General features: G+C 32.9%; 141 protein-coding genes, 1 tRNA gene and 1 CRISPR repeat array. Of the genes, 75 read left to right on the top strand and 67 right to left on the bottom strand.

Features of this window, described 5'->3' with window-relative positions:
- Positions 1-113 precede the first annotated feature (113 nt).
- Together QO190_RS05320 and QO190_RS05315 are read right to left on the bottom strand one after the other, a co-directional pair.
- Positions 114-821 (bottom strand): DUF6624 domain-containing protein, encoded by a 708-nt coding sequence (locus tag QO190_RS05320; RefSeq protein ID WP_371461646.1) that lies wholly within the window; start codon positions 819-821, stop codon positions 114-116.
- Positions 822-827: 6 nt separating this feature from the next.
- Positions 828-1,628, bottom strand: a complete 801-nt coding sequence (locus QO190_RS05315; RefSeq protein WP_371461645.1) for a GLPGLI family protein — start codon at positions 1,626-1,628, stop codon at positions 828-830.
- Positions 1,629-2,326: 698 nt separating this feature from the next.
- On the opposite strand from QO190_RS05315, the gene QO190_RS05310 reads away from it, so the two are divergent.
- Positions 2,327-2,866, top strand: a complete 540-nt coding sequence (locus tag QO190_RS05310) for a transposase (RefSeq protein ID WP_371461644.1) — start codon at positions 2,327-2,329, stop codon at positions 2,864-2,866.
- Between the two features lie 169 nt (positions 2,867-3,035).
- Here QO190_RS05310 and QO190_RS05305 read toward each other — a convergent pair whose 3' ends face one another.
- The 16 genes from QO190_RS05305 to QO190_RS05230 all read right to left on the bottom strand — a co-directional run bounded on the left by QO190_RS05305 (position 3,036) and on the right by QO190_RS05230 (position 14,745).
- Complete coding sequence (locus QO190_RS05305; protein ID WP_371461643.1) at positions 3,036-3,863, bottom strand: PRTRC system ThiF family protein; 828 nt, start codon at positions 3,861-3,863, stop codon at positions 3,036-3,038.
- Positions 3,860-4,582: a PRTRC system protein B gene (locus tag QO190_RS05300; protein ID WP_371461642.1), complete on the bottom strand. Its 723-nt coding sequence runs from the start codon at positions 4,580-4,582 to the stop codon at positions 3,860-3,862. The genes QO190_RS05305 and QO190_RS05300 overlap by 4 nt, the downstream gene beginning before the upstream one ends.
- A gap of 11 nt (positions 4,583-4,593) precedes the next feature.
- A complete protein-coding gene (locus QO190_RS05295) occupies positions 4,594-5,781 on the bottom strand; it encodes a hypothetical protein (RefSeq protein WP_371461641.1) in 1,188 nt (395 codons plus the stop codon).
- 94 nt (positions 5,782-5,875) lie between these two features.
- Positions 5,876-6,094, bottom strand: coding sequence for a PRTRC system protein C (locus QO190_RS05290; protein ID WP_371461640.1), 219 nt, complete (start codon positions 6,092-6,094; stop codon positions 5,876-5,878).
- Between the two features lie 68 nt (positions 6,095-6,162).
- Positions 6,163-6,678, bottom strand: a complete 516-nt coding sequence (locus QO190_RS05285) for a PRTRC system protein E (RefSeq protein WP_371461638.1) — start codon at positions 6,676-6,678, stop codon at positions 6,163-6,165.
- 4 nt (positions 6,679-6,682) lie between these two features.
- Complete coding sequence (locus QO190_RS05280) at positions 6,683-6,886, bottom strand: hypothetical protein (protein WP_235130494.1); 204 nt, start codon at positions 6,884-6,886, stop codon at positions 6,683-6,685.
- Between the two features lie 31 nt (positions 6,887-6,917).
- On the bottom strand, positions 6,918-7,409 hold the full coding sequence (locus QO190_RS05275) for a hypothetical protein (RefSeq protein ID WP_371461637.1): 492 nt from the start codon (positions 7,407-7,409) through the stop codon (positions 6,918-6,920).
- A complete protein-coding gene (locus QO190_RS05270) occupies positions 7,393-7,638 on the bottom strand; it encodes an addiction module toxin RelE (RefSeq protein WP_371461636.1) in 246 nt (81 codons plus the stop codon). Before QO190_RS05270 ends, QO190_RS05275 begins: the two co-directional genes overlap by 17 nt.
- Before the next feature lie 18 nt (positions 7,639-7,656).
- On the bottom strand, positions 7,657-8,061 hold the full coding sequence (locus QO190_RS05265) for a single-stranded DNA-binding protein (protein ID WP_371461635.1): 405 nt from the start codon (positions 8,059-8,061) through the stop codon (positions 7,657-7,659).
- Between the two features lie 572 nt (positions 8,062-8,633).
- Positions 8,634-9,473, bottom strand: coding sequence for a toprim domain-containing protein (locus QO190_RS05260; RefSeq protein ID WP_371461634.1), 840 nt, complete (start codon positions 9,471-9,473; stop codon positions 8,634-8,636).
- A 418-nt stretch (positions 9,474-9,891) separates the two neighbouring features.
- Positions 9,892-11,025: a hypothetical protein gene (locus QO190_RS05255; RefSeq protein WP_371461633.1), complete on the bottom strand. Its 1,134-nt coding sequence runs from the start codon at positions 11,023-11,025 to the stop codon at positions 9,892-9,894.
- A gap of 44 nt (positions 11,026-11,069) precedes the next feature.
- The gene (locus QO190_RS05250) at positions 11,070-11,813 is read right to left on the bottom strand and encodes a transcriptional regulator (RefSeq protein ID WP_371461632.1); all 744 of its coding nucleotides are present in this window, start codon (positions 11,811-11,813) and stop codon (positions 11,070-11,072) included.
- Between the two features lies 1 nt (position 11,814).
- The gene (locus tag QO190_RS05245) at positions 11,815-12,066 is read right to left on the bottom strand and encodes a DUF3853 family protein (protein WP_371461631.1); all 252 of its coding nucleotides are present in this window, start codon (positions 12,064-12,066) and stop codon (positions 11,815-11,817) included.
- Positions 12,067-12,103: 37 nt separating this feature from the next.
- Positions 12,104-12,388, bottom strand: coding sequence for a helix-turn-helix domain-containing protein (locus QO190_RS05240; protein WP_371461630.1), 285 nt, complete (start codon positions 12,386-12,388; stop codon positions 12,104-12,106).
- Positions 12,389-12,476: 88 nt separating this feature from the next.
- Complete coding sequence (locus tag QO190_RS05235) at positions 12,477-13,388, bottom strand: hypothetical protein (protein ID WP_371461629.1); 912 nt, start codon at positions 13,386-13,388, stop codon at positions 12,477-12,479.
- A 139-nt stretch (positions 13,389-13,527) separates the two neighbouring features.
- Positions 13,528-14,745, bottom strand: a complete 1,218-nt coding sequence (locus QO190_RS05230) for a tyrosine-type recombinase/integrase (RefSeq protein WP_371461628.1) — start codon at positions 14,743-14,745, stop codon at positions 13,528-13,530.
- 291 nt (positions 14,746-15,036) lie between these two features.
- Here QO190_RS05230 and QO190_RS05225 point away from each other — a divergent pair, with 291 nt between their 5' ends.
- The 5 genes from QO190_RS05225 (at position 15,037) to argH (ending at position 20,806) form a co-directional block, all read left to right on the top strand.
- Positions 15,037-16,173 carry an aspartate aminotransferase family protein gene (locus QO190_RS05225; RefSeq protein WP_371461694.1) on the top strand — a complete coding sequence of 379 codons (1,137 nt, stop codon included), beginning with the start codon at positions 15,037-15,039 and terminating at the stop codon, positions 16,171-16,173.
- 190 nt (positions 16,174-16,363) lie between these two features.
- Complete coding sequence (locus QO190_RS05220; protein WP_371461695.1) at positions 16,364-17,305, top strand: acetylornithine carbamoyltransferase; 942 nt, start codon at positions 16,364-16,366, stop codon at positions 17,303-17,305.
- 325 nt (positions 17,306-17,630) lie between these two features.
- Positions 17,631-18,434, top strand: a complete 804-nt coding sequence (argB, locus tag QO190_RS05215; protein WP_371461697.1) for an acetylglutamate kinase — start codon at positions 17,631-17,633, stop codon at positions 18,432-18,434.
- A complete protein-coding gene (locus tag QO190_RS05210) occupies positions 18,412-19,494 on the top strand; it encodes a M20 family metallo-hydrolase (protein WP_371461699.1) in 1,083 nt (360 codons plus the stop codon). Before argB ends, QO190_RS05210 begins: the two co-directional genes overlap by 23 nt.
- A 1-nt stretch (position 19,495) precedes the next feature.
- Positions 19,496-20,806: an argininosuccinate lyase gene (argH, locus tag QO190_RS05205; RefSeq protein ID WP_371461701.1), complete on the top strand. Its 1,311-nt coding sequence runs from the start codon at positions 19,496-19,498 to the stop codon at positions 20,804-20,806.
- 46 nt (positions 20,807-20,852) lie between these two features.
- Here the strand turns inward: argH and QO190_RS05200 are convergent, their stop codons facing one another.
- From QO190_RS05200 to QO190_RS05190, 3 genes are all read right to left on the bottom strand, one after another.
- The gene (locus QO190_RS05200) at positions 20,853-21,380 is read right to left on the bottom strand and encodes an Lrp/AsnC family transcriptional regulator (protein WP_069796819.1); all 528 of its coding nucleotides are present in this window, start codon (positions 21,378-21,380) and stop codon (positions 20,853-20,855) included.
- Between the two features lie 116 nt (positions 21,381-21,496).
- A complete protein-coding gene (locus tag QO190_RS05195; protein ID WP_371461703.1) occupies positions 21,497-22,192 on the bottom strand; it encodes a DUF1003 domain-containing protein in 696 nt (231 codons plus the stop codon).
- A 32-nt stretch (positions 22,193-22,224) separates the two neighbouring features.
- On the bottom strand, positions 22,225-23,319 hold the full coding sequence (locus QO190_RS05190; RefSeq protein WP_371461705.1) for a hypothetical protein: 1,095 nt from the start codon (positions 23,317-23,319) through the stop codon (positions 22,225-22,227).
- Between the two features lie 48 nt (positions 23,320-23,367).
- Here QO190_RS05190 and dgt point away from each other — a divergent pair, with 48 nt between their 5' ends.
- Together dgt and QO190_RS05180 are read left to right on the top strand one after the other, a co-directional pair.
- A complete protein-coding gene (gene dgt, locus QO190_RS05185) occupies positions 23,368-24,726 on the top strand; it encodes a dGTP triphosphohydrolase (RefSeq protein WP_371461707.1) in 1,359 nt (452 codons plus the stop codon).
- A 235-nt stretch (positions 24,727-24,961) separates the two neighbouring features.
- On the top strand, positions 24,962-25,894 hold the full coding sequence (locus QO190_RS05180) for an SPFH domain-containing protein (protein ID WP_104792629.1): 933 nt from the start codon (positions 24,962-24,964) through the stop codon (positions 25,892-25,894).
- Between the two features lie 94 nt (positions 25,895-25,988).
- Here QO190_RS05180 and tnpA read toward each other — a convergent pair whose 3' ends face one another.
- Both tnpA and QO190_RS05170 read right to left on the bottom strand, forming a co-directional pair.
- On the bottom strand, positions 25,989-26,441 hold the full coding sequence (gene tnpA, locus QO190_RS05175) for an IS200/IS605 family transposase (RefSeq protein WP_371461708.1): 453 nt from the start codon (positions 26,439-26,441) through the stop codon (positions 25,989-25,991).
- A gap of 56 nt (positions 26,442-26,497) precedes the next feature.
- Complete coding sequence (locus QO190_RS05170; protein ID WP_371461710.1) at positions 26,498-28,171, bottom strand: APC family permease; 1,674 nt, start codon at positions 28,169-28,171, stop codon at positions 26,498-26,500.
- 185 nt (positions 28,172-28,356) lie between these two features.
- Between QO190_RS05170 and QO190_RS05165 the strand changes: the two genes are divergently transcribed.
- From QO190_RS05165 to QO190_RS05145, 5 genes are all read left to right on the top strand, one after another.
- Positions 28,357-31,311: a tetratricopeptide repeat protein gene (locus QO190_RS05165; protein ID WP_371461712.1), complete on the top strand. Its 2,955-nt coding sequence runs from the start codon at positions 28,357-28,359 to the stop codon at positions 31,309-31,311.
- A gap of 229 nt (positions 31,312-31,540) precedes the next feature.
- Entirely contained in the window at positions 31,541-32,626 is a 1,086-nt protein-coding gene (locus QO190_RS05160) for a serine hydrolase domain-containing protein (protein WP_371461714.1), read from the top strand.
- 10 nt (positions 32,627-32,636) lie between these two features.
- Positions 32,637-34,406, top strand: a complete 1,770-nt coding sequence (locus QO190_RS05155; protein WP_371461716.1) for a TonB-dependent receptor — start codon at positions 32,637-32,639, stop codon at positions 34,404-34,406.
- A 57-nt stretch (positions 34,407-34,463) separates the two neighbouring features.
- A tRNA-Arg gene (locus QO190_RS05150) sits at positions 34,464-34,535 on the top strand.
- Positions 34,536-34,966: 431 nt separating this feature from the next.
- Positions 34,967-35,203 (top strand): YdcH family protein, encoded by a 237-nt coding sequence (locus tag QO190_RS05145; RefSeq protein WP_069798662.1) that lies wholly within the window; start codon positions 34,967-34,969, stop codon positions 35,201-35,203.
- A gap of 177 nt (positions 35,204-35,380) precedes the next feature.
- On the opposite strand, the gene QO190_RS05140 is transcribed toward QO190_RS05145, so the two are convergent.
- Entirely contained in the window at positions 35,381-37,504 is a 2,124-nt protein-coding gene (locus QO190_RS05140; RefSeq protein ID WP_371461832.1) for a Tex family protein, read from the bottom strand.
- Between the two features lie 434 nt (positions 37,505-37,938).
- Here QO190_RS05140 and QO190_RS05135 point away from each other — a divergent pair, with 434 nt between their 5' ends.
- From QO190_RS05135 to QO190_RS05085, 11 genes are all read left to right on the top strand, one after another.
- Positions 37,939-38,286 (top strand): hypothetical protein, encoded by a 348-nt coding sequence (locus QO190_RS05135; RefSeq protein ID WP_104794563.1) that lies wholly within the window; start codon positions 37,939-37,941, stop codon positions 38,284-38,286.
- A gap of 143 nt (positions 38,287-38,429) precedes the next feature.
- Positions 38,430-39,032 (top strand): EndoU domain-containing protein, encoded by a 603-nt coding sequence (locus QO190_RS05130; protein ID WP_104794564.1) that lies wholly within the window; start codon positions 38,430-38,432, stop codon positions 39,030-39,032.
- Positions 39,033-39,035: 3 nt separating this feature from the next.
- The gene (locus QO190_RS05125; RefSeq protein ID WP_371461719.1) at positions 39,036-39,404 is read left to right on the top strand and encodes a hypothetical protein; all 369 of its coding nucleotides are present in this window, start codon (positions 39,036-39,038) and stop codon (positions 39,402-39,404) included.
- Between the two features lie 190 nt (positions 39,405-39,594).
- A complete protein-coding gene (locus tag QO190_RS05120) occupies positions 39,595-39,816 on the top strand; it encodes a hypothetical protein (protein WP_371461721.1) in 222 nt (73 codons plus the stop codon).
- Positions 39,817-39,963: 147 nt separating this feature from the next.
- Positions 39,964-40,623, top strand: a complete 660-nt coding sequence (locus tag QO190_RS05115; RefSeq protein WP_371461722.1) for a hypothetical protein — start codon at positions 39,964-39,966, stop codon at positions 40,621-40,623.
- An 11-nt stretch (positions 40,624-40,634) separates the two neighbouring features.
- The gene (locus QO190_RS05110; protein WP_371461723.1) at positions 40,635-41,705 is read left to right on the top strand and encodes a hypothetical protein; all 1,071 of its coding nucleotides are present in this window, start codon (positions 40,635-40,637) and stop codon (positions 41,703-41,705) included.
- 309 nt (positions 41,706-42,014) lie between these two features.
- The gene (locus QO190_RS05105) at positions 42,015-43,109 is read left to right on the top strand and encodes a 6-phosphofructokinase (RefSeq protein ID WP_104792636.1); all 1,095 of its coding nucleotides are present in this window, start codon (positions 42,015-42,017) and stop codon (positions 43,107-43,109) included.
- Between the two features lie 70 nt (positions 43,110-43,179).
- Positions 43,180-43,560, top strand: a complete 381-nt coding sequence (locus tag QO190_RS05100) for an acyl-CoA thioesterase (RefSeq protein WP_371461724.1) — start codon at positions 43,180-43,182, stop codon at positions 43,558-43,560.
- 68 nt (positions 43,561-43,628) lie between these two features.
- Positions 43,629-43,886: a hypothetical protein gene (locus tag QO190_RS05095; RefSeq protein WP_371461725.1), complete on the top strand. Its 258-nt coding sequence runs from the start codon at positions 43,629-43,631 to the stop codon at positions 43,884-43,886.
- On the top strand, positions 43,868-44,053 hold the full coding sequence (locus QO190_RS05090) for a hypothetical protein (protein WP_371461726.1): 186 nt from the start codon (positions 43,868-43,870) through the stop codon (positions 44,051-44,053). The genes QO190_RS05095 and QO190_RS05090 overlap by 19 nt, the downstream gene beginning before the upstream one ends.
- 6 nt (positions 44,054-44,059) lie before the next feature.
- Entirely contained in the window at positions 44,060-44,542 is a 483-nt protein-coding gene (locus tag QO190_RS05085) for a L,D-transpeptidase (RefSeq protein ID WP_371461833.1), read from the top strand.
- Positions 44,543-44,603: 61 nt separating this feature from the next.
- Here QO190_RS05085 and QO190_RS05080 read toward each other — a convergent pair whose 3' ends face one another.
- The 4 genes from QO190_RS05080 to QO190_RS05065 are packed head-to-tail and all read right to left on the bottom strand — an operon-like array spanning position 44,604 to position 49,285.
- Entirely contained in the window at positions 44,604-45,389 is a 786-nt protein-coding gene (locus tag QO190_RS05080; RefSeq protein ID WP_371461727.1) for a hypothetical protein, read from the bottom strand.
- 32 nt (positions 45,390-45,421) lie between these two features.
- Complete coding sequence (locus tag QO190_RS05075; RefSeq protein WP_371461728.1) at positions 45,422-46,153, bottom strand: MIP/aquaporin family protein; 732 nt, start codon at positions 46,151-46,153, stop codon at positions 45,422-45,424.
- 33 nt (positions 46,154-46,186) lie between these two features.
- On the bottom strand, positions 46,187-47,683 hold the full coding sequence (gene glpK, locus QO190_RS05070) for a glycerol kinase GlpK (protein ID WP_371461730.1): 1,497 nt from the start codon (positions 47,681-47,683) through the stop codon (positions 46,187-46,189).
- Between the two features lie 33 nt (positions 47,684-47,716).
- The gene (locus QO190_RS05065; protein ID WP_371461732.1) at positions 47,717-49,285 is read right to left on the bottom strand and encodes a glycerol-3-phosphate dehydrogenase/oxidase; all 1,569 of its coding nucleotides are present in this window, start codon (positions 49,283-49,285) and stop codon (positions 47,717-47,719) included.
- Between the two features lie 297 nt (positions 49,286-49,582).
- Here QO190_RS05065 and QO190_RS05060 point away from each other — a divergent pair, with 297 nt between their 5' ends.
- A complete protein-coding gene (locus QO190_RS05060) occupies positions 49,583-50,347 on the top strand; it encodes a DeoR/GlpR family DNA-binding transcription regulator (RefSeq protein ID WP_069797724.1) in 765 nt (254 codons plus the stop codon).
- 13 nt (positions 50,348-50,360) lie between these two features.
- On the opposite strand, the gene QO190_RS05055 is transcribed toward QO190_RS05060, so the two are convergent.
- The 3 genes from QO190_RS05055 to ahcY all read right to left on the bottom strand — a co-directional run bounded on the left by QO190_RS05055 (position 50,361) and on the right by ahcY (position 53,659).
- A complete protein-coding gene (locus QO190_RS05055; RefSeq protein ID WP_371461734.1) occupies positions 50,361-50,861 on the bottom strand; it encodes a hypothetical protein in 501 nt (166 codons plus the stop codon).
- Complete coding sequence (locus QO190_RS05050) at positions 50,861-52,207, bottom strand: PDZ domain-containing protein (protein WP_371461735.1); 1,347 nt, start codon at positions 52,205-52,207, stop codon at positions 50,861-50,863. The genes QO190_RS05055 and QO190_RS05050 overlap by 1 nt, the downstream gene beginning before the upstream one ends.
- A 138-nt stretch (positions 52,208-52,345) precedes the next feature.
- On the bottom strand, positions 52,346-53,659 hold the full coding sequence (gene ahcY / locus QO190_RS05045; RefSeq protein WP_104793499.1) for an adenosylhomocysteinase: 1,314 nt from the start codon (positions 53,657-53,659) through the stop codon (positions 52,346-52,348).
- An 88-nt stretch (positions 53,660-53,747) separates the two neighbouring features.
- Here ahcY and QO190_RS05040 point away from each other — a divergent pair, with 88 nt between their 5' ends.
- Complete coding sequence (locus QO190_RS05040; RefSeq protein ID WP_371461738.1) at positions 53,748-54,386, top strand: 4'-phosphopantetheinyl transferase superfamily protein; 639 nt, start codon at positions 53,748-53,750, stop codon at positions 54,384-54,386.
- Here the strand turns inward: QO190_RS05040 and QO190_RS05035 are convergent.
- The 3 genes from QO190_RS05035 to porU all read right to left on the bottom strand — a co-directional run bounded on the left by QO190_RS05035 (position 54,383) and on the right by porU (position 61,800).
- A complete protein-coding gene (locus QO190_RS05035; RefSeq protein WP_371461739.1) occupies positions 54,383-56,617 on the bottom strand; it encodes an FUSC family membrane protein in 2,235 nt (744 codons plus the stop codon). The two genes, QO190_RS05040 and QO190_RS05035, sit on opposite strands and share 4 nt — an antisense overlap.
- A gap of 126 nt (positions 56,618-56,743) precedes the next feature.
- A complete protein-coding gene (gene porV / locus QO190_RS05030) occupies positions 56,744-57,868 on the bottom strand; it encodes a type IX secretion system outer membrane channel protein PorV (protein WP_371461741.1) in 1,125 nt (374 codons plus the stop codon).
- An 11-nt stretch (positions 57,869-57,879) separates the two neighbouring features.
- Complete coding sequence (porU, locus tag QO190_RS05025) at positions 57,880-61,800, bottom strand: type IX secretion system sortase PorU (RefSeq protein WP_371461743.1); 3,921 nt, start codon at positions 61,798-61,800, stop codon at positions 57,880-57,882.
- Between the two features lie 164 nt (positions 61,801-61,964).
- Here porU and gldJ point away from each other — a divergent pair, with 164 nt between their 5' ends.
- Both gldJ and murF read left to right on the top strand, forming a co-directional pair.
- Complete coding sequence (gene gldJ / locus QO190_RS05020) at positions 61,965-63,581, top strand: gliding motility lipoprotein GldJ (protein WP_371461744.1); 1,617 nt, start codon at positions 61,965-61,967, stop codon at positions 63,579-63,581.
- Between the two features lie 63 nt (positions 63,582-63,644).
- Positions 63,645-64,919 carry a UDP-N-acetylmuramoyl-tripeptide--D-alanyl-D-alanine ligase gene (murF, locus tag QO190_RS05015; protein WP_371461745.1) on the top strand — a complete coding sequence of 425 codons (1,275 nt, stop codon included), beginning with the start codon at positions 63,645-63,647 and terminating at the stop codon, positions 64,917-64,919.
- A 33-nt stretch (positions 64,920-64,952) separates the two neighbouring features.
- On the opposite strand, the gene QO190_RS05010 is transcribed toward murF, so the two are convergent.
- Entirely contained in the window at positions 64,953-65,564 is a 612-nt protein-coding gene (locus tag QO190_RS05010) for an NUDIX hydrolase (RefSeq protein ID WP_371461746.1), read from the bottom strand.
- Positions 65,565-65,601: 37 nt separating this feature from the next.
- On the opposite strand from QO190_RS05010, the gene QO190_RS05005 reads away from it, so the two are divergent.
- Entirely contained in the window at positions 65,602-65,991 is a 390-nt protein-coding gene (locus QO190_RS05005; protein WP_069797728.1) for an SRPBCC domain-containing protein, read from the top strand.
- A gap of 51 nt (positions 65,992-66,042) precedes the next feature.
- Here QO190_RS05005 and QO190_RS05000 read toward each other — a convergent pair whose 3' ends face one another.
- The 3 genes from QO190_RS05000 to QO190_RS04990 all read right to left on the bottom strand — a co-directional run bounded on the left by QO190_RS05000 (position 66,043) and on the right by QO190_RS04990 (position 69,130).
- A complete protein-coding gene (locus tag QO190_RS05000) occupies positions 66,043-67,089 on the bottom strand; it encodes an anhydro-N-acetylmuramic acid kinase (RefSeq protein ID WP_371461749.1) in 1,047 nt (348 codons plus the stop codon).
- 128 nt (positions 67,090-67,217) lie between these two features.
- Positions 67,218-67,811 carry an LPS export ABC transporter periplasmic protein LptC gene (gene lptC, locus QO190_RS04995; RefSeq protein ID WP_069797716.1) on the bottom strand — a complete coding sequence of 198 codons (594 nt, stop codon included), beginning with the start codon at positions 67,809-67,811 and terminating at the stop codon, positions 67,218-67,220.
- A 47-nt stretch (positions 67,812-67,858) separates the two neighbouring features.
- Entirely contained in the window at positions 67,859-69,130 is a 1,272-nt protein-coding gene (locus QO190_RS04990) for a hypothetical protein (protein WP_371461834.1), read from the bottom strand.
- Between the two features lie 183 nt (positions 69,131-69,313).
- Here QO190_RS04990 and QO190_RS04985 point away from each other — a divergent pair, with 183 nt between their 5' ends.
- A complete protein-coding gene (locus QO190_RS04985) occupies positions 69,314-70,432 on the top strand; it encodes an ATP-binding protein (RefSeq protein WP_371461750.1) in 1,119 nt (372 codons plus the stop codon).
- A gap of 33 nt (positions 70,433-70,465) precedes the next feature.
- On the opposite strand, the gene QO190_RS04980 is transcribed toward QO190_RS04985, so the two are convergent.
- The gene (locus QO190_RS04980) at positions 70,466-70,681 is read right to left on the bottom strand and encodes a hypothetical protein (protein WP_069797345.1); all 216 of its coding nucleotides are present in this window, start codon (positions 70,679-70,681) and stop codon (positions 70,466-70,468) included.
- Between the two features lie 133 nt (positions 70,682-70,814).
- Between QO190_RS04980 and QO190_RS04975 the strand changes: the two genes are divergently transcribed.
- The 4 genes from QO190_RS04975 to QO190_RS04960 all read left to right on the top strand — a co-directional run bounded on the left by QO190_RS04975 (position 70,815) and on the right by QO190_RS04960 (position 75,516).
- Positions 70,815-71,444, top strand: a complete 630-nt coding sequence (locus QO190_RS04975) for a TetR/AcrR family transcriptional regulator (RefSeq protein WP_371461752.1) — start codon at positions 70,815-70,817, stop codon at positions 71,442-71,444.
- Entirely contained in the window at positions 71,428-72,738 is a 1,311-nt protein-coding gene (locus QO190_RS04970) for a TolC family protein (RefSeq protein ID WP_371461754.1), read from the top strand. The genes QO190_RS04975 and QO190_RS04970 overlap by 17 nt, the downstream gene beginning before the upstream one ends.
- A gap of 35 nt (positions 72,739-72,773) precedes the next feature.
- Positions 72,774-73,859: an HlyD family secretion protein gene (locus QO190_RS04965; protein ID WP_371461755.1), complete on the top strand. Its 1,086-nt coding sequence runs from the start codon at positions 72,774-72,776 to the stop codon at positions 73,857-73,859.
- A 79-nt stretch (positions 73,860-73,938) separates the two neighbouring features.
- A complete protein-coding gene (locus tag QO190_RS04960) occupies positions 73,939-75,516 on the top strand; it encodes a DHA2 family efflux MFS transporter permease subunit (RefSeq protein WP_371461756.1) in 1,578 nt (525 codons plus the stop codon).
- 36 nt (positions 75,517-75,552) lie between these two features.
- Here QO190_RS04960 and QO190_RS04955 read toward each other — a convergent pair whose 3' ends face one another.
- Entirely contained in the window at positions 75,553-76,455 is a 903-nt protein-coding gene (locus QO190_RS04955) for a CorA family divalent cation transporter (protein WP_371461757.1), read from the bottom strand.
- Between the two features lie 169 nt (positions 76,456-76,624).
- On the opposite strand from QO190_RS04955, the gene QO190_RS04950 reads away from it, so the two are divergent.
- The 12 genes from QO190_RS04950 (at position 76,625) to apaG (ending at position 92,775) form a co-directional block, all read left to right on the top strand.
- The gene (locus QO190_RS04950; RefSeq protein WP_371461758.1) at positions 76,625-77,647 is read left to right on the top strand and encodes a 3-oxoacyl-ACP synthase III family protein; all 1,023 of its coding nucleotides are present in this window, start codon (positions 76,625-76,627) and stop codon (positions 77,645-77,647) included.
- 220 nt (positions 77,648-77,867) lie between these two features.
- Positions 77,868-80,633, top strand: coding sequence for a pyruvate, phosphate dikinase (gene ppdK, locus QO190_RS04945; RefSeq protein ID WP_371461759.1), 2,766 nt, complete (start codon positions 77,868-77,870; stop codon positions 80,631-80,633).
- A 161-nt stretch (positions 80,634-80,794) separates the two neighbouring features.
- A complete protein-coding gene (glgB, locus tag QO190_RS04940; RefSeq protein WP_371461760.1) occupies positions 80,795-82,735 on the top strand; it encodes a 1,4-alpha-glucan branching protein GlgB in 1,941 nt (646 codons plus the stop codon).
- Positions 82,736-82,815: 80 nt separating this feature from the next.
- Positions 82,816-84,225: a glycogen synthase gene (locus QO190_RS04935; RefSeq protein ID WP_371461761.1), complete on the top strand. Its 1,410-nt coding sequence runs from the start codon at positions 82,816-82,818 to the stop codon at positions 84,223-84,225.
- Positions 84,222-84,566 (top strand): hypothetical protein, encoded by a 345-nt coding sequence (locus QO190_RS04930; RefSeq protein ID WP_371461763.1) that lies wholly within the window; start codon positions 84,222-84,224, stop codon positions 84,564-84,566. The genes QO190_RS04935 and QO190_RS04930 overlap by 4 nt, the downstream gene beginning before the upstream one ends.
- Before the next feature lie 18 nt (positions 84,567-84,584).
- Positions 84,585-85,856: a glucose-1-phosphate adenylyltransferase gene (locus QO190_RS04925; protein ID WP_371461765.1), complete on the top strand. Its 1,272-nt coding sequence runs from the start codon at positions 84,585-84,587 to the stop codon at positions 85,854-85,856.
- A gap of 88 nt (positions 85,857-85,944) precedes the next feature.
- Complete coding sequence (locus tag QO190_RS04920; protein ID WP_371461767.1) at positions 85,945-86,349, top strand: hypothetical protein; 405 nt, start codon at positions 85,945-85,947, stop codon at positions 86,347-86,349.
- 74 nt (positions 86,350-86,423) lie between these two features.
- Positions 86,424-87,461: a polyketide cyclase gene (locus tag QO190_RS04915; protein ID WP_371461769.1), complete on the top strand. Its 1,038-nt coding sequence runs from the start codon at positions 86,424-86,426 to the stop codon at positions 87,459-87,461.
- A 180-nt stretch (positions 87,462-87,641) separates the two neighbouring features.
- A complete protein-coding gene (locus tag QO190_RS04910) occupies positions 87,642-90,443 on the top strand; it encodes a 2-oxoglutarate dehydrogenase E1 component (protein ID WP_371461771.1) in 2,802 nt (933 codons plus the stop codon).
- Between the two features lie 3 nt (positions 90,444-90,446).
- Complete coding sequence (locus QO190_RS04905) at positions 90,447-91,040, top strand: hypothetical protein (protein WP_371461772.1); 594 nt, start codon at positions 90,447-90,449, stop codon at positions 91,038-91,040.
- A gap of 13 nt (positions 91,041-91,053) precedes the next feature.
- Positions 91,054-92,280 carry a 2-oxoglutarate dehydrogenase complex dihydrolipoyllysine-residue succinyltransferase gene (odhB, locus tag QO190_RS04900; RefSeq protein ID WP_371461774.1) on the top strand — a complete coding sequence of 409 codons (1,227 nt, stop codon included), beginning with the start codon at positions 91,054-91,056 and terminating at the stop codon, positions 92,278-92,280.
- A gap of 108 nt (positions 92,281-92,388) precedes the next feature.
- Positions 92,389-92,775, top strand: a complete 387-nt coding sequence (gene apaG, locus QO190_RS04895) for a Co2+/Mg2+ efflux protein ApaG (RefSeq protein WP_069797320.1) — start codon at positions 92,389-92,391, stop codon at positions 92,773-92,775.
- Between the two features lie 63 nt (positions 92,776-92,838).
- Here the strand turns inward: apaG and QO190_RS04890 are convergent, their stop codons facing one another.
- From QO190_RS04890 to QO190_RS04880, 3 genes are read right to left on the bottom strand one after another with little or no spacing between them, the layout of a single operon-like run.
- Entirely contained in the window at positions 92,839-93,393 is a 555-nt protein-coding gene (locus QO190_RS04890) for a 3'-5' exonuclease (RefSeq protein ID WP_371461776.1), read from the bottom strand.
- A 22-nt stretch (positions 93,394-93,415) separates the two neighbouring features.
- Positions 93,416-94,381, bottom strand: a complete 966-nt coding sequence (locus tag QO190_RS04885; RefSeq protein WP_371461777.1) for a glycosyltransferase family 2 protein — start codon at positions 94,379-94,381, stop codon at positions 93,416-93,418.
- 11 nt (positions 94,382-94,392) lie between these two features.
- Positions 94,393-95,274, bottom strand: a complete 882-nt coding sequence (locus tag QO190_RS04880) for a lysophospholipid acyltransferase family protein (RefSeq protein WP_371461835.1) — start codon at positions 95,272-95,274, stop codon at positions 94,393-94,395.
- Between the two features lie 59 nt (positions 95,275-95,333).
- Between QO190_RS04880 and QO190_RS04875 the strand changes: the two genes are divergently transcribed.
- Positions 95,334-95,870, top strand: coding sequence for a thioredoxin family protein (locus tag QO190_RS04875; protein ID WP_371461778.1), 537 nt, complete (start codon positions 95,334-95,336; stop codon positions 95,868-95,870).
- A gap of 89 nt (positions 95,871-95,959) precedes the next feature.
- Positions 95,960-96,541, top strand: a complete 582-nt coding sequence (locus tag QO190_RS04870; protein WP_213189462.1) for a murein L,D-transpeptidase catalytic domain-containing protein — start codon at positions 95,960-95,962, stop codon at positions 96,539-96,541.
- 38 nt (positions 96,542-96,579) lie between these two features.
- On the opposite strand, the gene QO190_RS04865 is transcribed toward QO190_RS04870, so the two are convergent.
- A complete protein-coding gene (locus QO190_RS04865; RefSeq protein ID WP_371461779.1) occupies positions 96,580-97,941 on the bottom strand; it encodes an aldehyde dehydrogenase in 1,362 nt (453 codons plus the stop codon).
- 172 nt (positions 97,942-98,113) lie between these two features.
- Between QO190_RS04865 and QO190_RS04860 the strand changes: the two genes are divergently transcribed.
- From QO190_RS04860 to purF, 6 genes are all read left to right on the top strand, one after another.
- On the top strand, positions 98,114-98,920 hold the full coding sequence (locus QO190_RS04860; protein WP_371461780.1) for an SDR family oxidoreductase: 807 nt from the start codon (positions 98,114-98,116) through the stop codon (positions 98,918-98,920).
- A 134-nt stretch (positions 98,921-99,054) separates the two neighbouring features.
- Entirely contained in the window at positions 99,055-100,482 is a 1,428-nt protein-coding gene (gene purB, locus QO190_RS04855) for an adenylosuccinate lyase (protein WP_274778910.1), read from the top strand.
- 70 nt (positions 100,483-100,552) lie between these two features.
- The gene (locus tag QO190_RS04850) at positions 100,553-104,248 is read left to right on the top strand and encodes a phosphoribosylformylglycinamidine synthase (protein WP_371461781.1); all 3,696 of its coding nucleotides are present in this window, start codon (positions 100,553-100,555) and stop codon (positions 104,246-104,248) included.
- Between the two features lie 133 nt (positions 104,249-104,381).
- Complete coding sequence (gene purC / locus QO190_RS04845; RefSeq protein WP_371461782.1) at positions 104,382-105,101, top strand: phosphoribosylaminoimidazolesuccinocarboxamide synthase; 720 nt, start codon at positions 104,382-104,384, stop codon at positions 105,099-105,101.
- A gap of 71 nt (positions 105,102-105,172) precedes the next feature.
- Positions 105,173-105,520: a four helix bundle protein gene (locus tag QO190_RS04840; protein ID WP_069797306.1), complete on the top strand. Its 348-nt coding sequence runs from the start codon at positions 105,173-105,175 to the stop codon at positions 105,518-105,520.
- Positions 105,520-107,025 carry an amidophosphoribosyltransferase gene (purF, locus tag QO190_RS04835; protein WP_213189457.1) on the top strand — a complete coding sequence of 502 codons (1,506 nt, stop codon included), beginning with the start codon at positions 105,520-105,522 and terminating at the stop codon, positions 107,023-107,025. Before QO190_RS04840 ends, purF begins: the two co-directional genes overlap by 1 nt.
- 85 nt (positions 107,026-107,110) lie before the next feature.
- Here the strand turns inward: purF and QO190_RS04830 are convergent, their stop codons facing one another.
- The 3 genes from QO190_RS04830 to aroB form a co-directional block, all read right to left on the bottom strand.
- Positions 107,111-107,722, bottom strand: coding sequence for a porin family protein (locus QO190_RS04830; protein WP_371461783.1), 612 nt, complete (start codon positions 107,720-107,722; stop codon positions 107,111-107,113).
- Positions 107,723-107,880: 158 nt separating this feature from the next.
- Entirely contained in the window at positions 107,881-108,477 is a 597-nt protein-coding gene (locus tag QO190_RS04825) for a porin family protein (RefSeq protein WP_371461785.1), read from the bottom strand.
- Positions 108,478-108,805: 328 nt separating this feature from the next.
- Positions 108,806-109,849, bottom strand: coding sequence for a 3-dehydroquinate synthase (aroB, locus tag QO190_RS04820; protein ID WP_371461786.1), 1,044 nt, complete (start codon positions 109,847-109,849; stop codon positions 108,806-108,808).
- Positions 109,850-110,032: 183 nt separating this feature from the next.
- On the opposite strand from aroB, the gene QO190_RS04815 reads away from it, so the two are divergent.
- A complete protein-coding gene (locus tag QO190_RS04815) occupies positions 110,033-111,202 on the top strand; it encodes a proline dehydrogenase family protein (RefSeq protein ID WP_371461787.1) in 1,170 nt (389 codons plus the stop codon).
- Between the two features lie 46 nt (positions 111,203-111,248).
- On the opposite strand, the gene QO190_RS04810 is transcribed toward QO190_RS04815, so the two are convergent.
- Positions 111,249-112,130, bottom strand: coding sequence for a helix-turn-helix domain-containing protein (locus QO190_RS04810; protein ID WP_371461788.1), 882 nt, complete (start codon positions 112,128-112,130; stop codon positions 111,249-111,251).
- Positions 112,131-112,263: 133 nt separating this feature from the next.
- Here QO190_RS04810 and QO190_RS04805 point away from each other — a divergent pair, with 133 nt between their 5' ends.
- The 6 genes from QO190_RS04805 (at position 112,264) to kbl (ending at position 123,287) form a co-directional block, all read left to right on the top strand.
- Positions 112,264-113,319 carry an efflux RND transporter periplasmic adaptor subunit gene (locus QO190_RS04805; protein WP_371461789.1) on the top strand — a complete coding sequence of 352 codons (1,056 nt, stop codon included), beginning with the start codon at positions 112,264-112,266 and terminating at the stop codon, positions 113,317-113,319.
- Between the two features lie 14 nt (positions 113,320-113,333).
- The gene (locus QO190_RS04800) at positions 113,334-116,447 is read left to right on the top strand and encodes an efflux RND transporter permease subunit (protein ID WP_371481268.1); all 3,114 of its coding nucleotides are present in this window, start codon (positions 113,334-113,336) and stop codon (positions 116,445-116,447) included.
- 2 nt (positions 116,448-116,449) lie between these two features.
- Positions 116,450-117,793 carry a TolC family protein gene (locus QO190_RS04795; RefSeq protein ID WP_371461791.1) on the top strand — a complete coding sequence of 448 codons (1,344 nt, stop codon included), beginning with the start codon at positions 116,450-116,452 and terminating at the stop codon, positions 117,791-117,793.
- Between the two features lie 147 nt (positions 117,794-117,940).
- Positions 117,941-120,379 (top strand): primosomal protein N', encoded by a 2,439-nt coding sequence (priA, locus tag QO190_RS04790; protein WP_371461792.1) that lies wholly within the window; start codon positions 117,941-117,943, stop codon positions 120,377-120,379.
- A gap of 115 nt (positions 120,380-120,494) precedes the next feature.
- Entirely contained in the window at positions 120,495-121,940 is a 1,446-nt protein-coding gene (gene dacB / locus QO190_RS04785; RefSeq protein WP_371461793.1) for a D-alanyl-D-alanine carboxypeptidase/D-alanyl-D-alanine-endopeptidase, read from the top strand.
- A gap of 150 nt (positions 121,941-122,090) precedes the next feature.
- Positions 122,091-123,287, top strand: a complete 1,197-nt coding sequence (gene kbl / locus QO190_RS04780) for a glycine C-acetyltransferase (RefSeq protein WP_371461795.1) — start codon at positions 122,091-122,093, stop codon at positions 123,285-123,287.
- A gap of 43 nt (positions 123,288-123,330) precedes the next feature.
- Here the strand turns inward: kbl and QO190_RS04775 are convergent, their stop codons facing one another.
- Positions 123,331-123,792, bottom strand: coding sequence for a hypothetical protein (locus tag QO190_RS04775; RefSeq protein ID WP_371461796.1), 462 nt, complete (start codon positions 123,790-123,792; stop codon positions 123,331-123,333).
- A 115-nt stretch (positions 123,793-123,907) separates the two neighbouring features.
- Between QO190_RS04775 and QO190_RS04770 the strand changes: the two genes are divergently transcribed.
- Entirely contained in the window at positions 123,908-124,339 is a 432-nt protein-coding gene (locus QO190_RS04770) for a DUF4268 domain-containing protein (protein WP_371461797.1), read from the top strand.
- Between the two features lie 133 nt (positions 124,340-124,472).
- Here QO190_RS04770 and gldG read toward each other — a convergent pair whose 3' ends face one another.
- The 4 genes from gldG to QO190_RS04750 all read right to left on the bottom strand — a co-directional run bounded on the left by gldG (position 124,473) and on the right by QO190_RS04750 (position 128,545).
- Entirely contained in the window at positions 124,473-126,128 is a 1,656-nt protein-coding gene (gldG, locus tag QO190_RS04765) for a gliding motility-associated ABC transporter substrate-binding protein GldG (RefSeq protein WP_371461798.1), read from the bottom strand.
- A gap of 112 nt (positions 126,129-126,240) precedes the next feature.
- Positions 126,241-126,969, bottom strand: a complete 729-nt coding sequence (locus tag QO190_RS04760; RefSeq protein WP_371461800.1) for an ABC transporter permease — start codon at positions 126,967-126,969, stop codon at positions 126,241-126,243.
- Between the two features lie 95 nt (positions 126,970-127,064).
- Positions 127,065-127,634, bottom strand: a complete 570-nt coding sequence (locus tag QO190_RS04755; RefSeq protein ID WP_371461801.1) for a CopD family protein — start codon at positions 127,632-127,634, stop codon at positions 127,065-127,067.
- A gap of 83 nt (positions 127,635-127,717) precedes the next feature.
- Positions 127,718-128,545, bottom strand: coding sequence for an S-adenosyl-l-methionine hydroxide adenosyltransferase family protein (locus tag QO190_RS04750; RefSeq protein ID WP_104793547.1), 828 nt, complete (start codon positions 128,543-128,545; stop codon positions 127,718-127,720).
- Positions 128,546-128,621: 76 nt separating this feature from the next.
- On the opposite strand from QO190_RS04750, the gene QO190_RS04745 reads away from it, so the two are divergent.
- Positions 128,622-129,581, top strand: coding sequence for a PhoH family protein (locus tag QO190_RS04745; RefSeq protein ID WP_371461802.1), 960 nt, complete (start codon positions 128,622-128,624; stop codon positions 129,579-129,581).
- Between the two features lie 51 nt (positions 129,582-129,632).
- Here QO190_RS04745 and ffh read toward each other — a convergent pair whose 3' ends face one another.
- The 8 genes from ffh to QO190_RS04705 all read right to left on the bottom strand — a co-directional run bounded on the left by ffh (position 129,633) and on the right by QO190_RS04705 (position 139,481).
- The gene (gene ffh, locus QO190_RS04740) at positions 129,633-131,000 is read right to left on the bottom strand and encodes a signal recognition particle protein (RefSeq protein ID WP_104793550.1); all 1,368 of its coding nucleotides are present in this window, start codon (positions 130,998-131,000) and stop codon (positions 129,633-129,635) included.
- 184 nt (positions 131,001-131,184) lie between these two features.
- Positions 131,185-131,670 carry a DUF4920 domain-containing protein gene (locus QO190_RS04735; protein ID WP_371461803.1) on the bottom strand — a complete coding sequence of 162 codons (486 nt, stop codon included), beginning with the start codon at positions 131,668-131,670 and terminating at the stop codon, positions 131,185-131,187.
- A gap of 24 nt (positions 131,671-131,694) precedes the next feature.
- Positions 131,695-132,828, bottom strand: a complete 1,134-nt coding sequence (locus QO190_RS04730; protein ID WP_371461804.1) for a cytochrome-c peroxidase — start codon at positions 132,826-132,828, stop codon at positions 131,695-131,697.
- Between the two features lie 10 nt (positions 132,829-132,838).
- On the bottom strand, positions 132,839-134,398 hold the full coding sequence (locus QO190_RS04725; protein ID WP_371461805.1) for a DUF6850 family outer membrane beta-barrel protein: 1,560 nt from the start codon (positions 134,396-134,398) through the stop codon (positions 132,839-132,841).
- A complete protein-coding gene (locus tag QO190_RS04720; protein ID WP_371461806.1) occupies positions 134,395-135,738 on the bottom strand; it encodes a DUF4876 domain-containing protein in 1,344 nt (447 codons plus the stop codon). The genes QO190_RS04725 and QO190_RS04720 overlap by 4 nt, the downstream gene beginning before the upstream one ends.
- 12 nt (positions 135,739-135,750) lie before the next feature.
- The gene (locus QO190_RS04715) at positions 135,751-138,468 is read right to left on the bottom strand and encodes a TonB-dependent receptor domain-containing protein (RefSeq protein ID WP_371461807.1); all 2,718 of its coding nucleotides are present in this window, start codon (positions 138,466-138,468) and stop codon (positions 135,751-135,753) included.
- Between the two features lie 229 nt (positions 138,469-138,697).
- Entirely contained in the window at positions 138,698-138,892 is a 195-nt protein-coding gene (locus tag QO190_RS04710; RefSeq protein WP_069797280.1) for a cold-shock protein, read from the bottom strand.
- A gap of 160 nt (positions 138,893-139,052) precedes the next feature.
- Positions 139,053-139,481 (bottom strand): cold-shock protein, encoded by a 429-nt coding sequence (locus QO190_RS04705; RefSeq protein ID WP_069797279.1) that lies wholly within the window; start codon positions 139,479-139,481, stop codon positions 139,053-139,055.
- 796 nt (positions 139,482-140,277) lie between these two features.
- Between QO190_RS04705 and cas9 the strand changes: the two genes are divergently transcribed.
- The 6 genes from cas9 (at position 140,278) to QO190_RS04675 (ending at position 153,765) form a co-directional block, all read left to right on the top strand.
- The gene (gene cas9, locus QO190_RS04700; RefSeq protein ID WP_371461808.1) at positions 140,278-143,634 is read left to right on the top strand and encodes a type II CRISPR RNA-guided endonuclease Cas9; all 3,357 of its coding nucleotides are present in this window, start codon (positions 140,278-140,280) and stop codon (positions 143,632-143,634) included.
- Between the two features lie 83 nt (positions 143,635-143,717).
- Positions 143,718-144,901: direct repeats of the CRISPR family, unit length 36 nt; unit sequence GTTGTGGTTTGATTAAAGATTAGAATTAACGATATT.
- Positions 144,902-145,502: 601 nt separating this feature from the next.
- The gene (locus QO190_RS04695; protein WP_371461810.1) at positions 145,503-146,483 is read left to right on the top strand and encodes a bile acid:sodium symporter family protein; all 981 of its coding nucleotides are present in this window, start codon (positions 145,503-145,505) and stop codon (positions 146,481-146,483) included.
- A 377-nt stretch (positions 146,484-146,860) separates the two neighbouring features.
- A complete protein-coding gene (locus QO190_RS04690; protein WP_371461811.1) occupies positions 146,861-149,839 on the top strand; it encodes a SusC/RagA family TonB-linked outer membrane protein in 2,979 nt (992 codons plus the stop codon).
- Between the two features lie 9 nt (positions 149,840-149,848).
- The gene (locus tag QO190_RS04685; RefSeq protein WP_371461812.1) at positions 149,849-151,300 is read left to right on the top strand and encodes a SusD/RagB family nutrient-binding outer membrane lipoprotein; all 1,452 of its coding nucleotides are present in this window, start codon (positions 149,849-149,851) and stop codon (positions 151,298-151,300) included.
- A gap of 71 nt (positions 151,301-151,371) precedes the next feature.
- Complete coding sequence (locus QO190_RS04680; RefSeq protein ID WP_371461814.1) at positions 151,372-152,133, top strand: glycerophosphodiester phosphodiesterase; 762 nt, start codon at positions 151,372-151,374, stop codon at positions 152,131-152,133.
- Between the two features lie 45 nt (positions 152,134-152,178).
- Complete coding sequence (locus QO190_RS04675; protein ID WP_371461815.1) at positions 152,179-153,765, top strand: calcineurin-like phosphoesterase C-terminal domain-containing protein; 1,587 nt, start codon at positions 152,179-152,181, stop codon at positions 153,763-153,765.
- A 108-nt stretch (positions 153,766-153,873) separates the two neighbouring features.
- On the opposite strand, the gene QO190_RS04670 is transcribed toward QO190_RS04675, so the two are convergent.
- The 5 genes from QO190_RS04670 to QO190_RS04650 form a co-directional block, all read right to left on the bottom strand.
- The gene (locus QO190_RS04670) at positions 153,874-154,275 is read right to left on the bottom strand and encodes a hypothetical protein (RefSeq protein WP_371461816.1); all 402 of its coding nucleotides are present in this window, start codon (positions 154,273-154,275) and stop codon (positions 153,874-153,876) included.
- Positions 154,276-154,418: 143 nt separating this feature from the next.
- Positions 154,419-155,120, bottom strand: coding sequence for a transglutaminase family protein (locus tag QO190_RS04665; RefSeq protein ID WP_371461817.1), 702 nt, complete (start codon positions 155,118-155,120; stop codon positions 154,419-154,421).
- Positions 155,121-155,223: 103 nt separating this feature from the next.
- On the bottom strand, positions 155,224-155,952 hold the full coding sequence (locus QO190_RS04660; RefSeq protein WP_371461818.1) for a helix-turn-helix domain-containing protein: 729 nt from the start codon (positions 155,950-155,952) through the stop codon (positions 155,224-155,226).
- A gap of 172 nt (positions 155,953-156,124) precedes the next feature.
- Complete coding sequence (locus QO190_RS04655; RefSeq protein ID WP_371461819.1) at positions 156,125-156,706, bottom strand: NAD(P)H-dependent oxidoreductase; 582 nt, start codon at positions 156,704-156,706, stop codon at positions 156,125-156,127.
- Between the two features lie 66 nt (positions 156,707-156,772).
- Entirely contained in the window at positions 156,773-157,339 is a 567-nt protein-coding gene (locus QO190_RS04650) for a Crp/Fnr family transcriptional regulator (protein WP_104793560.1), read from the bottom strand.
- A 284-nt stretch (positions 157,340-157,623) separates the two neighbouring features.
- Between QO190_RS04650 and QO190_RS04645 the strand changes: the two genes are divergently transcribed.
- From QO190_RS04645 to QO190_RS04620, 6 genes are all read left to right on the top strand, one after another.
- Entirely contained in the window at positions 157,624-158,085 is a 462-nt protein-coding gene (locus tag QO190_RS04645) for a transcriptional regulator (protein WP_371461821.1), read from the top strand.
- A gap of 21 nt (positions 158,086-158,106) precedes the next feature.
- Positions 158,107-159,291: an efflux RND transporter periplasmic adaptor subunit gene (locus QO190_RS04640; protein WP_213195820.1), complete on the top strand. Its 1,185-nt coding sequence runs from the start codon at positions 158,107-158,109 to the stop codon at positions 159,289-159,291.
- Positions 159,291-162,434, top strand: coding sequence for an efflux RND transporter permease subunit (locus tag QO190_RS04635; protein WP_371461822.1), 3,144 nt, complete (start codon positions 159,291-159,293; stop codon positions 162,432-162,434). Before QO190_RS04640 ends, QO190_RS04635 begins: the two co-directional genes overlap by 1 nt.
- Before the next feature lie 16 nt (positions 162,435-162,450).
- The gene (locus tag QO190_RS04630; protein ID WP_371461824.1) at positions 162,451-163,857 is read left to right on the top strand and encodes a TolC family protein; all 1,407 of its coding nucleotides are present in this window, start codon (positions 162,451-162,453) and stop codon (positions 163,855-163,857) included.
- A gap of 151 nt (positions 163,858-164,008) precedes the next feature.
- Positions 164,009-164,611, top strand: a complete 603-nt coding sequence (locus tag QO190_RS04625) for a Crp/Fnr family transcriptional regulator (protein ID WP_371461825.1) — start codon at positions 164,009-164,011, stop codon at positions 164,609-164,611.
- A 53-nt stretch (positions 164,612-164,664) separates the two neighbouring features.
- Positions 164,665-165,873, top strand: coding sequence for a hypothetical protein (locus QO190_RS04620; protein WP_371461826.1), 1,209 nt, complete (start codon positions 164,665-164,667; stop codon positions 165,871-165,873).
- Between the two features lie 218 nt (positions 165,874-166,091).
- Here QO190_RS04620 and QO190_RS04615 read toward each other — a convergent pair whose 3' ends face one another.
- A complete protein-coding gene (locus QO190_RS04615) occupies positions 166,092-167,297 on the bottom strand; it encodes a hypothetical protein (RefSeq protein ID WP_371461827.1) in 1,206 nt (401 codons plus the stop codon).
- Positions 167,298-167,705 lie beyond the last annotated feature (408 nt).

Raw genomic sequence — 167,705 nt, 5'->3', positions numbered from 1 at the left:
ATTAAATGTAAAGCTAAATGTAAAATAGGTATTTAGGCTGTTTCTATTTTTAATAATTTTTATTTAGGACAGTATTGTATGTAAATATACTAATACATATTAAATAAAAAAAATTATTTTTCACAAAAATCAATTTTTTCAAGATTTTCAAATGTATAAGGTATGTATTTAATTCCAAATCTTTCTGCGTTTTGTTCTACAGTAGTATCAAATCCCGCTCTCTTTCTTCTTTTGTTTACATTCAAATGATTTTTAATTGGTAACACATATATTACAAATTTTTCTTGCCCACTACATTGAATTGATTTTCCAAATAATTGTGTTCCATATATTTGAGATTTACCTTCAGAAACAAGTTTTCTATCTATCATCATTGCTACATATTTAAAAGGTAATTCCTTTCTTTTTCCAGCCTCTCTTATCAAATCAAAATATTCTGAAATTTTATTAGAATGTTGAATAACATAAAAAACAGCTGTGTTTTCAGGCTCTCCAACTAAAGATTTCCCTGGGTATCCAAATATTTTAATTATTTTTTCTACCTCTTTTAAGTTCTCTTTGTCTATATCATTTATAATTCCCCATTTATTATGATCTATTTTTTCCTTTGTAATATTGAGTTCCTGAAGTATTTCGGTTTTTCTTTTATCTGTTGTTTCTGTATCAAAATATTCTCTATATATCTGATCATAATAGAGTATATTTTTTAATTTATTTTTTAATTCTATATTATAATGATTAGAGATGGCATTTGATTTACAACTATTCAACATTTGCATAACAAAAAACAAAATAAAAAACAATAAAATTCTAATTTTCATAAACTTTTACTTAGCGTCATAATCAACTTTGTTTTCAATTTCAATTGGGTTATTGAATCTTTTTAGTTTCTTTCTTTCTTTTTCATCAGCATCTCTAAAATCAATTTCTATTTTATTTCCGCTTTTATCCACCCAATTTGACGTACTACGAATGTCTCTTGAAGGATCAGAATAATAATTTTTTTGAAGTTTTTTTAAGTCTTCCCAATTTATTTTTATTTGGCTTTTTCTTTCAGGAATATTCTTTTTCCCTATTTTTTTTATTTCTATTAAATCAAAACTATAATCTCCTTTATCATCAATTATCGAAATAATTAACCCAGGTAAATTTCTAAAAACATAAGGGCCGTCAAATATTGGGATGCTTTCTGTATACCAAGCCGTCCAATTTCTACCACCATAAAAAATAGTTGCCTTTTTGCAATCAAACTCGCCAAATGTTCTTTTATCATTTAACAGCTTCCATTTAAGTGGGTTCTTGATTTCTAAATAATATTTATTATATACCTGAATAAAATGCTTTTTAAATTCTTTTTTGCTATAATCTTTAGTAAAATAAAGATTGTCAACAATATTTGTATCGTAAGAATTCAATTGCACATTTAAAGATTCTAACGAATCTCTTTTTTTATCTTCTTCGGTACGAAAAATTGATTTCTTTTTTATGACTTCTAAACTCATATACTTGACAATTATAGAATCCTTATTAGGGTCAGGCTTAACACCAACCTTATAAACAAATTCATTGTTTTGAGCATTAATACAAGTAAAAATCAACAATAAAACGGTTGATAAGAGATTTTTCATATAAAAAAATTTAATATAAACAAAGATAAGAAAAAAAATCATTGAAATCTATTTAAGCCAATGTAATCTTAATAATTTTTTTTGACTTTTTATAATAATAAGATAATCAACTAATTAAGTGTTTTTAAAATTTCATTCGTATTATAAAATTAAATTTGGATTTATTATTCATTCATGGCGTTAGTTATACACCTTAACAATTTTCGCTTGAAAATTTATTATTACTATTTGCAAAAAATAACCACGTTTTCTGGCGTGGTTTAATTTTAAATGACCAATGTAGTAACTCACTAAAAATCAATCACCGTATCCTACACATCATCAATATCTTTGATAATGAAGTTTGCTTGGTAATTGTCACCGAATATTTAGCCTTCCCGATTTTCGCTCGAAAATACGACAAGAGAGATAAAAATTTAACCACGCTTTTGGGCGTGGTTTTTGTTTTCCATAAATAAAAAAAGAAAATTTTCCTAAAAAATAGTTATATCCACATTTTTTTCGACGTTAAATAATTCATATTTTTGAAATGAATAAACTACCAAATGCTTTAATCTCATTTATACTTAGTCTTCATTAATTTGTACAAGATTTTAGACTTATTATAACTGATGTAGCTTTTAAATTCTGTGATTTCCCAAAATTTCTGTAATAATTTAATTGTATATTTGAGTACCTAATTAATACATTAAAACAAAATGAAGAAATTATTAATATTATCAGCGCTTTCAATCACAACACTAGGATTCAGCCAAACCAATTATGAAGGTCTTAAAAAAGAAAATGAAGCTCTTCACTCAACGAATAAAATTTTGACTTCAGAAAATGACTACCTGAAAAAAATAGTTGAAATTAATAAAGCAATTTTAGAAACAGAGAAAGATAACTCTTCGTTTAAAATAACAAAAGTAATTGGAAACAAAGCCGAAAAAACGATTGCAATTACCTTTCTTGTAGAAGCAAAGGATGAAAATAAAAAAATGACAATTGAGGATATTTCTATTGTTGATATAGAAGGAAAAGAATATGAAATTGATTTTTACAAATCCAGCAGACCATATCCTGAATTGGATTTAAAAACACCAATCAAATTAACTTTTTCTTTTAAAAATATGGAAAATGAACCTCTTTTCATAAAACTGTTTAGGTTCAAGATTACTGCACAGCCTAAAAGAAACTTATTTGAAAATACAAAATCAAATCTAGAATTTAAAGATTTGAAAGTTAATTGGAATTAATTTTTCCCTAAAAAATTATCACTAAAAACCCCACAACCTCTTTTCAAAAACACATAAGCAACAGAAAGGAATGTTTTAGAAATGTGGTTGCTCCTATTTCTGCAAAAATGAGTTTCCGACCAAAGGGAGGAATTGCATTTTTGCCGCCCAAATTTGCATTGGGCAACTTTTACAGTTTTATGGGTTGAGATTGAAAATTTTTCAAATTAAGAAAAAATCCTCTATTTTCAGTCAAGCCGTTTCGGAATAAGCTCCACAAGAGCGAACTTCCCATTTGTGCTAGAGTAGAATTAATAAACAAATCTTGCTTTTCTAGCGCTTCTGCTAAACTACAACTTGGCGTATTATCTTCCGCTTCCGAAATCTTTAAAAGTTCTTCAAATTCTTCGGTAATAAAAGGAAGGTTTTCCACTGTTTCATATTTCTCGGAATTAGGTTGTCTGATATTTCCGATAGTAGAAAGTAAAACCTGTCCTGTAAATTGACTGTTTCCAAAATCCATCCAATATTTGCATTGATTTCTGTAATAGCCTTTATCTATTCTCAATTCATTTAAAATTTCAGCAATCTCAAAACGAGATTTTACGCTATCCACACAAGAAATATAAATTTCTGATTTCATGTTGCTTTGTAATTTTCCTAAATCGTCTTTCTCAAATTTTTGGATTTCAGCCTTCCAATTTGTTCCAAAAAATCTGTTGGCTCGGTTAATTAATGCTACGGATTTATACAATCCCAATTCACTTTCTGCAAAAAGTTGTCTGCCTAAATTCGCTTCGGAAATTACATCATCATCCCAAAGCCTAACAGATAAACCTGCATGATTGAGTTCCGCTAAAGCGTAGTTCATTCTTGCCAATGCAGTTAGAACCTGCGAACCTGTTCCACCAGCTCCAATTAAATTAACAGTAATGGGATTGGTTGGATTAATTAGAGCATTGTCCGTAAAATGAACTTTGGTTTTGACTTCTTGATTTATGATTAATTCTTTGTTCATTTTAGTAGATTTTTTAAAGTTGTGTTTGCTTTTTTTAAGGCTTCTTTCGGAAATGGTTTTTCTGTATTGATAAGGCTTTTCCAAAGATTTACACAATTTCCGTTGATAGGATTATGCTCAATCATCAAATGGCTGAAATAAGAATTGAAAAAATAGTCTTCCCATTTTTTTGTAAATTCTTCCAAAGAATTTGAGTTTTGTATATTTACATCTACCGTTCCCATACAAACATTTCCATCTTCATACACATTAAAAAACGGAGCATAAAAAAGTTCTGATTTTTCAGTTGGTCTTCGGTTGTTCGTAAGAGCAAAAATTTTAAGACTTCGTTTATTTGCCAACCACAACATTGCAGGTACTTCTGCCATTCCGTTTGGAATTTCTAAATTTTCGGTAAAATAGAGTTGTCTTTTCATTGATTTCGTGAACCATAAAACCACACCATTTTCACTTGGATTGATTTGTAGAATATTCGTAGATAAAATACCTTTTGGCTTTAGAAAATCTTGACTTTTTTCCTTTTGGGTATTAGTGGTAAGAGCTTTAACTAATTCTTTTGCTTCTCGTTCTGTCAGAGGATGGGCATTGATAGGATTTCCGTTTTTATCCATATCAAAATGCTCTACATAAGTATCTTTGCTTCCTTGATTGTTTTGGTAAAAAACTAATGCGTTTGTTGGGTGGTAGAGTGTTCCAAAATCTTGGATAATATCTTTCATCTTCTATTTATTTAAAAGTTGTTCAAAATGTAAATGAGTTCTTCAATCACTGGAAACAATCGGTTTTCAAAATCGAGATTGTTATTTGTAATGTTTCTTCCATCAAATGTTTTTATAACTATTGGTTCTTCCATTGTGGTACATTCCTGTAAGTCGGAGTTTACTGCCTCAAAAAGCGTTTGGAATAGTAATCCTTTTCCTTTGGCACAAAAAGAAATGTATTTATCTATTGATACGGTTGTCTCTATTTCGTATTCATAATCTTCTTCTGTATTTTGTTGCAGATTTTGGTAAATGGTAGCATTTGGATATTGCTCATAAAGAGAAAATACTTTTCTCGCCAACATAAAACAATCATTATCAAATCTATCTTTGGCTTTAAAGTTTTTTAAATGGTCTTTAAATCGTATTAAATTATATTGATTGTAAATCTTTTGCTCCATAAAATCGCCGATATGTTCCGCTTGTTTGATTTCTGATAAATGAATCTGCTTTTCTTCGTTTTCATCATCAGAAGTAATCCATTCCGTTACCATTTCGTACATCCAAAACAAGTAACTGTCCTGTTTTCGATAATAGGAAACTTTGGCAATATGATACAGATAAGAACAAACTGATTGTAAAAGTTGTACGACTTGTTTTCGTTTCGGATTTTTATATAATTGGTACAACGGAACTATCGGGATATAATATAAAATTGCACCTGTGTTGTAGCGTTCCTCACTTACAAAGTAAGTTTTTCCTTTTTCTTCTATCAATCGGATTTCTTCCCAATCCCTTACTTTATTTTTCAGTTGTTTTTGAATGTCATCTAAAGCCAATGCAATATTGTAAGGATAACCCAAATGTCTTGTTGTCATTGTATTCAATCTATAATGTACCGCCATTTGAGAAAAGGATTGATAAAAATCGCTTTCTAATTTGGTATTTTTCCTTTGAATTTGAGTTAAATTTTGTTCGTCTGATGCCAATTTTTGAGCATTATTTTCTTTTAATTTTGGAAGAAAAGTACATTTTAGAAAACCATTGGTAATTGATTTATCGGAACTGATTTCAGTTGGTCTTTCCGAATTTCCGAAGCGTTTTTGTCCTGCTTCATCCAATCTGCAAATTCTCCCAACTGTTGATGCAGTTGTTTTTGCTTTTGTTTTTCGGGTGTTTTTACTTTTCCCGAGATTATGTTTCGTTGCATATTTCATAAATGATGTTTTTTGGTTGTCAGTTGTTGGTTGATGGTTGTCAGTATTTAGTTTGTAATTCTATCAACCGACAACTATTAACCAACTACTAATTTTATCCCTTTGTTCCCATTACACTTTCAAATTTGTACCGAACAGTATCTTCTTTGATTTGTGGTGCGGAAACTTTTGCGGTAGTTAAAATTGGATAGGTGTTGGCGTAAAAATTCATTACGGCTTCCACGCTCCATTTTGGTTCAGGGTCGGGTAATTTTATTTCCTGTCCGTTGTCTTTGAGTATAAAAACTCTTTCTAGTTGAGTTGCGATTAACATTTTTTTTAGTATTTGGTAGTCAGTATTTAGTAATTTTCTTGATTTTCAGCCATATTATCAGATGAATTTTAGGTAAAAAGACTTGGAGCAAAATGTCGCTCATATTCGTCCTGTTTCTTGCGTATTGTTTCGGCAAAGTCGGGAAACTCTGTAATTTTAGGCAGTGCAGACCACGCTTCTTTGTATTTGCCCTCTTTTTCTAATTCTTCGGCTTTCTGTAAGGCTTCATTGTACTTTTTCTCTTTGGCTTCCTTTTCTTTTTTCTCTCTGTCGGATTTTTCTTTTTCCATAGCGGATTTCTTTTTGGCTTCTTCGAGTTGTTTCATGAAACTTTCCATATCTACCATCAATCCCGATGCAGTTTGTAATGGTATAGAAATAGTTTCAAAAAAACCATTGTCTAATTCTTCTGCTGTACCTCGAAGATTGAGTGGCGGAATGAGTTTTCTCGCTTCGTCTCCACACTGCTCGTTATTAAGCAATACGGAAAGGACAAAACTATTTTCTGTGGTTGCTCTGAATGTGATTTGCAAATCGCCTGTAAGATTCATATTGGCGAGTTGTCTGAAAAAATTGGTTTGCATAATTTTAAATTTTTGATTTTTCTTTTTTTTGGGATTTTATTTTAAGTAGTTTTTCATATAAATCCGTCCAATATTGATTGAGTTTTTTGTCTAATTTTGAAAAACCTTTGTTTTCGTGTTCGTATCTTTTGTATCTTCTAGTTATTTGAATTGCTTCATTGAGATTAGTAATTTCAATTGTACACCCATTTAAGTCTTTAATTTTCATAATTTATAGTTTGTAATTTTTACTGTTTTTATCATACTAAAATTTGACTTTGAATTTTTTTAATTTTCCTTTTCAGTAAGATTTCTAAAATTTCATAATCACTTTCGTAGTTTTCTTCCTCAAAAGAGTAAGTGTCTGTCTCTTCGTGATAATCATATTGTTCAAAGTCTTCCTCTTCTAAATAGATTTCCGTGAGTTCGTTGTTTGAATAGACTGCAACACCATATATTTGATTGCCAATTTCTTCATAATTGTAAATAGAATCTACTTTATAATGTTCGGCTATCTGTAATAATATTTCGGTGTTGGGAGACCATCTTGTTTGGTAATTGAAGATACAGCCACCATCTTCCAACAAAATATCAAAAAAATAACCTCTATTTTTATCCGAAACAAATTCGGGAAGTTGTCCGCAGTTTTCTTCATTCTCACGGATTTGCATTTTTCTAAACTCTAATCTCACTTGTTCTAAAGCGATTTCGTTTCCCTCAAAAGCAACCGAATTGCTACACCAATTTGCCATAATTTCTAATTTTTAAAGGTTTTGTTTGTTCATAAATGTATGTTCCGCTTGTTTTGAAGGGTTCTTTTCCCTCTGTTAATCGGATTTCAGAATTGAATGTCTTGGAAAGATTTCTAGCATAGCGTATTGCAGTAGTCCTATTACAATAGGTTTGATAATACACCTCAATATCTTCCCATTCTCTTTTATCGTTTCGGTGTCTTAACTGAAAATTAAATTGTGCTTCCATAATTTTTTTAAGATGGAGTTAAAATGGTAAATCGTCATCAGTTTCATCTGAAAAAGGATTGCTACTGTTGTTTTGTGGGCTTACTGTAGGTTCGTTATTGAACTCAGATTTTTGCTTTCCACCGTGCAATTTGATGTTTGAAGTATGGAAGTTCAGTCCAGACTTTATTTCTCCGTCTTTTCCTATCCACGCACTACTGCTTATTCTGCCTGATAATTCCACTAAAGTTCCTTTGATAAGATATTCAGCTATTTTGGCATTTATCCAATAAGAACAGTTGTAATAAGTGGTTTGCTCTTTACGTTCGCCTTGTTTGGTTTTGTAACTGTCATTAATGGCTACTGAAAAGTTCACGACTTTTTTGTCGTTTTTTAAGATGTTGATTTTAGCGTTTTGGGTAATTCTACCTACGATAGTGTTCATAATATTTCGTTTTAATTGTTAATTTTTAGTTGATTTTGTCTGTTATTGGTTTAAATTTCGAGTGAATTGATTTGGTATCGAGGACACTCGGCTTTTCTTTTTCTATTTTTATTCTTTTTAAATTTTACTGATTGGAAAAACAGTATTTTTCGTTATTTTTTTGATTTTTCTAATAATGTTAAAGAGCAACTGCTATTGAATTGATTCGTACAACTGAGGTTCCGGCTTTTTCTTTGCCGATGATCATAGGACTGCATCAGGCACACAAAACCCGATTCAATTCCCGTAATTGCTTACAAGTTTTGAATCGGGCTTGAAATCTTTTTGTCCGAAGGATTTAGGAGTGTCCGGAAAAATTATTGGAACTCGTGGAAAGAATTTTTGTAGAAACCCAAAAAGATTTTTTTGAGTGAATGATGCTGTCCTACATTTGCAAACGTAAAAGCCTAACCAGAGTCGGAAGTAATAATACAATGATATTTGACAATGAAAAACTCAAAAAACATTAAAACATAAGGTTTTCTTTGATTGAATTATTTTAATGTCTTAAAATGTTTATAAGTAAAGATATTTTATAAGTTTTCTTTTGAGCAAAACCATTCATTCAAATCCTTAAAACCTTGATAAATCAGCGAACAATCTTCCAAATTTTTATAATGATTCTGAATTTTTGATTTAACAAACCCTCCATTGGAATCATTATCAAGAAACATAGAAATTTTATTATACTTTTTCAACGTTTCTTCAACTTTATAAAACATTGCAGTAGAGTTTAGAATCAGATAATCTGAATTAGAATTCTCTTTCTTTTCCAAATTCTTGTAAGTCAAATAATCAAAAAAACCTTCAAAAATGCAAATTTCACTGCTTTGATTTTCAACCAAAGTCACATCTTTTTTACCTAAACAGATTTTGGAATATTTATTTCGGATTTCAACTCCTCCAGAATTATTGAAAAACCCAATTCCGAAATACTTTTTACCATTCAACTCGTATTCAATTTCTTTTACCAAATCTTTTTGTTCATACACTTTTCGGAATTTTAAATACTGAATTAATGCAGGATGCTGAATTTCGCACACGTTGAGAATTTTATATTCTTTTTGTTGCTTTGTCTCTTCATTTTGAAACTTTTTTTGAACGGGAAAATCAAGTTTCTCTAAATATTTCAACGCTTCAGAAACAGAACATTGATTCATCTGTTGAACAATCGAAATCACATCATAACTTTTCCCTGTTCCAAAATCAAACGCTTTGTTTTTGACGAAATCAACGGATAAACTCGGAATTTTTTCTTCTCTGTCGAGCGCAAAATAAAAAGCTGTCTTTCTGTTTTCTTTGACTGGGAAAAGATTGAATGATTCCAAAACCATCCTTATACTTATTTTTTCTTTTGCTTCTTCACAATTCATTTTTTTTCTTTTTTAAAGCAAATTTTTTATCCACATTTTCCTTTTAAATAAAAAAAGACTTTTTAATTACTTTTATAATACTTTTAATAAAGCACCGAATCGACTTGTTTAAAAGGGTTTGAGCCACTTTTTCGGTGAGTGCAATTCCGAATTCTAGTGAGTGCAATTCCGAATGTTGAGTGAGTGCAATTCCGAAAACTACCCTTATTAATGGTGAGTGCAATTCCGAATTCAATTTTTAGTCTCTTGGTTAAATTCATAGTTATCCACAATTTTTGATGCTTTTTTACATTTTTTATTCGTTTTAAATTTTTGAGTGAGTGCAATTCCGAATTTTCAATCTGAAAATCGATAATTTTAACATTTCTTTAACTTTAGTGAGTGCAATTCCGAATTTTTGGTGAGTGCAATTCCGAAATCAGACAATAATTGGGTAACCTTTTGGAAGCAGTTCTCCCATTTTTGTACGCTGATATATTTGAATAATTAGGCTTTGAATCTCATTTAAAAATTCCTTTCCTTGAAAAACAGTCGACTTTACTTTTTTTAATCGGTTTATTCTGATAAATTCTTTGAACGCTTTTTCTATCAAATCTCTAGTTTGGGGAATATTTCTGTACTGATGAGAAAATTGCAGCATTTCATTTTCCTGTAAACCATACCTTTTTTTGAAATAGATTAATCTTCGGGTAATCCTTTTACTTTGGGCAATATTCGTTCCGCTTGATTCAAATGGAAGCTCTCTAGTATAGACAGCAGATTTGTTTTCAAATATCGTTCTAGTCAAAAAAGGAATAATGAAAATTGAATCTTTGTTGTAGGTATAATTGAACGAAAGCGTATTGAATGTATTCAAACTGATTCTTGCGGGTTTTAAAAATTTGAAACAAAAATCCTTGGTCGTTTTGTAGTTCAATCCAAACTTTTTATTGAGTGTAGAAAGCTTCAAAACCGTTCCGTTTTCAGGTAATTTTGAAAGCCAAATTGCAAAAATAATATGCTTGTTGTTTCGTACATTGTACACTAAATTATACAAAACATAGTTGTATTCTGGGATAACTAATAATTTTTTTAGCCAATAACTGCTGACTAAAAATGTAGTGTAACCTCTCTTGTCATAACAGGGTGTAGAAATGAGTCCACCGAAAGTTTTAATTTCTTTGCCTTTGGAATTAACCGATTTATACCAACCCATCTTAAATCTGGCAAGAAACTCATAAGCATCAATTACCTGTTTGGTAGATCCGCTTGGAGAAATTTTGCTGTTTTTAATTTTGATGGAAGCAAAAATGTTGTTATCGGTTTCAAATTCTTCATCGAAAAGAGAAAGTTGTTTCGGTCTGTCTTGTGGTCGGAACTGTTCGTTACTGATGATAGAAATAATATTAAAAATCACACGAAGCGCATTAATCGGAATATCCGCGGCTTCGGAATCATCAAAAATAAAATCGTCCACAAAACGGTTTCCGATGCGGATTTTGTCAATATTTCTTTCGTTTTTATTTTCAAAACCTTTACGGATAAGCCGTAAATCTTTTTCCGAAACAGTCATAGTTTATTTCGTTTTTAAATAAATTTAATTTTGATGATTTTACCTTAAGATTCAGGACGTTTTATTTTTGGAATGTCTTGTAACGAAAGGGAATTTTCCTCACTTTTATTTATCAAATAAGGCAAAGTACTTTTTAGTGTAGATTTCCAATTACTGATGGGGCGATTGGAGGTGTTTTTCCAATCATTATTTATCCAAACTTCATATTTTTCGCTGATACTCAATTCTAATTCCAGTTCATAGCCTTCCAATGATTTTGCATATTCCATAAACTCATCCAAAGAAGGAATTTTGGAATTTTTAAGGTTTTGTTGTTCTAATTCTAGCTTTTGCTTTTGTGATGATTCTGAAGATGCTTTTACATCACTATTAATTTCAATTTCTTTTATTGCCTCAACTGAATTTTGTGCAGATAGAATACTTTCAAATATTTCTAAAACTTCTCTATTTTGATCTTTTTCAACAATTGTACTTTCTTCATTTCTGATTGATTTTTTAGATTCAATTTCAAAGGAATAATTCAACAGCAATCGGTAATGACAAGGAAGTCCATTTTTGGATTGAAATTGAATTAAACCTAAATTTTTGAGTTTCTCTTTTGTTGACTTTATCGTTTTTCTGGTTAATCCCAGTTCTCTTCCCAATTCAACATCAGAAATTTTGAAATCGTAGCGGTCATTTTCATAGCCCATTTTCAGCAAATAGAAATACAATAATATTTCTGTAGGACTAATTTTTGCCGTTTTATTAAAATCCCAAAACCGCTCTATCAATTCAAGGTAGTACATCTTATTTTTTTGCAAAAAGTTGCAACGCTTTTTCTTTATCAATGATAATGATATTCCCATTTTGAATAATGGCTTCATCTAATATTCCCGAAGATTTTATTTCAGAGGCTTTAGAAACAGAACAACCGAGAATTTTTGCCAAACCTTTCAGTCCGTATTCATATTTGCTTTCCAAGTTAATTTTTTGGGAAATTTCCAAAAATTCTTCAACGGTCAGATTACAAATCGGTGTTTGTGGGTTTATATTTTTCATAGAATTGATGAATTTGATGGGAAATACAATTGTTTAATTACCATTTTTTTGAAAAGGATTTATTATAGTATTCATCCATCGTTTTTTCTACATCAGAAAGTTTGTAATAGATTTTGTTTCCAACTTGTGAAAAAGATATTTTGCCTTCATCACGCCAGGTTTGGGCAGTTCTCCGAGAGATCTTTAGCATTTTGATCAATTCTTCGTTATCCAAAAATACTTCCTGCTTTGGTAAATTTTTTAAGTTGATTTTGTGGTGAATGTCATCGATTTTTGACATTAAAGCATCGAATTGCTCTTTTGAGAGAATAATTGCTTCCATTTTTTTTGGTTGTTTAATAATTATGGAGCAAAATTGAGCATAAGAAAAAAGTCCCAAAGTCCTAAAAAGGTCTTACAGGACAATTTATTTAAAGCATTTTATCTAAATCTATTCTTTTATGCGCTTTAGGACGTTTGTCTGATTTGGAAGGAGTGAGAATCGTTCGCACTGTATCAGGACTAATTTTTCTGCCTTCTTTATCTACGAAGTTATTACAAATTAATGCCACAAAATCGTTAGTATTGGCATCCAGAAATGGTTTGCCTTCGATAAATAACTCTCGGTTCAACTGAAAAAACACATCAACCAACTGATTCATATTACAATAAACTCTAATTTGATTTCCTGAAATCACATTTTGCGAAATTGTAGATGTTACCACAGTTTTTAATTGTTCTTGCAATTTTTTCATTTCAAAAAGATGCTCTATTTCTTTATCACATTGTTTATCAAAATCGGGCAAATTTTTATTGACAAAATCTATGTTTGATTGCTGATAATTATACTTTTCATTGGTCAATAATATAATTTTCTCCTCAAAAACCTCTAATTGATTCAGTTTTTCTCTTAGTTCCTTGAAACTAAAATATCGGTCTTCACTTTCTGCGTTAATTTGCTTTTTATTTAGTCTCGTAGGACTTTCTTGTGTTTCATCACAAATTAAATTGAGCCTTTTCAATTCGATACAGGTTTGAAACTTTATATGTCTGCTCTCATTACTTCCTTTTTGAAAGAGTTTTTCATTAACAACAATGAGTTTTTCAAATGTGTTCAGCCAGTCAATTGGATTTTTGGCAATACTGCAATGGTGTTTAATGAAGTTTTGGATTTGAGAATAGTGCAATTGAAATATTTTATTGATAAGTGCTTGGCAATAAGACTGTAAATTTTCTTCTGTGTTTTTTTCTATGTCAAATAAATGGTTAAAAGCATCTGTAACTTTTACAGACGTAAACTCCATGAAAGGAGCCGTTTCCAAAAGTGGATAATGTGAAATCATAATAAGTTTTCTTTTATCATCTCAAATTTTGTGCTCTAAGTATTTTTTTGACTATAACTCATAATAAGACATTGAAAAAAGAAGAATGTTTTCCATAAGAATAACACTCTTCTTTTTTGCTTTATTTATATTCTAGAGATTAATACACAAACTTGTCCATCGAAGCATCAAGTTCTGTATTGATTACTTTTGCATAAATCTCGGTTACACGAATGCTCGAATGATCCATGACTTTTGAAACGTGTTCAATACGCATTCCATTATTCAATGCATTTGTAGCAAATGTATGTCTGCTCATATGGAAGGAAAGTCCTTTGTTTAAATCAATTTTTTGAGAAATGTATGATAGTGATTTATTGATATTACGAGAAATTCTTTCAATTTCTGAAATGGCATAATGTTCATTTTTCAAAAATTTCTCTTCATTTTTTACTAAAGAAAAAACGAAGCTTTCATCGGTGCTGTTTTCATTTTTGTGTTTTTTGAGAACTTCTAAAGCTGGTTGGACTAGTTTGAAGCTATGCAAGTTCCCTGTTTTTCGGATAACTTTTGATAATTTGGAATCTTCAAAATTAATGTGTTTCCATTGCAAAGAAATCACATCACCCATCCTAAGTCCACCTGCATAAATGCAAAAAACAAACATATCTCGGAATTTTGACATTAAACTTCCTTCTTCTAATTCTGCATTTTTCAGCAGTTCAATTTCTTCTTTTTGGAGAAATTTTATTCTTGCAGAATCTTTTTTGGTCTTGATTTTATTGAAAGGATACAGATTTAGAGGGACCATGTCTTCTGCAATGGCATCATTGTAGAATTTCATCAGGCTTCTTATATTGGTTTGTACCGTATTGTTTTTGTTTTTTAAAGTAGAATAGCAATAGGTAATGTAGTCGTTCAGCAAGACGGTAGTAAGGTCTTCAAAATAGAATTCTTTTTCACCTACATATTTTTTAAACTTCTCTAGGTGAGCCTGATATTTACGTTGTGTTAAAATGGAAACTGAACCTTTGATTTTTTCTAATCTTTTAAAGGCATAATCAAAAAACAATGCAGATTCTTTCCCTTTGATTGCTTCTTTTAGCTTCTTGGCAGAAACTGACTCATTTTTCCTTGAAACATCAGCGACCTGACCTTCCGCATCGGCAATAATTTGAGACAAATAGGCATTTAATCTTGCACTATTCGGATGGTTTTTCTTTACTTTTTGCTTTGCTTCGTCCCATTCTGAAGGCTTTAATTTCTGACCTGTCGTGAGAAATTTTGCTTTTCGGTCTTTTATAAGTCTAATGTAAAGTGGACAATGTCCTGTTTGGGATTCTTGTGCTGTTCTCAGAACTAATTTTACTGATGCCATAATGTTGTATATTTTTAGGTTTTATATTCCCTTTGCAAAACAGTGCAAAGCAAAGAAACCCTTTAAATAGAAGGTTTCGCAAAGGGAAGCAACCTGATACAAAAGTACAACAAGCAGTTCAACAAACTCTTAATTTGGATGCTTTCGGATTCGTTAGTTTTCTTATCTTAAAATTGTAAAACCCACTGAAACAAGCACTTTGAAGCAATCAAATGAAATATTGGAAAATAGTAATATCTTTGACAAAGTTTTTTAAAATCGTAAATCAAACATCGTAAATCATAAATAAAAATGAAACTTTTTGATGTATATCCTTTAATAGACGTAACTCCAGCAAAAGCTGAGGGAAGCTATTTTTGGGACGAAAACGGAACAGAGTATCTAGATTTATATGGCGGTCACGCCGTGATTTCCATTGGACATTCTCATCCAACTTATCTAAAATACATTACGGAACAACTCAATAATATCGGTTTTTATTCCAATTATGTAAAAATTCCGATTCAAAATCAAGTAGCTGAACAACTGACCAAGTTGTCTGGTTATAACGATTATACACTTTTCCTTTGCAATTCTGGTGCTGAAGCCAATGAAAATGCCATAAAATTGGCTTCTTTCCACACCGGAAAAAAGAAAATTATTTATTTTTCAGGAGCTTTCCACGGAAGAACTGCGGCTGCTGTAGCTTGTACAGACAATCCGAAAATTGTAGCGCCTGTCAATCAATCTGAGAATTTCGTAAAACTTCCTTTCAATGATTTGGATGCTTTAGAAAATGAATTCAAAACCAATTCAGATATTGCTGGAGTGATTGTGGAAGGAATTCAAGGAGTTGGTGGTGTTCAAATTCCAACTACCGAATTTTTACAGAAAATTCAACAATTGTGTGATGAGAATAATGCAGTTTTCATCGCAGACGAAATTCAATCTGGTTTCGGAAGAAGTGGTAAATTTTTCGCTCATCAACACGCTGGTGTAACTCCTGATATTATTGCTATGGCAAAAGGAATGGGAAATGGTTTTCCTGTTGCGGGAATTTTAATTTCACCTAAATTCAAAGCTTCGTACGGTTTGCTCGGAACTACTTTTGGAGGAAATTTCTTGGCTTGTGCTGCTACTAAAGCAGTTTTAGATGTTATTGAAGAAGAAAATCTATTACAAAATGCTCAAGAAGTGGGAGATTACTTGGTTTCTTTGCTTCAAAATCAAAAAAATATCAAAGAAATTCGTTATCAAGGTTTGATGATTGGGATTGATTTGGCTTTTCCTTGCAACGAAGTAAGAAATAGATTGGTTAAAGAATACAAAATGTTGACAGGTAATGCTTCTACACCAAATACTTTGAGAGTTTTACCTGCTTTAAATGTGAAAAAAGAAGACGTGAAGAAATTTGCAGATGCTTTAATCCAAATTTTAAAAGAAGATTAGAATTTTAGATTTACGATTTTGGATTGACAATTTTTTGATATTAAATTTCATTAAATCTGTGAAAATCTGTGTAATCTGTGTAATCTGTGGGAAACCATAAACACAAAGCTTAGCGAAGCATTTATGCCTTTGCTTTCTTAAAATAAAACATAAATAAATATTAAACCTTTGCGTTTAAAATAAATATAAAATGAAACAATTTCTATCTATAAATGACGTAGAAAATCTTGAAAACTTAATTCAAGACGCTTTAGAATACAAGAAAAATCCTTTGAAGGACGAGAATTTAGCTAAAGGAAAAACACTAGGCTTAATCTTTATGAATTCTAGCCTCAGAACAAGGATGAGCACTCAAAAAGCGGCTGAAAATCTAGGTTTTAAAGTGATGACTTTCAATGCTGGACAAGATTTTTGGGCTTGGGAAACTGAAGATGGAGCTGTGATGAATGGTACTACAGTTGAACACATAAAAGATGCGGCTACGGTTATCGGACAGTATTGTGATGTTGTGGCAATCAGATGTTTTGCAGATTTAAAAAATAAAAAATCAGACACCGAAGAAAAGATTTTAACGCTTTTCCAAAAGTATCTCAATAAACCATTGATTTCTATGGAAGCGGCTACCAGACATCCTTTGCAGAGTTTGGCAGACACCATTACCATTAAAGAACAATGGAAAGAAACCAGAAAACCGAAAGTAGTTTTAACTTGGGGACCTCACATTAAGCCAATTCCACACGCTGTTGCCAATTCTTTCGCAGAATGGATGAATGCGCAAGATGTGGATTTTGTGATTACGCATCCTGAAGGTTTAGATTTAGACCCAGCTTTTGTTGGCGATGCTCAAGTGACTAATAATCAAAAAGAAGCGTTGAAAGATGCTGATTTTGTGTATATTAAAAACTGGAGTTCATTTAATGATTACGGAAAAGTTGCAGAAGGTTATGATGATTGGATGCTAACTGAAGAAAAAATGAAAATCACCAATAACGGAAGACCAATGCATTGTTTACCGGTTCGTAGAAATGTTGAGGTTAGCGAGGAGGTTTTGGATTCTGAACAATCATTGATTTTTGAACAATCATACAACAGATTGTTCGCTGCACAAGCAGTTTTGAAAAATATTTTGTAATGTTTTTCTCGCTGATAAAGCAGATTTGGCAGATTAATATAATTGTAAATATATCAGCTCAATCAGCTCAATCTGCGAGAGAAAGACAAGAATCACAAGTTTTTCTTTTTTTGTAAGGTATTTATGAGCCTCGAAGTGGCGACATATTATTAAAATTAAAAACATATCAGCTCAATCAGCTCAATCTGCGAGAGAAAGACAAGAATTACAAGTTTTTCTTTTTTTTGTAAGGTATTTATGAGCCACGAAGTAGCGACATATTATTAAAATTAAAAACATATCAGCTTAATCAGCAAAATCTGCGAGATAATAAAAAATAATAGAAGTGCAAAAACAAGAAGTATACATCATCAAAATTGGTGGAAACGTAATAGACCATCCCGAAAAGTTAGATGCTTTTTTGAAGGATTTTTCGGAAATTCAAAAACCTAAAATTCTGGTTCATGGTGGTGGTAAATTGGCAACCAAACTAGCTGAAAAATTAGAAATTCCACAGGAGTTTTTTGAAGGCAGAAGAATTACCAATCAGGAGACCAGAGATGTTGCGGTGATGGTTTATGCAGGTTTAATCAATAAAAATATTGTGGCTACTTTGCAAAAAAATGGTTTGAATTCCATCGGTTTTTCTGGAGCTGATGCCAATATAATTCCAGCACACAAAAGACCTGTGAAAAAGGTAGATTTTGGTTGGGTAGGAGATATAGAAACTGAAAAAATTAATGCTTCATTTTTAGAAAAAGTAATTTCTGAAAATATTTGTCCGGTTTTTTGTGCCATTACACACGATGGAAACGGTAATTTGCTCAATACGAATGCAGATACCATTGCATCGAGTTTGGCAGTTGCTTTATCAACAAATTTTAAAGTAAATTTAGCATATTGTTTTGAGAAAAATGGAGTTTTAGAGAATGTAGAAGATGAAAATTCAGTCATTGCTAAAATAACACCCGAAACTTATATTCAACTCAAAGAAAAAAATATTGTGAATGACGGAATGATTCCGAAAATCGACAATGCTTTTGAAGCGATAGAAAAAGGAGTAAAATCAGTATTTATTGTAAAAGAAACTTTTTTGAAGAAACTAATTAACGAAAACGATAGAACGAGTGGAACAGAAATCACCCAATAATTTTTTAGAACTTGGCGATAATGCTGTAGAATTGCTCAAACAGTTGATCTCTATCCCTTCTTTCAGTAAAGAAGAAGATAAATCGGCTGATTTAATTGAGGAATATCTTCAGGGAAAAGGGGTGAAAACTCATCGTCAACAAAACAATGTTTGGGTTTTCAACCAAAATTTTTCCCCAGAAAAACCAACCATTCTTCTCAATTCTCATCATGATACGGTAAGACCTAATTCTGGCTACACCTTAGATCCGTTTACACCGATTGTAAAAGATGGTAAACTTTACGGTTTGGGTAGTAATGATGCTGGTGGAGCCTTGGTTTCTTTAATGGCGACTTTTCTTTATTTTTATAAATCTGATGATTTAAAATACAATATCGTTTATGCAGCAACTGCAGAAGAAGAAAATTCTGGTTTAGATGGAGTAGAATCTGTACTTCCACATTTTGGGAATTTAGAATTTGCAATTGTTGGTGAGCCTACAGAAATGCAGATGGCGATTGCTGAAAAAGGCTTAATGGTAGTAGATTGCGAGGCTTCGGGAACTTCTTCTCACGCAGCGCATCCTAATGATGATAATGCCATTTACAACGCAATTAAGGACATAGAATGGATTAAAAATTATCAGTTTCCCAAAAAATCTGATGCTTTAGGCGACGTGAAAATGACGGTAAGTGTTATCAATGCAGGGAAATTGCACAATATGGTGCCCAACACTTGCAGTTTTACTATAGATGTAAGGACCACAGACCAATACACCAATCGTGAAGTTTTAGAAATTATTCAACAAAATATAAAAAGTAAGGCTGTAGCAAGAGGATTTAGATTAAATTCTTCCTCTATTTCTGTGGAGCATCCTATTGTGAAAGCAGGTTTAGAATTGGGCAGGACTACTTATGGTTCGCCTACCACTTCAGATCAAGCTGTAATTCCTTATCCATCACTTAAAATGGGGCCGGGTTTGTCGGCGCGTTCGCACAGCAGTGACGAGTTTATTTATGTAGATGAAATTTATGAAGGCATAAAAATTTACATTCAATTATTATCAAAAATTGTATTTTAAAATGAGCAAAAAACTTTGGCAAAAAAATAATTTATCTGAAAATCAGCATGCTGCTTTGGTAGAAAAATTTACCATTGGTAGAGATGCTGAATTTGATTTGCAACTCGCAAAATACGATGTTTTGGGAAACAAGGCACACGTGAAAATGCTCGCAACCATCGGTTTGATTGAAGAATCTGAATTGCCAAAAATTTTAGAAGAATTAGATCATATTGCACTTCAAATAGAAGAAGGAAAATTTGTCATCGAAGAAGGAATAGAAGATGTACATTCACAAATCGAATTTCAACTGACGCAGAAATTGGGTGATATTGGTAAAAAAATTCATTCTGCGCGTTCTAGAAATGACCAAGTTTTGGTTGATATTAAGCTTTTCCTCAAAAATGAAATTCTAGAAATTAAAGATTTGGTGAAAAATCTTTTCCAGACTTTACAAAAGTTAAGTAACGAACATCAAGATAAACTCATTCCGGGTTATACGCATTTTCAAATTGCGATGCCTTCCTCTTTTGGACTGTGGTTTGGAGCTTATGCAGAAGCGTTGATAGATGATTTAGAAATGCTTTTGGCTGCGTATAAAATCACCAATAAAAATCCTTTAGGTTCTGGCGCTGGTTATGGTTCTTCGTTCCCGATTAATCGTACTTTAACTACAGAATTACTGGAATTTGAGACGCTAAATTACAATGTAGTTTATGCGCAAATGACGCGCGGAAAGTCTGAAAAAACTTTGGCAACTGCTATTGCTGCTATTGCACATACTTTGAGCAAATTAGCCTATGATGTGTGTTTGTATATGAATCAGAATTTTGGATTTATCACATTTCCAGATACTTTTACTACAGGAAGCAGCATTATGCCACATAAAAAAAACCCAGATATTTTTGAATTAATTCGTGGTAAATGTAATATTTTGCAAGGTGTTCCTACGGAATTAACATTGTTGACCAATAATTTACCTTCTGGTTATCACCGAGAAATGCAATTGACCAAAGAAGTGCTTTTCCCTGCAATTAATACCATTAAAGATTGTCTTTACATCACAGAATATACCTTGAATCACATTCAAGTAAAAGATAATATTTTGGAAGACGAAAAGTATCAATATCTTTTTAGTGTTGAGAATGTAAATGATTTAGTTTTGAATGGAGTTTCATTCCGTGATGCTTATGTGCAAGTTGGTCAAAGTATTGAAAATCAGAATTTTGAACCGAATAAAAACTTAAATCATACGCACGAAGGAAGCATCGGAAATCTTTGCAACGAAGAAATTAAAGAAGAATTCTCAAAAGTTTTTGAGAAATTTAAATAGGATGGAGTGGAATAATTGAATTAAAAAAGCTTTAAACTGAATGGGTTTAAAGCTTATTTTTTTTAGACGAATTTTTCTCATTTTCCATATCCAGTTGATGTTCTTTTTCTAAGAGTTTATAGGTGTTTTCTCTTTTAATTTCGTTCAGAACAATACTGCTGTGGTATTGGTAAATATTTGGAGTGTTGGCTAATACATTGGTAATGAAATTGTTATAGGTGTCAATGTTATTGGTGGCGATTTTCAGCATATAATCATAAGTTCCAGACAAACTAAGCACTTCTTGAACTTCATCATACTGTCTAATTTCTTGCTCAAATTCATCTAGCGATTGCTTCGATTGATTTCTAATCGTCACGTTACAATAAGCCACTAAATCGATGCCTATTTTCTTACGATTGAGAATGGCTGCATATTTTTCTATAAAACCATTTTTTTCTAAATACTTAATTCTGTCGTAAGTTGGGGTAAAAGATAAGCCAATTTTCTCTCCGATTTCTTTTACCGAATAGTTAGAATTTCTTTGAAGCAAATCTAATATTTGTAAATCTTTTTGATCTAAATTTTGACTCATTAGTTTTTTTATAGTGGTTCAGAAACAAATATACACTAAATTTTTTAATTTTTTTAACAGAATTCTTCCTCATTGAAGTAAAACTTTAGCTTAAAAACAATTTCAGAAATTTTATTTTACTCTTTCTTTACATTGTGTAAGATGTTTTCTAATAAGTCTATTTGAGTTTTCTGAATTTCGAGTAAATCTTGTTGATAATGAATAATTAAATGGTCTATTTTTTCGTGTAATTCTCTGATTTCTAGTTCACTTTTTAGATTGATTTTGTAGTCTTTTTTGGCGCGTTCTCTATCTTTCTCTTCTTGTCGGTTTTGGCTCATCATAATCACAGGAGCCTGAATTGCCGCAATACAAGACAAAATTAAGTTCAATAAAATGAATGGATAAGGGTCAAAACCATGATTAGAAAGCCAAAAAACATTCAGTAAAATCCAAGCAACTAAAAAAGTCATGAAAAAGATGATGAAACCCCAACTTCCACCGAATTCTGCTACTTTATCTGCCAATTTTTGACCAAAAGTAATTTCTTTTTCATCTTCTTCCACTTCTGTAGAAATCATGGTGTTTTTAGAAACAGATTGAATGACTTGTTTTTCTACTTCGGTTAGGTTTCCTAATTTTTTATTGAGAAATTCAGAAATATATTTTTCTCGGTATTCGTTCATTTCTTCAATGCTCAAAAAACAATTTTTTGAAAAATTAGGATGCGTTTTATTGATAAAATGAAGCAGGGATTGTCTGATATTTTTAGCGGAAACCCTTTCGTTTTCGGGAAATTCTTTCCCAGATAAATCACTTCTGAAAGTACTCATATTGATTAAATTTTATGAAGTTTTTACTGTGCTTAAACACCAAAATAGAGATTAGTTTTTTTAGAAATTTTCCATTTTCCATTGATAAATTCTGCACTAATGTTTCCTGAACCTTTTTGATCAGCATAATCTATATCATAAGTATTAGGATAGAATTTATTTTCAGAAATTTTGCTGTATTTTACATTGAAAAAATGGTCTAAAACATCTTCCTTAATAGGAATTTGTTCTTCGGTGTTATAAAAAAGGAATTTTCTGTTTTTGGGATTGATTTGATTGAAATAATCACAATCGGTCAAAACTTCTGTGAAACTGTAATGCGTTTTTGGTGAAGTTTCATCTACGATGGCTTCGTACATCGCAGAGAATTTAGAAGAAACAGATGCGTATCTAGGATTTGCATCTTCGAAATCATTGAGTCCATCATCATCGCTATCGTTTTGGGTTGGATTTAAACCAATGAATTGTTCAAACAAGTCATTATAACCATCTTGGTCGCTGTCTTTTTTAATTTCAGCAAGTGGAATAGAAAATTCTACATCATCTTTTATCACTTCATATTTTGGCAAAATTGGAAAAGACGAAAGTCGGGTAACTTTCACGATGCTTCCGCTTAAATGAATTGCATTCTCATTTAAAAATGTGAAATTAGGTGCATTAAAATCATAATTCACAAAAGCATTTTGGGGAAGCCCAAGAAAATAAGGTTTCGCTTTTTGATTTCCAGATTTTTCAATGAGCCAAAGTCCATATTTATTTTTGGCGAGAGCAAACTGATTTTGTTTAGAAAGATATTGAAATTCAGGTAAATCGCTGATGAAATCTTTAAAAATAGTCTGATATTCAGGAGAATCAATGAATTGTTTTTCTTTTTCTGTTTCTTTATTGAAAAAATCTAAATTTCCTTCAAAATTACTTTTGTTTTCAACGGTTTTATATTGAATATGTTTCGGGAAATTCTGTAAAATATCTTCTTTTGTAGGCTTCGTGTATTGCTTTTTGGGATTTTCTTTACCCACTTTTACAATCTGAAAACAATTTTCTTCAATAGATTTCTGATTAAAAGTTTCTGGTTTTTTATCGCAAGAAATAATCGCTGCCAAGAATAAAAAATTTAAAAATTTCATAGCTAAATTTTTAGATATTAAATTTAAGACTTATTTTTGAATTAGATTATGATTCTAAACACAATTTTTACCAATCAGAGAACCGGAAATCACGTTCAGAATATTGTTTCACGTACAGATTTCCAGAGAGATTTTGACCGAATTATCTTTTCTTCGGCATTCAGAAGATTACAAAATAAAACTCAGGTTTTCCCGCTTCCAGGAAGTGTTTTCGTGCACAATCGTCTCACGCATTCGCTAGAAGTTTCTTCTGTGGGAAGAAGTTTGGGGAGTCTTGCTGGCGAATTTATCGTTCAAAATTTTGAAAACGAACTCACCGAAGATTCTAAAAATTTCTATCTCTATAATCTCAATAATGTGATTGCAGCGGCTTGTCTTTGTCATGATATCGGTAATCCTGCATTCGGACATTCTGGTGAAGATGCAATTGCTAGTTTTTTTGAAAAAAATGAATCAGAATTAAAGCCAAAATTCATAGAAAAAGAATGGGCAGATTTGGTAAATTTCGAAGGAAATGCCAATGCTATCAGAATTCTTACGCACAAACAAACGGGTAAAGATGAAGGCGGAACTCAGCTTACTTATACTACTTTGGCAAGTATCGCCAAATATCCTTGCGAAGCGATTGCTAAGAAAAAAGGTCACGTTAATCGCAAGAAATTTGGGTTTTTTCAAAGTGAAAAACAGACTTTTCTGAATATTGCGAATGCTACCAAAATGATGGTGGAAAGCGAAGAACCTACGATTTTTAAACGTCATCCTTTTGTTTGGCTAGTAGAAGCTGCAGATGATATTTGTTATAACATTATCGACATGGAAGATGCGCACAGATTAGGAATTATTTCTACTGCTGACTGCGAAAACCTTTTCATGGATTTGATAAAATCTGTCAATGAAAAAGATGCCAAAAGAAGTGCAGAAAAATTGCTTTTATTTTCGAATAAAAACGAAAGAATTTCTTATTTGAGAGCCAAAGTGATTAATGCACTTATCAATAAATCTACTGAATTGTATCAACTACATTTCTCTGAAATTTTAAACGGAACGTTGAATAAAGCTTTGCTAGATATTTTTAAATCTGAGAGTGAATCTTTTCAAGAAGTGGAGCGTTTTTCTATTGAAAAAATATATGGTCACAGAAGTGTGGTCGAAATAGAAAACGCTGGTTATAACGTAATGTATGAGCTTTTGAATCATTTTATTCCGCCGATTATTAAAGAAAAATCAGAGCGAAAAGGTTTTGAGAAAAAAGCATTACAATTGATTCCTTCACAATTTATCTATGAAGATGGAACGGTTTATGAGAAAGTTCTCGGAGTCCTGGATTTCGTTTCTGGAATGACGGACAATTTTGCAACTGATTTGTATCGAAAAATCAAAGGAATTGATATTGGAATGACGATGTAATTTTCATGTAAAGTTGATGAATCGTTGAGTCGTAAATTTGATTATTGAAAATAAGGAAGATTACAGCAAATAAAGAGTATTGAATTCTCAAAGTTTTACAAATTAGCAACTTCACGATTTCACGACTTTACAACTTCACAACTTCACGACTTTACAATTTCACGAGTTTAGAAATATTTCGTAACTTTAAAGAACATTTCAAGACTTATTAAAAAATTTTTAAAAACAATAAACTATGGAAGTATTAGGCGTTTTAGTCTTTTTGGGACTCGTTATTTTATTCGCTTCTTTTTTCACTGTAAAACAAGAAACAGCGGCAATTGTAGAGCGTTTTGGTAAATTTCAATCGGTAAGACAATCTGGTCTTCATCTTAAAATTCCTTTTGTAGATCAAATTGCAAAAAGAATGAATCTTAGAATTCAGCAGTTAGACGTGATGATTGATACCAAAACTTTGGATAATGTTTTCCTTAAAATGAAAGTTTCTGTGCAGTATCAAGTGATTAGAAATCAAGTTGGTGATGCGTATTATCGTTTAGAAAATCCTCAAGATCAAATTACATCTTATGTTTTTGACGTAGTAAGAGCCGAAGTTCCTAAATTGAAATTAGACGATGTTTTCGTGAAAAAAGATGATATCGCAATTGCAGTAAAAGGTGAGTTGCAAGAAGCGATGCAATCTTATGGTTATGACATTATTAAAGCATTGGTGACAGATATTGACCCAGATGAACAAGTGAAACACGCCATGAACAGAATTAATGCTGCTGAACGTGAAAAAACAGCTGCAGAATATGAATCTGAAGCGCAAAGAATCAGAATTGTAGCCGTAGCGAAAGCGGAAGCTGAATCTAAAAAATTACAAGGTCAAGGTATTGCAGACCAACGTAGAGAAATTGCAAAAGGTTTGGAAGAATCAGTAAGAATGCTGAATAATGTGAATATCGGTTCTCAAGAAGCATCTGCGTTAATCGTAGTGACACAGCATTATGATACGCTACATTCTGTAGGTGCAAACAATAGAAGTAACTTGGTTCTATTGCCTAATTCTCCTACTGCTGCAAGCAATATGCTTAATGATATGATGGTAGCCATGACTGCGGCTAATAAATTAGAACAAGCAGATCAAGGTAAAATGCCACCTCCACCAAAACAACATAATCATTAATTATAAAAATATCCCGAGAAATTTCTCGGGATATTTTGTTTTGCAGAGCCACGAAGTGGCGATGAGAAGTAAGATAGGATTTTAATCCTATATTTTAATCAAATAGATATTTCTCATCATAATCTACTTTATTCTTTCTTAAAATTTCTAAAATTTCATTTTCAAAATTTTTCTGTTGATGATGCTTTTTCTGAAATTTAATATAATCAATAAGCTTTTCTGTATGGGTTTCGCTCACTGAAAATGCACCATAACCATCTTGCCAATAAAAATTACTAAATTCTTCTCCTTGCGTTTTTATCCATTTTGAAGAACGGGCTTTTACATGTTCAACTAAATTGAATAATGCAATTTTTCTAGATAAAAGGCATAAAATATGAATGTGATCATTATGTCCACCAATTGCTACTGGATTGCATTCTAATTCTCTGCAAATTCCACCAATGTACGCATATAATTTATGCTCTATTGATGGGCTTATCAATGGTTTTCTATTTTTTGTACTAAATACAATATGAATATAATTTTTTGCTAATGATTGTGCCATATTTCATAGGATTAAAATCCTATTGTATTTCTTGTCGCCACTTCGTGGCTCAAAAATTACATATTCTCAGGATTCAACTTACTATTTTTCTTTCCGTAGAAGAAATAAATTCCTAATCCTATGATAAACCATAATCCGAACCAGAACCAGTTATTGTGTGTCATTCCTGTTAATAAATACAGACAAGAAGTTAATCCTAATAATGGTATTAGAGAAAGGTTTTTGAGATAAGACAATACTACTAAAGCTAAATTAATAATCAAGAAAATGATGATAGAAAGCCTAAATTCACCTTCATGCTCATCTGTAATGTTCCATAAATTATGGAAAAACTCTGGCTGCCAAAAATAGAAGCCTACTAATCCACCGATAAATAATACAGGGAAAATATATTTAGCATTGATGTAAGGCAAATGAAATCTGCCTTTTAATTTTTCTTTTTGTGGCATCAATAAAATTCCTCCATTCACCAATACAAATGCGAAAATAGTCCCAATACTGGTAAAATCTAAAATAAAGGTTTTATCCGTGAATAAAATCGGTAAGCCAACGGCAACTCCCGTGATAATGGTAGCAAAACTTGGTGTTTTATATTTCGGGTGAATTTCTGCAAATTTTTTCGGCATTAATCCGTCTCTACTCATGCTCATCCAAATTCTTGGCTGTCCCATTTGGAAAACCAATAAAACTGTAGTAATCGCTACAATAGCAGTAACAGAAACCACAAATTCCATCCAAGGAATATTTGCATTTTGAGGAGCGAAAATAAAAGATAATGGATCGCCGATTCCTTCAAATTTTCTGTAATCTACAATTCCTGTTAATACTAATGTCAAAACAATATAAATTGCGGTACTCAAAACCAAAGAAATAATCATTCCTTTGGGTAAAGTTTTTTCAGGATTTTTAGTTTCTTCAGAAAGTACACTCAATGCGTCAAAACCAATGTAAGCAAAGAAAACACCAGCTACAGCGCTCATGACTCCTGTGAAACCATTGGGCATAAAAGATTTTACACCTTCATTGTTGGTAGGAACCCAATTTTCTGAATTGAGATAAAAAACACCTACAGCAATAATTAAAAATATTACGGCTAACTTTAAGATAACCAATAAGTTATTGAAATTTCTACTTTCTTTAATCCCGATATAAACCAACCAAGTGATTAAAGCATTGATAATCAGAGCAGGAATATCTACGATAAATTTAATTCCAGCAATGATGGGAGCAGATTTCCATGCGTTTACCAATTCTTGATTTTGAGAACCTGCCATAAATGCTTTTTTGGCTTCTGTATAACTGGTCGTCAAATAATCTGGAATTCCAAAGCCTAATCTTTCTACAAAAGAAGTAAAATAATCACTCCAAGAAAAAGCGACATAAATATTTCCAAAGGAATATTCCATAATGAGCGCCCAACCAATAATCCAAGCGATTAACTCGCCGAAACTGGCATAAGCATAAGTATATGCACTTCCTGCAGTAGGAATTCTACTGGCGAATTCTGCATAAGACATCGCAGTAAAAGCACATGCAACAGCACAAATAATATAGAGGGAAATTACACCAGGTCCGCCTCGGAAAATAGCCTCGCCTAAACTACTGAAACTCCCAGCTCCAATGATGGCAGCTAAACCAAAAAATACAATGTCCCAAGTACCGAGAGCTCTAATCAATTCAGATTTATGCTCTTTTCCAGTGTAATGTTTTCTTCTGAAAAGTTGATTCATTCTTGATTTTTAAAATTACAAAGTAACAAATGTAATTAAAAATCTGAAAAATGTAGATTTATTTGTCTTTTTTATCTCTCTTTTTAGATAAAAAATTTGATTCTTAATCCTTAAAAAACTTGCTTCTACAATAAGTTTTCTGTATTTTCGTTCTAATTATTACAATTCTAATTCATCAAAAAATAATGAATCAAAGAAATAAAATTTTATTGATATCGGCCATTACATTATCTGGTCTTTCGATGGCTCAACAATCACAATTTTTCGCAGACAAAGAACAATATCGTTTCAACCTTGCCGAAAATCTTTACCAAAATAAAATCTACGCTGCTTCACAATACGAATTTTCTAGACAGTATTTTTTTAACCAAAATTTAGAAAATTCTAAGAAAGAAACTGCCCGTTTTTTTAGCAATGTTATCGGAGTAATTTTAGCTCAGAATCATGCAGAAGACGGTCTAGATGCTTTTATTAAAGATTATCCTAAATCTGCACTTTTTGCTCAGGCGAATTTGCCTTTAGCGGATTATTATTTGGCAAAAAAGGATTTTCCTAAGGCTCTCGAAACGCTTCAAAAAGTCAATCAATATCAATTAGATAAACAGGAAAATACACAGTATATTTTGAAATTGGGTTATGCCAAATTCATGACTGGTGATTCTAATGGTGCGATTGATGCATTGGAAGAAGCGTATAAAAATGCCGAAGAAAAAGGTGATATTGCGTATATGCTCGGACATTTATACTATGCGAACCAACAAAACGAAAAGGCTTTTCAGTTTTTTGATGAAATCAAAAATAATGAAAAGTACGCCAAGTTGGTAAAACCGTATTATGTACAGTTGTATTTTAACGAAAAGGACTACGAGAAAGCCATTGTAGAAGGAAATGATTTGCTCCAAGAAGATATTTCTTCAGCTTATAAAGCAGAAGTTCACAAAATTATCGGCGAAAGTTATTTCATGCAAAAACAATATGCAGAAGCGTATCCTCATTTAAAAGCGTATTTGCAAACCCAACAAAACCCTTCGGAAAGTGATTTGTATGAAATGGGATTTGTAGCGGCAAATCTTCAAAAATTTGACGAGGCAATTTCATATTACAATCAGTTGGTGAATTCTAATTCTGCGTTTTCACAAAATGCGTATTATCAGCTAGGAAATGCATATTTAGAAGTAGGGAAGAAGCAAGAAGCTTTGTCGGCGTTTCGTTCGGCAAAAGATATGACTTACGATAAAAACGTATCGAAATTGGCACACGAACAATACGCCAAATTGAGTTACGACATCGGAAATCCATTCGAAAGTCCACAACTGGCCATTAAATCTTACCTAGAAAAATATGGTTATTCTAAAGAATTAGAGCAACTTTTGGTGAAGTCTTATTTGTATTCTGGTGATTACAAAGGCACGATAAAAGCCATTGAAGAACTCTCTGGAATAGATACTCAAACCGAAAAAATCTATCAAGAAGTTTTGTTTTTGTATGGAACTGAACTCTTCAATAAAGGCGAACTAGACGCTGCAGAACAGAATTTCAAGAAAAGTTTAAAATATAACTTCAATAAAACATTCAATTTAAGAGCACAATATTGGTTAGCGCAAACTTATTATCAAAAAGGAGATTACGCCACTGCAATTTATGGTTTTGAAAAACTCGACAGAAATGTAGAAGAATTTCCAGAAAAGCAACAGTTGAGCTATGATTTGGGTTATTCTTATTTCAAATCGAAGAATTTTGAAAAAGCTAAAGAATATTTCAAAGAATATCTTAAAAATCCCAAACCAGAGTTTAAATCTGATGCAGAATTGCGTTTAGCAGATACTTATTACGCAGGAAATGAACTGAATGAAGCGATTGCAATTTACAATAAAACGGAAGGAGCCAATGATTACACGCAGTTCCAAAAAGCAATGGCAATTGGTTTTAAAGGTGATACAGAAGCTAAAATTGTAGAATTGAAAAAATTGATTTCCAATTATAAAAATTCTGAATATCAAGATGATGCGTATTACGAATTGGGAACTTCTTATGCTTCGATTGATCAGTTTCAAAATTCTAGTGATGCGTTTTCTCAAGTGATAAAAATTGGAGCTGATAAAGATTTGGTTGCAAATGCAGAAATTTACAGAGCACAGAATTTCGAAGACTTAAATCAACCGGAAAAAGCTTTAGCAGAACTGAAAGCTCTCGGAAATAAATATAAAAATACAGCTTATGCAGAAAAAATAGTAGCGGCAGCTAAACCAATTTATTTGAAAAACGGAGACGCTTCTGGTTACGAATATTTTGCAAAAAACATGGGCGTAAATATTGCTCAAACGGATTTAGACGAAATCAACCTTTCTTTAGCACAATCGCAATTTGCGAAGAAAGAATACGCAAAAGCCATCCCGAATTACGAGAAGTTTTTAACCCAAAATCCAACGGGCGAAAAATTCTATCAAGCACAATATGAATTGGGCGAAAGTTATTATCAAACCAAGAATTTTACGAAAGCCAAATTGGTTTTAGGGGAAATTGCCAGTGCCCAAAATGATTACCAGGAAGATGCTCAAGTAAGAATTGCTCAAATTTTATTGAGTGAAAACAATAGTTCTGAAGCGAAAATTTATTTGGAAAATCTCGCCAACTCATCGAATGTGACGATTAAAAATTTCGCGAGTATAGAATTGATGAAGATTTATGCAGAAGAAAAGAATTTCTCTCAAGCAGAAAAATTTGCGAATGAAGTCTTGAAATATTCCAAAAATTCAGCAGCAGTTTTAGAACAAGCGAAAGTGATAAAAGCAAGAAGTTTGATGAATCAAGGCAAAGATAAAGACGCACAAACTGCTTATGCAGCGTTAGAAAAATCTGCAAATACAGAAGTGGCAGCAGAAGCACTTTACGCAAAAGCGTTTTATCAAAACAAAGGAAAAGCTTTCAAATCTTCTAACGAAACGATTTTTAAACTCGCGAATAATTATGCTTCAGAAGAATTTTGGGGCGCAAAAGCTTTGGTGTTGATGGCGAGGAATTATTTGGCGCTGAAAGACAATTATCAGGCGAGTTATACTTGTGATCAAATCATAGAAAACTATCAGGATTTCCCAGAAATCGTTTCAGAAGCTAGGGAAGTAAAAAGTCAGATTAGATAATTGGGTAGTTGTTGGATGATGGATGATGGATGATGGATGATGGATGATGGATGATGGATGATGGATGATGGATGATGTATGATGTATGAAGGATGATTGATGATGAAATTTGTTGAAATTTTGCTCCGTAGGAGCAAAAGGTTTGTAGAAATCATATTGTAATATTAAAAAAGCTCCGTAGGAGCGAAACTCTCGTAACACGTAAAACGAACCTCGTAACTCAAAAAAAATGAACAAAAAATTTATATACATTATTTTTTTATTTTTTATAGTAATTAAAAGTTTTGGACAAAAAACAGAGAAGTTTATTGATTCTATAAGAGTTTTGCATAAAATTCCAGAAATTAGTTATGCCGTAATTAATCAAAATCAAATTTTAGAGATTGCATCATTAGGAAAACATTCTGTCAATTTACCAGATTCTGCAACATTGAATGATAGATTTCATTTAGGTTCTAATACCAAAGCAATGACTGCTTTTTTGATTGCTAAATATGTAGAGAAAGGATATCTCAGATGGAATACAAAATTTTTTGATTTGTTCCCAAATTGGAAAAAATGGAGCAGAAAAGAGTATTATAATATTACTCTAGAAGAATTGCTTTCTCATCGAGCAAAAATTCAACCTTTTCAAGGTTTTGAGGATCCTAAAATTCCTAATTTTAAAGGAAATTCTCAACAAAAAAGACAAAAATTTGGGCAATTTGTTTTAACGCTAGAACCTGTAAAAATGAGTGATAAGGAAACTTTTGTATATTCTAATGCTGGTTATACATTAGCAAGTTTGATGGTGGAAAAAGTAACTGGCAAATCTTGGGAAAAATTAGTTGATCAAACATTTAATAAAGATTTAAAGTTGAATGTAGGAATTCATCTTCCTGATAATCTGAATTATAAAGAAACTTGGGGGCATTCTGATGAAAACGGAACGCTAATTCCTATTTCTTCTAAAGGACTTAATTATTTAGAATTTACAGAACCCGCAGGAGATATTAATATGAAATTGACAGATTATATAAAATTTATACAACTTAATTTGAATGGACTTTTAGGAAAAGATAATTATTTAAAAGCTTCTACATATCAATATTTACACCATCATTTCGAAGGTTATTCTTTGGGTTGGTATAACATTACAGAAAAAAATAAGGTTTGGTCCAATCATTCAGGAACGGCATCAACTTATTATACCAATGTGCATATTAATAAAACAGACAGTATCTGTTACATTGTTTTTACCAATTCATTTAATGAAAATACTACAAATGGAGTGAGGTTGATAATGAGAAAGTTAAAAGAAAATTATGGAAAATAAATTGAATATAATGAACAAAAACATAAAAATATTATCTCTCGTTTTAGTAGGAATTTCTCAGTTTTCTTTGGCTCAAATCAAAGAAGAAAGATTGATTCTCGATAGAAAACGTGAACCTGAAGTGAAGAAAATCGAAAAGAAAAAAACTTCTGTAGAGTCAGAGAAAAATTATCCGCCAAAAGAAAAAGAACAGGAACCTGTGGAATATAAAATCACGAATGTTCCCATGGTTTCAGATTTTAAAACGTCTACGATTGAAGGAGAAGATATTTCCCCGAAATTCAATACAGACAACCAGAGAAACTATTTTCAGGCAGGGTATGGCAATTATTCTAAATTTCTGGCAGACGGAAATATTTCTCATCAGTTAGACAAAAATACAGAAGTGGGAATAGACGTTCACGGAATCACTACGAACGGTTTAGAAAAAGAATACGACTGGAGTTCTAAGCAAAGTGATTTTAATGTGGCGGCGTTCATTACCTCGAATACAGAAAAGGGAAAAGCCAATATCACCGCAGATTTTGGGAATCATAACTACAATTATTATGGAATTTACGCCTTGAAACCAGTTGCTGATATAGATTTGAATCAAAGTTACAATGAATTGAAAATCAATGGGTATTATGATTTTTTCAAAAACAATTGGATAAATGACATCCGATTTAAATCGTCTATGTTGGCAGACCATTTCGATGCGAAAGAAACTTCTGGTGAAGCTCAAATCAACTTTTCGAAATATGATTTGCCCCTTTTTTCGGCGCAAGACATGAAAATTAATGCAGATTTGGGCGTAAAATTATCGACACAAACATCAACTTTTGAATTGCTGAACAAAAATGAATCACAATATTTGCTTTTTGCCATGACTCCGAAAGTATCTTTCTACAAAGGAAATTCTTATTTGGCAATTGGTTCAGACTTTTCTTTCGTCAACGGAAAAAATGCAGATAAAAACACACCAGAAGCGAAAACCAACAATTTCAGATGGTTTCCTTTTGCAGAAGTGTTGTATGAAGCTACAGAACAATATAAATTCTATGCAGGAATAGATGGTGGCGTAAAAATGAATTCTTATTCGAGTTTATTGCAAGAAAATCCGTTTTTGGTATCAGATGTTGTTCTGAAACCTACAGAAACCAAATATCACTTCTATCTAGGTTTAAAAGGAGATGTAGAACAAACCTTTAAATACGATGTGAATGCGGGGTTCAGCGAACTTAGAAATGCGCAATTTTTCAAAGCGAATGATTTATTTGACTATGTGAATACGCTTAATCGTTCTGCTTATAATTTTGCGAATACTTTTTCAGCGATTTATGATGACGGAACCTTGAGCGAAGTGAAAGGAAGTGTACAATATTTCCCGTTGCAGAATTTGGTGTTAGATGCAGAACTTCACTTTATGCAATTTAAGTTAGACCATCTCAATGAGGTGTATTATAAACCAGTGGTTCAAACCACAATTGGTGCGAAATATTCTTTATTGGATAGAAAGTTAAATCTAGGTTTCAAAGGGATTTTTGTATCAGAAAGAGCCACCAATTCTTATGATATAACGGTGAATACTGCTGTGCCAAGTCAATTGACTTCTACGGAAAAAACCAAAGAATCTTTACCTTCTTACTTAGACGTAAACCTCAATGCTGATTATAAAATCAATAAAAATTTCACCGTTTTTGTAATGGGGAATAATCTATTGAACAAAAAATACGAGCATTATTTAGGTTACAAAGTTCTTGGAGCACAAGTTTTGGGCGGTTTGAGAATTGCTTTTTAAAGGGAAACCATTATTTTTGCAATCTAAAATCTAAAATCTAAAATTATAAATAAAACAGGCCGCATAGTTTAATGGATAGAACTACGGATTTCGGCTCCGTCAGTGAGGGTTCGAATCCTTCTGTGGTCACTTTTTTATGCTTTGTGCATTGAATTTAAAATAAAGAAAATCAGTCATCTATATTTTAAAAACGCAAAGATTTATTTTAAAAAATTCTTTTTTAGTGAGCAAAGATGTCCCAATGAATTGGGATGATGAAGCGAACGCTTCAAAAGTGAATTGATTCACTTACTTTGCTTTCTTAATCTTTAACATACAGAATTACTGTACTTTGCGTTTTAGAAATATTTCTAATAGAGAACTGATTTTTGATATTTATTTAATCAATAGAAACGGACTTTAGTCCGTTTTTTTATTTTTGGTAAGATAGTTGGCTTTAGCCAAAACCTGAAAATGAACTTTTTAGCAATTTAAACTGACAATTTTCATATGGAGAGTTGTCTTTTTTTTGTGTAACTTTAATGTATTAAAAAAATGTTCAACCATTTAATCTTAACAATATGGAAAATCATACATTAACCCACGAATTCCCAGAATATGTTCAAAAAATCGCAGAACTGAAAGCTTCAGATGAAAAATTCTTAAAAATGTATGTGAACTACGAAGAAGTGAATGCGCTGATTTCTCACTACGAAGAAGGCGAACAAAATCACACCACAGACGAACATCTTACAGATTTAAGAAAGAAAAGAGTTCATCTGAAAGACGATATCTATAATTATTTACATCAGAATTAATTTCTGAAACTTTTACCGAAAAATACAAGTAAAGCGACTCAAAAGGTCGCTTTTTTATTAGTATAAAAATCCAGGCTTGAACTTTTGTTACTTTTAGTTCAAGCCAAAAGTAAATTTGAAAAAGAAATAACTATAATTAGTTGTTAATTTGGCTCTTTTTACTTTTTAATTGGCTCTTTACAAAATCATCGTCAACTGTATCCTCTTTCTTGCTTCATCTATTTCCAGCACTTTTACCTGAACATGCTGATGCAATTTTACCACTTCATTTACATCAGATACAAAACCGTCTTTCAGTTGAGAAATGTGCACTAATCCACTTTCTTTAATCCCAACATCTACAAAACAACCAAAAGCGGTGATATTGTTCACAATTCCTGGTAAAATCATGCCTACATGCAAGTCTTTGATGGTTTTTACATTTCGGTCAAATTCAAAAACTTTGGCAGATTTTCTAGGATCTAATCCGGGTTTTAGGAGTTCTTTCAGAATATCTTTAATTCCTAAAATTCCGATGTCTTCGGTAATGTATTTTTCTGGTTTGATTTGGTCTATTTTTTCTTTATTGGCAATCAATTCTTCGGTTTTTAAACCCAAATCTTTCGCCATTTGTTCTACAATTTTATAAGCTTCAGGATGAACTGCCGAATTATCCAACGGATTTTTAGCATTTTTAATCCTTACGAAAGCTGCCGCTTGTTGATAAGCTTTTTCGCCTAACCTTGGTACTTTTTTCAGATCTTTTCTGGAAGTGAAAGCACCATTTTCTGCTCTGTAATTCACAATGTTTTCTGCCATTTTCTCGCCAATTCCAGAAACGTAGGAGAGGAGAGATTTACTTGCAGTATTCAGGTTAATTCCAACAGAATTTACGCATCTAATTACGGTGTGGTCTAGTTCTTCCTTGAGTTTAGTCTGGTCTACATCGTGTTGATATTGTCCTACTCCAATGGATTTTGGGTCTATTTTTACGAGTTCAGCCAAAGGATCAGAAAGTCTTCTGCCAATAGAAACCGCACCACGAACCGTTACATCATAATTCGGGAATTCTTCTCTGGCAATTTTACTAGCAGAATACACGGAAGCTCCCGCTTCAGAAACCACAAAAACCTGTAATTCTCTGTCAAAACCAATTTTTTTGATGAACTGTTCCGTTTCTCTACTTGCGGTTCCGTTTCCGATGGAAATGGCTTCTATGTTGCAAGAATTGACCAAAGATTTTATCTTTTTCATCGCCATTCCCGTTTCGTTTTGTGGAGCATGCGGAAAAATAGTTTCGTTATGTAAAATATCTCCTTTTTCATCCAGACAAACCACTTTACAGCCTGTTCTGTAACCTGGGTCAATCGCTAGAATTCTTTTTTCACCGAGTGGAGCAGCCAGTAATAATTGTTGAAGATTTTCTGCAAAAACCTCAATCGCTTTTTGGTCTGCTTTTTCTTTGGCTTCCTGCAAAGTTTCATTAGAAATAGCAGGTTCCAAAAGTCTTTTATAAGCATCTGCAATCGCCAATTCTATTTGTTTGGCGCAATCGTTTTGGCTTTTAATCACAGCGTTTTCCATGATTTCTAAAGCTTCTTCTTTTTCTACTGAAACCGAAACCTTTACAAAACCTTCGTTTTCGGCTCTCAACATGGCGAGAAGTCGGTGAGAAGGTGTTCTGTTCAAAGGTTCTTGCCAATCAAAATATTGGGAGAATTTCTGTGCGTCTTCTTCGTCTTTTTTGGTTTTTACCACTTTGGTTGCAATCACCGCTTTTCTTTGGAAGAGTCTTCTCAGGTTTTTTCTGATGTAGAGATTTTCATTGAGCCATTCTGCAATAATATCTCTTGCACCTTGCAACGCTTCGTCTTCATCGGCAACATCTTTGTTCAAATATTTGGAAGCGAGATATACTACATCATCCGATTTTTGAGACATAATCATTTTTGCCAAAGGTTCTAAACCTTTTTCTCTTGCCGAATCAGCTTTGGTTTTCTTGCGTTTTTTATAAGGAAGATAAAGGTCTTCCAGTTCTTGTAAATCAAAACTTTGGGTGATTTTCTGTTGAAGTTCTGGTGTTAAAGCATTCTGCTCTTCTATAGATTTTAAAATGCTTTCTTTGCGCTTTACAATTTCATCAAAGTTTTTATTGAGTTTAAAAATTTGTTCGATGACTACTTCATCCAGATTGCCCGTTTTGTCTTTTCGGTAACGGGCGATGAACGGAATAGTGCAGTCTTCAGCAAGCAACTGAAGCGTGTTTTCTATGCTTTTGCTAGGAATGGATAAACGTTCCTGAATGTATTTTTCTACGGTCATTCTCTCAATTTTCAGTGTGCTAAAATACGAGGGATTTATGGAATAATCAATTTTTGGGTGTCCTGTTTTGTCCACTTTTGACCAGTTTTGTCTGTGCTGCTTTTGGTTTTCTTCGAGACTTCTTCGATAGAGGTGTTGGTGTTGTTCGGAAAAAGGGGTAGTTTTCCGAAGGTGACCCGAACAAGACTCGAAGAAGAGTAAGAGAATTTTTTAGGAGAATTAACCTTTTGCCATAAAAATCATTGACACTTAACTTTTGGTGGTTGTTTTTTTATTAATTTTACTCAAAACTAATAAGGTCTAAGAAGTACCAACTGATTTTTAACGAATAGTATAGTTTTTGCTTGGATTGTAAATCTAAGTCAGCTAGCACAAAGTCGGGAGACTTTGCGCAGCGGGTAATATCTGTTTATCCAATGATTAAATTTTAAAATATGAGCAATTTATTAAATCAAAACAATTTAGAATTCTTTAAAAGAAAAGATATTAAAGGAGATTTTATACCTGCCACTAAAGGTGGTGCTATGTCAGATTTTTTAGAACATTACGATATCAATAATTATTTAGATGACATAGAAAAAATTAATATGTATATAATGGGTGAAAAAGACATTAATGGAGATAACTCAATTAATGCAGAAATTTATACAGCATATATGGATCATACTTATGCATATATATATTACGATTTGGATCAACTACCTAATAATTGTATTCAGAGAATTGCATTGTCTGACTTTAAAGAGATACTTACAATGTGGGTTAATTTTTGTAAATTTTAATTATATGACGATGGTGTTATAATGGGATAAACGACGTTATTGAAGAATATAACCAGTTTAAGCAATTTTTACTACAAAATAATTATAATAAAGTATATGCAAAAGTAGAGGCTTTTACTAAGGAAGAAGATAAATTTGCTTTTATGTTTGATTTTCAGAAATATCCATCATCATTAAATGAATTAAATTTAGAAGATGATTTGATTGATGTTTGGAAAAATATCAACAATAGCGTAAAACCTTATAGAAAAATAGTAAAAGTATTGAGGGCAAGAAAATTTTTATCATCTGCTATTAATCACAAATTTAATATCCATATTTTTGAGGGAGAGGTTAAATTTTTTAGTACCAATATGACAACTGGAGGATTTCATCATATTTTTGGAGAAGGGGTTACACAAAATTCTTATGGTAAAATTGTAAATGTTCTGTCTACCGATTACAGAGGATATGCAAAAACGCACGCTGAAATATTCCACAATTCAAGTTTTTACAAGAAGGGAAACTATAGAAATAATGTATTTCAGGGATATATCAACAATGATATGTTTCGACAGGATTGGACGAAAGAAGAATTATTGGATAACATTGCTTTAGCTTATACTACAAAATATTTTGTTTCAGGTAACAAATATATTGGACAAATGAGTGATTCTAAGCTAATAACAATTTGTGTAAAAGATGGGAATAACAATATGAATGTTGATTTTATTAATGAAATAATAACGGCTTGGCCAAATAACTAGAATATGAGTACTTTATCAAAATACAAAATACAATTTGGTATTAAGAAAATTTTTAATACTGATTATAAATTTATGAGTTCTACAAATACATTTTTAGATAATTTTATTACTGATTTTTATGACGTTAGTGGCTCCACTCAATTAATAGATGGAATCAATGAAGTAATAAATAAACCACTTGATGGTGATATGTTTTTTCCATCACAAGGTTTACAGTTGGCTATAATTGCTCCTCAAATTACAAAAATTTATAATGAACAGGATAAGTTTTATAAAAATGAAAATTCTTCGCCAGATTTCCAATTGCCAACGCCAGATTTTAAGGTAATTGTAGAAGCTTGGCGAGATTATTTAGCAAGTAGAGGAAAGTAAAAATTATATTTTTACAAGAGTAATCGTTCTTTTGAATTGACGATAATATGTTAATTCAGATAGCCTTTTGTGGTAGAAATGCTTACTCGCTACGCAAAGTTTGCAACTTTGAGCAATGATAAAATATAAAAAAATAATAACCAAGAAAACTCAAAACAAAACATAACAAAAACTACCCAAATCAAGATATATGTCAACAACCACATTACAAAAAAGGTATTATCCTGCCTTATCTTCTGTAGTAACAGCAGAAGATTTACCAGATATTTTAGGTTTTATAAAAGACGGGGTGCAAAATCTTTTGTCTCAAGTTTACTATAAAGATTTTCAGCATAGTAAAGGAGCAAAGGGAGATTCTGCATTCTACGGATTATCTATAGTTTCACCAGACGCGCAAAGTATACAACTTTGAGCAATGATAGACTTTGCGTGGCGGGTAAAGTACATTATTAAATTCATGGAATTTTTCGTGTTTTTTCAAATATTTTTGTATGTTTGTTTACAAGGATTGTGATGTTTTTTCAAAGTCTAACTTTAGCTATAATCTTTCCAAAAATCTATGTATAAAAAACTCATTATAATTACTTTGACATTTATTTTTATAATTATAAGTTATAAAATATATAAATTTTTCCAACAAAAAGAAGATGAAATAAAAATACTCAATACAATTATTAGAGACGAAATTAGAGAAAGTGAAGAAGCTTTATTCCGAAATGATTATAAAGAATTAGGATTAAAAAAAGATTTAAGAGATTGCTCAGAACAAGAACTTGACAGTTTATATACTGAAGCAGAAAAATATCTATTAAAGAAAGAGTATCAAGTATCTATATTTGATTCACTCTATGGTGTAGATACCAGTAGTAAATATTATCATGAAGTTGGTATAAGAAATGGCATGATACCTGAAAACATTTACAAAAAAACGAAAAAGATTGATTTTGAAAAGCTTGACATTAGAAAAAGTTTAAAATTAAAACCTTACAATTCTGATAATATTTATGATAAAAATTTTTGGGGAATATTTATGTTTTCAAGAATCATGTTTGACTATTCAGGAAAAGAAGTATTAATTGAAGTAAGATCTACAACAAAAGAAAATAATGATAATGATAAACTAATTCATTTGAAAAAAAATGAAAATAATGAATGGACTATTGTAGGTCGAGACATTTTATTACCAGAAAATTCTAATTACTATGAAAAATATCCTTAAATTCTTTCTAATTGTTTTTTTTTTTAAATTATTCTTGTTCTGATAGTGAAAATTATAATCAAGAACAAAAAAATATAATAGAAAGCATTGAAGTAGGCAAATTTTACAGAAACTTTGAAAATCAATTTGATAATGGTAAATATAACAATCAAATTGATTCAGATATTTTTATTTCAAAACAATTTACAGAACAAGAAATTCTCCAATTGTGTAATAATAAAAACCCAAGAATCAGGGTTGTTTTTTTTGGTGCTTTATGTCAAAAAAACTTAAATAAAGCTTTTGATTTATTTATTAAGAATATTGATGACAGAGAGATGTTCACTTGGGAAGAAATATTTATGAAAAAAGATTATGATACAGATAATGGGCCTGTAATACAAAAATGGTATTATAAAATGAATGATTTAATTAATGAAGCACAACAGGTGAAATTTGGAAATATTCTAGTTAAAAACTACAATAATAAAAAATATGCAATTTTTTATGAAAATTATTTAAATTATATTGCTTACCCTCCTAAAACAATGCTATCTCAAAATCTATATAAGCATTTCAAAGATAGATTATCCAAAAACGATATTCCACTTTATAAGGGAAATAATTCGGAAAAAATATATTTAGTAATGGGTTTGTCTAATTTTAAAAATGAAAATGATGTATTGTATATAAAAAGAATTTTAGAAAATTTATTAGTAAGTGATAATTATTATATGATAGATACTATAATTAGTAACTTTCCGCATTCAAGTTTTTTTCCAATTTTCACTGAATATTATGAAAAAAATAAAGAACATTGTGTAGAAAATACACGACAAACTATTGAGGTTTTAAATCAATATCCAAACGCAAAATCAAAGCAATTAATTGAAGATATCTTAAAAAATTATGACTTTCATACGGAACACTTTTATGGTAATAAATTCCCTAATATGACAAAAGAAAAATATGTTAAAACAATTGTATATTCAGAATTAACCCATCCATATTTTTCCGATATAAGGAATAAAATAAAAATACAAATAGATTCTAAAATATTAGAAAATTTAAAAACAAGTGTCGATTACAAACGGACTTATTAAAAAACTTCAGCTAATTGTTACTAGAGTTTAGCTTCGCTCAGTTCGGTTATCGCCTCTTGTTGTTGGTCCCCCAGCTGCGCAAAGTTTACAACTTTCAGCAATGATAAAAAGCAATAAATGAATTTTGGAAACAACACAATAAACCAAATACATTATACCCTTTAATTTTAAAATAATACTGTCAAAAATCATTAGAATATCTTCATAAAAACAAATTATAAACAAAAATATAATGGTAAATTTGAAAAATATTTAAAAACAATGATTTCAACAGAAGTGTTGATGAAATAGATAAGAAATTATATTAAAATGAAAAGAGTATTAGTAGCAACAGGAGGTGGAGATTGCCCAGGATTAAATGCGGTAATGAGAGGTGTAGTAAAAAGAGCATCTCAAGAAAAAGATTGGGAAGTGGTAGGAAGCATCAATGCGTATGACGGAATTTTAAAAGAACCCACAGAAATTATGGTTTTAGATGATAAAACCGTAGCAGGAATTCATAAAGATGGTGGAACAATTATAGGAACAACCAACAAAGGTGGGCCTTTTGCTTGGCCTTACAAAAATAAAGATGGAGTTTGGGAAGCGGTAGACAGATCAGATGAAATGATTCGCAAACTGCAATATTTAGGTGTAGATGCCGTAATTAGTATTGGTGGTGATGGTTCGCAAAGAATTTCTCAACAATTATACGAAAAAGGACTCAATATTATTGGCGTTCCAAAAACCATTGATAACGATTTGTCTGCTACCGATTTTACCTTTGGTTTCCAGACTGCTGTACAAATTGCAACAGAAGCGGTAGATAGATTGGTCACTACTGCGGCAAGTCACAACAGAGTTTTGGTACTGGAAGTGATGGGAAGATATGCAGGTTGGATTGCTCTTCACGCTGCCATTGCTGGTGGTGCAGAAGTTTGTCTGATTCCAGAAATTCCTTATGACATCGAAAAAGTGGTAAAAAAACTCAATAGCAGATTCAATAAAGGAAAAGGAAATGCCATTGTAGTAATAGCAGAAGGTGCAATACCAAAAGGTGGAAGTCTGCTTTCTGAAGTAAGTGATGAGGTAGGATATGAAAATGTAAGATTAGGAGGGGTGGCTCATAAATTGGTTCACGATTTGAAATCTATAGGTTTTGAGGCAGATATGCGTGAAACAGTTTTAGGACACTTACAGAGAGGAGGAACGCCAACTGCTTATGATAGAATTTTGGCAACGCAATTTGGGGTAAAAGCATTCGAAATGGTGCTCAACGAAGAATACGGAAAAATGGTAGCTTATCGCCATCCAAATATTATTGCGGTACCATTCAAAGAAGCGATAGACCGTCCAAATTTTGTAGACCCTAATTGCGATATGGTAAAAACCGCAAAAGGTGTAGGAATAAGCTTTGGTGATTAATTAAGATTTTATTTTATTTCCGTTTCTTTTTTATCATTTCTAAAATTAATAATTTTATAAAAATTTTAAAATGAAACTGGTTCACATCAAAGAAATTGTAGTAAGTGACGAGCATTTAGACCAAAATAATCATGTGAATAATGTTCAGTATGTGCATTGGGTAGAAGAAATGGCAAAAGAACATTGGGATATTTTAAAAAATAGTACGCCTTATTCAGATGATTTTTGGGTGCTTTCTGACCATCATATCCAGTATAAGAAGCAGGTTTTTAAAGGTGAAATACTTACACTGAAAACATATCCTGAAAAACCAAAAGGAATAAGACAGCCTAGAAAAGTAGAGTTTTACAGAGGTGAAGAATTGGTAGTAGATTCTAGAACGTTTTGGGTCTTAATTGATAAAGGTACACAAAAGATAAAAAGAATTGAAAATGATTGGTTAGAGTTTTAAATTTTTTAGGAAATTTTCATTTTGGCTTCATTTTTTCATATCATTGTAGTAGATTCAAAAGCCAATAGATGTATTTTATTATATTATCATTCTTTTTTTTCGTTTTATTTTTATTAATTCAGTGTGATGAAAAATCTACTGATAATGTAAATGCTGTGCCAGAAAAATCTTCAGATTCTTTGAAAATTCTCGAAGAAAAGAAAAAAGAAGAAATTTCAATTTCTTATCATCCCGAAATCATCAATCATCAAGATTCTGCGCTTTCGGTTTTTCAAAAAAATATTCTGAAGAAGAAATTCACAATATCTTGGCCATTAATAGACTAGATGTAAAAAACAGATGGCGCGCAGATACATTGGTAGTTCCAGATAAAATGGAAAAGGATTTTAATGCGTACAGTCCATTTCCTAGAAATATTTCTTTAGCAAAAGACATTCATAAACTTGCACTTTTTAGTTATCCAATTCACGCTTATGCGCTATATGAAAATTGAAATCTTATAAAATGGGGACCAACGAGTATGGGGAAGAAATCTTCGCCAACTAAAACTGGACTTGGATTTACCAATTGGAAGAAAAAAATAGCAATTAGTACTTCAAATTCAGAATGGAAATTAAGATGGAATTTCAATGTTTTTAATTTTCATGGGATTGGTTGGCATCAATACGATTTGCCGGGTTATCACGCGTCTCATTCTTGTATGAGATTGTTAGAAGAAGATGCACTTTGGATGTATTCTTGGGGAGAACAATGGATTTTAGATGAAAAAGGAACCAAAATTTTAGCCAAAGGAACTCCTGTAATTATTTTTGGAGAACCTGATTTTAAATCAAAACCTTGGAAAGAATTATTGAAATCTTCAAAAGCAAATGATTATTCTGAAGCTCAGATTAATAATGAAATAAAACCTTTTTTAGAAGAAATTATGAAGCAACAAGATATTAGAAAAGAATATTTGCAGAGCAAAAGAGATTCTTTGTAAAAAAATCTTCCTGATTTAATAGGAATCAGGAAGAATGAATAATGGGTATGTTGAAATATCTCTAAAATAGAGTAGTAGCTATTTGAATTCTTGCAAATTTGCTTGTAGGATTCCACATAGTAGTCATAGAAACAGGTAGTTTTTTATTAAATATCGTGATGTTTTTGCTAGCGGTAACTCCTACGTTTACTACTTGGAAATTGTTTTCTCCGTTTCCGTATAGAGAGTAGTTTCCTTCTTTTCCGTTGAAGACAAATGCGCTTCCAACGAAACCATTTAAATTAACAGTTGAATTCTTAATGAATGGATAAGAAAGTTCTACATAAGTAGAATATTTATTTTTATCATAGTCTCCATTGTCATTGTAAAGAGCATCTGCACTACCATACAATAAAACGTCTGCTTCAATTTTTAATGGAAATTTTTCGGGGAGTTGATAAGATGTTCTAAGGTCTATAATGTGTTTGGTTCTGCTTTTAGCGTATCCATAAATATCGTTTGCGCCTAGATATGCTTCTCTTCTAGAGTTGTATAAATCCCAAACGCCGATAGATAAATTATTCTTTTCATATTTTAAGAAATAGTTAATCTCTTTATAATGGGTTCCATCTGCTTCGTTAGAGATAGAAGTCCCGCCCCATACACCAAGTTTCAAAGATTTTTCTTTGTTAAGAGATAAACTTGCCATTGCAGAAACCATTGGTTTGTCTGAGATGATTAAGCCTCTCCATAGGTGATTGGTTTGTATGCCAGCCGTAAATTCTAATGGGCTTTGTTTTAAACTATCTGTCTGAGCGTAAGATATAAATGGAAGTACAAGTAATCCAATTTTTATAAATTTTTTCATTCTTTTTTTGATTTAATAAAGTTGAATAAAAATTATTGTAATGCAAGGTAAAGTAGTGCTGCTAATACTGCGCCTGTTAATGGTGCAATAACAGGAATCCATGCATATCTCCAATCGCTGCTGCCTTTTACAGGAAGAATAGAATGCATAACTCTAGGGCCTAAATCTCTTGCAGGGTTTATTGCATATCCAGTAGTCCCACCTAATGCTAAACCAATTACCCAAACGATAATAGAAACTGGTAATGCTCCTATAGTACCTAATCCTATTTTTGCGTCTCCTGTTACTTCTGTTGAAAAAGATGGACCTGCAATATAAAATACGGTAAATACTAAAACAAAAGTTCCTATAAGTTCTGAAATAAAATTAGAAAAAGTATTTCTGATGGCAGGGCCTGTACTGAAGCAAGCTAGTTTTCCTCCTTCATCTTCTGTAATTTTGAAATGGTCTTTGTAGAAAAGCCATACCAAAAATGCGCCTATCATTGCTCCAATCATTTCACCTGCTAAATAAGTAGGAACGCTTTCCCAAGGAAATAAACCTGCTGTTGCTAAGCCTATAGTAACTGCTGGATTAAGGTGTGCTCCGCTAATTGGGCCAGCGATGGTAACGCCTGCAAAAACTGCAAATGCCCAAGCTGTGGTAATTACAATCCAACCAGAATTGTTTCCTTTTGTATCTTTAAGTACTACGTTTGCTACAACGCCGTTTCCTAAAAGAATAAGAATTGCTGTGCCGATGATTTCGGCTATAAATGGTGTCATAAATATAGGGTATTAAATTAGTTATTTTATTGATTATTCTTCAATCCAATTTCTTGTTCTTTCCACTGCTTTATGCCAATAGTGCAATTCCTTTTCTACTTGTTCTTTATCTCTTTTTGGATAGAATTCTTTATCTACAATCCATTGATTTTGAATTTCTTCTAAGTTTTTCCAGAAACCTACTGCTAAACCAGCAAGATAAGCTGCTCCCAATGCTGTAGTTTCTAATGTTTGAGGTCTAATAATTTTAAATCCGAATAAATCTGATTGAATTTGCATTAAAAGATTACTTGCAGAAGCGCCACCATCAACTCTTAATTCTACACTTTCTTCTTTTGCATCTGCTTCCATAGCTTTCACTACATCATATACTTGGAAAGCAATACCTTCTAATGTTGCTCTTGCGATGTGTGCATCTGTAGTTCCTCTGGTGATACCGAAAATTGCACCTCTGGCATATTGATCCCAATATGGAGCTCCAAGTCCTGTAAGAGCTGGTACAAAATATACGCCTCCGTTATCTTTTACGGTATCTGCTAAAGAGTTAACTCCTGGAGCTGTTTTTACTACTCTTGCTCCGTCTCTTAACCATTGAACTGCTGCTCCTCCTACAAAAACACTTCCTTCTAATGCGTAAGTAGTTTCTCCGTTAATTTTCCATGCTACAGTTGTAAGTAGATTATTTTCTGAGTAAACTGCTTTGTTTCCTGTGTTCATTAATAAGAAACAACCTGTTCCGTAAGTGTTTTTTACCATTCCTGGTTTTGTGCACATTTGTCCAAATAATGCTGCTTGTTGGTCTCCTGCGATACCAGAAATCGGAATTTTTGTTGAAAATAGAGTTGTAGAGGTTTCTCCGTAGATTTCGCTACTTTGTTTTACTTCTGGTAAAATAGCTCTTGGGATGTCTAAAAGTTGTAACAATTCTTCATCCCATTCCATTTTATGAATATTGAAAAGCATGGTTCTACTTGCGTTAGAAACGTCTGTAATAAACATTTTTCCTCTGGTAAGTTTCCAGACAAGCCAAGTATCTATTGTTCCGAAGCAAAGTTTTCCTTCTTCAGCTAATTCTCTAGCTCCTTCTACGTTGTCTAAAATCCATTTCAGTTTTGTGCCAGAAAAATAAGCATCTAAAATTAAACCTGTTTTTTCTTTAATTAATTGAGCTTTACCTTCGCTTTTTAATTGGTCACAATATTTTGCAGTACGTCTGTCTTGCCAAACGATTGCGTTATATATAGGTTCGCTGGTTTCTCTGTTCCAAACTACGGTAGTTTCTCTTTGGTTGGTGATTCCAATAGCGGCAATTTCTTTTCCAGAAACACCAGTTTTGGCGATTACTTCTGCGGCAACAGAGATTTGAGAAGACCAAATTTCGTTAGGGTCGTGTTCTACCCAGCCTGGTTGAGGGAAAATTTGTTCGAATGGTTTTTGAGATACTTCTATAATTTGACCGCTGTGGTCGAAAACGATAGCTCTAGAAGATGTGGTTCCTTGGTCTAAGGCTAGGATTAATTTGTCTTGCATGATGTTTATTTATTTAGTAGTGTTACAATATTTCTAAATATGTGTATGGTATATTTCTGCAATATTTTTGAAACTTTCTATTTCATTTTTTTGCCAAACTTCATCCTTTCCTAGTTCTTTAGCCATTACTTCGGCAACAATTGGAGCAATTCTTACAGCTTCTTTTTGGTTTAGAAGTAATAATCTTGTTCTTCTAGATAAAAAATCTTCAATGTTAATTGCCATTTCATTTTTTACAGCCCAAACAATTTGCGCTTTAATAATGTTTTGTTCTTTGCTAATTATCTCATTTCCGTTTTCAATTTCTTTTGATAATTCTAATATTTTTTCTTTGTCTGTACCATAGTAATACATTGGGTCTTTGTAATCTATGTCTTTTCTGTATCCATGAATTTTAAGATGTTCTGTATTGCTTTTTTTATGAGGAACTTTCATAATTTGTTCGGCTTTTTCTACTACATCTTCGCCCATTTTACGGTAAGTTGTCCATTTTCCACCAATAATACTTACCAATCCAGATTCTGAAGTGATTACTTTGTGGCTTCTAGATACTTCTTTGGTTTTAGCGCCTTCTTTGGTTGCCGCTAAAGGTCTTAAACCTGCGAAAACGCTCAAAATGTCTTTTCTTGTTGGTGCAGGATTCATATATCCTCTTGCTGTTTCTAAAATGAAATTAATCTCTTGCTCTGTTGGTTTTGGCTCTAGAGATTCTTGTTTTACAGGAGTGTCTGTAGTTCCTAAAATAATTTTATTGTGCCAAGGAACTGCAAAAAGAACTCTTCCGTCTGATGTTTTTGGAATCATGATTGCAGAATCTGTTGGACAGAATTTTTTATCAATCATAATATGCACACCTTGACTTGGGCTAATGGTTTTGTCGTCAGTTCCGTGATCCATTTTATTAATATCGTCTGCAAAAACTCCAGTTGCATTTACGATTACTTTCGTTTTCGTTTCAAATTCTTTACCGGTTTCGGTGTCTTGAAAGATTACTCCGTTCAATTTTCCGTTGGCGTCTTTTTTAAGTTTAATAACTTTAGCATAATTTAAAACTGTAGCACCGTTTTCAATAGCGGTTTGAGCCATGTTTAGGGCAAGTCTAGAATCGTCGAATTGTCCGTCGTGATAAAGAATTCCTCCTTTTAATCCTTCTTTTTTGATGGTTGGTAATCTTTTTATCGTTTCTGATTTGCTAATCGGAACAGATTTTCCTAAGCTGAGTTTACCAGCTAAAAGATCGTAAAATTTTAAACCAACTGTGTATAATAGTTTGTCCCACCAAGTGTAAATTGGGATTACGAAAGAAAGATTTTTGGTAAGATGCGGTGCGTTTTGAAGTAATAATCCTCTTTCTTTACATGCTTCTCTTACTAGGTCTACATATCCTTGAGCTAAATATCTTACACCTCCGTGTACAAGTTTTGTACTTTTACTAGATGTAGATTTTGCAAAATCACTTTGTTCTAAAAGCAAAGTTTTATATCCTCTTGTTGCAGCTTCAATTGCTGTTCCTAAGCCTGTGGCTCCTCCTCCTATTATTACGAAGTCCCATGTTGTTTGGTTTTGGTCTTCGAAGTTCTTTAAAATTTCTGTTCGTAACATTTTATTAAATTTTCTTTTACAAATCTATAAAAAAGAAATAATACGAAACAATATGATTTTCGTTATATTTTGATTTTAACTGAAAGTTCTTTTGGTTTGTTTTTGTTAAAATTATAAAAATTTTATTTAAATGCTTGACTTGTAGACTTTTAAATGGTTCATTTGTTTTATTTTAATCTTTGAAATGAAACGAAAGTTGATAAAAGTCATAATAATATGTAATGTTTCGATTGAGAAACTATTTAATTTGTTTTGCTTTGTTAAGTTTGCTATATTTGAATGAATATTATTTTAGCTATGAATATCACACAAAGACATCAGGAAATTCTAGCTGTAATAAAACATGAGAAATATATTACAGTATCCGAAATATCTAAGCTACTTGGTGTATCAGAAGTTACCATTCGAAAGGATTTTAATTATCTGGAAGAGAAAAATTTAATATATAGACATCACGGTGGAGCTAGCCTCAATAATCCTTATGTGGTAGATTTGCCTGTAAGTCAAAAACAAAACATTAAGATTGAAGAAAAGAACCGAATTGCTGAGAAAGCTGTGGAGTTTATAGAAGATAATGATGTGGTGATTTTAGGCTCTGGAACTACCATCTATAATATGGTGAACTATATTTCTAAAGAAAAAAATATCACTGTTATTACTTCATCTTTGTTAATTGCTGCAAGATTATGCGAGTTTCATAATGTTACGATTATACAATTGGGCGGAAGTGTAAGATATTCTTCGCAATCTACAGTAGGACCAAATGCACAAGAAATGATGTTGCAATTTTCTGCAAATAAATTGTTCTTAGGAGTTGACGGGATTGATGAAGATTTTGGTGTTTCTACTTCTAATATTGAAGAAGCGTATCTAAATCAAATAATGATTAAAAATACTACCAAAACATTTTTGCTTTCGGATGAATCCAAATTTGGGAAAAAGGGTTTAGGTAGAATTTGCAGTCTGAAAGATGTAGATTGTCTTATTACCAATCAAAAAGTTGAAGAAAGTTTTGAAAGTGTTTTGAAAAAATTTGGAGTTAATATTATTGTTACAGATTAATAAATCCATTTTTTTATAAATCTTCAATTGTTTTTTCTGCCCAATTTTTGAGTTGTTCCATTTCGGTTTTTGCTTTTCTCTGACCAATTTTTGTGGCCAAAAAAGTAAGCAATAATAAAACCAATGCAAAGATAGAAAGATAAATTGCCCACGGAAAATCTTGGCTGTTAATTTGTTTTGTAACAACCCAAATGGTGATAAAAACCATGAAAATAATAGAGAAAATAAAGTATAAGAACATGAAAAAAGTCCAAACAGCTGCACTTGGACCAAAAGTTCCTCTGATAATGGTTTTTTCATCTTCGTTTTCTGCTCTGAGTGAAAGATAAGGTTTCCAAAATTCATTATGAGCGGTTTTTACCCAAATAGAAGCCACCTCTTTATTGATATTTCCTTGGATTTCAGTATTTTTTTGAAGTTCTGTTTTTAAATTCAATTCAAAATCCTCTTTACTCAAATCAGTTTCTAATTTGAATCGAGGTCTGGTTCTGATAGTATTGATTTTTTTATCCATTAATTTTCTTGATAAGGAATAGGGTCTTTTAGAACAAATTCTTTGATTAATGTTTCAGAATTTCTGATTAATTTAACTTTGATCACTCTATTTTCTTCGGTCAAAAAAGCTTCGTTGATTTCTTGTAGCGTCATGTCAGAAGTCTTTTTACCATTGATTTCTATAAGCTTGTCTCCTTTTTTGATATCTGCTAAAAATCCAGGTGAGTTTTCTCTAACTCCAGCAACAGAATATTCTGGTTTTAATACAAATTTGTATTGAAATTCACTTGCGTCTTGAATTCTTATTGTGGTTCCTCTGTCGTTATTTGTAGATTCTGGAAGTTTTGGAAGTTCAACTTTTACCAAATCTTTTTCCCATTTCATGCCATCATGTTTGATATCTAAACCACTCATGTTAAATCTGAATGGTTCTTTGATGGATTTGTTTTTTTTGATGAAAAATAAGCCATTTTTATAGTCGAAACCAATAGTAAATCTTTTTAAAACATCTGCGCCGATAGAACCAATTCTTTGTTTTACGAAATTCATAGATTTTACTGATTCTTCACTCGGCATTGCTACGATAGGTTCATTTAGAATGTTATTTCCAAGTTTCAGCGCATGAATTCTACTGCGTTTTCCATAGATGTCACCATTAAATCCTCTTCCGAGAAAATCATCTATATTAGGTCTATTATAGTTGAAATTGGGAATTCTATTTGGGAAAAGCCACATTGCATCACTATTTCCTAAGTCAATGAGCATTTTTGCGGGGAAAAACTCCTTAGTTTGCTGTACTTCGGCAGTGTGATACGGTTTTTGGGATTCTACACTTATAGGTAGTTTCTCAAATTTTCTGAAAGTTTTCTCAGAATAATATTTTCTATTGTAAACCGTAATAATATGCCTTTCGAAATCTATTTTTAGAGGATTATTTTTAAAAAAATGATAACCGATGATTCCATTTACAGGAATTCCTACGTGAGAAGAAAAATTGAAGTCTTCGTCTAAGATGATATAAATTTCGTGACTGAAATCCACTAAAGTTTTATTGACTTCTACTTTGTTTTTAGTAGATTTTATGCCTTCTATATAATTGCTTCCGCCAAGTCCTGTAAATTTTATTTTTTCTACATTTTCGAAAACTACTTCTTTATTTTCTAAGCTAAAAAGTAAAGTTTCGGAAACGCCAGTGTCTAACAAAAAAGTAAGGTCTACATTATTGACTTTTAAATCCAGAAAAACTAAATTATTGATTTGCCGAAAAGGAATGTTTACCTTTTTATTATCCTCTAATATCTGAAAGCCATCTTGAGCATTGATGGATAAAGAAATAATCAGAAAAAGAAAAGATAAGATTTTCATAGTCTGAAATTACAAAGAATATTTTAATAAAATTCAAAATATTTTGCAGATACATAAAAAAACTCCTCAGAATTTCTGAGGAGTTGTAGTATAAATTAATTTTCAGTCTTCCATCTTCCGATTTCTAACTTTCAATTTTTAGTATCTGTAGTATTCTGGTTTGAAAGGACCTTCTACTTCTACACCAATGTATTTAGCTTGTTCTGGAGAAAGTGTTTCTAACTCTACACCTAATTTTTTAAGGTGAAGTGCTGCTACTTTTTCATCTAAATGTTTTGGTAACATGTACACTTTGTTTTCGTAAGCTTCAGAATTTGTCCAAAGTTCAATTTGAGCTAGAGTTTGGTTGGTAAATGAGTTAGACATTACAAAACTTGGGTGACCAGTTGCACAACCAAGGTTTACCAATCTACCTTCTGCTAAAATGATGATTTCTTTACCATCTACATTGTAAATATCTACTTGCGGTTTTACTTCAGTTTTGGTGTTACCATAGTTTTCGTTTAACCAAGCCATATCAATTTCGTTATCAAAGTGACCAATATTACAAACGATGGTCTTATCTTTCATTTTTTTGAAATGCTCAGCTCTAACGATATTAAAGTTACCAGTAGTAGTGATTACAATATCAGCATTTTCGATTACGGTGTCTAGTTTTTTAACTTCGTAACCTTCCATAGCAGCTTGTAAAGCACAGATTGGGTCAATTTCTGTAACAGTAACGATAGAACCAGCTCCTCTAAATGAAGCAGCAGTACCTTTACCTACATCTCCGAAACCACAAACTACCACTCTTTTACCAGCTAGCATTACATCTGTAGCTCTTCTGATTGCATCTACAGCAGATTCTCTACAACCGTATTTGTTGTCGAATTTAGATTTAGTAACAGAATCGTTTACGTTAATTGCTGGCATAACTAGAGTTCCGTTTGCCATTCTTTCATATAATCTGTGAACACCAGTAGTTGTTTCCTCAGAAAGACCTTTGATTCCAGCAGTTAATTCTGGGAATTTATCAAAAACCATGTTTGTTAAGTCACCACCATCATCCAGAATCATGTTTAATGGTTTTCTGTCTTCTCCAAAGAAAATCGTTTGTTCAATACACCAATCGAATTCTTCTGCATTCATTCCTTTCCAAGCATAAACTGGGATTCCAGCAGCAGCAATAGCAGCAGCAGCGTGATCTTGAGTAGAGAAAATATTACAAGAAGACCAAGTTACTTCTGCACCAAGGTGAACCAAAGTTTCGATGAGAACAGCAGTTTGAATAGTCATGTGAAGACAACCTGCAATTCTAGCCCCTTTTAATGGTTGAGAAGGACCATATTCTTCTCTTAACGCCATTAAACCTGGCATTTCTGCTTCGGCCAATTGAATTTCTTTGCGTCCCCATTCTGCTAGGGAAATATCCTTAACTTTGTAAGGTAAATATTGAGTTTTAGTTTCCATAAAATTTGTTAAGTATTTTTTACAAATTTGACCAAAATAGTCAAAAAATTTTTGCAAATTTACATTCTTAATTTCTATTGACAAAATAATGCCCTTCTATCATGATTATTCTGATGAAAATGCTGTAATTCTTTACTGGAAGTATAGTGATGACGATGAATTTAACGTAGAAGAACTCATAGAACCCGAAAATCTGGAAAAAGCCAAAGATTATCATCCAAAAAAGTTATTAGAACATTTGATGGTAAGAAAAATGCTCAAAATGCTACTTCCAGAGCACAAAATTCTCTATAAAACCATCGGCGAACCTTATCTCTGGCCAGATTCCGCACATATTTCTATCACGCATTCTTTTCCATTTGCTTCTTTAGCAGTTTCTAAAAATAGAGTAGGAATAGATTTAGAAAAAGTAAGTTCTAAAATTCTAAGAATCAAGGATAAATTTCTACACGAATCAGAACATATTTGGACTCAGAACAGAGAAAATGAAGTAGATTTATTGACGATTATTTGGGTCATCAAAGAAAGTCTTTACAAAGTTCACTTGTCTAAATATTGGTCGTTAAAAACTCATTATCAGGTATTTCCTTTTGATGTCAATAACCTTTCTGAAATAAAATGTAGAGTTTTTGATGATTTTTTCAGTCATGATTTCACTGCAAAAGTTTTTAAGATAGAAGATTTTTACTTCGCCATCGTAGAAGAAAAACGAGATTTAGATAATTAATCAGTCACTTTTTCTGCAATTTTTCTTTGGTCACGAGCTTGATTATAAATCAGTTCCAGTAATTCTCTGATGTTTTTGAGCTCAGTAAGATGAGAAATATTTTTAGGATCTCTTCTGTCATAGAATTCATTTTCGGTGATTTCTTCTTTTCTTTTTTCTAAAAGTTCATTTACCAAATCTTCTGGTGTAAGTTTGCTTTCTGCAAAATCATCTTTTCTAATTTCTTGTTTTTGTAAAATCGCAATAGTGCGTGAAAGTTCAGCATTAATCTTATTTTTCCAATTTTCGAAGTCTATTTCACTATAAACAGTGTTTTTTTGTGCATACTGAGAAAGAGATGCGCTGTAAGCGGTAAAAAGGTGAGAAGTAGTCACAAATTGGTGAACGTTTTCTAGATTTTTCTGTTGACCTTTTGGGTCAGAAAGCATTTTCTGGAAATTATCAGAAAGATTGGCCAAACTTACCACAGCATGTTTTCGGCTGATTTTATAGTCTTGAATAGGAATGTGTTTTTGCTGAAGAATCTCAATGATATTATTTAAATATTTATGATTGGCAAGGATGTAATTCAGCATAAAAGTTCTATTTTTCTGATGTTCCCAAACTGGCAAAACCAAGTAAGAAACAAGAAATACAATAACTCCAGCAATTGCTGTGTCAATCAACCTTTCCATAAAAAGTTCTGAGAAGTCTCCAGGTTTTAGAAAGTTGAACATCAAGAAAATATAAATCGTCATAAAGAAAACAGACCACGCATATTTATCTTTGAGAAAACTGAAAGTGAGCACCAAACAGATTAGGAAAATCACAAATTGTGTAGGAGGATTGGTGATGAAATAGATCACAAACAATCCAGCAGCAGCACCGCCGATTGTTCCGTATAATCTAAGGATATTTCTGTGTTTGGTAATGCTGTAAGCAGGTCTCATAATCGCCAAAATGGTGATGAGAATCCAGAACGTTTTTTGAATATGAAAAATTTCAATTTTAGAAATAGCGTAACCTACTAATAATGCGGTAGTTATTCTTACGGCGTGTCTGAAATGATTCGATTTGATAGAGAAATTTTCTAGGAAAACTTTTGAGTTAAGTTTTTCATCTTTTTGTACGAATTTTTCTAAATCTAAGCCTGTAGAAAGGCTTTTTGCCAATTTGATATCTTGAGATTTTAAAAGATATATTTTTTGAGTTTCTTCTGAAATGGCAGAAATTCTGTGCATTATTTGTCTCAAAATCATGAAATCCTCAAGCGTTTCAGCGTTCAGGTGTTGATTTCTAAGTTGGTAATATTCTTCGTGTAAGGCATGAAGTTCTGCAGAAATATCAGTAATTGGAGCAGTTTTTAATCCTCCTTGAATAGAAATCCCGATATGAACCAATTCATTGGATAATAAATTGAGGTAATTGTGGATTTTTTCTAAAATATTTTTATTGCCAAAAGTATTTTGCAGTTTTCGGTAGTCGTTGGTTGAGGTCAATAAAATTTCGTAAAGGTCAAGTGAATTGAGGAAAAGCTGCATTAGTAATCTACTGGTAGAAGTAGATTCTCTTACGATTTGTCGGGTTTTGAAAACCACTTCTCTTGTCGCTTCTTGGTGTTCTTTGATTCTGACTTGTAATGCAAAAATTTGCTTGTACAAAACATCGAAATCTGGCTTAGAATGGTAAAAATGAGCTTTTAATTTCAAATAATTACCGAGTTCTATGTAATTTTCTCCAATCATTTGTTCTGCCAGTTTATAAGGTTTTATAACCGTTACGAGCATGAAAACCAAAATAAACCAAATTCCACCTAAAGTAAAAACCAATGCATTATAAAATGCAGAATGACCACCAGGAGCGCCATCTATAAAAATGGCTAAAACCACTAATGTGAGGGAACCTACTGCTGCTAAACGTTGTCCGTAAACACCTAACATGGTAAAAAACATCCCGAAAATGATTATTTCTAAAAAAATTAGCGGTGGGAAATCTTTCAGCAATCCTGCAATCAGCGAGACAAAGAAATAAAATCCAGAGGCAACGATGAGTGCGTTTCTTCTTCGGTGAAAAGGACCTGTAGAATCCGTAAGTGCTAGGAAAAGGGTTCCGAGTGGAAATAAGAAAAATTCTTTCAGCAAACCTAAATACGCCAAAATAATACTCGGGATTACAACGGCTAAAGCAATTCTGGTTCCTGAGTAAATATATTGACTGGTAATAAATTTTTTAAGTTCCGAAGCATAATTCATTTTGCAAAGATAGCAATTGTCTCGTAAGTCTGAGATTCTGGAATATTACTAAACTCTGAATTTTTGTAAAAAAACACCGCGCCGAATTGAAAATTCGGCGCGGTGAAAAAAATATTTTATTAATCGTTAATAATCTTCATTATTGTAAGATTCTTCGCCAATATTCCAAGTAAGACCAAATCTTAAGGTATTGTCTAAAGCTGAATTAACTTTAGATGTATTAACAAGGTAAGATAAATCTAAACCAAAAGAATTATAATTAAGACCTACACCAACTGTAGCATATTGTCTTCCTCCTTGGAGCTCACTTTCTCTAAAAAAACCTGTTCTTACAGCAAAAGCATTATCATAAGAGTATTCTACAGAACCGCTGTACATAATACTTTCTTTGTTGCTAAAAGATTTTCCGATTCCTTCTATTACCCCCACATTTGGAACGTTTCCAGTGCTGTCTGGTCCAGGAACAAGTAATTTAGAAGCTTCTAAAGTTACACCCACTTTGTTTACTTCGTCTAGAAATAAATCATAACCAGCACCTAATCTGAAAGAGGTAGGTAGATAAGAACGTGAGTTTTCGTCTCCAGTATAATCTAATCTTGGACCTAAATTTTGAATTGCCCAACCAGCTCTTACTCTTCCTTCATAATCACCAAAACTGGTGTGTTTATATGTTTGTAAGTACCCCGAAACATCTACTGCGAATGAATTGGCTGGTTTCAATGAACTGTCAGTATTGAACCCTCCAGATAAATCAGAACGAATAAACCTACCTGTTACAGCCATTGAATATGTATCTGATAATTTTAAAGCATAGGCCAAATCTATAGAAAACTCATTTGGTTTTATAGTACCAGAACTTAATTCTGGAGTTTCTAGGGAGCGTAAATCTACCTCTCCCATGTTGAAATAATAAATACTAGCAGAAAGAGATGAACGGTCTTCTTCTCCTAGCATGGTATTAAAACCTAAATACATTAAAAATACATCATTCGTTAGTTTTCCCATCCATGGAGTATAACTTACTGCAGCAGAAGAGGTATTTCTACTAAATGGATATTTAGAAGCATTCCAAAATTGTGAAAAAGCATCTGCGCTTGTTGCCACACCTTGGTCTCCTAAACCTCCAGCTCTAGCATCTGGAGAAATCCTTAAAAAAGGAGCTCCTGTAAGCACAGGATTAGTACTTTGCGCCATCGCCAAACTTCCGATTCCAATACTTAGTCCTAAAAAGAGTTTTTTTGTTAATTTCATATTTGTTTTTTCTATTTTAAAATCACTAATTTTTCTACTAAAGAGGCAGTTCCTTTACATTTTTCTTGATTTTGACTCTTTACTAAAACTTTGTAAATATAAGTTCCTTTACCAACTGGAGCGCCAAAATCATCATTTCCGTCCCATTCTATAGCAGTTCTGTGTGTTCTATATCCTTCTAAAAATGGAGTAGAAGTCACTGTGGTACTGAATGTTCGCACTAATTTTCCTGTGATGGTATAGACTTGAACATTTACATCTAAAACATCATCACAATTGTGTTCAAACTGTATATAAGTTTTATTGGTAAAAGGATTCGGCCAATTTAGTAATTTTTTAACAACTAAATTTTCGGCTTTTGGGTCTCTTACTACAAAGTTTAACGTTTGAGTAGTCGAATTATTGTTAATGTCCCAAACTTTAAAGGTCAATTGGTGATTTCCAGGTTTTAAATTCTGGAAAGGATAGAGTACAGAGCCTTTCTGATAGTCTAAGAAAGAAGCGTTAATACAGCCATTTCCTGTTCCCGGAGTGTAAAAATCGTTCAGAACAGTGGTATTGATAACTTCACCGTCAAGAACTACGGTGATGTCATGACCAATTCCTGAACCTGTAGAGTTAATTCCTGTATTATCTGTTACACAAGCCAAAAGATTAGGATTAGAGTCTGTAATTCCTCCGTCTACAAAATTGGTGTTGTTCAAGTACAATTGAACTTTTGGAACTTCATTATCATTAATTCCGTTTGGATTAATGTCTCCAACTTTTTGTGTTTTATTATTGAAAACATCAAAAACATTATTATCTGCATAAGCCAATATTCTTCCGTCTCCCACAGTATAATTAATGTCTTTTGGCATATAGAATTCTACGGTGAAAGTTCCATTTGTAACCGTTCCAGAAGCTTTCACAATTGGACTTCCTTCTTCGAAATAATTAAGAACTGGAGTTAAATTTCCATCATTGTTGAGGGTTTTCTTGGCTAATTTTTTATCAAAAATATTGATGACTACTTTACCATTAAAAGTATTGTCAATCGCTCCTGATTGGTTATTGATATGACCCGTAATTTTTACAAAATCTAGCGCTCTTAGTTGACCAACAACTGGTGAATCTATATTGTCTATGCTGATAAGATTTTTCGGTCTGCTGAGTTTAAGAGCGGGATCACCAAGAAGATTTACTTTCAAGTGGTTTGAATCTGTTCCGTATTCAGTTTTTGCAGCGATGAAAGCATCTCCTACTGATAAAAAGTCATTGTTGTATAGTTTAAAGAGATTTCGGGTAAAAGTTTCTGTAAATAATCTTCCATAAACTGTAGCAATTGCTCTAGAAGAAGTAATCATAGAATTGGCTCCACCTTGTGGTAGTTTCATCAATTGTTCTCCTGCAGATGAAGTATTGTGGTCATCCCAAAGTGTAAATTCACAAGTAATGGTACTGATGAAAGGAAATCTGCTGTAAGCATTGTTGTAATTATTAAAAGCTGCAATTTCTTGAGTGGTCAAAACTCTTTCTTGCGCCCAACCATTAATTCCTCCATGTCCGAAATAATACAGATATAAACTGTTGCTCATTGCGTTCGTAATGGCTTGGTTTACTTGCGGAAATCTTTGTCCACCTGCTGTACTTTGACCGGGAAAAGCATCTAAGTATAATTTTTTGATATTATATTCTGGTTTGTCTGTATTTCCTTCAAAATTATTGGCTAAAACCAAGTTCATCACATCATGGAAAGTTCCTTTGAGATAAGGATTTGTACTGGTGTCTACACGACTGTCTTGGTCATCATCTACCACGAAATTCATTTTTAGTCTCCAATCTCCAAAAGGCGAAGATTGTCCCGGAACTGCATTGTAATAAGAAAGCGTTTTATCAACTAAATTTTTTGCTTCAGCAATATTTTCTGCCGGAAGTCTTCCTACTGGAATATCAGGTAGAATGGCATAAATATAAGTTGTGTTTTGTGGAGTAGTCATCCCGAAATAATCATCGGTTACAAATGAAGCTTCGTAGTTTTCACTATAATCACTTTGATAACTTGGGATATAATTTTTATTATTGGTGGTAATATTTCTATAATCAAATGTAGTGTCTCCTAAGATAAGTACATATTTTAGTGTTCCAGCTGGAGTATTTAGTTTGGTAATAAAATCTCTAATCGCCGTTAAATCTTGTCCACCAGAAGAAAATTCATTGTAAATTTTCTTTACATCAGCTACTTCTACATGATAATTTTTTTGAGTTCTGTAATAATTGGCAATTCTTTCGGCTTGTGGAGTGAAATCACGAGTGGTAACGATGAGGTAGTCTACATTTTTTAAACCAGATAAGTCTTGATTGTCTACTTTTTCAACAAAAAGTGGTTCAAAAGAAGCAGAATTTTTAAAAGCTACAAATTCATTGTTAAAATTTGGAGAATTCGAAGTGTATCCGAATGAAAATTGCGCTCCTGAATTTTTATTGACTATTTTTTTAGCGTTTGTAATGTCTGAAACATCCCAAATTTGCTCTATGTTTGTGGCGTTTTCTACCGTAAATCCGAAAGTCTCTCCAGAACCTGTAGGAATTTCAAAAACTCTGAAATTCATTTGTGCATCATTGTATACAAGGTCTTGTTTGTATTGAACTTCGGCATAATCCAGATAATAAGCAACCAAAGGATTAGAAGATTCTAAAGTATAATCTATTTTCAGTGTAGTTCCGCTTAGATTTGACGCAGAAGTTTCCCAAGGAATTTCTTTGATTTTAATTTCTGGGGAATTGCTTACGGTAAAACTGCTGCTGTTTTGTCCGTTGATGCTGAAGATAATTTTGTCATTGGCAGCATTCTTCACATAAACCGAAGATTTTATTTTTACAGTATCCGTAGGTTTAATAGCGGTTTTGGTAGTAAAAGAAACCGATTTATTGGCATTAAAAGCATCTCCCACCCAAAGTCTACCAATATTCAAGAAATTGGTTTTTTCTTCATTGATGAATTGATAGTCGTCATAACGAGTATAAACTTTAGAAGATGGCGCAATATCTGAAAGGGTTACTCTTTTCCCTTCTCCTTTGTCAAAATTAATGAAGTAATAAGAGAAATTTTCATAGATGTTTACACTGTTATCGCTGATGTGAGTGAGTCTGGTTTCGTTACGTTTATATCCACTTCCATTATTTACATTGTAAAGATTATAACCATGTGGACCTTGAGCGTAGAAAAGTGCATAGTCATTTTCGTCCCATTTTCCATCTTCTTCACCGATAACTTGTATCGCGTTTTCTTGTAAAGCAGCATATCTGAAATCCTGATTGAATTCTGGCAGCATTAATCCACCATTTCCATAAATTCTGAAATTTTTAGGATTAATGCTCGATGGGTTGATGCCGTTATCTCTAAGGAATTTTGTTGTGATTTTGAAAATTCCAGACTTGTCGACTTTAATTTTATAGAAGTTTCCAGATTTCAAAGGATTTTCGGTAGTGCCAATTAAATCAGAAGTTCTAGAAGTTCTTTGGTTGTTAACCGTTTTTTTTACCAGTTCAAAAGAGGTTAATCTATAAAGTGTATTTTTATCTTTTTTAATGGTTGCAATGACTACATTAGTGAGAAATTGTCCGTTGATGGTTTGTTTTTGACTATTAGAGTATGCAATTTCTTTAGTGGAAACATTATCCGCAAGTAAACCAAATACTTCTTTAGCTGGAATTTTTTCCCAAACTAAATTTTTAATATCATATTGAGAAGATTCCTTTTCTTTTTTAGAAAAAGTGAGATAAGGAACTCCATTAATTATAGAATAATTTTCGTTTTTAAAAAATGGAAGATTGTATTGGAAGGTCCCATAATCCATTATTTTGTTTCCTTCCCATTCTATCGTAGTTTTTTGACCAAATAAATGGCCAGCAAAAAGTACAAAAAGAAGTAGTAATAAATTTTTTTTCATAGTCTAAAATTGCGCTACAAAATAAACGAAAAAAACAAAATTTTCATATCAAACAATAAAATAAATTTTAATACGTTAAAAAAAACATAAAAAATCTTACTTTTGATGTTTGATTAATAAAATAAATTATTTTTCTTTGTAGCTCGAAATTATCTAAAACAATTATGAAAAAACTAAAGTTTATTTCATTGCTTGCATTAGGCGCAACATTGCTTCTAACCAGCTGTGGTGGAGGCGGTAACGTAAAAAATGGAGGCGGTTCTAAAAATAAGACAGGAATGAACGGTTGGAAAACCAATGATCCAAAAGGATGGTTCTTTCCTGGAAAACAACAAAAACCAAAAGGTTGGCCTAATATGGTCTATGTAGATGGAGGTACTTTTACCATGGGGTTGGTAAAAGACGATGTAATGCATGATTGGAACAATACCCCAAGAAGAATGCAGGTAAGTTCATTTTTTATTGGTGAAGCAGAAATTACAAATGCAGATTATAGATCTTATGTAACATGGCTAAAATTTGTTTTTCCTCCCTCTGATCCTAACTATAAAAATATTTATACAGGAGCACTACCGGATACTCTTGTTTGGAATAATAAATTATCTAGGAATGATTATGCAGAAAACTATTTCCGTGCTCCAGAATACGACTATTATCCTGTAGTAGGAGTTTCTTGGCAACAAGCCACAAGATATTGTGATTGGCTGACTGATAGAGCAAATGAAGTAGAACTTATGAAGCAAGGAATTATCAACAAGAATGACTATTACTCTAATGATTCTTTTAATCAAGGTGGAAATGCATTTAATTTAGATAAATATAAAGCAAATGATCCTGAATTAGAAGCTTATCTTAATAAGCAAAAACTACAACAAAAATCTGGTATCAAAACTTCTAACGCAAGAATTCAAGCAGCAAACAGAAACGCAACTGCTAATTTAGTAACTAAATTCCGTCTTCCTACAGAAGTAGAATGGGAATATGCAGCGCTTGGTTTACAAAAAAACAGAGAGTATAATAATTATTTAGGTAAGAAACCAGAAATTGAAAAACTTCGCGGAACCAAAGGTAAAAACAGAGGGATGTACCTAGAAAACTTTAAACAAGGTAGAGGTGACTATTCTGGTGTTGGTGGTTGGAATAATGATGGTTCTCCTACAACTGCAGACGTAAGACAATATCCATCTAATGATTTAGGAATTTATGGAATGTACGGAAACGTAGCAGAATGGACTGCGGATGTTTACAGACCTATCATAGACGAAGAAGCGAACGATTTCAATTATTACAGAGGAAATATGCCTCAGCAAACTGTGAAAAATGCTGATGGAACTTATAAAAAAGTAGATCCTAAAGACATGAAGTTCGAAAGATTAGCGGATGGAAGAGAAATCTACAAAGGCCTACCTGGAACTTATGAAAGAAGAACTGTAGAAGATCAAAGAAATTATAGAGATGGTGATTTCATGTCTTCATTAGAAGCTGGTTATGGTAAAGAAGTAGACAGTTCTATGGCAGAATACAATATGTATAATTCTCCTAAAACTCAATTCATCGTAGATGATAAAGGTAGAGTGATTTTACAAAGAGATAACAAACCTAGAACAACTAAAGTTTCTAATACGGTAAGAGTTGTAAAAGGTGGTTCTTGGATGGATACTGCATATTGGTTAGACCCAGGACAAAGAAGATTCAAAGAAGAATCTAAATCTTTCGGATGGATTGGTTTCCGTGTAGCACAAGATGCTAGAGACACCAACAACAAGAGAACGAAGAGATAAAATTTCTTTTAAATAATTTAAAATCCTTTCCTTTTTTGGAAAGGATTTTTTTATTTTTACCACATGAATATTACAGATTTTTATGCGCTTTATTTACAAGCCAATAAAGTAACTATAGACAGCAGAAAAGTTGAAAAAAACGATATATTTTTCGCTTTTTCTGGTGAGAATTTTAATGCGGCTACTTTAGCTGAAACAGCTGTGGATAATGGTGCTCTTGCAGTAATTGTAGAAGATAAAAATTTTGAAGATACCGCTAGAAATATATTTTATGTAAAATCTACTCTAGAATTTTTACAGGATTTAGCAAAACATCACAGAGCACAGTTGAACATTCCTATTATTGCCTTAACAGGAAGTAATGGGAAAACTACGACCAAGGAAATCATTCATGCTGTTCTTTCGCAGAAATACAATACTCAATATACTTTTGGGAATCTCAATAATCATATTGGTGTTCCTTTAACCATTCTTTCCATAAAGCCAGAGCACGAAATGGCGGTGGTAGAAATGGGTGCTAATCATCAAAAAGAAATTGAATTTTTATGCACCATTGCTCAACCTAATTTTGGATATATTACCAATTTCGGGAAGGCACATTTGGAAGGTTTCGGTGGAGTAGAAGGTGTAATCAAAGGAAAATCTGAATTGTATGATTACCTCAAATCGAATAATCAATTTGTGGTAGTGAATGAAAATGATCCTATTCAAGTTGAAAAAACAGATGGATATGATTTGGTGATTCCTTTCGGAAGAAGAGATTCTGAGTTTTATTTTGAAAAATTCACAGAAAATAATTGCGTAGGAATTATTTATAATGAGGTAGAAGCACTTTCAAAACTTACAGGAGATTACAATTTTACCAATCTTTGTGCAGCTACTAGTTTAGGTTTGTATTTCGGGATTGATTTTAATTTAATCAAAAAAGCCATTGAAGAATACACTCCGACCAACATGCGTTCACAAATCGTGAAAAAAGGAGACAAAACTTTGGTTTTAGACACTTACAACGCGAATCCTAGTTCTATGAAAGTTTCATTAGAAAATTTCAATGATTTTATTGGAACTAAAACCATCATCATTGGAGATATGCTAGAATTGGGCGAAGAAAGTGTAACAGAACATTCTCAAATTTTAGAATTGGCAAAATCACTCAGTTTTGATGAAATCATTACAGTTGGTCCACATTTTAAAGAAGTAAATGTTTCTGGAGTGGCCTTTTTAACTACTCAAGATTTAATCCATTATTTAACCGAAAATGAAATCCATTCGCAGAACATATTGCTGAAAGCTTCACGAGGAATCGCGCTAGAAAAAGCTTTGGAATTCATTAAATAAAAAGAAAAGGTGGAATTTTAATTTCCACCTTTTTTATATTGCAAAAACCTCGCTCAAAATCAGTTTGATGTTTTTAAAAGTATTGGGCAAAACTTCGTCGTTAATTTCGGTTTGCGTTTTCCATTCTACTTTTGTAATTCCTTCTTCAGTTTGAGGAATCGGTTCTTTTTGACCTACATAAGTCATTTTAAACCAATGCGTGGCTTTTAGAATTCTTTCCTCTTTTCCTTGTCTTTTTTCCTTGTAAATATGGAAAGTAGTATTTACAAATTCTTCTAAAATAAGCTCTGTAAGTCCAGTTTCTTCTTCTAATTCTCTTAGCGCAGCATTTTCTAGAGATTCTTCTGGCTCTATTTTACCTTTCGGCAAGTCCCATCTTCCTAATCTGTGAATGAAAAGGATTTTGTTTTCTTGGTTGAAAACAATTCCACCTGCTGCTTTCACAACTCGTAACATACCCGTCAATTCTTCCCAAATTTGCTCTAAATTCTCACCGTAAATGTTAATTTCTGAGGTAGAAGTATTTTCGAGCAAATCTATGGCGATTTCCAAGGTGGTGGTTTCTTCATAAGGCAAGTTCTTCTCAATGGGAATTGGAGATTTACTGATGCTTAATCTTTTTTCATTGACAAAAACTTTATACATTTGTAATTATATTAATTTTTACAAAAATATTAAAAAAATGAATTTAGAAGGAAGAAAAGTTATAGTAAATAAATCTTCTGAGCAACTTTTTCAAATGCTTAAAAATCCTGAAGATTACAAACACTTAATGCCAGATAGTTTAACCAGTTTCGAACATAGAGAAGATGGCTTTAAATTTGGTTTAAAAGGAATGCCAGAAGTTGCCCTTAAAATCGCTGAATTGGTAGAAGGTCAAAAAGTGGTTCTGAAATCTGCAAGTTCTTCATTAGACTTTTCACTTACAGGAAACATCTCTCCAGTAAACGAAAACCAAACAGAAGTTCAGTTATTATTCGATGGAAATTTTAATCCATTTATCAAAATGATGGTAGAAAAACCATTACAAAACTTCTTAAATGCACTTACAGACAAGTTAGAGCAATTATAAAAGCGTTTAAACGATAATTAAAAGGTTTTAGAATTCTTCTGAAACCTTTTTTTATACCAATATTCCGCTGCAATGATTCTCTGAACTTCCAGTTGCTGAACAAAGTACATTGACCTCATTTCTGAGTCTTAAAATGCCCATAAATGCGAAAATCAGTGCTTCTTTGAAGTTGATTATGTTTTCGTCTGGAACAATGAGTTCTGTCTGAGATTTTTCTCTAATTTTATCTAATAAATAAGTATTAAAAGTTCCGCCACCAGTTACCAAAACGGTTTTGAGTTGATTGTCATTGAAAACTTTGGCAATTTGTTCGGCAATATGTTCGGTAAAAGTAGCGATGATATTTTCAGGAATTTCGTCTTTTAACAAAGGAAAAATCTCTGAGTTAACAAATTCCACACCTAAAGATTTTGGAGCGGGTTTTTGATAAAAGGTTAAAGCATTTAACTCTTCTAAAATTTTAAAATTAATAGCACCATTTCTAGCAAAATCACCGTTTTCATCATAGTTTTTGCCTAATTTTCCAGCAAAATAATTCAAAACTACATTGACTGGCGAAATATCAAAAGCAATTCTTTGATGGTTTTTCTGTAAAGAAATATTAGAAAATCCGCCCAAATTGAGACAAGCATCATATTGTGAAAATAAAAGTTCATCGCCGATGGGAACTAATGGAGCACCATTTCCGCCCATTAAAACATCTTGACTTCTGAAATCGTAGATTACAGGCTTTTTGGTTGTTAATTTTATGGCTCTTCCATCACCGATTTGCAATGTGAATTTTCGTTGCGGTTGATGAAAAACGGTATGACCATGAGACGCGATAAAATCTAAATCAGTAATATTATTTTTGGAGATAAATTCTTGTGTTTTTTCGCCAAGATAGAAGCCATATTCTTTATCTAACGCCAATAAATCTTCAGCCGAAAGTAGAATAGCATTTTGCAATCGACTTTTCCATTCTGGAGAGTAAAGAATGGTTTCGGTTTTTAGAATTTCAAATTCCCAATGGGTAATATTTTGGAATTTTGCATAGCAAATGTCTAAACCATCAAGGCTGGTTCCAGACATTAAACCAATGGCGAAATATGTTTTCATGAATTAGAATTAATAAACCACAAAAGATACAAAAGATTTCTGAGGAAAATTTATTCAAAAGTAAAAAAAGTAAAAAAAGTAAATCAAAATCCTAAATCTCTACCTTTACCTCTACCTCTACCTCAATCTTAATTTCCAGAATTTGGCATTTTCTTCACATTGAAGTCTCCAGAATTGTTGTAGAATGTATATTCAGAAAAATCATCTTTAGCATTCATTCCATTTGCCGCCACGAAAATTGAACCGTCTTTATCTGTAATGAATACGGTGTCTTTAGTGTACATTCTTTGTTTCGCTTTGTCCCAATAAATAGATTGCATGGCAAAAGTTTGTCCTTCGTTATTGATGACTTTTACATTTCCTCTGGCTTCGTAGAATTGTTTTTTGTCAATCATTTTGGCATATTTTGCCCAAAGTTTTCCTGGAGTTTTGGGTTTTTTAGAATCATAAAATTCTAAATATAATCCTTTTCTTACCACTACATAAGGAGTGTCTACAAATTCATATTCTTCTAGCAATGGTGCTTTGAAACGCACTTTTACCATTCCAGAATCTTTTTTTACAATATCGGCATTGTAAATAATTCTAGAAGCGAAATTGGTGCTTTTTTTATCGTTTACTTTAGCCAAATCTTCTTCGCAAGAAGTCAAAGCAAAAAATATAGCCAAACCTGAAAAGGTGACTATATTTTTAAATAATATTCTTGAGAATTTTTTTTGCATTTTTATAGATTTAACTATAAAATTTATGAATAAGTGTATTGTTCGGTTTATTCGTAAACTCTTTTCTGGAACCATTTATCAGCAAAATTAATTCCGACTTTTACGTTGAAGAAATTCTGTTGGATAAGATTGTTTTCTAAGGTTCCTCTTCTACCAAATTCTAATCCTAAATCTATCCCGCTCATTCTTACCGCATTTGATTTTTCGAAAGGTAAAGTAACTCCAGCAGTGATTCCGTATTGGTTAATATTGGTTCCGTTTACGCTTAGATTTCCTTTTTCATAGAAAGCACCATATCTATAAACTACACGGTTAAAATAGCTTCTGAAGTCGTTATAATTTGGTAAATACCAACCACCCGCAGAAATTCTATAAGAATCTTGATAAGTGAAAGGCTGTCCTAAAAACATGGTAGTAGAACCTTTCTTATAATCGATTTGAGCAGAAGCAAACCATTTAGCATCATGACCATAACCAATCCCTAAAGAAGCTTCTGTAGGAATAAGATTTTTGTCTTCGCTGGTTTTGTTTTCTATTTCGGTAACGTTTAATTTTTGGTCTAGATAATAGTAATAAGTACTGTTTATGAACTGGGTTTTTACATTACCTGTGGTTCCAAATGTATAGGTAGCTCCTAAGGTAAGTTTTTTCTCATTTTTAAATTTTTTCTGATAAGTAGAACCTAATGTAAAGTTAAAACTTTTAATTCTATTAGATGTTTCAAAACCATTAATGAGTTCTGCATTAGAATAAGCCAGTTCTTCTACATCTGATAATTTTCCGAAGTAGAAATTACTTCTTAAACCTACTGCAAATTCTTTGTTGACTTGATAACCAAAAGCAGCTTGAATTGTATTCAATGTCCCATCACCATAAAAACGATTTGCTTTTACAGTACTGTCTGCAAGAATTTTAGAAGTTATAATATCATATCTTTTAGAACTATACGGTTGATATCCTAATCCAAATTTCAATTTTTTAGAAATTGGGAAAGCTATAGAAATATTAGAAAGATAATTAGAATGTTTATTAGCGCTTAATCCATTAAAATCAGATTTTAAAGATTGGTTCTCATTGGTCATTTGAACCCTGAAAGAAGTAAGCTCTAAATTGGTATTTGCAGCTGGATTTTTAAAATTAAAACTGTTGTTGAAATCCCAAATGTAAGCAGTGTTTATGCCGCCCATTGAACTGGTTTCTACAGAGTTATCATATTTTACTTCGCCGATACCAAATGCTGCATAAGGAGAATTACCTAAACTTTGCGCTTCTACACTTAAACCAACAGCAATGAAAGGTAAAAGAAAAATTCTTTTTATCATTATCTTTTTTAATTAATGCGCAAATATCTTAATTATTACTGAAACGTGAAAGTTAATAAGCGTTAAATTTCACAGGATTAAAGACGAATTTATCAGAAAATTCATTGAATTTAACTCAAAATTGAAAAAACTTGTAGCATCTGTCTTTTCACTTTCCACCAAATTCTTATCTTTGAAACTATGAATTGGGAAGAAATTGTAGGACAAAAAAAAGTTATAGAAACGCTTAAAGATGCCATAGATAAAGAAAGAGTAGGACATGCTCAGTTATTTATTGGCGAAGAAGGTTTCGGCGTTTTACCATTGGCTTTAGCTTATGCCAAAGAAATTCTCAAAAGAGAAAATGAACATGCTGCTTCTAAAGTAGAGCATCTCAATCACTTAGATTTACATTTTAGTTTTCCCGTTTTTACAGAAAAAAACAATTCTCTGAGTCAAAGATTGTTTGAGGATTTCAGAAATATGATTTTAGAAAATCCTTACGCTTCCATTAATGATTGGAATGAAGTTTTAGACGCTCAAAACAAGCAATTGTTTATTTCTGCTGATGAAGTAGATGCACTGAATCAGAAGTTTGCGCTAAAAAGTTTCGAAGGTGGAACTAAAATTCTCATTGTTTGGCGAGCTGATAAAATGAATGTGACAGCAGCCAATAAATTTTTAAAATTTCTAGAAGAGCCTCCCAAAAAGACGATTATTTTGCTTCTTGCAGAAAAAATAGACACCATTTTACCTACTATTTTATCAAGATGTCAAGCGATAGAAGTGCCTAGAATAGATGACGAAAGTCTAGAACAAGGAATCAAAAATCAATTTGATGTTTCAGATGAAAAAATAAAAGAAGTGATTCACCAAGCGCAAGGAAATTACAATACTGCGCTACAATTGCTTCAAAATGATTCTGCGAATGAAGAATTTGAAGAACTTTTTATCGATTGGGTGAGAAACGCTTTCATGGCGAAAAAGAAACCAGAAGTTTTGAGAAATATCGTTTTGTGGGGAAGAAATATCGCTTCTTGGAATCGAGAAAAACAGAAAAATTTCTTAGATTTTTGTTCTGAGATGTTTAGATTGGCATTATTGCAAAATTATGATGCAGAACATTTGGTTTACAAACGTTTATCTAAAAACGGATTCAACTGGGAAGCGTTTACCAATTTTATTCATGGAGCTAATATTGTAGATATTTTAGAAGAAATCTCCGATGCTGATTTGCATCTTTACAGAAATGCAAATGCCAAAATTGTTTGGACAGATTTAGGCATAAAATTAACCAGATACATTCACCGAAGTGCATAAAAAAATCCCGAAAATTTCGGGATTTTATTTTTACTAAGCTGCTTTTTCTTTTTTAGCGGCACAACAAGATTTTTTGTCTTTGTTGGCTTCAGCTTTACAGTCTTTTTTGTCTTTAGAAGCGCATTCTTTCTTTTCTTTTGCGCTACATTCTTTTTTATCTTTTGCTGCGCAACAAGATTTTTTCGGTGTTTCTTGAGCCATTCCTAATGTAAATACTGATATGGCTAATACGGCGATGATTCTTTTCATATGGTTTAATATTTAGTTCATCAAAAGTAATAAAAATTATAATATCTAACATTTTACATTGATAAAATAAATCAATCAATCGTTTGATTGATTTCTAAATTTGCTTACATTTGCGCCTTCAAAAATCAAAATAATGGAACATTCTACGGATAAAAAAATTCTCTATACTGCAGAAAAACTGTTTGCAGAAAAGGGTTTTGACGCTACTTCTACCAGAGATATTGCAAAATCTGCAGGAGTAAATGTCTCGATGATTTCTTATTATTTCGGGTCAAAAGAAAAACTTTTCGAGGAAATTTTTAAAGTGAGAATGAAAGAAGGACAATCTTTTGCCTATGAAATTTTAGAAAATCCGCAGCTCAATGAATGGGAAAAACTTATTAAAATTATAGGAAATTACATTAATCGTGTGAAGACTTTGCCAGAATTTTATTCTATTCTTCAATCGGTTTATAATATCAATAATAGCGGAAACGAACAGATTTTAAGTTTTCTAAGAACTTCTAAAATAGGTTATATCAAAATTTACCAAAGAATTCTAGAAGAAGGTTGCGAAAGTGGTGTTTTTACCAAAAAGCCGGATTTGTTTTTTCTCCATTCTGTGATTGTAGGAACAGTTTTTTATTCTAAACAAGGCATGAATTTGTATAGAGAACTTTCTGGAAATCAATCAGATGAATATTATAATATTTATTACGACAATCTTACCAAAAATTTAACCATATTATTAAAAGACCTTTTAGGTTATGAACAAAAAAATTAGAAACATCTTTGGGGTTTTACTTTTTAGCATGAGTATTTCCCAGATTTCGTGCCAAGAAACAAGAGCTATTTCTCTGAATGAAGCGGTAAAACTCGGAATCGAAAATAGCAAAAATCTAAAAATAGATGCTGCTAAAATAGAAGAAAGTACAGCGCAATTGCTGGAAGCAAATAACAATCAGCTTCCTAGCCTGAAATTGGGAGCTACTTATTTACATCTTTTCAGCCCAAATGTTAATCTTAAAACAGAAAGTGCAGGTGCAGCGAACAGTTTGAAAATTAATGATGTAATGTACGCTTCTGCAAATCTTTCTTATCCCATTTATGCAGGTGGAAGAATAAAATACGGAATTCAGTCTGCTGAATATTTGGTAGAAGCTTCTAAATTATCTTCAGAAAATGACAAGGAAGCCATTGCTTATAATATTTCTCAGGCTTACAATAGTTTGTTCAAAGCATCTCAAATCATCAAAGTTTTAGAAGAAAATCTTTCGGCTTCACAGAAAAGAGACGAAACATTTTTGAAATTAGAAAATAACGGTTTGATGGCAAGAAATGACCGATTGAAAGCTCAGTTGCAAACGTCTAATATTGAACTTCAGCTTTTAGATGCACAAAATAATTACAGCATTGCCAATATTAATATGGACTTGCTTTTAGGTTTACCCGAAACTACAATTCTAAAAGTAGATGAAGATTACATTAATGAAATTTCTGAAAATCAGCCTGTTTCTTATTACTTAAGTCAAGCGTTACAACACAGAAAAGATTTACAAGCACTCGATTATCAGAGAAAAGCAGCAAACTTAGGAACCAAAGCTGCAAAAGCTGAAAATTTACCAAGTTTGGCAATTACAGGTGGTTATGTAGCAGCAGATATTCCAGGATTTGTAACCATTACTAATGCAATTAATATAGGATTAGGTGTTTCTTATAACTTAGACAATCTTTGGAAGAAAAATTCTTCTTTGCTGAAATCTCAAGCCAGAGAAAAACAATTAGAAGCCAATAACGAACTTCTGAATGACCATATAAAACTAGAACTCAATAAGGATTTCCAGAATTCTAATTTGGCCAAAAAGAAAATAGAAGTTTATGAGCGTGCATTAGAACAAGCTACAGAAAACTACAGAATTACTAAAAATAAATATGATAATGGCTTAGCAAATATTACCGATTTGCTAGAAGCAGACGCAGCTTTGGTAGGTGCTAAAGTAAATGTAATTAATTCTAGAGCAGATGCAGCATTAGCATACAAAAAACTATTACAAACCTCAGGAATTCTTAATCAATAATCAAACTCAAATTTAGATATAAACATTATTATAAAATGGAAAATCAAACAAAAAATAAAAAAAGTCCAGTTTTTGGGATTATTTTAACCATCGTTATTGTGGTAGGTGCTATTTATGGTTACAAAAAATGGTCTTACAGCAACTCTCACGAAGAAACAGATGATGCACAAATTGCATCTAATGTAAGCCCTGTGATTTCTAAAATTTCTGGTTATGTAGCAGAAGTAAGAGTAAAAGACAATCAGTTTGTGAAAAAAGGAGATACCTTAATTATCCTTGAAAATAAAGACCAATTAATGACTTTACAACAAGCTGAAGCTGCGCTAGGAACTGCTAAAAGCAATCTAAATACCGCTCAAGCTGGTGCGGCAGCAGCGAATAAAAGCATCAGTACATCAAACGCAGCAGTGGCTACTGCAAATGCACAGATAGAAGCAGCGAAAGTAAACGTTTGGAAAACTACTCAAGATTTGAAACGCTACGAAAATCTAGTGAAAGACCATTCGATTACACAACAACAATATGACCAAGTTCTGGCAGCGAAACAAGCAGCAGATAAACAATTGCAAATTTTGGTAGAACAAAGAAATCAAGCGGCTCAGCAAACAGGTTATGTGTCTTCTCAATCAGAAGCAACTTCTCAACAAATTGGCGTAGCAAGTTCTATGATTAAACAAAGAGAAGTAGATGTACAAAATGCTAAATTAAATCTTTCTTATACCGTAATTACAGCAAAACAAGATGGTTATGTTTCTAAAATTCCAGTGCAGGTAGGTCAGTTTTTACAAGCAGGTGCACAGTTATTCAGCATTGTTTTAAATAATGACAAATGGATTGTGGCCAATTTTAAAGAAACACAATTAAACAAAATGGTAGAAGGTCAAAAAGTAGAAATTAAAATAGATGCATTCCCAGATGATGAGTTCGAAGGAGTGGTAAGTTCTATTTCGCCAGCTACTGGTTCTACATTTTCTTTACTTCCTCCAGATAATGCAAGTGGAAACTTCGTGAAAGTAGTTCAAAGAGTTCCTGTGAAAATCACTTTTAAGGATTTAAAACCTGAAGTTGCCAAAAGATTAAGAGCAGGAATGAATGTTTTAGTAGACGTAGAAGTAAAATAGAAAAAAGTTAAATGAGGAACGTTCAGGATTTAAAAAAAATAAAATTCTAAACGAAACTCAAAACTTGAAATAAAAATTTATGCAAGATTCATTAGTAGAATATGGTGCAAGACGAGTGATTATTACCATCACTGCCATTCTCTGTGCATTGCTAGAGATTGTAGACACTACTATAGTAAATGTAGCGCTGAACGAGATGAAAGGAAATCTGGGCGCTACACTTTCTGAGGTAGGTTGGGTAATTACCGCCTATGCGATAGGTAACGTAATTATAGTTCCCATGACGAGTTGGCTTTCGCAACAATTCGGGAGAAGAAATTATTTTGCGGCTTCTATTGTCATATTTACGGTTTTCTCATTTTTATGTGGAAATGCGAGCAATATTTGGGAACTCGTTATTTTTAGATTATTACAAGGAATAGGAGGTGGTGCACTTTTGGTAACTTCTCAAACAATTATTACAGAGTCTTATCCCATCGAAAAAAGAAGTATGGCACAAGCAATTTATGGTTTGGGTGTTATTATTGGTCCTACATTAGGTCCGCCATTGGGAGGTTATATTGTAGATAATTTCAGTTGGCCATATATATTTTATATCAATATTCCTATTGGGATTGTAGCGACTTTGCTTACACTTCAGTTTGTGAGAAGTCCTAAATATGCTGAGAAAAAATCAGCAAGTGATGTAGATTGGTTAGGGATATTCTTGTTGGCAATAACGGTAGGTTCTTTACAATATATTTTAGAAAGAGGTCATGAAGACGATTGGTTCGAAAGCAAAGTAATTCTTTCCCTTACTTTGATTTCTTTCTTTGGACTTATCTTTTTTATTTGGCGAGAATTAACGTATAAATATCCAATTGTAGAACTTCGGGTGCTTAAAAATGGAAATCTGAGAATAGGTACGGTCATGTCATTCATTTTAGGCTTTGGTTTATACGGTTCTACTTTTATTATTCCGCTTTATACGCAGAGTATTTTAGGTTGGACAGCTTTACAATCAGGTGCTTTAATGATTCCAGCTGCATTAACCACCGCTTTTATGATGCCCATAATCGGTAGATTATTAACCAGAGGAGCGAAACAGCAAGTTTTAGTAGCTTTAGGATTGTTTATCTTTTTCATTTATAGTTTTTGGGGATATAAATTATTAACTCCAGATACAGGAAAAGACGCCTTCTTTTGGATGCTTATTGTGAGAGGAGCAGGTTTAGGATTGTTATTTATTCCTATTACATCACTCTCATTAAGTACATTAAAAGGAGCTCAAATTGGTCAAGGAGCAGCTTTTACAGGGATGATGAGACAGTTGGGAGGTTCTTTTGGCGTAGCTGCAATTACCACTTTTATTGCTAATCAAAATATGTTTTACAGAAGTGATTTGGTGTCGAAATTAGATGTCAATAGTTTGCAGGTTCAACAAAGAATTGCTGCGTTAAAAGCTAATTTTACTGCCAAAGGAATGACGCCTGATCAAGCGCTCGCTTCGGCGTATAAAATTTTAGACTTTTCTGTCATGAAACAAGCTACGGTGCTTTCTTATATGGATGTATTCCTCTATTTAGGAGTCATGTTCCTTATTTGTATTCCTTTTATTCTATTCATTAAAGAAAGAAAAGGAGGCAGAACAATAGATCCAAGTGAAGCCATGCATTAAAAATAAAAAAGACATCAGATTTTGATGTCTTTTTTTTCACCATTTTTTTCTTCTTACATATATAAAGGTGATAATAACGATAAGCCCCATCAAACCTAATGTAGCAAAGTAGCCATAAGGTTTTGTTAGTTCTGGCATATACTCGAAATTCATGCCATAAACTCCCGCAATAAAAGTAATAGGCAAGAAATAAACCGAATAAATGGCGAGCATTTTCATGACCTGATTGGCTTTTTGGTCAGAGAGTGCCAGAAACATGCTCATTAAGTTATTGGTTTGTAAATGCAAATGGTCGAAATCACTGATGGCATCTTTATAACTGTCTTTCAAGTCCTTTATTTCTACAGAATCTAGAGGTAGTTTTTCAAAAGAACTCACCCAATCTGATGAAAGATTCAGCACTTTCAGATTGAGTCCTACTTTTCTTTTGAAACGATAAAGTCTTTTCAACTGTGCAGAATTAGAAACGTTTTTTAGAAAAACTTCATTTTCCATTTTATCCAATTGGTCTAGAAGCACCTCGTTTTCATGTTCAAAGGAAATAAATATTTTTTGTCCTAAATGAAGCGCTAACTGATAAGGAGTTTTGAAATTTTCTGGGTGAATTGCAATTTCTTTCAAAAGGGATTTTATCGCATCATTTTCTATTCTGTGTACTGTAAGAATGAGATTATCTTTTAAGAAAATTCCCAATTTGGTACTTACATCACTTATGGTATTGAGGATGAGTCTTTCGGTAGAAGTATTTAATCTGGTTAAGAAAAATTTTAAATTGCCATTGTCTTCAAATTTTGGCAAGTGATTCGGGTCTATACAGTCTTCTAACCAATAATGATTGATGTCATATTTTTTAGAAATTTCGGCAATGTCTTCTTGCTTCATTTCTAAGATATCTATCCATTCATATTCTATTGTTTTGTGAAGTGTACTCTCTGTCATGGTCTAATTGGGTTAATTTTATCAAATGTATAAATTTTTATAAATCTATAAAGACACGTGAGTAAATAATTATTTATAAAACATTTTAATACATAATATTTATGACTCATGTTAATTATATGTTAAAAATAAAATCTTACTTTTGTACCCCACAAATTTTAAAAACTTTATGATTAAGAGTGTAATAAAAGGATATGGTTATTATGTTCCTGAGAATGTGGTAACTAATGACGATTTGTCTAAGTTGATGACTACTAATGATGAGTGGATTACAGAGAGAACAGGCATCAAAGAGCGCCGTCACAGAAAAAATAGAAATGACAGCGAAGAAACTACTGCATATCTTGCCAAAAAGGCGGCTGAAAAAGCATTAGAAAAAGCCAATCTTTCTGCTAAAGATTTAGATTTCATCGTTTTTGCAACTTTAAGTCCAGATTATTTCTTCCCAGGAAGTGGTGTAGTTTTACAAGAAATGCTAGGTTGTGATACCATCGGTGCATTAGATGTAAGAAATCAGTGTTCAGGATTTGTTTATTCTATGAGTGTTGCAGATGCTTTTATCAAAGCGGGAACTTATAAAAATATATTAGTTGTAGGAGCAGAAGTTCATTCTTTTGGTTTAGATTTTACTGATGATGGTAGAGGTGTTTCTGTAATTTTCGGAGATGGAGCAGGAGCGATTATTCTTTCTGCAAGTGAAGAAGAAAACGAAGAAGGTGTTTTAGCAGTAAACATGCACTCAGAAGGAAAATATGCTGAAGAATTAGCGGTTAAATTTCCTGGAACCAAATTAGGTTGGATGGATAGAGTTCTTTACGAGCCAGAAGCTGTTGAAAGACAAGATATTTATCCAGTGATGAATGGTAATTTCGTGTTTAAACATGCGGTAACCAGATTCCCGGAAACCATGATGGAAGCCTTAACTAAAGCTGGAAAAACTCCAGAGGATTTAGATATGTTTATTCCACATCAAGCGAATTTGAGAATTTCACAGTTTGTTCAACAAAGATTTGGTTTACCAGACGAAAAAATATTCAATAATATTCAGAAATACGGTAATACTACCGCAGCGTCTATTCCTATCGCATTATGTGAAGTTCTAGATCAAGGAAAAATTAAAAAAGGAGATTTGGTTCTTCTTTCAGCTTTCGGAAGTGGTTTCACTTGGGGAAGTGTACTTTTTAGATATTAATTTGATTAATCTATGATAATTAAGACCTTTCAGTATTTTCTGAAAGGTTTTTTTTGTAACTAAAGTGACAAAATCGAAAAATAATTACCCTCTTTTTATTAATTTTATATGATATTTATCAAAATTGACAAATGTCAGCAAATAATAAAGGAATTTATTATAAGGTAGTTTGTAATTTTGTTCCAGAAATTATAAGAGAAATATAACAAATTAATATATTATGGCTACAACAGCAAAAAATGAAAAGTATGTGTATTCCTTCGGTGGTGGTAAAGCCGATGGAAATGAGTCAATGAAGAATCTACTTGGTGGAAAAGGTGCTAACTTAGCAGAAATGGCAGGTCATAAAGATCTTAAACTACCTGTTCCTCCCGGTTTTACCATCACTACAGAAGTATGTACGTATTTCTACGATAATAAAAGACAATATCCTTCTACATTAGAAAAGCAAATAAAAGATGCACTTGCTCAAGTTGAAAAATTAATGGGCAAAAAATTCGGAGACGTTAAAAATCCTTTGTTAATGTCTGTTCGTTCTGGTGCTAGAAAATCTATGCCAGGAATGATGGATACCGTTCTAAATATTGGTCTTAATGATGAAACTATTCAAGGTCTTATCGCAGAAAGCGGTGACGAAAGATTTGCTTACGATGCTTACAGAAGATTAGTAATGATGTATGCAGACGTAGTAATCGAAAAAGCAGGTGGTATGGAACCAGCAAAAGGTATTGGTATCCGTAAAATCATGGACGAAAGATTAGAAGAAGTTAAAAAAGATAAAGGCGTAGAATTAGATACTGATCTTTCTGCTGATGATCTTAAAAAATTAGTAAAAGAATTCAAAGCTTTAACTAAAAAACACCTAAAACAAGACTTCCCTGAAACTCCTTGGGATCAATTAATGGGAGGTGTAGGTGCTGTATTCGCTTCTTGGAACGGAAAACGTGCAATTGAGTACAGAAGAATCGAAAGAATTCCAGATGAATGGGGAACTGCTGTAAACGTACAAGCAATGGTATTCGGTAACATGGGTAATGATTCTTGTACAGGTGTAGCTTTCACTAGAAACCCAGGAAACGGTGAAAATAAATTCTATGGAGAATATTTAGTAAATGCTCAAGGAGAAGACGTAGTAGCGGGTATCAGAACTCCAGCTCCTATCAATCAATATTCTAAAAATGACCATAGTAAAAATTTAACTACTTTAGAGAAATTCATGCCAGAGCAATACAAAGAGCTTGATGAAATTCAACAAAGATTAGAAAAACACTACAAAGACATGCAAGATATAGAATTTACCATCGAAAAAGGTAAACTATACATGCTACAGTGTAGAGTGGGTAAAAGAAATGGTGTATCTGCAGTAAAAATGGCTGCTGATATGTACAAAGAAGGAATGATTGATGCAGAAACTGCAATCCTTAGAGTAAATCCTAATCAGTTGGTAGAATTATTATTACCAATGTTCGACCCAGATATCGAAAAAACTCATAAAGTAATTGCTAAAGGTTTACCAGCTGGTCCTGGTGGTGCTGTAGGTAGAGTAGTATTCTCTTCAGAAGATGCTGTAGAATGGGCTTCTAAAGGAGAAAAAGTAATCCTAGTAAGAGAAGAAACTTCTCCAGAAGATGTAGATGGTATGCACAAATCTGAAGCAATTCTTACTACAAAAGGTGGTATGACTTCTCACGCAGCTTTAGTAGCTAGAGGTTGGGGTAAATGTTGTATCGTAGGATGTAGCGAAATCTCTATCCACGATAAAGAAAAATATTTTGTAACCAAAGACGGTAAAAAAATAAAAGAAGGAGATTGGGTGTCTCTAAACGGTAGTAAAGGAACTGTTTACGAAGGTTCTTTACCATTAATTGATGTAGATTTAAATAAAAATCAATCTTACAAACAATTAATGACTTTAGTAGATAAGTATAAAACAATGGGTGTAAGAACCAATGCTGATACACCTAAAGATGTAGAACAAGCAACTTATTTTGGAGCAGAAGGTGTTGGTCTTTTCAGAACTGAGCACATGTTCTATGGTGAAGGTAGTGATAAACCATTATTCTTATTAAGAAAAATGATCATGAGTGACACCGAACAAGAACGTAAGTCAGCACTTAATGAATTGTTTACTTTCGTGAAGAGAGACATTAAAGCTACATTAGAAGTAATGAAAGGAAATCCAGTAACCATTAGATTACTAGACCCACCATTACACGAGTTCGTACCTCACGATAAAGCAAAATTACAAGAGCTTTCTAAAGAGTTAGGTGTAAGTATGAGCATCTTAAACAGAAGAATTCTTGCATTACACGAAAACAACCCAATGCTTGGTCACAGAGGTGTACGTTTAGGAGTTTCTTATCCAGAAATTACCGAAATGCAAGTAAGAGCAATCTTCGAAGCAGCTGCAGAATTACAAAAAGAAGGCGTAAAAGCATTCCCAGAAATTATGATTCCTGTAACTTGCGGTAGACACGAACTTTCTCACCAAAAAGCAATCGTAGATAAAGTATACGATGAAACTTTAGAGAAATTAGGAGTTAAAAAAATACCTTATATGTACGGAACTATGATTGAAATTCCTAGAGCAGCACTTAAAGCAGATTCTATGGCAATGGTAGCAGACTTCTTCAGTTTTGGTACTAATGACTTAACTCAAATGTCTTTCGGTTTCTCTAGAGATGACATCGGTGGATTCTTACCTAAATATTTAGACCTTAAATTATTACCTGGAGACCCATTCGTATCTATTGACCAATCTGGTGTTGGTGAATTAATCAAAATCGGGGTAGAAAGAGGTAGAAAAACAAAACCAAACTTAAAAGTTGGTATTTGTGGTGAGCACGGTGGTGATGCAGAATCAGTGAAATTCTGTCATTCTATCGGTATGAATTATGTAAGTTGTTCTCCATTTAGAGTTCCTATCGCTAGATTAGCTGCTGCACAAGCTGCAATCGAAGATAAAAAATATGTGAAAACCTCATAACAATATTTATAATTAACAATGATAAGCCGCGTAGAATTTTCTATGCGGCTTCTCTTTTTACTAAATTTAAGAAACATTTAACCTCCTAAAACTTTGTACTCTCGTTTACTTGCAGTAAATTAGTGTGTTTATTTAACATTCCTAAAAACACTTAAATCACCATGACTTACCAAGTAGTGCCTCATTCTCTTTTTTCTGAATTTGATATCCATCTTTTCCGTGAAGGAAAACACTTTAAACTCTACGAAAAAATGGGTTCTCATAAAGTAGAAATAGACGGTAAAACAGGAATCTATTTTGCGGTTTGGGCTCCTAATGCTAAACAAGTTTCCGTAATTGGAGATTTCAATAATTGGGATTCTAGAGTTTCTGAACTTAAAATCCGTTGGGATGGTTCTGGGATTTGGGAAGGTTTTATAGAAGGCTTAGATTTTGGTGTGATTTACAAATATGGCATTCAAACATATAGCGGTGCTTATTTAGAAAAAGGCGATCCTTATGCTTTAAAATGGCAACAAACCATTCAAGCTGCTTCTATTGTAGATACTACTTTCTACGAATGGAAAGACCAAGAATGGATGAAAAACCGCCATCAAAAAAATTCTTTAGAATCTCCTATTTCGGTTTACGAAGTTCATCTCGCTTCTTGGATGAGAGGAACAGATGATCCTAACCGTTTTTTCACGTACAGGGAAATTGCAGAAAGACTCGTTCCTTATGTCAAAGAAATGAATTTTACACATGTAGAATTTATGCCTGTGATGGAATATCCTTTCGATCCAAGCTGGGGTTACCAAATTACAGGTTTCTACGCAGCGAGTTCTCGTTTTGGAACGCCACAAGATTTAATGTATTTAATAGAAGAATTACACAAAAATGAAATTGGCGTAATTCTAGACTGGGTTCCTTCCCATTTTCCGGGAGATGCGAATGGTTTACATTATTTTGATGGAAGTTTTCTCTACGAACATGAAGACCCAAGAAAAGGATTCCACCCCGATTGGAAATCCCATATTTTCAACTATGGAAGAAACGAAGTAAAATCTTTCCTGATTTCTAATGCTTGTTTTTGGCTCGATAGATATCATGCAGATGGTTTACGTGTAGATGCAGTTCGTTCTATGCTAGAATTAGATTATTCCAGAGCAGATGGAGAATGGGAGCCAAATAAATATGGAGACAACAGAAATCTAGAAGCGATAGATTTCGTCAAAGAGATGAATACTATTGTGTACAGAGAATTTCCAGATATACAAACGATTGCAGAAGACAGCAGTGATTTTCCTAAAGTTACCAAACCAATTTATGATGACGGATTAGGTTTCGGAATGAAATGGATGATGGGTTGGATGCATGATACCTTAGATTATTTTGAAGAAGACCCTATTGCTAGAAAATATCATCATCACAAACTTACTTTCAGTACCATGTACATGAATAATGAAAACTATATGTTGCCATTGTCTCATGACGAAGTAGTACACGGAAAAAGCAGTTTGATTTTTAAAATGCAAGGCGACGAATGGCAAAAACATGCCAATTTAAGAGCATTGTATACCTATATGTACACGCATCCAGGTAATAAATTGCTTTTCATGGGTGGTGAATTCGGGCAAACTCACGAATGGGATTTTAGCCAAAGTTTAGATTGGCATCTTCTACAATATCCTATACATCAAGGATTGCAGAATTTTGTGAAAAATTTGAATACGGTTTTCAAATCCGAAAAAGCACTTTACGAAAATAATTTCAATCCATACGGTTTTGAATGGATTGAAGCAGATGATGCAGATAATTCTATCTATGTTTTCCTAAGAAAAGGAAAATCTGAAGATGAGGTGCTCATGTCTGTTTTAAATCTTACTCCTAGAACTTTCGATTATAAAATTGGAATAGAAGAAGGAACAAAATGGGAAGTGATTCTCAATTCAGATGCTCCAGAATTTGGAGGAAGTGGAGTAGTTCCAGAAATCAAATGGTACGAAGAAACTCCATGGAATAATAAACCCAATTCTATGATTGTTACTTTGCCTCCGCTTTCAGGAATTATTTTAAAACAAACGGAGAAAACTAAAAAGAACCAAGTAAAAAGCGCCAATTAAAAAGTAAAAAAATAAGATGAAAAATGAATGCTAAAACATCCATCTTCCATCACCCATCATCCAACAAAAATATTTAAAAAATGAAAGTCTTCCATTTAAGCGTAGAATGTTTTCCGGTAGCTAAAGTAGGCGGTTTAGCAGATGTAGTAGGTGCGCTTCCTAAATACCAAACTAAAATGGGAATTGATGCCAAAGTAGTAATGCCTTGGTATAATAAACCATTTGTAAACGAAAACGAATTCGAAGTAGTTTTTGATGGTTTTATTCATCAGATTCATCACATGTACCAAGTTTTGGTCATGAAAGAAAAACATAATGTTTTAGGATACGAATTGTATTTGGTGAAAATTCCAGGATTGTTAGATAGAGACCAAGTGTATGGTTATTTTGATGAAAGTCAGCAATTTATTGCGTTTCAGCACGCGGTTTTGCATTGGCTTTCTGCTATGGAAATTCGTCCGGATGTCTTGCATTGTCATGATTATCATACGGGTTTAGTTCCGTTTATGGTAGAGTATTGTCAGGATTTTGATTTTTTAAAAGGTGTAAAAACTGTAGGAACCATTCATAATGGGGAATATCAAGGAACGATGGATTGGCAAATGTCTAATTATATGCCACGTTTTGACGCTTGGAAATGGGGATTGCTCGATTGGAACGGAAGAATTAATCCTTTGGCAACTATGATTAAGTGTTGTCATGAATTTACAGCTGTTTCTCAAGGTTATATGCATGAATTGTTTGAAGATGCGCAAGGATTACAAGACTTAATCAGGCAAGAACACAGAAAAGCACATGGAATCATCAATGGAATAGATACAGAAGTTTGGAATCCTATGACGGATATAATGCTTAACGATCATTATTCTAGAGAGAACTTTGAAGAAGGAAAAGAAAAAAATAAAAAATGGCTTTGTGAAGAATATGGCTTGAATCCAGAACTTCCGCTTTTTGCTTTTATTGGAAGATTTGCTCGCGAAAAAGGAGCAGATATGTTGCCAGATATTGTAAGAAGAAGTATCTCAGAAACCGAAGGTGCTTTAAATATTCTCATTTTAGGTTCTGGAAACCCACAAATAGAAAATACATTAAAACAACTTCAAGAGGAATTTCATGTGAATTTCGCGATGGATTTAGGATACAAAGAAGCTTTGTCACACAAGATTTACGCAGGTGCAGATTTCTTACTAATGCCTTCTCGTGTAGAACCTTGTGGATTGAATCAAATGTATGCCATGAGATACGGAACTATCCCAATTGTACGATATACAGGTGGGTTAAAAGATACCGTAACAGACATTTCTTCAGGAGGTTATGGTTTAAATTATACTTTCCCAGGAACTGATGATGCTGTACATGCCATCAAAAGAGCGCTGTATTTATATGATGATAAAGAAGAAATGCAAAATTTACGAAAAACAATAATGAATTTGGACTTTTCTTGGCAGAAATCTGCTGAAAATTATGTAAATTTATATCGTAAAAAATGATTTATAAGAAGTTCTTTTTTTTAATAAATTTAATATTTTCAATTTTAGTATTTTCTCAAAAAATTACTGATGCGAATTATTGTACCATAAAAAATGTTTCTTTAAATGATAGGTTTTCGAAATATTTATGTATAAAATTTCTTCCTAATAATAAATATGAAGAAGTTTTTATGACAGATATCGGAATTATAATTTTAGGTGATTATAAATTGCAGAAAGATTTTCTTATTTTGAAGGAAAATGAAAAAGATAGTACAGTTTTTAAAATTTTAAAGACTGATAATTCAAAATTGATATTGAAAATTAATAAAAAAAGAATTGTACTTTATAGACAAAATTAAAATAAAACCACAAAATATATGAAACCAAGTGTTATATCTATTGTATTAGGAGGAGGTAGAGGTAGTAGATTATTTCCTCTTACAGATAAGCGTTCCAAGCCCGCAGTTCCTATCGCAGGGAAATACAGATTAGTAGACATTCCTATTTCTAATTGCCTTAATTCTGGCTTTAATAGAATTATGGTACTTACTCAGTTTAACTCGGCATCGCTTAATTCTCATATTAAAAACACCTATCACTTTGATATTTTTAGCAAAGGTTTTGTAGAAATTTTAGCAGCTGAACAAAGCACAGATAACGAAAATTGGTATCAAGGAACAGCAGATGCAGTAAGACAATCTATGCGTCATTTAGACAAATATGATTATGATTATATTCTCATTCTTTCTGGTGACCAATTGTACCAGATGGATTTCAAAGAAATGATAGATTTCCATATTGAAAATGGCGGAGACATCACCATTGCTACCATTCCTGTAAACAGTAAAGATGCTACTGGTTTTGGAATTTTAAAAGCCAATGACGAAAACCAAATCACTTCTTTCGTAGAAAAACCATCTGCAGACGTTTTACCAGATTGGACTTCTGAAGTTTCTGATGATATGAAACAACAAGGTAGAGATTACCTCGCTTCTATGGGAATTTATGTCTTCAATAAAAAAGTTTTGAGAAAAATGTTTGAGGAAGACAAAGGTGATGACTTTGGCAAAGACCTCATTCCAAATGCAATCAATAACGGATATAATACGCTAAGTTATCAATACGAAGGTTATTGGACAGATATAGGAACCATCGGTTCTTTCTTCGAAGCGAATATGGATTTAACCAATGAATTGCCAAAATTCAATATGTTTAGCGATTCACCAATTTATACAAGACCTAGAATGTTGCCGCCATCTAAAATCAATGGTTCTTTCGTGAATAAAGCCATTTTTGCGGACGGATGTATTATTATGGCAGATAAAATAGAGCATTCACTCATTGGGAACAGAACTAGAATAGAAAAAGGAAGTACCGTCATTCGTTCTTATATCATGGGAGCAGATTACTATCAAAATACTGAAGACATGGCGGAAAATGATGCTAAAGGAATTCCAAACATTGGCGTAGGTAAATTCTGTTACATAGAAAATGCTATTTTAGATAAAAATTGTCATATTGGGAATAACGTAAGAATTATCGGTAGCAAACATTTACCAGATGGAGATTTCAAAACCCATTCTATAAAAGACGGAATAATCGTGGTGAAAAAAGATGCCATCATAAAAGATGGAACAGTGATACCATAGAGTTTTTTTATTTTTAGGAAATCGGGCTTGTAATTTTTTTGCAAGCCCGATTTTTAATTCTAAATTTGCTCAACTAAAAATTAAACAAATGAAAAAAATCAAATTTTTATTCACCGTAATGGCTGTGTTCTTTATGAGCCAAGTTGTTTCTGCGCAAACCAGCGAATGGAAAGAAAAAACTGAGTTTCATAAAATCATGAGCCAAACATTTCATCCCGCGGAAGAAGGAAATTTTGCACCGATTAAAAGCAGAATAGATGAAATGGAAACCAAAGCAGTTGCTTTCAAAAACTCAGAAATTCCAGCAGATTTTGGAAATAAAGATGCCATTAAAAAATCTTTGAAAAAATTAGTGAAAGAAACGAAAGCTTTCAATAAAAAAATTAAGTCTGGAGCGTCGGATGAAGCACTTAAAAATGATTTTATGGCTCTTCATGATACGTTTCACACGATTGTAGGTCTTTGCAAAGCAGAAGACGAGCACGAACATTAATCTATAATTATATGTAATGAGTAATCTGCAAAAGATACAATTTGCTGGTTACTCATTATTTTTTAACCTATATTATGCGTTGGTATAAATTTGTAATTTATATAAGTATCTTTTTGTTTTCGGTGTATGCCGTTTCTATGCTTTTTGTAGAAGAAAGCAAAAGTTTTACCATTGAAAAAGAAATCAATTATCCTATTGACAAGGTTTTTCCTCAGTTTAATAATTTGCAGAATTTCACGCAATGGAATGAATTTTTTCTTTCTAAAGAAGATTACACTTTCGCATATTACACACCTTATGAAGGACAAGGTTCTTCTTTGAATTATCAGAGTAAGAAAAATGAATCTGATTATGGAGATTTTTTCATTCGTTATGAAAATCCTTTTTCTACGCTTAAATACCAATTGTTCGAAGGGAAAAACGTTAATCCGTACAGCATTAATGTAAAATTTGTACCACAAGGAAATAAAACCAAAGTAATTTGGTTTGTTCACACGCCTAGATTGCCATTCTTGAAACGTTCGCTTAATCTGCTTTCAGAAGATTTTGTTGCAGGAAATATAGACCAATCTATGGTAAATCTATCTCAACTCTTGAGTGGAAAAGTAGACAAAGAAATTTTACTTTCTAAAATCAAATATGATACACTCATGGTCGAAAAACAAGACGGCCAGTTGCTTTTGGGAATCAATGTTTCGAGTGTGAATAAAAAAGGAGATTTAATTAAAAATATAGAACTGAATCACAATAAAGTCATCAGTTTGGTAACCAAAGATTTAGGTAAAAAGGAAGATGAATTTGGAGTTCCGGTTTTGATTACAGAACCAGGGAGTTATAAAGACAAAGAGGTTTCTTATTTCTATGGAGTTCCCGTGAAAAAAAGAGAAGGACTTTCTGATAATAATTTCAATTTCCGTACTTTGAATGCTTCAGAAAACTATATTATGTATTACAAAGGGAGTTATGAAAATAGAATAAAAGTGATTGCTCAACTCCTGCAAAAAGCTCAAAAAGATAGCATGAGAAATGGTCAGTTGCAAGAAACTTTCATAGAAGCTCCTAATGCAAAAAAAGAAGTAACCATAAAAATTTCTTTGCCAGTCTACAGATAGTTTAAAATTCTCATTTTTAACTACTTTTTAACAAATTTTAATTTTATTTAACGATTTTTTAGATTGCATAGATTTTTATTATGTAAGCTATACCTTTTTACCATCTTTTTAAGTTCCTCAATTCGCTTTTTTTTAGTAATTTTGCCTAAACTATACTTCTAACAAAGAAAAAGGCGGAAAATGGACAGATTTTCATTTCTAAATGCAGCACACTCTCAATTTATTGAAGATTTATATCAACAATATTTAAAGTACCCAGATTCTATAGAACCTTCGTGGAAATCATTTTTCCAAGGTTTTGATTTTGCACTAGCAAATTATAGTGATGATGAGGTTTCTATTACCCAATTAGCTTCTAATGTAGTCGCTACTGGGAATATTCCAGAAAATATTGAAAAAGAATTCAAGGTAATCAATTTAATTAATGATTACAGAAGACGTGGTCACTTGTTTACCAAGACCAATCCAGTACGTGAACGTAGAACATATTCTCCAGATTTATCGATAGAGAATTTTGGTTTATCTCAAGCAGATTTACAAACCAAATTTAATTCTGCTACAGAAGCTGGACTAAATGGTGCAGCTACACTTCAAGAAATCATCAATCATCTAGAAAAGGGATATTGTGATTCTATCGGGGTAGAATATATGCACATTCAGAGTGTAGAAGAGAAAAAATTCATCAGAGAATGGATTAATGTGAATGAAAATCACCCAACTCTTTCTGCAGCTGAGAAAAAAGAGATTTTACATAAACTAAATCAGGCAGTAGCTTTCGAAAACTACTTGCATACGAAATTCGTAGGTCAAAAACGTTTCTCTCTAGAAGGTGGGGAATCATTAATTCCTGCGCTAGACCAATTAATTTCTCGTTCTTCTCTTCATGGAGTAGATGAGGTAATTCTTGGGATGGCTCACAGAGGTAGATTAAATGTTTTAACCAATATTTTCCAGAAATCTTACAAGCAGATTTTCTCAGAATTCGAAGGAAAAGAATTTGAAGAGGATGTATTCTCTGGTGACGTGAAATATCACTTAGGTTCATCTAAAAAAATAACTACCGCTTCTGGTGAAGAAGTAAGAATTAACTTAGTTCCTAACCCTTCTCACTTAGAAACCGTAGCTTCTTTGGTTGGCGGAATTTCTAGAGCTAAAATAGACCATACTTACCAAGGTAATGCTAAAAAAGTATTGCCAATTGTTATCCATGGTGATGCTGCAATCGCAGGACAAGGAATTGTGTACGAAGTAGCACAAATGATGACGCTAGAAGGTTACAAAACAGGAGGAACGGTTCACATTGTAGTGAATAACCAAGTTGGTTTTACCACTAACTATCTAGATGCTCGTTCTTCTATTTACTGTACAGATATTGCTAAAGTGACTGATTCTCCAGTAATGCATGTAAATGCAGACGATGTAGAAGCAGTAGTTCACGCTATTAGATTTGCAGCAGATTATAGAGCACAGTTTGGTAAAGATGTATACATAGATTTATTAGGGTATAGAAAATATGGTCATAATGAAGGAGATGAACCAAGATTTACCCAACCTAGTTTATATAAAACCATTTCTAAACACCCTAATCCAAGAGAGATTTACAAGAAAAAACTCGTAGAAGAAGGTGTGGTTTCAGATGCTGTAATGTCTGAAATGGAAAAAGAATTTAAAAATTTATTAGACCAAAACTTTGATGAAGCTAAGGAAATCGAAAGAAATACGATGGCTATTTTCATGGAAGAGGACTGGAAAAATTATGCTTTATTAGGAAAACTTCAGCAAGTTTTAGAAAATTATAATACCACTTATGATGTAGAAAAGCTAAGAGAATTAGCCGTTAAAATTTCTACATTACCAGCAGATAAAAAATTCATCAATAAAATATCTAGATTATTCGATGCCAGAGTAAAAATGGTAGAAAATAATGCACTAGATTGGGCAATGGGTGAATTATTAGCGTATGGAACGCTTCTTACCGAAGGCAGCACCATTAGAATTTCTGGGGAAGACGTAGAAAGAGGTACTTTCTCTCATAGACATGCAGTGGTAAAAACAGAAGATAATGAAGAAGAATACGTTCCATTAAAACAAGTTTCTGATAATAAATTTGATATTTACAACTCTCACCTTTCAGAATACGGTGTTTTAGGTTTTGACTATGGTTATGCGATGGCTTCTCCTAATACTTTAACGATTTGGGAAGCGCAATTTGGAGATTTCGTAAATGGAGCTCAAATTATTATTGACCAATATTTAGTTGCAGCAGAAGAAAAATGGAAAATTCAGAACGGTTTGGTGATGCTTTTACCTCACGGTTTCGAAGGACAAGGAGCAGAACACTCTTCAGCAAGATTAGAAAGATTCCTCAACTTATGTGCAAACGGAAACATTATTGTAGCGAATTGTACTATACCTGCGAATTATTTCCACTTGTTAAGACGTCAGCAAAAATTCCCGTTCAGAAAACCTTTAGTGGTAATGACGCCTAAATCATTGCTTCGTCATCCAAGAGTAATTTCTACTGTAGAGGACTTAGCAAACGGAAGTTTCCAACCGGTAATTGATGATGCTACAGCTCAACCAGAAAAAGTAGAAAAATTAGTGTTCTGCTCTGGTAAATTGTACTATGAATTATTGGCAAAGAAAGAAGAATTAAATGACGATAAAGTTGCTTTGGTAAGAATTGAACAATTATATCCATTGAATCCAGAAATAATTCAAGGTATTTTCGATAAATATTCTAACAGAAAAGAATTTGTTTGGGCACAAGAAGAGCCAGAAAATATGGGAGCTTGGACGTATATGTTGCGTAATTTCCGTAACGAAAACATTCAAGTAATCGCTCCTGTTGCAAGTGGAACTCCAGCTCCTGGTACTCATAAAAAATTCGAGAAAAACCAAAAAGGAGTTATCAATAGAGTTTTCGGAGTAGCAGAAGAAAATGTAGATTTGGTAAGACCTATTACCACGGTAAATGACTAAATCATGAAAAAAATTATTTACATCTTATTATTGAGTTGGTCCATCGTTACTTTTGCGCAATCAAATGTAAAAGTAGTAGAAAATCAGTTCTTAGAGTATAATCAATTGATTGTAAAAAAAGATTTTTCTAAAGCATTAGACCAATATGCTCATGAAGGATTTTTGAAATTTGTGCCCAAAGAAACCATGGTGCTTATTTTTGATAAGATGTTTAATGATCCTAACATGAAATTTTCTTTGGAGGTTCCTACCATTTTAAAAGTGGAAGAATATCCTCAGAAAATACAAAATATATCTTATGCTAAAGTTTTTTACTCTCAAAAAATGAGTGTAGAATTAGCAGATGTGGTAAATGCAAAAGATGCCGAAGAAAAACAAAAGAATATCAATCTTTATTTAGGTGCTTTTAAATCACAATTTGGTGATGGAAATGTAGTTTTCAATGAAAAAAACAATCAATTTGAGGTTATGTCATACAAAATGGCAGTTGCCAACTCTAATGAAGGTAAAAATTGGAAATTTACAGTAGCCGAAAAACAACAAGTAGAACTCTTAAAACAATTTCTTCCAGAAGAAATACTCACTGATTTAAAATAAAAAAATACATACAATGTCAATACTAGAAATGAAAGTTCCTTCTCCAGGAGAATCAATCACAGAAGTAGAAATAGCAACTTGGTTGGTAAAAGACGGAGATTATGTAGAGAAAGATCAAGCAATTGCTGAAGTAGATTCAGACAAAGCTACACTAGAACTTCCAGCAGAACAAGCAGGGATTATTACCCTAAAAGCGGAAGAAGGAGAAGTAGTAAAAGTTGGTCAAGTCGTTTGTTTAATTGATATGAGCGGAGCTAAACCAGAAGGTGCAGTTGCACCAGTTGCAGAAGCTCCAAAAGCGGAAGAAGCTCCAAAAGTAGAGGCTCCAAAACCTGCTGCTGCTCCAGCTGCTACTTATGCTACCCATTCGCCATCTCCAGCTGCTAAGAAAATTCTTGACGAAAAAGGAATTGATGCTGCTGCAGTTTCAGGAACAGGTAGAGACGGAAGAATTACCAAGGAAGATGCATTGAATGCAACTCCTGGTGTACCAGCAATGGGTGTTTCTTCGGGGAACAGAGCTCAAACCACTACTAAACTTTCAGTTTTAAGAAGAAAATTGGCAGCAAGATTGGTTTCTGTGAAAAATGAAACAGCGATGTTAACTACCTTCAATGAAGTTGACATGTCTGAAATTTTCAGAATCAGAAAACAATACAAAGAAGAATTCGCTGCAAAACATGGAGTAGGTCTTGGTTTCATGTCTTTCTTTACCAAAGCGGTAACCAGAGCTTTACAGATGTATCCAGATGTAAACGCTATGATTGATGGAGATTATAAAATCAACAACGAATTCTGTGATATTTCTATCGCGGTTTCTGGTCCTAAAGGTTTAATGGTTCCTGTATTAAGAAATGCAGAAAACCTTACTTTAAGAGGAGTAGAAGCAAGTATTAAAGAACTAGCAACCAAAGTAAGAGATGGTAAAATCACCATCGAAGAAATGACAGGCGGTACATTTACCATTACCAATGGTGGTGTTTTCGGTTCTATGCTTTCTACACCAATTATCAATCCACCTCAATCTGCAATTTTAGGAATGCACAACATTATCGAAAGACCAGTTGCGGTAAATGGCAAAGTAGAAATCAGACCAATGATGTATTTAGCAGTTTCTTATGACCACAGAATTATTGATGGTAGAGAATCTGTAGGTTTCTTAGTTGCAGTGAAAGAAGCGCTAGACAATCCAGTAGAAATTCTAATGGGTGGCGACGAAAGAAAAGCGCTAGAACTTTAATTTCTTAGAAAATAAAGTCATAAATATTAAGTATTTATGAAATAAATAACTCCCGCTGATTTTTCGGCGGGATTTTTGTTATCTTTATTTCATCATAAAATTTTAAAAATGTATTCTTCAATTACTCAAAACATCAAAGTTTCTGTAATCCCAGAATATGATGTAAAAAATTCTTTTCCTGCAGACAATCGTTTTGTTTTCAGATACAATATCGTCATAGAAAATCTAGGAAATGATGCAGTAAAACTCATGAAAAGAAGATGGCTGATTTATGATGTAAGTTTCGGATTTACAGAAGTGATGGGAGATGGAGTCATCGGCATGACGCCAGAATTACAACCAGGAGAGTCTTTCAGCTACTTTTCTAATGTAATTTTGCGTTCAGGAGTAGGAAATATGCAAGGGAACTACATTTTTAAAAATTTAGAAACTTTAGAAACTTTTGAGTCTGATATTCCTAAATTTAATTTGGTTTCAGAAGTCCTTTGCAATTAGTTTTAAAATAAAAAATCAAGTAAAGAAGTCGGAGCTGGGGTTCTGACTTTTTTATTTTAGAAATTATAAAACTTTCAAATTTTTGCTAAAAAGTGCTGGTAATTCATCGTTTTCGGTAATCAAAAGTCTTTCAAAAGCCAATAAAGAAAGCTTTGCGCATACTTCTGCATCTGCACCAGCTCTGTGATGCGTAAATTGTATATCATGACAATTGGCGAGGTTTTTTAAACCATAACTTGTCAAATTTTTCCAAGATTTTTTGGCAATCTGTATGCTGCACAAATATTCTGTTTTAGGCTTGAAAATTCCATAATAATCAAGACAACTTCGCAAGACTCCAGCATCAAAAGAAGCATTGTGGGCAATCATAAGATTTCCATAGAGTAAATCTTCTATTTCGTACCATATTTCATCAAAAGTAGGAGCATGAGCCACGTCTTTTGGATAAATCCCATGAACATTGATGTTGTGTGGATTGAAATAAGGAAAACTCGGCGGTTTAATAAGCCAAGTTTTGGTTTCTACAATTTCAGAATTTTCTACCACGCAGATTCCTAATTCACACGCAGAGTTTCTCTCGTGAGTAGCCGTTTCGAAATCTAATGCAACAAAATTCATGAATGTTTTTTTTGAAATGATGTTAAAGAAAATGCTTGAAAATCAACCATTTACTTTGGTAATAGTCTTTAATTTGATTTTTGCTTCTTAATTTTAAACTTTCGGCAAACATTCCATAAAAACCAAAATGCGCTTTTAGTACGGCAATTAAGTGAGGAAATCCATCTTTCATCCCGAAATAAACCCCTGCAATTCCGTCTAAAACCAATCTTAATGGAATAATCCAAAAAAGACTAGAAGTAGGCAAATTTTTAAGAAGCATGGTCAAATTGTTTCTAAAATTAAGAAACGTTTTTTGTGGAGATTGCTTGTTAAGTGTTCCACCTCCAACATGATAAACGGTAGATTTTCCGCAATAATAAATTTTTCTTCCCGCATTTTTGAGACGCCAACATAAATCTATTTCTTCTTGATGGGCAAAAAATCTTTCATCAAAACCTTTCATCTTCCAGAAATCTGCTCTTCTGATGAATAATGCACAACCAGTTGCCCAAAAAATCTCTGTTTCATCATCATATTGTCCCAAATCTTCTTCTATCGTTTCGAAAACTCTCCCTCTACAATACGGATAACCAAGATGATCAATCATTCCACCAGCTGCACCCGCAAATTCAAAATATTTAGAATTTTTAAAAGCTCTAATTTTAGGCTGTATTGCAGCAATATCAGGATTTTTCTCAAAAAGTTCTAGAATAGGTGTAATCCAATTTTCGGTCACTTCTACATCAGAATTTAGCAAACAGTAGATTTCTTCTTTTATGTGTTGTAAACCTTCGTTATAACCACCAGCAAAGCCAGAATTTTTAGCATTGATGATGATTTTTACCGTTGGGAAATATTTTTCTACAAAAGCAACGGAATCATCTGTAGAAGCGTTGTCTATTACATAAACTGTAGCTTCGTCAGAATATTCTAACACATTGGGTAAGAATTTTTCTAACCATTTTTTTCCGTTCCAGTTCAGTATTGCGATGGCTACTAATGGCATATTTTTAGTATTTATTCATCAAAATGCTTAATTGCATCTTTGTATTTCCATCTTCTGTGACTCCAGAGCCAATTGTCTGGATTTTTATTAATGGTTTTTTCTAAATTTTGATGAAATTTTTTCACCACTTCATAAGGTTCAAATTTTTGATTAGTAGGGGTAATTTCGTGGTAAGTAACTCTATAGTGCCCTCTTTTAATCTTCTCCATCTCACAATACACAAACGTTACATTCATTCTACCAGAAAGTCTGTCGTAACCTACAAAAACAGGTGTTTTTTGATTTAAAAACCAGATTCCAAAATTCACCATAGAAATATGAGGAGTTTGGTCTGCTACAAACATATAAACAGAGTTTCCATCATTTGGATTTCTAAGAATATGTTTCATAACATCATCTGCTTCTATAGCTTCATTGCCGTATCTGCCTCTAATTTTTTTTATTTTTTCTTCCCAAAATTGGCTTTGCATTTTTCGGTAAATAGGGAAGCATTTTTCTTGAGGAATAAGCGTAGCCAAAGAATTAAACCATTCCCAATTGAAAACATGCCCAGAAAGAAGCATTACATTTTTTTGTTTTTTGTGAGATTCTTCAAAGATTTCTAAATTTACATGTTCAAGTTTTTTGTGCAAGACATCATCAGAGATGGAAAATGCTTTTAGAGTTTCTACAATGTAATCAGAAAAATTATGATAGAATTTTTTTGAGATTTTTTTTATTTCTTGATCTGATTTTTCGGGGAAAGAATTTTTCAGGTTTTCTAGTACTACTTTTTTTCTGTATCTTATAACATAATAGAGAATGAAGAATATAAAATCTGATATAAAATACAAGATTTTAAAGGGTAGTTTGGATAAAAGGAAAATTATTTGGAATAATATTTGGTTCACAATTCAAAATTAATTTGCAAATTTACAAAATCAATTTAAGTTAATGAATAAAAAAGTAAAATATGAAGAAAATATTATTAAATTTAGCTTTTTTGGGACTGTTTTTGCCTGTTATTTCTAATGCGCAAACTACATCTGAAGCAGATGCTGCAAAATTAGAAGCTAAGAAAAAAGCTGAGGCAGAAAAAGCTTCTTATGCAAAACCTTATAATGATGCCGAAAATGCCGAAAAGAAAATTGCAGAATTGGTAAAAAAAGCCAAAAAAGAGAATAAAAACATCATGCTACAAGCAGGAGGAAATTGGTGTATTTGGTGTTTGAGATTCAATAATTTCGTGCAAACTACCCCAGAATTAAAGAATCTGGTAGACGAAAACTACATTTATTATCACCTCAATTATTCTCCGAAAAATAAAAACGAGAAGATTTTTGCACAATACGGAAATCCAGGTGAGAAATATGGTTATCCTGTTTTTATAGTTTTAGATAAAAATGGAAAGCAAATTCATACACAAGAAAGCGGTTCGTTGGAAGAAGGAAAAGGCTACAGCTTAGAAAAAGTAAAAGCATTCTTCGAAGCTTGGAAACCTAAAAAGTAATAAAAAAAGAGTTGAATTTTTTCAACTCTTTTTTTTATGAAGAAAAACAATATTTTTGTTTTAAAAAAGTTACTACATAAACTAAACCCATGAAAAACATTCTTTTCCTCTTTTTGTTTATATTGTTTTCTTGTGAGACAAAATCTCAACAAAATTCTAAAGCCAATAATAATTTACCAAATTACAGAATTTCGCAAGTCAAAAACTACATTAAAGGAAAGGATTATAATCAGGATATAGCTATTTTTATCAATTTTAGAATTCCTTCTAATAGATTTAGATTTTTCATTTATGATCTTAAAAATAATAAGGTTTTAGATAAGGCCATTGTTTCTCATGGTTCTGGTTCAGTGATTAAAGGTTCTAAAGAACTTAAATTTAGCAACATAGAAAACTCTTATAAATCTTCTTTAGGTAAATATGTCATCATGAATTCTTATGTGGGAACTTTTGGTAAATCTTATCGTTTAAAAGGATTGGATAAAACCAACAGCAATGCTTTAAAAAGAGCAATCGTTTTGCATTCTTACCATTGTATACCGGATACAGAAACTCAGAATCCTGCATGTTTAAGTTTAGGTTGTCCTATGTTATCTCCTCAATTTTTTAAAATTACAGCAAATTATATTGACCGTTCTGAAAAGAAAATTTTACTGTACGCTTTTTATTAATAAAATCTGCTTAATCTGCCCAATCAGCGAGAAAATTCTTACAATAATTTTTTCAAAATATTGAGCTTAGCATCAGAATAAGGAGGATATTTCAATTCTGGTTCCAAATAATTAGATTTTTTGAGAATTGCTTTTTGATGAGAAAATGCTATAAATCCAAATTTCCCATGATAATGCCCGATTCCAGAATTTCCTACACCTCCAAATGGAAGTCTGTCATTGCTCAAATGCATCAAAGTATCATTGATACAGCCACCTCCAAAACTCAATTTCTCGGTAAAAAGTTCTTGTTCTTTAGTGTCATTGCTGAATAAATAAGCAGAAAGCGGTTTTTCACCTTCCACTACGGTTTGCATGGCAGTTTCTAGATTTTTATACGTCAAAATCGGTAAAATCGGTCCGAAAATTTCCTCTTGCATTACTGCATCATCACAAGTTACGTGGTCTAAAACAGTAGGAGAGATGTATCTTTTTTCACGGTTGGTTTCGCCACCGAAAACCACTTTTTCGCGGTCAATCATCTTTTCTAATCGGTCAAAATTCCTCTCGTTGATGATTTTACAATAATGATCTACATTATCAGTATAGTTTCTTTTTTTAATTTCTTCGATGAGAACTTTTAAAAATTTCGCTTTGATTTTTTCTGCAACATACAGATAATCAGGTGCAACGCAAGTTTGTCCCGCATTGATGAATTTTCCCCAAACAATTCTTCTTGCTGCAATTTGTAAATCAGCTTTTTCGGTCACAAAAGCTGGAGATTTTCCGCCCAATTCTAAAGTTACTGGCGTTAAATGTTCTGCGGCAGCTTTGTAAACGATTTTTCCAACTCGCGGACTTCCCGTGAAAAATATTTTGTCAAATCTAAGTTTTAAAATCGCTGTGGTTTCTTCTACACCGCCTTCTAACACGTATAAAAATTTTGCATCAAAATTTTCATTGATGAGTTTCGCCATCGCTTTCATCGTGTTTTCAGGAAGTTCGCTGGGTTTAATCATACAAGTGTTTCCAGCGGCAATTGCAGCTATTACAGGCGTTAAAGTCAATTGATAAGGATAATTCCACGCACCGATAATCAAACAGTTTCCAAGCGGTTCAAACACGATTTTGCTGCTTCCCATTTGGTTCACAATATTGGTGAGAACACTTTTAGGCTTGGCAAAAGATTTTAAATTTTTTAAGTAATAGTCGATGTCTTTATAAATAAAAGAAATTTCGGTGCCGAAAGTTTCAAATTCAGACTTCCCGAAATCTTGATAAATGGCATCATACAGTAATTTTTCATTGCTTTTGACTACTTTTTTCAGTTTTTGCAATTGTGCTTTTCTGAAATCTAAATCTTTGGTAGCGTGACTGTTAAAAAAAGTTTTCTGTTGTTGTAAAATATCAGCGTAATTCATTATTTTAGACATTGATTTTCACAAAGATAAAATAAACTGTATATTTTCTAAGGAATATTTTTTAAGTTTCAAAAAGACTTTATGTGAGAAATAATAGTTTTTAGAATTTTAAAGAAAACGAATGCTTTTCTGAAGTATCTTATCCCTTTGAATAAAAGAAAAATTAATTGATATGGATTTTAAAAATAAAAAAGTACTGATTACGGGTGGTTGCTCTGGAATTGGTAAAATCATGGCAAGAAAATCTTTGGAAAGAGGAGCCTCCAATTTGATTATTTGGGATATTAATGAAGAAGGTTTAGCCAAAACCAAAGAAGAATTTGCAAAATTTGGGAAAGAAATTTCTACGTATAAAGTAGATGTTTCTAACTTAGATGAAATCAAAATCGCTGCACAAAGAGTAAGAACAGAAGTGGGGAAGGTAGATATTCTCATCAATAATGCTGGAATTGTAGTAGGGAAATATTTCCATGAACATACCCACGAACAAATTCAGAAATCTCTATTGATTAATGCCAATGCTTTAATGCACATCGCACTAGAATTTTTACCTGAGATGATGAAAGAAAATTCTGGAGCTATTTGTAACATCGCTTCTTCAGCGGGATTGATTTCTAATCCTAAAATGTCTGTTTACGCAGCTTCAAAATGGGCAGTAAACGGTTGGAGTGATTCTTTGCGATTAGAAATGCAACAACTGGGTAAAAATATTTCTGTCACTACGATTATGCCTTTTTATATCAACACAGGAATGTTTGACGGAGTTAAATCTAAATTACTTCCGATTCTGGAACCAGAACCAACTTCAGAAAGAATTATCAAAGCCATAGAAAAAGGAACCAAGATTTTGGCAATGCCACTTCCTTATTGGTTTATCCGTTTTTCGCAAGGAATTTTACCAATTCCAGCCTTTGATTGGGTGATGAAAAACGTCTTTGGAATTTATGATACCATGAAGGATTTTACGGGTAGAAAATAAATACGAAACGCAGGAATTTTTCCTGCGTTTTTTGTTGAAAGTTAATTAAATGTTAATTTTCTTTAAATAAATTGGTGCCAAAAGCATTATTATTGTATTTTTGAGCATCTAAAAAAAGTAAAAAAAGACCTTCGATGAATTCTTACAAAAATCCATTAGAAGAGCGCTATTCTAGTGAAGAAATGCTCTTCAATTTCTCACCTAATCAGAAATTTAGAACTTGGAGAAAACTGTGGATTGCGCTCGCAGAAATTGAAAAAGACCTCGGTTTAGACATTACCGATGAGCAAATTGCTCAGCTCAAAGAACATTCAGAAAACATAGATTTCGAAAAAGCAGCACACTACGAAAAGAAGTTTCGTCATGATGTGATGGCGCATGTTCATACTTACGGAGATGTTGCTCCATTAGCTAAACCAATCATTCATTTAGGTGCAACTTCGGCATTTGTAGGAGATAATACAGACCTTATTCAAATTAGAGACGGACTGCAAATTATCAGAAAACAATTGGTGAATGTGATTAAAAATCTTTCTGATTTTTCACTTCAATATAAAGATTTGCCAACGCTTGGTTTCACACACTTTCAACCAGCACAGTTAACTACGGTTGGGAAACGTGCTACGCTTTGGTTGCAATCTTTACTTCTGGATTTAGAAGAATTAGAATTTTTCCTCGAAACATTAAGATTTAGAGGCGTAAAAGGAACTACAGGAACTGCAGCAAGCTTTTTAGAGCTTTTTAACGGAGATTACTCTAAAGTGAAACATTTAGACAAAGAATTGTCAAAACGTTTTGGTTTTGAGAAAGTTTTCGGAGTTTCTGGTCAAACTTACGATAGAAAAATTGATGCAAAAGTTTTGGCGTTATTGTCAAATATTGCACAATCTGCTCATAAATTCACCAACGATTTAAGACTTTTACAGAATTTAAAAGAAATAGAAGAACCTTTTGAGAAAAATCAAATCGGTTCATCTGCAATGGCTTACAAACGTAATCCGATGCGTTCTGAAAGAATTTCTGCATTAGCAAAATATGTGATGTCATTGCAAAATTCATCTGCAATGGTAGCAGCTACACAATGGTTCGAAAGAACTTTAGACGATTCTGCAAATAAAAGATTAACGATTCCGCAAGCGTTTTTAGCAGTTGATGCTATTTTGTTGATTTGGAATAACATTATGAACGGAATCGTAGTGTACGAAAACAGAATTCATAAACATATTATGGAAGAACTTCCGTTTATGGCGACAGAATACATCATCATGGAGGAAGTAAAAGCGGGTGGTGACCGACAGGAAATTCACGAAGTAATACGCGTTCATTCTATGGAAGCCTCGAAAAAGGTTAAAATGGAGGGCAAAGAAAATGACTTAATCGAAAGGATTATGAATGACGACTCCCTGAAATTAGACAAGTCGAAATTGAAAGAGGTTCTAGACCCTAAAAATTTCATCGGCTTCGCACCTATCCAAACCGAGGAATTTGTTCAGCAAGAAATTCAACCTGTTTTGGAAAAATACGCCGACTTAATTGGCTTAGAATCAGAACTAAAAGTATAAATTTGTGCAGCGTTGTCGCTGCACTTTTTGTTTGAAAAGTAATAAATCTAATATTTAAATCTGACATCTGATGTCTCATAAAAAAAGAATTTTCGTAGAAAAAAGAGGAATTTTCGATGTAGAAAGTCCTAAAGTTTTAAATGAAATTAAATCTATTTTGCCAAACATTCAATCGGTGAAAGTCTTTAATATCTATGATATTTTTGGCTTAGACGAATCGGAATTTGAAAAAGTAGTCAACAATACTTTTGTAGATCCAGTGGTGGATATTTTGCATCATGAAAATCCAGCAAAATCCATTTATTTTGCAACAGAATTTCTTCCTGGGCAATATGATCAAAGAGCAGATTCTGCACAGCAATGTATCGCCTTACTCACTGGAAATGAGAAATCTACCGTAAGAAGTGGTAAACTGATTGAATTACAAGGAATCAATGAGGCTGATTTGCCTAAAATCAAAAATCTTCTTATCAATAAGGTAGAATCACAAGAAAAAAATCTTGAAATTTTAGAAATTCCAGCGGAAGAAACTCCAGATAAAATCAAAATTTATCACGATTTTAACGATTTAACAACTCAACAACTTAACGATTTTTACAACAATCACGGTTTCGCGTTTGGTTTTGATGATTTGCAGTTCATTCAAGACTATTTTAAATCAGAAAACAGGAATCCTACCGAAACAGAACTGAAAGTTTTGGATACTTATTGGAGTGATCATTGTCGTCATACTACTTTTGAAACGGAACTCACTGATATTCAATTCGAAGGAAAGTTCAAGGAGACTTTAGAGAACATCTTCAATGATTATTTAGAAAAAAGAAAATTCTTGGGCAGAGAAGCAAAACCTATTTCTTTGATGGATTTGGCTACGGTTTGCGCAAGATATTTCCATAAAACAGGCAAGTTAGAAAATCTAGTCGTTTCAGATGAAATAAATGCTTGTACTATAGAAATTGAAGCAGAATTTGACGGTAAAAAAGAACCGTGGTATCTGTTGTTCAAAAACGAGACGCACAATCACCCTACAGAAATTGAACCTTTTGGTGGCGCTTCTACTTGTTTGGGTGGTGCAATTAGAGATCCTTTGTCTGGAAGAGCGTTTGTTTTTCAAGCGATGCGTTTAACTGGCGCCGGAAATGTTTTGGAACCAATTTCTGAAACTTTACCTAGTAAATTACCACAAAGAACCATTTCTAAACAAGCGGCAAATGGTTATTCTTCTTATGGAAACCAAATTGGTTTGGCTACAACTCACGTTTCTGAAATTTATGACGAAGGTTATAAAGCGAAGAGAATGGAAGTTGGTTTCGTTACGGGTGCTGTTCCAAAAGATTGGGTGAGAAGAGAAAAGCCAGCAGTTGGCGATGTGGTAATTGTTTTGGGCGGAGCAACTGGAAGAGATGGAGTTGGCGGAGCAACGGGAAGTTCTAAAGAACAAGACGAAACTTCTATACATACCATGAGTTCTGAAGTGCAAAAAGGAAATGCGGTGGAAGAACGTAAAATTCAAAGATTGTTCAGAAATCCTGAAGTAACGAAATTGATTAAAAAATCTAACGATTTTGGAGCGGGTGGAGTTTCTGTTGCAATTGGAGAAATTGCTGATTCACTGGAAATTAACCTCGATGTTTTACCTTTGAAATATGAAGGTTTGAATGGAACAGAACTCGCGATTTCGGAATCTCAAGAAAGAATGGCAGTAGTGATTGAAGCCCACGAAAAAGAAAAATTTATCAGATTCTGTGAAGCAGAAAATATAAAAGCCGTTGAAGTTGCAAAAGTTACCGATTCTGGAAGAATGCAAATGTTCTGGAATGGACAAAAAATTGTGGATCTCAGCAGAGCATTTCTCGATACAAGCGGTTGCGCAAAGAAACAAGATGCTAAAGTTGCTCATTTACAAGAAATTAACTCAAGTTCTATTGAATTTAGTGAAGAGAATTTCTACAAAATTTTAGCAGATAAAAATACGGCATCTCAAAAAGGATTAGTCGAAATGTTTGATTCTACAGTGGGTGCAACTACAGTTACGCTTCCTTTTGGAGGAAAATATCAAACAACCGAAGCTGAAGGTTGTGTGCAAATATTACCTATTCTCAATGCTGAAAACATAGAAACGGTTTCTTATGCAAGTTGGGGTTTTGATGCCGAAATTTCCAAGCAAAATTCTATGATTGGGGCAAGTTTAGCAGTGGTAGAATCTGTGGCTAAAATCGTCGCAATGGGCGGTAATTTTAGAAATATCAGACTAAGTTTTCAGGAATATTTTGAAAAATTAGGCAATAATCCAGAAAAATGGGGGAAACCTTTAGCATCACTTTTGGGAGCTTATGATGCCCAAATGAACCTTGGTTTAGCGGCAATTGGTGGTAAGGATTCTATGAGTGGGACGTATCAAGATATCAACGTTCCGCCAACCTTAATTTCATTCGCTTGTGCTGATGGAAAAAAATTAAACACCATTTCTCCTGAGTTTAAAAAGGCTGGAAACTTCATTTATCATTTCCATCACAAAACTCAAGAAAATGGATTGCCAAATTACGAAAATTTAATCGAAGTTTTTGACTATATTCATCAAGGGATTCAGGACAAAAAAATCGTTTCTGTGAAAACCATTAAAGATGGAGGAGTTGCAGTAGCGGTTGCAAAAATGAGTTTTGGAAATCTTTTAGGAGCTGAAATTTCTATCGATGAAAAATTCCTACTCGAAAAAAATATCGGTGGATTAGTAATAGAATCTACAGAAAAATTAGACAGTGATTTACTTCAATTAATAGGTGAGGTTAAAAATTCAAAAATAATCAAAATCAATAATTTAGATTTTGAAATCAATAAATTACTTGAAGTAAATTCTGGAACATTTGAAAGTTTGTTTCCAACTAAAGAAAAAGAAAGAATTCAAATTGATTTTGACGAAAATCTAAATGGAACAGAGAAAAAATCTATCAATATTATTTCTCATAGAATTGGAACACCTAGAGTTTTTGCTCCAATTTTCCCTGGAACCAATTGTGAGTACGAAACACAAAATGCTTTCAGAAAAGAAGGTGCATTAGTAGAGAGTTTACCACTGAAAAATTTAACCCATCAATTGCTCGATGAAAGTATAGAATCTTGGGTAGAAAAAATTAAACAGTCGCAAATTCTAGTGTTTTCAGGAGGCTTTTCGGCAGGTGATGAACCAGATGGTTCGGCTAAATTTATTGTGAATGTTTTGAAGAATGAAAAGATGAAAAATGCGATTCACGAATTGCTTTCCAGAGACGGAATGATTTTGGGAATTTGCAACGGTTTTCAGGCTTTGGTAAAATCTGGTTTGCTTCCTTACGGTGAAATCAGAGATTTAGATGACACATCGCCAACTTTAGCGCACAATGCTATTGGAAGACACATTTCTCAGATGGTAGATGTAAAAGTTATCAATGATGATTCACCTTGGTTAAAGGGAATGAAAGGCGAGGTTTATACCATCCCGATTTCTCACGGTGAAGGTAGATTTATGGCTTCGGAAGAAGTATTGCTGGATTTGTACAAAAAAGGTCAGATTGCTACGCAATACATTGATACTTATGGAAACGTTGTGCACGGAATGCCATTTAATCCTAATCAATCGTTGTTTGGAATTGAAGGAATTACAAGCGAAAGTGGTAAAATTTTTGGAAGAATGGGGCATCCAGAACGTTTTGCAGATGGTTTGTTCAAAAACATTCCTACCGCAAATTATCATAATATTTTCAGAAACGGAGTAGAATATTTTAGGTAAGGATAAGTCGAGACTTGTCTCGAAATCGCAGATTTTCAAATAATATTAAAGGAGAGTCGCAGAGCGACGAACGATTTTTAAAGGTTGGAATTTATTCCAACAAAATAGGATAAATAATAAAAATCTCAATAAAATGAATAAAGGTGAAATGCTTTACGAAGGAAAAGCAAAACAAGTTTTCGCAACAGAAAATCCAGAAGAAGTAATTGTAAAATTCAAAGACGATGCCACAGCTTTTAATGCTCAAAAACGTGGAAGTTTCGATTTGAAAGGCGAAATGAACAACGCTATTACTACACTTATTTTTGAATATTTACAAGAGAAAGGAATCCCAACTCACTTCATCAAACAATTGAATGAAAGAGAGCAGTTGGTAAGAAAAGTGAGCATTATTCCGCTAGAAATGGTGGTGAGAAATTATGCGGCAGGAAGTATGGCGCAAAGGTTAGGAGTAGAAGAAGGCATAAAATCTCCAGTGACTATTTTTGATATTTGCTACAAAAAAGACGAATTGGGCGATCCTTTGATTAATGATTATCATGCCATTTTCCTGGGAGCTGCTACCAAAGAAGAGTTGGGCGAAATGTATGCTTTAACCAATAAAATCAATGAGTTACTGAAAGAATTGTTCGATAAGATGAATATTATTTTGGTAGATTTCAAAATCGAATTAGGAAAAACATCTGATGGTAAAATTATTCTAGCAGACGAAATTTCTCCAGATACTTGCAGACTTTGGGATAAAGATACCATGAAAAAACTCGATAAAGATAGATTCAGACGTGATTTGGGCGAAGTTACTGAAGCGTATGTAGAAATCTATGAAAGATTGAAAAAAGCTCTAGGAAAGTAATTGGTATCTAGTAATTAGTAATTGGTATCTAGTAATTGGTATTTAGTATTAAGTTTTAAAAAATAAATTTTATGCACAATTATAAAAAACTGAATGTATGGATTTCATCAATTTCCCTTGTTAAAAATATATATAATTTAACCAGAAAATTTCCGAAGGAAGAAATGTTTGTTTTGACTCAACAATTAAGAAGAGCTGCAATTTCAATTCCTTCTAATATTGCTGAAGGTGCGGGTAGGAATTCAAACGCTCAGTTTAAGAATTTTTTACAAATTTCAATTGGTTCTTGTTTTGAAGTAGAAACTCAATTAATTATTTCAAAAGAATTAGAATACATTTCAGAAGAAGAACTAGAGACCATTTCTAAAGAATTAGATTCAATAATGAAAATGAATCATAATCTCCAAAAAACGTTGTAATGAAATTAGAATTTCAAAATTATTCAACTATATCCAAATATGCTTTTGAAAATCGTTATAATGATTTTCAAAATACCAAATACCAAATACCAAATACCAATTACCCATTTGATAAAATGGAAGAAGAATGTGGAATTTTTGGTTTGTATTCTGATAATGAGGTAGATACGTTCTCGCTTTCGCAGTTCGGGTTGTTTGCTTTGCAACATCGCGGTCAAGAAGCTTGCGGAATTTCTGTTTCTTCTCAAGGTAAAATTATTACGGTAAAAGATGAAGGTTTGGTGTTGGATGTTTTTAAAACCATTCCAAATCCTGAAGCATTATTGGGAAATGCAGTGATTGGTCATACTCGTTATACCACAGCTGGAGATAAAAAAACCTATAATTTTCAGCCATTTTTTGCAAAAAATGAGTACGACCAAATTATTTTGTCGATTGCTCATAATGGTAATTTGACCAATGCGCAAGAACTCAAAGCAGAATTAGAAGCGGAAGGTGTAGTTTTTAAAGCAACTTCAGATTCTGAGGTGATATTGAGATTGATTCAGAAAAATCTGGATTTAGGATTGCGTGGTGCGATAAAAGCAACCATGGAAAAAATAGAAGGCGCTTATTCCGTTGTAGGAATGACCAGAAATAAATTTTTTGCGTTCAGAGATTTTCACGGAATTCGTCCTTTGGTTTTAGGAGCGATTGATGAAAAAACTTTCGTTTGTGCTTCGGAAACTTGTGCATTAGATGCTGTAGGAGCGCAATATGTAAGAGATATTCTTCCTGGTGAAATTGTTTATACTTCTGAGCATCACGAAGGTTTACAGAGTTTCTTGGTTAAAGAAAATTGCGAAAGAAGAATCTGTGCTTTTGAATATATTTATTTTGCAAGACCTGATACTACTTTAGAAGGGATTAATGTACATGAAATCAGAGAAAAGTCTGGCGAAAAAATTTGGGAACAAGCTCCTGTAAAAGCAGATGTGGTCATTGGGGTTCCAGATTCTGGAGTTCCTGCTGCAATTGGCTATTCTAAAGCTTCTGGAATACCATTTAGACCAGTTTTAATTAAAAACAGATACATCGCGAGAAGTTTCATTGTTCCGTCTCAGGAAATGAGAGAAAGAGTAGTGAATTTGAAACTGAATCCTATTGTTGCTGAAATCAAAGGCAAGTCAGTGGTCATTATTGATGATTCTATTGTAAGAGGAACAACTTCTAAACGATTGGTGAAAATTTTAAGAGACAGTGGAGCGAAAGAAATTCATTTCAGAAGTGTTTCTCCACCAATTATTGCACCATGTTTCTTAGGAATTGATACGCCGAAAAAAGACGATTTAATCGCCGCAAATATGTCTGTGGAAGAATTAAAAGATTATTTGGGAGTAGACAGTTTAGAATTTTTGAGCATTGATAATTTAAAAGTGATTTTAGGTTCTTCTGACCATTGTTTCGGTTGTTTTACAGAAAAATATCCTGTAAGCAAGCCAAAAGAAACGCATTTGTTTGATTAGTTTTAAATCTAAAAAAATAGAAAAACTCGAGAATTTCTCGAGTTTTTTGGTAAAGATAGGTTGTATGTATGAAAGTGTTAGTGTTCTAGAAATCAAAGTTAAGACCTACTTGCAAATTATTATTTTTAGAATTGCTTAAGAAATAATCGGTTACGTTTCCATCTTTTCCAATTCCAGTTAAACCGAATGTATAACGAGCATTGATGCCTAAATTTTCATTGATTTTAAGTCCAGCGCCAACTCCAGCTCCTACATTAAATCGGTTTAAGTAATCCATATTAATGTTGGTAGAAGGTGTGATAATGGTGTTTAAACTTTGGTTTGCCGAAAGCATGTAGCTAAATTCTGGTCCAACTTCTAAATATAAATTACTTGGCAAATTATACTGCAACATAATCGGTAATGATAAGTAATCTAACTTGGTTGTAGTAGAAACCTGACCAACAATTCCTCCAAAATCATATAAATCTGTTTTTGCTCCCAATTGGTTGTACACCAATTCTGGTTTGATGCTGTAAGATTCTGTAATCGGGAAAGTAGCAGTTACACCTGCATATAATCCAGTTTTCATTTTCGTGTCTACTGCGGTAGAGGTATTAGAAATGTCAGATAAGTTAAGACCTGCTTTTACTCCAAATTGTTGAGCAAAAGAAAGTGAACTTGCTAAAACGGTTAATCCCAAAAATATTTTTTTCATAATCTTTTATTTTTCTTAATTAAATAATTGTTTAATGTTTTCATATTTCCAAAGAGCATGCCAAAAATTGAACTGAATTTTTAAGTTGCTGATTTATAATACTAAAAAAGCCGAAGAATGATCTTCGGCTTTTATTTTTTTCATCAAGTGTTCTTTCATTAGAACTTTATATTTAAACCAACTTGAAAAGCATTGTTTTTATTTTTCGCGTCAGTTGAAGGTCCTGATTCTTTAGTGATATCACTGAAACCAGCTACATATCTTGCATTAAGACCTACATTTTGAGAAATGTCAAACCCTAAACCTAAACCAACTCCCATGTTGAAACTATTGAAGTCTTCTTTATCCAATTCTGTTACTGTTGAAGAAGAACCATTGTCAAATTTTTGTTTAGCGTTTACTAAAAATCCAAATTCTGGACCTGCTTCTAAATAAAACTGTGGAGTAGCTTTATATTGGAACATCACTGGAACTGCTACGTAATCTAAATTAAGGGTAGAAGAATAAGTAGTTCCTAATACGGTAGAAGATACTTTAGAACCTAAATTGTTATATAAAACTTCTGGTTGAATGCTGAATGATTCTGATACTGGAACGTTCATGAAAACACCTGCGTAGTAACCTACTTTTGATTTAGTGTCATCAAATCCTTCGTCTGAAATAGATGAAACGTTCATACCTGCTTTTGCTCCGAATTGCTGTGCAAATGTTAATGAGCTTACTGCTACTGCAGCGGTTAAAAATAATTTTTTCATAATTTTAAATTTTTTGTTCTTATTAATTTCTAATTTCTAATTTCTAATTTTTAAGTTTTATGTTTTGTCTTTGCAAAGTTTCAATTTTTGTAAAAGCTTCTTGTTATAAAATTTTAAACAATTGTTTCAAAATTTTTGCTCCACATTTGTAAGCTTTATTAAAACTGAAAAGTTGTTCAGATTTCTAAGGCAAAGTTGTAGCATTTCTTAAAATTTTATTTTACAAAATTTTCATTGTTTTTTACAGAATTCCATAAAAAAAGTTTGGCCAAAGCCAAACTTTCAAATATGTTGCCAAAAAACCTTTTGTTAAAGGGTTTTTATTATGCTATGCATTAATATTTCTGTAGTAATCTAAAGCTTGTTCTATGTGCTGTTGACTTACTTTGTAGTCATAGTTGCATTTGCCTAAACCTTCTAGAATAGAGAAATTAATCTTTCCATGGTCATTCTTTTTGTCATTGAGCATCAGTGAGATAATCTCTTCATTGCTAAATGCAGAAATCGAAATATATGGATAGTATTTTTGAATATTTTCAATAATGTGTTGTGCTTTTTCTGGCGAAATAAGATTCTCTAACTCCGAAATTTTAGTTTCGATAATCATTCCCAGCGCTACCGCTTCTCCATGTGGAATGACGTGGTGTGTTTTTAGGCAAAGGCTTTCTACAGCGTGACCAATAGTGTGACCAAAGTTTAATATTTTTCTAAGACTTTTTTCTTTGTAATCTTTCACTACCACATTTTCTTTAATCATCATAGAATTTTCGATATGCGGAGCAATGTTTTCGGGTGTAAGTTCTTCTATGGTAATGAGATCATTCCAGTGAGAAACATCTGCAATTAAACCATGTTTCAGCATTTCTGCAAAACCACTTCTTAACTCTACAAAGTCCAGCGTTTTTAAAAATTCTGGATAAACCAAAATATGCTCTGCTTCTGCAAAAGTTCCTACAATATTTTTAAGATATTGGTGGTCTATTCCTGTTTTTCCTCCAATAGAAGCATCACACATTGCTAGAAGAGTAGTGGGAATATTGATGAAAGAAATTCCTCTCTTATAAGTAGAAGCTACGAAACCGCCCAAATCAGTAATCACGCCACCTCCTAAATTGAGAAGTAATGATTTCCTGTCCGCTTCAAAATCTGATAAAATCTCCCAAAGTTGAACAACGGTAGAAATATTTTTAGCATCTTCTCCTGATTCTATTTCTATAATTTCAAAGTGAATATCGGTGTCTAGATTTCCTAAAAGTGTAGGAAGGCAATGTTGATGAGTGTTTTCGTCTACCAATATAAAAATCTGACTAGGATTTTTTTCTTGTATAAACGTGTTAAGTGCCGAAAATTCTGAGTCTAAAATAGAAAGCATGCTAAAAATTTTTGCAAAAATAACAATAAAAAGCACACCAAATTTTTGGTGTGCCGTGATTTTTGTCTTGTATAAAAAAATTATTCTATACAAATGTTTAATTATTAGACCTGTAAAAATCATTTAACTTATATTTTAGTAATTGCATAACAATCATTAAATTTGGGCGTCAAATAATTATATATGTCAATTTTCAACGATACTAAAATTGCTTTTGCTGAAAAGTCAACAGCGCAACTAGAAAAAGCCAAGTGGATGTTTACCGCTATTAAATATCCAAGTCTTACGAATGTGGGAATTAACGTTTTGAATTTCACCATTAAAAACAATTTTCCTTTGGTAACAGATTTAGTGAAAACTACACTGTTTGAGCAATTCTGTGGTGGCGAAACTCGTGAACAGAGCATGAAAGTGGTAGATAAAATGTTTACGCATCATGTAGGAAGCATTTTTGATTATGCCATCGAAGGAAAAGAAGAAGAAGCGGCTTTTGATATAACTTGCGAAGAAATTAAAGAAAACATAAAATTTGCAATAGGCAATCCTGCCATTCCTTTTGTGGTTTTTAAACCAACAGGTTTTGGTAGATTAGACTTGTATGCAGATGTTTCAGCGGGAAAAGAATTGACCAGTTCCGAGAAAGAAGAATGGCAACGTGTAAGAAATCGTTATGAAGAAGTTTGTAAAATGGCGTATGATAATAAGGTAATTCTGATGATTGATGCAGAAGAATCTTGGATGCAAGATGCAGTAGATCGTCTAGTAAACGAAATGATGGAGAAATACAACAAAGAGAAAGCCTACATCTGGAATACGATCCAAATGTACAGAACGGGAAGATTAGAATACATGGCTCAAGATTTAGAGCGTGCAAAATCTAAAAACTATTTCTTGGGATATAAATTTGTTCGTGGTGCATACATGGAAAAAGAAAGAGAACGCGCTGCGGAAAAGAACTACCCAGACCCAATTCAGCCAACAAAAGAAGCTACGGATGATAATTATAATGCAGCAGTAGATTTTGTATTGGAAAATTTAGATAGGGTAGCAGCATTTTTTGGGACGCATAACGAGAAATCTACAGAATTGGCGATGGACAAAATGCAAGCCAAAGGTTTACCTCATGACCACGAAAATATCCATTTCGGTCAGTTGTACGGAATGAGTGATAACATTACCTATTACCTTGGCGAGAAAAAATACAATGTAACCAAGTATTTACCTTACGGTCCAGTAAAAGATGTAGTGCCTTATCTTACCAGAAGAGCACAAGAAAATACATCAGTTGCTGGACAAACAGGCAGAGAGCTTTCACTCCTTAAGAAAGAATTACAACGAAGAAAAGGAAATTAATTTTTTAGCTGCCAAAGAATAACGGTTACATCTTTTTTATAGAAACTTACATATTTCTGTATTGTAAAGGTGTAATGCCTGTTCTTCTTTTAAAAAAAGTTCCGAAAAATGAAGGGTTAAGAAAATTGAACTCTTCTGAAATTTGTTGTACAGATTGATTGGAGCATTTTAATGCTGCTTTTATTCCCATAATAACCATTTCGTCTATTAAATCTGAAGCATTCTTTTTGCTCGTCTGTTTTACGATTTTAGAAAAATATTTAGGTGTGACATTGAGTTTGTCAGCATAAAATTTTATACTTCGTTCTTTTTTATAGTTAATGAAAAGAAGTGTATAAAAATTCTTATAAAGTGTTTCTTGGCGATTTTTGAATTTTATTTCAGATGAAATTTTATCCTGATAGAAATCTACGACCATATAGCATAAGGCATATAAGAGGTTTTTTGTTACTTCGCTTTTATGCAGTTTTTGCTTGGTGCAATGGTAAGCTAACACTGAGTATAAATCCGAAATCTCTTGAAAATCATCGTCTTTTAAAATTAAACTCGGAGAATTATTGAATATTTCCCCAATATTAGTTATATCTTTTGTTAAAGGTAAATCAGCAACCACATCATATTGAAAAAGTAAAATATCTAATTCTAAATTTTCTCCATACTCCAGCATTTCTACTATATAATTTGGTGTTAATATAATAACTGCGTTTTTTGATATTGTAACTTCATCCAGATTAATTCGTATGCGCGCATCTCCGTTTCTAACAAGCAATAGGGTTATTTCCTCAACAAAATATGGACTGTTAGGCGTTTTTAAACTCTCCTTTACAAGAAAAGCTTCTCTAGATATTGCAATACCATTCTTGTCCGAAATAAGTTCTATTTCTTTTTCTAAAGTAGCTGTCGAAATAATATTGAATGAGTGTTCCATATATTGTTTTAATTACAAAATTACTAAAAAAGCGGATAAATGAACATTTTTATAGGGAATAAGAAACACGTTTTTTTGTAAATAAAAATCAACTTTGCAAATTATTTGTATAACATAAATTTTATTATTAAAAATGAAAAACAAAAAAAATATCGCAAAATATGCACTAGTATTTTTTCTTCCTATTGTTATCAATTCTTGCTCTGATAAGGATGAAAATGAAAGTGCTTTGGAAGTGAGCAAAGTAAAAATCATAAATGTAGGAAAAAACGCAGAAGATATACGTAACGAATATATAGGAACCGTGGAAAGCAGTAATACAGTAGATGTAAGCTTTCTAACAACAGGAACTATTGAACAATTGTATTTTAGAGAAGGGCAGAACGTGAAAAAAGGACAGTTGATGGCAAAACTTAATACCACTACACTAAATAGTGCCTATTCAGCTTCCGTTTCTACCTTGAAACAAGCTCAGGATGCCTACAGCAGAATGAACGAAATGTACAATAAAGAAAGCCTTCCAGAGATTAAGCTCATTGATGTTAAAACCAAACTTGCCCAAGCTCAATCTGCGGAAATTATGGCTAAAAAGAGTTTAAATGACTCTTATCTTTATGCTCCAGAATCTGGTGTCATCAGTAAGAAAAATTACGAAAATGGGATGAATGTAGTCTTAGGAGCTACAGTTTATACCATTATGAACATTAATAGTGTTGATATTAATATTCCAGTTCCAGAAGGTGAGGTTTCTAATTTCGATAGAGGACAGTATTGTGATATTAATGTTACAGCATTAGGCAATAAAAGTTTCCGAGGACAGATTATAGAAAAAGGGGTTTCGGCTAATCCTATTTCGCACACCTATGATATTAAAGTAAGAATTTCAAATTCTAATTTTAGTTTAATGCCTGGTATGGTAGTTAAAGCTTATTTTGATAATCCATCACAAGATAATCAAAGTGATGCTAAAATAGTTGTCCCTTTAAAATATGTTCTTCTTGATTATCCTAGCAAAAGATTTGTTTGGATAGTAGATAAAAATAATAAAGCCCAAAGAAAAGAGGTGGTTTTAGGAGAATTATTAGGGAATAATGTGGAAATAATTTCAGGCTTGCACCAAGGTGATAAGGTGGTTGCCGATGGTTATCAAAATATAAGTTCCGGAAGTGTAGTTTCTGTTATTAAATAATCTAAAGTTTTTAAATGATGAATACAAAGAATAATTTCATTGCTAAAGCGATGAAATATAATAAAATAGTGCTTCTGCTCATTTCTACTTTTATTATTTTCGGAGTGTATGCACTTTTCAAAATGCCGAAGCAAGAGTTTCCTAGTTTTACAATAAGACAGGGTGTAGTAGTGGCTGTTTACCCAGGTGCAACCGCCGAAGAAGTGGAAGAACAAGTGGCAAAACCTTTAGAAAACTATCTTTTTACCTACAAAGAAATAAAGAAAAACAAAACCTACTCTCAATCAAAAGACGGGATATTGTATGTTTTTGTAGAACTGAATGATGATGTAAAGAATAAAACTGAAGTTTGGTCTAAAATTAAATTGGGTTTATCTAATTTCAAAATGCAATTGCCATCTGGTGTTGTAGCTTTGGTTGCAAATGATGATTTTGGAGATACCTCAGCATTACTTATTGCTTTGGAGTCTGATACAAAAACGTATCGTCAGCTCAGAACGTATATGGAAGACCTCGAAAGTCAATTAAGAAGTATAGAATCTGTTTCTAATCTTAGAAGATATGGTGAGCAAAACGAACAAATTAGCATTTATGTGGATAAAGAAAAAATTGCCAGTTATGGTATAAATATTTATAACTTGTATCAGACACTTATGTCTAAAGGTTTTGTAGGACCGGCTGGTAAAATTGACAATCAAAACCTGTCTATACCAATACATATTGATCGCCCTTTTACCTCAGAATATGATTTGCAAGAGCAAATTATTTATTCGGATCCAACAGGAAATCAAATTCGTTTAAAAGATGTGGGGAAAATCGTTCGAGAATATCCTAAAGCTAATACTTATACTTTAAATAATAACCACAAATCACTTATTCTTTCTACCGAAATGCGAGAAGGTTACAATATTGTAGATTATGGTAAATCGGTAAATGAAGTCTTGAAAAAATTTGAGAAAAAACTACCTAATGATGTAAAAGTTTTCCGAATTGCAGACCAACCTCAGGTAGTTGATACTTCTATTCATACATTTTTAAAAGAGCTTGGAATTGCTATTTTGGCAGTGGTTTTGGTAACTTTAGCATTAATGCCAATAAGAGTTGCAGCAGTTGCAGGTTCTACTATTCCTATCAGTATATTTATCACTTTAGCATTAATGTTTGCTTTTGGTATTGAGCTTAATACGGTTACGTTAGCAGCTCTCATAGTTGTTTTAGGGATGATTGTAGATAATTCAATAGTGATTTTGGATGGGTATTTAGAAAAATTAGACGAAGGCATTCCTAGAAAAGAGGCAGCTATACAAAGTGCAGGAGAATATTTTAAAGCGGTTTTGTCTGCAACATTAGCTATTGGTATTACTTTCTTTCCGTTTTTGATTTCTCTTACCGGGGAAATGCGGGATTTTGTAAGCGCTTTTCCTTGGACTGTTCTATTGGCTTTAGGAGTATCTCTTGGCGTGGCGGTTATGTTTGTGCCGTTTCTCATGTATATTTTTATTAAAAAAGGATTACACGACCCGAACAAGGCTGCAGAAACGAAAGGAAAAACCGTAATGGATAGAATACAATCTTTTTATGATTCAATTTTACAAAAGATTTTTAGTTTTCCTAAAATATCATTTGCGGTTGGTATCTTGATAGCATTATTTGGAATTTTTCTATTTCTAAAAATTCCTATGAAACTTATGCCAATTGCAGAAAGAAATCAATTTGCCATTGAAATTTTCTTACCCAATGGAAGCTCCATCAATGAAACGGAAAAAGTAGCATTAGATCTTCAAAAAAAATTACAAAAGGATACAAGAATTACTTCTCTTACGCTCTTTATGGGAACAGGTTCTCCTAGATTTCAGACAACATATGCACCAAAAATAGGAGGATCCAACTTTGCACAGTTTATCGTGAATACAAAAAGTTCCGAAGCAACTGTGGATATTTTAGATGAAAATGCCAATAAGATGGCATACTATTATCCCAATGCTTTTGTGAAATTCAAACAATTAGATTATCAAGCAAATGTAGATGCTGATACTGAAATACGTTTAACAGGAAATAACATTGCAAATCTTAAACTTGAAGCGCAAAAGCTACAAAACGAATTTAAAAAATTAGATACTCCTCTAAGAATTTATACCAACTATCAAGAGGTATTGCCAGATGTAACCGTTGCGCTAGATCCTGTAGAATCTAATCGTTTAGGTATTAGTGAAGGTACATTAGGTATTGGCTTGGCATCACGATTTGGAGGAGTTCCTATTACTTCTATCTGGGAAAATGATTATAATGTTCCTGTAGTGCTTAAATCTAGCATAAGTGGTGATAGATTAAAACCTGGAGATGTTCAAAATGAATATGTTACTGGTTTGTTTTCTCCAGCAGTTCCGCTTCGTCAGGTTGCTAAAGTAAAAACAACTGCACACGAAGGACAGATTGTAAGAAGAAACGGACTTAGAACTCTATCATTGTATGTAGATTACAAGAGAGGTACAAGAGTAGATTCTGAACAAATAAAAGTGGAAGAAATTGTTAATAAGTATTTGAAAGAAATTAACGATAAAGATATTACACTTACTTATGGCGGAGTTAAAGAAAATACAGAAGAGACATTGCCGAAAATTATAGGAGGATTATTAATTTCTATAGCCATTATTTATTTCATCTTGGTTTTCCATTTCAGAAAAATCAAACTGGCATCTCTGGTATTTATTTCTACTATTTTTTCTTTTTTAGGAGCTGCTTTAGGGTTATTGATAATGGATATGGAATTTAGTATGACTTCTGTATTAGGTTTGGTAAGTCTTATAGGAATTATTGTTCGGAATGGGATTATTATGTATGATTATATAGAAGAAATGCGCCATAAAGAACATAAATCGGTAAAAGAAGCTTGTGTAATGGCGGGAGCAAGAAGAATGCGTCCTATACTACTTACTTGTCTTGCAGCATCAATGGGAGTAATACCAATGATTATCAGCAAAAGTCCGCTTTGGGCACCAATGGGAACGGTTATTTTCTTTGGAACATTAATTTCAATGGGGTTCATCCTTACAATGCTTCCACTCCTATATTGGATGGCTTACAGAAAAGAAGACAATTACAATTCACAACAATTAGAATTAGCGTAAAAATGAAAAAGTATATTATAACTAGTCTGTTTTTAGTAATTGCATCAGATGTTTTCTCGCAAAATATCACCTTGCAACAGGCTAAGAAAAGCACATTGGAGAATAACAATTTGATAAAAAATAAATCTCTTCAGGTAGAAGAAGCTAAGGCTTTAAAGAAAGAAACTCTTACTAATTATTATCCAAAAGTAAGTGCAATGGCATTTGGAATGAAAGCCATTAATCCTTTATTAAAGTTGAATATGGAAGGCGGTAATCTTCCTGTGTATGATGGTAATCCTGCACATTTACTTACAGCCACACAATTTGCGTATATGCCAGGTATTAATATAAGTCTCCTAAACCAACTAGCAGGAGGAGCAGTAACAGTACTACAACCTATTTATGCTGGTAATAGAATAAAAACCGGAAATCAATTGGCGGATATTAATCTTGAAGTAAAAATGAAGCAGGAAGAATTATCAAACAAAGAAATTCTTTATAAAACAGAAAAAGAATATTTACAAGTCTTAAGTCTTTACGAAAAAGAAAAAACGCTTACAGGATATGAAGATTTTTTGGATAAATTATCTAAAGAAGTTCAAAATGCTGTGAAAAGTGGAGTAGTTATCAAGAATGATTTACTGAAAGTTACTGTAAAAAGAAGCGAATTAAAACTCAGAAGAACACAATTAGAAAATGGGATGGTATTATCAAAAAAACAATTATGCCAGACTACAGGTATTCCTTACAGTGACAACCTTGTGTTAGAGAGTACATTAGCAGAACTCAATTCTCCTGAATCTTATTACATTTCGGAAGAAGAAGCAGTGAAAAAAAGACTCGAATATCAAATGTTAGAAAAATCAGTGGAAGCTTCGGATTTACAAATAGAATTAAAAAAAGGAGAAGCTCGTCCTTCAATTAATGTAGGTTTATCGGGATTTTATATGGATCCTTTAACAAAAAATCTAGATGGAAATTTCAACGGAATGGCTTTTGCCGGAGTAACAGTTCCTATCTCTAATTGGTGGGAAGATAAACACAAAATCAACCAATTGAAAGCTGAAAAAACGATGGCAGAAAATGATTTTAAAGAAAACGTAGGATTATTAAAGTTACAGATTGACAAAGCCTGGAGAGATCTTCAGGAAGCATATAAAAGTATTTCCTTAAACCAAGAGACGCTTTTACAGGCTTCGGAAAATACAAGAGTAAACCAACAAAGCTATAAAAATGGCTTATCTCAATTGTCTGATCTTTTAGAAGCTCAAGCGCAGGTAAATGATACTCAGGAAAAACTGATAGATTCTAAAATCAATTATCAACAAGCGGTTTCTTACTATTTGATGATAACCGGAAGGTAATATAAAATCTACAAAGACAAAGTACCCATTGTAATAATCTCTGCTAAAAGGTATTATGATGATAAATAGAACTTCAGATTTTTCTGAAGTTTTTTTCTTAATTCCTTAATAATTTAAAATCCGTATTTTTGAAAATATTTTCAAAATTTGACATTCGCACAAATCATTCTTCCGCTTAATCTAAAAGGAACTTTTACCTACAAAGTTTCAGAAGATTTATTGCCAAAATTGGTTTTAGGAATGCGCGTTTTGGTTCCTTTTGGTGGTAAAAAAATCTACACAGGAATTGTCTTCGAAATTCACGAAAATGAGCCCGAAGCTTTTCTCCCGAAAGAAATTCATTCTATTTTAGATGCAGAAGCCATCGTTCCCGAAGAGCAACTTCAATTTTGGAAATGGCTTTCAGAGTATTATCTCTGCAATATTGGCGAAATCTATCGTTTTGCATTCCCAAGTTCTTTGAAATTAGAAAGCGAAACTTATCTTAAAAGAAACCTGAACAAAGAAATAGATTGGGAAGTTCTAGATGCTAATGAAACTTATCTTTTACAAGCTCTGGAAGTGAAAACGCTCGTTAGTTTATCAGAAATTGAAGCTTTTATTCCTAAAAAAGAAATCATCAAAACTGTCAATACATTGATAGATGAACAATATATTTTGATTGATGAACAGATTTTTGAAAAATACAAAGCCAAAGAAGTAGCTTATCTTAAAATTGATGAAAATATTCTCGGCAATCTGTCAGAAATTCTGCAAAGTTTAACCAAAGCCAAAAAACAAAAAGATTTGTTTTTGTCAATTTTGGAGGCTCAACAAACACAAAATCAACCGCTGCGAAAGTCTCAATTTTTTGAAAATTGTGTGTTCAATGCTTCGCATTTAAGAGGTTTGGTGGAGAAAAATTTGGTGCAAGAATATTACCTTCAGAAAGATAGAATCGAAACATATGAAGGCGAAATAGAAAATCTGGAAAAACTTTCAGAAATTCAAGAAAAAGCTTTGACAGAAATGAATGAAGGTTTCCGTGATGGCAAAAATATCTTGCTTCATGGCGTTACTAGTTCAGGGAAAACGCATCTGTATCTGGAAAAGATAGAAGAAACCATTGCTAATGGAAAAAATGTGTTGTTTGTGCTTCCAGAGATTGCTTTGACCAAACAAATTATCCAAAGATTAGAAAAAAAATACGGAAAACAACTCGGTTTTTATCATCAAAAACTCACGGATTTCGAAAAAGTAGAAGTTTGGCGAAAAGTGAAGAATAATGAGATTAAAATCCTCATCGGAACCAGAAGTTCGCTGTTTCTTCCGTTTCAGAATTTAGGCTTAATCATCATTGATGAAGAGCATGATGCTGCTTACAAACCTCGTGAAGTAAAACCTTTTTTCAATGCCAAAGATGCCGCTTTGGTTTTGGCAAATTATTATCAAGCGAAAGCGATTTTGGGTTCTGCAACGCCTTCAGTAGAAAGTTATTACGCTGCCAAAAATGGTAAGTTAAAATACGTTTTCTTAGGAGAAAGATTTGGAGAAGTGGCTTTGCCAAAATATGAAATCATCAATTTCAAAGAAGCACAAGAATCGAAGCTTTCAGTAGGTCATTTTTCCCAGCATTTAATTGATAAAATTTCTGAAAATTTAGAACATAAAAAGCAAACCATCATTCTGCACAACAGAAGAGGATACGCAAACGTGGTAGAATGCGAAAGTTGCGGTCATGTTACCTATTGCAGCAATTGTGATGTGGTGATGACGTATCATAAATCTACCAATGAGCTGAAATGCCATTATTGTGGTCACAAAGCGCATAAACCTAAAATCTGTCCGAAATGTCAAAGTACAAACCTCAATACTCGTGGAATCGGCATTGAACAGATAGAAGAAGAAACGCAGAAAATCTTTAAGGAAGCACAAGTAGAGAGAATGGATGTAGACAGCATGCGTAAGAAATTTGCCTACGAAAAACTCTACGAAAAAATAGAATCTGGAGAAGCTGAAATTGTGGTAGGAACGCAAATGATTTCTAAAGGTTTGGATTTTGATAATATAGAATTGGTGGCGATTCCAAAAGCAGATGCACTGTTGTATGTTCAGGATTTCAGAGCAGAAGAAAGAGCGTATCAATTGATTACGCAGGTTTCAGGAAGAGCGGGTAGAGACTCTGGAAAAGGTAAAATTTATATCCAGACTTATAATCCTTATCATCCACTCTTTGAACTGATTAAAGAAGAAAATTCTGCCAAAATTTATGAGCATTTTCTCAAAGAAAGAGAGCAATTTTTGTATCCACCTTTTGTGAAATTGGTTTTAATAGAACTTAAGCACAGAAAAGAAGAAAAATTGCAGAGAGCTTCTCAGTTTTTAAGTTCGGTTTTGCAAAAATATTTGCCTTTGCCATGTATTTTAGGGCCAGAAAAGGCACCGATTGGTAAAATAAATCTCTTGTATCAATATCAGATTTTGCTCAAATTACCAAGAGGCAAAAAGTATCAGGAATACAAGGATTACGTGCTGAAATCTCTCGAAGAATTCGAAGAAATTACCGCTTATAAAAGCATCAAAATAGATACGTTTGTTGATTTTTAACAAATTTTAACAATTCTTGGGACAGTTTTAGCTATACAAGAAGAATAGGAAAAGGCAATAATTTATAAATTTGCCTCGTTAGAATACTGAAAATCTGATTATTATAAAGTCTAAAATGAGAGAATTGAAAAGAATAGCTATAGCTGCAACTGTGCTTGTACAAACCGCAGTTATTGCCCAAACTTCATCAGTTTCTTCTAATATATATACCGAAAAAAGTGGAATAGGAAGTGCTGGAATAGAAAAACCTGTGCTTTCTCCTAAAGAACAGTTAGAAGAAAATATAGAAAAAATGAAAAAAGACCCTCTTTTGCGCAATGCAACTTGGGGTTTTGTAGTCTACGATACCAAAAAGAAAGAAGTCATCACCGGTTATAATGAAGACAAACCTTTGATTCCGGCTTCTACCACCAAATTGCTTTCTACCGATGCTTCCATGTCACTTTTGGGAGGAAGATTCAAATGGATTACTCAATTAGAATATTCTGGAACCATTGACGAAACGGGAACGCTTAACGGAAATCTTTTTGTGATTGGCAGTGGTGATCCTTCTATGGGAACAGGAAAAGCAGGAGCGTGGTCTTATTCTCAAATTATCAGCGATTATTTAGCTAAAATTTCTGAAGCGGGAATTAAGAAAATTAATGGAGATGTTGTAGTGCAAACTGCTGTTTTTCAGGATGTAAGATTAGAATTGCCAGAAAAAATAGTTTGGTTAGAGCATAACAATTACTATCTTCCTGTAGGAAATACCAATAACATCAACCCAAAAAACGAGAGAATTGCAGTAAAAGCAAAATCTGTTTTTGACACTTCAAAAAGATATTTTTACGTTTCTCCTTACATGAACAAAATGGCTTTCACCGAAAAATTTGAAGCCAATAATTTAATTACAACAATTCCTGCAGCTCCAGCGTTATTAGCCAATAATCTTAGAGCGAGTTTGATTAAAAATAGAATCCCAATTTCTGGAAAAGTCATTAATAGAGTGACTGACCCAAATCCTGAAGAAAGGCAGTTTTTAGCGAAATATTCTTCGCCTACAATGGTGGATATTATTTACTTTACCAACCAAAAAAGTGATAATGCTTTAGCAGAATCCCTTTTGAAAACAGTAGGTTTTTATAAAACAGGAAATGTTTCTTTAGAATCGGGACGAGAAACCATCGTGAGACATTTAGAAGAAAAAAGATATGATTTTGATGGCTTAGTTTTAGCGGATGGAAGTGGCTTGTCGAGAGCAAATAAAGTAAAACCTATTTCTCAGGTGAAGTTTTTGGCAGATGTGATGAAAGAGAAATATTATGACGATTTCCTTAAATCTTTGCCGATTGCTGGAGAAACAGGAACACTGAGAAGAATGTTTAAATCGGGTAATAATTATGGTCAAATTTTTGCCAAAACAGGAACACTTAATGGAGTAAAATGTTTGGCAGGTTACATTAAAACAAGAGATGGAAGAATTCTTTCTTTTTCTTTGCTAATTAACGGTTATTTAGGCTCGGTAGACCAAATAAAAGCCAGAATGGAACAATTGCTAGAACCTGTGATAGATTTGTAAAAAAATAAGAAGATTTTTCACATTCTTTAGGATTTTATGAAATGAAAAATCTTATAATTTCAAAGAAAACAACACTTAGAATATATCGACAAAGCCTTCTTTTATGAGGGCTTTTTTTATTACATTTGTGAAAATCAAAAAATCTAAAAAATGATTTCAGAAAAATACCTTAAACACTTACAAAAGGAGCTAGAAAATATCGAAAATGACGGATTGTACAAGCGTGAAAGAATCATTACTTCACAACAATCTGCAGAAATTGTAGCCAATGGAAAATCATTATTGAATTTCTGTGCCAATAATTATTTGGGACTTTCTAACCATCCAGAAGTGATGAAAGCATCTCAAGACATGATTGCATCTCACGGTTACGGAATGTCATCGGTGCGTTTTATCTGCGGAACTCAGGATATTCACAAAGAATTAGAAGCTAGGATTTCTGAATTTTTAGGAACAGAAGATACCATCTTATATGCAGCATGTTTTGATGCAAATGGTGGGGTATTTGAACCGCTTTTCACAGAAGAAGATGCTATTATTTCAGACGAGTTGAACCACGCTTCTATTATTGATGGAGTTCGACTTTGTAAAGCAGTGAGATACAGATATAAAAATAATAACATGGAAGATTTAGAAGCACAACTTATTGAGGCTTCTAAACAAAATCACCGTTTCAAAATCATCGTAACAGATGGAGTTTTCTCGATGGACGGAATCGTAGCAGATTTAAAAGGTGTTTGCGATTTAGCAGAAAAATATGATGCGTTGGTAATGGTTGACGATTCTCACGCAACAGGTTTCATCGGTAAAACAGGTCGTGGAACGCATGAAGCCAATGAAGTGATGGGAAGAGTAGATATTATTACTTCTACCTTAGGAAAAGCTTTGGGTGGCGCTCTTGGTGGTTTTACTTCTGGTAAAAAAGAAATTATCGATATGCTTCGTCAGCGTTCGCGTCCGTATTTATTTTCAAATTCTCTAGCTCCAGGAATTGTAGGAGCGGCTTTGAAAGTTCTAGAAATGCTTTCTAAAGACACTTCACTACGTGATAAAGTGATGGAAAACGCAGAATATTTCCGTACGGAAATGAAAGCCAAAGGTTTTGATATTCCTGATGGTGATGCGGCGATTGTTCCTGTAATGTTGTACGATGCTAAATTGGCCCAAACTTTTGCAGAAAAAATGATGGAAAACGGCGTTTATGTCATCGGTTTCTTCTACCCAGTTGTACCGAAAGGAAAAGCAAGAATTAGAGTTCAGCTTTCTGCGGGACATACCCGTGAACATTTAGATAAAGCCATTGCAGCTTTCGAAAAAGTAGGAAAAGAATTAGGCGTAATTTCTTAAAATTAAAAAATTATAAATTAAAGCGGACTTTAGTCCGCTTTTTTTAGTCTCTTTTATTAGGATTGATGGGCTTTTCTTTGGTGATGACCATTCCGCGAATATAGTTTCGGTCTTGATAAACCCAAACGCTTAAAAATTTAATTTCAGGATTCTTTTCCGTTTTTGCATTAAAAATAAACAATTCCACAGGATCTGAAGTCAATGAAATTTTATAGAAATAAGCAGAGTTGAGATTATGCAATTCTATTTTTCCTAAATCTGTTTCATTTTTTTGACAAATATCACTTAGTTTTTCATCTAAAAACATCTCAAATTTTTTGGCAATATTGAATTTTTCAAAAGAGGTGAAGTTTTTATTTTCACATTTATTGAGAAACTCTTGAATAAAATTTTTGGCAATGGTTTGTCTTTCTGTGTTAATGTTTTTATCTGAGATTTTCTTGTAATAACTTTGAGCAGAAAGCAATGAGCTGAAAAATAAAGCAATAATGATGAGGTTTTTCATGGTGTAACTTTTCTCAAAACTAATATTTTTAAATGAAATAAAATAATATTTGAACAGAATTTCCCTATTTTCGCCAACTCATAACTCATACTTCATCACTTATAACTTAATAAAAATGTTCAGCAAAGAAGAAGCCTCTAAAATAAAAAAGGAATTTTGGACCAGTTTCGGGAAGTCGTTTCCGAGAAAATGGATTTTGTATGATACTAAAATCAAAGATTTCGCTTTTAAATTCTATTGTGACAACAAAAAAGCTGAGGTTTCTGTAGACATAGAAATGAAAGATGAAATCTTCCGAAATGCTTATTACGAGAAGCTTTGGTCTCTCGAAGGAATTTTAGAAGATGAACTGAAATGCGAGGTGCATAAAGATGAATTCTACACCTTAGAAAACGGAAAAGTGATTTCTAGATTTTGGGTAGAAAAACATGGCGTTTCCATCTACAATAAAAACACTTGGCGAGAAATTTTCGAATTTTTTGTCGAAAAAATGACCGCTTTTGAAATGGTGTATTATGAATATGAGGAGTTTATAAAAGATGTGTAAATGTAAAACTGTTAAACGGTAAAGTCGCGAAGTCGTAGAGCTGTTAAACTGATAAACAGTAAAGTTGTGGAAAAAAATACAATTTTACGACTTCACAACTTTACAAATAAACGACTTCACAAACCCTCAATAATTATCCGAATTTCTTCTTTCTCAACCAGAAGAAAATTCCACCCAAAAGTCCTAAAATTGCCAATGGTGTCAATAAATTAAACCATTGCCAGTTTGTTTTTTCTTCGTCTATTCTTCTTCTGTCAAGCAAGCGAGATTCTATATTTCTGTTTCTGAGTTCTATGAGATTAGAATCATCGAGAAGCCAATCTAAGCAGTTTCTCAAAAATTGTTCGTTTCCGTAGAGTTGGTCGGTTAATAAATCTGCTCCTAAAGGTAAGTTTTGACCTTTCATCATTTGATTTCGGCCAATATCACCATCAGAAATAACAATCATTTTATTTTTTCCAGCAACTTCATTTTTAAAATTAGGGAAACCGTTTTTTTCACTTCTATTCGCATAAGCAGAAGTAAATTTACCTTCTAAACTCACCGCAAAAATCTTCGGAGTTGTAGGTTTTTCCATTACAGAAAGACTGTCAAGATTCGCCATTTCTGAAAGCTCTACATAATTAGGAACCGATTTAGCAGTGGTTCTTTCACTCGATTCGTAAAGCACTTGAGTTTTGATATTTTTTCTTCCTAAAGTATCAATTGCAGTTGGAAATTCAAATTTTACAGGATTGATGTTTTTGGTAATCGGATTGTTGTTTTCATTAATTCCCAAAGGAAAATAAGGCCAAATTAAGTTGGTGTATTGAGGATTTCCCGCTACTTCGCCAACTTGCAATCTAATCAAAGCAGATTTTTGAAAATCTTTAATCAAAGGCGCATTGATTCTCACGCCATAATTAAAGAAAAAATCAGTCATATTGATGTCGATAGGATAGGCCATGAGTTTTTTCTTGGTCATCAAAGTATCCATTTCTGCATTCACGGCGTCAATCATCCAAAGTGTTTTTCCACCGTTCATAATGTATTGGTCTAGAATCACTTTTTCTCCGTCAGTAAAGGCTTTTCTAGGCTTTGCAATCACCAAAGCATCCATTCTTTCTAAATTCGGAAGATCTTCTAAAGTCAACTCTTTTTTGTTTACAGGAATTACAGGACCAGCATTGTAATTTTCGAGCGTCATGTCCATAAAACTACGGAATTCATCTACTCTTAATTCATCTTGATTCACCAAAACGCCTACGTTTTTCTTTTGGTCTGCTACCAAAGATTTAATGGTAGAAGCGAAGTTAAATTCCAGATTTTCAATGGATTTTGTTAGCTGTTCTGCTGCATCTATTCCCATTTGATTGGTAATGAGCGAAATAGACGTTCCGTAACCTTTGTACTTCATCGCAGCATAAGGAAAAAGCACGATTTGAGAAACTTTTCCGTCTTTCATATCGGGCAACATAGAAGGTTGCATTCCCATTGCTTGAAGCGTGTCTTGAGACATTTTGGTCGCAATAGGATCTATGAATTTATAGTCTATTTTCGGATTTATTTTTCTGAATTCTTCCAAAAGAAACTGTGTTTCATTCTGCAATTGCTTAAAACTTGCAGGAAAATCACCTTCCAGATAAACTTCTACAGTCAGTGGTTCTTTTACAGATTTCAGCGTTTCTACTGTAGCATCAGAAAGGGTGTAACGTTTTTCTTTGGTCAAATCAAAACGATGAGAAAATACACCGAAAATTCCTAATAATAGGATAATAGCTGGAATAATATATTTTAAATTTTGTTTCATTTTTATTTTAAATTTTAAACCACAAAAGAGACAAAAGCTTTTGTTGCTTTTTTTTACTTTTGGCTTGCTTTATTTTTCAATCAATTCTTTTGTTGCTTTTGCGGTTAAATAACTATTTCTTCTTCTCCACAAAAACTTTCGCCAAAAACAAACTCAATCCAATCACAAAAAGGAAATAAAACACATCTTGTGTATCAATCAAACCTCTTGTAAAGGCAATAAAATGATGATAAAAACCAAGATTCTGAAGCAGATAGTCTGCGCCTCCCAATAATTTGAAATTGGCCAATTGTTCTATCCCAAAGTATAAAATGAAATTCAGGAAAACGCCCAATAAATAAGCCATAATCTGGTTAGAAGAAAGCGAACTTGCCAAAATCCCAACCGCAGAAAATGCAGCAATGAGAAGAATAATCCCGAAATAGCTTCCTAAGGTCGCTCCTAAGTCTAAATTTCCTGCGGGAACGCCTAAAACATAAACAGAGTAGAGGTAAACCAATGAAGGAAGTAAGCATAAAATCCCAACCAAAAATACCGCGAAAAACTTCCCTGAAACGATTTCGGAAATGCTTAATGGTTGAGAAAAAAGCCATTGCAAAGTGCCATTTTGTTGTTCTTCGGCAAAAGATTTCATGGCTAATGCTGGAATAATGAACAAAAACAACCATGGCGAAAGCGTGAAAAAGCTCTGCAAACTGGCTGTTCCGATTTCTAGAATATTGAAATCATTCTCGAAAAAAAATAAAAATAAGGCAGAAATCAAAGAAAATGCACCGATGATAATCCATGCACTCCAATTCCCGAAATAACTCCAAAGTTCTTTTTTTAGTATAGCAATCATACTCTTATCAATTTTTGCTTCGCAAGTCAATTTATTTTATAGTGAATTGCTTTGCGTTAATTTTTTAATTCACTTTTCACAGCGTAGCGAATTTACTATTCACTTTTTTTCTTATTCACCAATTTTACCGTCATCATAATCACAAACACAATAACGATAAATCCTATAAATAATTGCCACCAATATTGCAAGGCTGTAGATTTTAATATAGCCACAAAAACCACTAAAAATAAAATGAAAGTAGCGATTTCGTTGCTTTGTCTAAGTTTAAGATTAGCGGTAGATAAATCTTGATGATTAAGATGTTTAATTTCTAAAACTTTTTTCCAACACCAATAATGGTAAACAAAAAGTCCAATTAAAAATAAAATTTTATAATAAAACCATGATAAGGAAGGTTTTACCATTAACAAAGGGAAATTAGGATAATAATAGAACACCATCCAAACCCCAAAAATCGTCATCAAAACAAAAGCAGGAACCGTGATAATATTCCATAATCTTCTTGCCATAAATACATATTGCTCACGTAAAATTTCCTTTTTAGGACTTTCGAAAGCATCAGTGTCTTTGTAATACACAAAAATTCTTACGAGATAAAAAATTCCCGCAAAATAACTCACCATAAAGATGATATGCAGCGCTTTTATGATTAAATAAGTCATGGTAATTTACGATTTACGATTTATGATTTATAATTTTTCTAACATCTAACATCTAACATCTAACATCCAATATCTAACATCCATCATTCAAACTGTATATACACCTTATCACCCACTTTTAAACCAAAAAGCGAATTGGCGCCATTGTTTTTTGTACCTTTATAAATGGTGATTTCTAATAAATCTTGACCATTAAAAAGAGCAGAAGCTTTGCCATGATATTCGTTTTCTTTTTCCCAATCTGTCACGATGTCTGTGTATTTACGGTTGATGTTTTTTAGTAAAATATTTCGAATGTTAATTTCAAAATTATTGAAATTCACCATTGTTTTATCAAAAATTAATTTGCTGATATTGGTTACGCAATTCCCGAAATTATCAATGTACATCACCTCGCCAATCAGCATTTTCTCAGGTTCATTAAAATAAGGTTTTGCAAAAGTAGTACACTTGTAATGCTTAATTTTTCTGCCGATAAGTTCTGGCAAACCACCTTTGGTCAAATGTGCTGCGACGGGAACGAAAATATCTACACTCGCAAATTTCACTTCGTCGTCAAAACGATTATTGATGGTAATTTCATAAATGGCTTCTGGTTTTTGGTCAAAAAAAGTGAGGCTCATCAATCCATTGTCAGCAGTAATAAAATAATGCCCATCCATTTTTACCAGAAGATTTTTGCGGTCTTTGTGAAAAAAACTGTCTACGGAAACAATGTGCACACTCTCTTTAGGGAAATGTGCATAAGCATTTCTAAGAATATAAGCGGTTTGTATCAAATTATACGCTCCAATTTCATGGGTAATATCAATAATTCTAGCATCGGGATTAAGCTGGAGAATGCTGCCTTTAATGGCTGAAACTCTGTGGTCTAGATTTCCATAATCTGATGTAAGGGTAATTATTGGCATTTTTAATAGTAAAAATTTGAAAAAACAAAGATATTGCTTATTTTTGGTAAGATAAAATTTTTAAAATATAAACAATTTGTACGAAATCACTTACGAACTCACAGGAATAGACACTAAAACGTTTTATGGTGTTAACAATCAATATTTTAATTTATTGAAATCTTCTTTTCCTACGCTGAAAATCACTGGGAGAGACAATTTTATTTTTGCAATGGGAAATCAAGAAACTCTAGATGTGCTCAAGCAAAAATTAGATGATATTGTGAGTTATATTTCCACCAATAATTCTATTGGACTTAAAGATTTAGAAAACATTCTCAAAATAAAAAGTGAGGAGGAGAAACAATTGGTTTTTGACCAAGATATCATTGTAAAAGGGGTAAATGGTAAAGTCATCAAAGCGAAAACCACCAACCTTAAAAAATTGGTCAAAGAAAGTGAAAAGAAAGACATGGTTTTTGCCATCGGTCCTGCAGGAACAGGGAAAACTTATACCAGTGTAGCATTGGCAGTGAGAGCATTGAGAGATAAAGAAGTCAAAAGAATTATTTTAACCAGACCTGCAGTAGAAGCAGGAGAGAGTTTAGGATTTTTACCTGGCGACTTGAAAGAAAAACTCGATCCTTATTTACAACCGTTGTATGATGCGTTGAGAGATATGATTCCTCACGAAAAATTAGAAGGTTTTATCGAGCGCAAAGTGATAGAAGTGGCTCCATTAGCTTTTATGAGAGGGAGAACTTTAGATGAAGCTTTTGTCATTCTAGATGAAGCGCAGAATACCACACATTCTCAAATGAAAATGTTTCTGACGAGAATGGGAATGAATGCTAAATTCATTATCACTGGAGATCCAAGTCAGGTAGATTTGCCACCAAAACAACATTCTGGGCTAAAAGAAGCGATGAGAATTCTAAAAGGAGTTCATGAAATAGGTTTTGTACATCTTACCGAAGAAGATGTGGTAAGGCACCCAGTGGTAAAGAAAATTATCTTGGCTTACAACGCCGAAGAAAAAAGACAAAGAGAAGAATAAACTAAAAAATCCTGAGAATTTCTCAGGATTTTTTATTTATATATTTTAAAACTATTTTCCGAAAAGGTTGCCGCCCATTCCTGGCATACTTGGCATTCCTTTGCTCATCATCTGCATGAGTTGTTTTCCTTGAGGGCCTTGCATCATCTTCATCATTTTGCCCATCTGTTCGAATTGTTTCATCAGTGCATTTACATCTTCTAATTTTCTACCAGCACCTTTAGCAATTCTTTTTTTACGGTTCATATCAATCACAGAAGGTCTTCTCCTTTCTTCTGGAGTCATAGAATAAATAATGGCTTCTATGTGTTTGAAAGCGTCATCATTAATGTCTACATCTTTTATCGCTTTTCCTACACCTGGTAACATTCCCATTAAGTCTTTCATGTTACCCATTTTTTTGATTTGGTTAATCTGCGTTAAGAAATCATCAAAACCAAATTCATTTTTAGCGATTTTTTTATGAAGTTTTTTAGCTTCTTCTTCGTCAAATTGTTCTTGAGCTCTTTCTACTAGGGAAACTACGTCTCCCATTCCTAGAATTCTGTCTGCCATTCTTTCTGGGTAGAACAGGTCTAGAGCTTCCATTTTTTCGCCAGTAGAAATAAACTTAATTGGCTTATGAACTACCGAACGAACAGTAAGCGCGGCACCACCTCTGGTATCGCCATCTAATTTGGTTAAAACTACACCGTTATAATCCAAGACATGGTTAAAGGCAAGAGCTGTATTTACGGCATCTTGTCCCGTCATGGCATCTACTACGAAAAGGGTTTCGGTAGGTTTTACGGCTTGGTGAACGTTTCTGATTTCGTTCATCATGGCTTCGTCTATGGCAAGACGACCTGCAGTATCTATAATCACTACATCATGCTTATTGTCTTTAGCAAACTGAATAGCGTTTTGAGAAATTTCTACAGGATTTTTATTTTCGATTTCTTTGTAAATGGTTACGCCTACTTGGTCTGCAAGAACCGTTAACTGGTCTATTGCAGCAGGTCTGTAAACGTCACAAGCAACCAATAAAGGGTTTTTGCTTCTTTTTTGTTTTAAATAGTTGGCTAATTTTCCAGAAAAAGTAGTTTTACCAGAACCTTGTAACCCAGCAATTAAAATAATGGTAGGCTTGTCAGAAAGATTGATGCCTTCCTGAGTAGTACCCATCAATTCTACCAATTCATCATGTACAATCTTGGTCATCAATTGCCCTGGAGTAATAGACGTAAGCACGTTTTGTCCCAGTGCTTTGTCTTGAACTCTTTTGGTAAGGTCTTTGGCTACTTTGTAATTAACATCGGCATCTACTAGAGCACGGCGAATTTCTTTTACCGTCTCTGCTACGTTAATTTCTGTAATTTTTCCGCGGCCTTGAATGTTTTGTAAGGCTTTATCTAGCTTGTCCTGAAGACTATTAAACATAGTGAATGATTTTTTAAGATGTGCAAAAATAAGGAATTTTGTTGACTTTTTTAATTCAATTTTTAAGTCTTATTGGTAGATATAAAACTTAAAATATTTTTTTCTTCAAAAGTGTAATTTCTGCAAATATCTAAATAAAAAAGAAGCACAGTAAGTGCTTCTTTATTTGGAGTAAAAAATGTGATTAGTTTAATATTTTTATTCCTTTGGCTAAGACCCTAATTTCTGTTTTAGGTTCTGTTATTTTTTCAATTTCTTCTTTGGTTTTTTTCGCGTCTTCCGCATAATGTTTTAATTCTTCTACAGAGGTAATTTTTTTATTAGCATCTGCTTGTAACAATACTGTTTTTCCTAATGCAGACATAGGCAGGAAAAAAGCATAATCCTTCATTTTAACAAAAATAGTAGTGTTTTGGGAGTTTTCTAAAGTGATCCAACATCCCTTTTTTTCGCAGACGCCAGTTATTTTAGCTTGAATCACAATGTCTTTTAGCTCTTTTTCTTTCTCGAGTTCATTGATTAATTTATCAGTAGAATATACATTGAAAGTAACTTGTTCTGAAACTCCAGCTCCATATTCTGTACCAGGCAACGCTTCTGGTATTTCGTTTTTTTGAGCGAACAAAAAATTGGCAATAGCTAATGCAAAAAATAAAATGGTTTTTTTCATGATATTATGTTGTTGATTATTTTGTTATTTTGGTAATTCTGGCATTCTCATTTTATATTGAAAACTATGTAAAGTTTTGAGGAAATTTTCTAAATCTGTGAGTTCTTGTTCATTAAGATTTAATTTGACAAGCATTTCAGATTTTTTAGGAAAAAGAAGACTTTGTGGATTTTTTTTCTCGGTAGGCATTCCTGCATTATACATGTTAAGCACTCCTCTGATATGTGGAAATAACCCGTTATGCATATAAGGTGCAGTTTGTGAAATTTCTCTTAAGGTAGGGGTTTTGAATTTTCCTACATCTTCATTTTTTTTAGAAATATTATATAAGCCTAAGTCTTCATATTCTCTTGCAAAATACGTTAAGCCTACATTGTGAAATTTTTGATCCGAAAAATAGGGTGTATTATGACAATTGATGCAATTGGCTTTGGTTCTAAATAAATGAAGACCATTGATTTCTGAATCGGTGAGTTCGTCTTTTTTGCCATCTACAAATTTGTCAAATTTAGATTTTGGACTTATCAAAGTTCTTTCGAAAGTGGCAATCGCTTTATTAATTCTGTCTTCATTGACCTTTGCATCTCCAAATGCTTTTTCAAAAAAAGATTGATAACCTTTAATTTTTGCAATTCTTTTTACAGCATGTTTATAATGAAGATTCATTTCTACAGGATTCTCTATTGGTCCCTTTACTTGGTCTTCTATAGAGGCGGCTCTACCATCCCAAAATAATGACTTAGCAAAAGCTATGTTAAGAATTGTAGGAGCGTTTCTATTGCCTTGTTTCCTATCATGACCGAAGGAAACTCTGTTTCCGTCCGTCCACGCAATTTCTGGATTGTGACAATTGGCACAAGAAATTTGCCCAGATTTAGAGAGTCTAGGGTCAAAAAATAACAATTTACCAAGTTCTTCTTTTTCTTTAGAATATGGATTGTCTTTTGGGAAATCTGGTTTTGGCAATGCACCAATATCTTTAAAGTTTTCCTTGGCTTCATCAAATAGATGTGGTTTTGGCCAAAGTTCTTGATGGCCGCTTCCGTATAATTCTCTGAGTTCTTGTGCAGTATATCCCTTTTGTACCTTATCGGGAAGAGTATATGATAATGCGAATAAAGAGATAATTAGAAGTGTAATAATGCCTGAATTTTTCATTTTTAATTGATTAATAAAACAGTGAAATCCCTGAGGAAAGCACAAAATTAGATTTTTGGTTATAATTAATTATAGTATCTTGATAATGATTACTCAAAGCAATAACACTATTCAATTGTGTAAATATTTTAATATGGTTTTTTTTATTGATTTTTTTGTAAAAATATACTCCTATTTCAGGACCTATTTTGGATGTATCATCATAAGCTTGGTCATTTTTAATTACACCCTCATAAATTACATTGGTAGAAGAAACTTTGGTATATGAAAGTGAGCTATTAATAGGAAAATAAGCATTTATACCAGTTTCTAGATTGAGTTTGGTATCTGGAGAATAATATAAATCTTTACTTGCTTTAATGTTTAAAGATAGATTTTTAACTTTCTTTTCAGTGACTCCTAATAAGTCTGTAGCAGAAAAATCTTGCAAAGTAATCTGGGTAGTTAATCCCAATTTTACTTTCTTTCCCTCAGTTTTCTGATAAATACTCCTGAAACTAGCTTCATCTAAAGTCATTCTGTAATTTTGTCCCTGCTCAATTGCATTATAATTGTCTCCTGTAATGCTATTGAGCGCAATTTCTGAGTAGAATAAGTGCTCATTTTTTTGATGGAGATAAGAAAAATCTGCGTGATGAGTAATTAATCTATATTTATAAGCCACTAGATTTTCATCAAAAAAAACTTGACCATTTGCATCTTTGGCAAAAAGATTTTCCATAGATTTTTGGTAATGATAATTAGCAAAAAAAGCAGAATTATTATTCTGAAAGCGATAACCGCCTCCAAAGGCTTTAGTATCTGTTTTGTATAAAAATTTGGAAAAAGAATTAAAATAAATTTGTCTTCCATAACCATTAGAAAATCTCACAAAATATTCATCATTAGCTGGGGCATTAATATATTCGTTTACTGCCATTACTTGATGATTATCTTTTTGAGTTCCTGCACCTCCAAAAGCGGAAATTTGATGGTTTTTATAAGTGTAACCTGCTAAAATTTTCCCTGAATACTCTGCAGTATTGATTTCTGGTCTAGGATCAGATTTTCTGAACGCGCTTTGGTTTCCATAGGTTGTAATAATCCCAAAATCAAAGTTTTTAATTTGATAAATAGCGCCACCTTTTAATGCATAATTTTGTTTTTCCCAATTGCTGGCTTTTTTCGTAAAAAGATAGTTGGGATTTAATACATAAAAATTATCAGTTCTCTGATTAGAGAGTACATATCCTATATTTTTTTCTGTAGAGAATTGATAGTTGAAATCACCGAGAAGCTTCAATTGTGGATTGATTTGGAAAATACCATTTGAACTAAACATCATTGTATTAACTTCTTCGGCAGTTTGAACTCTTTTTAAGTGATTTTCTTGACGAGTGTAAGTAAGGCTGGTCTGAGTAAAATCCTGCAGTTTCAGCGCAGAAAACGAAGTGGGGTTTTCCCAAATTTTATGCAGTAAAAATTCATTATACTGATGATTTGGAATAAAAATACTATCAACCAGCTGAGCCGAAACCCAACTGAATGATAGTGAAAAGAATAACATTAAATAAACTTTTATTTTCATCATTGTGCGAAACCTTTAGGATTTGCTTTAGCAAGTTTTACAAAATCTTGTGAAGAATTATTGGTGTCTTCTAAAATTTTTCTGCCATTAAAAGTAGATTTTACTTTTCTAATTACAGACTGAGAATTAAAAGAAGCATCACAATTTATGCTAGTAGCATCTATGCTTGCTGGTAACATTTTTGGTCTTTGTGAGCTAGGGTTAAAGTGCTGTAAGTCTACACCGTCTATAATTACACTATTAGGAATTTGTTTGAAGAATTTAGTAGTATTGGTCACTGCGGAAATGCTAGGGTCTGCATAATCAGGATAATTGGCAAACTCATTGGTTCTAAAAATAATAAAACTATCTCGGCCAAGGTTATCCATTAAAAAATCTCTATTACCGCTGTAGTAGCCAGCTCTTCCCCAATAAGCAATTTCTAAGTCTTGTACTGCAGGATTCTGTATATCATACAAATAAACAGTTTCTCCATAAGATTTTCTAAAGTCTCCCAAATATGCTTCAAAGTCTGATTTACTTAAATCTATGGTTAAATCAGGATTTTGAATGTTAATAGGTTCTCCGTCATTATTCAATAAAGGAGATTTGTGGTTTAGTGCAGACTGTGCAATAACAATGCTTTCTCCTGGAAGGATAGGATATTGGGTGCCGTTTCCAGGAATTCTGAATACGTAATCTGCATATACATAATCTGTATTGGCTTTATCTGGATTGGTCATGCCCATAGATTTACTCCAGTCAAATTGTCCATTAGATTGTGTATAAGAGGCAACAGTAATATTAGATTTTCCATATAATTGCCCAATATATAGGCCGTCTGCATACACGGTTTCATTAGAATTATTATAAATTTCTATAAATTGGTCTCGGAATGATGCACCTTGCGTGGTATGAGATCCTGAGTAATAAATTTGTTTAATGACTAAATCTCCTACTCTAGATGTTTTTAATTCTATACTGGTATTATTGGTAGTGTTGTTTACCATAATATTTTCTGCAGCTCCATTAAAAATAATTTCTGAAGAAGGAGGTGTATAACCAAAAGTAGCTGTGAACTCTTCTGCATTCATTTTTTTATTTACGGCAATTTTATAAGTGCCAGGTAGGATGGAAGCGAAATTAGCCACGCCATTTTCGTTAGAATTTTGGGTATAGATGTCTCCAGTATTGGTATTGGTTAGCGTAACGCCAGCGTTTTTACTTATTGCAGAGTTAAATGATGTATCATATTTAACATTTACACTAAAACTGACTGTTTTTTGAGCGTTTTTACCGAAATCATCATCTCTACAAGAGAAAAGCAATATTAAAATTGCAACAAAACTTAATAATTTATTCATAGCATTTATTTGTTAAAATTCATATTCTATTTTAGCACCAAAGGAAAGGGTAAGTAAATCTGTTTTAATATTTTTTATATAGCTACCGTTTACCAAGGTTGTTTCGGTTTGTTTTAAATCCAAAAAGTTATTGGCATAAAAAGAAAACTTAAATCCATTAAGAAAATCTTTAGAAATTTTCAGATTTAGATTGTGATAGACTTTGTCTAAATCATAAGTAGTTTCGCTTGCATTCCCGTTTCTAATATGAGGCAGATAAGTGTTATCCTTGATCTGTGCTTCTGTGAGTAATTTTTCATTTAAATCCTTATCAATGTAGGCATAGAGTTGATTAATCTCTTGCATGGTTTTATCTTCGATGAAGAAATGCTGTGTTCTAAGAGAAATTACTAAGCCTGCTTTTGGTAAATGATAATTGAAAATAAAACCTATGTTCAGATTTTTAAAATAAACTTCATAAGGTTTGTAAACTCCATATACTTCGTTAGCCAGTCCATTACTACTTCTATATAATCGGTCTGTTTTATTGTTATTAGTTGTTTCTACATAACTTCCGTTGATGTCTATGCTTAAATTTTTGATGGGCAATTTTCTGAAGTTTGCCAAAAGTTCTATTCCTTTATCTCTAGATTCTAATGCATTTACAATACTATTTTGGGTATAGTAATAATCTTTATATCCTAGAATAGTGTAAGTAGGAGTTTTTGTGCCATTATAGATGATGTCTAGTTCTGCAATTCCTCTTTTTACTGCAAAACTTTGGTTGGTGAAACCATCATAAAGTTGGTTATTGTAGAAAGTAATTCCAATATTTCCATTCTTCAATCGGTAATCAAAACCTATTTCAGAGCGCATACTTTTAGAAGGTTTTAAGCCTTCATTGTTTTGAGAATCTATAAATGTTTGTACGATGCCCAAGTTATAATATCCGGGTAATCTAATGTCTGCTAGTGCCGCATCATAATATCTAGGACCTGTATAAATTTGGTTAATGGATGGCGCTTTAGAAGCAATGCCAAAGCCAGCTCTGATTTTAAATTTATTCTGAAACGTAAAATAAGTATTAATTCTAGGTTGTAAAACAGAACTGCCGAATTGATTGTCATATCGCAAGCCACCATTGAAATTGAAAATGTTTTTCCCGAAAACTTTGAAAATATTGTCTTCTGCAAACAGAGAATATTGATATTCTGCTCTTACATTCTCTCCGAAATTATAAGGTCTTACTGCTTGTCCTCCTTCACCTGCTCCAAATCCAAAGAAATTCAAGATGTTTTCTGGAGCCCCTAATCTTCCTCTTCCTTTATTATCACTGCTCCTGAAAGAAGTTCCCAATACTAAGAAATGATTCCAATTGTTGTTGGTTTTAAATTTTTTCTTGAGTTCTGCAGAGAGAAATGTAGAAATTGGTTTTCCTTCTACTTCCTTTATCTGTCTATAACTTACAGGAGTATATGTTCCTGTATAAACTCCTTCTGTGAGGCTTGTTCCTACTACTTCTCCTCCTACATTTACGATTTTAGATTCGTAAGAGTTTTGGTAAGAAGAACTGTAATTTAAATTAATGGCAAGGTTATCAAAAAAAGCCTCTTTAAATCTCCAATTAAAGCGATTAGAAACTCTAAAATCTCTTTTTTTATTGTTAGTGATTCTCATGTCAGTATCTTCTTCCTCAAAGTTGGCATTGTCTAAATTGCTTCCTAAGTCTAATGAAATTGAATTACTGATGTTTTTATTTTTATTGTACCAAGTCCACATAAGATTCCCAGAAATTCTTTCATAGACATTGAATTGAGTTCTGGGTTCTGAGTTAGACTTCAGATAATTGAGGTTTACATTCATATAACCTAATTGCTCTCCTAAAGAAAAACCTTTATTAATATTATATTCCTGTGTTCCCTCTCTTACAGTGGTATAGAAACGGTAAGGTGTTTTTCCACTTTTTGGGGTTACATTAATAAGCCCCGAAGTAAGGTCGCCAAATTTGGCCGAGGGAATCCCTTGTATAACTTCTACACTTTCTATATTTTCTACAGGAATTTGCCTAAGGTCTGCACCATAATTGGCATTGGTAAAATAGCCATTAAATCCGTTTCCTATCCCGAAACCTGAGCCATAAGAGTTAGGGGAGAATACCCCGCCTATATTTCCTCCATAATTCTGCATGTTTTCGTTATTAGAAATAGGGATTCCATCTACCATTACTGCAGTTCCAAATGATTTATTCCCAAAACCATCATTTCCTATAAAAGTAGGTGTTACCGAACGAAATACGATAGGTTTAAATTCGTTTAGGTTTAGATTTTGTAATTTTTGTCCAGGGATTTGTTCTAAAACTTCGTTTAAGGAAAAAGCCTGAATATTTTTGAGAGCTTCTTCTTTAATCTCTATTTCGGAATAGTGTTTTTTACGAGCGGTAAGGGTTACTTCGCGTATTCTAATAGTTGCTCTTTGTAATTCTATAACAATATTAGTTTTGGAAGTAAACTGAATTTTTTTTTCTAAATATCCCGTTTTAGTAATAATGAGCTCGTCTCTGGCATTCGTTTGAAGACTAAATTCGCCTTTTTGATTAGTGTAAGTTGAAATTCCTGAGTTTTCGATAGAAACTTTAGCACCAGCAATAGGCAAATCACTGTCTATATCTTTTACTAAACCAGATATGTTTTGAGCTTCTAATGTAATAAAATGTACAATAACAAACAGAATAAGTAATAGTTTTCTTTTCAAAGCAAATTAATTTTTGACAAAGTTATTTAAAATTATTCTAAATAAAAATAAGAAAAATAATTTTTTTTAAAAATTTAATTTAGAATCAGAAAATAAGAAGTTGTATAAAGTTATTTTGAATGATAGAAATTTTTCACAGATGATTTGATTATCAAAATTCTGGTAATGAACATAAAAAAAGCGACTTCCTAAGAAGTCGCTTTAGTGTATATAGAATACCAAAAAGAGATTACGCCAATTTTACTTGAATAGCGTTTAATCCTTTTTGTCCTTGTGTTACTTGATACACAACTTTGTCATTTTCTTTAATTGTTCTAGTGCTTAAACCAGAAGAATGTACAAAAATGTCATCTCCTCCGTTGTTGGGAGTAATAAATCCGAAACCTTTTGTTTCGTTGTAAAATTTTACGGTGCCTTCTTGCATAGTAATGGGTTTTAAATAGACATTTTTACAATGCCTTGGTTAATGGATTAAGAAGCAGTAAACCTAAGTTTCTTGTTTCTTAATGGGTAATAGCGCTTTTGCGCAATGTATGGAGTAAAGAGAAATAGTTTTGAAATAGTATTCCAAAGATGATTTCTCGCTATTTGACCAATTCAATGTTGATTGCCGAAAATCCTTTAGCAGATCTTTCTTTCTCGAAAGATACTTTGTGCCCTTTTTTCAGGATTTCTCTTGCATTATTTTGGTGGAAAAATACATTTTCTTTTGAGCGGTCTTCGGTGATAAAACCGTAACCTTTTTCGCTTAAGAAAGTGATGATTCCAGACTTTCTAGTTTCTTCTTCAGGAATAGGAGCAGCTCCTAATTGAATATCGTCTAGAGAAACTTCTTGTCTTTTTTCTGGCGGAGTAGTTGTAATTCTTCCGAACTCATCTACATAGGAAAACATATCTTCTAGTTCTTTTCCTTTGTTGTTGTTCGCTTTACGCTCTTCACGGCGCTGTGCTTTTTCTTTTTGTTTTTGAATTTTTTTCTTAAAGTTTTCTTTTTTTGAGAAAGAATCTGCCATAAATAATGTTCTGTTTGTTTTTTAATGAATGATGAAACCAATGAATCTTGGTGTATTGCGTGCTATAAGAAATCTGCTGTGTTAATAAACAGAGCGCTTATATCATAAGGATCAGGGGAACTTCGTCCAGGTTATTTTGCCTTGTTTTGCTTTCAGGGTTATGTGCATCTGTGAGGTGTTATTCTAAAAAGGGACGCTGAAAAAGCAAAAACTGAAAAAGAAATAAAAAAATATTCTAAACTGTAACAGATAGCAAAGGCAGTAACCTATTTTATAAATTATTCTACAAAGGTACACTAAATAAATGACGTGACCTAATGATGAGTTTTTGGGGGAGGATTTCACCGTGATTAGAGTTGGGGTTGAATCAAGTGGCAGTCAAAGTTCAGTTTTGTTCGGAAAAAGTACCGTTTTTGCGAAGCTGATTCGGACTTGATTCGAACAAGACTCGAAGAAAAGTGGAAAAAGAAGAGTAAATGAGTGCTTTTTTTTGGAGATAATAAGAGTGGGTGATGTCTAGTTGAACAGCAACTGAGGTGCAATTATGCTGCCTTTATCCTACCATTATCTAGGAGGATTGTAGTAAGGATGTGACAAATAAAAAAGTCCCACCGAAGCAGGACTATAGATTTTACATCTACGGCATATAGCCTTATTGTGATAAGATTAAAGATTAGAAATTTTAATCATACTACAAATATAAATAAAAATTTTTTGTAAAAGATTATGGTCTTCCGTATTGTGCAAAATTTTCTTTTTGCTAATTTTATAAATTCATAAAATAAAACTAATACTTATGGCAAAAATTCTAGGATTAGACTTGGGAACGAACTCTATTGGGTGGGCCTTAATTGAAGACAATCAAAACAAAATTTTAGGATTAGGAACTAGAATATTTCCTATGGGAGTAGAGAATTTAGGAGATGGGGAAGGTGAAATATCTAAAAACGCCAGTAGAACTGGAGCAAGGGGAGTAAGAAGACAGTTTTTCAGAAGAAGATTAAGAAAACAAATTCTTTTAAAAGCACTTTCAGAAAATAAAATGTGTCCTCTTGAAGCCTTTGATTTTCAGGAATGGAAGAGAAATAAGAGGTTTCCAGTTGGAAAATTAGCAACATGGTTTGCCTTAAATCCTTATGAGTTACGTCAGAAAGCATTAATAGAAAAGTTGTCTTTAGAAGAAATAGGAAGAATTTTTTATCATTTAATTCAGAGAAGAGGATTTTTAAGTAACAGTAGAAAAGGCGGAAGTGATGATGGTACCATTTTTAAAGGAAATCCCAAAGAAGGAAAAATTGGAATTACTGAAACGCAAAAAAACATTGAAGATAAAACTTTAGGCACTTATTTATTTGAAATCTATCCAAAAGAAAATCAACCTTTTCAGGATGGTTTGGAACGAATCCGAAATCGATACACCACCCGAAAAATGTATGTAGATGAGTTTGAATTGATATGGAACAAACAAGCCCAATTTCATACTGAACTTACGAATGAATTAAAAACTTTATTTGGTGGAAGAAAATTAGATGGTTACAAAGAAGATGGAATTTTATTTCATCAGAGACCTTTACGTTCGCAAAAACATTTAGTGGGGAATTGTTCTTTTGAACCTCGCAAAACAAAATGCCCTATTAGCGCTATCCCATTTGAACAATTTAGAGTTTGGCAATGGGTTAATACGGTGGAATTCAACGGAAAGAAAATTTCTCAAGAAGAAAAAGAAAAAATTGTAGAGTTTCTATTTGCCAATGAAAAACCTGAATTCAAGAAAATTAGAAAAGTTATTGGTAAAGAAAGTACTGAATATAAGTTCAATTATAAAGATGACGATAAAATTATAGGAACTCATACCATTTCTAACTTATCAAACAAAAAGTACTTTGGTACAAAATGGTTTGAGTTTACCGAAAAAGAACAAGAAGATATTTGGCATGTATTATATTTTTTTGATAGTAAATCTAATCTTAAAGAATACGCTATTAAAAAGTGGAATTTCACAGAAGAACAGGCTGAATCTATCTCAAAATTTAATGTGAAAGATGGTTATGCAAGTCTGAGTAGAAAAGCGATTTCTAATATTCTGCCATTTTTAAAACTAGGTTTCACCTATGATGTAGCTGTTGTCTTGGGCGGAATTAAAAACGTTTTCGGTTCAGATTGGGAAAAGCTATCTGATGAGAAAAGAAACTTCTTTTATGATAATGTTTATGAAATCGTTCGTTCTAAAAATAAAGGTGGATTTATTGAAATCATCAAAGATATTCTGAGAAATGATTACAATATTTCAGATAATCAACTAAGAAAATTATATCATCATTCTGCCACAATTGATGCCACAGAATTATTGGAAAAGTTACCTGTAGGTAAAGATGCAGATAAAGACATTCAAGCAATAAGAAATCCAATAGTTATTACGGCTTTGTTTGAAATGAGAAAGTTAGTGAACGAATTGATTGACGAACATGGTAAGATTGATGAAATCAAAGTAGAAATGGCTCGTGATTTAAAAATATCAAAATCACAACGTAACAAAATTCGTAAAGAACAAAAACGATTAGAAAGAGAAAACGATAGAATAAAAGCAAGATTGTTAGAAGAAAGACAGAGAGTTACCCATGACAATATTTTACTTTATAAACTCTGGGAAGAATGTAAACAAACATGTCCATATACAGGGAAACCTATTTCTGTAACTCAATTATTTTCTGGCGAAGTTCAAATTGAACATATTCATCCTTGGAGTCGTTCTCTGAATGATAGTTTTTCTAATAAAACATTGTGCTATGCAGATGAAAACCGTAAAAAAGGGAACAAAACACCTTTTGAATTTTATGGTAGTGATGAGGCGAATTGGTCTGCAATAAAAGAAAGAGCCTTAAAACTATTCTCTGATACTAAAGAATATCCTAATGCGTATCAAAAATTTAAAAGATTTGTTCAGCAAAAATTTGATGATGATTTTTCAACAAGACAACTCAATGATACAAGATATATCAGTAAGGAAGCTAAAAACTATCTCTCTAAAATTTGTAATAAAGTAACTGTTTCACCAGGACAAGCTACTTCTAACTTGAGACATAAATGGGGATTAAATCAGATTTTAAATGATGACAATGAGAAGACGAGAGAAGACCACCGTCATCATGCTATTGATGCATTAGTAATGGCTTGTACCAAAGTTTCTTATGTTCAGGAATTATCAAAATGGAACCGCTATAATAGAGGGTATGATGTAAAAGATTTTCCTATGCCTTGGCTTACCTTCTGGAAAGATGCAGAAAAAGCGGTAAATCAAATTTTAGTTTCTCATAAAAAAGTTTCTAATGATATTACCGTTAGAACTCACACCACTGAGAAAAATAGTAAAAAACATACCAATTTAGGTGTTGCTGCTCGTGGACAATTGCATAAAGAAACCGTTTATGGGAAGAGAACATTTAACGGAGAAGAAGCATTTCATGTAAGAAAGCCTATCGAAAGTTTAGAAACAGCCAAACAAATTGCTAAAGTAGTAGATGAATCTATAAGATTTTTAATTTTAAAAAGAATAAATGAATTAGGAGGTTTTGTAAAAGATAAAGTGCCTGCAAATACTTTTTTTATTGTAGATGAAAATGGAGTAAAACAACCTCAAATCTTTTTACCTAATCAGAATGGCGCACCTGTTCCTATATTAAAAGTAAGAGTAAAAGAGAATATCGGTGGAGCCGAAAAATTGAAAACTAATGTAAATCAGTGGGTAAATCCTAGAAATAACCATCATGTATTAATTTACAAAGATGAAAAAGGAAATCTAAAAGAAGAAGTGGTAACATTTTGGACGGTTGTAGAGCGTAAAAGAACCGGACAGTCTGTATATCAATTACCTCTTGATGGAAAAGAAATGGTCACTACTTTACATATCAATGATATGTTTTTATTAGGTTTAAACGAAGATGAAATCAATTGGGAAAACCCAGATTATGAGGTTTTAAAAGAGCATTTGTATAGAGTGCAGAAAACATCTCAAAATGACTATTCTTTTAGGCATGCGCTTACATCATCTGTTAATAATAAAAACGAAGAAAAACGAATGGGTGTGAAGGGAATAATTAATAATAATGCTATAAAAATTAAACTTTCGGTTTCAGGAAAAATAACTAAAATTTAATTAATTTAGTAAAAAGTTCTTTGACATTAACGGATAATCATAAGCAACCAAACCACAACGGAGTTTCGGCGATAGCTCACTCCGTTGTGGTTTGATTAAAGATTAGAATTAACGATATTTTAGGTAGTTTAGATATTTCTTTATAGCATGTTGTGGTTTGATTAAAGATTAGAATTAACGATATTTATGCATTTTGGTATTTATCTTATTGTTACGTTGTGGTTTGATTAAAGATTAGAATTAACGATATTTCACAAACACGTGGATTGCGTTTCTGCATAGTTGTGGTTTGATTAAAGATTAGAATTAACGATATTATTCTATTTTGGTATTCTCGGTTTGTTTCTGTTGTGGTTTGATTAAAGATTAGAATTAACGATATTTAGTCACAGTCACAGGATCTACTCCGGTGAGTTGTGGTTTGATTAAAGATTAGAATTAACGATATTGATAGCTTTATGTATATGGGTTTATTTCTCGTTGTGGTTTGATTAAAGATTAGAATTAACGATATTCAAGGAACTTTGGGGAAAAAACGGTTACAGTTGTGGTTTGATTAAAGATTAGAAACCGAGGAACGAGGTTCGACGAAGTCAATTAACGATATTCTTGGGGAAGTAAAGGAAAGAAAGCAATCAGTTGTGGTTTGATTAAAGATTAGAATTAACGATATTAGGAGTTAATCAGATAGCTTCTACACTCGCGTTGTGGTTTGATTAAAGATTAGAATTAACGATATTTAAGCCAAAAAACTATTAAAGACATTCTAAGTTGTGGTTTGATTAAAGATTAGAATTAACGATATTTCATTGATGCCGAATCCTTTCATGTATAAGGTTGTGGTTTGATTAAAGATTAGAATTAACGATATTTAAAGTTTCACGAGATTGCAAAGTAATCTTGTTGTGGTTTGATTAAAGATTAGAATTAACGATATTCAGCAGTTGCAGAAGCATTGTCATCATTGTGTTGTGGTTTGATTAAAGATTAGAATTAACGATATTCCTATCTTATTGACTTTTGCATCGCTTCCGTTGTGGTTTGATTAAAGATTAGAATTAACGATATTTTAGACAAATTTAAGCCCGAAACTGTGGATGTTGTGGTTTGATTAAAGATTAGAATTAACGATATTCTTTTATGAATTGTATTTGAGCTTCCTCGTGTTGTGGTTTGATTAAAGATTAGAATTAACGATATTAATAGATTAAGCAATCTAAGCATTATACCTGTTGTGGTTTGATTAAAGATTAGAATTAACGATATTAGTTGGCTCTCTACCTTCTAATAATCAATAGGTTAATGATGAAATATCGTACATAAAAATGCTTCTTTTTTGCCTTGATAAAGCAAGATTGAAGCATTTTTTGTTTTCTAATGTTGTGGTTTACAAACACCAATTAATTATTTTTTATAGGAGTGTTTGTGAATCTCCCTTTGGTCGATTTGATTAAAGATTAGAAACCGAGGAACGAGGTTCGACGAAGTCAAAAAACGATATTAGTTGGCTCTCTACCTTCTAATAATCAATGAATTAATAATGAAATATCGTACATAAGAATGCTTCTTTTTTGCCTTGATACAGCAAGATTGAAGCATTTTTTGGTTTCTACGTGTTGAATTTTTAGTTTTTAATAATCAATAGGAACGGGCTTTAGCTCGTTTTGAAAATTAAAAGATCTAATGGCTTTAGCCAAAAGTTAAAAGATATTTTTTTTCTCTAGAATAGTTCTAATTGTACTGGCTGAGGTGATTTTGGTACTTCGGATTTTCCCCAGAAATCATTAACAAAGCCTATAGAAGCTACAATTTTCTAAATAATTTCCCCACCTACTTGATCTGCTGTATCTTTGTAGAAAATACTGAAATTGAATCTTAGAAAATTAGCCGATAAACAAAACATCTTTTTATTGTTATTGCTCGTAATGGTTTTGGCGGGAAAACTCATTCCTTACCAAGAATCTTACAATCAAATATTTAACTTAGAACAATTCATCGATTGGGGAATTGCGGGGATTTTCCTTTTGTACGGGTTAAAACTCAACTTGAAAGAAGTCCTGAAAGATGTCTCCAACTGGAAGTTGCATCTATTGGTTCAAGCGGGAACTTTCATTCTTTTTCCTGCATTGGTATTGGTTTTTTATCCAATTTTTAAAGATTCGCCGTACTTGCAAAGTTGGCTTTCCGTATATTTTTTAGCGTGTTTGCCTTCTACCGTTTCTTCATCGGTAGTGATGGTGTCTATTGCCAAAGGAAATGTGACTTCGGCTATTTTTAATGCCTCTATTTCTGGACTTATTGGCATTGTGATGACGCCTTTATTGATGGGGTTTTTCTTAAATGCTCAAGCTGCCGAAAGTCATCAGTCTGAAATTATCCAACAATTATTACTCAAAGTTCTTTTGCCGATTATCTTGGGAATTCTGCTCAATCCGATTTTTAAAAATTGGGTAACAAAATACAGTAAAATCATTGCAGAATTTGACCGTCTCATTATTTTACTCATCGTTTACGAAAGTTTTTCTAAAGCATTTATCGAGAATATTTTTTCTACAGTTCCTTCACTGGTTTTTGTGGTGATTACACTAGCTGCAGTAGCGTTGTTTTTTATCGTATATGAGATTTTAAAACGCATTTCACTTCGATTGGGTTTCAGCAGGGAAGATGTGATTACAACAACTTTTTGTGGCTCCAAAAAATCTTTGGTTCATGGCAGTTTATTTGTGATGATTCTAGGGATTCCCGAAGAACAAAAAGTTCTTTTCCTATTGCCGATTATGATTTACCACAGTTTCCAATTGTTCTATGTAAGCGCTCTCGCCAACAAAATCGCAAAAAGCAAAATTTAAAACCACTAAACAATTTATAATACGAGATAACACTATTAAAAAACTAAAATTCATATCCATCATAACCATCATAACCATTATAACCATCATAACCATCATAACCTTTATAACTATCATAACCTTCCTTAAATTCCCTCATTTTCATATTTTCAAATTCTCTTATTAACTTTTCTTAAAAAGCTTCTTTCAATGTTAAATCATCAATCTCCCAAAGATGAGTGCTTTAGCCATTTTGAGCTTCTCAACTTTAATATTCCAGCAAAATAATATTCATTTTTGATTAAAATTTAGTTGACGAATAATTTAAAGAATGTTAAAAGTTTGTTAAAATACTTAACGACTGCATTAGAATACTTTTGAGCTTAAAAAAAAGTATAATGCAAAAACGAACACAGCAGATTATTTTATTAGCTGCTATAGGTCTGGTAAGTGTAAGCCATTTACAGGCGCAATCTAAGAAAGCAAAATTAGATTCCGTGAGAAACATAGACGAGGTAGTAGTAACTGCTTTGGGAATCAAAAGACAAGACAAATCCCTAGGCTATGTTGCAGAAAAAGTGTCTTCAGAAGAGTTTGAAAAAACACAAAACAACAACTGGGCACAAGCGTTAGAAGGAAAAGTGGCGGGGCTTAAAATCCAAACGGCAGGTGCAGGTCCTCTAGGAAGCTCTAAAATCACCTTGAGAGGAAGTATTTCCATGAATTTGGACAACAACGAAGCACTCATCGTAGTAGACGGAGTGCCATTGGGTGGAACCAATACAGGTACTGGAAATGCAGCGTATGGAGCGGGTTCTGGAGGTGATTTGCCTGTAGATTACGGGAACAATTTTAACAGTATTAATCCAGATGACATCGAGAATGTTACGATTCTAAAAGGTGCTACCGCTTCTGCATTATATGGTTCTAGAGGTGCAAATGGAGCCATCATGATTACCACAAAATCAGGCAAACAAAAGAACGGAAAAATAAGAGTAACACTTAATTCTTCTACAAGTTTTGATACCGTTTTGAAATGGCCAGATTGGCAATATGAATACGGTCAAGGAACATTGGCGAAAAATTCAGCAGGTCAGTTTTACTATTCTTATGGCGCTTCAGCTGATGGAGTGAGTACAGGTGGAACCAGTAGCGCATTCGGGCCTAAATTCGATGGGCAATATTATTTTCAATATGACCCAACAGTAGAAGGACAAAGTTTAGAAAGACAATTGTGGAGACCTTACAAAGACAATGTTAAAGGGTTTTGGCAAATGGGAACTACTTATTCTAACAGCATCAGTATAGAAAGTTCAAATGATAAAACTTCTTTCCGTACTTCATTAGGAATGGTAAACAATACATGGATGATGCCTAATACGGGTTTTGACAGATTTAATTATGCTTTGTCTTTTGATCATAAACTAAGCAAGAAGTTAAGAGTGGCCACTAAATTTGCCTACAATTATACCAAGAGTGATAATTTACCTTCTACAGGATACAATAACCAATCGATTTCTTATTTCATGATTTTCCAGAATCCAAACGTTGATTTGGCTTGGTATGAACCGATTTGGAAGAAAGATAAGTATCAGGTAGACCAGATTCACCCTTTCAGTACCTTTATAGATAACCCTTATCTTATCGCTTATGAAATGCTGAATGGAGTAGACAAAAAATTAATCACAGGAAATATTACCGCTACTTATAATTTCAATAATAACTTTGAAATGATGCTAAGGTCTGGTATTGAAATTACAGACGAAGAAAGAACGACCAAGAGACCTTACAGTTCTGCCAATTACCTTCAAGGATACTATCGCGAACAATACATTAAAAATTCTGAGTATAATACAGACTTACTTTTTACGTATAAAAATAATTTTGGGAAATGGGGCGTTTCTGCTTCAGCAGGGGGTAACATCAGAGCAAATGAATATGTGCTGAATGATTACAGAGCCATCGGTCTTAGAGTTCCCGGGATTTATCAATTAACCAATGCAATTTCTTTGAATACAAGAATTGCTCAACCGAATGACAAAGAAACCAATAGTGTTTACGGTTTAGCATCATTCAATTATGACAACCTTTGGTTTGTAGATTTTACCGCAAGAAACGACTGGAGCAGTACTTTACCGAAAGCCAATCGTTCTTATTTTTACCCTTCGGTTGCTACCTCTTTAATTCTTTCAGACATCTTGAAAATGAATTCTAAAAGTTGGAATTATTGGAAGTTGAGAGCTTCGTGGTCTCAAGTAGGAAACGATACGCAACCGTATAAATTACAGCAGTTCTATAACACAAGTGATTTTGTAGGTTCGGCAGAAAATATTGCCAATTTCCAGAATCCTAATCTGAAACCTGAAATGAACCAAAACATTGAAGCAGGGATGGATTTCAGTTTCTTCAAAAATAGATTAACATATAACGTTACCGTTTATCAAAACAGTACCAAAGACCAAATTGTAAACGTACCGTCATTAATTGAAACAGGGTATTCTACACGTACCATCAATGCAGGAGAAGTAAGAAACAGAGGGATAGAAATGACTTTGAATGCATTCCCAGTGAAAAATAAAAATTTCCAATGGAATGTTACCGCCAACTGGTCTATGAATAAAAACAGAATCATGTCTTTACCGGCAGAATTCCAAGGGGAGCCGTATACTATGGGAAGTGTAGGGGGAGTAGTGTTCTTTAATGCTGTAGTAGGAGGTTCTCTAGGAGATATGTACGGGTATAAATTACAGTACGCTCCAGACGGACAGGTGATTTACGGTAGTGATGGTCTTACTGCCAAATCTACAGAAATTGAATACGTAGGAAATGCCTATGCAAAATGGAGAGGAGGTTTACAAAACGCTTTTAAATACAAGAACTTTTCTTTAAGTTTCTCTTTTGACGGACAATACGGAGGTAGAGTCTACTCACAGTCTCACCATAAAATGTCTGAACAAGGAAAACTTACCCATACTTTAGTAGGAAGAGATAATCCTAACGGTACAATTGTAGGAGTGGGAGTGGTTCAAAATCCAGATGGATCTTTCTCTCAGAATACCAAAGCAGTTACTCTAACTTCTTACTATGCAGATTATTACAGAAGAGCTAATGTGGAAACTAACTCATTTGATGCATCTTATGTTAAACTAAGAGAAGCCAATATCACGTTCTATTTCCCTAAACAAATCGTGCAGTCGCTTAAAATGTCTGACCTGAGTGTTTCACTTTTCGGAAGAAATCTATGGATGTGGACCGAATTCCCACTGTTTGACCCAGAAGCAGCTACGCTGAATGATTCATCAATTACTCCGGGAGTAGAAATAGGGCAACTTCCTACTGCCCGTACTGTAGGAATTCAACTTAATGCTAAATTCTAATCGATAACTATGAAAAATATATGGATAAAAGCAGTAGCGTTCTGCGTAATCTCTTTAGCAGTTGCTTCATGTAGCAGGTCTTTTGAGGAAATCAATACCGATACCAGCAAGATTATAGAGCCTACACCTGCCAGTTTATTGGCGCCTATTCAATACAATATGGCTTCTAATGCCTATTTGAGAGCCAATGATTTCACTTTTGATATCATGCAGATAGCAATAGATTTCCCGGGAGAAGGAAATAATATTTCAAGATATTATGTAACAGAATCTACAGGAAACTCCTATTGGAACACTTCTTATAAATGGCTGATGCAAGTAAAACAAATGCAAGATTTGGCGGTTCAGCAGAACAATAAAAACTATCAGGCGATTTCGATGGTGATGAATGCATGGTTGTATTCTAACCTTACCGATACTTTTGGAGATATTCCTTTCTCAGAAGCTTCTAGAGTGGAAGATGGCATCACCCAACCGAAATTCGATAAGCAAAAAGATATTTACGTTAAATTATTAGACGATTTAAAAGCAGCAAATGCTCTTTTTGTAACCAATACCACTTTGGCAGGACAAGATTTATTCTATAATGCAAATAATGATGTCAATGGAATCACGTATTGGAAAAAATTCTGTAACACGTTATCTTTAAGATTGTTAACCAGAATTTTAAAGAAAAACGGAGAAATAGATGTCTATGCAAGAATTCAAGAAATAGTAAACAATCCTACCGTTTACCCAATTTTTCAGAGCAATGCTGAAAGTGCCTTGATGAATGTTACGGGTGTAGCACCTATGCTTCCGCCATTGGCAAGACCTCAAGATTTTACTTCTTATAGAGCGGTAGGGGAGTTTTTTGTGAATACATTGAATGATAACAAAGACCCGAGAATGGCGCAGTTTTTCACGCAAGCGAAAAACTTAAGCAATAACCAAAATATCGGGTACAAAGGTGCTCCAGTTGCTTACATGAACGGAACTACGTTTACGTATCAGCCTTCAAACTTTAACCAGAATTTAGCCAAAGCTCCGCTGAAAGTCTTGATTTTACCTTATGCAGAGTTGCAGTTCATTCTATCGGAATTAGCATTCAAAGGAATTATCACAGGAAATGCTCAAACGTATTATGAAAACGGGGTAAAAGCAGCGATTGAACAATGGGGAGCTGTGGTTCCAGCCAATTATTTTGCCAATCCTAAAGTGGCTTATGATGGAACTTTAGAAAGAATTATGTTGCAGAAATATGTAGCGCTATTCTTTGTAGACCAGCAACAGTGGTTTGAGCAAAAAAGAACAGGTTACCCAATATTGCCAAATAATGGCGGATTATTAAATGACGGTAAAATGCCTCAGAGATTATTATATCCTACGCAACCAAAAATATTGAACAGCGCTAATTATAACGCAGCAGTTCAATCATTAGGAGGAGATAATATCAACGTTAAAGATTGGTGGAATCAATAAAAATTTAAAAAAAGAATACATTTTTTACAAGTGATGATTAGATTTGTAAAAGATTTGTAACGATATTCAATATGAAAAAATTAATTCTTTTGGCCACTTTAATAGGCGCTAATTTTTACCACGCACAGACTCAAGTGATTGCGCACAGAGGTTTCTGGAAAACCAATCCTACAACTGCTGAAAATTCTATTGCAGCGCTTAAAAATGCTCAACAATTGAAAGTGTATGGCAGTGAGTTCGATGTGAGAATGACCAAAGATGGCGTTTTGGTCATCAACCATGATGAACACATCAATGGGGTGGAAATTGCAGCTATGGATTTTAAAAGTTTGAAGAAACAGAAACTCTCAAACGGAGAAAATCTATCTACTTTAGAAAAGTATTTGAAGCAAGGCAAAAAATCAGCGGTAAAACTCATCCTTGAGATTAAACCCGCCAAAACTCCAGAATTGGAAACCGAAATGGTAGAAAAAACGCTGGCAATGGTAGAAAAATTTCATTTGCAAAATCAGACGGAGTATATTTCTTTTAGTCTGCATATTGCCAAAGAATTAAAAAAGAAAAATCCTAAAGCCTTGGTGCAATATCTCGCAGGTGATCTTTCGCCACAAGAGATTAAAAATTTAGGAATTGATGGCGTAGATTATCATTATAATGTATTCTTAGAAAAACACCAAGATTGGATAGAACAAGCCAAAAATTTGGGCGTTATCACGAATGTGTGGACCGTAAATGACCCAGAAATCTATAAAAAATTGTATGATGCTGGTGTTCAATTCGTAACCACCAATACACCAGATGTATTTTTAAATATCAATAAATCCAGAGAATAGCTTCATAACCATTGAATATGCTCTCATAAAATTACAAATCAACCAATGAAACAATCATTTTTAATGCTTTTCTTGTGTGCTGCATTTTCTTTCGCACAGCAACAAGCAACAGGATATGTCTTCGAGGACGCCAACAAAAACGGAATCAAAGACCGTAAAGAAAAAGGAATTGCCAACGTTTCTGTTTCCAATGGAGTAGAAGTGGTAAAAACAGATGAAACGGGAAAATATATTTTGCCTGTAGAAAATGACAATATTATTTTCGTCATCAAACCAACCAATTATGCTACGCCGAATAGCAACACGCAGTTGCCACAATTTTATTACATTCATAAACCTGAAGGTTCGCCAAAAGACATGAAATATGCTGGCGTAAAACCTACAGGAAAATTGCCAAAAGAAATCAACTTTCCACTCTATGCACAAAAGGAAAACACACAGTTCAAAGTACTGGTGTTTGGTGATCCTCAACCGTATGATGAAAAAGAAATTGATTATTTCAGAAGAGGAATCATCAATGAAGTGAAAAACAATAAGAAAGATGCGGTTTTTGGCATCAGTTTAGGAGATTTGGTAGGAGATGATTTGAGTTTACATCCGCTATACATTGATGCGGTTAAAGAAATCGGTTTGCCTTGGTACAATGTGATGGGAAACCACGACATGAACTACGAAGCAAAAGAGGATAAACTGTCAGACGAAACTTTCGAAGCGAATTTTGGGCCAAATAATTACGCTTTCAATTACGGAAATGTACACTTCATTGTTTTGGATGATATTTTGTATCCAGACCCAAGAGATGGAAAAAGCTATTGGGGCGGGTTCAGAAAAGACCAGTTGGATTTTGTAGAAAACGACTTGAAAAACGTAAATCCTAATCAGTTGGTGGTGTTTTCATTCCATATTCAGTTGACGCCAGAAAATGACGGAGATAAACACTTTAGAATGGAAGACAGAAAAAGATTGTTTGAGATTTTAAAGCCTTTCCAAAATGTATTGATGATGTCTGCACATACACACAAGCAAACCCAATTGTTCTACGGAAAAAAAGAAGGTTGGGAAGGCATCAAACCGATTCATGAGTTCAATGCAGGAACCACTTCTGGAGATTGGTATTCTGGAACGGTAGATGAATTAGGCGTACCAAAATCGGTGATGAGAGACGGAACAGAAAGAGGATATTCTTTTGTGAGTTTCAATGACAATCAGTACGAAATCACGTATAAAGTAGCAGGAAAACCAGAAGATTATCAAATCAATCTTTGGGTACCAAAAGTGATTCCTTTCAAAACGAAAAATGCAGCAAGGATTGTAGCCAATTTCTTTATGGGAAGCAAACATGATAAGGTGGAATACAGAATAGATAATGGTGAATGGAAAGAAATGGATTATACCGAATCGATAGACCCAGATTACACCAATGATGTATTGAAATGGGATACTACACAAGAACTGTTCACAGGAAGAAGACCAAGTAATCCAGAAGCTTCTAAGCACATTTGGACGGCTCCTTTTTCTAGAAAATTAGAATTGGGAACCCACGAAGTAGAAGTAAGAGCCAAAGACCGTTACGGAAAAACGTACACCACAAAATCTACTTTTGAAGTGAAAAATTCTACATTGATTCCATAAATGCTAAAAAAACATTGTAAAAAGAAAAGCCAACGATAAGTTGGCTTTTTTATGTGTTTAAATGAGAGATGTGGAATTTTTATTGCTGTTGTTCGTTCGGCATTATTATTAAATAATTTTACCAATAAATTCAATAATTTTTGGAATGTTATCATAAAGCCCTTTCGCTACCATCGATGAAGTTACATTACCAACCCATTTTAATACTTTGCTTTTTAATGAATTTTTATCACCACTATTTTCCTGAATAATTTCATTTAATTCATTTATTTCTGCATCTTCAATACAATAACTTTTTAACTCTTCTTTGTTTTCTTTTGAAAGTTGTTTGTCGGATATAACTAATTTTGAAATTTTAGAATCTGTCATTTCAGTGTCAAATATTCCAACGTTTCCGCTTTCGGGATTTGAAGATGAAATTTTAGTTTCAGTTATTGAGGAGTTATTCATTTTGAGACCTGATATACCAACAATTTTTCTATCATTGTTGTCTCTTTTTTGTTCGCTCATAAATGTTGATTGTTAAATATTAATTTATAATTTAAGAAAAGGTTCTTGGTTAAGACGTGTCTCTAATGCTGACAAATAACAGTTCGGCGGATTTGCGAAGTACCGAGAAGGAAATTTACTCTCTTTCTTGGGATTTTACAAATTTAAGAACGATTTCTAATAGTAGCTACATTTTTGTTCATAATATTTCTTACAAACTTTTGAAAAATAAATTTTTTGAAAAAACTCATTTGTTGTTGATGTTTTGCATAAAAATCGTCGGGAGTATCAAAAATTCCAAAGTCCTGATTAATGCCTTTGTCTTGAATGTAAGTATGGTTAAGATTCCACTCTATAGGTGGGTTTTTTAAATCATCTGTATAAGCTCCATAACCGCAAAATGAAGTTGTACAATCTTGATTTTTTTGTTGGAGCTGGCTTAAATAAGCCTTGTCTAGAATAACACCTTCCATAGAGTACCATTTCTCCTCAACAAAGACTTCTACCCAACTATGCAAAATGTTTTTGGGAGAAAGTAAATACCAGACACCAGTGATAGCACCTTTTTGTAGAGCTTTGTCTATGGTGAACCCATGAATGCGATTAGGAATACCCACTGCCCGCAAAAGCGCCATAAGTAAAGTAGCCTTGGTGTTGCATTGTCCATATCCATCTTGTAATACTTGCGTGGCAGAGATGTCATCAGATATATTGTAACCAAACTGTATGTCATCTCTTACAAAGTTATAAATTGTTTTTACCCTTTCTACAGGAGGTAAAGCCAACCAATTTTTACTTTTGATGAATGATTGAATTGAAGGTGAGGAATAATTTAGAATAGAAGTTTCTTTTAAATAAGCTTTCATAATAAGAGGTGTTTAAGAGATTTAATCATTTGAATATTTTACCATGTAATCATTTACACTGCAAAATTCAGAATCCTCAAAGTCTTAAAATTGTATAAACTGGCTATTTTTTAGAAACAAAAAATTTAGGTGAAAAGCCAAAGGTTTCTTTGAAAGTTCTGGTATAATGGGAACTGTCTGTAAAACCAAACGCATGAGCTGTATGGGTGATAGAATGGTGAGCCAAAAATGGTAAAGATTTGATGGTCTTATTCCACAGTTGATATCTTCTAAAATTAAGTTGAGTTTTTTTTTTGAATAAATGTAAAAAACGAGGAGGAGAGAGATGACAAAACGCTGCTGCCGCTTCCAAACTTAGTATTTCATCAAAGTGATGTTCCAGTAAAGAAAGCGTTTTTATGATCCTATCATCTTGAACATGGTTTTCATTTTCGCAAAGACAGGAGTATTCTCGGAGAATATCTGAAATAGATTGTGCTATTTCTTCTTGAGGAAGATCGGTAGTGTACTGTTTTAATAAATTTTGAAAGAGAAGCGTAATGGGATCTGGCAAAATAGAAAATTCTGATGTATCAAGAATCAAAAATAATTGGTGTCCAATACTGCTGAGAGGATTTATCAGTAAAGTTATTTGTAGACCTTCACATTGCAATTGGTGCTCTACTTTTGAATTGATGAGAAAAGCCTGACCAAAAATTTCATCCTTTCCTTTTACTTGTAGTCGCAATGAAGAATGAAAAGAAACACTCACCTGCAATGCATAATGCTTGTGAGTGATATTTTCTTGTAATGAACCAATAAAAAATCCAAAATTTTGACCAAAGTAAAACATAAAGACTTGGAGAGAAAGTTAATATCTCATTCATTAACAGTAAACAAAGCATTTTTATTCTTAATGAAATCAAAATTATTGTGAAATAAATTCCAAAGAAACAAAATTTATTCTACATGAAAAAGATAGTGTATCCTTAAGCTTCATTATGCTGTACAATACCATGATGAGGTTATTTTAATTTTTTCCCGAGTTGTTCTATCTTTTCAAGCCATTTTTTTCGAACGTTAAAATCTGAAGTTTTTACAATTCCTAAGTAAGTAACCTTTACTGGAGATATTCCACAGAATTCTAAAGTAGATTTTTTTAATTGATTCACACTGGGTCTACCATAAACCAAACGATAGTACCAACTAGGTTGATCCAAGGTTGTGATAATATGAGCCGTTTTGCCTTTCAGTAATTTGTCCCACTGGATAGAATTTTCTCGATATTGAAAAACCATACCTGGCAAAAACAGACGGTCTATAAATCCTTTCATAATGGCAGGTAAACCACCCCACCATACTGGATGAACCCAAACCAGATGTTCTGCCCATTGTATGGCTTCCCAAGCTGCGATAAGATCTGGTTCTAATGGCGTTCTTTTTTGATAACCAAATTCTAAATTTGGATTAAATTTTAATTCTGAAACTACAAGATGTTTTACCTCAGCCCCAACCGAACGTGCCCCATTTTCATATGCAGTGGCAACTCCGAAATTAAATGAACCTCCATTAGGATGCCCATTAATAATCAATACTTTTTTACCCATTTTTTGCTTGATATAAATTGAAAGACAAAAATAGGAGTACGGTAATTACTTTTGTAGGACATTTGTCTAAAAAGTAATTTCTTTTCTAATTCTGCTTAAATGTCTTTGGGTAATGCCTAAATATGATGCCAAGTATTGCAATGGAATTTGCTGAATATATTCGGGATGATTGGTAAGTAAATCCATATATTTTTCTTTAGCACTTGTTTTTTGGAGTTGAAAAATTCTTTTTTCAAGTGCGATATATTGCTCTTCTGCAATCGTTTTTAGGAATTTGGTCCAATGATGACTTTGGGCTTCTAATTCCAAAATAAGGTTCTTAGGAAAAACCAAAAGTTCTACAGGAGTAATCGCTTGTATGTTTTCTTGAGTTGCTTCTCCAGTAATAAAGGAAGAATAAGCAGTGATAACATGCTGAGGAAAATGAATGCAATACGTAACTTCTTCTCCACTGGGAGTGGTGTAAAAAGAACGCAAGGAACCACTGACGATAAATCCGACTTCTTTACAAATTTCATTTTCTTTCATGAAAAAATCCAATTTGTTTAAACTCCTTTTGACTGAAAGCTCTTCAATTTGGTTAATTTCTTCTTCATTAAATAGATGATAAGAATTAAAATAAGTTCGGATCATGAGATTCTGGTTTATAATGGAAAAGCAAAAATATTCTTAAAAAATATTTTACAAAACGAAATGAATAAAAAATTGCTTTCTAAAATTTTTTAATTTTCTAAACATAAAATAAATTTTCATTATTTCTATAAAACAACCCATAACCCATAACTCATAACTCATAACCCATAACCCATAACCCATAACTTCATCACCTACACACCAAAAAAATTGATAAAATCTATCTATTTTAGTTCGTTTAGTTCCGAACTAATTGGTAAATTTGCGCCTCAATTCATTTCTAAATGAAAAATAGTTTACAAATAGAACCACAAGTATATCAAGAATTAGTAGATTTCTATGGTCAACTCTTTGATATGCCACCACTTTCTGCAAAAATTTACGCTTACCTTGCTTTCGACTTCGAAAGAAAGGGTTTATGCTTTGATGAATTGGTAGAAACTTTCTGTGCAAGCAAAAGTTCTATCTCTTCTAGCATTAATTTCTTGCTCAATGCAGAACTCATCAAATCACTCAATAAAATGGATGAAAGAAAGCGGTATTTCCTCATTAATGAAGGATTTATCAACATCAGATTCGAAGAAATTGTAACGCGAATGAAACGAGAGATAAAAATTTTAGACCAATTAAGTGAGTTTAGAAGAACTCGCGTAGACAATGTTGAGTATGACAAACGTTATATATTGTACAAATCACTGTTAGAAAAAAACATTGCCAATATTCAGGAAACATTAGACAAATTATAAATTATGAAAAAATTGAATCATATGAAAAATATTTTTTTACTCCTCATCTTATCAATTCTATCAGTCATTTCTTGTAAAAAACAAGAAGAAAAAAAAGACGGTCCAAAACCTTATCCCGTAATCAGTGTAGAAACCAGAAACGTAACAGGATATGATGTCTATCCTGCTGCGATAAAAGGAGTAGTAAATAATGATGTTCGTGCAAAAATTCAAGGATATATTACTCAGGTTTTAGTAGATGAAGGCCAATATGTAACGGCTGGTCAACCGCTCTTCAGACTAGAAACCAACATGCTAAGTGAAAATGCAGATGCTGCAAAATCTGGAATTACTGCGGCACAAGCCAATGTTTCTGCGGCGAGAGCAGCCGTAAATGCTGCGCAAGTGGAGGTGAATAAATTAAAACCTTTAGTAGAAAAAAATATCATCAGCAATGTACAATTGCAGACGGCTTTAGCAAATTTAGCCAGAGCACAAGCGCAACTGTCACAAGCAGTGGCTTCTCAGCAACAAGCATCTGCCAACTATAAATCAGTACAGGCGAATATCAATTATTCCATCATCAGAGCGCCTATTTCAGGAATTGTAGGAAAACTGCCACTGAAAGTAGGAAGTTTGGTAGGGCCTTCGGATGCTACACCATTGACTACCATTTCAGATACCCGTTCTGTATATGCATATTTCTCAATGAATGAAAAAGAATATTTAGATTTCTTAGAAAAATCTTACGGAGCTACTGTTCCTGAGAAAATCAAAAATCTACCCAACGTAGAATTGGAATTAGCCAACGGAAGTCTGTATCCAGAAAAAGGAAGAATAGAAGTGGTAACAGGTCAAATTGACCCAGCTACAGGAACCATTCAGTTCAGAGTAGGTTTTCCTAATCCTTCTAAATTGCTCACCAACGGAAACAGTGGAGCCATCAGATTTCCTAAATTCTATGACAATACTTTAGTGGTTCCAGAAAGTGCTACCTATGAACAGCAAGGCATGGTTTACCTATTCAAAGTAGAAAAAGATACCGCTAAAAATACAGTGATTGAAGTACAGGACAGAATTAATAATATGGTCATCATTAAATCTGGCGTAAACAAAGGTGACAAAGTAGTAGCTGCAGGAATTGGCGGACTAAAACCAGGAACGGCAATTATTCCAAAACCTGCAAAATTTGATAGCATTGTACAATCTATAAAACCGCTTTTCTAATGATAAAGAATTTCATCAACAGACCGGTTTTATCAACCGTAATTTCTATTCTCATCGTTATTTTAGGGGTGCTGGGATTGATGGCTTTACCCGTGACTCAATATCCAGATATCGCACCTCCTACAGTAAGCGTATCGGCGAATTATACAGGAGCCAATGCAGAAACGGTGATGAAAAGTGTAGTAGTGCCTTTAGAAGAACAAATCAACGGGGTAGAAGGAATGAGCTATATTACTTCTTCTGCGGGAAATGATGGTTCGGCGAACATTCAGATATTTTTTAAACAAGGAGTAAACCCAGATATTGCTGCGGTAAACGTGCAGAATAGAGTAGCCAGAGCTACACCGCTTTTACCAAGTGAAGTAACGCGTTCTGGAGTGGTAACACAAAAACAACAAACCAGTGCGCTGATGTACCTCTCTTTTTACTCAGAAAATAAAAAAATAGATGATGTTTATCTTCAGAATTATTTGAATATCAATGTTATTCCAAACATCAAAAGGATTAATGGAGTAGGTGATGCCAACGTAATGGGTGGGAAGAATTATTCCATGAGAATTTGGCTAGACCCCAATAAACTAGCAGCTTATGGACTGAATCCTACAGATGTTACCGCAGCGATAAACGAACAGAGTAGAGAAGCGGCAGCAGGTTCTATCGGACAAAACAGTGGAAGTTCTTTTGAATACATCATCAAATACGTTGGGAAATACAACAGCAAAGAACAGTATGATAACATCATCATTAAGTCTTTAGGAAACGGACAAAACCTCATGCTGAAAGATGTGGCTAAAGTAGAATTGGCAGCGCAATCTTATACAGGAAGAGGAGAAAACGGAAATTCTCCAGCCATCAGTATGGGGATTTTTCAAACGCCGGGTTCTAATGCACAAGACATCATCAACGATATTAAAGCTTACCTTAAAACAGCCGAAAGCGACTTCCCAGAAGGCATTCATTATACCGTAAACTTTGACACCAATGAATTTCTGGATGCCTCTATCGAAAAAGTAGTACATACCTTAATTGAAGCGTTTATCTTGGTATTCATCGTAGTATTTATTTTCTTGCAAGATTTCCGTTCTACATTGATTCCCGCAATTGCAGTTCCCGTATCAATTATAGGGGCGTTTTTCTTCCTGAATCTTCTGGGATATTCCTTGAATTTATTGACGCTTTTTGCCTTGGTGTTAGCGATTGGTATTGTGGTAGATGATGCCATCGTAGTAGTAGAAGCAGTACATGCCAAAATGGAACACGGCATCAGCGATGCTAAAAAAGCAACCATAGAAGCCATGCACGAAATTACCGGAGCAATTATCTCGATTACTTTGGTAATGGCTGCCGTTTTCATTCCCGTGACTTTTATTGAAGGACCTACCGGTGTATTCTATAAACAGTTCGGGATTACCTTAATCGTGGCGATTTTAATCTCAGCAATCAACGCATTAACATTGAGTCCAGTGTTGTGTTCTTTATTTTTGAAACCTCAACATCACGATAAAGAATACGAAGAAAAAACCACCATGGGAAAATTCTTCCACAGATTTAATGCAGGCTTCAAAGCATCTACAGACAGTTATGGAAGAGCTTTTGTATATCTTATCAGACACAAGAAAGTGACCGTTATTATTTTTGTCATTACCATGGGAATTTTATGGTGGGCAAATGCTTCCATGAAAAAAGGTTTCGTTCCGAATGAAGACCGTGGAATCATTTTTACAGATGTTCAACTTCCTGCAGGAGCTTCCATGGAAAGAACCTATAATGCTTTGAAAGCAATTCAACAAAAAGCCTTACAAATTCCGGGAGTGAAAAACGTAACCATTTCTACGGGAAGAGGTTTCTTATCAGGAAACGGTAGCAATAATGGTTTGGCTTTCATCAGATTAAAGCCTTTTGAAGAAAGAACCGGTGACGACGAAAAAATAGAAAACATTACCAAAAAACTCTTCGGAATGGCAGCTACGGTTCCAGATGCGAAAGTAGTGTTTTTCCAACCGCCTTCTGTTCCAGGTTTTGGGAGCAGTGCAGGTTTTGAAGCGGTTTTACTGGATAAATCGGGTGGTGATTATGCTGATTTGGATAAAGTGACGCAAGAATTCATCGGAAAACTCATAGAAAGACCCGAAATTGAATTTGCGCAGACTTCTTTTAATACCAAGTATCCTCAGTATCAAATGTCGATTAATGTTCCCGTTGCAGAGCAATCTGGCGTTTCGGTGACGGATATTTTAAATACCATGCAAGGTTACATCGGTGGAATTTATGCGGCAGATTTTACCAAATATGGAAAACAGTTTAGAGTAATGGTGCAAGCGTTACCAGATGCGAGAAAATCTCCTGAAAGTTTAAATGCCTTATACGTGAAAACCAAATCTGGAGTGATGGCGCCGATTTCTCAGTTTGTAACCTTAGAAAAAACCTATGGTCCACAATCAGTAAGCCGTTACAACTTATTCACTTCCGTGAAAATTACTGGGTCTAATGCACCGGGTTACAGTACCGGAGACGCAATTAGAGCGGTACAAGAAGTGGCTGAAGGTGGACTCAACCAAAACTATGAGGTAGAATTTACAGGTTTGTCAAGAGAAGAATTAGCTTCTGGCTCACAGACGCTGTTGATATTCCTCTTGAGTTTAGTATTTGTATATTTCATTTTAGCCGCACAATATGAAAGTTATATCTTACCGCTAATTGTGATTATTTCCCTTCCATTAGGAGTGATGGGAGCGTTTTTAGGTCAAAAATTAGCAGGCTTAGAAAACAATATTTACTTCCAGATTGCCTTAATCATGTTGGTAGGTTTATTGGCGAAAAATGCCATTCTAATTGTAGAATTTGCCGTTCAAAGACGTCATCACGGAGAAACCTTAGTCATGTCTGCCATCAATGCTGCTAAAGCGAGATTAAGACCGATTTTAATGACTTCTTTTGCGTTTATTTTTGGTTTATTACCTCTGATTTTCGCAACAGGAATTGGTGCAGTAGGAAACCGTTCGATTGCAACAGGAGCAGCTGTAGGTTTATTGATAGGTACATTTTTAGGATTGGTGGTAATTCCTGTATTATTCGTGATTTTCCAATATTTACAAGAAAAAATCACACCGCCTAAAAAACTAGAGATTAATCTGTCTGAATAATTTAAAAACGAAGTTTATGAAAATAACAATCCATAAAATCATTCTTATATTTTTCGTGAGTTTTTTGGTGGTGTCTTGTCACACAAGACAGAATTACCAAAGAGCTAACGATGTGGTAGACGAAAAGCTTTTCAGAACAGATGCCTTGCCAAAAGACAGTCTAAGCATGGCAAATCTCTCTTGGAAAGAAATTTTTACCGATGCTGTTTTGCAAAATCACATCGCCAAAGCTTTAGAAAATAATCTAGACATCAGAATCGCTTTGCAAAATATTGCGAGTGCAGAAGCCTATCTAAAACAGTCAAAAGCAGCGTATCAACCTACCATTTCAGTGGGACCTGATTATTCTTTTAATACTTCTTCGCTCAATACCCAGTTTGGGCAAATTGTGGGAGAAAGAAGATACATCAATCAATTTGATATTACTGCAAATCTTGGTTGGGAACTCGACCTTTGGGGAAAATTAAAAGGACAGGAAAAAGCGCAATATGCTGCATATCTGAGTTCTGTTGCAGCGCATCAAAATGTAAAAAGCAATTTGGTGGCTTCTATTGCGACGGCGTATTATCAACTCTTAACTTTTGATGAACAGAAGAAAATTTTCAGCAATACCATAGAAATTCGCAAAAAGAATTTAGAAACCACTAAAGCATTAAAAGAAGCAGGAATAGTTTCGGAAGTGGCGGTTCAACAAAGTGAAGCATTGGTGTATAACGCCGAAGCTTCTTTGGTGACTTTAGACGTTCAAATTCAGATGCTAGAGAACACCATTTCTTTGTTAATGGGTGAACCATCTCACGAAATCGAAAGAACGTCACTCAGTACACAGAATTTTGCACTCAATACAGACGTAGGTTATCCAAGTGCACTTTTGGCGAATCGTCCTGATGTGAAACAGGCAGAATTTAACCTCATCAATGCTTTTGAACTCACCAATGCTGTGAAAGCACAGTTTTACCCTAGCCTTAGAATCACAGGAAGTACTGGAGTGCAATCGGTAGATATTGACAAGTTATTCAGTGCCAATTCTGTTTTTGCCAATGTTTTGGTAGGATTGGCTCAACCGATTTTGAACAAAAGACAAATCAAAACCAATTACGAAGTAAGTTTGGCCAATCAGGAAAGAGCTTATCTTAATTTTAGAAAAACGATTCTGAATGCTGGAAATGAAGTTTCAGATGCCTTGAAAATGTACAATGCACAAGACCAATTCATCGCTTTTAAGAAAAAAGAATTATCAGCGTATGATAAATCGGTAGAGTTTTCTCAGGAATTGGTGAATTACGGAATGGCAAATTATTTAGAAGTGCTGAATGCCAACGTGAATAAATTGAATGCCGAAATCAATATTGCCAATGCTCAATATACCAAATTACAAGCAGGAGTAGAACTATACCGCGCTTTAGGAGGCGGTTGGAGATAAGAAATTGTTTTAAAATTTTTGTTAAAAAGGCGTTCAATTTGTAGAATTGAGCGCTTTTTTATCTCGAAATAAGACCGTTACGGTCTTTTTAAAATTCTTTAGTAAAGGTCATTTATATTTTGTAAATTGCAGAAAGTTAAAATGGTTTGAGATGAGTTTTATTATAGATCAAGAATTTAGTTTTAACACAAATGCTGAGTTAAAAAAATACAAAAAAGATGACCTAATTCACAGTGAAGGAAGTCATTCGCATTCGTTTTATTATTTGGTAAAAGGAGAACTTTCTGTCTTTCACTTTACCGAAGAAGGAAAAGAATTTTTGCAACACAAAGTGTTTGACCAAAGTTTTTTCGGGGAGCCAGCTGTTCTGTTAGGGAGGCCTTTTCCGGGAAATGTAGTGGTGACTTCAGAATGTGCAGAAGTTTATAAAATCAACAAAGATAATTTCCTCAATTATCTCAAACAAAAACCAGATTTACTCATAGAATTTACCAAGTCTATTGCCGAAAAATCCATCAACAAAAGCAATTCTATTAAAAATATTGTGTTCCTAAATCCTGAGAACAGAATTTTCAGCCAACTCTGCGATTATAAAAAGCAAAAAAGCTGTGGCGAAGAAAAAATCCTGATTGACATCACCCGAAAAGAACTTTCGAATATGACGGGTCTCAGAACCGAAACCATCATCAGAACTGTAAAAAAAATGGAAAGAGACGGCAAGTTAGAAATCAGAAATGGTAAAATTTATTTCTAGTCGCTGTGATTACAATCATAGAATAAGTGGTTGAAATGTTCTAATTTTAGAGCATGAAAAATCAAGCATTTTTACTTAAGTTTTCAGTTTTCAGTTTTGTAATCGTTGCGATTTTAGGCGTGTTGATGCGCTATAAAATTGCCTTTTCTTTGCCTTTTGTAGAACAAAAACATCTGCAAGAAGCGCATTCTCATTTTGCTTTTTACGGCTTCATCACTTCGTGCATTTACATTTTAGTAGCGCAATATTTGAGCAAAACCGTAATCGGAATTCAGATGAATAAATACCAAATATTGATTGGGGTTAATTTTTTCGCTTCTTACGGAATGCTGCTGAGTTTTCTCTATGCAGGATATTTTTGGCTGTCCATCATTTTTTCCACCATCGCTTTGCTGAATAGTTTTGTGTACTATTTTTTCTTGTACAGAGACCTTAAAAACCTTCAGGAAACTTCCAAAATTTGGTTTTTAGCGGCTTTTTTCTTTGCGGTATTGTCATCATTAGGCGTTTTTACATTGAGTTATATGATGGCGAGTAAAAACGTGGTACAGGAATTATATTTAGCGTCTACCTATTTTTATCTGCATTTTCAGTACAACGGATTTTTTATTTTTTCATGTCTAGGATTGCTCTTTTATCACCTGAAAGAAAAAGGAATTCTAATCAGTTCAACAGAAAACAAAATGATATTTGGGTTGTTGTTCATAGGTTGTTTCATAGGCTTCGGTTTATCGGTTTTATGGTTGAAACTGCCTGTTTTCATTTATTTGGTAATTGTTTTAGCAACACTTGTTCAAACTCATGGCGCTTTTGTATTTTTCAAATGGATAAAAAACCAATGGCCAAAGATAAAAACCACTACCAATGCTTTACAGAGATTTGTTTTCATCTATGTAGGCTTTGCTTTTGCGGTGAAAATTTTATTGCAGTTGGGTTCTGTCATTCCAGCGGTTTCTCAATTTGCGTTCGGTTTTAGAAACGTGGTGATTGCCTATTTACACTTGATTTTACTGATGTGCGTTGCGACTTTTTTATTGAGTCAAGTCCTTCAAAATTTTAAAACAAGCCCAAGATTAAATGCTGGGTTAAAATATTTTTTGTTGAGTGTTTTTCTAAATGAATTTTTATTGGGATTAATGGGCATTTTTTCGATAAAATATGTAGCCATTCCCTTTGCCAATGAATTTTTATTTGGAATCTCTGTACTCATTTTAATCTCCATTCTAATCATTTTCAACACCTTAAAGGAAAAAAACAATTAAACCCCTTACTTTTTTATAAATCCAACAAAGGTTTACTGAATTTCAGTAAGCCTTTTTGTTATTTGAGAAACATTGATATATTTATATTAATTAAGTATTAAAATTATATTATTTAATAAATTAAAAAATGGAATTATAAATGGTTTATGCAATAATAAAATTACTAACTTTAAATTTTGCACATAAAATGTCATTTTGTAATATTCTTATTAGCTAGTTTATTTACCACGTGATTTTACTTTATCATGGTCAAAATCAGGTGGTGTTGTTTTAAATGATTTGTCGTCTAATTGAAATGGTAATCTCTTTGACTGAAATTTGCGTAATTCTTCTATATTGATTTCATATTTTAATACAACATTGTTTTGTCCACCTTTAACTCTTACAGGATTCATTCTATTTGTATCTCTAGGTTCAATAATACGAGAATCACCATAATCAGATGTATTAGCTTGAACAAAATAACAGTGTAAATCTCTAGATACACTTTCAACGATATTGCTAAAATAGTTTATATCTCTATTGTATTCTATAGCGAACATTATATCTAGTTCAGATCTGAAAATTGAACGATGTAATATATCTGCAAGTTCATAGCAATTATATAGTGTAAATTGTATTCCTCTCCATTTTATTAGATGATAAAAAGCCGTTAAAGGTTTTGGGATAGATTTTCCATAAGTTAATATTTCTTTAGATTCTCCTGGAGAATAATGATTTTTTAAACGAGGAATAATTAATGAGTCCTTTACTTTACCTTGTTCAAAAGGTAAAATGCAAATTGATAAATTAAAACAAAAATTGTTGTATGTGAAATGTTCTATACCAAAAATAAAAGCTCTTTCTTTACGTCTTCCTTCATCAGAATATGAATAAAGCCATTCGATAGGTACACATGTTTCGGGTAAAATGAGTAAATCAACTTTTTCTTCTTCCGCTTGATTTAGTAATTTAATATGTTTAATTCTTTTTTCTTTATAAACTTTTGATTTATCGGAAATTGCTTTTTCAATTTCATTATAAATAACTTTGAAATTTGATAGACCAATGTTGATTTTTGAAATGCTTTTTTCTTTTTCGGAAACAGAAATAATGTCTGAGAAAATTTTTATTTTATCTGTTACTTTATCTGTATACTGTTTATATTTAAAACTTTGAATTGATTTTGAAATACTTTTATTATTTACAGATTTATATAGTGTTTCAGAATCTTCAATATATTTATTGATAAATGTGTCTTCTCTTTTTGAATAAAATAAATTATCTTCTAAATTGTAACTTTTGATACTTTGAAGTATATAAAAGAAATTTATTTCTTGTAAGTAAATCCATCTTGGAATTTTCCATCTAAATTCAATCAGTTTTAAATCTAAATCAAAGTCATCATCTTTTAATAATTTATGAAACAAACCATTTGCTAACACAGATTTATTTGTATTAGTATAGTAATTCGTAAGAATTAAAAAAGGATAGACTAAATAATGATGCCTTGTTAAAAGGCTTTTTCTAAAATTTGATATAGCTTGAATAAATTTTTCTTTATCACTAACAAAATTTTGATTCTCGATAATTGAATTCGAAATAATTGGGTTTAAAGTCAATGAAAGCTCTAAAGCTATATTAACATAGTCTATGAAGTCAGTTATTATTTGATTTTTGTAATCTGCAATTTGATCATCAACCTCAATTTTGTCAATTTTTTTTAATATTTTACTATAAAGTATATGAAGCGATTTTAAATCATTAGTAACAATTCAATACTGTCCTAAATAAAAATTATTAAAAATAGAAACAGCCTAAATACCTATTTTACATTTAGCTTTACATTTAAT

Source organism: Cloacibacterium sp. Arc13 (genome assembly GCF_041431305.1).
Lineage (GTDB): Bacteria > Bacteroidota > Bacteroidia > Flavobacteriales > Weeksellaceae > Cloacibacterium > Cloacibacterium caeni_B.
Note: the sequence above shows the minus strand (reverse complement) of the source record. Positions and strands in the feature narration are given on the sequence as shown.

Excerpts from the sequence above, each read along its gene's own strand:
- QO190_RS05190 (WP_371461705.1), bottom strand. The coding sequence starts at position 23,319 with ATGAAATTTTTAAATTTTTTATTCTTGGCAGCGATTATTTCTTGCGAT.
- QO190_RS05000 (WP_371461749.1), bottom strand. The coding sequence starts at position 67,089 with ATGAAAACATATTTCGCCATTGGTTTAATGTCTGGAACCAGCCTTGAT.
- odhB (WP_371461774.1), top strand. The coding sequence starts at position 91,054 with ATGTCAATACTAGAAATGAAAGTTCCTTCTCCAGGAGAATCAATCACA.
- QO190_RS05115 (WP_371461722.1), top strand. The coding sequence starts at position 39,964 with ATGTATAAAAAACTCATTATAATTACTTTGACATTTATTTTTATAATT.
- QO190_RS05135 (WP_104794563.1), top strand. The coding sequence starts at position 37,939 with ATGAGCAATTTATTAAATCAAAACAATTTAGAATTCTTTAAAAGAAAA.
- glpK (WP_371461730.1), bottom strand. The coding sequence starts at position 47,683 with ATGCAAGACAAATTAATCCTAGCCTTAGACCAAGGAACCACATCTTCT.
- QO190_RS04970 (WP_371461754.1), top strand. The coding sequence starts at position 71,428 with ATGAACAAAAAAATTAGAAACATCTTTGGGGTTTTACTTTTTAGCATG.
- QO190_RS05255 (WP_371461633.1), bottom strand. The coding sequence starts at position 11,025 with ATGACTGTTTCGGAAAAAGATTTACGGCTTATCCGTAAAGGTTTTGAA.
- QO190_RS04935 (WP_371461761.1), top strand. The coding sequence starts at position 82,816 with ATGAAAGTCTTCCATTTAAGCGTAGAATGTTTTCCGGTAGCTAAAGTA.
- QO190_RS05100 (WP_371461724.1), top strand. The coding sequence starts at position 43,180 with ATGAAACTGGTTCACATCAAAGAAATTGTAGTAAGTGACGAGCATTTA.
- QO190_RS04920 (WP_371461767.1), top strand. The coding sequence starts at position 85,945 with ATGAAAAAAATCAAATTTTTATTCACCGTAATGGCTGTGTTCTTTATG.
- tnpA (WP_371461708.1), bottom strand. The coding sequence starts at position 26,441 with ATGGCACAATCATTAGCAAAAAATTATATTCATATTGTATTTAGTACA.
- QO190_RS05250 (WP_371461632.1), bottom strand. The coding sequence starts at position 11,813 with ATGTACTACCTTGAATTGATAGAGCGGTTTTGGGATTTTAATAAAACG.
- QO190_RS04955 (WP_371461757.1), bottom strand. The coding sequence starts at position 76,455 with ATGACAGAGAGTACACTTCACAAAACAATAGAATATGAATGGATAGAT.
- QO190_RS05275 (WP_371461637.1), bottom strand. The coding sequence starts at position 7,409 with ATGGCAAATTGGTGTAGCAATTCGGTTGCTTTTGAGGGAAACGAAATC.
- QO190_RS05290 (WP_371461640.1), bottom strand. The coding sequence starts at position 6,094 with ATGTTAATCGCAACTCAACTAGAAAGAGTTTTTATACTCAAAGACAAC.
- QO190_RS04950 (WP_371461758.1), top strand. The coding sequence starts at position 76,625 with ATGATTAAGAGTGTAATAAAAGGATATGGTTATTATGTTCCTGAGAAT.
- gldG (WP_371461798.1), bottom strand. The coding sequence starts at position 126,128 with ATGAAACAAAATTTAAAATATATTATTCCAGCTATTATCCTATTATTA.
- QO190_RS05315 (WP_371461645.1), bottom strand. The coding sequence starts at position 1,628 with ATGAAAAATCTCTTATCAACCGTTTTATTGTTGATTTTTACTTGTATT.
- QO190_RS05075 (WP_371461728.1), bottom strand. The coding sequence starts at position 46,153 with ATGACACCATTTATAGCCGAAATCATCGGCACAGCAATTCTTATTCTT.
- QO190_RS05035 (WP_371461739.1), bottom strand. The coding sequence starts at position 56,617 with ATGAATTATGCTTCGGAACTTAAAAAATTTATTACCAGTCAATATATT.
- QO190_RS04800 (WP_371481268.1), top strand. The coding sequence starts at position 113,334 with ATGATGAATACAAAGAATAATTTCATTGCTAAAGCGATGAAATATAAT.
- purB (WP_274778910.1), top strand. The coding sequence starts at position 99,055 with ATGAATTCTTACAAAAATCCATTAGAAGAGCGCTATTCTAGTGAAGAA.
- QO190_RS04805 (WP_371461789.1), top strand. The coding sequence starts at position 112,264 with ATGAAAAACAAAAAAAATATCGCAAAATATGCACTAGTATTTTTTCTT.
- lptC (WP_069797716.1), bottom strand. The coding sequence starts at position 67,811 with ATGCAAAAAAAATTCTCAAGAATATTATTTAAAAATATAGTCACCTTT.
- QO190_RS05200 (WP_069796819.1), bottom strand. The coding sequence starts at position 21,380 with ATGAGTCAAAATTTAGATCAAAAAGATTTACAAATATTAGATTTGCTT.
- QO190_RS04870 (WP_213189462.1), top strand. The coding sequence starts at position 95,960 with ATGAAAAACATTCTTTTCCTCTTTTTGTTTATATTGTTTTCTTGTGAG.
- QO190_RS05220 (WP_371461695.1), top strand. The coding sequence starts at position 16,364 with ATGAAACAATTTCTATCTATAAATGACGTAGAAAATCTTGAAAACTTA.
- ffh (WP_104793550.1), bottom strand. The coding sequence starts at position 131,000 with ATGTTTAATAGTCTTCAGGACAAGCTAGATAAAGCCTTACAAAACATT.
- QO190_RS04620 (WP_371461826.1), top strand. The coding sequence starts at position 164,665 with ATGAAAAATCAAGCATTTTTACTTAAGTTTTCAGTTTTCAGTTTTGTA.
- purF (WP_213189457.1), top strand. The coding sequence starts at position 105,520 with ATGAAATTAGAATTTCAAAATTATTCAACTATATCCAAATATGCTTTT.
- QO190_RS05010 (WP_371461746.1), bottom strand. The coding sequence starts at position 65,564 with ATGTATAAAGTTTTTGTCAATGAAAAAAGATTAAGCATCAGTAAATCT.
- QO190_RS04675 (WP_371461815.1), top strand. The coding sequence starts at position 152,179 with ATGAAACAATCATTTTTAATGCTTTTCTTGTGTGCTGCATTTTCTTTC.
- QO190_RS05235 (WP_371461629.1), bottom strand. The coding sequence starts at position 13,388 with ATGATTTCACATTATCCACTTTTGGAAACGGCTCCTTTCATGGAGTTT.
- QO190_RS05160 (WP_371461714.1), top strand. The coding sequence starts at position 31,541 with ATGAACAAAAAATTTATATACATTATTTTTTTATTTTTTATAGTAATT.
- QO190_RS05310 (WP_371461644.1), top strand. The coding sequence starts at position 2,327 with ATGAAGAAATTATTAATATTATCAGCGCTTTCAATCACAACACTAGGA.
- QO190_RS05245 (WP_371461631.1), bottom strand. The coding sequence starts at position 12,066 with ATGAAAAATATAAACCCACAAACACCGATTTGTAATCTGACCGTTGAA.
- dacB (WP_371461793.1), top strand. The coding sequence starts at position 120,495 with ATGAGAGAATTGAAAAGAATAGCTATAGCTGCAACTGTGCTTGTACAA.
- gldJ (WP_371461744.1), top strand. The coding sequence starts at position 61,965 with ATGAAAAAACTAAAGTTTATTTCATTGCTTGCATTAGGCGCAACATTG.
- QO190_RS04975 (WP_371461752.1), top strand. The coding sequence starts at position 70,815 with ATGGAACATTCTACGGATAAAAAAATTCTCTATACTGCAGAAAAACTG.
- QO190_RS05050 (WP_371461735.1), bottom strand. The coding sequence starts at position 52,207 with ATGAAAATCTTATCTTTTCTTTTTCTGATTATTTCTTTATCCATCAAT.
- apaG (WP_069797320.1), top strand. The coding sequence starts at position 92,389 with ATGTATTCTTCAATTACTCAAAACATCAAAGTTTCTGTAATCCCAGAA.
- QO190_RS04910 (WP_371461771.1), top strand. The coding sequence starts at position 87,642 with ATGGACAGATTTTCATTTCTAAATGCAGCACACTCTCAATTTATTGAA.
- QO190_RS05170 (WP_371461710.1), bottom strand. The coding sequence starts at position 28,171 with ATGAATCAACTTTTCAGAAGAAAACATTACACTGGAAAAGAGCATAAA.
- porU (WP_371461743.1), bottom strand. The coding sequence starts at position 61,800 with ATGAAAAAAAATTTATTACTACTTCTTTTTGTACTTTTTGCTGGCCAT.
- QO190_RS04980 (WP_069797345.1), bottom strand. The coding sequence starts at position 70,681 with ATGAAAAGAATCATCGCCGTATTAGCCATATCAGTATTTACATTAGGA.
- QO190_RS05105 (WP_104792636.1), top strand. The coding sequence starts at position 42,015 with ATGAAAAGAGTATTAGTAGCAACAGGAGGTGGAGATTGCCCAGGATTA.
- QO190_RS04680 (WP_371461814.1), top strand. The coding sequence starts at position 151,372 with ATGAAAAAATTAATTCTTTTGGCCACTTTAATAGGCGCTAATTTTTAC.
- QO190_RS04960 (WP_371461756.1), top strand. The coding sequence starts at position 73,939 with ATGCAAGATTCATTAGTAGAATATGGTGCAAGACGAGTGATTATTACC.
- QO190_RS04770 (WP_371461797.1), top strand. The coding sequence starts at position 123,908 with ATGTTCAGCAAAGAAGAAGCCTCTAAAATAAAAAAGGAATTTTGGACC.
- ahcY (WP_104793499.1), bottom strand. The coding sequence starts at position 53,659 with ATGGAAACTAAAACTCAATATTTACCTTACAAAGTTAAGGATATTTCC.
- QO190_RS04840 (WP_069797306.1), top strand. The coding sequence starts at position 105,173 with ATGCACAATTATAAAAAACTGAATGTATGGATTTCATCAATTTCCCTT.
- QO190_RS04795 (WP_371461791.1), top strand. The coding sequence starts at position 116,450 with ATGAAAAAGTATATTATAACTAGTCTGTTTTTAGTAATTGCATCAGAT.
- QO190_RS05280 (WP_235130494.1), bottom strand. The coding sequence starts at position 6,886 with ATGAAAATTAAAGACTTAAATGGGTGTACAATTGAAATTACTAATCTC.
- ppdK (WP_371461759.1), top strand. The coding sequence starts at position 77,868 with ATGGCTACAACAGCAAAAAATGAAAAGTATGTGTATTCCTTCGGTGGT.
- QO190_RS04890 (WP_371461776.1), bottom strand. The coding sequence starts at position 93,393 with ATGAATTTTGTTGCATTAGATTTCGAAACGGCTACTCACGAGAGAAAC.
- QO190_RS04755 (WP_371461801.1), bottom strand. The coding sequence starts at position 127,634 with ATGACTTATTTAATCATAAAAGCGCTGCATATCATCTTTATGGTGAGT.
- QO190_RS05155 (WP_371461716.1), top strand. The coding sequence starts at position 32,637 with ATGAACAAAAACATAAAAATATTATCTCTCGTTTTAGTAGGAATTTCT.
- QO190_RS05065 (WP_371461732.1), bottom strand. The coding sequence starts at position 49,285 with ATGTTACGAACAGAAATTTTAAAGAACTTCGAAGACCAAAACCAAACA.
- QO190_RS05300 (WP_371461642.1), bottom strand. The coding sequence starts at position 4,582 with ATGAAAGATATTATCCAAGATTTTGGAACACTCTACCACCCAACAAAC.
- purC (WP_371461782.1), top strand. The coding sequence starts at position 104,382 with ATGAATAAAGGTGAAATGCTTTACGAAGGAAAAGCAAAACAAGTTTTC.
- QO190_RS04705 (WP_069797279.1), bottom strand. The coding sequence starts at position 139,481 with ATGGCAGATTCTTTCTCAAAAAAAGAAAACTTTAAGAAAAAAATTCAA.
- QO190_RS04905 (WP_371461772.1), top strand. The coding sequence starts at position 90,447 with ATGAAAAAAATTATTTACATCTTATTATTGAGTTGGTCCATCGTTACT.
- cas9 (WP_371461808.1), top strand. The coding sequence starts at position 140,278 with ATGGCAAAAATTCTAGGATTAGACTTGGGAACGAACTCTATTGGGTGG.
- QO190_RS05145 (WP_069798662.1), top strand. The coding sequence starts at position 34,967 with ATGGAAAATCATACATTAACCCACGAATTCCCAGAATATGTTCAAAAA.
- aroB (WP_371461786.1), bottom strand. The coding sequence starts at position 109,849 with ATGCTTTCTATTTTAGACTCAGAATTTTCGGCACTTAACACGTTTATA.
- QO190_RS04875 (WP_371461778.1), top strand. The coding sequence starts at position 95,334 with ATGAAGAAAATATTATTAAATTTAGCTTTTTTGGGACTGTTTTTGCCT.
- QO190_RS04865 (WP_371461779.1), bottom strand. The coding sequence starts at position 97,941 with ATGAATTACGCTGATATTTTACAACAACAGAAAACTTTTTTTAACAGT.
- QO190_RS05305 (WP_371461643.1), bottom strand. The coding sequence starts at position 3,863 with ATGAACAAAGAATTAATCATAAATCAAGAAGTCAAAACCAAAGTTCAT.
- QO190_RS04915 (WP_371461769.1), top strand. The coding sequence starts at position 86,424 with ATGCGTTGGTATAAATTTGTAATTTATATAAGTATCTTTTTGTTTTCG.
- QO190_RS05295 (WP_371461641.1), bottom strand. The coding sequence starts at position 5,781 with ATGAAATATGCAACGAAACATAATCTCGGGAAAAGTAAAAACACCCGA.
- QO190_RS04760 (WP_371461800.1), bottom strand. The coding sequence starts at position 126,969 with ATGATTGCTATACTAAAAAAAGAACTTTGGAGTTATTTCGGGAATTGG.
- QO190_RS04735 (WP_371461803.1), bottom strand. The coding sequence starts at position 131,670 with ATGAAAAAAACCATTTTATTTTTTGCATTAGCTATTGCCAATTTTTTG.
- QO190_RS05240 (WP_371461630.1), bottom strand. The coding sequence starts at position 12,388 with ATGGAAGCAATTATTCTCTCAAAAGAGCAATTCGATGCTTTAATGTCA.
- QO190_RS04810 (WP_371461788.1), bottom strand. The coding sequence starts at position 112,130 with ATGGAACACTCATTCAATATTATTTCGACAGCTACTTTAGAAAAAGAA.
- QO190_RS04650 (WP_104793560.1), bottom strand. The coding sequence starts at position 157,339 with ATGATCCGAACTTATTTTAATTCTTATCATCTATTTAATGAAGAAGAA.
- QO190_RS04640 (WP_213195820.1), top strand. The coding sequence starts at position 158,107 with ATGAAAAATATTTTTTTACTCCTCATCTTATCAATTCTATCAGTCATT.
- QO190_RS04985 (WP_371461750.1), top strand. The coding sequence starts at position 69,314 with ATGAATTGGGAAGAAATTGTAGGACAAAAAAAAGTTATAGAAACGCTT.
- kbl (WP_371461795.1), top strand. The coding sequence starts at position 122,091 with ATGATTTCAGAAAAATACCTTAAACACTTACAAAAGGAGCTAGAAAAT.
- QO190_RS04660 (WP_371461818.1), bottom strand. The coding sequence starts at position 155,952 with ATGTTTTACTTTGGTCAAAATTTTGGATTTTTTATTGGTTCATTACAA.
- QO190_RS04685 (WP_371461812.1), top strand. The coding sequence starts at position 149,849 with ATGAAAAATATATGGATAAAAGCAGTAGCGTTCTGCGTAATCTCTTTA.
- argH (WP_371461701.1), top strand. The coding sequence starts at position 19,496 with ATGAGCAAAAAACTTTGGCAAAAAAATAATTTATCTGAAAATCAGCAT.
- QO190_RS04630 (WP_371461824.1), top strand. The coding sequence starts at position 162,451 with ATGAAAATAACAATCCATAAAATCATTCTTATATTTTTCGTGAGTTTT.
- QO190_RS04665 (WP_371461817.1), bottom strand. The coding sequence starts at position 155,120 with ATGAAAGCTTATTTAAAAGAAACTTCTATTCTAAATTATTCCTCACCT.
- QO190_RS04775 (WP_371461796.1), bottom strand. The coding sequence starts at position 123,792 with ATGAAAAACCTCATCATTATTGCTTTATTTTTCAGCTCATTGCTTTCT.
- dgt (WP_371461707.1), top strand. The coding sequence starts at position 23,368 with ATGATTCTAAACACAATTTTTACCAATCAGAGAACCGGAAATCACGTT.
- QO190_RS04825 (WP_371461785.1), bottom strand. The coding sequence starts at position 108,477 with ATGAAAAAATTATTTTTAACCGCTGCAGTAGCAGTAAGCTCATTAACA.
- QO190_RS04625 (WP_371461825.1), top strand. The coding sequence starts at position 164,009 with ATGAGTTTTATTATAGATCAAGAATTTAGTTTTAACACAAATGCTGAG.
- QO190_RS04690 (WP_371461811.1), top strand. The coding sequence starts at position 146,861 with ATGCAAAAACGAACACAGCAGATTATTTTATTAGCTGCTATAGGTCTG.
- glgB (WP_371461760.1), top strand. The coding sequence starts at position 80,795 with ATGACTTACCAAGTAGTGCCTCATTCTCTTTTTTCTGAATTTGATATC.
- QO190_RS05040 (WP_371461738.1), top strand. The coding sequence starts at position 53,748 with ATGCCCTTCTATCATGATTATTCTGATGAAAATGCTGTAATTCTTTAC.
- QO190_RS04830 (WP_371461783.1), bottom strand. The coding sequence starts at position 107,722 with ATGAAAAAAATATTTTTGGGATTAACCGTTTTAGCAAGTTCACTTTCT.
- QO190_RS05005 (WP_069797728.1), top strand. The coding sequence starts at position 65,602 with ATGAATTTAGAAGGAAGAAAAGTTATAGTAAATAAATCTTCTGAGCAA.
- QO190_RS04860 (WP_371461780.1), top strand. The coding sequence starts at position 98,114 with ATGGATTTTAAAAATAAAAAAGTACTGATTACGGGTGGTTGCTCTGGA.
- QO190_RS05130 (WP_104794564.1), top strand. The coding sequence starts at position 38,430 with ATGTTTGATTTTCAGAAATATCCATCATCATTAAATGAATTAAATTTA.
- QO190_RS05165 (WP_371461712.1), top strand. The coding sequence starts at position 28,357 with ATGAATCAAAGAAATAAAATTTTATTGATATCGGCCATTACATTATCT.
- QO190_RS04965 (WP_371461755.1), top strand. The coding sequence starts at position 72,774 with ATGGAAAATCAAACAAAAAATAAAAAAAGTCCAGTTTTTGGGATTATT.
- QO190_RS04635 (WP_371461822.1), top strand. The coding sequence starts at position 159,291 with ATGATAAAGAATTTCATCAACAGACCGGTTTTATCAACCGTAATTTCT.
- QO190_RS04710 (WP_069797280.1), bottom strand. The coding sequence starts at position 138,892 with ATGCAAGAAGGCACCGTAAAATTTTACAACGAAACAAAAGGTTTCGGA.
- QO190_RS04925 (WP_371461765.1), top strand. The coding sequence starts at position 84,585 with ATGAAACCAAGTGTTATATCTATTGTATTAGGAGGAGGTAGAGGTAGT.
- QO190_RS04750 (WP_104793547.1), bottom strand. The coding sequence starts at position 128,545 with ATGCCAATAATTACCCTTACATCAGATTATGGAAATCTAGACCACAGA.
- QO190_RS05195 (WP_371461703.1), bottom strand. The coding sequence starts at position 22,192 with ATGAGTACTTTCAGAAGTGATTTATCTGGGAAAGAATTTCCCGAAAAC.
- QO190_RS04720 (WP_371461806.1), bottom strand. The coding sequence starts at position 135,738 with ATGAATAAATTATTAAGTTTTGTTGCAATTTTAATATTGCTTTTCTCT.
- QO190_RS05080 (WP_371461727.1), bottom strand. The coding sequence starts at position 45,389 with ATGAAAAAATTTATAAAAATTGGATTACTTGTACTTCCATTTATATCT.
- QO190_RS05230 (WP_371461628.1), bottom strand. The coding sequence starts at position 14,745 with ATGGCATCAGTAAAATTAGTTCTGAGAACAGCACAAGAATCCCAAACA.
- QO190_RS04850 (WP_371461781.1), top strand. The coding sequence starts at position 100,553 with ATGTCTCATAAAAAAAGAATTTTCGTAGAAAAAAGAGGAATTTTCGAT.
- QO190_RS05095 (WP_371461725.1), top strand. The coding sequence starts at position 43,629 with ATGTATTTTATTATATTATCATTCTTTTTTTTCGTTTTATTTTTATTA.
- QO190_RS05055 (WP_371461734.1), bottom strand. The coding sequence starts at position 50,861 with ATGGATAAAAAAATCAATACTATCAGAACCAGACCTCGATTCAAATTA.
- QO190_RS05125 (WP_371461719.1), top strand. The coding sequence starts at position 39,036 with ATGAGTACTTTATCAAAATACAAAATACAATTTGGTATTAAGAAAATT.
- QO190_RS05270 (WP_371461636.1), bottom strand. The coding sequence starts at position 7,638 with ATGGAAGCACAATTTAATTTTCAGTTAAGACACCGAAACGATAAAAGA.
- QO190_RS04655 (WP_371461819.1), bottom strand. The coding sequence starts at position 156,706 with ATGGGTAAAAAAGTATTGATTATTAATGGGCATCCTAATGGAGGTTCA.
- QO190_RS05225 (WP_371461694.1), top strand. The coding sequence starts at position 15,037 with ATGAAACTTTTTGATGTATATCCTTTAATAGACGTAACTCCAGCAAAA.
- murF (WP_371461745.1), top strand. The coding sequence starts at position 63,645 with ATGAATATTACAGATTTTTATGCGCTTTATTTACAAGCCAATAAAGTA.
- QO190_RS04670 (WP_371461816.1), bottom strand. The coding sequence starts at position 154,275 with ATGAGCGAACAAAAAAGAGACAACAATGATAGAAAAATTGTTGGTATA.
- QO190_RS05060 (WP_069797724.1), top strand. The coding sequence starts at position 49,583 with ATGAATATCACACAAAGACATCAGGAAATTCTAGCTGTAATAAAACAT.
- QO190_RS04815 (WP_371461787.1), top strand. The coding sequence starts at position 110,033 with ATGTCAATTTTCAACGATACTAAAATTGCTTTTGCTGAAAAGTCAACA.
- QO190_RS04885 (WP_371461777.1), bottom strand. The coding sequence starts at position 94,381 with ATGCCATTAGTAGCCATCGCAATACTGAACTGGAACGGAAAAAAATGG.
- porV (WP_371461741.1), bottom strand. The coding sequence starts at position 57,868 with ATGAAATTAACAAAAAAACTCTTTTTAGGACTAAGTATTGGAATCGGA.
- QO190_RS05320 (WP_371461646.1), bottom strand. The coding sequence starts at position 821 with ATGAAAATTAGAATTTTATTGTTTTTTATTTTGTTTTTTGTTATGCAA.
- QO190_RS04725 (WP_371461805.1), bottom strand. The coding sequence starts at position 134,398 with ATGATGAAAATAAAAGTTTATTTAATGTTATTCTTTTCACTATCATTC.
- QO190_RS05180 (WP_104792629.1), top strand. The coding sequence starts at position 24,962 with ATGGAAGTATTAGGCGTTTTAGTCTTTTTGGGACTCGTTATTTTATTC.
- QO190_RS04730 (WP_371461804.1), bottom strand. The coding sequence starts at position 132,828 with ATGAAAAATTCAGGCATTATTACACTTCTAATTATCTCTTTATTCGCA.
- QO190_RS04930 (WP_371461763.1), top strand. The coding sequence starts at position 84,222 with ATGATTTATAAGAAGTTCTTTTTTTTAATAAATTTAATATTTTCAATT.
- QO190_RS05285 (WP_371461638.1), bottom strand. The coding sequence starts at position 6,678 with ATGCAAACCAATTTTTTCAGACAACTCGCCAATATGAATCTTACAGGC.
- QO190_RS05260 (WP_371461634.1), bottom strand. The coding sequence starts at position 9,473 with ATGAATTGTGAAGAAGCAAAAGAAAAAATAAGTATAAGGATGGTTTTG.
- QO190_RS05120 (WP_371461721.1), top strand. The coding sequence starts at position 39,595 with ATGTCAACAACCACATTACAAAAAAGGTATTATCCTGCCTTATCTTCT.
- QO190_RS04645 (WP_371461821.1), top strand. The coding sequence starts at position 157,624 with ATGAAAAATAGTTTACAAATAGAACCACAAGTATATCAAGAATTAGTA.
- QO190_RS05140 (WP_371461832.1), bottom strand. The coding sequence starts at position 37,504 with ATGACCGTAGAAAAATACATTCAGGAACGTTTATCCATTCCTAGCAAA.
- QO190_RS05265 (WP_371461635.1), bottom strand. The coding sequence starts at position 8,061 with ATGAACACTATCGTAGGTAGAATTACCCAAAACGCTAAAATCAACATC.